This is a genomic window from Corynebacterium sp. USCH3 (assembly GCF_037619475.1).
Lineage (GTDB): Bacteria > Actinomycetota > Actinomycetes > Mycobacteriales > Mycobacteriaceae > Corynebacterium.
Map to the genome: position 1 here is coordinate 1 of NZ_JAQPZT010000005.1, position 230,686 is coordinate 230,686.

Genomic DNA, 230,686 nt, shown 5'->3' on the forward strand with positions numbered 1-230,686 from the left:
CCGCGCCACACAACCGGTGCGACAAAAAAATACTTGGTTTGTTACGCTATTGAGTTCTCAAACAACACACGCACACACAACCAACACACCAACCGAACCGGTCAGCACATCTCGTGAGTGGCAGGCCCTGAATCCTACGACCCTCCAACCAGATTCGCAAATCCGATCCCGAGCCCCTCGCGCCTCCAGGAAGCAAACGAAGCTTACGTAGTCCGCCAGCGCCGTTATCCTTCCGCACTCTGTGCGGTGTCGGTCGCTCTGACTCGCATTAATCTACACACCCCACACCCACCACACAAAACACCAGGTCACAACGTCACTGGCGCACCCGTCACCACAACCACAACCGCCTGCCAGAGAGCGCCACTCCTCCACAGGCCCCCGCCTCCGTTGCCTCCCTACCCGACCCGTCGCCGTGGGTCGCTCGACCCCGGGGGTCCCGTCATCCTTTTAGTCACTGTGACGAAACGTCGGCGTTCATGTCTTCGTTTCCGACATCCGGGCGCTCCGGTCAGAAAGCCCCTTCGCGGCGGTAGTAGTCCCGATCCTTGCCCTGGGTGAACCCTACCGGCCGCAGTCGCTGACCTGAGGTGACCGTCCGGACGGTGAGCCCGATGATCGCGGTCGTAACCGCCAGGACCACGCCGGTGGTGACCGCGAGGACCGTCACCGAGGGATCTGTCGCGGTGACCGTGATGACGAATCCTCCCGCCGGTATGAGGGATGCCACGAAGGTGAAGTATGCGCTGCTGGAGACGATCAGGACGTGGAAGGCGACGAACATCGCAGCGAACGCGAGGCCTAGCGCCGTCCTGTCGACGCTCAGGTCCGCTCCCGTGGCCGGCTCCTCAACCACGGTGACCCGTACAGCCGCCCAGATAGCGAGCACCACGATCCCCAGCACCATGCAGGAGGCGGCATAGGCGTGCCACAGCCACCGGGAGAGAGGCACGCCGAGCACGGCCCACACGCGGTATCCACCAGCCATGGCACCGCCGACGGCAGCGCATCCCACAGCAGTGAGAGGTAGCAGCATCACAAGGTCGACGCTCCCGTCGCCGAAGATCAGCAGCTCCGTCATGGCGTAGAACACGGCGCCGAAGATGAGGAGTGTCGACACCGCCGACATCAGTGCCGGTCGGTACACCAGGCGCCAGGGAAGCGTGCCCTCCGTTCCGGGGACGCTACCGTCCCATGTCGAGCTCAGCTGGCCTGACCAGGACACTGCCGGTACCACCCCGGTGTCACCACGCAGCGCGGACCACATTCCAACCACCAGCCTCGTGCCGACCGCACCCGCCGCGACCAGGGTCCCGACATGCGTCCAGGCACTCCCACCCAGCATGACTGCTGTAGCGGTATACAGGGCATACACCAGTGCCATGACAATCGCGGTATCCACGGACCAGTACCGCAGTGGAACGCCGAACGCCCGGTATCGGCCGATGTCGGGCACGGCGATCCACATGGAGTAGCCGGCGAAAAGCGCGGTGAAGACCGCCGCCCCCGGTCCGTCGCCGCCTCTCATCAGAACGACACCGCTAACGATGAGGAAGAGGAGAACCCAGAGCTGGTCCACCCGCGGGTACATCTGCAGCCGGGTCCGGAACGCCACGCCGGTCATGATTCCGGCCCCCCGGTCAACGCGATCACCGTGTCTTCCGTCCCGAGCCGTTCAACGGTGACTCCGGACGGCATGGCCAGCGCGCTCAGCCTGCTCCCCTGTAGGTCGACGTCCACAGACATACTGCCGGCGACGTCCCGCATGGCGGTCAGCCGTATGTCGGGCATACCCCTCACCTTGTCCAGCACCTCGGTCATTCGCTCGGTACTCCCGGTGAGACGGACGACTCGGTCGCCGAGATCGGCGCCGTCGATGTCATGGGTGAGGTAGCCGCCGGCACCGAGGATGAGCAGCCGGTCGACGATCCGTCCGGCGTCCGCGAGCTGATGGGTCGACAGGACGATACAGCGGGGGTCATTCTCCTGGGCCTCGGCGAGCACCTCGTAGAACAGGCGTCGGTTCTGGACGTCCAACCCCGAGTACGGTTCATCCAGCAGGGTCAACGGGGCGCAGGACGCCAGCCCGACGATGATGCTCACCAGCGACCGCTGACCGGTCGACAATGACGACATCCTTCCGAAGCGAGCGACGCCGAACCGTCCGGCCAGGTCGTCGGCCAGGTCGGTGTCCCACCGCGGATAGCGCGCCGCGGCGACGGAGAGGACCGTGTTCACCTGCCACTGTGGTGGGTACACCACGTCCACGCCGGTGAAGCAGACGTGGTCCATGGCGGCGGCGTTGTCGAAGGGATCCTCTCCGGCGACAGTGGCCTCCCCGCCGCTGCGACGAAGTTGCCCGGCGAGGATACCCATCAGGGTCGTCTTGCCGACACCGTTGCGCCCGACGAGTCCGACGATGCCGGTGCGCCGCAGATCGAAGGTCACCCCGCGCAGGACGCGGCGGGTGCCGAAGGCCCGGTCGAGACCCCGCACCTCGACGAGCGGGTCCGGGAGGCTGGTGGTGGTCGGTGGTGTCATGGTGTCTCTCGCTTTCCTTGTCTCATCCCTCAGGTCTCATCGCTTTGCCGGCGCACCACGGATGATGCTGGTCATCGCCCAGTCCGGCTGCCCGAGCACGGCCTTGCCCCGCACATAGGAGAGCAGACACCAGGCGAGGAGGGCGTTGCCCGCCACGGCGATCAGGTTCGGCCACAGGACGTCCGACGTGTTGAACCCGAATCCTCCGACGAGTGCCTGGAGAAAGCCGAAGCCGATGAGCCACATGACCGTGGTGCCCCAGTCCTCGTACGACACGCTGGCACAGAGTCCCGCGGCGACGAGGGCACTGGTCACCACGATGCCGAGGTAGAGGACGAACCGGACCGCGTCCACGGGGACGTCGGGGTTCGCCTCAGCCATCCGGTACGTGACGGGGGCACCAACCCCCGCCAGCGGGACAGCAACCGCTGCGATGACGTGGGCCACCCAGACCCGTCGGGGCAGTCCGACGGCGACAGCGGTCTGACGGCTCGCTGCGACGACCGGGGCCGTGATCACCGCCGCGAACAGCAGGGAGCCGGTGACCGCCTGTGGGTCCACGGTGTTCTCCCCGTAGAGCTGCCAGATCTCGACGAGCACCACGGCGACCAGCGCCGTCAGGCCCACCGGCTGGTACACCGCCCGCCACGCGACGGGGCCGCGACGGGCGAGGAACGCCCGGTAGTGCAGGGGCGTGCCGGCGACGCGGTCCCCGGTGCCGGTGGCCCGTCCGGCCAGGGCGTGGCGGTGGTGGTGGAGCACCAGCGCCACGGTCACCGCCATCGCGACCGCCGGCAACAGCGGTGTCCACCCCGGGACCCGGTCCGCGACCTCCACCGGGCGGACTGTCGCCCACACCGGCCAGGCGAGGTGCACAACGGCCACGACGCCGACGAGGAGTCCGTGGTCGAGCATCCACTGCCTCATCGACAGTCCGACGACACGGTAGCGGGCCGGGTTGGGCACCACGAGGAGCACCGACAGCGCCGGGAAGAACACTCCGCCGGTGACCGACGGCCACGGTTGCCACCCCTGGTGGAAGCCCACCAGCGTGGACGAGGTGAGGAAGGCCAGTACCAGCGCCAGCAGCAGGAGTACCACGGTCGTGCTCGGCGGACGGTCCGCCCGCAGCCGCTGCCAGGGAAAACGCATGGTGGACGGCGTGGCGGTCGGCGACCCCGCCCTCATGACGTCTCACCGCCTGTCAGGTGGATGACGGCCTCCTCGAGGTCGACGGGCTCGGCGGCGACGCCGGACAGGACGTCCGGCCCTGTGTCCCCGAGGTCGACGACGGCACGCGATGCTCCGGCGACGTCCCGACGTTCGAGGACCGCCAGACCCGGGGCGCCGGAGATGACGGCGTCGACCCGGGCCTCCGAACCGGTGATGCGGTAGAAACGCCCGGACAGCTCGGCGGCGTCGATGTCGTGGACGAGGCGCCCCTTCTCCAGGATGAGCACCCGGTCGACGATGCGTTCCAGGTCCGGCAGGTGGTGGGTGGAGATCACGACGAGGCGGGGATCGTCCTGCACCGACTCCACCAGCACCCGGTAGAACAGTCGGCGGGACTGGGCGTCCAGCCCCACGTAGGGTTCGTCGAACAGGGTGACCGGTGCGTGGGAGGCCAGGCCGACGATGATGCCGACCGCGGTGCGCTGCCCGCGCGACAGGACCCCGTAGCGCGAGGTGTCCGCCAGGCCGAAGGCGTCCTGCAGGCGGGCGGCTTCTGCGGGGTCCCAGCGCGGGTAGCGCCGGGCGGCCATGTCGAGCACCCCCTGGACGTTCCACGACGGGGCGTAGTCGACGTCAACGCCGGTGAGGCTCGTGTTCTCCAGGACCACGGCGTCGTCGAAGGCGGCGCGTCCGCCGCTGGTGACTGTCCCGGAGGACGGTTTGAGCTGGCCGGCCAGCAGTCCGAGCAGCGTCGTCTTCCCGGCTCCGTTGCGCCCGACGAGCCCGACGATTCCGCCGGTACCGCCGGCACCGCCGGCACCGTCGGCACCGTCGGCACCATCGGCGAGGTCCAGAGTCAGGGGGCCGACGACCGGTGGGACGGGACGCCCCGGTTTCCCGACCCACGGGTACGCCACCTCCACGTCGCGGAGGACGACGTGTGGGGCGGAACCGGGGGTCCCGTCGGCGGGGCTGTCGTATGTGCTGGTCATGAGTACAGTCCTCTGCTTTCTGCGACCTGGTCGATCAGGCGGTGCACGTCGTCGCGGGGCAGGTCGAGTTTGATCGCCTCGTCCACCAGCGGGGCGAGGAAGTCGGCGGCGAAGGCCTCCCGACGTCGCGCCGTGATCCGTGCCCGTGCCCCCTCCTCGACGAACATGCCCAGACCCCTTCTCTTGACCAGGACACCGCGCTCGACGAGCAGGGTCAGGCCCTTGCGGGCGGTGGCGGGGTTGATGCCGTGGAAGGCGGCGAGTTCATTGGTTGACGGAGCCTGGTCGCCCTCCCGGAGCGACCCGTCGACGACGGAATCCTCGACCAGTTCGGCGATCTGCCGGAACAGCGGTGACGTCGTCTCGTCCACGGGCCGCCCTTTCTCGTGCACCCAGGTTTATTGGTTAGTTACTCCTGTAACTAACCATCGCACACCCGCGCTTTTCTGACAAGGTCCTGCCTGACAACTCCCTCCGGACCACCGAATGACCAGCACACCTCCCCACAGGCCGCACACCTGATGCACACTAGGAGGACCAACCGACAGAACTTTTTAGCGAGGACCCTCCGATGCTCGAACGCACCCTGATCTACGTCGACACCTCTTACCTGCTCGCCAGCTTCTACAACGCCTGGGAAACCGGCGCGCGGGCGCAACTCGAGATCGACCTGCCCGAGGTCGTCAACGTGCTGGAGAGCCGCGTCGTCGACCAACTGCGACAACCCGTCTACCGGCAGAACTGGTACGACGGCCTCCCCGACTCCGGTCCGCACCGCTACCAACGCGCCCTGCGCTCCTGCAACGGCGTGCAGCTGCGGTCCGGGCAACTCATCGAGTGGGGCGACCGTCGCACCCAGAAGGCCGTCGACACCCGCCTCGTCGCTGACATGGTCATCAGCGCCATGTCCCGCGAGGTCACCGACATCGTCCTGGTGTCCGGCGACGCCGACATGCTCCCCGGCGTCGAGGAAGCGGTCTCCCGCGGCGTGCGGGTCCACCTCTACGGCTTCGGCTGGGACTCGATGTCGGCGAACCTCCGTTACTCCTGCGACTCCACCACCATCCTCGACCCGCGCGAGGACTTCGCCGACTGCATGCGTCTGCAGATTCTCGAGGGTCCGTTGAAGACCGGCACCTCAGGGACAACAGGGTCAGCGGGGACGGCCGGGGCACAGCACAAGCCGATCGGGGACGCCGAACCTGTCGAAGACCTCTCCGGGACGTGCGCGGTCCCGGACGTCCGCCGGAAAGCCGCCGCACCGTCCACCGTCGACGGCAGCGGGGACAGCAGTGGGGACAGCAGTGGACACGGTGGTGGGGCATCCGGGGAGGGGACCCCGGCCGCCGTGCGGGACCCGGGCCACAAGGACGCCACCGGCGCCACGGGAGGCACCGGCAACGCAGACGAGACGCCGTCCGGCACCGACCCGGCGGAACGCTCCGCGGCACCGAGCCCCGCGTCCATGCCGACGCGGGACCCGTCCCCCGCCCCGGCCGCGGTCTCCCACGAAAATCCCGTCGCCCCGGGTGATGATCCCGACGACGACGGGCGAGCCCCAGAAAACGACCCAGAAACCGCCCCCGAAACGGCGCCGGCGCAGACCCCCGGTCCCGCACCCTCGCCGGCCGATCTCGCGGCGTCCCGGCCCACGCCCGCGATGATGGCACCACGCCGCCGACTGCGCAGCCGGTACGTCCCTCTCCCCACCGAAGTGTGGCAGTCCGGCGGCCAGCAGAACCCCTTCGACATCGGCGAACAGTACGCCGTCTGGTGGTTCCAGCACGCGGCCACCGCAGAACAGCAGGACGGCGCCCACGTCCTGTGCGGCGGCGGCCTGCCGCCGGAAGTCGACCGCCCGCTTCTCCAGTTCGCCTGCGAGACCCTCCACGAGTACACGCTCACCGAGTACCAGCGCGTCAACCTGCGCGACGGGTTCCACTCCGGCATCCGCGGCATCCTGCTCAACGGCTAGACCCGACCGGTGGCCGACGGGCGGTGCACCGGAGGCGCACCGGACCGTCCACCCCACACCCGGTATCGGCCCCGACTGTGAGAAAATGCCGTCATGACCGCCCCCTCCACCGGCCTCACCGGTACCGACGCCGCGTCCCGCCCTGACCGTACCGGTCGTGGGCTGCTGTCCTTCTGCGGGCAGATCCTGGGGGCCGGCTCCCTCGCCTCTGTCGTCACACTGGCCGCCTGGTTCGTCCTGTCCCGGACGAATCTGCCGGCCTACTCGTCGTCGAACGTCACCAAGGCCCTGGCCAGTGCAGGCGGGGTTCTCGTCCTCGTCGTCCTGGCGTTCGTACTCTACGCGGTACTGCACTCCCGCACCGCCGTCGCAAACTGGGCACGGTGGCGGCGCATCGGCGTCGTCGCGCTGTGCTGGCTCGCTCCCGCCGGTCTGGTCATCGCAGCGCTCGGGATTCCGCTCGCCGCCACGCGCCTCTACCTCGACGGCATCAGCGTCGACCAGGCGTTCCGTACCCAGTTCTTCACCCGGATGACCGACCAGCCCGGTTTCGAGGACATGGCCTACCTCGGCGAACCGAGCTTCTACCCGCGGCTGTGGTTCCTCACCGGCGGTGTCTTCGCCAACGTCCTCGGACTCGCCGGCTGGGCGGCGTTCCAGCCCTGGTCGCTGATCACCCTCGCCGCCACCGGATCGATCCTGGTCCCGGTGTGGCGGCGGCTCACCGGCTCACTGCCCCTGGGCACCGTCATCGCCGTGGTGACCACCTCGGTCGTGCTCTACACCGCCCCGGAGGAGCCCTATGCCGCGGTCGTGGCGTTCGGCATGCCCGCCGCCCTCGTCCTCGCCGGACGTGCCGTGCGCGGATCCTGGCCGGCGGTGGTGGGGCTGGCGGTCTTCCTCGGCCTGTCGGCGAACCTGTACACGCTCTACACCGGTGTCACCGCTCTGACGGTCGTGCTCATCGCCGCCGTCGTGGCGTGGCACACCCGGTCGATCCTGCCGCTGGTCCGGCTGACGGTCACCGGCGTCGCCTCGATCGTGATCGCGCTCGTCGGATGGGCGCCCTACGGCGTGGCCCTGCTGACCTCGGAGAGCGGGGCGAGCGGACGCGCACAGCACTACCTCCCCACGGTCGGCACCGAGATTCCTGTCCCGTTCTTCCAGGTCAGCCTGGTCGGTGTTCTCGGTCTGCTGTGCATCGTGTGGATGGTGCTGCGGTGGAAGCGCAGCCAGGTCCGCGCACTCGTCGCCGGCCTGGTGGTCTGCTACGGATGGGTCGTCGCCTCGATGCTCATGACGCTGGCGGGCACCACCCTGCTGGGATTCCGGCTGGAGTTGCCGATCTCGCTGATCCTGGTCACCGGCGGCATGATGGCGATCAACGACCTGCGGCTCAACGGCATCCGCCGCGCCTACCCGCAGTTCGTCGGCCCGGACGCCGCACCGAAGGTCACCGCCGTCCTGGCGGTCGTGCTCACCTTCGCCGCCGCCGCCCACGTCGTCAGCATTCCGTTGCAGCTGCGCCAGCACATCGACCTCGCGTACACCGACACCGACGGCGAGGCGCAGCGCGGTGACCTCTTCCCCGCCGACTCCACCGTCTACTACGCCGACGTCGACGCCTACATCGACGAGACGCTGGGGCTCGGCGGCGACCGCGCCGGCACCGTCGTCCTCACCGACGAGCAGAGCTTCATGGCCTACTACCCGTACCACTCCTACCAGGCCATGACCGCCCACTACGCCAACCCGTTGGGCCGCTTCGAGGAGCGCAACACCGAGATCCGTAGCTGGGGCGACATCACCGAGCCGGCTGAGCTCACCGAGGCCATGGACGCCGTCACCGAGGCCCGGGGCTGGACGGGGCCGGACGTGCTGGTGCTGCGGGGGCAGGCGGCCGACGCGACGGGGGACAGCGGAGACAGGGGCGACAGCGGCGACGACGCAGATCCCGACGGCCGGTTCACCTACCGCCTGTCCGAGGACATCTACCCCAACGACCCGAACGTGCGCTTCACCACGATCCCGTTCCACGCCTCGGCGTTCGCCGAGGGGTGGGACCTCGAGCAGATCGGCCCGTTCGTCGTCGCGGTACGGCAGCGGTAGCGGCCACTTCGTCCTCACCAGACTCCTGCCGTAACATGTGCTGCTATGTCACGAGTCGAACACGATGCCCCCGACGAGGTGTCCGAACAGGCCCCTGAGACGAACCCCGATCGCACGAAGGCGGCCGGCGTCGACCGGCTCAAGGCGATCGCCGTCCTGTCGGGCATCGCGGCACTCATCCTGTTCTGCCTGACCCCGCTTCTCCCGGTCAAGCAGGAACAGTCCAGCTTCTCCTGGCCACAGGGCGGCGACCTGCGCAGCGTGGACGCCCCGCTGATGTCCTACCACCCGGAGAACCTGGACATCACCCTGCCGTTGTCCGAGGTCCGCGACCTCAACGGCAACCAGACCACCGTCCTGTCCACCGTGCCCGAGGGCGCGGAGGAGGCGACGCTGCGCGGCATGTTCGTCCGATCGACCCCGGACGGCCTGGACGTCGTCGTCCGAAACTCCGTGGCGTTGTCGGTGGACACGTCGACCCTCGAGAGCCTCCCGGACGACGCCCAGCTGCGCATCACCTCCGACTACGAGGGGACGCGCGCCTGGATCCCGGACGCCACCGACGAGGACGGCAACCCGCTGGAAGGCGGGTTCGGCGACGACATCCGTCCCATGCTCACCGGCATCTTCACCGAGATGACCGACACCCCGGAGAACACCCAGGCCGCCGTGGACGCCGGCCTACGGGTGGACGTCACCGTCGACTCGCGGTACACCTCCACCCCCAGCGGCATCAAGATCGCCGCGATGGTCCTCGGCGTGCTGTTCATGGTCGTGTCCCTGTGGGCACTGCACCGCATGGACATCCTCGACGGACGCACCCGCACCCGGCGCCGGTTCCTGCCCGCGAACTGGTGGCGACCACGCTGGCTCGACGGCGTCGTCGGCGGCATCCTCGTGGTCTGGTACTTCATCGGCGCAAACACCGCCGACGACGGCTACCTGCTGACCATGGCCCGCGCCAGCCAGGAATCCGGCTACATGGCGAACTACTACCGCTGGTTCGGTGTTCCGGAGTCCCCGTTCGGCGCCCCCTACTACGACCTGCTGGCATTGATGACGCACGTCTCCACCGCCTCGGTGTGGATGCGCCTGCCCGTCCTGATCGCCAGCCTGCTGACGTGGATGCTGCTCTCCCGTGAGGTGCTGCCGCGCCTCGGCGCGAAGATCGCGCAGCGCCAGGTCGCCCACTGGACCGCGGCCGCGGTGTTCCTCGTCTTCGCCATGACCTTCAACAACGGTCTGCGCCCCGAGCCCGTCATCGCCCTCGGCGCCCTGCTGACCTGGGTCTGCATGGAACGTGCGATCGCCACCGGCCGGTTGCTGCCGGCCGCGATCGGCGTCATCGTCGCCTCCCTGTCGCTCGCCGCCGGCCCCACCGGCCTCATGGCCGTCGCCTCGATCCTCGTCGCGCTGTCCGGTCTGGTCCGGATCGTCATCCGACGCCTGCCCCTGCTCAACGCCGGACGGGGCAGCTCGAAGAAGAAGGTCACCGGCGCCGTCGTCGCCCAGATCATGCCGTTCTTCGCCGCGGGCACCGCCGTGCTCATCTGCGTCTTCGGCGACCAGACGCTGAGCACCGTCATGGAGTCCATCGGCGTGCGCGGCCCCGTCGGCCCGTCCCTGTCGTGGTACGAGGAGCCGCAGCGCTACACCGAGCTGCTGAAGCAGACCGTCGACGGGTCCTTCCCCCGCCGGTTCTCCGTGCTGATGATGCTGCTGTGCCTGGCCGTGGTCGTCGCCTCGATGCTGCGCAACCGCCGCGTCCCCGGCACCGCCCACGGTCCGGCGCTGCGCATGACGCTGGTGGTCGTCGGCACCATGTTCTTCATGACCTTCACCCCCACCAAGTGGACCCACCACTTCGGTGTCTACGCCGGTATCGCCGCCGGACTCGCCGCACTGGCCGCGGTCGCCGCCTCGACCATGGCCATGCGCTCGGCGCGTAACCGCATCGTCTTCCTCGGTGCGTGCCTGCTGCTGTTCGCCTTCACCCTGGCCGGCACCAACGGCTGGTGGTACATCTCCAGCTTCGGCGTGCCCTGGTACGACAAGCCCATCCAGCTCGCCGGCTTCGAGATATCCACCGGAATGATGGTGCTCGCCGTCATCGTGATGTTCATCGGCGTGGTCATCGGCTTCCTCAACGACATCCGTGAGGCCAACGCCACCACCGACGCCGAGCTCAAGGAGATCGACCGTCGGGAGGCCGCCCAGGCGCAGCGGTTCACCGGCGTCGCCGCCGCTCCGATCGCCGTGCTCACCGCCATCGTCGTCGTGTTCAACCTGGCGTCGCTCGGCAAGGGCTTCATCTCCCAGTGGCCGGCCTACTCCGTCGGCAAGGGAAACCTGACGTCCCTCGTCGGCAACACCAGCGGCATGGCCGGTGACGCCCTCGTGGAATCCGACACCAACGAGTCCTTCCTCGAGACCGCCGACGGCACCGACTTCGCCGATTCGCTGGTCAGTGACGGCTCCCGCGGCTTCGGGGAGAACAACATCCCCAACCGTATCCAGGAGAGTTCCGACAGCTCGGACTCCGGGTCCTCCCCGCAGACCTCCGCCGTGGACACCAACGCCTTCGGCTCCGGCGAGGACGAGGACATCACCGACACCGGCCCCGGCGGCGGACTCAGTGCCCGGGAGGGGGCCAACGGCTCCTACGCCCAGCTGCCGTTCAACATCGACCGCACCCAGGTCCCGGTCATCGGTTCCTACACCGACGGCCTGCAGCTGCAGGCCGAGACCACGACGTCGTGGTACACCCTGCCCGAGCGCAGCGACGACTCCCCGCTGCTGGTCATCTCCGCCGCCGGCGAGGTCTCCCACCTCGACATGAACGGCGTGCGCCAGTACGGCCAGGAGCTGAAGCTGCAGTACGGACGCAGCACCGGCTCGGGTTCCGGCTCGGGTTCCAGCTCCGACGACTTCGAGGTCATGGGAGAGCTGGAGCCGCTGGACATCGGCACCGCACCGCAGTGGCGCAACCTGCGTTTCCCGATGGACGAGATCCCGGAGGACGCCGACGTCGTGCGCATCCACGCCGCCGACATGAACGTCACCCCGGACCAGTGGCTGGCCTTCACCCCGCCCCGCGTGCCCACTCTGACGCCGCTGGACGACGTCATCGGCGACGCACCGACGCTGCTCGACTGGTCCGTCCCGCTGCAGTTCCCGTCGCAGCGTCCGTTCAGCCACTACGCCGGCGTCGCCGAGGTTCCGGAGTACCAGATCTCCCCCGAACACGACGCGAAGAAGGCGCACGCACCGGTGATGGACTACTACGGGGGCGGTGCCGGCGGGCTGACCCAGATGGTCACCCACGGTACGGAGATGTCCACCTACCTCGACAACGACTGGCAGCGTGACTGGGGAGTGGTCACCAAGCTGACCCCGTTCGCCTCCAGTACCGGTGAGGAGCCGAAGACGGTCGAGCTCGACATCGAGACCGAGAACCGGTCCGGCCTGTGGTCACCGGGGCCGATGCGCCTGAGCTGAGGGCCGTACACCCGGTAACGCCAACGCGGCGATGGAAATAGTTCTAGCCCCGTGCACATATTCTCCCCGGATGCGTGCACGGGGCTAGAACTATTTTCTGAGGGTGCGGGCTGCGGCATGGGACTTCCACCCGCACCTCCGCTGACGGATGCCTACAGTGGTGGCCATGGCTGACACGACTGACACGACAATCCCCGACAACATCACCGAGCACTCCCCCGGTGCCGTCCCCGCCGCGGCGGACGACCTCTACCGCTACGTGAGCGGCACGTGGCTGGGGTCCCACGAAATCCCCGCCGACCGCGCGGTCGACGGCAAGTTCCATGAACTGCGAGACCGTGCTGAACTGGATGTCAAGGCCATCGTGGAGGCGGCCGACCCGTCGACACGTATCGGCGCGTTGTTCCGCTCCTACATGGACGACGACGGGGACCACGGCATCGAGCAGGCGGGGCTCTCCGTCCTCTCCCCGGACCTCGACCCGGTGCGCGACGCCGGAGACCTGGACGCCCTGGTCGCTGCGCTGGCGCAGCTGGACCGGCACGGTGTCGGCGGCGCGGTCGGCTTCTGGACGGAGAAGGACGCCGGCGGCAGCGGCGACGAGGTCGCCTACCTGGTCCAGACGGGTCTCGGCCTACCGGACGAGGCCTACTACCGCGAGGACCAGCACGCGGAGATCCGCACGGAGTACCGGGCCTTCATCGAACGCTTCCTGACTCTCGTCGAGGACAGCGGGGAGCAGCCCCGGCCGGGTCGTTTCGCGGAGGTGGACGCCGCGACCGCCGCCGATGCGCTCATGGAGTTCGAGACCGCCCTGGCCAAGGGACACTGGGACACCGTCGCCTCCCGCGACGCCGAGAAGACCCACAACCCCACCGCGCAGGACGACCTGCCGTCCGACTTCCCCTTCGCCGCCTGGTTGGACGGCGTGGGGATCACCCCTGCGGTGGCACCGCAGGTCATCGTGAGCCAGCCGTCCTACCTGGACCACGTCGCGTCGATGGTGCCCGGCGCGGAGAACGGACGCGGCGGGTACGACCTTGACGAGTGGAAGCTCTGGGCGTACTGGCGGGTGCTCACCGGCCGTGCCGGCAAACTGCCGCGGGCGTTCTCCGAGGCCAACTTCGACTTCTACGGTCGCACGCTGTCCGGATCCACCGAGCAGCGCGACCGGTGGAAGCGCGCGGTGATGATGGTCGAGGGTGCCGTCGGCGAGGAGGTCGGTCAGGAGTTCGTGGCCGAGCACTTCCCGCCCGAGTACAAGAAGCTGATGCTGGAACTCGTGGACTACCTGCTCGCCGCCTACCGGGACCGGATCAGCGAGCTGTCGTGGATGACGCCGGCGACGCGGGAACGCGCCCTGGAGAAACTGGGGACCTTCCGGGCACGGATCGGCTATCCCGATGTCTGGCGAGACTTCTCCGGCCTGGAGTTCGGCGACGACGCCCACCACGGTGAGAACCTGCTGGCCAACTACCGGGCCGCGTCCGACTTCAACCACGAGTTCGAGGTCGCCAAGCTCGGTAAGCCCAGCGACGGCGACCTGTGGTTCACCACGCCGCAGACCGTGAACGCCTTCTACAATCCGGTGCGCAACGACATCACCTTCCCCGCGGCGATCCTGCGTCCCCCCTTCTTCGACCCGGAGGCCGACATGGCCGGCAATTTCGGTGCGATCGGCGCGGTCATCGGGCACGAGATCGGCCACGGTTTCGACGACCAGGGCTCCAAGTTCGACGGCGACGGCAACCTCAACTCCTGGTGGACCGAGGATGACCGTGCCGCATTCACCGCGCTCACCGACAAGCTGGTCACCCAGTACGACGGCCTGGTGCCGACCGGCCTGGCCCAGCGCGGCCAGACCGACCACAAGGTCAACGGGTCCTTCACCCTCGGCGAGAACATCGGTGACCTCGGTGGTCTCGGTATCGCCGTCGTCGCGCTGAAGAAGTGGCTCGCCGACCGTGGCGAGACCGTGGACACTGCACCGACCGCACCGGTGGAGGGGATCGACGGGGTCGACGGCACAGGGGACGACGCCGAGTTCACCGTCCTGCAGCGGTTCTTCCTGCGGTGGGCGACGGTGTGGCGCACCGCGATCCGCCCGCAGATGGCGGCCCAGTACGTCGCGATCGACCCGCACTCCCCCGGCGAGTTCCGCTGCAACGTCGTCGCGTCGAACGTCGCCGAGTTCTACGAGGCCTTCGACGTCTCGTCCGACGACGGCATGTGGCTTCCCGAGGACCGGCGGGTGACCATCTGGTGATCTGGTAACGTCCCGGGAATGCCGGTAGCACCGATCACCCCGGATCCGGGGGCGGACGGGTGGGGACGTCCGACCCGCACACCCCGACTGGCAGGGCTGCCGTCCCAGCCACCGTCCCAGCCACCGTCCCAGCCGCCGAACGCCGACCCGGACGGTCTCTACCGTCCGGCCGCGGTCGGCGGGCACCGCACCGCGCGGTGGTTCCTCCTGATGGGGGTCGCCCTGGTGATCCTTGTCGCGCCGCTCGCCATCCCCATGAACGACGCCGAGGACGAGGAACCGTACCTGCTCAACGAGGCTGGCGCCGACAGTCTCACCGCCTGGGCCTCCAGCCCGCTCAACCTTGCGGGCCTGGACCGGCAGTGCACGGCTCTCGGCGAAACGTTCCTCCCGGGGACGTTGGAGGCCGAGTGCTACGGAGCGTTCGGACTCGCCGCCGGATCGGGGTCCGGATCAGGGTACGGGTCGGGGTACGGGTCGGGGTCGCTGAATGAGTTCGTCGACCTGGAGATCGCGTCGATGGCGGGGGTGTCCGCCGGTGAGGGTGCGGCCACGGCCGCGCGCCGCTCCCTGCGGGCGATCATGATGTCCGACATGTCCGACGTCCCCCTCGACCGCACCGACCCGGCTGACCCGGCCGACACCCGCGGCGTCCTCCACCCGACGCTCGCCAGGCAGACCACGGAGCTGTGGACCACGCCGGTGCTCGAACTGGCGGCGCCGTCCTCCACCGGGTCCGACGGACTGCTGGACGATCTGCCTGACCTTCCTGAGATGCGCGAACCCGGGACACCGGCGGACACGCGCCCTGTCCAGTACGGCGGCAGCTCCGGCGACCGCTACGCCGTCGCCGCGTCGTTCCTGATGGACGGTCCGGACGGTGTGTTGTACACCGTCGCCGTCACCGGCGCGAACCCCGACACCGTGGAGTTCGCCGCCAACCGACTCGTGGGAGCCGTCCGTGCAGAATAGTCACCGTGGTCCGCAGCCGGAGCCCCGGCCCGGTCTAGAGTCTGGTCGGCAGGCAGGGTGGCGGGTGCTCGACGTGCCACGCGCCTTCCATGACGCCCATCCGCGGGCACAGCGTCCCGCGCTACGTCCGACCTGGGACGTCTTCGGGTGGTCCCTCCTCATCCTCACGTTGGTCGGACTCGCCGCCTCCGCCATCTTCCCGGCCGTGCTGGTGTTCTTCCCCGGTCCCGGACCTGTCGCCCTCGCCATGGGCTACGCCCTGGTCTTCATCGCGGTGACGTGGTTCCTGCTGTCGCGGCTGCTGATCTACCGGGGGACACCGTGGTTGCTCGCCGGGGCCGCCGTGCTGTGGGGCATGACCGGGGCGTTCCTTCTCGGTGCCTTCACCGTCAGCGAGAGACTCATCGACCTGTCCTACAGCTGGAACCTCGACGAGTTCGCGCTCTCCCTCGGCGGTGCGTACCCCGAGGAGCTCGCCAAGGGTCTCGGCGTCTGGCTGCTGCTCCACGTGGGGCGCGCCTGGTGGAACCGGCCCTGGCACGGGCTCGTCGCCGGCATGCTCGTCGGTATCGGGTTCGAGGCCTTCGAGAACATCGGCTACGCCGTGATGTTCAGCATCTACGACCCGCACTCCGACCTGGCCGGGGTGTCCGGTATGTGGCTGTTCCGCCTGGTCGCCGGACCGTTGCTGCACGGCATATGCACCGGGCTGGTGGGCTTCGGCATCGGCATGGCCGTCTACTCCGCCGGTCTGACGTGGCAGAGACGTCTGGCCTGGGTGCTCGGCGCCGGCACGGCAGGGTTCCTCGTCCACGCCGGATGGAATCTGCAGCTCGACTCCGTCGTGGCCTCGGTGGTCAACCTGGTCTTCTTCTGGACCGTCGGCGCAGTGCTGCTGGTGACCTCGATCGTGATCTCGACGAAAGAGGCCCGGACCCTCGCGGCCGCCGGCCTCTACCCTGCGGTCTCCATCTACCAGCGGATTCCTGTGGCCCCTCCGCAGGCGCCGCAGTTTCCGCGCTGAGCAGGAAGGTCACCGGCACCGGTTGTGCCGGACGCCACACCGGCTATCATCGGCAGCATGACCATTCTCTCCAGTAAGAACCTGTCCCGTCGTCGGCGTCGTCTCGGCGCCGCAGCAGCCACGATCGCCCTGTCCGCAGGAGTCCTCACCGCGGTCGCCGCCCCCTCCGCCGGTGCCGTCACAACCTCGTCGTCGGTGCCGTCCGGCAGCCTCACACTGCCCGCCACCCCGTCCGCTCCCTCCACCGGCCAGGCCGGGGAGAAGGGAGCCATCAGCAACCCGGGACGCACCGCCGCGGTCGCCACGGCCGCCGGAGTGAACCCGGCCGTCGTCGCCCGCCTCCTGGCCAACCCGGAAGCCACCATCGCCGCAGGTGAGCGGCTCGGTGTGCCGCGTGCGACCGCAGTCTGGGCCGCCAACAACCCGGAGCAGGCCCTGGCCATGGCACGCGCCGCCGGAGTCAACCCGGCCTGGGCCGCCAACGTCCTCGCCGCCAACCTGTAGGTCGTCCCCGCTCGTCCCGTCATCCAGGCGGAAATGTCTGTCCCCGTGTCGTCCTGAGAGCGCTCAGACGGCACGGGGACAGACTTTTCCACCGTCATCACCGGAGTCGCCGGAACCGTCCGCGCAGGAAAACAGCGACACGCGGTGCGCGTGTTACTCGTGTGATTGTTGTGAATAGTGTGTATCGTGTGGCGCATGCTGTCTCTCCCCTGGCGTCGCTCCGCGCGCACCACCGTCCCCGCCCGACTCACCGCAGTGACCCTCTTCGGTTCAGCCGCAACGGTCGCCGCACTGGTCGCCACCGACGTCCTGCCCGTGCCCACCTGGGCACTCGACGGCGTCGACGTGGCGAGCCACCAGCACCCCGGTGGCTCCGCCATCGACTGGCAGAGCGTCGCCGCCTCCGGCCAGAGCTTCGCCTTCATCAAGGCCAGCGAAGGTACCGGCTACGTCAACCCCTACTTCACCTCCGACTCGGCCAAGGCCTCGGCCGCCGGGGTGACACCGGGAAGCTACCACTACGCCAAGCCGGGACTCACCGACCCGCGCTCCGAGGCCCAGCACTACGCGGCGACCCTCGCCACCGGCGTCCAGCCCTCCCTGCCCCCGACCCTCGACCTCGAGGAGTCCGGCGGACTCGGCCCCGAGGAACTGCAGAACTGGGTACGTGACTGGATCGACGAGATCAAGATCCAGACCGGCCGCGACCCGATCATCTACACGTACCAGAACTTCTGGCTCAACGACATGGGCAACACCACGGAGTTCTCCGAGTACCCGCTGTGGCTGGCCTACTACAACCCCACCCTGCCGAACGAGATCCCCGGCGGCTGGAACGAGGTCACCTTCTGGCAGTACTCTGCGGAGGGCCAGGTCGACGGCATCTACACCAACGTCGACCTCAACACCTACTACGGCACCGACGAGCAGCTCCAGGCGCTGACCGGCGCCCCGTCGGACGGCAGTGCGGCCGGCAACATCGTCGACGCCCTCAAGCCGATCACCGACGCCGCCCTCGGCCAGGCAGAACAGGCCAACGACACCGAGCACCAGCAGGCAGCCGGTGGAGAACCCGGCCTCGACCAGCCCCTGAGCACCGACCTGCTGGTCGCCCTGCTCGGCCTGGTCGGCGGGGCCGTCGGCCCGGACGCCGTGCTGGCCGCCGCGCAGGAATCCGGGCTCGGCGAGGCACTGGGCTCCGTCCTCGCCTCCTCCGGCATCGAGGCCCGGGACGCCGGGCAGACCATGCCGATCGCCGCCGTCGCCGCGCTGGTACTGGGCGCACTCGGCCTCGGTGCGGACGGGGGCGACATCGCCAACCAGGTCGGTGACCTCGTCGGCTCACTCGTCGACGAACAGGGCACCCCGGCCGGTGGCGTCGACATCTCACAGCTCGCCGGACTCATCGGCGGCGGTGACGTCTCCCTCGACAGCATCCTGCGACTGCTGACCGCCTTCGGCGCCACCGACTACGCCGCCCAGGTGGCCAACGGTACCGTCGACACCGACGCCCTGCTCGCGCAGGTGAAGTCGCAGCCCGCTGCCGACGCACCGGAGGGTGCCCCCGCCGATGCACCGGAGGGTGCCCCCGCCGATGCTCCGGCACAGGACGCTCCGGCCGTGGACGCCGACCCCGAAGCCCTGCGCGTCGCACTGGAGGGCGCCGGAGTCGATCCCGAGACCGCGAACGCCCTCGCCGCGGATCCGGCGGCCACGGTCGCCGCGGCCGAGCGCATGGGAGTGGACCGGGAGACCGCGGCCCGCCTCGCGTCCGATCCACAGGCTGCCCTGCAGGCCCTCGACGACGCCGGGATCGACCCCGTCGGAGCAGCCCCGCTGCTCGCCGCGCAGTTGTAGGGGCTCTGCGCCTACAGTCGCTCGTGTCACCGCGCGGACGTCGCGGATTACGCCGCTTCACGGAGGAACAGCAGAAGAAAACGCCCTGAACTGGACTCTTTCAAGTCCAGATCAGGGCTTCTTCGCATCGCGACGTAATCGGCGACATCCCGTCCGCAGCAACGTCAGATCAGGGCTGCGGCGCACCCGGGGCCATGATGTCGGGTTCGTGGATGTCCTCGAGGCTCTCCGGCGTCGGCTCGGCAATCTCGCAGAGGTTCACCAGTGCTCCCGTCGGGTCGACCAGCGTGCACAGCCGACCCAGCTCCGAGTTCCACGGCGCACGGACCAGCTTGCCGCCGAGCTTCTTGACCTTCTTCGCGGCAGCGTCCACGTCGACACAACCGAGGTAGAGCGTCCACATCGACGGATTCTCGTCCAGCTCGCTGGTGTCCCACATCCCGCACAGCGGCGCACCGTTGTACTCGCCGGTGGCGTAGCGGAACTTGTCGGTGTCGCTGTGCTGACGGATGTCCCACCCGGCGAGGTCGTGGTAGAACTTCAGCGTCGCGTCGAACTCCTCACCGACCAGAAGTTCGTGCCACACCGGGGTGCCGGGCTCGCCGGCGGCGAAGAACGGCTCGTCACCGGACGGCTGCTTCAGCCCCACCGTCGCGCCGGACGGGTCGACGATGACGGACATACGACCGCGGCGTCCCACGTCCCGCGGGGACAGGATGCTCGTCGCCCCGGCCTTCACGGCCTCCTCATGGACATGGTCGATGTCGGGCGCGTAGAGCAGCATGCCCCACAGCGACGACTTGTCGTCGGGCACCTCACCGAGTCCAGCGACCGGCATCCCGTTCTTCTTGGCGACGAGATAACCGTCGCACTGCGTGTCGAACTCCCAGTGGAGGAGCTCGGTGTAGAAGGTCTTCGCCTTCTCCAGGTCGGTGGTAGCCAGGTCGATCCAGATCGGCATTCCTGGCTCCGCTACGAGAGCGGGCATCAGAGGTTCCTCCACTTGTCGGGGTCGAAATCGTCGTCGGCAGTTGCTTCGTCGAAGTAGTCGTCATCGTCACCGTCACCGGTGTCGTCACTTGCGGTGACGACCCGTGCAGCGGCGGCCGGGAACGCGTCGGGGCCGGTCCCGTCAAGAACGACCACCTCGTCCCCGGAACGCAGGTGTCGGCCGCGACGGGTGTCGATCTCGCCGTTGACCGTCACCCGACCGTCGGCGACGGCCTCTTTGGCCGCACCGCCGGAGTCGACCAGGTTCGCCAGTTTGATGAACTGGCCCAGTCGGATGTCGTCCCCGCGCACGGGGACATCCTGCGCCGGTACCTTGTGCTCTTCTCGCTCAGGCATGCCGACCATCCTACGACTCTGCGGGTTGACAGGGAAGTCCCAGGCCCGGGCATCCCGATATTAGTCGCCGAGGAGGAGTGGCCAGACTGGCTTATGGTCCTCCCCGTTGTCGGATTGTCGCCCTCCCAGGCAGGGTTGCAGCCCTGTGCCCTGCCCAGAAGGGCGACAATCCGACACGGAGACTTCCCCGGTATCCGACGCCTGTGGCAGAGGCATCGACGGTAGCGGAGCCACAGAGTTACCGTGGATCGATGACGGTACGAAGGAACCTTGCGCTCAGATGCACCGTATCGATTGCCCTCATCACCGTTGTCCTGACCATCTACTCGACGATGAAGGACACTGACCTGGTGCCGACACTGCTGAAGGTCGGTATACCGCTGTTCCTCGCAGGAGCGCTGTCAGACGTCGTCTTCTCCTTGTCAGATGCCGGAGCCGGGAAACGACTGAGCCGCGATCCGGAAGCGGAGTCGACGGACACCTGACGGCGTCACAACTCCAGCAGTCCCTCCCCCACCAGGATCACACCGAGGACCAGGAACACCACCCCGGCGACGATGTCGATCCACGGGCCCGCAGCCTGCAGTCGGCGGGACAGGGCGGGCACGGAGACCATCACTGCCACAGCCACGAACCAGGCGATCCCGGTGACCAGCATGACCGCGAGGATGAGCAGACGCGCGCCCCATCCGGTGTCCGGTGGGACGAAGCCGGCGAACACCGCGCCGAAGAACACCAGCGCCTTCGGGTTCGCCAGGTTCGTCATCAGGCCGAGGCGCCAGGCACCGAGGGTGGAGACCCGCTCGGCGGTGGTGGTCGGCGTCGTCGGCACAGTCGTCCCGGCGGAGCGTCGTTCCGCGAGACCGCCGCGCAGGGCCGACTGGCCCATCCACGCCAGGAAGCCGCCACCGACCAGGAACAGCGCGGTGAGGACCCAGGGGACGGCGTCGATGAGCGCGGAGAGACCGACCATGCTGGCGACGATCCACAGGGTGTTGCCGCCCATGATGCCGAGGGCGCAGGCGACACCGTTACGTCGGACGGCACCGAGCCGCAGGATCTGCACCAGGTCCGGGCCAGGCGAGGCGATGGCGAGCAGCCACGCGACAAGGATACTGAGGAGAGCGCCGCCGGTCATGGGGCTTCAATGTACTCTCCCCGTACAGTCACCCGGCCACTCACACGCTCAACGGCATGTCCGACGGCGCGACGGGCCTCGGCAGGGCGCTCTCACCCATCAGGGCACGGTCGACGGCGGCCGCGCAGGCGCGCCCCTCGGAGATCGCCCACACGATCAGTGAGGCGCCACGGCCGGCGTCGCCGGTGGCGAACACCGGGGCGTCGAACCCGGTGTCCCGTACGGTCGAGGACTCGGCCCACCAGGTGCGGTAGTCGTCGTCGCGCTTGAGGCGTCCACGCCCGTCGACCGGGAGACCGAGTTCGGAGACGATGCCCTCGGTGTCGACGGAGGAGAAGCCGACGGCGAGCAGGACGAGGTCGGCGTCCATGTCGACCTCGGTTCCGGGCAGGTTGACGGTACCTTCCGGGGTGCGCTCGCAGGTCGCCGCACGCAGGCCGGTGACCCGGCCGTCAGCCCCGGTGAGCTCCACGGTGTTGATGCGGTGGTCACGGTGGCCCAGCGTGGTGCCGACCTCACGCTCGGCGAGGCCGAGGGCGACGATCTCGTCGGCGGACTCGTTGCCGCTGATGCGGTACTCACCCTCCTCGTGGGCCGACGCCACACGCCAGATCTTGGGCCACACCGGCCAGGGGTTGTCCTCGGTGCGGTAGGGGTCCGGCGCGGGGTTGTAGTCGAACTGGCGGACGGACGCCGCACCCTGGCGCAGGGCGGTGCCGAAGCAGTCGGTGCCGGTGTCACCGCCGCCGATGATGACGACGTTCTTGCCTTTCGCGTCGATCTGAGGGGTGTCGATGTCACCGGCGACGACGCGGTTGGCCATCGGGAGATAGTCCATGGCCTGGTGGACACCGTCCAGGTCACGGCCCGGGAGGGAGACGTCCCGGGGGACGGTCGCGCCGACGGCCAGCACGACGGCGTCGAACCCGGCGAGGTCCGACGCGGACGGGGAGATGTTGGTGCGGAACGTGGTGCCTTCGGCCTCCATCTGGGCCAGACGGCGGTCGATCCAGCGGTTCTCGAGCTTGTAGTCCGGCACGCCGTAGCGGAGCAGGCCGCCGATCCGGTCGTCACGTTCGAAGACGGTGACGTCGTGGCCGGCGCGGGTGAGCTGCTGGGCGGCGGCCAGGCCGGCGGGCCCGGAGCCGACGACGGCGACGGACTGGCCGGTGGAGAAGCTGGCCTTCACCGGGCGGACCCAGCCTTCCTGGAAGGCGTGCTCGACGATCTGCAGTTCGACGGTCTTGATCGCCACCGGGTCACCGACGCCGGCACCACCGCCGATCCCCTCGATGCCGAGCACGCAGGCGCCCTCACAGGGGGCGGGGCAGATGCGCCCGGTGAACTCGGGGAAGTTGTTGGTGGCGTGCAGACGGTCGTACGCCTCCTTCCACTGCCCCTGGCGGACGAGGTCGTTCCACTCGGGGATGATGTTGCCCAACGGACAACCGTCGTGGCAGAACGGGATGCCGCAGTCCATGCAGCGGGAGGCCTGGGTCTGCACCTTCGAGTCGGAGAAGGGTTCGTAGACCTCCTTCCAGTCGAGCAGACGCAGCGGGACGGGGCGGTGGGCCGCTTCCTCGCGGGGGTACTTCATGAATCCGTGCGGATCAGCCATTACTTGACTCCCTCCATGATGGCGGCGGCGATGCCGTCCGCGTCGAGTCCCGCCTCGCGGGCCTGTTCGATGGTCTGCAGGACGCGCCGGTAGTCACGCGGCATGACCTTGACCAGTGACCGGGGGTCCACGTCCACGGTGGATCCGGTGAGGCGCCGGTGGCGCCCGATGGTGTCGACGAGCCAGTCCAGCTCGTCCTCGGTGACCTCCTCGACGTCGACGAGGCCGGGGTTGATGCGCTTGGCCATGCCCTCGACGCCGGAGCCGTCGTCCATGAGGTAGGCGATGCCGCCGGACATGCCGGCGCCGAAGTTCTCGCCGACGGGGCCGAGGTTGATCACGCGTCCGCCGGTCATGTACTCGCAGCCGTGGTTGCCCATGCCCTCGACCACGGCGGTGACGCCGGAGTTGCGCACGCAGAAGCGTTCGCCGACGGCACCGCGGATGAACATCTCGCCGGAGACACCGCCGAAGCCCAGGACGTTGCCGGCGATGGTCTGGTGCTCACCGACCGCGCCGTCACGGTCGTGCGGGCGGATGGCGATCGTACCGCCGGAGAGCCCCTTGGCGACGTAGTCGTTGGCGTCGCCGACGAGGGTCAGGGTCATGCCCTTGGGGACGAAGGCGCCGAAGGAGTTGCCGGCGGAACCGGTGAACGTGAGGTTCACGGTGCCCTCGGGCAGACCGTCGCGCCCGGCGACACGGCTGATCAGCGAGCCCGTCATCGTGCCGACCGACCGGTTGACGTTGGTGATCGGGTAGTTCAGCTCGATGGTGGTGCCTTCGCCGGCGGCCGCGCGACGGATGGTCTCCTCGGCGTCCTCGCGGATGCGGTTGTCCAGTGCGGCGTCCAGGCTGTGGTCCTGGTCCTTGGTCTTGTACAGGTCCTGGTGCATGAACGGGCTGTCGGGACGGGCGAAGATCGGCGAGAGGTCGAGCGACCCGGCGGTCTTGTGCCCGGGGTCGACCGCGCCGGCCCGCAGGCACTCGGAGTGGCCGACGGCCTCCTCGAGGGTGCGGAAACCGAGTTCGGCGAGGTACTCGCGGACCTCCTGCGCGATGAAGGTGAAGAAGTTGACGACGTGCTCGGCCTGGCCGGTGAACTTCTTGCGCAGGTCCGGGTTCTGGGTCGCCACGCCCACCGGGCAGGTGTCCAGGTGGCAGACACGCATCATGATGCAGCCCTCGACGACCAGCGGAGCGGTCGCGAAACCGAACTCCTCGGCGCCGAGCAGGGCGGCGACCATGACGTCGCGTCCGGTCTTCATCTGGCCGTCGCACTGCACGGTGATGCGGTCGCGCAGACCGTTCATCAGCAGGGTCTGCTGGGTCTCTGCCAGTCCGAGCTCCCAGGGGCCGCCGGCGTGCTTCAGCGAGTTCAGCGGGGACGCGCCGGTGCCTCCGTCGTGCCCGGAGATCAGGACGACGTCGGCGTGGGCCTTCGAGACGCCGGCGGCGACGGTGCCCACGCCCTGCTCGGCGACGAGCTTGACGTGGATGCGCGCGTCCGGGTTCGCGTTCTTCAGGTCGTGGATCAGCTGGGCGAGATCCTCGATGGAGTAGATGTCGTGGTGAGGGGGCGGGGAGATCAGACCGACACCGGGCGTGGTCACACGGACCTCGGCGATCCAGGGGTAGACCTTGTGCGGGGGCAGCTGGCCGCCCTCACCGGGCTTGGCGCCCTGCGCCATCTTGATCTGGATGTCGGTGCAGTTGTTGAGGTAGTGGCTGGTCACGCCGAAACGTCCGGACGCGACCTGTTTGATCGCCGAGCGGCGCCAGGTGCCGTCCGCCTCCGGTTCGAAGCGGTCGGGGTCCTCCCCGCCCTCGCCGGAGTTCGACATGCCCTTGAGCCGGTTCATGGCGATGGCCAGGGTCTCGTGGGCCTCGGCGGAGATCGAGCCGTAGCTCATCGCACCGGTGGAGAAGCGCTTGACGATCGCGGAGACGGGCTCGACCTCGTCGACGGGGATCGACGGACGGTCACTGTGCATCTCGAACAGTCCGCGCAGGGTGGCCAGCCGCTTCGACTGGTTGTCGACCTTGTCGGAGTACTCCTTGAAGATGCGGTACTGGCCGGTGCGGGTGGCGTGCTGCAGCTTGAACACGGTCTCCGGGTTGAACAGGTGGTACTCGCCCTCGCGGCGCCACTTGTACTCGCCGCCGATCTCGAGCTCGCGGTGGGCGGCCTCCTCGGGCCGGGGGAGGAAGGCGAAGCGATGCCGCACGGCGACGTCGGCGGCGAGCTCGTCGAGCCCGATCCCGGAGATCGGGCTGAGGCAGCCGGTGAAGTAGTCGTCGAGCAGGTTCTGGTGCAGGCCGGTGACGTCGGCCAGCTGTGCGCCGCGGTAGGACGCGACGGTCGCGATGCCCATCTTCGACATGATCTTCTGCACGCTGGCGGAGGCGCCGTCGATGAAGTTCTGGCAGCCCTCGTCGGTGGTGAGGTTCTCCAGCTGGCCCCGCTTGTACAGCTCGTCGATGGTCTCGAAGGCCATGTAGGGGTTGACCGCGTCCGCACCGAAGGTCAGCAGCATGGCGAGGTGGTGGACCTCGCGGGCGTCACCGGACTCGATGATCAGCGAGGCACGGGTCCGGGTGCGTTCGTCGACGAGGTGCTGGTGCACCGCGCTGGTGAGCAGCAGGGACGGGATCGGCGCCATACGCTCGTCGGACTCGCGGTCGGACAGGATGATCAGCGTCGCGCCGTCCTCGATGGCCCGCGACGTCTCGCGCCGGATGCGCTCGATCGCCTGGCGCATCCCGCGGCCGCCGTGGGCGACCGGGTAGAGCCCGGAGACCACCGCGGAGCGGAAGTCCTCGAAGCCTTCATGTTCCCCGGCCTGGCGCAGGGTGGCCAGCGTGGAGTTCAGCAGGACCGGCGTCTCCAGGTGGATGCGGTGCGCGGCTTCGGGTACCTCGGTGGTGACGTCGACCTGGCGTCCCAGCTGGGTGAACATGCTGGTCACCATCTTCTCGCGGATGGAGTCCAGCGGCGGGTTGGTGACCTGGGCGAAACGCTGGGCGAAGAAGTCGAAGAGCATGCGGGGACGGTTCGACAGTGCCGCGATGGGAGTGTCGGTGCCCATGGAGCCCAGCTGCTCACCGCCGGTGACCGCGAGCGGCTGGATGAGGACGTCGACGTCCTCCTCGGTCATGCCGAAGACGCGCTGGCGCAGGACGACGCGCTCATGGCTCATCGCCTCGTACTCGACCGGGGGCAGGTCGTCGAAGCGCACGATGTTGTTGTCGACCCACTCGCGGTAGGGCTTGTCCGCCAGGCGGGACTTGATCTCGTCGTCGGGGATGATGCGCCCCTGGGCGGTGTCGACGAGGAACATGCGGCCGGGTTCGATGCGGCGCCGCTGGACGATGTCCTCCGGGGGAACCGGGAGCAGCCCCGCCTCGGAACCCCCGATGACCAGGCCGTCCTTGGTGACCCAGATGCGCCCGGGACGCAGACCGTTGCGGTCCAGGACGGAGCCGACGACGGTGCCGTCGGTGAACACCAGGGCGGCCGGGCCGTCCCACGCCTCCATGAGGGAGGAGTGGTACTCGTAGAAGGCACGCACGTCCGGGTCGACCGAGGGGTTACGCTCCCAGGCCTGGGGAACCATCATCATCACCGCGTGCGGGAGCGAGCGGCCGGCGAGGTGGAGCAGCTCCAGAGCCTCGTCGAACCGCCCCGTGTCCGATCCCGAGGGGTCGCAGACCGGCAGGACGCGCTCGATGTCACCGAGGGTCTCGGAACGGATCTGGGACTCGCGGGCACGCATCCAGTTCTCGTTGCCGCGCACCGTGTTGATCTCGCCGTTGTGCGCGAGCAGGCGGAAGGGGTGTGCCAGGGGCCAGGAGGGGAAGGTGTTCGTGGAGAAACGCGAGTGGACGATCGCCAGGGCCGACTCCACCCGGTCGTCCTGCAGGTCGAGGTAGAAGTCACGCAGCTGAGGGGTGGTGAGCATGCCCTTGAACACGATGGTCCGCGAGGACAACGACGGGAAGTAGACCGTGTCCGACCCCGCACCTTCACCGGGGCCCTTCGACCCGAGTTCACGCTCGGCGCGCTTGCGCACGAACCAGACCCGGCGGTCCAGCTCGATCCCGGAGAGTTCGTTGCCGTCCGCGTCCCGGCCGGAGATGAACAGCTGGTAGAAGATCGGTTCGGCGTCGCGGGCCATGGCACCCAACGCGGAGTCGTCGACGGGGACCTCGCGCCAGGCGATCAGGTCGAGCTTCTCCTCGCTGATGATCGACTCGACGGCGCGCATCGCGTCCAGCGCGGCCATCCGGGCGGCCGGGAGGAAGGCGATACCGGTCGCGTAGGCACCGGGGGCGGGCAGGTCGATACCCTGCTGCGCGAGCACCTCGCGGTAGAAACGGTCCGGGACCTGCATGAGGATGCCCGCACCGTCGCCGGTGTTCTTCTCTGCCCCGGCGGCACCGCGGTGGTCGAGGTTGACGAGGGCCTGGATGCCCTTCTCGACGATGTCGTGGGTGGCCCGGCCGTGCATGTCGGCGACGAAGGCGACACCGCAGGCGTCGTGTTCGTGGGCCGGGTGGTAGAGCCCCTGGGGCGCCGGGTAGTTCTTCAGCTGGTTGTTCACGGGGTGGTCATCCTCCGGTCGTCGGGTCGTGCAGTGCGGTTCTCCGTGGCCAGGGGTGGTGGCCTTTCATCGGTAGGGTGCTTTTGCCCTACTGATACGGTCCTGCGGAAGTGGCACAAAATTAGGCTAGGCTTAGAGCCGCTGGTGCCGGTGGCGTCATGTGACACAGGACACGTTTTGTCGCCGTTTCGGGATCCGTCTCGTTCTGTGGTTGTCTTTGTATCTTAGCCGTCACTGGGGCTTATATCGATACAGCTGCACATTCCCATTGTCTGCTCGCACGATTCCCAATATGTGGGAGGCTTGTTACGAGAGGATTACATAGCGATTTCTCCGCTGTGTACACCTCCCCCGCGCCGCAACCCAGTTGTAATGCGCGCACCGCCACCCGGACACGGGTAACTACCATGAGAGGGGTGAAAGACCCTCTGAGAATCCCCCACGTCCTCGACGCGCTCACCCGGGCCTGGGAGAGCCAGCCCGACCTGACGCTCCCCCAGCTCTACGGCGTGCTGGAGTCACGGGGCATCGGCTGGAACTCCACCGACGGGGAGGTCATGGACGTCCTGTCGGCCCTGACGGCCGAACGCCCCTCCCTACTCACCGCCGACGCACCGGGGCGCTACCTCGTCGAGACCGAACAGCCGTCCTACCGGGTCACCGTGGACCCCTGGTGGGCGGCGGTGCGCCCCGCCCGCCGGGGGCCGGCGTCAGGATCGGGGTCGGCATCAGGGTCGGACACACCCCAGCCGACGGTGTGGCGGCACGGCGGGATCCGACGCTGCGCGGTCGGCCAACCCCTCACCGTCCTCTCCGCCGAGGGCATCGTCCACCGGTTCGGACTGGTCAGCCGCATCACCGTACTGGCGGCAACGGTGGATTCCATCGCGGACGCCCCGGACCTGAGCGGCCTCCACCGCGCGGAATTGGACGGGCATGCGTACCTGCTCCGACTGGCAGGCGACGACCATGCGGGGACGACGGTACTGGTGGACCATGCGCTGTGGGTCTTCGACGTGACCCGGCGCGAGGTCCGTCGCGACAAGGTCTCCTGGTCTCGGCTGGTGTCCGCCTCGGTGGGATCGGAGCTGGTCATCGACCGGTCGGACGGCGGAACGATGCGGCTCCCGGTCGTCGAGCAGGTCACGGTGCTGGAGTAGGCGTACTTTCCCCGCTACGGCATCGACCTCCTGTCACCGATTACGCCCGACCGGTATCGCGACCTGGGATTTCCGACCGTCACCGCCGCGCCGAGGCGTAATCGGCGCAACGTCCGCGCCTCATCGGAGTAACCTGGGTCACACTGACTACTTCTGGAGGTGCGTCCCGATGAAGAACATCGGCCGAACCCTGACACTGTTCGCCGGTTCCGCGGCTCTGTCCCTCGTCGTCGCCTCGCCGGCGAACGCCGCCCCCGCGCTGACTCTGCCCGACATTCCAAACTCGATTCCTGGGTCGATTCCGGGCGCCGACGTGAGTCTGCCCGACTGGGCGAATGACCTGCTCCCCGACGGTACCGCGCCGGCTCCGGATCAGGCGCCGGGCCAGCCGCCCTCCGCCCCTCAGCCCCGGACCGCACCCTGCGCGGTGGAGGCGAAGGCCTGCATCAGCCTGGGTGACCAGACCGCCTGGCTGCAGGACGGCGCCGGCACCGTCACCCGCGGCCCCGTGCCTGCCAGTACCGGACGCGCCGGCTACGAGACCCCCGCCGGTACGACCCGCGTCACCAGGAAGGACGCCGACTGGTGGTCCAGCGCCTATGACGCACCGATGCCGTTCTCGGTGTTCTTCTCGGCGGGAACGTCCTACCCCTCCGACATCGGCATCGCCTTCCACGAAGGCGACCCGGGCGTGCTCTCCCACGGCTGTATCCACCTGCTGCACGACGACGCCGTCGCCTTCTTCACCACCCTGCAGGTCGGCGACGTCGTGGATGTCGTGGCGTAGGAACCGCCACCTTCCGTATGGCGGAGACGAGGGGATTTGAACCCCTGGACGATCGCTCGTCGCTGGTTTTCAAGACCAGTGCATTCGGCCGCTCTGCCACGTCTCCAGTGCCGCACGCATCGGTGTGCGTTCAGCGCGTCTGTGATTCTAACCCACCGTCCGCTTATTGCCGGCGTCCACCCCGTTCTGTGCGCCGTTCTGTGCGCCGTTGTGTGCGCCGTTCTGTACGCCTCCGTCTCCCCTGCCCCCGTTTCTTCCCGCATGGCTAGGCTGGGGCCATGAACGGGAACATGAAGGCCATCATCCAGACTGACCCCGACGACCCCCACTCCCTGTCCTGGCAGGAGACGCACGTCCCGACCCCGCAGGACGGTGAGGTGCTGATCCAGGTCGCCGCTGCGGGGCTCAACCGTGCCGACACGCTGCAGGCCCAGGGGCACTATCCGCCGCCGAAGGGGGTGTCGGAGGTCCTCGGCCTCGAAGCCGCCGGCGTCATCGTCGACCCGAACGGCTGTGCCCGGCCGGACGGCACCCCGTACCGGGAGGGTGACGAGGTCGGCGCCCTGCTTTCCGGTGGTGCGTACGCGGAGTACACGATCGTGCCCGCTGGCCAGCTCACACCGGTGCCGGACGGGTTCGGGCTCTCCGAGACCGCCAGCGTCATCGAGGCCGCCTGCACGGTCTGGTCGAACCTGATGATGACCGCTCACCTCCGCGAGGGCGACACGCTCCTGATCCACGGCGGCGGCGGGGGTATAGGAATCTTCGCCACCCAGCTGGCCCACGCGTTGGGGGTGCGGGTCGCGGTGACGGCAGGCAGTTCGGAGAAGTTGGACGTGTGCCGCCGCTTCGGCGCAGACGTGCTGATCAACTACCGCGAGGAGGACTTCGTCAAGGTCGTCAAGGAACTCGGCGGCGCGGACGTGATCCTCGACATCATCGGCGCCAAGTACCTCGACGGCAACGTGTCTGCACTCGCCCCGGACGGCCACCTGGTGGTCATCGGCATGCAGGGCGGGGTCAAGGGAGAGCTGAACATCGGCAAGCTGCTGGCCAAGCGCGGCAACATCTCCGCCACGGGGCTGCGCTACCGGGACCGGGAGGACAAGGCCCGGATCGTCACCGAGACCGTGAAGAACGTGTGGCCGATGCTGGAGGACGGGCGGATCGCCCATCATGTCGACCGGGTCTTCGCGATCCAGGACGCCGCCGGTGCCCACCGGTCCCTCCTCAACGGTGAGATCACCGGTAAGGCGATCTTCGAGGTGACCGGCTAGACGATGCCGCCGACGACCCGGACCAGGTGGTCGATGTCCGAGTAGGTGTTGTGCGGGGCGAGTGCGACACAGATCGCCCCGCCCATCTCGGCGACACCCATCTGGTCGAACAGGGCGCTCTCCTCCAGCCCCACGGTCTGCGCGACGACACCGTTGCTCAGCAGTCGTTCACCGACGACGGTGGACTCGATGCCCTCCACGAGGAAGCTGACCCGGGGCAGCCGGTCGACCGGGCCGAAGTGGCGCCCGTGGGTCTCCGGCGCACTCCCCCAGCTGTTGTGGTCGTGTTCGGGCTCCGTGTCGATCTCCCCGTCCACGCCGACGACGTGGACGTTCTCCAGATCGCGGAGCCCGTCCACGAGGTACCCGGCCAGCCGGCCCAGATAGTCCTCACTGGACTTCAGGGAGACCTGGAGCCGTTCCCGCCGGGTGCCGGTGGCCTGCTCGTCCAGGCCGGCGAGGTGGTTCACCGCCGCCGGGACACCACCGAGCATGCCGGGGGCGTTGCCGTCCCGTTCAAGCTCGGCGACACGCCGTGCGGTCAGTTCCTGGGAGTCCGGGACGGCATGGCGTCCACGCCGCAGCTCGACGAGATGCAGTTCCGCGAGCAGCGCAGGGTCCCGGAAGACCAGGGCACCGACCTCCGGCCCGCCCAGCGGGCCCATGTCCAGGGCGACGACGTCGGCGTCCCACGCGTCCATGTCGATCGTCCGGTACGGAGCGTAGGCCCCCGCATCCACCACGAGCCAGGCACGGGACTTCGCCCGCATGATGTCCGCGATCGCCCGGACGTCGGTGACCGTGCCCAGGTGGGCGTTCGCCGCGGGGACGGCGACGATGGAGGTGTCGAGACTGATGAGGCTGGTGAACTGCCAGGCCGGCAGCGCTCCGGTGGTCAGATCGGCCTCCGCCCAGCGCACCGACGCGCCGTAGAGGTCCGCGGCGAGTTTCCACGGGGTGATGTTGGACGGCTCGTCCACCCGGCTGAGGACGACCTCGCGCCCCATGCGCAGCTTCGCGGGAACGGCCGTGGCGAGAATCCCCAGCAGGGTCGCCCGGCTGGGCCCGAGGACGACGCAGTCCGGTGACGCGCCGACGAGATCGGCGACCGCCTCGCGTGCAGCGGAGACGTAGTGGTCGCCGCGGGCGCCACCGTCCGACCCCTGCAGCGGGGATGCGCGGAACGCCCTCGACACCGCCGAACTGACTTTCTCCGGCACCTGCGCCCGACGACCTGCGTTGAGGTAGGTCCACCCCTCGGACAGCGATTCATAGAGGCCTCGCACTCTCGCGATGTCGAACACTTCCGACTGCCCCTTTCCGAGTCTCACCACAGTGGCGACCTGAGAATATTTTCGCAGGTCACGATACTAAAATTCAGGAAACGACCGCGCCGTCCCGTCAACGTCACCGATACTACATCGGCCGACGGACATGAGCCGCACCGGCGCTGATTACCGCACTCCACGCAGTTCCGGAGTACCGTATCCCCGTGTCCGATACAGAAAACTCCCGGCCGGTGGCCACCACACCGCAGTACGAGCGCTTCGTCGCCCCACCTGCCGACGGTGGTGCACCAGCCTCGACGTCCCAGACCCTCGGCGCCGCGTGGGATGACCTGAAGCGCGGCTTCGGCCAGCGCGAACTCTGGCTCGTCCTGGGCTGGCAGGACATCAAGCAGCGCTACCGACGGAGCGTCCTGGGGCCACTGTGGATCACCCTCGCCACCGGCGTCATGGCCGTGGCACTGGGCCTGCTGTACTCCATGCTCTTCCAGATGGACCTCAAGGAGTTCCTGCCCCACGTCGCCGTGGGCCTGATCATGTGGAGTTTCATCTCCGGGTGCATCATCGAGGGCTCCCAGGTGTTCATCGCCAACGAAGGCCTGATCAAGCAGCTCCCCAGCGCCCTGAGCGTGCACGTCTACCGGCTGGTGTGGAAGCAGTTCCTCATCCTGTGCCACAACCTGGTCATCTGGGTGATCCTGCTGGCCGTCTTCCAGATCCCCGTCGGCTGGGAGGTCCTCCTCGCCGTCCCGGGCCTGGCACTGCTGGTGGCCAACGGCGTGTGGGTGTCGATGTTCTTCGGCATCATCGCCACCCGCTTCCGCGACGTCGCACCGCTGCTGGAGTCCCTGGTGCAGCTGCTGTTCTACATGACCCCGATCGTGTGGACGACGAAGACCCTGCTGGAGCAGGGCGGCGCAGTCGCCGACCGTGCCCGGATCGCCGAGATCAACCCCCTGTTCCACTACCTCAGCGTGGTGCGTGGCCCGATGATCAACGAGCCCGTCGAGATGCACTCGTGGATCATCGTCGGCGCCCTCACCGTGCTCGGCACCCTGTTCGCCATGATGTTCATGCGCCAGTGGCGCTCCCGCGTGAGCTACTGGGTCTAAAGGAGAACAACCATGGTTTCCATCGACACCTACAACGCCTGCGTCGACTTCCCCATCTTCGACGCCAAGTCCCGCTCGCTGAAGAAGGCCTTCCTCGGTGCCGCCGGCGGCGCCATCGGACGTAACTCCGACAACACCGTCGTCGTCGAGGCACTGCGCGACGTCAACCTGCACCTCAAGGAAGGCGACCGCATCGGCCTGGTCGGCCACAACGGGGCCGGCAAGTCCACCCTGCTGCGCCTGCTGTCCGGCATCTACGAGCCCACCCGTGGCTCCGCACTGGTCCAGGGCCGCGTCGCCCCCGTCTTCGATCTCGGCGTAGGCATGGACCCGGAGATCAGCGGCTACGAGAACATCATCATCCGCGGACTCTTCCTCGGCGAGAGCCGCAGGTCCATGGAGAAGAAGATGGACGAGATCGCCGAGTTCACCGAACTCGGCGACTACCTCTCCATGCCGCTGCGCACCTACTCCACCGGCATGCGTGTGCGCGTGGCGCTGGGCGTGGTGACCTCGATCGAACCCGAGATCCTGCTGCTGGACGAGGGCATCGGCGCGGTGGACGCCGCCTTCATGGAGAAGGCCCGTATCCGGCTGCAGGCCCTGGTCGAGAAGTCCGGCATCCTGGTGTTCGCCTCACACTCCAACGAGTTCCTGGCGCAGCTGTGTGACTCGGCACTGTGGGTCGACCACGGGCAGATCCGCTCCTGCGGCCCGGTGGACGAGATCGTGGGCGCCTACGAGGGACCCAATGCCGCGGAACACGTGCGCGGGGTGTTGCGGGACCTGGGGCGGTTGGAGTAGCGGAGCGGGCCGACGTCCCAGGGGCTGGGACGCGGTGGGGAGACGACCATGACGAATGATCCTTTCCGACCTGATACGTTTACGTGTACTCACAGGCAGCCGACGCCAGGCACCGCGCACGCACGAATCAAGGAGACCCGATGAGCAACCCCTTCAACAGCCCGGACTTCGGAAGCTCGGGAGAGCGCCGCCCGGAGGATTCTTCTCAAACACACCGGCAGCCGCAGCAGCCGTCCTACCAGCAGCAGGGGTACCAGCAGGGCTTCCAGCAGCCGTCCTACCAGCAGTACCCCCAGTATCAGCAGAATGCGCCCATGCAGCCGGTGGGGGCCTACGGTGCGCCCGTCCCGGCCGGCACCCAGAAGTCCAAGGTCGTCGCCGCCGTCCTGGCCTTCTTCCTCGGTACGCTCGGTATCCACAACTTCTACCTGGGCTACACCAGCAGGGCCGTGTGTCAGCTGGTGCTCACGATCATCGGATACGTCACCGCGATCCTCCTCATCGGTTTCCTCTTCCTCTTCTGTGTCGGGGTCTGGGCATTCGTCGAGTTCATCATGATCCTCGTCGGCGGGGGACGGTACTCCCACGACGCACGGGGACTCCCCCTGAACTGACGGGGGCTTCCCCGCCGTCGGAGTCTCCCCCTCAGCCCAGCGCCTTCTGCCGACATTCCCACGCGCGCGTGGTGTTCCCGATGGATGTGAAGAGCTCCGCGGCCTCACCGTGATACCGGCGTGCCCCCTCCTCCGAACCGGCGTAGGCGAAGAGGCTTCCCAGTGCGACCTTCGCTTCGGCGAAGGCCTCCCTCTCGTTCACACCACTGACCTCGTCGTTGGTCAGCTGGCCATCCAGATCGAGCAGCAGTTGGGTCGCCGTGCGGGGGTCCTTGGCAAGGAAGTGCGCGTACGACAGCCTGATTGTCGACCAGATCACTCCACTGACCAGTCCGTATCTGCGCGAGAGCCGGAGGGACTGTTCGTAGACCTCGTACATTTCCGCGTACCGGCCCATCTTCTCCAGACACGCCCCTTTGTCCAGGAAGGCCATGATCTCTCCGTTGTGGTCACCGTTACGCTGGTACAGCTCCGCCAGACGCGTGGCGTATCTGCTTCGTTCCGCGTCGCCGTGACCGGTCACGTCCGGTGAGAGATCCAGGTGGTACCGCGCGACGAGGATCCTGTCGCTCAGCGGTACCGCGGCCGGCATGTCCGCCGACAGCTGGGACAGGACACCCTGGAAGAATCTGTTCCTGTCGTGCCGCGCCCCGATCGAGTCGCCGAGTTCGTCCATGACCCGCTGCTGCAGCCTGTGCAGCTCGACAGCGCGGGCGATGACCTCCGGGCGGAGGTGCGGGGACGCGACGGCGGGATCGTCGGTGATGACCCCCATGAGGTCGCGGAGACAGTGCTGCAGTGCCGAGAGCTCGCCGGACCCGGTCGCTGCGGCGAGGTTGCCGCGGCACGCCGCGATCAGCTCGTCCCACAGCCGGTCGTTCCCTTCCGTGAACGGGCCCCGCGCCAGGGACGCGATCCGGACCTCCCACGACAGCGCTTCCGGCTCCTCCGCGTCACCGGAGCCAGCGGACCCACCGTGCTCGGCCACCGCCGAGAAGTCCACGTCAGAACCGGGACGGACGTCCCGCTCACGGTCACCGTGGTCCAGGAAACGACGGGCGGCCTCCGCCGTGTCCGTGCCCGCCGCCGCAAGCGACAGGACGGCGACCAGAGACAGTGCGGTCTCCACGTCGGTGGCGCGTCCCAACGTCTTCGCGGCCACCGCACGGGCGAAGGCAAGGTCCCGCAGATCGCAGAGCCGGGCGTCCTCGGCAGACAACTCACCGACCCTGGTGGAAATGTCGTTCAGTTCCCCGGTGCGGGCCAGGAAGTCGGCGGCACTGCCCGGGTCGGTGAGCGACTCCCAGTCCACCTCGGCCTGGTTCCGTAACTGCCGCAGCTCCCGCATCACCGCGAACGTGTCCAGCGGATCTGCGGTCACGGGGACTCCTTGGAGTGTGGGAAAGGTCGGGTGTGCGCTCGTCTGTGCGCTCGTCGAGTTGGAATTCTACCAGGTGCACTCCCTGCCAAAAGCTGTTGTGCGTGCCCGTCCCACCCCACGTGCACCCGCAACCGTTGGATCAACCACACAGTATTTTCAGCCTCGACCAATCCGGTACCCCGGCCGCTCCGAATACACAGTGACACCATCCCCCACTCTTGAGGAGTTCCCACCATGTACGCCAAGTACAGCACGTACACGAAGAAGACTGTCGCGGTCGGTTCCGTGGCCGCACTGATGCTGTCCCTCGCCGCCTGCTCCGGTGACGACCAGACTGACGGACCGACCGGTCAGACAACGACCGGCGGAGCGATGTCGACCGAGAATGCCGACGGGATGGGTGACAGTCACTCCGGTGACCACCAGCCGACCGGTGACATCACCCCGGTGAGCACCGGTGACCCTTTCGCCGACGCGATGACCGCCGCTGCCCACATGCCGATGACCGGGCAGACCCTTGCCGACGGCATCGTCGCCGCTGCCGACATCGACGGCGACCCGGATTCAGACGCCGCCACCCTGCATGCCGACCTGGCGTCCAACCTGCAGGAACACGTCTACCTCGCAGGCATGGCCGTCGCGACGGCCTACACGGAGGGAGCGGATTCCGACGCCTTCTCCGCCGCGTCCGACGCCCTGGACGCCAACGCTGTGGCCCTGGCCGACATGGTCGCCACGATTGACCCGTCCCAGCGCGACGCTGTGCTGGAACTCTGGCGTGACCACATCGGCTACTTCGTGGACTACGCGACGGCCGCCAAGGAAGGCGACGACGCGGCGAAAGCCGCCGCCCAGGAGAAGCTGACGCAGTACACGATGGACGCAGGACAGGCCTTCTCCGGCCTGTCGCAGGGCGTCATTGACGCCACTGCCGCGACAGAAGGGCTGCAACACCATGTCGACAGTCTGTCGCAGGCCATCGACGCACTCGCCGCGGGTGACACCTCCGCCTACGGCGACCTGCACGCCGCGGCGTCCCACGGCGGAGATTTCATCGCCACCCTGGCGTCGGGACTCGCTGAAGGCAACGACATCGACGGAGATGCCACCGACGACGCCGCCACGTTACGTGTCACCCTGGCCACCGGGCTGCAGGAACATGTCTACCTCGCCGGTCTCGCGGTCTTCACCGCCTACACCTCCGAGGGGGGCACCGAGTCCGAGGCGTTCCAGGCGGCCGCGGACACCCTCGACCACAACTCCGTCGCCCTGTCAGAAGCTGTCGGCTCCGTCGCCGGCGAGGAGAAGGGCGCAGAATTCCTGGAGCTCTGGCGCGAACACATCGGCTACTTCGTGGACTACGCCAACGCTCTGGCAAGTGATGACAGTGACGCAGCGGAAGAGGCTCTGCAGAACCTCGACGGCTACCGTCCGAGGGCCGGGGAATTCTTCGCGGACATCACCGGAGGCGAGCTCGACGCCGATGAACTCGCCGACGGCCTCGCCCAGCACATCTCCACCCTGGCCGGGACCATCGAGTCGCTGAAGGACGCCCTCATCAACTGATTCACCCCTATGATCGACCTCATGACGCAGGAGACCCCCGGGCCAGGGCGACGGGACGACGCACGGTTGACCAGTCTGGTCGAGCATGCCGCCGCCGGCGACCGGGAGGCTTTCGGCGCGCTCTACGACGCCGTCTCCCCCGTCGCCTACGGGATCTGCCGCCGTATCCTCCGCCACGAGGGCATGGCCGCGGAGGTCACCCAGGAGGTGATGCTGGAGATGTGGACGAAGTCGTCAACCTACGACCCGGTGCGCGGGACCGTCCACGCCTGGGCGGCGACGATCGCCCACCGCCGCGCAGTCGACAGTGTCCGTTCCGAGTCGTCCCGCCAGGACCGGGAGCAGCGCACCCACCGGGAGCCTCGCGACGTCGACGCCGTCGACGACGGTATCCTCCGGAGTGAGGAGAGCGCCCGGGTACGTCACTGTCTGGGAGAACTCACCGATCTCGAGAATGAGTCGCTGGTCGCTGCCTACTACGGTGGCCGTACCTATTCCGAGGTGGCCCGGCACCTCACCGCTCCGCTGGCCACGGTGAAGAGCCGTATCCGGTCCGCCCTGGCGCGCATGCGAACCTGTATGGAGATGAGTTGAGATGACCGAGCCCGGACCGGACAGCAACCGGATCGATGAACTGCTCGCCGGCCTTTCCCTCGACGCCCTCGATTCCGAGGAGGACGTCCGGGAGGCCGAACGTCTGGTGGAGACGGACCCGAACGCCGCGGCTGTCCTACGCCGGTACCGGGAGGTTGCCGCCGAACTCGCCAGCCTGCACGAGACTCCCCCACCTGCGGAGCTGAAACAGGCGGTCATGCGCCGGATCGGCGAGGACGACACCCCGTCACCGGTCTCCTCACTCCGCCGGTATCGACGCACAGCCTGGTTGATGACCGCCGTCGCAGCGGTCTCCCTCGCCGTCGCCGTCCCGTCGTTGACGGTGGCGATCTCCCAACACAACCAGTCCGTGCAGGCCGCGGACACCACCCGGGAAATTACACGCATGCTCACCGCACCGGACGCTGCTGTCACATCGACCGAGGTCACGGCAGCTGAGGGGACCGAGTCGGGCTCCTTGGCCGTCATCACCGCAGGAGGGGAGATGGCCGTAGTTGCGCGGGACCTGCCGGAGTTGGCCGATGAGCGCACCTACCAGCTGTGGTCGCTCGACGCCGACGGTGTCCCTGCGTCCGCAGGCCTGTTCGCCGGTCTCGACGGTGTCATCACCGTCACCACCACCGGTGTCTCATCCGACATGCGACGTGCCACGTCGGCGGTGGCTCTGACCGAGGAACCTGCGGGCGGCTCGCCAGCGCCTACGACGGATCCGGTGGCCGTGCTCGCCATCACCGGAACCTCCGGGTAGGCACCCCTCACCCCACGTGCACCCGCGGCCGCCGGGCCTCGACGGGTTCAGCGCGCCGGAGCACCTCACGGGTCACCGCAGCGTTGTGGCCCCGGCCGACCGCGAGGTACCGCACCATCTCACGGACCGGGGTGCCCGTCCCCCATTCGAAGTAGATGTCCGGGACAGCGCCGACGTGGTCGCGGATGTCCAGGGCCACCGCGGCGACCGCATTGGGGACGGTGGTCGCGGCGACGTGCAGTACCGGGATCCCGTCCACGGCGTGGCCGGTCACCTGCAGCACCGAGGAGAAGTCACTCGGGTCACCCACCGTCACCTCGAGAAACACCAGGGGACGGTTCCTGTTGAGGTGGTTGGACGCCCGGAGACCGCGGGCGCGTGCCGCGACGTCCGGCGCCTCCCTCGCACAGGACGCCACCAGGTGCAGTTCCCCGGAGCCTGCCACCGCCGCCTGCACGATATGCTCGGCCGCCGGGTCGTACCGGATCTCGGAGTCGCGCAGCTCGAACGACCGTCCTGCCCGCGACACGGCCGAGACCACGATGATGCCCAGGATGAACCACACCGCCACCCGCAGCCCTTCGGGGCGTTCGATCACATTCGCCACCAGCGTGTACGCCAGCACTGCCGTCACCAGGGCGAACAGGACGCCGGCGCGCGTACGCCCCTGTCGCAGCGTGTGCAACGTCACCGCCAGTGCACCGGACCCGAGCAGCACCAGGACGCCGGTGGCGTAGGCGCCGGACTGGGCGTCCACGTCCGCGCGGAAGACCAGCACCAGGACCACCGCGACGGCCGCGAGGACGAGCACCGTCGGGCGCGACCGGCGCGCCCACGCCGGCGCCATGCCGTAGGCCGGCAGGTACCGTGGGATCAGCGCCAGCAGTCCTGCCATCGCCGAGGCGCCGGCGAACCAGAGCACGGCGATGGTGGAGGCGTCGTAGATGTTCCCCACCACGGGGCCGAACTCGTCGTGGGCGAGCCACGCCAGTGCCCGTCCGTTCGCCTCACCACCGGCGGCGAGCTGCTCTCCGGGCACCAGCATCGTCACGCACAGCGACGAGGCGATGAGGAAGAGGCTCATCACCAGCGCGCTGACCAGGACGAGACGGCGTCCCGAACGGATACGGGAGGCGCGGGCCTCCGCACCCGCGGTGCCGGGGGCCGGGCGGATCAGCGGCATCACCGACACCCCGGTCTCGAAGCCGGACATCCCGAGTGCGAGCTTGGGGAACACGATGACCGCGACCGCCAGCATCATCCACATGCTGGAGTGCTGGGTGGTCACCGCCGCGGTCCAGTCGGCGACGTGACCGGGTTCGGTGAGGATGCGCCACAGCCCCCTCACCACCACCGTCGTCGTCAGACCCAGGTACACCACGACCAGCAGCACGGACACGCGCACCGCCTCGGTGAACCCCTTGAGGAACACCGCGGCGAGCAGTGCGACCAGGCTCAGCGTCACCGGCATCAGCCACGGGCTGCTGGAGGAGCTGAGCAGATGGGTCGCCGCATCGGACGCCGACAGCGTCACCGTGATCATGAAGTCGCAGGCGGCGAAGCCGAGGAGCACGAGGACCAGTAGTTTGCCGCGCCAGCCGCGGACCATGCCGGCCAGCATCCCGATCGAGCCGAGCCCGTCGGGCGACTCGGCGGCGATCCGCCGGTAGACCGGGACGGCGCCGAGGAGGGTGACCAGTACCAGGATGAGTGTCGCGACGGGGGCCAGCGCCCCTGCCGCCGCGACGGCGATGCCGGGCTGGTAGCCGAGCGTGGAGAAGTAGTCGACACCGGACAGGCACATGACCTGCCACCAGGGGCGTCGGGAGTCGGAGTCGGGGGTTCGGAGAGGACGCGGCGGCTGTGCCGTGAACGCGTCCCGGCGGACCGGAGGAAGGCCCTGCGCTTTACGCATAGCCAGAAGGTACGCCTCCCCCGCCCGTCCGACAAGAGGGTCCGCCACGGGACGCCGGCGGGATGATGCAGGCCCGTCCCCGGGCGCTACCGGCGCTACCGGCGCTACCGGTCCTGCGGGTGCGCCGCCTCGTAGTCGCTGATCACGTCAGCGGCGATACGTCCCCGTGCGGAGACCTCACGTCCGGTCTCGACGGCCCACTCACGGATCCGCCGGTTGCGTGCCGCATCGGAGGACGGCGCGGAGGAGGACGACGCCGAGGCTGTGCGGCCCACTCCGGCGCCCCGCGGGACCTTCTTCGCGACGCGCAGGTACGGTTCGAGCTCTTCCGCCAGAATCTCCGCGTTCAGCTCGGACAGGTCGAGGACGTAGTCCGCGCCGCGGTAGCCGAACTTCACCGTCCGCACGTCCTCAGGAGACAGTTCCTCCTGGTCAATGTCGTCAACGTAGGTCATCACTGTTCGTCGTCCCATTCGTGCCACCCTACCACCGGTTATGCGCCGGACCGCCTCTCGCCCGGGCCCGCACTCTGCGGGTGTAGCGGGTCTCACACCGGGCCGCTCAGCTGCCGCAGCACCCCGGGACGCACGGCGCGCCGTCGACGCCCCTACCGAAGTTGGGCACGCACCCGAGCCCCTGCGCATCGGCTGCTTCACCGCGACCCCCGCCGCGACCCCCGCCGAGATTCCCGCCGAGATTCCCGATGAGATCCACCGCCATCGCGGCGAAGTCGGACGTGCCCCCCGGTGTCGCGGCCCGGACCAGGTCGACACCCAGCTCCTCCGCGGTCTCCCTGGCTTCGGTGTCGAGGTCCCACAGCACCTCGACGTGGTCGGAGAGGAAACCGACGGGGCACAGCACCACCGGCCGGGTGTTCCCCTGTTCGACGCGGGCCCGGAGGTGGTCGCAGATGTCCGGCTCCAGCCAGGGGACCGACGGTGGTCCGGACCGGGACTGCCAGACGACCTCCGCCGTGACCGGGGAGTCCCCGACGTCCGCCCCGAAGGAACTCCGGTCCAGGATCAGCTGCGCACTCTCCCTGACCTGCCGTGAGTAGAGGTGTCCGCCGAACCCCGGCGGTCCCGCCTCCTCGTCGGCACGCAGGGGCACGGAATGTGCGGTGAAGACAAGATCGGCACCGTCGGCGCACGTGGCTGGGCCGAGACGGGCCCGTGCCTCATCCACGGCGCGGGCAAAGGCACCGATGAACAGGGGATGGTCGTGGAACTGGGGAAGACGGCGTAGCCGCGGCGGGGTCAGTCCCGCGTCCACGACAGCGCGCCGCGCGCGGGAGATGTCCTCGTGGTACTGCCGGCAGCCCGAGTAGCCGCCCCAGGCGGAGGTGGCGAACACGACGGCGGAGCGGATTCCGTCGCGGGCCATGGTCCCGACCGTGTCCTCGACGAACGGGTGCCAGTTCCGGTTGCCGAAGTACACCGGCATCCCGGATCCCCGTGACTCCAGCTCCGAACGGATACCGGCGATCATCTCGCGGTTGAGGTCGTTGAGGGGACTCCGCCCGCCGAGCGCGTAATAGTGCTCGCCGACATCCCGGAGCCGCTCACGCGGTATTCCGCGACCGCGGGTGACATTCTCCAGGAACGGAATGACGTCGTCCTCTTTCTCAGGGCCGCCGAACGACAGGAGCAGCAGGGCATCGGGCTCGTCAGGTCCGTCGGCGGCAGGGTGTCCGGAAATATGCACCGCTCCACTATACGACGCCCGAACCAGTCATTGCTCGCCAGGCTAGGAATAATAACGAAATTCACGAACCGGTCGTCGATACCGAGAATTTCCCGACATTGCTCGCTAGGCTAGCCACATGGCAGGACTCCCCCCCTCTCCTCACCACCCCGGCCGCGGACGCCCGAAGAGCCTTCTCGTCCTCTCCGACGAGGAACACACGACACTCTCCTCCTGGGCGGCCGACGGCACGTCCCCCGGCCCGCTCGCCCTGCGGGCCCGGATCATCCTCGCCTGCGCCGCGGGGGCGGCGAACACGCACGTCGCGACCGAACTGGGCATCTCGCGTCCCACCGTCGGCAAGTGGCGCAGCAGGTTCATCGACCGCCGGCTCGACGGCCTGGCCGACGACCCCCGCCCCGGGCGCCCACCGTCGATGACCGTCGACGAGGTGCGGGCGATCATGGCCTCGCAACCGTCCACGGGCCGCCGCGGACCCACCACCTGGACACGGCGTGAACTGGCGCGACGCACGGGCCTGTCGGTCACGACGGCAGGCCGTCTCTGGAAGGCACTGGACCTGCCGGACGCACCATGACCGCGGCCACCAGCACCACGACGGCCGCGAGGAAGGCCGCCGTCGCGGTGATGGCCGACGCCCAGTCGCCGTCGAGCCGCCCGACGCCGATCCAGGCCAGCCCCCAGCCCAGCCCCACCGCCGGGGCGAGGCGCCCTCCGCTGCGCCAGGCCGTCGCCACGCCGACACCGGCGGCCGCCGCCAGCACCACGGCGGCGGCGACGTCGTCCCACCGCCCGGCGGGCGGACCCAGCCCCTCCAGACCGTTCGCCGCCAGCACCGCGGCGACGTTGGCGACCGTGGCCACCGTGACCCAGCCGAGGTAGAGACCGAAGGTCCCGTCGGCGACGACCGCCCCGAGGCGACTTTCCGCCGGAGCCTCGAGGGTGAGCAGCAGGATACGCACCAGCACTCCGAGCAGGACCACGATCACCACGAGACTGAGCGTCAACTGGTCGAGCTGCACCGACCAGATCCACGCCGCGTTCAGCACCATCGACGCCGCCGCCCACGGGCGCAGCGTGCGCTGCCGTGACGAGCGACGCTGGGCGGGCAGCAGCTGCCAGACCGAGTACGCCAGCAGGCCGAGGTAGATCACCGACCAGATCCGGAATGCCGGGGTCGCCGGGGCCACGGGGGTGGCGTCCTGCCCGAGCCACCCGCCGGCGGCCTCGGCGACCGGTGTGCCGCCGACCACGCCGGCACCGAGGAAGGCGACGACGGTGGCCAGGATTCCACCGGCGAGCACCAGGAGCGGCACCGTGAGGGACCCAGGGGCCGCCGTGTCCGTGCTCTCGTCCACGCCCGTACCGGCCTGCCCCATGGTCCACTCCTCGTCACTCGCCGGTCAGAATCCTCTCCAGGTTAGCTACCTTGGTTAGTTGTCGCCACCGGTTATGATGACCCCATGTCAACGGACTACTGGTACGACGGTTCCGACCCCGCCGTGGCGCTTCTGCACGCCGTACGGCGGTTCCGGGCCGCCGACCAGGAGATGCGCCGCCACGTCGGCTCAGACATGGGTCTCAACGCCACCGACACCGAGGCCGTCCGCCACATCATCGCGGGTGAACGCGCCGGCGACCCCCTCACCGCGAAAGGGCTCTCGGAGGTGCTGCACATCTCCACCGCGGCCACCGCGAAGCTGCTCAACCGGTTGACCGAGTCGGGCCATGTCCGGCGCGCCCCGCACCCCGACGACCGGCGCTCGGTGATCATCGTGGCCACCGACCTCTCCCACGAGGAGGTCGACGAGTGGCTCTCCCCGATGCACGGGAAGATGCTGCAGGCCGCCCGCAACGTCCCCGCCGGCGACCGCCGCGCCATCATCGAGTTCCTCGACGCCCTGGTCGAGGCCGTCGCCCCGGACGACGCCGCACGGGACGACTGAGGTGCCTACGCTGGTGCCATGGACATCCTCGTCACCGGCGCCTCGGGTTACATCGGCGGGCGCCTCATCCCTGAGCTCCTCGCTGCGGGGCACCGTGTCCGCGCCGCCTCCCGTCACCCCGACGGGCTGACCCGCTTCGACTGGTACGACGATGTCGACGCCGTGCGCGCCGACCTGTCCGACCCCTCGTCCCTGGCCGAGGCGGTCGACGGGGTCGAGGTCATCTACTACCTCGTGCACTCCATGGGCGACAGCGCCGGCACCAGTTTCGAGGACGCCGAGAGCGCTGCCGCAACGAACCTCGCCGAGGCCGCGGCGACCGCCGGCGCCTCACGGATCATCTACCTCTCGGGCATGCACCCTCCGGACCGTGACCTGGAGGACCTGTCCCAGCACATGCGCTCACGCGAACGTGTGGCCAGGATCCTGCTCGAGGGCGACGTCCCCGCCGTGGTGCTGCGTGCTGCCACGGTGATCGGGTCGGGCTCGGCATCCTTCGAGATCATCCGTCACCTCACCGAACGGCTGCCGGTGATGGTCGCGCCGCGGTGGATCAACAACCGCATCGAACCGGTCAGCGTGCGGGACGTCCTGCACTATCTCGTCCATGCCGCCGACGCCGGCAGTCTCGACGGGGTCAACGACCAGTTCGACGTCGGGTGCGGGCAGACCTACCGGTTCTCGGACCTGCTGCGGATCTACGGCCGGATCCGCGGCCTACGCCGCCTGATCGCCGCCGTGCCTGTCCCGTTGCCGATGGACCAGCTGTCCGGTGGATGGATCGGTCTGGTCACCCCGGTCCCCCGCTCGCTCGCGGTGCCGCTGGCACAGTCCATGGCGGAGGACGCCGTGACCACCGACGGTCACCGGATCCGGGACGTCCTCCCCGACCCGCCCGGCGGCCTGGCCGACTACCCCACGGCGGTACGTCGGGCCCTGCAGCGTGAAGCCACCGGTGAGGTCCCGACGTCCTGGGACCGGTCCTGGCAGTCCACCGACGTCGGTGGGGAGTTGCCCACCGACCCGGACTGGTCGGGGGAGACGGTGTACACCGACAGCCGTGAGGCACGGACGACGGCGACGGTGGAGCAGGTGTGGCAGGTCGTGGAGTCCATCGGCGGCCGCAACGGCTGGTACTCCACCCCGCTGCTGTGGAACGTGCGCGGCATCATGGACCGGCTGGTCGGCGGCCCGGGCCTGGGAGGGCGCCGCGACCCCCGTCACCTCGCCTCCGGTGACCGCGTGGACTGGTGGCGGGTGGAACGCATCGACCGGCCGCACCTGCTGGTCCTGCGCGCGGAGATGAAGGTCAGCGGGCAGGCGTGGCTGATCCTCAGGGTCGACGGGGCCGACAGGGCCGATGGTGCCGACGGGGCCCCAGCAACCACCGTGTACCGGCAGGACGCGGTCTTCCTGCCCCGGGGGCTGCGCGGACGGGCCTACTGGTGGGTCGTCGCCCCGTTCCATGCGGCGGTCTTCCCGCTGATGAAGCGCAACATCATCGCCGCGGCGGCCAGGGAATGAACATGGAGGTCCGGCGCCTGTAGTCCTCCCAGCCCTCCCGGCCGGCCATGCGCTTCTCCAGCAGCCGGGCACCGGTCCCCCACACCAGGGTCACGGTCATCGCCACCGGTGACACCAGTGAGAGCACCGCGGCCAGGACACCCACGCCGGACGCCGCGGCGGCGATCCAGATTCCCCACCACACCAGCGACTCCCCGAAGTAGTTCGGGTGCCGGCTCCAGGACCACAGCCCACGGTCCATCACCCGGCCGGGGACGCCCTCCGCACGGAAGTCGTCCAACTGGCGGTCGGCGACCGACTCGGTCACCAGGCCCGCCACGGCCACGGCGATGCCGAGGACGACGACCAGCGGTGCCGCACCGCCGGTGCCGCCCACCGCCGCGACCTGGACGGGAACGGACACCAGCCACGCCACCGACCCCTGCGGCAGCAGCACCGAGGTCACCAGGCCCGCGGCCGGTTTCCGCATCAGGTCGTCGTAGCGCGGATCTTCCTCATCGCTTCCGAACCGGGTCACCAGATGACGGGACAGCCGCCCCGCCCAGACCACGACGACCGCCAGCATCACCCACACCACGGGACCTGTGGAGCCGACGACGAACCCGGTGACCGCGGCAGTCGCCGAGTTCAGCAGGATCAGCGGCCCCCACAGCACGTCCATCACCGCCACCTTGCCGAGGCGGCGGATCACGACGGCGACGGCCGTCATCACCAGGACGGTCATCACCGCGCAGGCGGCGGCGACGATCAGCCAGTCGACGACCATGTCACACCCCCGTGTCCGGGAGCGCCGGTGGGCGGACGGACAGGATCTGGTCGACGCCCATCCGTCCCTGCCGGAACGCCATGCCACCGCCGACGAGATACAGGTGCCAGACGCGGAAGACCTCCTCGCCGACCAGGTCGACGATCCTCTCACGGTGGGCGTGGAACCGGTCGATCCAGTGGTCCACCGTGCGCGCGTAGTCGTCCCGCATGCCACGGACCGCACGGACCTCGAGGCCGCCGTCCTCCAGCATCGACACCGTCTCGCCGAGCGGACGCATGTGCATGTCCGGGGCGATGAACGCCTCGATGAACGGCCCTCCCCCGGGGTGGCGTCCGCGGCGCGACATCTGCTGGATCATCACCCGCCCGCCGGGGCGGACGCGGTCGTGGAGCATCCGGATGAACGACGGGTAGTTGCGCTGCCCCACGTGCTCGCCCATCTCGATCGAGGAGACGGCGTCGAACTCGCCGGTGATGTCCCGGTAGTCCTGGAGCAGGACGGTGACCCGGTCCTGCAGGCCACGGTCGCGGACCAGACGTTCCACCCAGTCACGTTGTTCGCGCGAGATCGTCACCGCCGTGACCTGCACACGGTAGTTCTCGGCGGCGTGGACGGCGGTGGACCCCCACCCGCAGCCGACGTCCAGCAGGTGCTGGCCCTCGGTGAGGTCGAGCGCCCGGCACACCAGGTCCAGTTTGGCCCGCTGGGCGTCCTCCAGGGTGATGTCTGGGGTGATGTCGGGACCGTCGGGACCGGAGCCGAAATAGGCGCAGGAGTACGACATCGTCTCGTCGAGGATCTGGGCGTAGAACTCGTTGGAGAGGTCGTAGTGGTGGGCGATCACCGACCGGTCACGGTCCCGGGTGTGCACCCGCCCCCGCAGGTGCGCCTGCGACGCCGGTGGAGCGGGACGCCGCCCCACCACCCCCAGGTCCTTCACGCCACGCAGGACGTTGACCAGTGCGGACGGCGTCAGCCGGACGCGGACCTCCGGGCGTCGGGCCAGCGCGGTGAGCCGGGTGAAGCCCTCGGCGAGGGCGTCGCCGGGCTCGGCGTCGATTTCGCCGGTGACGTACGCCTGGGCCAGGCCCAGTTCACCCGGTGACCACAGCAGTCTCGTCAGTGCCTGCGGATCCTTCACCACCAGTGTCGGGCCGTCGGCCCCCTCCGGCCCGACGGTGCTGCCGTCCCAGGCCCGGATCTGGACCGGCAGGTCGCCGGCGGTGACCCCGGTGGCCTGGGCGATCAGGGTGACGAGGCGTTCGGCGGCCGTGGCCTGTCCGGTGGATGTGGCTGTACTGGTCATGACTGGTTCTCCTGGTGGTGATGCGGCCGGTGGAACTCCACCTGACCGACCGTGATGTAACCGGCGGCGAAACCGGCCTGGCAGTAGGCCAGGTAGAAATGCCACAGACGACGGAAGGTGGTGTCGAAGCCGAGTCGTCCGATCCTGCCGCTCTCCCGGCGGAACGCCTCGTCCCACCGACGCAGGGTCTCGGCGTAGTCGGCACCGAAGAACCGACGCGCGCCCGGACGCAACCCGGCGCGTACCGCGGCGGCGTCCAGCGCCTCCACCGAGGGGATGCACCCGCCGGGGAAGATGTAGCTGGTGATCCACGTCGCGTTGTCCTTCGAGGCCATCATGCGGTGGTGGTCCATGGTGATCGCCTGGACCACCGCGGTGCCGCCGGGCAGCAGCCTGTCCCGGAGTGTGGACATGTAGGCGTCCCAGTACTCGTGACCGACCGCCTCGATCATCTCCACCGAGACCACCGCGTCATACCGGCCCTCCACCTCGCGGTAGTCGCGGATCCCGATGTCCACGCGGTCGGCCACCCCGGCCTGCGCGGCACGTTCCCGGGCCAGGGCCGCCTGCTCGGACGACAGGGTCACCGAATGGACGTGGGCGCCACGTCCGGCGGCACGGATCGCCAGTTCACCCCAGCCGGTGCCGATCTCCAGCAGGCGGGTGCCGGGGCCGACCCCGGCGCGGTCGAGGACCCGGTCCATCTTGGCGTCCTGCGCCTCCCGCAGGCTCACCCCGGACGAGGCGAACAGGGCCGAGGAGTAGCTCATCCCGGGGTCGAGGAAGGTCGCGAAGAAGTCGTTGGACAGGTCGTAGTGGTGGCTGATGTTCGCCCGCGCACCGTCCACGGTGTTGCGGTGCGAGCGCGGACGGCGGCGCAGGTACACCGCACGAAAACGCTGCATCCAGCCAGGGACCAGCGCGGTGAACTTCCGGCAGAGGGCCGTGAGCGTGCCGGCGAGGTCGTCGGCGTCCCAGTCACCGGCGGTGTACGACTCCCCGAAGCCGATGAGACCCCGGGCACCGAGTCTGGCGTAGAACGCGTCGGGACGCAGGATCCTCAGGTCGGCGTGACCGGCGTCCGGGTCGCCGACGTGGGCGACGGTGATACCCGCCGTCCTGGCCGCCCGGGCCAGGAGTTTCCTGGTGACGTAGGCGGCCACCGGCGCCTGCGGGGCCTCGGGGACGAGCCCCGGTGCGGTGACGTTCACTGACGGTCTCACGAGGGGACCTCCGTTCGGGTGGTGTGTCGTGTGGTGTGCGGCGTGGAGTGCGGCCGGGGCTGTACCTGCAGTCCCCGCGCCCACAGCCAGATGCCGTGGACCCGGATGAGCACGGCGGTGACCAGGGCCGCCGGTGCGGCGCGGACCGTGTCGAGCCACCGGGGAGCACCGTCGTGCGGCGGGGCACCGCGGACCGATGCCGCGAACGAGTAGTCGCCGACGCGCAGGGTGATGCCCACCTGCACCCGTCCGCCGTCCGGGCGCGGCACCCGGATCGCGTAGTCGCCGTCGGTGCCGTGGAAAGGCGAGACATAGAGTTCCTTGTCCGCCCGTGCCCTGCCCGCCCCGTCCGGGTGGACGACGTAGGCGTGGCTGCCCCCGTAGGTGTTGTGCACCTCCAGCACGGTGGCCAGCGGATCGCCCTCCGGCGTATCGCACCAGAAGACCGACAGCGGATTGAAGCCGGTGCCCCACGCCCGTGGCATCGCCGCCATCCGGACGCGCCCCACCGGCGTGGCGATGCCACGCTCCCGGAGCAGTCCGACCACGCCGTCGCGGATATCCGGGCCACCGAGGTGGTCCCGGCCCAGGAACGCCCCACGCCACCACGACGCCGTGCCGTGGTCGGGCAGGTGGTCGAGGTCCACCAACCACATCCAGGACCGGTGGGTGAACCGGTGCTCGACGGGTGTCGTCCGGGTGTGTTTCACCGTGGTGCGCAGGACACGGTTCACCGGTTCCACCACCTGCGCCGTCTCGCCCCGGGGCGCGGAGGGCATGAGTCGGCGCGCCGCGGACAGACCCGAGCGGGCGCCGTCCTCGTGGAAACCCCAGCCCTGCCAGGCGCCGGCGAAGACGATCCGGTCCGAGTCCAGCTCCGCCGACCGTCGCGACGCCGCCACCGATGTCGGCGTGTAGATCGGGTGGGCGTAGTCCCGGGTGGTGATCACCGTCTCCGGGTCCACCAGGTCGGCGGCGTTCAGCGTGACGAGGTAGCGGGTCCCGTCGACCTCCGGCAGGTGCATCAGCCGGGTCATGTCATAGGTGACGACCACCGCACCGGGGCCACGTTCCAGGTGGTTCCACGACCCGCGGGCGCCGGGTGTCCGCGGCAGCAGGCTGGTGTCGGTGTGCAGCTGCACCTGATTCCGTGAGTACGGCATCGCCGAGAGGATCTCCCGCTGCGCAGGGGTCGGCGCCGACAGCATCGCCAGTGCCTGGTCGGGATGGGTGGCGACGACCACGGCGTCGAATATCCGCGACGTACCGTCCGCGGTGGTGACGCTGACCCCGCCGGCATGCTCGCTGACCCGGGTGACCGGGGCAGCCGTGCGAACCTCACCGCCACGCCCGGTGACCACGTCGGTGACGCGCCGCACGTACTCCTGCGACCCACCGACGACGGTGCGCCACTGCGGGGAGCCGAAGACACGCAGCATCCCGTGATGCTCCAGGAACGTGAACAGGTAACGCGCCGGGTAGCTGCCGGCCGTCTCCGGGTCACAGGACCACACGGTGGCCACCAGCGGTGTCATGAAGTGCCGCACGAAGTACTCCGAGAACCGTCCCCGGCGCAGGAACTCCTGCAGGGTCTCGTCCTGCGCCGCGCCCGCGTCCTCCGCCACCGCCAGGAGGCGACGGGCCCGGCGGTGGAAACGCAGGACCTCCCCCAGCATCCGCAGATACGCCGGACGTCGCAGGTTCCGCCGGTCCCCGAACAGTCCGACGACGCCGCGGGCGCCGGCGTACTCTAGCCCCGTGCCGCCGTGCGCGTCGTCGGCACGGACCGACAGGGACATCTCCGCCGGTCGGGTGCGGATACCCAGATCGGCGAACAAGCGCAGCAGCACCGGGTAGGTGCGGTCGTTGTGCACGATGAACCCGGTGTCGACGTTCACCTCACCACCGGCGGTGGGGACGGTCGTGGTGTCAGCGTGTCCCCCGGGGCGCTCGTCGGCGTCGTACAGGGTGACCTGCGCCCGTCCCGAGAGTTCGTGGGCGGCGGTCAGCCCGCTGACGCCCGCGCCGATCACGGCGATACAGGTGGTGCCCGGGGTTCTGGCCATGCGATCACTTCCCGTCAGTGCACCGGGGTCACCGGTGTGTGGAGCCTTCGATCGATACATACATCAACCAGGTTAGCTATTTTTCGTGACAGGTGGTGCCCCGCGATCACTGCACCCCTTCGTCCACTGCTCCAGCACCGTCGCCCGTCGGCTGCTCCCTGCCCGCTCTCAGGGCAAGTGTCGCGAGTAGTCCGGCCGCAAGGAATGCAGCTCCAGCCAGTGCCGCGTTCCGCGTCGCGTCGGAAAGCGCGTCATCTGCCGCAGTCCGGACCTCACCCTCAAGTCCCGGTATCGCCGTACCGGCAGAATCAACGACGACGGCGACCGTCGCTTCCCGCTCGGCGGACCCCAGTGACGTGCGCTCCAGCGCACTACCGAGCTGCCAGGAAAGACTGGTGAACAAGACGGTTCCGATGATCGCGATACCCATCGCCGACCCCAGTTCCTGGGCCGTACTCTGCACCCCGGAACCTTGTCCGCTCCGTTCGACCGGTATATCGCGCAGCACAAGACTCGGCAGTTGAGCATCTGCCGTCCCCACACCGAACCCGTACAACGCAAGGGCCGGAACCAGTGTCCAGCCTCCCACCTCCGGGGACGCCACGAGTGCGAGCCAGACCAGTCCGACAATCTCGGAGAGAAGCCCGAAACGGATGACCCAGGTGGTGCCCCATATCTCGGCGAGCAACGGCGTCGTCGCCGCAGCAATGAAGGCCCCGACAGCGATCGGAAGCAGCAGGAGCCCGGTCTGTGTCGCGGTGTACCCGAGAGTGTTCTGCAACCAGAGAGGCAACACGAACAACAGGCCGAGCTGCCCCAGGGCGACAAGAAAGACGATGCCACTCCCACGGACGAAGGTGGAGACCCCGAACAAGGTGAGGTCGAGGAGAGGGTCCCGACCACGACGCTGACGACGCCGTTCCCACACGATGAAGCACACGAGTCCAAGCACCCCACCGGCAAAAGCGAACGGCACCGGGGAAAGCTCCCCCACGAACTGATACTCGGACGAGCGCGCAGTCACCCACCCCATCGTGCGCCCCTCAATGAGTCCGAACGCGAGACTGAGGAACGTTCCGACGGACAACAGGACGCCGGGCAGGTCCACGCCTCGTCCCGCCCTGAGCTGCTTGGACTCAGCCACGAACAGCAGGACCCCGATCGCGGCGAGTGGCCCGAGGACGAGGTTGATGCCGAATGCCCACCTCCAGGAGAAGTCCGTGGTGAGCCACCCTCCCACCAGGGGGCCGACTGCAGCCATCGCTCCGACAGTTGAACCCCAGACAGCGAATGCGGTGGCCCGCTCCTTCCCCCGGAACGTCGCGTTCAGCAGGGACAGGGTGCAGGGCAGAATTGCCGCTCCACCGAACCCCTGCAGTACGCGGGCCAGCACGAGGACTGCTTCGGACGGAGCTGTCGCCGCGACGACACTCGCTGCGGTGAAGACCGCCAAACCAATGACGAGTGCGCGCCGTCTGCCGATGGCGTCCGCGATACGACCCGCGACGATCAGCAATGCCGCGAGCGTGAGCGTGTACGCCTCCTGAATCCACTGCGTGGTGGCCGCGGAAGCCTCCAGCTCCACGACGATGGCAGGTACCGCCACATTGATGATGGTCACGTCGATGATGACCAGGGAGACCGCGGCACTGAGGAACACCAGCCCGATCCACCGTGTTGTCACGTTGCCCATAATAGCTCCGAATCAAAGTCGCTTAGTTTCCGAGCTATAGTACCATGGGGCGGTGAGCAATGAGTCAGGCAACAACAGCGACGCCCGCAGACCGACGCAGTCAGAGGTCTCCTGGGCCCTGCACCAGTTGGTCGTCGCTGCCGCAGCGATGGACGTCAGCCTCGGGCACCGGTTGAGCCTCAGTCCTGTGGAGTACCAGGCCATGAAACACCTCATGACCGCCGATAACGCGTACGGGACCGTCGAACTGGGCAACCTCGTCGGTCTCTCGTCCGGGGCCGCGACCGGCCTGGTGGACCGTCTGGAGAACGCCGGCCATCTACAGCGGGTCAAGGATCCACGTGACCGTCGGAGGCTCATCCTGGAGCCGACAGATGACGCAGTACGCCGGACCGCTGAGCAGCTCCGACCTCTGGAACAGCGGCTGAACGACATTCTCGCCGACTACCGTGCTGACGAGCGAGACGTCATCGCCCGGTTCCTCACCGAGACAACCGGTGCCTACCGCTCGTTCAGCGGACAGGAGCCCGCTGACGTTGACGCCGACGACGCAAACCCCTGACCTGAAGCGCCGCCGACCCCTGACCTCGCGGCACGGCGTGGCAGAATGACACGCATGCAGACACCCGCGCAGACAGCAGCTCAGCTCCGCCGTGACGGCTCCACCGCGGCGGTCATCGTCACCCACCGGCGCGTTGCACTCCTGCGCAACTCCCTGGCCGTCGTCTGCGCCCAGACCCACCCGGTGGACAAGGTCATCGTCGTCGACAACGGCTGCCAGGACGAGGTCCGCGTCCTGCTGGAGGAACTCGCCGGCGACCGGGCCGTCTACGTCCCCTCCCGGACCAACCTCGGTGGCGCCGGTGGCTTCGCCCTCGGCTTCCTCACCGCCCTGTCACTGGGTGTCGATGCCGTCTGGTGCGCCGACGACGACGGCCGCCCCGCCGACGAGAACGTCCTGGGGAACCTCTACGACGTCGCCGAAGCCCACGGGCTGGCCGAGGTGTCCCCCGCCGTCTGCAACATCGACGAGCCCGGACGCCTGGCCTTCCCCCTGCGCCAGGGCGTGGTGTGGCACCGCTACCTGCATGAGCTGCAGGGCGACTTCCTGCCCGGCATCGCCAGCCTCTTCAACGGTGCCCTGCTCAGCGCCGAGACGATGAAGGTCATCGGAGTGCCCGACTACCGCCTGTTCATCCGCGGCGACGAGGTGGAGTACCACCGCCGTCTCGTCCGCTCCGGGCTGCCCTTCGGCACCTGCCTGACCACCTCCTACCTGCATCCCGACGGCGCCGACGAGTTCAAGCCGATCCTCGGCGGGCGGATGCACACCCAGTACCCCGACAACGACACCAAGCGCTACTTCACCTACCGCAATCGCGGCTTCCTGATGAACCAACCGGGGATGCGTCGACTGCTGCCGCAGGAGTACGCGCGCTTCGGCTGGTTCTTCCTGGTGCAGAAACGCGACATCAAGGGGTTCCGCGAGTGGCTGTCCCTGCAGGCGAAGGGCCGTGCGGAGAAGTTCTACCGGCCGTAGACGCCGCGGGGAGACACCGAAGGGCAGGGAGCGAGTCCGGCGACGACTCAGGTCCGGAAGATCACCCAGCGCTGGATGATGAAGTTCAGCACCGTCGCCGTGCCCTGCGCGATCACGAAGCTGATCGCACGCACCCAGAACTTGTCCAGATCCATGTCCTCCAGCCACGGGATGCTCACCGTGTAGAGGGTGACCTGCACCGCGTACGTCGCCAGGTAACTCAGCATCGTGACGACGAAGCGCTTGACCGAGGGTTCGGCCTGGAACGTCCACCGCCGGTTGATCAGGTAGGCGGTGAGGGTGCCGAGGATGAACCCGACCGTCTTCGACGCCCCGTCCCCCAGACCCGCGAGATAGAGCAGATAGGTGCTGCCGAAGTCCACGACCGCCCCGACCACGCCGGTCATGATGAAGCGGAACAGCTGGGTCTTCAACGGCAACCGCTCGACGGTTCCCTGATCGGTCACTTCTTGCCCTCCTCGGGGAGCGGTGTCAGGGGCACGGGGATGTGGTGGTCACGGGCGGCGCGGAAGGTCCACAGCTTGTTGACCAGGAAATTCACCGGGATCGCGAAACACACGCCGAACAGGTTTCCCCAGTAGATCGGGTCGCGCAGGCCGGTGGACCCGTCCCAGATCTCGCGGGACAGCGCCACGGGCGACTCCGGGTTGATCAGTGCGGTCTGCACGAGCAGCGTGACCAGCAGTCCCCCCACGCCGACCAGCATGAACGGGACCATCTCCCGGAACCAGTTCGATTTCCCGGCGGTCCGGAACGTCCACCGGCGGTTGAGGTTGAAGTTCCACAGGTTCGCCACCACGAACGCCAGGACCGAGAAGACGTGGTACCAGCGGATGTGGAACTGGGTGCCGAACAGGTTCGCGAACGCGTGGTGCCCGTCGAAGTCCCACAGCCACTGGGTCGTCTTGTTCGCCACGACCATGACCGCGGAGTTCACCGCCACGCCCGAGGCGCCGACGATGCCGAACTTCACGAACTGCCGGATCAGCCGCCACGAGCGTTCCGACGTCGACAGTCGCCGGGCACCGGCAGCACCGTTCCCCCCGTCATCTGCGGCGGAGCCCGGCTGTTCGGCGATGGCGTCGGTCACGACGGGCGTCCTCTCTGCACTGATGTCAATCGGATGAACCGGGAGAACTCCCGGAGACCTATCGGACATACGCTACTGGCACAGCCGCCGATTGCGAAACATTGACGACACTACGATGTGTCGGACGATATGTCGTCCGGTGCGTCGTCCAGCGCCTCGTGACGCTGCAGGAGGTAGCGGTACATCTCGAGGCGTTCGAGCAGACTGCTGCGCGGCACCAGGGGCGTCACCACCGAGTCCGCTCCGCCGTGCGCCTCCCAGGCACCTGCCCCGCAGGACGCCAGGATCCGCCCGGTCACCGACGAGAGCCCGCGGATCTCCGCTGCGCTCAGCGGGTCGGTGGACAACCGGCCACCACCCGGCGCGATGTCGGCGTCGGCGCGGGTGAATCCGAGCGCGGACATGAGCATCTCGGAGATCTCGTCGGCGGTGGCACGGTCCGACAGCGTCGACAGTGCGACGATCCGGGACCAGGCCGCGGCACGTCCGAGTGGCGACGTCTCGGCGGGGATGCCGTCCAACGCTTCCCGGACACTGTCCGGCACCTGTGCGGGCCGTCCCAGGTCCAGCGCCTGCAGCAGGGGGGTGAACTCGTACAGGTCACCGTCGAGCAGCAGGGTCCGGAGTTCCGGGGCCAGGCCGTCCAGAATCTGCCCGACGGTCTCCTCACCGGCCAGCGCAACGTTGACGGCGGCGAGGTCGACGTCCCGGGGGACCACCACCGCTCCGAGGCTGCTTCCGGCCGTACCCGTGGACACGAGCGTTCCCGGGGTGCGTGCAGGAGACTCACCGGGGATGAACTCACCGGCGAGGCAGACGGCGTCCGGCGTGTTGTCGTCCCTGGTCATCGCGCCTGCGGTGGTCAAGGTGAGCAGGATGTCGTCCACGAGGAGGGACGCCGTGCCGTCGCGGCCGAGGGCCTCGTCCAGCGTGGTCCCGATCGGGCCGGCGGTGCGGCTGTAGACACGCAGCCGGTCCCGCCGACGCGCCTGCAACGACCAGGTGGGGCCCGCGAGTGTCGCCTCGCCACCGTCGAGCATCTGCGCGGCGCCCGGCCAGTCGAAGGCGACGAGGACGGCGCGCACGGTCTCAGCGACCGACAGCCGGTCGTTCAGGCCCAGCGCACGCGTGTAGAAACCCGTGGCAGGGTGATGGAACTCGGCGAGAACCAGCAGTGTGGCCGGCGGGGCGGTACCCACGCCCGCCGTGGTGCCCGGCCCGTCGCCCAGCAGTGGCAGCCGGAGTACCGCGGCAAGGCCGTCGCCGGTCGCCGGGCCGCCGCTGCGGTCCGTCCGGGAAGCATGCCGTGCGATCATGCCATCAAGGGTAGCGACGTTGCCCCGATGCTGCCGGTGGGAACTCAGGCGAGAATCAGCGGCAGGGCCCGGAGCTCCCCGCCCAGCCGCTGCACCCGGAGTTTCTCGACGGCGTTCCAGCTCCGGACCAGGCTCCGCACCCCACGGGCGGTCGCCATGCACCGGGTCACGGCGTCGGCGGCGTCACCGTCGAGGCCCTGCGGAGGAAGCCCGTCCTGCTCCTCGAACTCGATGTCGCCCCAGGCGGGTTGCCGTTTTCCCGGGTTGGCCGCGGCGAAGTCCTCCCGGTTGCGCTCCACGGCGGCGCGGGCGTTGCCGATGGTCGCCTCCAGGTCCACGACCTGCACCGTCTCAGGCAGACCGGCGGCATCCCCCGACACGACCGCCGGCCGTCCGAGGATCAGGGACAGCACCGCGTCGCGGTCGTCGCGCCCGTCGATCCAGTCGGCGTCGGCGGCGAAACCGTGGACACCGTCGGCGTCGACGAGCCAGGCCCCGCTGAAGTCGCCGAGCAGGACCCTGGCATCCACCTCGACCTGCCAGACCGCGGTGACGTCCCCGACGGTGGACACGACCATCACCGGCGGGTCCTGGGCACGGGTCGCCCCCGCCTGCTGGGACTGGGTCCCCGTGTCCGGGGCCGTGGCGTCCTTGCCCGGTGCGCCGGTCATCGGCGCGCCCGCTCATTCACGACGTAGAGGACGCCGACCTGTGCCGCACCGAAGACCGTCGACGGCAGGGCGCGGAACACCCCGCCCACCAGGGGGATGCGGCCCCCGATCCGACGCACCGCACCCGCACCGGCGGCGTCCACACGACCGATGAACCAGGCGGCGGCACCGAGAACCGCGCCGGCACCGGCCGCAGGCGCTGCCGCCGAGACCACGAGCCCGGGAACAGAGTTGGTGCCCAGGTTCTCCTTCATCTGTGCCAGGGACTCACGGACCTCGACCCGCTCATCCTCCGACATCTCCTTCCACTGGTCGGCGGCGAGCACCCCCACCCCGCCGGCGACCACCGCCGTCTGTCCGGCACGGCGCAGCCACGTCCGCGTCACCACGTCCCGCACCAGGTAGTACCCCAGTGTGGTTACGGCAATGACCCGGAACTCCCTCGGCGTCAGGGGTTCCTTCAGGGCCTGTCTGAATGGTGTCGTCATCGTGCTCCTCCTCGTCCCTCGGCGGGGTTCACCTACGACCCCGAGTGTAGAGCAGCACCCGGACGTCACCGGGACACCACCGTTGTACGCTGGAGCCCATGTTCGGAAAAGACCGCGCCAAGAACCAGATGCGACGCAACATCGCCAAGGCCACGGCAGGCCAGCCCGCCGGGACGAAGGGGTCGCGCGCGGAAACCAGCGTGGTCGGCGGCACCGAGACCGACAAGACCTACGAAGCCGCCGCACGCGCGGAAGCACCGCTCAGCGAGTTCATGGTGCGCCTGCTCGCCCAGGAGCTCCCGGTGCTGGACTCCACGAGCCGACGGATCGTCAACCGCGAGCTGCGCGAGTACGACGGCCCGACGATCACCTGCGTCGCCGAGCTCCCGGAGACCATCCGCGAGGTCATGGAGCTCTAGGCACGTCAGGACGCCGGGACGTCGCCCCGCACATCGCCCCTGACATCGCCCCTGACGTCGCCGAGCAGGGCGGCGTACCGTCCGCGGAGCACCGGGTCCCCGCCGTACCGTGCGGCGGCCTCGAGACGGCGGGTCACCGCGGCGATGAGCCAGTCGGCCCCGACGCGTCGTGCCTGTTGGGCGACGGACTCGAAGATCAGCAGGGCGTCGTCGTCCCGCCCGGCGACGTGCAGCAGCAACGCCTCCTCGGTCAGCGCCTCGAGCCGCGTCGACTCCACGGCCGGGCCCGACCCCAGGGTGACGCCGGCCCGGGTGGCCGCGCCCTCGGCGTCCTTCGCCACCCCGGCGGCCCACGCGGTCAAGGCGAGCGCCTCCTCCACCCGCTCGGTGTGCACCAGCCCGCGGTTGACGGCGAGGACGTGGTCGACCAGGTCCCCGGCGGCCCGGAGCCCCAGCTCCTCGGACGACAGCTCCGCCTCCATGGCGACCGCCGCCGAATGGAACGTCCGGTAGGCCTCCTTGAGCCGGTCGACCTGCCCCGGCCAGTCGCGGGCGAAGTTCTCCCCGATCAGGGCCGTCGCCAACCGGGTGGCCTCCGCCTCACGACGGAACGCCGCGTGCGGGAAACGCCCCCAGTCCAGCCCCTCGATACTGTCGAACCCCTCCAGGACGAAGGCGGCCCGCGGGAAGTCCCGGTCGTCCAGCAGGGCGGACACACACGTCACCTGGTACTCGGCGGCGGCCTCCCACTGTTCCCGGAACTGGGCGCTGTCCGCGGCCTCCGCGAACGCCCCGGCGGCAGCCCGGTGGTTCCCCAGCTTGCCCAGCGTCTCGCCGCGGGCCGCCATGAGGTGGATCCGCATCAGGGCACCGTCGTCCCCCGGAAGCGGCTCACCCGGCACCATCTCCGGCACCATGTCCGGCACCATGTCGAGACACCGCCCGTACACGGCGAGCGCCTCATGGAACGCGCCGTGCCCGGACAGCGCCACCCCCAGCGACAGCAGTTCATCGAGCAGGTCCGGGGCCACCTCGTCACCGAGCATCGCGACCGGGCCGGGTGGTGGTTCCGGCAGGCTCAGGGCGACACCGGCGACGACCTGGGCCACCTGCGCCACCAGCGCATCCACTGCGGGATCGTCGGCGGCGAGTTCGGTGATGCCGGCGAGCAGGGCCGCCCCGACCTCCGGGATCGACCGCGGTGCCAGCCGGGAGACCTGGCGCAACGCACGCAACGCCAGGCGCAGCGACTCCCGGTCGGGGTACACCCCTCCCATCAGCACGTCCTGCTCGATGACCCGCCGGACCAACGGGCCGGAGTCCGACCAGAACCCGGCGACGGTCTCCACCCGGTTGGCGAGGATGGTGACCGGGTCGGCGCCGGTGTCCTCCGTCTCGTCCTGTGTGCGCTGACGCTGGCGGAGCATCTCGTCGAGCTCGTCGAGTTCCGGGATCCCGGGCTCGTCAGAGTCGTCCACGTTGTCGCCGCCGTCGAGGTCGTCGTCGAGGTCCTCATTGCCGTCGTCGTCCAGGTCCTCGTCGCCGTCCTGCAGGTCGTACCTGCGCAGCAACTCCTCCACGAGCGCCTCGTGCGGCCCCAGTCCGACACGGCCCTCGCGGATCTCCGTCAGTCGGTCGACGGTGACCTCGACCGCCTCCGACAACCCGAGCATCGAGTACAGCATCAGCGCGGCGACGGTGTCCGCGGTGTCGAGGGTGGAGAGGTCGACCGGCCCCGCCACCGGGACCTCCGGCGACACCGTCCCGGAGACCTCGCCGCGCCAGTCGGCGACCTCGCGCGGCAGGTGCAGCCAGACGTCCTCCACCCAGGACGGCAGACGTGACGGCACCGGCGGCGTCACCGACAACGCGTGCGACTCCGGCAGCGGGGCCTCCGGGGATGTCGGGGCGTCGGCAGGGGCACGGTGCAGCGCCAGCCCGATACGGGACTCGACGTCATTGCCGTTGCGACGGTCCAGGGCGGCCGCGGCGGTACGGGCACGCTCGCCGGCCCACCGGGCGAGACCGGCCACCGTCCCGCCACCGGTCTGCTCACCGGCGAAGGCCAGCCAGTCCGCCACCGCCGGCAACCCGGCGAACACCGGCCGCAGCGCACCGTGTCCGGCCTCCGTCGCCGCCGTGAAGACGGTGTGCAGCCCCTCCAGCAGGTGGACGTCCGACGTCGGCTCACGCCGGTGCAGCGCCATGACCGGCAGCATCCGGTCGAGCAGCCCCAGCGCCAGCGACGCCCGTCCGGACACCGCGAGGAACTCCGCGACCTGCAGCAACGCGTCCGACAGCTCGGGGGACCCCACCGCACGGTCCGCGACGAACGCCGCCCGCGCCGCCGTGACCTCAGCGGCGACGACCCCGGACAGCGGGATCAACGACTCCGCGAGCATCACCGTCGGCTGCACGTGGGCTTCCGGGGCGTTCTCCATTGCCGCGACGATCTCCGCCACGGCTTCCAGGTCGCCGCGCTGCAGCGCCACCATGCCACGGACATCCAGGTCCCGCTGGAACCGGTGCGCCTCCGCCCAGGTCATCTCCTCCGGCAACGACGGTTCAGGCAGGTCGTCGAGCAACTCCTGGGCCTCGTCCAGCCGGCCGAGCGCCAGCAGGATGCGCACCTGGGTCTCGGCGAGATCGGTCTCGGAGCGTCCCAGCTCCCGCAGCGCCGTCACCGACTGCCCGGCCAGATCCTCCAGGTCGGCCAGAGGCAGCTCCGGGCGCTGTGCGGCGCTCAGCACGATCTCCTGCCACAGCAGGTCGAAGATATCCGGCAGGTCGGCGTCATCCGTGCCCTCAGTGCCGCCGGCGTCGGGGTTCGCGGGGAACCGTCCCGGGTCCTGCCGGTGCAGCTCCCACAGCAGCGGCACCAGGTCGACGGAATCCGGACGCCCCGGCCAGTCCAGCCCCTCACCCTCCAGGCAACGCAGCAGGTCAATCCGGTACGCCAACTCCTCATCTTCACGGGAAGTTCCCAGACAATCCGAGAGTTCCCCACACCTGCGCAGGTAGGCCTCCTCACCGATCTCCCCACGGGAGCGCATCCCCCGCAGAGAGTCCCACTCCTGTGCGACCCACGCCACATCCTGCGTACCTCTGACCCGTCCCATGCCCCAACTATGACATGAATCCGACGGCCCCGGCGGTAGGGTGGTCCCCATGGAACTGAAGACGCACACCCGGACGCTCACCGGGTGGGGACGAACCGCGCCCACCTCGGCCGAGGTCCTCGCCACCCCTGATGTCGACATCATCTCCGCCGCCGTCGCCCAGGTCGCCGACGACAACGCCGACAAGCCCGACCACCTCAAGCGCGGCGTCATCGCCCGCGGCATGGGCCGGTCCTACGGCGACCCCGCCATGAACGGCGGCGGGCTGGTCATCGACATGCAGCAGCTCAACCGCATCCACTCCATCGACCCGGACACCGCCCTGGTCGACGTGGACGCCGGCGTCACCCTCGACCAGCTGATGAAGGCCGCACTGCCGTCCGGTCTGTGGGTCCCCGTCCTGCCCGGCACCCGCCAGGTGACCATCGGCGGTGCCATCGGACCGGACATCCACGGCAAGAACCACCACTCCGCCGGCTCCTTCGGCGACCACGTGGTCTCCATGGAACTGCTCGTCGCCGACGGCCGCGTCCTGCACCTGGAGCCCGAAGGTTCCGCGGACGACCCCGACGGCACCCTGTTCTGGGCGACCGTGGGCGGCATGGGCCTGACCGGCATCATCCTGCGCGCGACCATCCGGATGACGAAGACAGAGACCGCCTACTTCCTGGCGGACACCGACCGCACGGACACGCTCGACGAGACGATCGCCGCCCACTCCGACGGCTCCGAGGTCAACTACACCTACTCCTCGGCGTGGTTCGACTGCATCTCCCCCGCCCCGAAGCTGGGACGCGCAACGATCTCCCGTGGCTCCCTGGCCACCCTCGACCAGCTCAAGGAGTACGCACCGAAGCTGGCGGCCGACCCCCTGAAGTTCAACGCGCCGCAGCTGATGACCGTGCCGGACGTCTTCCCGTCCTTCACCCTGAACAAGCTGACCCTCTCGGCGGTGGGGCTGGCGTACTACACGATGGGTGCCCCGGCGAAGAACCAGATCAAGAACCTCACGCAGTTCTACCAGCCGCTCGACCTGATCGGTGAGTGGAACCGCGGCTACGGCCCCAAGGGTTTCCTGCAGTACCAGTTCGTGGTGCCGGTGGAGGCCGTCGAGGCCTTCAAGGACATCATCCGCGACATCCAGAAGTCCGGGCACTACTCCGCGCTCAACGTGTTCAAGCTCTTCGGCGAAGGCAACCGTGCGCCGCTGAGCTACCCGATGCCCGGCTGGAACGTGTGCGTCGACTTCCCGATCCGCCCGGGCCTGGGCGAGTTCCTGGACAAGCTGGACAAGCAGGTCATGGAGTTCGGGGGACGCCTCTACCTGGCCAAGGAGTCCCGCACCTCCGCCGAGAACTTCCACAAGATGTACCCCGGCCTGTCCGGCTGGCTGGAGACCCGACGGTCCATCGACCCGACCGGTGTCTTCGCCTCCGACATGTCCCGCCGCCTCGAGCTCAACTAGAGCCTGTTTTTAGGAGACACTTCCAATGATCAACGCTGTGGGTAAGCCCCAGTCCATCCTGCTGCTCGGCGGCGCCTCAGACATGGGACTCGCCGTGGTCGAGGAGTTCCTGACCCGTGGCCCGGCCCGCGTGGTGCTGGCCGCCCGTCCGGGCGAGGACCTCTCCTCCGCCGTCGGCCGGATGGAGTCCGCCGGTGCCTCCTCCGTGGAGACCGTCGGCTTCGACGCCACCGACTTCGACTCCCACCCGGGCGTCTTCGACGAGATCTGGGCCGGTGGCGACATCGACCTGGCCGTCGTCGCCTTCGGGGTGCTCGGCGACAACGAGGTGCAGTGGACCGACCAGAAGCAGGCCGTGCTGGCCGCGCAGGTCAACTACACCGGTGCCGTCTCCGTCGGCGTGCTGCTGTCCAACCGGATGAAGGCGCAGGGCCACGGCCAGATCGTGGTGTTCTCCTCCGTCGCCGGTGAGATGGTGCGCCGCTCGAACTTCGTCTACGGCTCCACCAAGGCCGGCGTCGACGGCTTCTACCGCATGCTCGGGGAGGCCCTGCGTGGCACCGGGGTGAAGGTGCTGACCGTGCGCCCCGGCCAGGTCCGCACGAACATGACCTCCGCACTGGACGATGCCCCGCTCACGGTAGACAAGACCGACGCCGCCAAGGCCGTCGCCGCCGGTGTGGACGGTGGAAAGCCGGTCATCTGGATCCACCCGCTGTTCCGCCCGATCATGCTGATCCTGAAGAACCTGCCGCAGTTCGTGGTGCGGCGGCTGCCACTGTAGGGCTGGTGCGGGACAAGGCGAGCAACCACCTGCTCTGTGGCCGGTGACGTAATGCTCAGCGCTATGACACGCTTCAACAGAATCACCGTCGACCCCGCCAGAATGGGGGCAAGGCGGGTATCCGCGACCTGCGGATATCGGTCTCCATGATCGGAGACATGGTCGCTGGCGGGAAGAGTGTGCCGATGATCCTCGACGAATACCCTTATCTCGAGGATGAAGATGTACGTCAGGCGCTGGCCTACACGGCAGCACTGGCGGACAGCGAGTACCACCTCGACCTGCAACGTCCAGCGTGAAGTATCTTCTCGACGAGAACCTCTCACCGCAGCTGGCAGCCGCGATCCCCGGAGCGGCTCATCTCCGCGATGTTCTGGAAACCGGAACAAGTGACGTCGACATCATCGCCTATGCTGCCAGCGAGGCCGCTGTAGTAGTCACAGTCGATACGGACTTTGGGACACTCCTGGCTGCAACCGGGCGCTCCCGGCCATCCGTAGTACTGGTCCGGGAACTTCTCCAGTACCCCGTCGCAGATCAGGCTCGACTCATCATGGCGAATCTTCCCGGAGTTGCCGATGCCCTGGAGAACGGAGCAGTCGTCGTCTTCGGCAAGGATAAGATCCGGGTCCGCGCTCTCCCCATTGAGTGACCGTAACGGTGCCGTGGCAGAGTTCCTGACTCCGTGGCAGAGGCCCCGGTCGCTTTTGAGGGCCAGAACGACCGATAGATCTGCCACCAAGCCGACTACTCTGCCATATCGCTCACGTCGGACACCGGACTGAAATGAAAAATGGGCAAACCGTCCACGGTCGCCGAGAGGGAAAACGGATCGTGCTATAAACGTATTCCATGTCGTGCTGGCCGAACGTATCCTACGAGATTCTGCCCTGGGTTTCCCGGGCACCCCTGTCAACTCGGGCCCGCAATCGGCAGCCCGGGCACTACGACTCCGCGATTCCGCCGATGATTGCAGACCGACCAAACGTGACGGCACACCTTACCGACGACAGCCTCGCACTTGCCGATGAGGCGACCGTGGCCGCCACCAGGTTCGACGCGACGGAAGCGTCCGGGATCCTGCCCTTTGCGCCCTTACTGCTGCGTGGCGAGTCTGTGGCATCTTCACGCATTGAACAACTCACGTCGTCCTCCCGGAAAGTGATGGAGGCTGAGCTCCTCAGCACACCCTCCGGAAATGCAGGAAATGCCGCACTGATCGCTGCAGCTACCGCTCAGATGACCGAAGCCATCAGCACGCAGGAGCTTCCGTCCCTCCGTTCCATTCTCACGATGCATGAGCTGCTGCTCGGCCCCAGCGCACCGTCGATCGCCGGAACCTACCGCGACGCCCCGGTCTGGATCGGAGGCAGTGACAACCACCCGGTCGATTCGCAGTTCGTGCCCCCTGCCCCCGGCCGGGTCCCGGCACTCATGGATGACCTCGTGGGGTTCATGTCCCGGAGGGACGTCCCCGCCCTCGTCCTCGCGGCGGTCAGTCATGCCCAGTTCGAGACGATCCACCCATTCGTCGACGGCAACGGCAGGACGGGGCGCGCACTGATGCACAGGATCCTCCGGGCCCGTGGAGTATCCAGGAACGGGACTCTGCCCCTCGCCGCCGGCATTCTCGAGGACCCGGGAGCATATTTCTCGGCCTTGGACGCCTACCGCGACGGTGACATCAATGCCATCGTCCAGCTGATCTCCCGCTCAGCGCTCCGTGGCGCCGAACTCGGGGAATGGCTGGGAGAAGAGCTGTCGTCGATCCGGCGTTCATGGGACGGAAGTGTCCGTGCCCGGAAGGATGCCGCTGACTGGAAAATTCTCGACATCCTGATCCGCCAGCCCGTGGTCGACGCCGAAAGAATCTCCGGCGAGCTCGACATCAGCCTGGTGAACTCCCGTCGGGCGCTGGACCGTTTGGAGGAGGATGGGGTCCTGCTCAGCGCCCAGATCGCCAAACGGCGCCGAGCCTGGCGCAGCCCCGAGGTCCTCGATCTCCTCGATGAATTCTCGGAACGCGCCGGACGCCGCGGCACTCCCTGAACCGGGCCCCGGACCTACTCCGCGAAGGGGTAGTCCGTGTACCCGTGGGCCCCGCCGACGTAGAACGTCGACGAGTCCGGCGTATTCAGTTCCAGACCGTCCTGCCAGCGACGGACCAGGTCGGGGTTGGCGATGAGCTGGCGGCCGACGACGACGGCGTCCGCCAGGTCGTCCTCCACGATGTGGCGTGCCTCGTCCAGCTCGGTGACATGGCCGAAACCGCTGTTGAGCAGGAACGCCCCGGTGAAGCGCTCCCGCAGGGCCGCGACCAGGTCGCCGTCGATGTCGGCGTGCAACACCGACAGGTACGCCAGGTCGAGATCGTTGATGCCGTCGATCAGGGCACCGTAGGTGGCCAGGACGTCCTCCCGGTCATCCTCGGGGACACCCTGCACACCGTGTTCCGGCGAGATGCGCAACGCGGTCCGTCCCGCGCCGATCTCCTCGGCGACCGCCCGCACAACCTCGACGGTCAGTCGCGCCCGGTTCTCCGGGGAACCGCCGTAGGCGTCCTCACGATGGTTCGAGGACGCCGCGGTGAACTCGTGCAGCAGGTAACCGTTCGCACCGTGGATCTCCACGGCGTCGACTCCGGCGTCAACCGCCCGGCGCGCACCGTCGACGAACTCCCGGATGATCCGTGGGATCTCGTCGGTCTCCAGGGCACGCGGCACCACACCCTCGAGCTTCCCGGAGAAACCGCGGACCGGGCCACCGGTGCCGACCGCGCTCGGCGCCTCCGGCTCGCCGCCGCGCAGCAGGTCGGGGTGGGACGTCCTGCCACCGTGCATGATCTGCATGACCAGCGTGCCGCCCTCGGCGTGAACCGCATCGGCGACCTGCGCCCAGCCGGCCTGCTGCGCATCGTCGGCGATGCCGGCCTGCCCCGGGAAGGAGCGGTTGCTGAAGGCGGGGAACGTGCCCTCGGTCAACACCAGTCCGGCCGAGGCGCGCTGCCGGTAGTACTCCACGTGCATGTCGTTGGGGACACCGTCCTCGTCGGCACGCTGACGGGTCAGCGCGGCCATGGTCACCCGGTTGTTCAGGTGGAGCGTGCCGGCGTCCAACGGATCGAAGAGGGAGGTGGTCGTTGTCGTGGTTGTCGTGGTTGTCGTAGTCACGTACGGGACAACCGGCAGTGCGGGGCGCGTATTCCCCCTCCGCGCAGCGGCCGTGGCAGAGCTCCCGGTCAGCCGGGTGGGGGCGCCGGTCGGAAATCAGGTCGAAACCGCCCGTCGCCTCTGCCGGAATGCCGTCAGCTCTGCCACCCCGCCCGACCGAACCTGCACCGAGCCCTTGCGGCATACCCCATAGGGGTATACAGTCGGCAGCGTCAGAGACACTCACCGACGCAAGGAGAACACCATGTCCACCATCACCAAGAACTACACCGTCGACGGCATGACCTGCGGACACTGCAAGGCCTCCGTCGAAGAGGAGATCGGTGAGATCGCCGGCGTCACCTCCGTCGAGGCCGAGCTCGCCACCGGCCGGGTCACGGTCACCGGGGACGACGTGCAGGATGACGCCGTCGCTGCCGCCGTCACCGAGGCCGGATACAGCGTGAGGGCGTAGCACCCATGACCACGCCCGTCGAACCAGCAGACGCCACCGACCTGATCGCCCTCGACCTCGGCGTGACGGGCATGACCTGCACGTCCTGCTCGAACCGTGTCGAACGCAAGCTCAACAAGCTCGACGGCGTCGAGGCCACGGTCAACTTCGCCACGGAATCCGCCTCCGTCCGGTACGACCCGGCGAAAGCGGACGCGGACGCCCTCATCGACACGGTCCGCGGCGCCGGATACGACGCCTTCACCATGGCCGGTGACCTGGAGGAAACGACCGACGATGCACAGGTGGCCGACGGAGGCACCGGGGACTCCGGCCAGTCCCGCGTTGACGCCGCCCGCGACAGCGAGGCCGCCGACCTGAAGAAGCGCACGATCATCTCGGCGCTGATCACCGTCCCCGTCGTCCTGCTGAGCATGATCCCCGCACTGCAGTTCGACAACTGGCAGTGGGCCGTCCTCACCGCCGTCACCCCGGTGTACTTCTGGGGCGGCGCCCCCTTCCACCGTGCCACGCTGGCGAACCTGCGCCACGGTGCGTTCACCATGGACACACTGGTCAGCATGGGCACCACCGCCGCCTACCTGTGGTCCCTGTGGGCACTGTTCCTCGGCAACGCCGGCATGACGGGCATGACCATGGAGATGCACCTGCTGCCGTCGCACTCCACCATGGACGAGATCTACCTCGAGACCGCGGCGGTGGTGATCACCTTCCTGCTGCTGGGCCGCTGGTTCGAGACCCGCGCGAAGGGACGCTCCTCGGAGGCCCTGCGCGCCCTGCTGACCATGGGCGCGAAAGACGCCACGGTGCTCCGCAACGGGACCGAGACCCGCGTTCCGGTCAAGGAGCTGCAGGTCGACGACGTGATCGTGGTGCGTCCCGGTGAGAAGATCGCCGCCGACGGCGTCGTCACCGACGGCAGTTCCGCCGTGGACGAGTCGATGCTCACCGGCGAATCGGTGCCCGTCGAGGTCACCGAGGGGTCCACCGTCACCGGGGCGACGATCAACACCTCGGGACGCCTGCTCGTCCGCGTGACCCGCACCGGCGAGGACAGCACCCTGTCCCAGATGGCGAAGCTGGTCACCGACGCACAGTCGAAGAAGGCCCCGGTACAGCGCCTCGTGGACCGGATCTCGCAGGTCTTCGTCCCCGTCGTCATCCTCGTCGCCGTGGCGACCCTGGTCATCCACATCGCCACCGGCGGCGGCGTGGCACCGGCGTTCACCGCCGCCGTCGCCGTCCTGATCATCGCCTGCCCATGTGCCCTCGGACTGGCCACCCCGACGGCCCTGCTGGTCGGCACCGGGCGGGGTGCCCAGCTCGGCCTGCTGATCAAGGGGCCGGAGGTGCTGGAGTCCACCCGGCGCGTCGACACCGTCGTCATGGACAAGACGGGCACGGTCACCTCCGGCGTGATGTCGGTCAGCGACGTGACCGGTGACGTCCTCCTCCGGGCGGCCGCCGTCGAGGCCGGCTCCGAGCACCCGATCGCCCGGGCCATCGTGCACGCCGCCGAGGACGAGGGCGAGGTTCCCCCGGTCACCGACTTCACCACCACCGCAGGGCACGGCGTCACCGGGACGGTCGACGGATCGACCGTCACAGTAGGACGGCCTGCCGCGAACCTGCCGGGTGACCTGCAGCGGGCCTTCGACGACTCGCAGGCTGCCGGTGGCACGCCGGTCGTCGTCGAGATCGACGGGACGCCGGCCGGGGTGATCACCGTGCGTGACACGGTGAAACCGACCTCGGCCGACGCCGTCGCCGGGCTCAAGGACCTCGGGCTGACGCCGATGCTGCTCACCGGCGACAACGAGGGAGCCGCCCGGGCCGTCGCCGCCGAGGTGGGGATCGCCCCGGAGAACGTCATCGCCGGGGTCATGCCGGACGAGAAGGTCGACCACGTTGAGAAGCTCCAGGCCGAGGGCCGGAACGTGGCGATGGTCGGTGACGGGGTCAACGACGCCGCCGCCCTCGCCGCCGCCGAGCTCGGCCTGGCGATGGGGGCCGGTACCGACGTCGCGATCGAGGCGTCCGACATCACCCTGATGAACGACGACCTGCGTTCCGCCGTCGACGCGATCCGACTGTCGCGCCGCACGCTGGGCACCATCCGCGGCAACCTGTTCTGGGCGTTCGCCTACAACGTCGCGCTGATCCCGGTGGCCGCGATCGGCCTGCTCAACCCGATGCTCGCCGGCGTGGCGATGGCGTTCTCCTCGGTGTTCGTGGTCTCGAACTCGCTGCGGTTGCGCGGCTTCCGCTCGAGCCACGGGCAGTGACACGTCTGCGTCGGACCGGCCGGCGGGATACCCGGTAGCCGCGGTTGTCGATTACGCCTCGTCGCCTGGGCGGCCTCCCCGTGACCTGGCGTTTTTCCGGGGAACCACTGTGGCGAGACGTAATCCACGTCCACCACCACTCACCGCGTGGCGTCCCGGACCTCAGCTCAGCGGGTTCCCCTCCGGGATCTGCCCGCAGGACGTCGTCGGCTCGTCTCCGGCGAAGCGGTCGTTGACCCACGGGACCATCTGCGCCGCCCATGCCGCCCCACCCACGGTGTGTCCACCCGTCGGAATCTCCCGGTAGTCCACGTCCGTCCCGTCCCCGCAGTACTGCCGGGCGAGGGCACGGGTGTCACCGAGCAGCATCACCCCGTCACCGTCGCCGAGCTCCGGGTGCGGCGGGGTGTTCTCCGCCTCACCGCCACCGGCCTGCACCAGGAGCTGCGGGAACGGCGGTGTCGGACGCAGGCCCATGTTCGTGTCGTCCAGCAGGTGACGCACCTCCAGGATGGAGTCCGGGTCGGGGTACTCCGGCAGGATCATCTCGTCCCACCGCAGATGGTCGTAGGAGTCGGAGGCGTCGCCGATGGCGACCCGGTCCATGTCGGCGAAGACCTGCCGACCGTTCGCGGTGAGGTAGGGGTCCAGGTCCACCCCGTAGGCGCGTGCCAGGCCGACCATCGCCATACCCACCACTCCTGACCAGCCACTGCCCTCACCGGCGTAGACGAGGTTGTGCTCGGGCCGCACCATGGTGCCGCCCTGGGCGACACCGACGATGCTCTCCGCCACGTCCGGAGCGTAACTCTCGGCGAGAATCGCCGCCCACCCTGCGCCGATCGACCCGCCGGAGTAGCCGACGAGAGCGGTGGGCGCGTCGGAGGGGACGTCCGCCTCCGGGGTGCGGTGGGACGCCCGGAGACCGTCGAGGATGATCTTCCCGTATTCGGGACCGGCGGCGAAGATCCCCCGTTCGCCCTGGATGTCCGGCATCACCACGGTGTGGCCGGCGGCGAGCAGGGGCGCAATGAACGCCAGCTCCGCCAGCACGACGGCCCCGCCCTCGGTGACGCTGCCGGACAGGACGCGGGAGGGCCCGTCCTCGGGCCGCATGGAGTCGTAGAAGCTGGCGTACATCACCGTGTTCCCGGACGGTTCGACGCCCGACGGCGGGTGGATCACGCTGGTCGCCGCGACGGACGGTTCGCCGAGGGTGTCGGTGGTGCGGTACTGCACCTGCGTGACCTCCACCGGGCTGCTGAATCCCTCGATGTTCTCGGGGATGTAGGGTTGCTGCCGGACCTTCAGCGGCGCCCCCGGCGCATACCGCTCGAGGTCGTCGGCGGGGGCGAAGAAGGACGCGTCGTCCTGCACGGTGGGGATCTCGGCCGGGGCGGTGACGGGTGCGGACGGTACGGCGGTGCCGGACGCCGGTGGGTCCTCGGCGGTTCCCGCGCAGGCGGGCACCGCACCGCCACCGAGTGCCAGGACGAGAAGTGCCGCCCCTATTTGTCGCTTCGTGTCCCGCATTCCGCCTCCGGGTCGTCAGTCAGGTGGTCTCACCGGTTCGCCTCACCGGTTCGCCTCACCGGTTCTCGATGCCGCCGATCACCTGTGACACGATGCCCCGGGCGAGCGCCCGGATCTCCGCCTCGTCCTGCCCGTCCCGGGGCCGGAACCACATCGCCGTGCTGTTCAGGCTGCTCAGCAGTACACGGGTCATCATCCGACGGTCACCGTCACGGATACTGGCGTCGGCGATGCCGTCCTCCAGCACCTGCCGGTACATCGTCTCGTACTCCTCACGGAGCCCGTTGATCGTCTCGAGCACCTCGCGTTGGCGTTCCTTGAGCGCGGCGAAACGCTGTCCGGGAACGCCCTGGTGGATGGCGTTGTGGTAGCCGAGGTTCTGCATGAGGTTGACCAGGTGCGCCTCGCTCATCGCCGCGAGACGTTCTGCCCCGGTGCCCGCCCCCACGGAGAACGGCTCGACCACCTGCCGGACGATCTTCATCCCCTCCTCGTACACGGCGAGGTAGATGTCGAACTTCGAACGGTAGTAGTAGTAGACACGCCCCTTGGTCGCACCGATCTCGTCGGCGATGTCGTCGATGGTGGCGCGGTCGAAGCCCCGCAACTGGAAGACCTCGGCCGCGGCGTCGAGTATCTCACCGCGGGCCCGGTCATGTGCCGTCGCATCGACGCCGAAGGTGTCCACTGTCATACTTTTCCAGTGTATACAGTCACAGTTCGAACAGTCCGGCCGCGCCCATGCCGCCGCCGATGCACATCGTGACGACCACGTGGCGGGCGCCGCGCCGACGCCCTTCCCGCAGGACGTGGCCGACCATGCGCGCACCGCTCATGCCGTAGGGGTGGCCGATGGCGATGGCGCCGCCGTTGACGTTGTACTTCTCCGGGTCGATGCCCAGCTGGTCGCGGCAGTACACGGCCTGGGAGGCGAAGGCCTCGTTGAGTTCCCACAGGTCGATGTCGTCGACGGTGAGTCCGTGCTGCTCCAGCAGCTTCGGCACCGCGTAGATCGGCCCGATGCCCATCTCGTCCGGCTCACACCCGGCCACGGCGATGCCGCGGTACGTGCCCAGCGGCTCCAGGCCACGGCGGGTGGCCTCGTCCTTCTCCATGAGGACGACGGCGGCCGCGCCGTCGGACAGCTGGGAGGCGTTGCCGGCGGAGATGGTGGCGTCGTGTCCCTCACGGTCCGGCAGGACCGCCTTCAGCTTCGCCAGGCCCTCGGCGGTGGTGGACGGGCGGTTTCCTTCGTCGAGCGTGAGACCGCCGAGCGGGACGATCTCGTCGTCGAAGAGGCCGGCGTCCTGGGCGGCGGCGGTGCGCCGCTGGGACTCCAGCGCATACTCGTCCTGCACCTGCCGGGAGACGCCGAAGCGCTCCGCGACGTTCTCGGCGGTCTCCAGCATCGGGATGTAGACGTCGTGCCCGTTCTCCCGGAGCCACGGGTCGACGGCGCGGTAGCTGTTGCGGTGCTCGTTCTGGACGAGGCTGATGGACTCGACCCCGCCGCCGACGGCGACCTGCAGTCCGTCGACGATGATCTCCTTCGCCGCGGTCGCCACGGCCATCAGACCGGACGCGCACTGACGGTCGACGGTCATCCCCGGCACCGACACGGGCAGGCCGGCGCGCAGCGCGGCCTGACGTGCGACGTTGTACCCGGTGGAGCCTTCCTGCATCGCGCAGCCGAGGATGACCTCCTCCACGTCCGACGGGTCGAGGCCGGCGCGCTCCACGGCCGCGGCGATCGCGTGGCCGGCGAGTTCCTGGCCCTGGGTGTCACTGAACGCACCCTTGTAGGCGCGGCCGATGGGGGTTCTGGCGGTGGAGACCACCACTGCTTCTCTCATGCTCTGATTCTCCTTGTTGATTTAGCTGGGCTGGTCGGACTGGTCGTACATGCCGACGGACATCGTGGTCGTCAGTCCGCCGTCGAGCGGGATCGTCGTCCCGGTGATGAAGGAGCTCGCCGGGGACAGCAGGAACGTCACCAGCCCGGTGATGTCCTCGGGACTGCCCAGACGGCCCAACGGGTTCGCCCGACGCATCTCGTCACCGTGCTCCTCGATGGCCCACGTCATCATCTTCGTCGGGAAGGGGCCCGGCGCGATGGAGTTCACCAGAATCGACGGTGCCAGTGTCGAGGCCATGTGCCGGGTCAGGTGGTGCACGGCGGCCTTGGACGCCGAGTAGGAGTAGTTCTCGTAGTTCGGGACGGCCAGGCCGTCGATGGACCCGATGTTGATGATCCGCGCGGGATCGGCCGTGTCCCCGGCCTCGAGCAGCGGGCGCAGCAGCTGGGCCAGCCTGAACGGTGTCTTCACGTTCACCCCGAGCACCTTGTCCCAGGCCGACGGCGGGAAGTCGTCGAAGGTGGCGCCCCACGTTGCCCCGGCGTTGTTCACCAGCCCGTCGAGATGGTCGGTGTGACCCCTGACCTGCTCGGCGAGCTCCCGGCATCCGTCCTCGGTGGAGATGTCGGCGGCGATGGCGCGGACGTCCCCGTATTGTGCGAGCTCCTGCTGCGCCTCCTGCGCGGCGTCAGCCTTGCGCGTGGACAGCAGGACGGTGACCCCGGCGCGGAGCAGTCCCTCGGCGATCATGCGGCCGATGCCGCGGGCGCCTCCGGTGACAAGGACGGTACGCCCCGAGATGTCGAAGATGTCTGTACTGGTCATGATGCCTTTCTGGAGTCGTGGGTGGTGCCGGATGCGGTGAGTCGGGCCGCGCGGAGTGCGGACCGCCTGACCTTGCCGGCGTCGTCGCGCAGCGGGTCGTTGACCGTCTCGTAGGTCTTCGGCAGTTTGTTGCGGGACAGCCGGTCGGTGAGGAAAGTACGCAGCTCCTCATCGCCGACCTGGTCTCCGGTGGTGTTGAGGATGGCGTGCAGCCGGTTCCCGGTGTCCGGGTCGGGCAGCCCGATGATCACCGCGGTGAGTACGCGGGGGTGCTCCATCAGTGCGGCCTCGACTTCGGCGGGGTAGATGTTCACTCCGCCGACGGTGACCATGTCGGAGCTGCGGTCGTGGAGGTAGAGGTAGCCGTCGGTGTCGAAGTGGCCCATGTCGCCCAGTGACGACCAGCCACCGTGGGTCCTCGGCTCCGCACCGATGTAGCGGTACGTCGGCGGCATGTCCTCCGGTGGGCGCATGAACACCTCCCCGGCGACACCTGCGTCGGTGACCTGCTGTCCGTCCTCATCCAGCAGAATGATCTCTCCCCAGGTCACCCTGCCGATGGACCCCTGGTGTCCGAGCCATTCGTCACCGCGGATGGTGCAGCCGGCCTCCGCCTCCGTGCCGGCGTAGAGCTCCCAGAGGCGCTCCGCCCCCACCCAGTCGATCCAGGCTCGCTTCAACCAGGCGGGGCAGGGTTCGGCACAGTGCCAGAACGAGTGCACCGACGCCAGGGAGTAGGACGCACGGACATCGTCGGGCAGTGCCGTGATGCGCCGCATCATCGTCGGGACAAGGTAGATCCACGTGGCACCGAATCGGTCGGTCTCCGCCAGGGTGCCCTCGGCGTCGAACCTGCTCAGCAGCGACACCGAGCCTCCCCGGAAGATGGTGCACAGTGCGGTGTTCAGCGGGGCGTTGTGGAACAGCGGGGCGGTGATCAGCGACCTTTCCCGTGGCCCGATACCCCAGAAGACCGGGTCGAACTCCGAGGTGACGGCCTCCCGTCCGGACAGGATGATCTTCGGGCGTCCGGTGGATCCACCGGAGACCGGGGCCTTCCAGGCGATGGCGGTCTGCGGCTCGAGGTCGCCGTCCCCCTGCCCGTCCGCCAGCTCCGGCAATGTCACGGTGCCGGGGATGTCGGGGGCGCTGCCGTCGTCGGCGACGATGACGGCGGCGGGGTCACCGAGCTCGAGGATCGCCGTGAGTTCGTGCAACGTCATCCGCGGCGAGAGCACCTGCGGGCTTGCTCCGGCCTTGTAGCAGGCGAAGATCGCCAGGATGAGGTCGGTGGAGTTGGGGATCAGCAGGGAGACGATCCGGCCCCGCTCCGAGCCTCTGTCCACGAGTCCACGGGCGATCCTGTTGCTCTGCTCGTCCAACTCACGCCAGGTCAGGGTCTTGCCGCCGGCCTCCGCCACCACGGTGTCGGGCATCTCGGCGGCGTAGAAGCCGGGAATCCCCGACAACGGGGAACCGAGTGCTGGTTCGGCGGGTTCGGTGCGGACATGCTGGTGCGTCACTGCTTCTCCTTGAGCTCGGTGGTGTTCTTGACGTAGGTGTCGTTGACGTCCGACCGTCGGAAGGTGCTTCCGGTGGCGGACGCCTGCGCCGCCTCCTTCGCCATCGCCCGGTCCTCGCTCTTCAGGGCCCTGCCCAGGGCGATCGCCAGGAGTCCACCGATGATGGAGACGGCGATGATGATCCAGAAACCGGTGGTGGGGGTGCCGGACGCGGTCTCCGCCAGGCCGAAGACGTAGGGCCCGACGAAGCCGCCGGTCAGTCCCACCGTGTTGATGAACGCCAGGCCGGCGGCGGCCATGAGTCCGGTCATCCGGGGCATCGCCACCGACCAGAACAGCGGCAGGGTGCCGGTGAACAGAAAGCCCAGGACTCCGATGAGGATGATGCGGATCACCGGGGAGGACGTCATGAGGAACAGCGCAGCAGCGACGGCACAGCCGATAGCGAGGTAGCCGATAATCGCAGATTCGTTGGTGTAGCGTTTCGCGATCCTGGGGATGAGAAGGACACCGATGGTTCCCCCGATGCCGGTGACACCGCTAAGCAGACCGACCATGAACGTGCTGTTGACGTTCATCTCCTCGACAATGGAGGGGACGTTGAAGGTGACGCCGTTGTTCGTGACCTGGTTAAGGAAGTAGATCAGGCCGACGAGGAGGATGAAGGGACGTCCGAAGGCGACCTTGATGTTGCCTTTGAGAGAATGGCGTTCATGGGCCTCATCTCCGCCGGTGGCGGCGTCGGTGAGGGCGTCGGCCTCCTCCTGGCTCAACCACGAGGCGGTCTGCGGCTTGTCCGGCAGCATGACCAGGATGACGAACCCGACGAGGATGGTCAGGGCTCCCTCAACCAGGAACATCCACTGCCAACCGTGAAGACCCAGAGTGTCTTGCATCCCCATCAATGCCCCACCCATGGGGCCGCCGAAGAAGATGCCGAGCGTCGCAGCGAGATAGGTGTACCCGATAGCGGTCGCCCGGTCTTTCTGGGCGAACCACTGCGTGATCATGAACATCATGGCCGGAAACAGTCCCGCCTCAGCGGCGCCGAGCAGAATCCGGAGCAGGTAGAAGGTGATGTCGTTGTTCACGAACATCATCAGGGCGGTGACAGTGCCCCAGCTCACCGCGATGCGGAAGATCCAGCGCCGGGGACCGACCCGGTACATGATGAGGTTGCTGGGGACCTCCAGGAAGGCGTAGGTGATGAAGAACAGACCGGCGCCGAGGCCGAAGGCCGCCACACTGATGCCGACATCGGCCTGCAACTGGGTTTTCGCCATGGCGATGTTGGTGCGGTCCACGTAGGACATGAAGTAGGCCAGGCACAGGATCGGCAGGAGCCGGAGCATCGCCTTGCGGGTGGCGACGGCATGCACGGAGCCGGTGGCTGCGGGGGCGTTCGTGATCGACATCGTCCTCACCTTCCCGAGCCGACGGTCGTGGACGGCTCGGTCACCATCCGCACGTACAGTGCGGTCTGGTCGAAGGCGGAGCCGAGGGTGTGGGGGTTGCTGAGGTCGGAGATCTCGTCCCAGCGTGCGGCGATGCCCTCGGCCGTGCACTCCTCCGGTGGCAGAGCGACCGGCTCCGCCTCGAGCATGCGGGAGACGGCGAAGACGCCGGCACCGGCGCCGAGGATGACGCCGGTCGGCGCGTCCGGCGAGACGAGGAAGACGGCGCCGGGGGCGACAGTCTCCGGGCCGAGCTTGGCTGCGGCGTCCTCGTCGATGAGGCCGTCGGTCATGCGGGTGGCGGCGGTCGGTGCCAGCGCATTGACCTTGATTCCCTTGCGTGCGCCCTCGATGGCGAGCACGTTGGACAGACCGACCAGGGCGGACTTCGCCGCACCGTAGTTGGCCTGGCCGAAGTTGCCGTAGATGCCGGAGGCGGAGGTGGTCATGAGGATGCGGCCGTACCCCTGCCCGACCATGTGGTGCCAGGCTGCCTTGGTGCAGTTCACCGAGCCCATGAGGTGGACGTCCACGACGGTGCGGAAGTCGGCGAGGTCCATCTTCGCGAAGCTCTTGTCGCGGAGGATGCCGGCGTTGTTGATGAGGATGTCGATGCGGCCCCACTTCTGCACGGCGCCGTCGATCATGGCGGTGGCGGCCTCCTGGTCGGCGACGTCGGCGTCACTGGCGACGGCGGTTCCGCCGGCGGAGGTGATCTCGTCGACCACGGCGTCGGCGTTGCCGAGGTCGTTGACGACCACGTTCACGCCACGCTCGGCGAGGGCGAGGGCATGGGCGCGGCCCAGTCCCCCGCCCGCCCCGGTGATGACGGCAACCTGTCCTGCGAACTCTTCCATGTCACGCCTCTCTGATATCGACCTGCAATACTGACGAGTATTATGTGACGCGAGTCTCACTGGTGTCAAGGTTTTGTTTTGTGACACGTCTTCACCGAGCCCTCTTCCCGCATCGGCCCGGCCGGTTCCGACGGCCGGCGAATCAACGCCGCACGCCCGTACTTCCCCCCACATCCCGTAGAGCCCCGGCCGGAGCCGAAAACCCCCGGACTACACGGACAGTGTCCTGACCTGTGCAGCAGCCAACGTATCCAGCTCTTCCTGCATCCCTGGTACAGACGAGGACACAAGGAACGTCGTGTTTCCCACGGTACCCACGACGATATCCGCCGTCGCATCGTCGGCGGGACCTCCAGCGACCATCTCGCCGTCCTCCACCGAGGTCGACAGCTGCGCTGCCACGAGACTGTCTGCTCCTTCGATCTCGAGGTCACGCGACTCGGCGGTGTACCGCATCGTGGTGGCATAGTCGCCCTCGCCGCCGGTGCGGGTGAACTCGGACCAGATGTCCATGTCCACCGGTGCCCCAAGGGCACCAGAGGTATCCACGAACACCATGATCTCGCGCCCCGGATCACTGTCGGCAGACACATCGTCGGCGAAGCTGGCTATCGCCGCTGAGGGTGCATCGCCACCCAGCAGGGGGAAGACGTCACCGACGCTGGTCGACAGTGCGGCACACTCTTCCGGGGTGACCGACCCCTGGAGCGAGGGGAACTCCGGAACGGAGAACAGGTCGGCGGTCTCGGCGAATTCCGCTGTCAGGTCGGTCCTGACAAAACCTTCAGGCGTGTCCTGATCACCGACAAGTAACGAAGAGTGGTCTGCGTGCTGTTCTGCAGACGCGACAGCGGATGATACTGCCCCGCTCACCGAGGCGGGGGTGCTGGATGCGGTCGTGGCCGAATCGTCTCCGCTGCAGGCGGTCATGCCCAGCACCGCGGTCATCGTTACGGCAGCGCACGCACCGGCGCGGGAAAGAAGTTGGTCATCGTTGTCCTTTGATCCAGTAGAAAAGCACAGTTAGGAAGCGGCGCGCATAGTGTTGAACAAGGAGTTCATGTATTCCTCCCTGAACCGGTACCCGTGCCCGGTATCGAGCAGGAATCCTTTATCTACACGATCATCCCACCACGTTGTAAGGAAAAATTTTGAGTAGCTGAAGCCGATGTAACCGGGGCCAGTGCCGAAAGATTCAGTAATCATCGTCCGGAAACTAGGAATGTCGGAGTCTCCGGCACTGTTCCTAAAGTCCCGCACATCTCGAACTTCCCTCTGTTCGCTAAGAAGCCACATGAACATGTCGAGTAGGGTGCGCGAATACTCGTCATTTTCTATCAGATACGGTGCCGGTTGTGAGACTTTTCGAGATGCAGCGGTCCGCACCAACGCCTCGGCGTCACTGACCGGGGAGAGGTGAATCATTCGAGTGAGTTCGTCGGAAAGCGGCCCGGTCTCTGCCCCGTCAACAGGGGTGAGTGCGGAGCTGTCACGAACATCATCCTGACGAGAATCATTGCGGTTCCGCACGATGATGTCGACGAGGTCGTCGAAGGAATCGGCAAGCGTGGTAATCTCACCGCCTTGCTCGGTATCTAACAGCAGGATTGACCCACGTGGGTGGTCGGTCAGTTCGTAGTTGATGACGATGCATTCGTGCATTCCCGCCTCTGATGTTGCAAAGAGGAGAACTTCTTCAGGCAGTCCCCATTCTCCGGAGAGGAAAGGAACTACCTGATCGATATTGTTTTCCGCGCCGTTGGAGGCGGTGCCGTTTCCCCAGATTTGATCAATACTTATGCCGTCCTCAACACCGTCCTCGCTGTCGCGTCGAGAATCGGGGAAGGGGATGAAACTGTTGGAGCTGTCCACGATGCCGCAGCCAGTCTCTGTGAGGATGGTTCGGTAGGATTGTGGTAGGTGGCGGCCTAGGGCGGACTCGATCTCGAGGACTCGGTTATCGTCGCAGGCTTGCCCTCGATGAGAGAATCGTACTCCTGTGGAACCGGTACTGTTCTTCATTGGTTTATGTCCTTTACTGCTCCGCTCCAGAGGGCGTACCCGCAAGTGTGGGGGCGGTATTGCGCAAGTCCTCCTGTAGTAACTGGATTCTTCCAGCGTCTCATAGTGAGACCACCCCAGCCCAACGTCTTTCCGACACTGCCCGTTCAGCAGCCGGGCCATCGGATGTGTTCTCGCGATTGCCCTATGCGACGACGTGTGAGCCGACAGCGCCTTTGGAGGCTCTTCACCGCCTTACCTAGGAATTCACTTTGTCCAGCAGCTCCTGCAGCTGTTCGCGGGTCACCGCTCCCCCGCTGAAGGTGACGATCCGGTCGAGCGGGATGCTCGCCATCATCTTCACCATGTCGACGCCCAGACCGTCGCCGTCACCGCCGTCCCCCGTCATCCCGCCGAGAACGTCCCCGAGCGCGTCCGCCACGGCCGGCACCTCCAGCGCCTCACCGAGGGTGGACTCCAGGGTCAGCGGGACGTGCACCTCCTCACCCTCCAGATCGGCCTCCACCGAGTCACGCAGATCCCTGCTGGACGACCCCACGTGGACCACATAGCGCCCCGGCTCCAGGACGAACTGGCCCACCCGCACATCCCAGTACTCCAGGTCGCGTCGGTCCAGGTGGATCTCGATCTCCTCACGCTCACCCGGCTCCAGGGTGACCGAGCCGAATCCGGCCAACACCCGCGGCGCCCTGACCTGCCCGGACTCCGGCACGGAGACATAGGCCTGCACCACCTCACGCCCGACGCGACGTCCGGTGTTGGTCACCCCAACGGTGACGGTGATGCCGTCGCCGTCGTCATCCGGCTGCCCGAAGACGTCGTCGTACTCGAAGGTGGTGTACGACAGGCCGTGGCCGAACGGGTAGGCGACACGCAGGGCGCGCGCGTCGTACCAGCGGTACCCCACGAACAACCCCTCGCTGTAACGCACATGCCCGTGCTCCCCCGGAAATTCCAGGTAGGCCGGGGTGTCCGCCAGTCTGGCGGGCAGTGTCTCGGTGAGCTTGCCGGACGGGTTGACCTCACCGGTGAGGACGTCGGCGATACCCGCGCCGCCGCCCTGGCCGAGCAGGTTGGCGTCCAGGATCGCCGGGGCCAGGTCGCTGACCTCCCCCAGATCCAGTGCCCCGCCGTGGGACAGCACCACGACCACCCGCTCCTGCACGGCGCGGACGGCACGCAACAGGGCGAGCTGCTCTGCCGGCAGTGACAGGTCGGTCCGGTCGAACCCCTCGGACTCCTGGTCCGGGGACAGCCCCAGGAACACCACGGCGATGTCCGCGTTCGCGGCGTCCTCGACCGCCTCGGCGAGGAGCCCGGCGTTGCGCCCCGACCCGTCGGTGGTGAACCCCGCCGCGTACGTCACCGGGGCGGCGAGCCTGTCCTTGAGCAGCTCCAGCGGTGAATCGAGGCGGGTCGGGTTCACGTGCGAGCTGCCGCCCCCCTGGTAACGCGGGGTCTCGGCGAAGGGACCGATCACCGCCACCGAGCCGGTCACCCCGGAGGCCGCGATCGGCAGGATGTGCCGGCCGTCAGCCTCGTCGTTCTTGAGCAGCACGATGGACCGCGCCGCAGCCTCCCGGGCGAGGGCGTGGTGCCTCTCCACCGCGTCGTCGTCGAAGGACGTCGGCCGCTTCGCCGCGGTCGCCCGGCGGGCCAGTGCCGCCACCCGCTCCGCGGCGGTCGTCACCACGTCCTCGTCGAGCTGACCGTTGCTGACCGCGGTCACGACCTCGCCGTCGGCGACTCCACCGTCCGACGGCATCTGCAGGTCGAGACCGGCGGCGACGGACCGTACCCGTCCGCCGACCGCACCCCAGTCGCTGACGACGACGCCGTCGAAGCCCCATTCCCCGCGCAGGATGTCGGTGAGCAGCGTCCGGCTGTGCCGGACCGGGACCCCGTTGACGGCGTTGTACGAACACATCACGGTCCAGGGGTCGGCGTCCTCGACGATCCTGCGGAAGGCCCGCAGGTAGATCTCGTGCATCGGACGGGGGTCGACGTCGGAACTCGCCCGCATCCTGTCGTGCTCCTGGTTGTTCAGCGCGAAGTGTTTCAGGCTGGCCCCGACTCCCCCGTCCTGCAGGCCGGTGACCCAGGCGGTGCCGAGGACGCCGGCCAGGTGCGGGTCCTCGGAGTAGTACTCGAAGTTGCGGCCACCCAGCGGGGAGCGCTTGATGTTCACCCCCGGGCCGAGGAGGACCTGGACGTCCTCCGCCTGCGCCTCCTCGGCGAGTGCGGCGCCGATGCGTTCGACCAGGTCGGGGTCCCAGCTCTGGCCGAGGCCGGCGGCCGGCGGGAAGCAGGTCGCCGGGACGCTGCCGGCCAGTCCGAGGTGGTCGACGCCACCTGTCTGCTTACGCAGGCCGTGGGGCCCGTCGGTCAATGTGACGGAGGGGACGGCGCCGACATCCTTGGTCTGCCAGAAGTTCCTGCCGGAGCCGAGGCCCGCGCGGTCGGACAACGACAGGGCGGCGATGTCGGTGGTGTCGGGTGGTGTGTGGTGGGTCATGGTGTCCTTTGTACTGCCGAACGGGGATTCACGCCGGGAAGTCGCAGGTGCCGCCGACAGGACGTCCGTGGAACCGGTCCAGCAGGAACGGGATACCGAAGGCGCTGCCGGAAACCGCCTGGAGGAAGTGGTTCTGGTCGCTGATCTCGGGGAGGATGTCGTCGCGGTAGACCACGGGCGCCCCGTCCGCGCACCATTCGGCGGCGAGCTCACGCGCCTGCCCGTAGGCGACGGTCTTGTCGTGACGGCCCGAGACGATCATCGTCGGGGCGGCGGGCGTGCCGTTACCGATGCGTTGCTCGTTCATGGCGTGCACGCCCTCCGGGATCTCCCCGAGGAGATCGTCGAGCCGGCGTCCGTCAGCAGTCCACTCGTCAGTCGTCTGGTACCCGTAGGTGTCGCCGATCTCGTCGGTGCACATGCCGGCCAGGTCGTCGAGGACGTCGCGGCCGTGGTCGGACAGGTGTGTGTCGAGTTCCGCCGCCAACGTGGGGTAGCGGGCGTTGAGCCCGTTGATGGTGAACCCGATCGCGCCGACCAGGTTCGACCCGTCGATGGTGCGCTGCACCGCCTCCAGGTCGGCGGGCGGGGCCGAGGCGTAGGCACCGACCACGTCCAACTCCGGGGCGTAGCCGGCGACCGCCTCCACCGCGGCTGTCGACGCGCCACCTCCCTGGGAGTGCCCGTAGAACGCGACGTCACCGAAGCCGCCTCCCCGCTGGTCGGTGAGGGTGCGGGCGGCGCGGGCGGCGTCGATCATCGCGTGGGCCTGCTCCGCCCGGTTCATGTAGGTGTGCATGCCCGGCGTCCCCATTCCCACATAGTCGGTCACCACGACCCGGACACCCTGGCTGGCGAAGACCCAGTCGTACGCCCCCTCGAGCGCGACCGTACGCCCGGACTCCAGCGGATCAGGCTGGTTGTCCAGCGGCCAGTTCCGCGACGGGGCGCACTGGTCACCCTGGCCGACGGTGCCCCTCCCGACGACCACGGTGGGACGCTCCCCCGGCCCGGTCCACGGCACGGTCGGCTCGACGACGTACCCGCTCACGGCGATCGTGTCGCCGGCCATGCCGGTGGTGGAGTACATCATCTTCTGCACCCGGTCAGGCACGGCGAACTGGTGCCCGTCCGGACCCGACGGTGCCGGCGCATAGGGCCCCGGCATCGTGCGCAGCACCGTCCCGGGAGCCCCCGGCGCCAGTCCGGAGGTGTCGTAGAAGGGGTCGGTGTCCGCCGCCTCCACCCGGGGTGCAGTTCCTCCCCACGGCAGCGTCTGCGCCGCCACCGGGGCGACCGCCGTCAGCGCCGCCGCCGTCAGCGCAGCAGTCAGCGCTGCCCCTACCGCCGGAAACACAGTCCTGTTGAACCGCTGCGCCATGACCTGCACTCCTCCGCATGAATGTTTCTGTGGCTACGTTTCTCCTCGAACCTACTCCCCGGCCCCTTGACTGGCACCGATAAACAGAAAAGACCACATGAAACCACTCACCCGGAACCTTTCCCAATGAGGTGGCCAGGAGTACAGTCTCCGCAAGACCACCCGTCCAACCAGAAACGAGTGCCATGTCCGACACAACCCGGTCCCGCCCCGTCCACCTCGTCATCATGGGGGTCAGCGGCAGCGGAAAAACCACGATCGCCGAGCAGCTGGAACAGCACACCGGCGTGCCCTATGCCGAGGCCGACGTCTTCCACCCCGAGGCGAACAAGAAGAAGATGGGCTCCGAGCAGCCCCTCAACGACGACGACCGGTGGCCCTGGCTGCGGGAACTGCGGGACTGGATGACCGCCCAGGCCGAGAAGGGCCACTCCACCATCGTGACCTGCTCGGCACTGAAGAAGTCCTACCGCGACGTCCTCCGCGAGGCCGTCGGTGACGAGTTCTTCGTCCTGCTCGACGCCCCGGAGGACGTCCTCGCCGCCCGCATGGAGGTCCGCAAGGGCCACTTCATGCCGGCGTCGCTGCTGCGCTCCCAACTCGACACCCTCGAGGGCCTCGACGCCGACGAGAAGGGCATCACGGTCGACGCCACCGACACACCGGAGGCCCTCACCGCCGAGATCCTGTCCATCGACGCACTGTCCGTGCTCGTCCGCGAAGGACGGCCGCAGTGAATGAGCTGAGCAGCACCGCCGGAGACAGCCAGCTGGTCGTCGCCGCCGTCATCGGTATCGCCCTGATCATCGGGCTGATCGTCTGGGCGAAACTCAATCCGTTCCTGTCCCTGATGATCGGCTCCGCCGTGCTGGCACTGGTCGCCGGCACCCCCCTGGTCGACGCGTTCGGCAGCTTCACCCAGGGCTTCGGCGGCACCGTCGGCGACGTCGGTGTGCTCATCGCCCTCGGCGCGGTGATCGGCCAGTTCCTCGTGAAATCCGGTGCCGCGGACAGTATCGTCGACGCCTTCCTCGACCGCACCGCCCCGGGACTACGGCCCTGGGTCATCGCCGGTCTGGCCATGCTGCTGGGCATCCCCCTGTTCTTCGAGGTCGGCATCGTCCTGCTCATCCCCGTGGTCATGCTGGCCGCACGACGGTCGCAGCTGCCGGTCATGCTGCTGGGCATCCCCGCCCTGGCCGGCCTGTCCGCGCTGCACGCCCTGGTGCCCCCGCACCCCGGCCCGCTGATCGCGGTGGATGCCCTGGGCGCGAACCTAGGCCTCACGCTGGCCCTGGGCCTGCTGGTGGCAGTGCCCGTCGTCGCGATCGCCGGCCCGTTGTCCGCCAGGTTCATGGCCCGGTGGGTGCCGGTCGAGGCACCGACCTCGATCTCCGGGCAGGACATCACCGACACCACCGTCCCCACCGGCACCGACCGCCCGTCGGTCGGCCGGGGGCTCACCGTGGTGCTGCTGCCGGTGGTGATGATGCTCTCGCGCACCGTGGTGGAGTCCCTGCAGGTGTCCGAGAACTCGGTGGTGTACAAGACCTTCGAGTTCCTGGGTGAACCGATCGTGGCCCTGCTCGCCACCGTGCTGCTGGCGATGTTCTTCCTCGGCTTCGGGGTGGGACGCAGCCGCCAGGAGGTCTCCGACCAGGTCGGAGGTGCGTTCGGTCCGATCGCCGGTGTCATCCTCATCGTCGGCGCCGGCGGCGGATTCAAGCAGACCCTGGTCAACACCGGTGTCGCCGACGTCGTCGGCGAATGGGTGCAGAGCGCGCCGGTCTCCCCGCTGATCGCCGGCTGGCTGGTCGCCGTGTTCATCCGCCTGGCCACCGGCTCGGCGACCGTGGCGACCGTCACCGCCGCCGGCATCATGGCGCCGGTCGCCGCCGGCATGGGGTCGACGGAAGTCGCCCTGATGGTGCTGGCGATCGGAGCGGGTTCGGTGTTCTTCTCCCACGTCAACGACGCCGGCTTCTGGTTGGTCAAGGAGTACTTCGGCATGACCGTGCCGCAGACGCTGAAGACGTGGTCGTTGATGGAGACGGTGCTCTCCGTCGTCGCCCTGGGTGTGGTCCTGCTGGTCCACCTGGTCATCTGACCCGGGCACCCACACATAGGGCCACCCCTCCGGGTGGCCTCATACCTGCTGGTCAGGGCACTGGTAGGGTCGTGGCACTTTCCCGATACGCAGCACGCAGATGGGAGCACGAACCATGACCGACCAACTGACCTTCGACAACCCCGTCACCCGCTTCGCCAGGATCGAACCGCCCGAGCAGCACCAGCCCGAACCGGGACTGGACGCCGAACTGGTCCCCGAAGCTGACATCGGGGCCACCAGCTACCGTGGCACCGGCCGTCTGGAGGGACGCCGGGCCCTGGTCACAGGGGCCGACTCCGGCATCGGCGCGGCCACCGCACTCGCCTTCGCCCGCGAGGGAGCCGACGTCGCCCTGGCCTACCTGCCCGACGAGGAGCAGGACGCCCGCCGCGTCGCCGATCTCATCGAGGCGGAGGGACGCCGCGCCGTCCTGCTGCCCGGGGACCTGGCCGATGAACGGTACTGCACGGACCTCGTGGAACAGGCCGTCACGGAACTCGGCGGACTCGACGCCCTGGTCAACAACGCAGGTCGTCAGATCTCGGTACCACGTTTCGCCGACATCACCGACGAGCAGTGGAGGCAGACCTACGAGGTGAACCTGCACGCCATGGTGCGGGTGACCAGGGCCGCCCTCCCCCACCTCGGCGCGGGTGCGACGATCGTGAACTCAACCTCCATCCAGGCCTACGACCCCTCGGACCACCTGCTGGATTACGCGTCCACCAAGGCCGCGATCAACAACTTCACCAAGGGACTGGCCACCCAGCTGGCTCCGGAGGGGATCCGCGTCAACGCCGTGGCACCCGGTCCGGTATGGACACCCCTGCAGGTCTCCGACGGCCAGCCCAAGGAAGCACTGCCCGAGTTCGGTCACAACACCCCGTTGGGCCGGGCAGGCCAGCCTGTCGAACTCGCCCCGGCCTACGTCTTCCTGACCTCCCCGGAGTCCAGCTTCGTCGTCGGATCGACGATCCACGTCAACGGCGGACAGATGACCCCGTGAACCCCGTAGACCCAGCAACGTACCCAGCAGAGTAAAAGGACACACCATGAAACTCGACATCATCCGTACCCTCAGCGACGCCGACGGCCCCTTCGTCACCGTCTACCTGGAGGGACGCAGCCCCTCTGAAGACGCCGAGGACCAGCTCCGGCTGCGCTGGAACGCGCAACGCGAGAAACTCGCCGAGGCCGGCGCAGGTGAGGACACTCTCTCCGCGATCGACGAGGCACTGTCGACCAGGACCGTCACCGAGATCCAGACCGACGGTCGTGTTCTCGTCGCCCACGCCGACGGCGTCCTGCTCAACGAGCCCTGGGACGCCCAGCCGGGCGCCGGGGACGACTCATCCTTCGGTGACATCCCCGAATTGTCGGCGTACGTCCGTGAACGCGCCGGTGCCGTGCGTATCCTCCTCGCCGTCGTCGACCAGACCGGTGCCGTCGTGCGCCGACTCGTCGCCACCGAGGACAGGAACCTCGACGACTCCGGTGAGGAGACCGTGGAGAGCCGCAGTGACGAGCCCGTCCGCAAGCCTCGCGAAGGAGCACTGTCCCACAACCAGATCCAGCGACGTGCCGACGAGGCGGTCAAGCAGAATGCCCGCGGCATCGCCGAGCACCTGGACAGGACCGCCCGCAACTGGGCCCCGGACGTCGTGGTCCTCGCCGGGGAGACCCAGGGCCGCACCGCGGTGAAGGACGAGCTGAGCACCGCGCTCGCTGAGATCACCCAGGACACTGACGAGGGTGGACTCGCCGACACCAGCGGCGACAACGCCCAGGAGGCCCTCGACCGTGCACTCGGCTCCATCGCCAGCGACATCGCCGCCGGTGCCGCACTCGCCCAGGTCGACCGCTTCGAGGAGGCCCGGGCCCGTGGCAGGACCGCCGAAGGTGTGCATGCGGTGACCCAGGCCGCCGGTATGGGCGCCGTGGAGACACTGCTGCTGACCTACGACTCCCCCACGCGAGGGGAGAGCGAGGCAGTGGTCAGTTGCGCGCAGGTGGATGCCGACGTCGCACTGATCGACGCCCCGCTGTCCGGCGACATCGCCGCCATCCTGCGCTTCGAGGCTCCCGAGGAGCTCGGTTCCGCGGAGTTGAACGGATGATCCGACTTTGCACGGGGGCAGGGGGTAGGTCCTGAGCACCCAAGACGGGCCGGGGTTCTTCGGCCGACTCCGGCATATGGTCTCCAGCCCGGAAGGCTCGACCGCGGGCCTGCAGATCGCCAAATGCGTGATCGCCGCAACCGGTGCCTGGTGGGTCTCGGTCACCTTCCTTGACACCAGTTTCCCGTTCCTCGCCCCGTGGGTCGCCCTGCTGACCATTGACGCGACGGCCTACCGGACGCTGTCGCGTGGAGTGCAGTCCACCATCGCCTCCCTGCTGGGCATCGGTGTCGCCTTCCTCGTGGGGCATGTCCTCGGCGTCTCGCTGTGGACCTACGCCCTGGCGCTACTCGTCGGGCTGGTCCTGGCTCGGGTGCGGTGGATCCGCGACGAGGGCGTCACCGTCGCCACCATGTCCATCTTCATCCTCAGCGACGGTTTCTCCGAGCAACAGCAGCAGTTCGGCGACCGCATGATCGAGATCGGCGTGGGTGTACTGGTCGGCGTCGTGGTGAACCTGCTGGTCCTGCCCCCGCTGCGGGACAGGCAGGCCTCCCGCTACGTCGACAACGTCAACGAACGCATGGGGTCGGTCCTGGAGAACATGGGCGAGGAGTTCGCCTCGTCCTGGGACACCGACCGGGCGGACGCCTGGATCGAGGAAACCGACTCGATCACCCGGGAGATCAACTCGGCATGGTCGGTGGTCCAGTTCGCCCGGGAGAGTCGGCGGGTCAACCCACGCTCCTACCTGGACCGTCTGCGTCGTGCCCGGGCACGGGGCCAGCAGACCCCGGATCCCGGAGAAGCCAGCTGGGAGGACATCCTGCGCCGGGCCGACGAGGGCGCGTCCCATCTGCGCAACCTCGCCCGGACGCTGCGCGAGGCGTCCTACGCGCAGGGTGAGTGGGACACCCGCTTCCGCGAGGAGTGGGCGTCGGTCGCCCGCGACGCCGGCCGTGCGGTGGCCGACCCGGATGCCGAGGTCGAGTCACTGTCGTCACGACTGGACCAGCTCACCGAGGACCTCTCCGACCACGACAATCTTCCCACCAGCCACTGGCCGGTGTACGGGACGATGATCACCGGACTCCAGCACATCGTCGAGATCGTCGACGACGTCGCCTCGTCGCGGGAGGCTCGCGACCCGTCGGAGAACTGAGCCGTCGGTCAGTCGGCGGCGTGCCGGGGCCCTGACGTCGCACTCTCCCCACGGGTACGCCGCAGACTGCGACCCCGCGCGGCGTCCTCCTCCAGCTTCTCGTCCTGCTTCTCGCTGGCCGCGGTGTCGCGTGCAGGAAGCCGCAGGTCCTCCTCCGCGCGGATCCCCGCCTGGAGCTGCCGGGCCCGCTCGATCTCACTGTCGATCTCCGCGCCGAAGAGCAGCGAGACGTTCATGAGGTAGATCCACAGCAGAAGGATGATGACGCCGGCGAGGGCCCCGTAGGTGGCGTTGTAACTGCTGAAGTTCGTCACGTAGAAGAAGAACACCAGGCTTCCCACGATCACCGCGACGATGGCGATCAGGGCGCCGATGCTCACCCAGCGGAACTTCGGCTGCCGGACATTCGGTGTCGCGTAGTAGAGCAGGGCGACGAGGAACACCACCGCCGCGACGAGGATGATCCATTTCGCCACACCCCAGACGGTGAGTGCGGTGGCTCCGAACCCGATGGCGTCGCCGACCTGCTCGGCGACCGGTCCCGACAGGACAAACACCATGACCGCGACGGTGGCGAGCGCCAGGATCACGAGCGTGAGCAGGTACATCTGCACGTTGACCTTCACCACGCCTCGGCCCTCCGGAACCTCATGGATCCTGTTCATCGCCCGGCCGAAGGCCTTCACGTACCCCGATGCGGACCACAGTGCAGTCACCAGACCCACGACCAGTCCGAAGCCGGCCGCCGGGGCCGTCAACACCGACTCCAGCGCAGGGCGGACGGTCTCCCAGGTATCCGCGGGGATGATCCCCTCGGCCTGATCCATCAACGAGGTGACCGATTCCTCGTCCTGTCCGAACAGGCTGAGGATCGACACGACCGCGATCAGCGCCGGGAAGATCGACAGCACCGTGCGGTAGGTCAGCCCCGCCGCGAGGTCCAGGCACTCGTCCACGGTGAACTGCCTGACCGTGGTGCGTACGACATGTTTCCACGACTGGGACGTGAGCTCGACAGGTGTGTCGGCCTTCCGGGGGTCCTCCGGTGCGGGGGCGTCCGCCGGATCACCGGAACGTTCCTGATCCTGCGGCGTGTTCGCGTTCATTTTGTCAGGCTATCAGCTTTCCGGGGGACCACGGCCGCGACCGGACAGGGCGTTCGTCCCGGGTGTTCGACCGGTCCCGTTCGAACACCGTCAACCATGTCCGGCGCCGGTGCGATGCTGGGTGACGTCCTTCGAGGAGAGGACGCCTCCCCGGACCGACATCACCCGGTCCCCCACCCAGACAGAGAGACGTTTCACCATGACCACCAGTGTTCAGCCCCAGGGCATGCAGTTCCCTCCGACGCAGGAGACCCCGACCAAGAAGCCCTTCTACAAGAGGGTCTGGTTCATCGTCCTGACCGTCGTGGTGTTCATCGCCATCGCCGTCGCGGCCACCGGTAGCGAGGATGACGCCGCGGAAGCCACCGGCGAGACCCCGGCCGCAGCAGCCCCGACCAGTGACGACGTGGCCGACGGTGCGGCTGCGGATGCGGCTGAGGAGGTCCCGGCCGCAGTCCCGGCCGACGACGCCCCTGCTCCGGACGCACCGCAGCCCCCGGCATCGCCGGAGGTCCCGCGCGAGTACCAGTCCGCGCTGCGGAAGGCCGAGACCTACTCCGACATGATGCACATGTCGAAGGCCGGGATCTTCGAGCAGCTGACCTCCGACTACGGCGAAGGTTTCTCCGCTGAGGCGGCTCAGTACGCCGTCGACAACGTCGAGGCTGACTGGAACAACAATGCGCTGGAGAAGGCGCGGACCTACCAGGACACGATGAGCATGTCCCCGTCGGCGATCCACGACCAGCTGGTCTCCGAGTACGGCGAGAAGTTCACCGTCGAGGAAGCCGACTACGCCCTGGCGCACCTCGAACAGTAGGTGGGGACCACGTGGTGTCGGCTCCCCACCGCAGTTCAGTCGTCAGTCGACCATCTCCACGACGACCCGCTCTGCGGACACCAGGCAGCGGAACTGCTCCCCGTCCGTACGGGCCCCGTGGGTGACCTCGACGCCGTCGCGGTGTTCCGCGAACACCTGCCCGTCGATGACCCACCGGTCGCCGTCCCGGTCAACGGAAGCCCCCCACAGATCCAGTTCCGCCTCCTTGCCGTAGCCGGTCTCCCAGCGGACCTCGTCGCCGCAGTGGGTGCGGGCCTCCGACTCGCGCAGGCCACCGGGCCGATCCAGGTAGGACTGCCCGTACCACCACACCACCACTGCCCCGGTGACGACCAGGGCCACGAGCAGTACGACGACGGCGGTCAGGACCTTAGGGTCAGGCCTGCTGCTCATGACGGTCCCCGGCGGCCTGAGCCTCGGCGTCACGCGCGTCGATGCGCAGGACCAGGGCCAGGACGAAGACGAGTACCGCGATCCCGGCACCGAGGAAGAACGCCACGTGGACACCGTCGACCAGTGCCCCGGTGGGGTCCGACGCCGAGGAGTTCGCCGAACCGATTCCCATCACCGCGATGAACAGCGCGGTACCGGCAGCACCGGCGAGCTGCTGCAGGGTGTTGAGGATCGCTGAACCATGCGAGGAGATCTGCTTCGGGACAGCCGCCAAGGCATTCGACATCAGCGGTGTCATCAGCAGCGACAGGCCGATGTTGAGCACCACCGCGATCGACGCGAGGTACCAGAAGGTCTTGTTCTCGTCGAGCATCAGCAGCAGGCCCATGGCGACCACCAGGAGCGCACCACCGGGGATGATCAGGGGGCGGGTGCCGTGCGCGTCATAGAGTCGCCCGACGATCGGGCCCATCGCACCCATGATGATGCCGCCGGGCAGGGTCACCAGACCGGTCTGCAGCTCGGAGAGCCCCAGCACCGTCTGACCGAAGATCGGCATGATGATGATGAACCCGAACAGCGAACCGAAGGACAGCAGCATCAGACCAAGGGACCAGGAGAACTCCCGGACCTTCAGCGGGGTGGTGTTCATCAGCGGGGCACGGTGCTCACCGGCGGCCTGGGCACGCATCAGCATGCCCTGGCGACGGAAGAAGGCCACCAGGACGAGTGCGCCGACGACGAGGCACACGACGGCCACCGTCGGGAAGCCCTCCGCGGCCTTCGACAGCCCGGAGAGGCCGTAGATCGCCGCGGCGAAACCGACGGCGGACAGCAGCACGGACACCGGGTCGAAGGGCGGCTTGCCGGGCTCCTCGAAGTTACGGATCTGCCAGATGCCCATCAGCAGTGCCACCAGGGCCAGCGGGATCATGACCAGGAAGATCCAGCGCCAGCTGGCCAGCTCGAGCACCAGGCCGGCGAATGTCGGCCCGAGTGCCGGCCCCACGGCGATGACGATGGTGACCAGGCCGAAGACCGAGCCCCGCCGCTCCACCGGGATGAGGTTCATGATGGTGGTCATCAACAGCGGCATGATCAGTGCGGTACCCGCGGCCTGCAGGACACGGCCGGCCAGCAGCGCGGCGAAGATCGGCGCAGCGGCGGCCAGCACGGTTCCGGCGAGGAACAGTGAGAGGGCGACGATGTAGATCGTGCGCAGGGTCAGGCGCTGCATCAGGTACCCGGTGGTCGGGATGACCACCGCCATCGTCAGCATGAAGACGGTGGTCAGCCACTGCGCCACGTCCTCCCCGACGTTGAATTCGCGCATGAGGCTGGGCAGCGCGTTCGACAACGCGGTCTCGTTGAGGATCGCGACGAACGCGGCGGCCACGAGGATGCCGATCAGAAGCCCGACGTTCACGCCCGAGGTGTCCGGGCGCGAGTCAGACCTGGGTGTGGTTTCTGCCATGGAGGTCCTCCCAAGAAGATGCATGACGACAGCCGCACACGGAACTAGCGTGCGGACGCTGTCGTCGGTGGGCTGCGGTGGCGAATGCCACGCCGCAGCGATTGGCTCGGGATGAAGGCAACCAAAAGACCCCTGTCAGGGGTCGTGTCACATGTGCCCGGGGCCGCCTTGGGCGAACACCACACTCCCGTGCTCAAGCCTTGCCATCTTAGAGGGCGGCACCCGCCGCCGCAACAGTGCAGTACAGCCGGTCAGTTGCGCTGAGGTGTCCCGGCGGCTCCCCCGGCCCCGGACCCGTCCCCGTGGTCGGCTCCACCATCGACCTCACCATCGACCTCGTGCTCGGTAGCCTGGTCCGTCGGCTCAGGCTGTCCGGATGCCTCGACCCCCGCGTCCCCTCCCGCGGTGATCTCGCCGGCCGTGGTGTCCGTCGATCCTCCGGCGAGTTCGGCACGGATCTGGTCCAGCCGGGACGATGCCGCCATGTCCCGCCCGCTGGTCTCGATCTCGGCCATCCGTCCCCGCACGCTGTTCTCGGTGAGTTCCTGCGCGCCGAGCGCGGTGGCGTAGCGTGCCTCGATCTTGTCGCGGACGCTGTCGAGGGTGGGCACGCTGTCGTCCGCCTGGATCCCCTGCATCGACTCCAGCGCCTGGTTGGAGCTCTCCTGCATCTTCGCCTGGTCGACCTGCGCACGCAGCTGGTCGATCTGGCCCATCTGCTCCTTGAGCCGGACCTCCGACTGCTTCTGCTGCTGCTGGGCCTGCTCGGCGGCCTGGGTCGCCTGGGCATGCATCTTCTTGGTGTCTTCGATCTCCTGCTCCACGGTGACGAGCTGGGTGGCGAAGACCTCGGCGGTGTTGGTGTACTCGGTCGCTGCGGCGGAATCGCCCGCGGCGCTGGCCTTGTCTGCCTGCTGCAGGGCGGTACGGGCGTTGTTCTGCAGCTTTTCCTGGTCCTTGACCAGGCGGTTCAGCGTCATCTCGAGCTGGTTGCGGTTACCGATGATCCGGGCGGCCGACTCCGTGACGTCGCGGTGCTGCTTCTTCGCCGCCTCGATGGCCTGCTGGATCTGGACTTTCGGATCCGCATTCTCCTCGATGGTGGTGTCGAGGGACTGCATGAGGTACTTCCAGCCCTTCGAGAAGGGGTTCGCCATGGCGGTACTCCTAACGGTGTCGTGTCCGGGTCTCGTCCGGTCGGGTCCGTTCCCCAGCATAAAGGGTTTTCGGCCGGTACGCCCCGCAGCCGGAGGTCGGGTTACCATCGGACAGCATGACTACCACCGCTGCCTGTATCGAAGCCACCTCCGCCGGAGCTGACCTGACGAAAGGGACTCTCACCCGGCGCGACCTGCGGGCCGACGACTGCCTGATCGAGATCCGCTGGTCCGGTATCTGCCACTCCGACATCCACACCGTCAACGGCGACTGGCCGCACGACAACTTCCCGATGGCCCCCGGACACGAGATCATCGGCACCGTCCTCGAGACCGGCGCAGACGTAACGCGCGTCGCCGTCGGTGACATCGCGGGCATCGGGTGCATGGTCGACTCCTGCGGCGAATGCGCGTCCTGCACCGCCGGTGAAGAGAACTACTGCCTCAACGGCATGACCGGCACCTACAACAGCGTCGACCGGCGCGACGGTTCCATCACCCAGGGCGGTTACTCGACCCACATCGTGTGCCGCGAGGACTTCCTGATCCGCATCCCCGACATCGCCGGCGGTCTGGACAGCGAGACCATGGCGGCGATGACGCCGTTGCTGTGCGCCGGCATCACCACCTACTCCCCCCTCAAGCACTGGGGAGTCGGCCCCGGCTCCCGTGTCGCGGTGGTCGGCATGGGTGGCCTGGGCCACGTCGCCGTGAAAATCGCCTCCGCCCTCGGAGCCGAGGTCACGGTGTTCTCCCACGGCACGTCGAAGAAGGAGGACGGCCTACGCTTCGGTGCCTCGTCCTACGTCGCCACGGGCGGCGAGGCGGCCGACACCTTCCACAAGGCCCACGCCGACGAATTCGACCTGATCCTCAACACCGTCTCGGCGGCCCTCCCGATCCACCGTTACATCAGCATGCTGGCACCCGACGGCACCCTGGTGATGCTCGGCCTTCCCCCGGAGGGCATGAACATCCGCGCCAACCAGCTCACCGGGCGTCGGAGGAGCGTCGCCGGATCGAACATCGGCGGTATCGCGGAGACCCAGGAGATGATCGACTTCTGTGCCGGGCACGGGATCACCGCGGAGATCGAACTCGTCACCGCCGACCAGGTGAACGACGCCTACCGGCGCGTGCTGGGTTCTGAGGTGCGTTACCGCGCCGTCATCGACGCCCGCACGATCTGAGACGTCCCCCGCGCCCCCCCTTGCGCGCCCCCAGCGCGTCAGCTGTTCTGCTCGGCGACCTTCTTGCGGACGTCGTCCATGTCCAGCCCCTCCACCTCAGTGATCAGGTCGGTGAGGGCCTTGGGCGGCAACGCGCCGGCCTCGCGGTAGACCAGGATGCCGTCCCGGAACGCCATCAGGGTGGGGATGGACTGGATCTGCAGTGCCGCGGCGATGTCCTGGTTGGCTTCGGTGTCGATCTTGCCGAACGTGTAGTCCGGGTACTTCTCGGACACGTTCTCGTAGACCGGCCCGAAGCGCTTGCAGGGTCCGCACCACTCCGCCCAGAAGTCGAGCAGCACGATGCCGTCGCCCTGGATGGTGTCCTGGAAGTTCTCGCTGGTGATCGTTGTGGTGGCCATGGCCGTACCTTCCTGACTGCTGGTGTCGCTTGGGGTTGCTCTTGTTCCGCATCCGGTACAACGTCCCCGGGGGCGGGGCGTATTCCACCGTTACCGTCCCCCACGGTACCGGTGATCGGCATTCGCCGCCGCGCGTCGCCCGGTTCGCCTGTGGCCGACGATCTGCTCGGATAGGGTCTGGATACATGACTACTCAGACGTCCGGCCGTGGTCCGGCCACCGGTACCTACAAGTTGTGGAAGAAGCTCAACGGCAGCGCCCCGGGGCGCGGACTGTTCTCCCTCGGGTTCAGCCTCAAGGCCCCCTACTTCCGGACGGTGTTCCCGCGCATCCGTGTCGCCGAGCCGGGGCGCGCGGTCGTCCGCATCGGTGACTGGTGGGGCGTACGCAACCACATCGGCACCTTCCACGTCATCGCGGCACTCAATGGAGCCGAAGCCGCCATGGGCATGCTCTGCGAGTCCACCGTGCCCACCACCCACCGGTGGCTGCCCCGCGGCATGCGGGCCGACTACCCCACCAAGTCGACCGGCGGGCTGACGGTGACCGCTACCGCGGACTTCCCCGACTTCTCCACCATCACCCGTGAGACCGGGGGCCAACTGATCACCCTGGATATCGCGTTGATCGACGACGCCGGCAACGAACCCGTCCACGCCGAGATCGACGTATGGGTCTCCGCGAAGAAGAGCTGACCGCGCCTACCAGTCAGCCACCCAGTGGCCGAGAGCGAAGGCGGCGACCGCCAGGATCGCCATCCCCGTAACGGACACGACGGCGGACATCGTCCGCCCCCGGCGGAACACCAGGACCGCGTCTGCCGAGGCGCTGGAGAAGGTGGTGAACCCTCCACAGAGGCCCGTGCCGACCAGTGCAATGATCCACCAACTGTCGGTCAGCCCGTACAGGACGCCCAGCACCAGGGATCCGAGGGTGTTGATCACCAGCAGACTGACGAGCACGTCGCTGCTGGCACGCTCCTTGATCGCGGCGTCGATCCGCCACCGCAGCCACGACCCTGCACCGCCGCCGAGAGCGACGAGCAGCGCCGCGACCAGGGACACCGTGCCCGTCATGCCGCTCCCCCGTCCCCGCGCCCGTCCGTGCGCCCGTCCGCAGGGACGAGCCGCTCCCCGCACCACATGCCGGCCCGTGCGAGGAGCAGGCCCAGCACCACCGTCCCCACGAGGTAGACGACCGGACCGAGCAGCCCGCCGGCGTCCTGCACCGTCGCCGCCGCAATCGCGGAGTAGGAGGTGAACCCGCCCAACAGGCCGGTGCCGAGCGTGACCCGGATCCTGTTCCTGCGGCCCGGTGCCCCGTCGCGCCCGGTGTCCCTGACGAACGGCAGGGCGCCGACAAGCAACCCCATGGCGAAGGCCCCTACCTGGTTGACGACCAGGAGGGGCCAGAGGGATCCCGCCACGCCGGTGTCCACGGTGAACGCCCACCGCAGAAACGCACCGGCGGCTCCCCCGATGAAAACGAGTACGCCGAAGCGGCGCTGCTCTCCCACGGACGCTGTAGTCATGTCCGTGATGCTAGAGCACCGTCAGCCGGTTATCACGCGTTCCGGGTTGCCGAGATGTCGAAGTTGAGCGTGATCTTCTCGGAGACCAGCACCCCGTCGCTCTTCAGCGGGGTGTTCCAGGTCAGGCCGAAGTCGGTGCGGTTGATCACGGTGGAGCCCTCGAAACCGATACGGCTGTTGCCCCACGGGTCGGTCACCTCACCGTCGAACTCGAAGTTGATGGTGACCGACTTGGTGACGTCCTTGACCGTCAGGTCACCGGTGACCACGAGCGTGTCGTCGCCGTCGGCGTGGATCTCGGTGGAGGTGAAGGTGATGGTGGGGTAGTTCTCGACGTCGAAGAAGTCGGCGGACTTCACGTGCCCGTCGCGGTCGGCGTTGCGGGTGTCGAGGGAGCCAGCCTGGATCTCGACGGTGATGCTGGCGTTCTCCAGACCGGCGTCCGTGGATGCCGAACCGGTGAACTCGGTGAAGGATCCACGGACCTTGGTGACCATGGCGTGGCGCGCGGTGAAACCGATCTCCGAGTGGGCCGGGTCGATGGTGTAGGTGCCGTTGTAGTCGTTGATGCTGCTCATGATGTTATTCTCCTGGATCTGAGACTGATGCACGGGGAGTTCAGTGCGTTACAGGAGCCAGCGTAGGCCCGGGTAGTTGATGTGTCAACTACTTGTTTACTGTGGTTGAATGGGGGCATGACGAACAGGAAGACGACCCCCTGGCTCTCCGAGCCCGAGCAGTGCCTGTGGCGCTCCTGGCTGTCCGTGGCGCGGAACATGGACTCCGCCCTGGCACGTGACCTCCAACGCGACACCGGGCTGTCCATGGCGGACTACGAGGTCCTCGTGAACCTCTCCGAGGCGACGGGGCACCGCATGCGCATGGCCGTCCTCGCCGACCGGCTCACCTGGGACCGGTCGCGACTGTCGCACCAGATCACCCGCATGATGAACCGCGGCCTCCTGGCGAAGGAGACCTGCAACTCCGACGGTCGCGGTACCTTCGTCGCCCTCACCGACCACGGGTTGACGACCATCCGGGACGCCGCACCCTCCCACGTCGCGTCGGTCCGGCGCATGATGTTCGACGTACTCAGCGACAAGCAGGCCACGGAACTGCGCGCCATCCTGACGACGCTGGCCGAACAGTTCGAGGAGTAGTGTAGTCACACTCCCCGGCTGAGGTCCGAGAACTTCGAGTAGTGCAGCTGGTGGGCGACCTGGATCGTGCCGATGGGGCCACCGCGGTGCTTGGCGAGGATCAGGTCCGCCTCGCCAGCGCGCTCATGGTCGCGGTTCTGCGCGTCCGGCCGGTTGATCAGCAGGACGATGTCCGCGTCCTGCTCCAGCGAACCGGACTCACGCAGATCGGACACACGCGGCAGCGCATCGTCACCACGGGACTCCACACCACGGTTGAGCTGCGAGATGGCGATCAACGGGACGTCGACCTCCTTGGCCAGCAGCTTGAGCTGGCGGGAGAACTCGGACACCTCCTGCTGACGCGACTCGACCTTCTTGCCGGAGCTCATCAGCTGCAGGTAGTCGACCACGATCAGCCCGAGGTCGTGCTTTTGCTTCAGTCGGCGTGCCTTCGCCCGGATCTCCGTCATCGTCAGGTTCGGCGAGTCGTCGATGTAGATGGGTGCGTTCTCGATGGCGGTCACCCGCTGGGTCAGTTTGTCCCACTGCGAGTCCACCATCTTGCCGCCGCGCATCACCGACAGCGGCACCTCCGCTTCGGCGGAGAAGACACGCATCATCACCTCGGACTTGCTCATCTCCAGGGAGAACAGCACCGAGGCGCGGTTCTGCTGCACCGAGACCGACCGCATGAAGTCCATGGCGAGCGTGGACTTACCGACACCGGGGCGGGCGGCGACGATGATCATCTGGCCGCCGCGCAGCCCGTTGGTCATCTCGTCGAGCTCACTGAAGCCGGTGAGCACGCCTTCACCCTGACCGTCACCGTTCTCCAGCGCGTCCAGTTCGTCCATCGTGGACTCCAGCAGGTCCTGCAGCACCATGTAGTCCTCTGAGGCGGACTCGTTGGTGATGTTGAACATCTCCTGCTGCGCGCGGTCCACCACGCTCTCCAGTTCGTTGCCCTCCAGACCGGAGTACCCGTACTGGACGATCCTGGTACCCGCCGAGACCAGACGCCGGAGGACGGCCTTCTCGGCGACCAGGTCGGCGTAGTAGCCCGCGTTCGCCGCCGTCGGCACCTTGGACGACAGCTCATGCAGGTACGGGGCACCCCCCACACTCTCGAGGATGGCGTTGTTGTCCAGCCGTCCGGCGAGGATGACAGGGTCGACCTCCATACCTTCGCCGTAGAGCTCGAGCATCGTCTCGTAGATGGTCCGGTGCGCCGGGCGGTAGAAGTCGTCCGGGCGCAGCCGTTCCACAACGTCGGCGATGGCGTCCTTGCTCAGCATCATGCCGCCGAGTACACCCATCTCCGCCTCGGTGTTCTGCGGCATCTGTCGCGGTTCAGCGAAGGCACCTCCGGCGTTGGCGGGGTTGGCACCGGTGTCGCGCCGGCGGTAGCCCCCACGACTCCCCGAGGACCCCTGCGAGCCTTGCTGTGCGGACGGGAACCCTGCCGGGGCACCCTCCCCGGCCCAGTCGTCGGGCTCCGGCGGCAGCGGTGCGTCCCCCATGTCGTCAGCGAAACTGTCGCGTGCCCGTTCCGGTGTACTCATGGCGCTTACCTTAGACCGCGCCGGTCCCTCACGTCACCTCCCGGAGACCCGCCTGTGGAGAAGTTGTCCACAGGAGGTGTGCACGTGTTGTGGACAACGTGTGCATTCATCGGCCGAGCGCCCGGTGGACTGTGGACAACGTGTGGACACAGAAGGCCGTGACCTGCCGTTATCCATAACAATGCAGGTCAAGAGCGGTGACATGTGAAATATAAACAGAATCACCCCGTGGATAACCCGGGTTACCGCTGGCCAGCTAGGGCACGACTGACATCCACCGAGGTCACCGGCGGGCTGTTTTATGCGCATATATGCCGCATATCCGGAATATACCCAGAATGTTGTCCACTGTTGTCCACAGTTATCCACAGGGCAGTGGAAAGGTGTGCACACCACTCCTGCCCGACGGTGGCCCAGGTGGCCTCGGACATGCCGAAGGCCCGCCGATCGGTCGGGATGACCGGGGCGGGCCTGTCTGGCGGTGCTGTTGTCTTACAGATGGTGGCGTTCTTCGCCGCCGATGCGCGGGGAACCCGGACTACGGACACGGGCCGGGTGTCTAGGCCGGCAGCCCCGGGTGTCTGGGCCGGGGAGCGTCCGGAGAACCGTGGAGGGTTCCTGCGGCAGGGGAGGCGAGGAGAGAACTACTTCTCTGCGACGACCTTGAAGTTCAGCGACGCGACGACCTGCGGGTGCAGCTTCACGTCGACGTTGTAGGAACCGGTCGCCTTGACGTCACCCTGGTTGAGGACGATGGTGCGCTTGTCGAGCTCGCGACCGCCGGCAGCCTTCACGGCGGCGGCGACGTCCTCGGCAGTGACGGAGCCGAACAGCTTGCCCTTCTCCGACGTGCGCACGGTGACCGTGACATTGTTCAGACGGTCGACCTCGTCCTTGACCTCGCGGGCGTGGTCGAAGTCGCGGATGACCTTGTCCTGCTGGGCACGGCGGATGTTCTCCACCTGACGCTCAGCGCCACGGGTGGCGGTGATGGCGTAGCCGCGCGGCAGCAGGAAGTTGCGTCCGTAGCCGGCCTTGACCTCGACGATGTCACCGGGGACACCGAGGTTGTCGACGGCGGCGGTGAGGATCAGCTTCATGATCCGTAGCCTTTCATGGTTTCGGTAGATCCCGAAGGATCCGGGGATGAACTCACACGGCAGATCAGAACGGCGGTTCGTCGCCGCCGTCGAAACCGGACTGCGGAGCGGAGTTCCACGGATCGTCGTCCGGCGCGGCGTTACGCCCGCCGAACCCACCCTGGTTACCGGCGTTGCCGCCGTAACCCTGGCTGGGCTGACCACCCTGGTTTCCCTGCTGACCGCCGAAACCACCCTGGCCCCGGTTTCCACCGAAGCCTCCCTGGTTACCGGCCTGGCCGCCGCCCTGCGGGGCCTGCTGGCCACCGAAGTTCCCACCCTGACGGGGGGTCTTGGTGACCTGGGTCGTGGCGTACTTCAGGGACGGGCCGACCTCGTCGGCCTCGACCTCGAACACGGTGCGCTTCTCGCCCTCACGGGTCTCGAAGGAGCGCTGCCGCAGACGGCCGGTGACAATCACCCGGTCACCCTTGGTGAGCGAGTTCGCCACGTTCTCGGCCGCCTGGCGCCACACGTTGCATTGGAGGAACAGTGCTTCGCCGTCCACCCACTGATTCGACTGGGAATCAAACCGGCGCGGCGTGGAGGCCACACGGAAGTTCGCGACGGCGGAACCGCTGGGGGTGTACCTCAGCTCGGGGTCCGCGACGAGATTTCCGACGACGGTGATCGGGGTATCTCCCTGTGCCATGTCAGTTTCTCCTGTCAGTCGGTGTCAGTGTCGGTTCGACGTTGATGCAGATGCCGCGAGGACGCTTACTTGGCGTCCTTGCGCAGCACCTTCGTGCGCATGATGATGTCGTTCAGGTTCAGAACGCGGTCGAGCTCCTGGACGGTGGCCGACTCACAGTTCAGGTCGACGACAGCGTAGATGCCCTCGTCCTGCTTGTTGATCGGGTACTCCAGGCGACGCTTGCCCCAGATGTCAACCTTCTCGACCGTACCGTTGTCCTTGCGGACCGTCTCCAGGAACTTGTCCAGGGACGGGGAAACGGTGCGCTCATCCTGTGACGGGTCGATGATAATCATCATCTCGTATTGACGCACGGACCTCATCACCTCCTGTGGTCTAGTGTTTTTCGGCCGTATCCGGGAGTGGACACGGCAGGAGGGTTCGTTGCGTCAGCAACCTGGCCAGGATACACGCCGAACGCGGTGGACCCAAGTTATCCCGACGCAGGTCCCGCCGTCCCCCAGAAGAGCGCGACAACCACGGGGACCACCGTGATGAACACGATGGCGGCGCCGAACAGCCCCCAGATCACCGCGGGACGGCGCTTCGCCATGAAACTGGCGAAGGATCCGCCGAACAACAGGAAACCGATGAAGACGCTGCCCATCGTGACCAGCAGCTCAGTGCTCGACATACCGGCCGCGGATCAGAGGTTGTTGAGGAAGTCGTCGATCATCCGTCCGATGTCGGTGTCCTGGCCGGTTCCGCCGCCGGTTCCGCCGCCGGTGTCCGGGACGTCGTTCGACGCGCCGTCACCGCCGTCTCCGTCGGCGCCACTGTCCGCGGAACCGCCGGTGTCCCCGCCGCCCTGCTGCTCGGAGTAGCCACCGCTGGAGGCCGACCCGGCCTGCGGGTCCTGGACCACCGGCACCGAGCTGTCGAACTGCTCGACGTCGCTGTTGGCCAGTGCCTCGTTCATGAAGCCCTGCCAGATGTCCGACGGGGACTGTGAACCGTACATCGATCCGCCGTACCGGGCGTCCATCAGCGGCTGACCGTCGGTGTCACCGATCCACACCGCCGTCGCCAACTGGGGCGTCGACCCGATCATCCAGGCGTCCTTGTTCTGCCCCGTGTCACCCAGCTGAGCGGTACCGGTCTTCGCCGCACTCGGCCGGCCGTTCGCCAGCGAGTGACCGTTGGAGTAGGCGGCGATCGGACCCATCGCGGCGATGACTGCGTCGGCGACCTCGGGCTGGACGACCTGGGTGGACTCCATGCCGGTGTTGTCCATCAGCATCTCGCCGTCGGAGGTCTCGACCTTCCACACGAAGTGGGCGGGAATGTAGCGGCCCTGGTTCGTCAGGGTGGCCAGGGCGGAGGCCATGTCGATCGGACGGGACTGGTACTGGCCCAGGGTGATGCCCTCGTAGGGGGTGCCACCGTTCTCGCGCAGGGTCTCACCGATGCCGGGGAGTTCCTCCGCGACGCCGAGACGGTGCGCCATGTCGGCGACGTCCTGCGGGCCACCGTTGAGATCGCGGGCGACCCGGATGAAGGAGGTGTTCAACGACCGCTTCAGGGCCTCCGCCATGGAACACGTCCCGCAGGACTCGCCCTCGACGTTGTTCACCTCGGTCGCGCCGGTGGTGACGGGGGAGGAGTCGTAGGGGGTCGAGGTCGGGATGCCCTGCTCGACGGCGGCGGCCATCGTGAAGATCTTGAAGGTCGAGCCCGTCTGCAGGCCGGCGTTCGCCCAGTCCAGTCCGGTGGGGTCGTCCCCACCGTAGTAGGCGCGCACCCCACCGGTGTTCGGGTCGATCGCCACACCGGCCGACCGCACGGTGTCGGCCTGGGCGTCCATCGCCGAGTGCACGTTCTCCACCATGGCGCGCTGGTGGTTGGCGTCGATGGTCGTGGTGATCTTCAGACCGCCGGTGTTCACCGCCTCCTCGGTGATCCCGTTGGCGTTGAGCTCGGCGAGCACCTGGCTCTTGATGAGCCCGTTGGTGCCCTCCGCCACGGAACCGGAGTCCACCTGCGCCGGGTCGATGACCTCCGGGTAGACCATCTCGTCGCGTTCCTGCCGGGTGATCGAGTTCATCCCGACCAGGCCGTCGGCCACGTAGTTCCAGCGCTGCTCGGCCTCGGGACGGTTGGTCCACGGGTCGAGCTGGCTGGGACGCTGGATCGACGCCGCGAGCACGGCGCCCTCGGCCGGCGTGAGCTCCTGGATCGGCTTGTTGAAGTAGGCCTGCGACGCCGCGGAGATGCCGTAGGCGTTCCGTCCGAAGTAGATCGTGTTGAGGTAGGCCTCCAGGATCTCGTCCTTCGACCACTCCCGTGACATCTTCGACGAGATCACCAGTTCCTTGCCCTTGCGGACGAGGCTGCGCTCATCGCCGACCACGGCGTTCTTCACGTACTGCTGGGTGATCGTCGAGCCACCGCCGGCGTCCTCGCCGGTGAGCTGGCCGAGCGCGGCACGTCCGAAACCGGTGATCGAGAATCCGGGGTTGTCGTAGAAGTCGCGGTCCTCGGCGGCGATGACGGCGTCCCGCACATGCTCCGGGATCTCGTCGATGTCGACGTTCTGGCGGTTGCCTTCCGGCGGCACGATGCGTGCCAGCTCGGTGGTGCCGTCATTGGCGAAGATCTGGGAGATCTGGTTGTTGACCAGTTCCTCCGGCTGGGGGACCTTGGTGACCGAGTAGGCGGCGAAGAACGTCACCAGCGGTACCACGATCAGCACGGCCAGAACGGCTCCGACAGAGGCGAAGAGGCGTCCCCACACCGGCTTGCGCGTGCGGGTGCGCTGCCGCTTCGTGGAGTCGTCGGGGGTGGTCGATTCGTTAGTCACGTGGCTGTTCTCTCCGTACTGGAATTACCGAGACCGTACATGTCTTCCCTGATGAGATGGTTCCATCCACAGCGGAGGCAGACCTCCACCGTGTGGACGGCCACCCCGCTCCCGGATCCACCGGCAGGGCCCGCGTCGGACTGTTCCGTAGCAGACTGTCCGACACCGTCAGGGAACAGGGTAGCGAGGATAGCGTCAATCTCCGAAAGACTACGCGCCGTTCCCGATTTTTCCCCTATCGCCGCACCGTGGACCCAGAGGCTCTCCCGCAGCGCCGCCGCGTCGCACACCGGGCAGACACGCTCGACCCGCGTGCCCAGCACCTCCGCCGAGGAGATCAGCCCCCGGTCGGCGTCACACACGTCCGCGCGTCGACGCTCGCCCCGCCGCAGGGCACGCAGGGTCCGCTGGCGGTCCAGGTCGTGGGAAACGGTGTGGACGGGATGCACGGTCGACATGATGCGGGACATTCTATCCGGTCCCGCGGCACGGGTGAATCGGTCAAGACCCGACGTTGACCGGTCAAGTGCCCCTCCACCCCACGTCAGACAGTGTTTTTCCCGGTACAGAGGGCTAACGTCCGGAGCCATGAGTTCACAGGACACCACCTCCCGTACCCCCATCAGGCTGGCCATCGCCGGCATCGGCAACTGCGCCACCTCACTGCTCCAGGGCCTCGAGTTCTACAGGGACACCCCGGACGACGACACTGTCCCCGGTCTCATGCACGTCCGCTTCGGCGACTACCACGTCCGCGACATCGAACTGGTGGCCGCCTACGACGTGGACGCCGACAAGGTCGGCAAGGACGTCGCCGCGGCCACCGAATCCGGTCAGAACTGCACCATCAAGATCTGCGACCTCCCGGACCTCGGCGTCACCGTCCGCCGCGGCCACACCGCCGACGGCCTGGGCAAGTACTACCGCGAGACCATCGAGGAATCCACCGAACCTGACGCCACCCACGACGAGATCGTCACCCACCTGCGCGAGACCGGTGCCGACGTCCTCGTGTCCTACCTGCCGGTGGGGTCGGAGGAGGCCGACAAGTTCTACGCACAGTGCGCCATCGACGCCGGCGTCGCCTTCGTCAACGCCCTGCCCGTCTTCATCGCCTCCGACCCCGAATGGGCGAAGAAGTTCGAGGACGCCGGCGTCCCGGTCGTCGGCGACGACATCAAGAGCCAGGTCGGCGCCACCATCACCCACCGCGTCCTCGCCCGGCTCTTCGAGGAACGCGGTGTGACCGTCGACCGCACCTACCAGCTCAACGTCGGCGGCAACATGGACTTCAAGAACATGCTGGAGCGTGACCGCCTCGAATCGAAGAAGGTCTCCAAGACCCAGGCGGTGACCTCCAACCTCACTGGCGCTCTGTCCGGGAAGATCGACGACCGCAACGTCCACATCGGCCCGTCGGACTACGTACAGTGGCTCGACGACCGCAAGTGGGCGTTCATCCGCCTGGAGGGCCGCGCCTTCGGTGACGCCCCCATCAGCCTGGAGTACAAGCTTGAGGTCTGGGACTCACCCAACTCCGCCGGAATCATCATCGACGCGGTCCGTGCGGCGAAGATCGCCAAGGACCGCGGCCTCGGCGGACCCGTCGACCCGGCGTCGACCTACCTGATGAAGTCACCGCGCATCCAGCACCCGGACGACCAGGGCCGCGCGGACCTCGAAGCCTTTATCGCGGGGGAGTGACGGCACCCAATCTGGGGCGGAGTTTTTACCCGTGAACTGCGGGTTTAAGGAACTTCACCGCCCTAAAAGTGGTACCAGTATACCTTTCAGGAGCAAAGCACGGTAGATTGGTGGATATGACCGCTACCCCGTCTGAAGTCGCGAAGCGCCTGCGGCCCGTCGTCACGCGGATGTACCTGTTGTACTTCCGCCAGACCACGCAGTCCAGCATCAGCACCGCGCAGCTCTCCATCATGATGAACCTCCAGACTCACGGCGCACTGCGCATCAGTCAGATCGCCGATCTGGAGTCGATCCGTATGCCCACCGCATCCAACGCGATCAACCACCTCGAGTCCCTGGGTCTGGTCTCCCGCGTCCGTGACGTCAGTGACCGACGCGGCGTCCGCGTGAAGCTCACCGACGTCGGCCGGACCGAGCTGACCCGCATCGGGGAGGAGCGCGACAAGCAGATGGCGAACATCCTCGCCGTCCTGGAGCCGGACCAGCTGGAGAAGGTGGAGGAGTTCATCCCCACCCTGGAGGCCGGCATGGAGGTCTTCGACTCCCGTCGCATGGGGGAGAAGTAGCCGGTGACCCCGCTGCGAGTGCTGCTGGCGTGGCGGCCCGACGGAGAACCCGGCGGTGCCGACACCAACACCGGCACCGACACCGCGGCATTCGTCTCGTGGCTCTCCCGGACCGCGGAGATCAACGTCAAACCGGTCACCGTGATCCCCAGGATCTGGCCGGAAGGCGTCGACCGGGTGGACCCCGCCGACGCGGCCGCCGTCGAACGGTTCGAGGACTGGGCGGCGACGGAGTCCACCGCCTGCCACGCCGCGGCACGTGCCGCCCTCACCGAAGCCGGCGTGCCGGAGTCGATGATCGACGACAGTGACGAGTTGCTCCACAGCCACTCGGAGACCACGGCGCTGATCCGCTCCGCCGAGGATTTCGGCGCCGACCTCATGGTGGTCGGCTCACGCTTCGGGACCTCCGGCGGGCCCGTCGGACGCTTCCGGGCGGGGTCGACCGCCGACGCGCTGCTGCACTGTGCGCCCCTGCCCGTGGTCACCGTCCCGCGCACCCCGACCCTGTCGAAACACGGCGTCACCCGGGTCAGCTGCGCCTACGTCGACAACGAACAGTCCCACCAGGCGCTGCGCAAAGCGGCGGACCTGGCGTCCCGGTGGGACGTCCCCCTGCGCCTCGTCGCATTCAGTCCCACCGGCGCGTCGATGTACCCCACCCTGACCCCATTCCCCGACGCCGCCGACGCAGACGAACGGTGGCGCGGGCAGGCCCTCGACATCCTTGCCCGAGGCCGGGAGCGCGCCGAGGAACGCCACCCCGACCTGCGCGTCGAGGCCGAAGTCGGCTCCGGCCCGGGATGGAGCGGCGCCATGGACGACGTCCACTGGAAGAAGGGTGAGATCCTCGTGGTCGGATCCTCCGTGCTCGGCGCCTTCAACAGGGTGTTCATCGGGCCGTCGACCAACCAGCTCCTCGCGCACTCACCGGCGCCGGTGCTCGTCAGCCCGGTCTGAGCCGGGTGGTGGCCGACCTGGGCGGCCCACGGACTACACTCGGAGGCATCATGTCCGCGCAGCCCAACAGTTCAGAGAACCCCGACCCGCTCGACCGTCTCGAGGACCTCGACCGGCGTACCTCCGTGCGTCAGGCCTGGCAGTTGGCGATCGCTTTCCCGGTGGCCACGATCGTCGCCTGGGTCGTACTCGACCTGGCGACCGGGGACACCGCGGCCACCCGGATCATCCCGACCCTGATCGCCATGTGCGGCCCGATCGTCGCCGGCCTTGTCGTTCTCCGGAAGTGGAGGCGCTACCAGTGGTGGCAGCCGTTCATGGGGACCCTGTGGTGGCTGATCCCCTTCTTCCTCATCATCTTCACCACACTGCCCATCCCGCTGATCGTGGGGCACTGAGCGCAACGGTTCCCGCTGCCGCATGCGGCGTGCCGATGTCGGATTATCGCCCGCCCAGGTAGCAGATCGGCTGATTTTTCTACCTGGGACGGCGATAATCCGACATTGAGCGGGGAGAGGGGGAGGAGGAGGAGAGCGGCGCGCCCGGAGGCCGGGACCGCACCTACTTCGCGACGATGTTCACCATCTTGCCGGGGACCACGATGATCTTCGCGACGGTCTTGCCCTCGACGTGTGCCGCCACGTTCGGCTCCGCCAGCGCTGCCGCCTCGACGTCCTCACGTGCGGCGTCCACGGCCACGGTCACCCGGCCGCGCACCTTGCCCATCACCTGGACCGGCAGCTCGACGGTGTCGTCGACCAGCCACTTCTCTTCCCAGGCGGGGAAGGGCGCGTGCGCCAGCGAACCCGTGTGCCCCAGACGCGTCCACATCTCCTCCGCGATGTGCGGAGCCACCGGTGCCATCATCAGCACCAGCGGTTCCACGGCACCGCGAGGCACCGCCGCGCCCGCGTAGGCCTTCGTCAGGTGGTTGACGTACTCGATGAGCTTGGCCACCGCGGTGTTGTCCCGCAGGTGGGCGTAGTCGTCGTGCACGCCGGCGACGGTGCGGTGCAGTGCACGCTGGTCGTCGTCGGTCAGCTCGGCGTCCGACACCGCCGGCGCACCGGTGGCCTCGTCCACGACCAGACGCCAGGCACGCTGCAGGAAGCGCTGTGCACCCACGACATCCTTCGTCGCCCAGGGACGGGACGTGTCCAGCGGTCCCATCGACATCTCGTAGACGCGCAGGGTGTCGGCGCCGTAGTTGTCGCAGATCTCGTCGGGGGAGACGGCGTTCTTCAGGGACTTGCCCATCTTGCCGTACTCCTGGGTGACCTCCTCGCCGTTGTAGAAGAACTTCCCGTCCTTCTCCTCGACCTCGGCCGCGGGCACGTACACGCCCCGGGAGTCCGTGTAGGCGTAGGCCTGGATGTAGCCCTGGTTGTAGAGCCTGTGGTACGGCTCGTAGGAGCTCACGTGGCCGAGGTCGAAGAGCACCTTGTGCCAGAACCGGCTGTAGAGCAGGTGCAGCACGGCATGCTCCACGCCTCCGACGTAGAGGTCCACGCCACCGGAGGGCGCGCCCTCGCGCGGGCCGGTCCAGTAGCGCTCGTTCTCGATGTCGACGAGGCGGTCGGAGTTCGTCGGGTCGATGTAGCGCAGCTGGTACCAGGAGGAACCGGCCCACTGCGGCATGACGTTGGTGTCGCGCCAGTAGGTCTTCTCGCCGTCGCCGAGGTCGAGGGTGACCTCGACCCACTCCTTCGCCTTGGCCAGCGGGGGCTGGGGCTCGGACGAGGCGTCGTCCGGGTCGAAGCTGACGGGCTTGTAGTCCTCGACCTCGGGGAGCTCGACGGGCAGCATGGACTCGGGCAGGGCGTGGGCGACCCCGTCTGCGTCGTAGACGACGGGGAAGGGCTCGCCCCAGTAGCGCTGGCGGGCGAAGAGCCAGTCGCGCAGCTTGTACTGGATCTTCTCCTCGCCGTAGCCGTTCTCCGCGAGCCAGGTGATGGTGGTCTCGATGGCGTCGGCCTTGTTCCTGCCGTCGAGGTCGAGTCCCTGCCCGTTGGCGGAGTTCACCAGTACACCGTCGCCGGTGTAGGCGGCCTCCGCCACCGGCACGTCGCCACCGGAGACCACCTCGAGGACCGGCAGGCCGAAGGCGGTGGCGAACTCGTGGTCACGGTCGTCGTGGCCGGGAACGGCCATGATCGCACCGGTGCCGTAGCCGGTCAGCACGTAGTCCGCGATGAACACCGGTACCTGCGCGCCGTTGACCGGGTTGGTGGCGTAGGCGCCGGTGAAGACACCGGTCTTCTCCTTGTTCTCCTGGCGCTCGAGGTCGGTCTTCGCCGCAACGGCGGCACGGTAGGACGCCACGGCGTCCTTCGGGGACGCCGCACCGTAGGTCCAGCGCGCGTCGACGCCGTCACCGTAGGGCGCGTCGCCGACGAGCTGGTCGACGAGTTCGTGCTCGGGGGCGAGCACCATGTAGGACGCCCCGAACAGCGTGTCGGGACGGGTGGTGAACACGCGGACCGCTCCGGCGGGGGAGGAGAAGTCGACCTCGGCGCCACGGGAGCGTCCGATCCAGTTGCGCTGCATGGACTTGACCTTGTCCGGCCAGTCGAGGTCCTCGAGGTCGTCCAGCAGCCGGTCGGAGTAGGCGGTGATGCGCATCATCCACTGGGACAGCCGCTTCCGGAAGACCGGGAAGTTACCGCGCTCGGAGCGTCCGTCGGCGGTGACCTCCTCATTGGCCAGCACGGTGCCGAGCCCGGGGCACCAGTTGACCGTGCTGTTGGAACGGTAGACCAGTCGGTGGCCGTCGAGTTCGGCCTGCTGCTGTGCGGGGGTCAGGTCCGCCCACGGGGTGCCGTCGACCCCCTCGGCGGCGAACTTCGCCTCGAGCTCACTGATCGGGCGCGCCTTCCTGGCCTCGGTGTCGAACCAGGAGTTGTAGATCTGCAGGAAGATCCACTGCGTCCAGCGGTAGAAGTCGGTGTCGGTGGTGGCAACGACACGACGACGGTCATGGCCCAGGCCCAGCCGGCCCAGCTGACGTTCCATGTTCTCGATGTTCGCACTGGTGGTGGTGCGCGGGTGCGTGCCGGTCTGCACGGCGTACTGCTCCGCGGGCAGGCCGAAGGCGTCGTAACCGAGGGTGTGCAGGACGTTGCGTCCCAGCATCCGGTTGAAGCGGGCGTAGACGTCGGTCGCGATGTAGCCGAGCGGGTGCCCGACGTGCAGGCCCACCCCGGAGGGGTAGGGGAACATGTCCTGGACGAAGAGCTTGTCCTTCGGCAGGTCCCCGCCCCCGGCCGCGTCTGCGCCCGTCGATGTGGCGAGGTCGCCGACCGGGTTCGGCGCATTGAAGGTGCCGTTGTCGCGCCAGTAGCCCTGCCAGCGACTTTCGATGTCGCCGGCGAGTTCCGGGGTGTAGCGGTGGGACGTGGACTCGCCAGATTCGCTCCGAGGGGTAGTCATGTCGAGTCATTGTAATAGACTGGGTGACCATGATCGTTCTCTCTATCCTGCTGTTCATCCTGGGCGCTGCCGTGCTGGTCACCGGTGTGCTCGCCGTCACCGCGAAACTGCCGGGGAACAGGTGGGTGGGGCTGCGTATCCCGGAGGTGCGCAAGAACCGGGAGATGTGGGACACCGGACACCGGATCGCCGGACCGACGTGGACGGGAGCCGGTGTCGCGCTCCTCGCCGCCGGGCTTGTCAGCCTGCAGGGCGGGTGGCTGTGGGCCATCTCCGGCCTGCTGGTGGTCGGCGCCCTCTTCCTCATCGGCATGGGCGCCGCACTGGCCGCGCAGACACTGGCGAAGATCGACCACGCGAAGGCCCAGCAGGCTGAGCAACAGCGCGCGGCCGCGGGGTGCTGCTCCTCGGGATCGGCCGCGGCCTCCGGCACGTCCAGCAACTCCTGCGGCGGCGACTGTGGCGGCTCCTGCGGCGGCCACGACAACGGCTCCACCGTGGAACTGGACCTCGACGCCGCCCGCCGGGCCGTCGCATCACGCGACGAGGCGTAGGTCCACGGCCGCGGTCAGCAGCCGACAACCGTACCCCCGAGGGTACCACGGAACTGCGGTGATACCCCCGGTGAAACCTATGCGGAAATGAAATAGATCCCTCCGCTGACCCGTCGTTCACAGATCCTCGTGGTTGCCGCAACAGCCGCAACGTTCGCCCTCACAGCGTGCGGCAGCAGTTCCGACGACGCCTCAGCCCCGGAGACGGTTACTCAGATCGTCACACAGACCCCGGATGCCGCCCCAGCCGTCGAACAGGCCGACGCCGCTCCGCCGTCCACCTCGGAGGCCCCGCCGGTCGTTGATCTGACGATCCCCGACGGGCTCGAGGGAATGAACGGCCAACTCGCTTACGAGCGCCTCACCGGGGAAGGGTTCACCGGGGTCAACCCCACTTCCGTCGACCCGTCGCGTGCAATGCCTGTCCTGTACAACAACTGGACCGTCACCTCTGTGGAACCTGCCCCCGGTACGACGGTGCCCTCGGATTCCACGATCATCCTCAACATGACAAAGGAATAGGTTGCCATGGCCCCGCCCGTCTCCCGTGGGGAGTCTGGCGGATAGGATCGTTGTCCATGCGTAAAGGGACCGAGATCGACATTCCGGCCCGAATAGGGCAGCTTCTCCGTGAGTTTCCGGTGGTGGTCCTCCAGGGGGCGAGGGGTTCAGGGGTGTCGACGGTCGCGCAGCAACTCGCCGACACTCACCACGGGCGGGTGGTTTCCGTGACGTCGGGGCACCCCGAGGTAGGAGACGGTACCCGTCTCACCGTATTCGACGGGTTCGATGACGCCGAGAACCGTAAGGATCTGCTGACCAGGGTGCACGCGGCGGCGGAACGGACCCACCGGCCCGGCGCGTTTCTCCTCACCTCCCACACCGACCTGCGCCGGGAGGACGACACCGCCGGATGGACGGTGTCGGTCACCCTGGGCGTCCCCCGGCGCGGAGAGGGCACCGCCGCCGTCGGCGACGCCGTCGCCGAGGTCGTCGACGCCGCCGCCGGCGGTCCGGCCCCAGACACCGCACCCTTGACCGCACCCTTGACCGCACCGTTGACCACGGCATCCCTGGCCGTCGGCGCGCACGACCTCGACGCCGGTGGGCGGCGGGCCTTCTACCGCGACCACCTCACCTCACTGGTCACCCACGACATCGCCGGTGTAGCGCATGTGGAGGACCCGTCGCGGATCACCGCGGTGCTCACGGCGTTGGCGCACCGTGGCGCGGGGGAGCTGACGGTGGCTGAGCTCGCCGGCGAGACCGGCATCCCGTCCTCGACACTGTCGGGCTACCTCGGCCTGCTGGAGAGGCTGTTCACCGTCGCCACTGTTCCGGGATGGACGCCGGGGCTGGCCGCGGAGGAGATACAGCGTCCGCTGGCCTTCCTGCCGGACGCAGGTCTCGTCGCGTATCTCGACGGGCCGGACGACCCGTTGGCGCACGTGCTGGCGACACTGCACCGCCAGTCAGTGTGGTCGAGGGAGCACTACCGGGTGTACCACTACCGCAACGGCAACGGGCGGTGCGTGGACTGCGTGGTCGAGCTCGCCGACGGCAGGGTCATCGGCGTACAGGTGACCTCGGACCCGTCACACCTTGATTTTCTCCGCGGGGAGCTCGGCGACCGCTTCCTCGCGGGACTCGTCTGTGAGGCGCGGTAGCTGCCTGCGGGGCATGCCCGTCCCGTCACTGTGGGGCCTACTACCTCCGCCGACTACGCTGGAGCACCATGAGCGCCGCGCCTGTCCCCGCACCGTCCGCACCCTCCGCTCCGTCCGTCGTGGTCTGCGGGTCGGTGAACGTCGACACCTTCGTCCGGGTCGACCGGTTCCCGACGGCGGGGGAGACGACGATCGCCTCACCGAACGGCAGGGCCCTGGGCGGCAAGGGGGCCAACCAGGCGGTGGCTGCGGCCCGCTACCTCGACGGCACCGTCGTCTTCCAGGCCACGGTCGGGGCGGACGCCGACGGCGACGCCGCCCTCGCCACACTGACCGACTACGGCGTCGACGTGTCCGCCGTCGCCCGCGCACCGCAGGACGTCCCCACCGGCCAGGCGTTCATCATGAACGACGCGGACGGCGAGAACATCATCGTGGTCACCTCCGGGGCCAACGAATACACCGTCCCGGCGGCACAGGACGCCGGCGGCACCGCCGCCGTGCTGCTGGCCCAGGGCGAACTCACCCCGGAGCACTCCGCGGCCCTGCCGCAGCTGGCGCAGCGTCTCGGAGCCCGGTTCGTCCTGAACCTCGCGCCGGTGACCACCCGGGACCCCGGTCTGCTCGCCGCGGCGGACCCGCTGATCCTCAACGAGTCCGAGGCGGCCGAGGTCTTCGGCACGACGTCGGACGCCACGGACGCCACTTCCGTCGCCGACGCCGCTGTCGCCGCAGTGGACGCGGGCCTGGCGACGTCCGTGCTCGTCACCCTCGGTGCCCGGGGGGCGGTCCTGGTCACCGCGGAGGGACGCACGGACATCGACCCGGTGCCCGCGGACAGCGTCGTCGACACCACCGGCGCGGGCGACGCGTTCTGCGGGACGCTCGCCGCCGCCCTGGCGGAAGGTGAGGACCTCGTCACGGCGGCACACCTGGCGTCCGCGGCGGGGAGTCTGGCGGTACGCGGCCGCGGCGCCGCACCGTCCTACGCCGGGCGGGATGAGGTGCGCGCTCTGCTCTAGACTGTCCCACCATGAGGAACTTCATCAACCGCATCCTGGGATACCGCCCCGATCTGCTGATCGTGCTGATCGTCCTCGGTGTCATTCTCGCCCTCATCGTGCCCGCCCGTGGCAACACCGCCGACGTCATGGACTGGGTCGTCAAGATCGCCATCGGCCTGCTCTTCTTCCTCTACGGTGCACGGCTGTCCACCCGCGAGGCACTCAACGGGCTGAAGCACTGGCGCCTGCACCTGCTCATCCTGGCGTTCACCTTCGTGGTCTTCCCCCTGGTGGGCCTGGCACTCATGCCGCTCAAGGGCGTCATCGGCGACGAGCTCTACCAGGGGATCCTCTTCCTCACCCTGGTCCCGTCCACGGTGCAGTCCTCGGTGGCGTTCACCTCCATCGCCCGGGGCAACATCCCCGGCGCGATCGTCAGCGCCTCGGCGTCGAACCTCATCGGCGTCTTCGCGACCCCGTTGCTCGTCCTCCTGCTGATGAGCGGTACGGACGGCGGACTGCACATCGACACCTCGGTCTTCGTCGACATCGCCCTGCAGCTGCTCGCACCGTTCATCCTGGGCCAGGTCCTGCGCAACGTCCCCGGCGTGAAGACGGTCGCCGGGGCGAAGCCCACCAGTTACGTGGACAAGATCTCCATCGGCCTGGTGGTGTACGTGGCGTTCTCCGAGGGCATCGTGATGGGTGTGTGGAGTTCGGTGTCCTGGGTCGCCATCGTCGGGATCTGCATCGGCTCCGTGATCGGCGTCTACGCCATGCTGTGGCTGACCTCGTGGACGGGGCGTCGCCTCGGCTTCGACTACAAGGACCAGGTCGCGATCCAGTTCTGCGGCACCAAGAAGTCCCTGGCCTCCGGCCTGCCGATCGCCGCGGTGCTCTTCAGCGGTGGCGCGGGACTGATCATCGTGCCGTTGATGATCTTCCACCAGATCCAGCTGATGATCTGCTCGGGACGCGCGGCGAAGTACGCCGCCGAACAGCCGGAGAACACCTGGTAGCCCGCCCCGGGGTGCTCACCCGGCCCCCGGCACCAGCGACGCCACCCGGTCGGACAGCCGCCACTCGTCGCGCCGCCGGGCGGTGCGCTGCAGCACCCCGCGTTGCGCCAGCCACGTCATCAACGACCGTGCGTCCGGTTCCGCGGCCTGCTGCAGCAACGCCGCCATCTCCAGGTCGACGGTCCCCGCGGCCATCAGACGACGCAGGACGACCAGCGTCGCGGCGTCGCGGGCCACCCCACGTCCGTACTCGGCGCGGACCGCCGTCAGCAGCGAGACGAACTCCATGTCCGGTTCCCCGTTGAACAGGGTCACGTCCACCGCATCGTCCTTCGCGTCGACGACGGGGGCCTCGAACCCGGCGGACAGCATCGCCAACCACATCCGGTCGAAACCCCGTGACGACCACCGTTCCAGCCCCAGCAGCTGCATCGCGTTGAGCAGGGCCGGGTTCCGCGGCTGCGACGGACCCGAGAGCAGCCGGTCGGCGGTGTTCCCGCCCGGCAGACCGCCGGGGGAGTGGACCCGGATCATCTCCGGGGACTGGAAGACCACCACCGGCTCCGGACGCGACCAGTCCCGGTGGACCAGGGCATTGGCGATCGCCTCCTCTGCCGCGGCGACGGGGATCGCGGAGTCGTCGTGGGCGCGGACCAGGTCGCGCAACGACGTCGCCGACACCACCAGCGGCAGGTCCAGCAGCGTCTCGGTCGGCGGGTGCGCGGGGTCGGTGTCTCCCGCCCGGTAGAGGTGGCGTGCGCCCGGGGCGCGGTGGAACAGCAGCTCCGCGGCGACCGTCGGTTCACCCCCGTCGGTCAGCAGGTCCAGTTTCGCCAGCAGCCCCGTCCCGGAACTGTCCCCGTTGGGCAGGGTGCCCGCCCGCTGTGCCGCCGCCAGCAGCTCCCGTCCGGCGGCCAGCGCCTCGACGTCGTAGTCCCGCACCGGCACCGCCGAGCGCGACGCCGTGTAGTCGGGATTTCCCCGGGCCCGGGCGAGCAGTTCCTTCGGTTCACCGTCCAGCGGCAGGCAGGCGTCCCCCACCCGGTGCCGGACGATCTCGTCCGGCCCCGTGTGCACCGCCAGCCCCGCCGGAACCCGGATCACGATGATCCGCGCCCCGTGGGCGTAGGCGTCCCAGGCGTCCACCGTCAGGTGGGGGCGCGTGCCGGTGAAGATCAGGTGCACGATCTCCGCCGGATCGCGGTCAGTGCCGTTGAAGGCGTCCGGGCCCGGGGTCCGGTCGGCGATGCCGAAGACGATGAAACTGCGTCCCGCCGACCCGTTGGCGAAACAGCACGCGGTCTTGACCAGCATGTCCGCCGCCTTCTCGTCCGGGTGACGGGTCGGGGTGTGGACCGGGTCCTCCTTGAAGTCCAGCACGCTGGACTCCAGGTCGTCCGCCACCGCACCGTCGAGGATGCGGTCCAACGCCTCGGCGACGTCACGGGGAAGTGCGCGTTGCCGGCCCGGCGCGTCCCCTGCAGAGTCCATGGCCGAAAAACTATATCCCGCGGATGTCGCCGGCGACCGGACGGGACCGCTTGACGTACCCCAGCCGCGGACGGAAGCCGGACGGGTGCTTCAACTGCGCCACACAGTCGGCGACGACCAGCCGGAACCTCACGTCCATCTGCGGGAGCTGGGCGACCGGGAACCAGCCGACCTCCACCGACTCCTCGTCGTTGACCTGCGGCTCAGCTGCACTGTCCGGGGTGAGGACGCACCGCACGGTGGTGTCCATGAACCGGCACACATCCCCGTTCGGATAGGTCACCGGGCCGACGGCACCCGTGCCGATCAGCGCATCGACCTCGACCGTCAGACCCGTCTCCTCGGCGACCTCCCGCACCGCGGCGTCCGCGACCTCCTCACCCGGGTCGATGATGCCGCACACCGGCGTCCAGCGGCCGTCGTCCGCCCGCTTGACCAGCAGCACATCCGGCGTGGCGAACACCGGTGCGTCCTCCGGGACGTCCCGGACCACGACCGCGGTGACTCCCGGCAGCCACAACGGTGCATGGCCGACCTTGTCGCGGAGCTCGGTGATAAAAGACGGGGTACCCATGGGAGACGAGTCTAATACCCGCATCGTCCGGGCGCTGTTCCCCGGACCGAGGTTACGGTACCTTTACCTCCATGAGACGCTCACTGCTGCGCATCGGCGCCGCCACCACCGCCCTGGCCACCGGCATCGCCCTGGCCGCCTGCTCCTCCGACGACAACGGCAACAGCAACGGCGGCGATGCCGGCGACGGCAGCAGCGCCACCGCGACAGACGCCTTCCCCGTGTCCGTCGCCACCACCTTCGGCGACATCGAGATCCCCGAACAGCCGACCCGCGTCGTCGCCCTGGGCTGGGGGGACGCCGACATCGCCCTCAACCTGGGCGTCCAGCCCGTCGGCGCCAGCGACTTCCTCGAGTTCGGCGGCGACGGTGTGAGCCCCTGGAACGAGGAGACCTACGACGAGTCCCCCGAGATCCTCTCCGGCGGCGGCAACCAGGACGTCGACGTCGAGAAAATCGCCGCCCTCGACCCGGACCTCATCCTCAACGTGAAGTCCGCCAGTGACCAGGAGACCTACGACCAGCTCTCCGCGATCGCCCCGACGATCTCCGCCCCCGAGGGTGCCGAGGGCTACACCGTGACCAGGGACACCCAGGTCGACATGATCGCCACCGCGCTCGGCGAATCCGCCAAGGGCGACGAGATCAACCAGGAGGTCGACGACGCCATCGCCCGCGTCCGCGACGACCACCCGGAATGGTCGGAGAAGACCGCGTCCGTCGTCGCGAAGTACGGCGAGGGCTGGGCCGCCTACTTCGAGGGCGACGCCCGGGTGGACCTGCTGACCTCCCTCGGCTTCACGGAGACCGGCAACGTGGAGAAGACCCCGGACACCTTCTTCACGCAGCTCTCCGACGAGAACCTCGACACCGCCGACGCCGATGTCGTCGTCGGCTTCCCGATCGGCATCACCCAGGAGGAGTTCGAGGACCTGGGCCCGTGGAAGAGCCTCGGCGCGGTGAAGGACGGCCACGCCATCGTCGCCGACGACGACCTGTCCCAGGCGTTCTCCCTCGGGTCCCCCGACTCCGTGCTGTGGGCCCTGGGGCAGATCACCCCGAAGCTCGAGGACGCCACCAGCTAGACCCTCCCACATGTCGGAAAATCGCCCTCCCAGGTAGCGATCGAGCCTGATCCGCTACCTGGGAGGGTGATAACTCTGCATCGGCTCCCGTGCGGAACCCGGACCGTGTTAGATCGGGCTATGGGGGAATTCGGGGGATACCACTGGGACCGGGCTGCGCGCGACGGACGGATACGACCGGGACGCGGCCCCACGTTCGCGCGACGGGTCTTCCCGATGCGCGTCCCCGTCCTGCGCACCGCGGCACTGGCCCGCGGGACCCCACGTTCGGTGGTGGACTCCTGGGAGAAGCCGGTACGACGCGTCGTCCTGCCCCCGCTGCCCGAGAACACCGACACCTCCTCACGCCTGGGCCCCTGTGGCTACGGGGACGCCCCGTCGCCGTACCTGTGGGACATCATCACCCGCACCCGCGCCCTGTGGTTGCTCACCCGGGACGCCGTCGTCGGTGGGTGGAGCGCCGCAGGACTCCACGGGCTGCCACACTGGGCCGACAACGAGAAAGTCGTCCTCCTGTCCACACGGACCCGCCGCAACAACACCGGGACCAACGGCGCCGTGTTCCGTGCCTTCGCGGTCGGTACGGAGACCGTGACCCCGGACCCCGAGTTCCCGGAGATGCAGGTCGTCACTGCCGCGACCGCGGCCGCCCAGTGCCTCGCGACGATCCTGACCGGAAAGAAGACGTGGTACGTGCCCCATGTCCCCGGCATGGAGGACCGGCACGTCCGGGCGGTCCAGTTCATCGACGCCATGTTCCAGTGCACCCACCTCACCACCGTGAGGATCCTCGACGGTGCCCGGGGGATCGTCTGCCGGCGGACCCTGAAGCGACTGCTCGCCCTCACCGACTACGGGGCCCAGTCGCCGATGGAGACCGTACTGCGCCTGGTGATCCGCGATGAACTGCCGGACGACCACCGGTGGACGTCCCAGGTCAGGATCGACCTGGGGAAGGGACGCTCGACCGTGCCGGACCTGGCCTGCCCCGAGCTGGGTGTCGCCGTGTACTACGACGGCAGGCACCATGACGGGACCGGGCAGACGGACACCGACTTCATGCTGTTCCAGAAGCTGAAGAACGCAGGCTGGGAGGCGGTCCGCGTCAACCGGACACTGCTCGCGGACCTGGAGGAGCTGATGGAGCAGCTTCAGGGGGCGATCCTCCGGGCGACGGAGGCGCGGACGCATGCGGCCCGTGCTCCCCGGACCGGAGATGTCGGATGATCGCCCTTCCAGGCAGGGTTTCGGGCCCGACAGCTACCTGGGAGGGCGACAATCCGACATCGCGCGGGCGGAGGCGCGGGGTCCTGATCAGAACACCAGGTTCACCAGCACCATGTAGACCACCGTGCCGAACAGGATCGACATCGTGGCCGAACGTCGCCACAGGTGCAGTGCAGCGGTCGCCACCACAGCGATCACGGCCGCGCCGATACCGCCGGGATTCTCCGTGGAGTTGACCAGGGTGTACATCACCAGCACCGTCATCACACCGGCGGGCATGGCGATCCCCAGCCACGCGACCAGGGCCGACTCGCGGAAGTAGCGCATCGCCGCGAACGGCAGGGCGCGCAGCAGCAGGGTCACCAGGCCGACCCCGCCGAGGATCAGCAGGGTGTTGGTCAGGTCGACCCCTGCGGGCAGGCCGCTACTCATCGCCGGCCCCCTTCCCCTGCGGGTGCTGCGGGTGCTGCGCGTGCCGCGAATGCCGCGACTGTCGTGACCGCCGCGTCCACAGGAACCGCGCCACCAGGTACACGAAGTACAGCGACAGTCCGATGAGCAGCATCTGCTCGCGACTCACCAGGTAGCCCACGAATCCCCCCGCGACAGCCACCACGGGCAGCCACACGTCCCGGCTGACGTCCAACGCCTCGATCGCCAACACCACGAACAGGGCGGTCAGGGCGAAGTCCAGGCCCACCAGATCCAGCGGCAGTGCCGAGCCGACCAGCGCCCCGACGACGCCGAAGACCACCCAGGCGGACTGGCAGAACATCTGCACCGCCATCACCCGCGGCTGGGTCCACACCGACCGACGCTTCGTGGACAGGATCGCGTAGGTCTCGTCCGTCAACGAGTAGATGCCGTAGGCCTTCGCCGCCGGAGAGCGCACCGCCTCCACCGGGTAGCTCAACCCGTAGAACACGTGACGGAAGTTCACCAGGAACCCGTACAGCACAGCGGACAGAGGTGCGACACCACCGGTGACCAGTGTGATCGCCAGGAACTCCATGGATCCGGCGTAGAGCACGATGCTGAACACCGGCGTCCACCACCACGCGAAACCGGTCTGGGTGACCAGGAGTCCGAAAGCCAGGCCCAGGGGGATCAGCCCCAATGCCACGGTCCAGCTGTCCTGGATGCCTTTCCTGAACTCCGCGGATGCGGCAGGACTCACTGGTTGTCCCACCAGCGCTTCAGTTCCGCGATCGCCTCGTCGCGGTCCATGGGGCCACGGTCGAGGCGCAGTTCCTTGAGGAACGCCCACGCCTTGCCGACGGCGGGTCCGGGCGGCAGGTCGAGGATGGTCATGATCTCGTTGCCGTCGAGGTCGGGGCGGACGGCGTCGAGGTCCTCCTGCTCCTTGAGTTCGACGATGCGGGTGTCGAGGTCCTCGACCGCCCGCGCCAGCCGACCGGCCTTGCGCTTGTTGCGGGTCGTGCAGTCCGCACGCACGATGACCTGCAGCTGGGGGAGGAGCTCCCCGGCGTCGGCGACGTACCGCCGCACCGCCGAGTCCGTCCACGCGCCCTCGCCGTACCCGTGGAAGCGCATGTGCAGGAACACCAACTGGCCGATGTCCTGGATCTGGCGTTTCGGGTACTTCAGCGCCTTGAGCCGTCGGCGTGCCATGCGCGCACCGACGACCTCGTGGTGGTGGAAGGTCACGGCCCCGGACTCGGTGAAGTCGCGGGTGTCCGGTTTGCCGATGTCGTGCAGCAGCGCGGCCCAGCGCAGGACGAGCCGGTCGGCATCCGAGACCTCCGAGGCGTCTCCCATCCGCCCCTCCAGCTCCGTGGCATTACGCAGGACCTGCAGGGAGTGGGCGTAGACGTCCTTGTGCTGACGGTGCTCGTCCTGGGTCAGCTTCAGTGCGGGCAGCTCGGGCAGGACGTGGTCGGCCAGCCCGGTCTCCACCATCATGTCCAGCCCGGTCCAGGGCTCGGCACCGAGCATGAGCTTGTTCAGCTCCGCGGCGACGCGCTCGGCGGTGATGCGGGTGATCTGGCCGGACATCTCCGTCATCGCGGTGCGCACCCGGTCGGCCACGGTGAATCCCAGCTGGGAGGCGAACCGGCACGCGCGGAGCATACGCAGGGGATCGTCGTGGAAGGACTGCTCCGGGGCTGCCGGGGTGTCGAGCACACCGGCGACGAGGTCGTCCAACCCGTTCAGCGGGTCGCGCAGTTCGTGCGCCCCGTCACCGGAGAGTTCCAGGGCGATGGCGTTGCAGCGGAAGTCGCGGCGCACCAGGTCGCCGTCCAGCGTGTCGCCGAAGGTGACCTCGGGGTTGCGCGACGCCCCGTCGTAGGAGTCGGCGCGGAAGGTGGTGATCTCCACGATGAGTCCGTGGAACATGGCGGAGACCGTGCCGAACTCGATGCCGGTGTCCCAGACGGTCTCGGCGACGTCGTCGAGGACCTCGCTGACGACGTCGGGACGGGCGTCGGTGGTGAAGTCGAGGTCGAAGTCGGCACCGGGCCGGCCGAGCCTGCCGAGCAGGGCGTCGCGGACTGATCCGCCGACGAGGTAGAGCCGGTGGCCACGGGCGGCGAACGCCTCCGCCAGCGCGGTGAGCGTCCGGCCGGTCCTGTCGTCGTCCTGCACCGCCGACCATGCGGTGGCGAGCATCGTCGCCGCGTCCATCTTCTCCTGCGTCTGCCGTCCCGTCACCCCCCGGATTTTACAGTTCCCACAAACCGTGCCGCAGGCACTACCCTTGTTCCCCATGAACCAACGGCGTCGCCGCTCCAACGGGAGCTCCTCACGGCCGGACCAGCGCCGGTCTCCGGCACGCTCCGTTCAGCAGCGTGACCACAGTGAACTGCCGACCTCGGTGGAGACCAGCGCCGGCGGCCTCGTGCTGTCCGGACTCGCCGAGGCCGTCCGGGGGGACGGTTCGGTGGACCTGTCGCGGATGTACGTCGCCCTCATCGGCCGGCTGGACCGTCGGGGCCGCCTGCTGTGGTCAATTCCGAAGGGGCACATCGAGCCGGACGAGTCCCACCACACCACCGCTGAGCGTGAGGTGTGGGAGGAGACCGGTGTCAGCGGGGAGGTCGTCAGCGATCTCGGGACGATCGACTACTGGTTCGTCTCGGAGGGCCGCCGTATCCACAAGACGGTGCACCACCATCTGCTGCGCTACGTCGACGGCGACCTCAATGACGAGGATCCTGAGGTCACCGAGGTGGCGTGGCTGCCGGTGAGCAACCTCGTCGAGCGCCTCGCCTACGCTGACGAGCGCAAACTCGCCCGGCAGGCCCACGACCGGTTGCCCGACCTCGCCCGCGCGGAGGCGAAGGCCGGGCGACGTACCCCGCGGTAGAGGTGCGGAGGTTGTCGCGGTCGTCGCGATTGTCACGGTTGACGCTGCCGGTCCGGCCGCTGGCCTGCGTCGCCGTGGCGGCGGTGGGGGTGGCGCTGACGCCGGTCGTACCGGTCGCCACGGCGCAGGACGGTGGCCCGGGCGAGGCGCTCTGGGCGAATCCGGAGGCGAGGTCGGCGGACCCGGACAGCGGTGTGGCGCTGGAGATCCTGGGGCAGCAGCCCGCCACGGTCACCGAAAGCGGTGCCCTGGACCTGCGGATCCGGGTGACGAATTCCTCGGACCAGGAGTTGAGTGGTCTGCAGCTGCGCACCCAGCACCAGAATTCGGTGGAGGAGCCGGACGGTGTGGCGACGTCGTTGATGTCGAACCAGGGGGAGTACCCGTGGGTCGGCCCGTTCCAGCAGCTCGACGGCACACTGGGGCCCGGTGAGGAGCGTCAGTTCCGGCTGACCGTACCGGTGGACGGGCGCGCCGGCAGTCTCAGCGGGCTGGGACTGGACGGCCCCGGCGTGTACCCGTTGCTGCTGAACCTCAATGCCGACCTGGGGGGGACGGGTACGTCCTTCGTGGCCGCGACGCGGTCGACGGTCACGGTCACAGGGTCAGGCGACACCGACGACACAGACGAGATCGCCGACACCGACCGCCCGACGGGGATGACGATGCTGTGGCCCCTGTCGTCGAGCGCCACCGCCGGCGCCGGCCAGGTCGGCGACGCCCCTGAGCCCAATGAGCTGTACCTTCCGGACGAGTCACTGGCGGAGGAGCTGCAGCCGGAGGGACGCCTGAGTACACTGCTGTCGGCCTACCGGTCGGCGGCTGCGGAATCGGACGACCTGCGGGAGGCGACGTGCATCGCCGTCGACCCCGACCTCCTGGAGACCGTGTCGCGGATGAGTGCGGGCTACCGGGTCGGTGAGGCCCCCAGCCCGGTGGAGGATCCGGTGCGGTTGCGGGACCGCTGGACCAGCAACCGTTCCGGTGACGACTCCGTCGAGGGGACGGGTGCGGCCGACGCCGCCTCCTGGCTCGACGACCTGCGCGCGACCGTCGACGGACAGTGCACCGTCCCGTTGCCCTTCGCCGGGGCTGACGTCGACGCGGTCACCGGGGTCGGTGACTCCCGCGTCGCCGACCTCTCGGAGCGCGGTGCGGAGACGATCCGCGACATCCTCGACACCGACCCGGCCGACGGCGTGGTCGTCCCGGGGTCCGGGTACGTCTCCGAGGCCTCGGTACAGCGGTTCGCCGCCGCAGAGCGGGAGACACCGACGACCGTACTCGTGGCGGATGACACGGTGACCACGACTGACAGTGCGACTGACGGCACGAATGACGGCCCGGACGCAACCTCAGACGCAGGCGTCGTCACCCTGCCGGGCGGGACGCGTGCGCTGCGGTTCCCCGCCGCGTTGGGCTCAGCGCTCGCCGCGACCGGCGAGGCCCCCACGACGGCGGCCTACAGCGCGCCGACGTCGCGACGCGACCTCGACGACGACAGCACCGCCGAGCGTATGGCGGCGGCGGTCGGCGTCCTGGACCTGGAGCTCCGCGACACCGGCAACGTCATCGCCGTTCCCCCGGCCGAATGGACCGTGGACGGGGACGACGCCGCGACCTGGCTTGAGGCGGTCACCGGTCGACTGGAGGACGGCTCGGCCCGGGCCGTCGCCTTCGGTGCCGCGCTGCGCGGGGTGGCGTCCGACGGCACCGTGCAGGAGCCGGCGTCCGACCCCGCACCGGTGGGGGAGGACGAGGTCGCACAGGGCCGGGCACTGGCCGAGGACGTGCACAACGTCACCAGGATCATGGTCGACAACGACAATGTCGCCCTCACCCCGGAGATCTTCACCCGGCCCATGGTCGACGACCTGCTGCGGTCGCTGACGGACAACCGTCGCCGCATCGCCGAGGACACCACCGCCGGGGACCGTGCCACCCAGCGCCGGGGGAGTGTGCGGGCGCTGATCCACGAACTGCGTGAGTCGGTGTCCCTGCTGCCGCCCGGAAGTGTGTTCACCCGGACGAGTGACTCCTCGCCACTGATCGTCGTGGCACGGAACGGTCTGCCCCTGCCGGTGCGCGTCAACGTCGAGTACGAATCCGACGACGGGGTCACCCTCAACACGCCCGGGATGCAACAGATTCCCGCACAAGGCAGCGTGACCCTGCAGATGACGACGACCTTCCCGGCCGACATCCGCGAGACCGACCTGACGATGTACCTGGAAACACCGGATGACATGCGGATCTCTGATCCGGTGACGATCCGTATGGCGTCCGGTCCCGGCAACGGCGCGGTCTGGGTGGGCGTCGGTGCGGCCGTCGTCTTCGGCCTGCTCGCCCTGATCCGGGTGGCGAAAAGACGACGACAGTTAGCGAACCGCCGGGGGAGTGCACGAAGATAGAACGGTGACTGATTCTCGAGAAGACTCCGGCGACGCCGCACATCCCGGCGAACGGGGGCGGTTCCGCGCCGCCACCCCGCCGGCGAAAGCTGCACCCTCCCGACCGGCCCGGTCGTCCCGACCCACCGGATCGAGCGGGTCCGACACCGGTGAATCCACCGGCGGCACCGATTCCGGGGCCGACCACTCGAAGCTGAACATGTCGCCCGCCGAGCGGGCGGCGACGGACCCCCGGCTGACGAAGGCGACCGCGGCAGCGTCGAAGTCGTCGAAGTCCGGTGGTTCCTCCGGCGCGACCGTCACCGACACCGGAGACGGCGACGGGGCCGCCTCGGGCTCCTCAGCGACGACGGCGTCGGACACCGACGTCGTCAGTGCGACCGGCTCGATGGCGATCGCCACCCTGCTGAGCCGCATCACCGGCTTCCTGCGCACCGTGGCGATCGGTTCTGCGCTCGGCGTGGGGGTCGCCAGTGCCTTCAACACGGCGAACACGCTGCCGAACCTCATCACCGAACTGGTGCTCGGCGCGGTGCTCACCAGCCTCGTGGTGCCGTTGCTGGTCCGCGCGGAGAAGGAGGATCCGGACCGCGGCGCCGCGTTCATCAGACGCCTGATGACGTTGACCTTCACCCTGATGATCACGGTCACGGTGGTCGCGGTCGCCGCCGCACCGTTCCTGACCACGGTCTCGTTGGATTCCAACGGCCAGGTCAACATCGGCATGTCCACCGCCTTCGCCTACCTGGTGCTGCCGCAGATCGTGTTCTACGCGATGTTCGCCGTGATGATGGCGGTGCTGAACACCAAGGGCGTCTTCAAGCCGGGTGCGTGGGCTCCGGTGGTCAACAACGTGGTGACCCTCGGTGTCCTGGGGATCTACTTCCTGCTGCCGAATGACACGAAGCTCGGCAAGGACGACGTCGTGTCGATCACGGACCCGCACATCATGCTGCTGGGTCTGGGCACCACCCTCGGCGTCGTCGTGCAGGCCCTGATCATGGTGCCGTACCTGCGGAAGGCCGGCGTCGACATCCGGCCGTTGTGGGGGCTGGACGACCGCCTCAAGCAGTTCGGCGGCATGGCGCTGGCCATCGTCGTCTACGTGGCGATCTCCCAGCTCGGCTGGATCCTCAACAACCGCATCGCCTCCGCCGCCGACTCCGGCGCCCCGACGTTCTACACCCAGGCCTGGCAACTGCTGCAGGTGCCCTACGGCGTGATCGGTGTGACCCTGCTGACCGCGGTGATGCCGCGGCTGTCCCGTAACGCCGCCGACGGCGACGACAAGGCCGTGGTCAAGGATCTGACGATGGCGACCAAGCTGACGATGCTGGCCCTGGTGCCTGTCATCGCCTTCTTCACCGCCTTCGGCACCCTCATCGCCCCGGCGCTGTTCGCCTACGGGAGCTACTCCCTCGACAACGCGAATATCCTGGGCTGGACGATCAGCTTCTCCGCCTTCACGCTGATCCCCTACGCGATCGTGCTGCTGCACCTGCGCGTGTTCTACGCCCGCGAGGAAGTGTGGACGCCGACGTTCATCATCGCCGGCATCACGGTCACCAAGGTCGCACTGGCGTACGTCGCACCGCACGTCGCCAGCGAGCCCCGCCTGGTGGTCGTCCTGCTGGGCGCGGCCAACGGCATAGGGTTCGTGGCCGGTGCCATCATCGGCCACCGTCTGCTGAAACGCTCGCTGGGGCATCTGGGCATGCGCAGCGTGCTCACGACCTCACTGTGGGCCGCCGGCGCCTCCGCCGTCGCCGCCCTGATCGTCTGGCGGCTGGACGCACTCGTGGACCGCTTCCTCATTCCGGACGGCTTCATGTTCGGTTACCTTCTCCGCATGATGATCGCCGGCGTGATCTTCCTGGCGATCGTCATGCTGATCATGTCGCGCTCGAAGCTGCCGGAGGTCATGACCGTCGGCGCGACGCTGGCCCGGCTGCCCGTCGTCGGACGGTTCTTCGCCGGCGCCGTCCCCGAGGACGAGCAGGGGCGTCCCGCGGCACGCATCACCGAGATGCCGATCGCCGGCATGGCGGGCATCACCGGCCAGGACGTCGCGGGCCCGGCGATGCCGCCGTTGTCCGCCGGGCGTGTGCGCGGCCCGCGTCTGGTGCCCGGCGCCCCGATCCTGCAGGGTCGGTTCCGGCTGTTGTCCGACCACGGCGGCTCACCGGCGGCCCGGCTGTGGCAGGCCCGCGACAACGAGTCCGGGGACCTGGTGGCCCTCACGATCCTCGACCCACAGGTCGCCGGGGCCAGTTCGAACGAACTGCTGGAGCGCAGCGCCACCCTGGCGAAGGTGCCGTCGCCGGGTGTCGCCCGGGTGCGGGAAATCTGCAACGCCCGCACGCTGGTGGTCGTCGTCGCCGACTGGACCGACGGGGCCCCGCTGACCCGCGTGGCGGAGTCCGGGCCGGACCCGCTGGCCGCCGGCTACGCCATGGCCGATCTGGCGGACGCGGCGGCGGACGTCGCCGACCTCGGCGGTTCGCTGGGCATCGACCACCGCAACCGGCTGCGGATCAGCTCCGAGGGACGCGCCGTGCTCGCCTTCCCCGGGGTCCTGCCGGGCGGGTCGTACCGCCAGGACGTCCACGCGGTCGCGGTGTCCCTGGACATGCTGCTGAGTTCCGTGCCGTCGGAGCGGATCCCGGCACAGCTGCGGGAGATCCTCGCCGACGCCAAGCAGGTCGACGGTGTCGACGCACGGCAGTTGGCGTCCCGGCTGCGGGCGGCCACGACATCCGAGTCGCCGGACGCCGACCTGGTGACCAGTGCCGACGTGGCACCGAACCCGGAGCAGCGTGCCGGTTTCGGCGCCGCACCGGAGAAGCCGGGACGCACCGCACTGTCGGCGACGGTGACGATCGGTGGCCTGTTCCTCATCGTCGCGTTGATCGTGGTCGTCGTGGCGTACTTCGGCGGTGACCGCCGCGACTCACCGGTGACCACGGACTCGATCCGGGGCGGACAGTCCACCACCGCCGAGGCGGCCGCTGAACCGGAGGTCGTCGGTGTCGCGGACGCTACGGAGTGGGCGCCGGCGGAGAGTGGCACCGGAACCCTGGACAACCCGGAGGACGCGCCGCTGGTCATTGACGGCGACGCCGCGACCACATGGAGCTCGGCGCAGTACGTCGACCAGCTGGGTGACGGGCCGTCGTCCCTGAAACCGGGGGTAGGCCTGCTGCTGTCCCTGGACGGGTCGGCCTCGGTGACCTCGGTGGACCTGGAGGGTGTGCCGGAGGGGACCCGGATCGAGCTGCGCACCGGGTCGGGGGACGTGACTGCGGTGGACCAGACGGAACTGCTGGACGCGGAGACCGCGTCCGAAGGGACGCTGACCCTCACCGGCCCCGACGGTGGCTCCGCACCTGCCGGTGACCGGGTACTGCTGTGGATCACGGAGCTGCCGATGCCGGAGGCCGCCTCGGTGGGGGAGGTCACGGTGCACGGCGTGCGGGAGTGATCCCCGGGGTCGCCTGAATCGACCGAAGTACTGTGCCGTATCCAGTTTTCTGGATACGGCACAGTACTTCGCGATACGTCGGGCGGTGGAGAAAGTTGTCCACAGGCCCACCGCGGGCCGCCGCGACAGGCTAAGGTTGTGCACAGCGCTTTCCTCCACGGGGACGGAGGGGAGCAGGGGACACATTCCATTGGGGGAATTCATGACCATGTCAGCCATCTCGACCACGCCCGCGGCACCCGCACCGGGGGCAACAGGGGCACCGGGAGTAACGAGGACACCGACCGACGCCGAACTGCTGCGCCGGCACCTCACCGGATGCACCACCTCATTCACCACACTGATGGGCCGCCATTCCGGACTACTGGGCTGGGCGCTGCACCAGGCCGGTGTTCCCGTCGAGGACCGGCCGGACGTCCTGCAGGACGGGCTGCTGAAGATCCACCGCACGGCGGGGACCTTCCGCGGTACCGGCTCCGCGGCCTCCTGGCTGCACACCATCATGCGGAACACCGCGCTGACACACCTGCGCGACAGCCGACGTCGTAACGACGAGCTCACCCGTGCCGTGGAGCTGGGGGAGCGGCTGCGCAGCATTCCCGACGACCGGTCGGTCGACGCCGGCAGGACCGTCCACCGCATCATGCTCCACGAGGCGGTCAGCCAACTTCACCCCGGCCTGCGCGACGTGATCGTGCTCACCGACATGCAGGACTGGTCGCTGCGGGACACCGCAACCCACCTGGGTATTCCCACCGGGACGGTGAAGTCCCGCCGGGCACGGGCCCACCGCCACCTGCGGGACCGGCTCGCCGAGGCCGGGGTGGCACCTGCGGTGTCCGCCACGTCGCTAGAATCGTCGTCATGAGTGATTCCACCCCGTCTGTGCACGACGTCGTCATCATCGGTTCCGGCCCCGCCGGCTACACCGCCGCCATCTACGCCGCCCGCGCGGAACTCAAGCCCCTGGTGTTCGAGGGCATGGACTTCGGTGGTCTGTTGATGCAGACCACCGAGGTCGAGAACTTCCCCGGGTTCCCGCAGTCCATCATGGGACCGGCTCTGATGGACGACATGCGCAACCAGGCCGAGCGCTTCGGGGCGGACCTGCGCATGGAGGACGTCGTACGCGTCGAACTGGACGGAGAGGTGAAGAAGGTCTTCACCGACGACGAGGAGTTCCACGCCCGCACCGTCATCCTCGCCACCGGCGCGGAGCCCCGCTACCTGGGAGTCCCCGGGGAAGAGGCCCTGCTGGGGCACGGTGTCTCCGCCTGCGCGACCTGCGACGGCTTCTTCTTCAAGGAGAAGCAGATCGCCGTGATCGGTGGCGGTGACTCGGCCATGGAGGAGGCTGACTTCCTGACGAAGTTCGGTGACCGCGTGACCATCATCCACCGTCGTGACGAGTTCCGCGCCTCGGCCATCATGGAGGAGCGGGCACGCAACAACCCGAAGATCGACATGGTCATGAACTCCCGGGTCACCGAGGTCGTCGGCGACGGCACCGTCCAGGCGCTGAAGCTCGAGGACACGGTCACCGGTGAGACCCGTGAGATCCCGATGGACGCGATGTTCGTGGCCATCGGTCACGACCCCCGCACCGCGGTGTTCGACGGCCAGGTCGCACTCCAGGACAACGGGTACGTGAAGGTCGACGAGCCGTCCACGAGGACCTCCGTCCCGGGTGTCTTCGCCGCCGGTGACCTGGTGGACTCCCATTACCAGCAGGCCATCACCGCGGCCGGGTCCGGCTGCCGCGCAGCGTTGGACGCTGAAGGTTATCTGGCCGCTCTCTGAGCGTCCCCGGTGTCGGGCTTGTCCGGAACGTGACCCAACCGTGACCGCTCCGTGACTGTTCAACGCATGTTTCCGTGCTTCTACTCCCGCGGGTATTGTGGTGTGCACGCTCTAGCTCCCATCACCCTCAGGAGATCTCACCTATGTCCGAACCCGTGACCGTCACCCAGGACACGTTCCGCAGCACCGTGATCGAGTCGGACACGCCCGTCCTGGTGGATTTCTGGGCCGGGTGGTGTCAGCCCTGCCTCCAGATGGAGCCGGCGCTGGACAACATCGCCGCCTCCTACGACGGGTCCGTGACCGTCGCCAAGGTCAACGTGGAGGAGGAACGCGGTCTCGCCGCGATGTTCCAGATCATGTCCATCCCCGCACTGGTCGTGTTCCAGGGCGGCAAGAAGATGGTGGAGCTCCACGGGCGGCAGTCCGAGGCCGATCTCTCCGCCGCACTCGATTCCCTCACGTCCGCGTGATCTCTTCCCCTGACCATCAACGACCTGTGACGGAAACGAGAGGACAACGTGCACCGTAACTCACTCAAGTTGGGCGACAGGAGCCCGCGTGTCGCCGAGGTTCGCGGCACCCTCGCCCGGCTCGGTTTCATCGACGGCTTCACCGGCGACACCGCCGGGGACGCGGGTCAGCGCTGGTCCCCTGAAGACGAACTCTTCGACGCCGACCTCGACATCGCCCTGCGGGCCTTCCAGCAGGGGCGCGGCATCATCGCCGACGGGCACATCACCGACGGCACGCTGCGTGCTCTCCGGGAGGCCTCCTACACCCTCGGGGCCCGGGTTCTGTCCCTCCAACCTCCGGGACACTTCTTCGTCGGCGACGACGTCGCCGAACTCCAGGCGCAACTCCACGACCTCGGCTTCTACACCGACCGAGTGGACGGGCAGTTCGGCCCCCAGACCCATGACGCCGTACGGAAGTACCAGCTCAACTACGGTCTGACCAACGACGGCACCTGCGGCCCTGTGACGCTGCGGGCCCTGAGCTACCTCGGACGCCGGATCACCGGTGGTTCACCCCAGGCCATCCGCGAGAAAGAGCAGATCAGGGCCGCTGGGCCTCAGCTCACCGGCAAGCGTGTCGTCATCGACCCAGGACTGGGGGGCGACGTCCTGGGTCGGACCGTGACCGGACCGTACGGCACCATCACCGAGGAAGAGATCCTCTGGGACCTCGCCACCCGTACCGAAGGGCGCATGATCGCCGCAGGGATGGAGACCATCCTGTCGCGGCCCAGGAGCGACAACCCGTCCAGTCTCGACCGGGCGGCGCTGGCGAACGCCTTCGGTGCCGACCTGATGATCTCCCTGCGTGCTGACGTCTACCCGAACAACCTCGCAAACGGCGCGGCATCGTTCTACTTCGGATCGGAGATCGGCTCGTCGTCGCTGACAGGGGAGAAGCTCTCCGGGTTCATCCAGCGCGAAGTGACCACCAGGACGCCGCTGACGAACTGCCGCAGCCACCGACGCACGTGGGACCTGCTGCGGATGACAAAGATGCCGGCCGTCCAGTTCGTGGCGGGTTACCTGACGAATGACGACGACGTCGCCGTTCTCACCGACCCGGACAACCGGGACACCATCGCAGAGTCCCTAGTCGTCGCGGTGAAGAGGCTCTACCTGCTGGACGCTGACACCGCCCCGACGGGGACCTACCGCTTCTCTGACGTTCTCGAAGCGGAGAAGCTCGCCTGAGTCCCCTGACGTGCGCCGGACCCGGATGCGGCATCGGGGCAGGGGAGGGGAAGTGTCGTGGGGACGGAGGTCGTTCAGGCCCACTGGCCGCCGAGCACCGTGCTGAGCGGGACCCGGTTGTTCAGTAGTTCGTGGGCGTCTGCCGCATAGTTGCTGAACAGCGACGAACCCTCCGCCAGCTTCTTCCGGTAGCGGGGGAAGCGGGGATGCTTTCCTACGATGCTGAAGCCCTGTTGTTCAAGAATGTCCGCTGACAGGACCGGAGCCGCCTCGAGGTCCGCACCCGGCTGACCAGGTCGTTCCTCCCACCCGTGGTAGCCCTCGGGGATGTACCCGGCCGGTGAGCCGTCGGCGTCATTGCGACCGTAGGCTTCCACCGCGGCCACGCCGCGGCGTTCCGCCTCGGTCAGGATAGTGTCGATCAGACTGTGCTCCAGGTAGAGGCCCATGTACGGCTGCTCCACGAAGACGGTGGAGATCTGGATGGCGTCTCCGGACACCGGGCCGGACGGCATTGCCTGTGACCCGGGGAAATAGGCCGGGGGAGCGAAGAACGCCGTCGCTGCGGGCCGCTCACCGCTGCCCTGGTCGCCGGTCCCCACGAACGCGGTGTAGCCGCAGGTCCCCCATCGGTAGAGAACCGAATGGATCCACATCTGCTTGTCGAAGGACGGATCCGCGCTGGTCACCGACGGGTTCAGCTCCCAGAACATGTCCGCGCCCGCGGTAGGCGCCACCACATCACCACTGTCGTGATGCAGCGCGCTGTACCTGATCTCCACCGATCGCCTCCTTTGTCGGAGGTCGAGTTTACCCGTCCGCCAGGGGAGACGTCGCTTGTCCGGAGAATTCGGCGTGCAGGTCACAGTTTCACGTGAAACCGTGACCGCTCACTAGTCCCGCGGCAACTTCAGCAGATCAGTGATGCGTTCGAAATCGTCCTCGTCACCGAACTCGACGACGATCTTCCCCTTCTTCGCACCCATCTGCACTGTCACCCGGGTATCGAGGGCATCTGCCGCCGAGGTCGCCCACTGGGAGACCGCCTCAGGCTGCTCACGAGAAGTCCGGGCCGCACGTGCCGGCTGCTCGTCGCCACGGTTCAACAGGACGACGGCTTCTTCGGTGGCCCGGACGCTGAGGCCTTCAGCGATAATCCGGTCGGCGAGCCGGTCCTGCGCTTCCGCGCCGGCCTTGACACCGAGCAACGCCCGGGCATGCCCGGCACTGAGGACGCCGGCGGCGACCTTGCGTTGTGCGCCCACCGGGAGCTGCAGCAACCGGATCATGTTCGTGATCAGCGGTCGGGACCGTCCCAGCCGTCGTGCCAGCTCAGCCTGGGTGACATCGAACTCCTCCAGCAACTGCTGGTAGGCGTTCGCTTCTTCCAATGGATTGAGCTGCACCCGGTGGATGTTCTCCAGCAGAGCATCCCGGAGCATGTCCTGGTCGTCAGTCTCTCTGACGATCGCTGGGATCACGTCAAGGCCGGCCACCTTCGAGGCACGGAGCCGGCGCTCACCCATGATCAGTTCATAGGTGGAGGCACCGAGGGGGCGTACGACCACGGGTTGCAGGAGCCCGAACTCCTTGATCGAGTGAACGAGCTCGTTGAGCGGTTCCTCGTCGAACGTCTCCCGCGGGTTCTTCCGGTTGCGTTGGATGGCACCGAGAGGGAGTTCACGGTACGTGGCACCAATGTCGGTATCGGCCTGACTGTCCGGTGTCGCACCCTCACGTACCCCTGCGGGAGTAACGTCACTGTGACGTTGTCCGGCGGGCCCGAGAATCACGTCGGCGGCCCCCGCACCAAGTCTCGGTTTCGACGGACTCGTCGGAATCAGTGCGGCGAGTCCGCGTCCGAGTCCTCCGCGCTGAGTCTCGGTCTGCGGAAGTTGGGGGAGGGCCGGCTTACTCTTGTCTGACATCAGTTGCTTCCTGTCCTGAGTTCAGGCGCCACACCGATCGGGGCGGTCTCGGGGAGGGGGAGGTAGTCGCCGCGTTTCGCGAACTCGACCGCGGCGTCGAAATAAGCCAGAGCACCACGGGATCCGGCATCGTACTGCAGTACCGTCTTTCCGTATCCCGGGGCTTCCGACACCTTGACACTCCGGGGGATCTGGTTCTCCAGAACCGCGCTTCCGAAGTGACTGCGGACCTCGCCGGCAACCTGTTCGGAGAGTTTGGTGCGGGCATCGTACATGGTCAACAGGACCGAAGAGACGTGCAGTTCCGGGTTGAGATGTTCCCGAATCATCGAGATGTTGTTGAGCAACTGGCCGACACCCTCCAGCGCGTAGTACTCGCACTGGATAGGGATGAGCACCTCGGTGGCGGTGTTCATCGCATTGATGGTCAACAGTCCCAACGAGGGCGGACAGTCAATGAAGACATAGTCGAATCCTTCGCGTTCCAGGTAGGAGGGACTCAGTGCATCACACAGTCTGTACTCACGCCGCACCATCGACACCAGTTCGATCTCTGCACCAGCCAGATCGATCGTGGCCGGAATACAGAAGAGGTTCTCGTTCTCGGGATTCGACTGAATGACCTCTGCGGGAGCCTTTTCCCCGATGAGCAGTTCATAGCTCGACGGTGTCCCGATCCTGTGCTCGGCGCCGCATGCCGTGGAAGAGTTTCCCTGCGGATCGAGATCGACCACGAGCACTTTCAAGCCGTGCAGCGCGAGAGCCCATGCGAGATTGACCGCCGACGTCGTCTTACCGACCCCGCCCTTCTGATTCGCGATGGTGATCCGCCGGGTCCTCGGCGGCCGCGGTAGCGACAGGCGTTCGGGATTCTGTATACGAGCAGCTCGCCGGGCGGCATCGGCGATGGGTGTGTCATCCCACTCGGGAGGAATCATGAACGTCCTTTACGTGACAGGGTGTGTGGTGCAGTGCAAGATCGTTTCACGTGAAACAGTCTCCGTGCCGCGTGCTCTTCCATGAATAGCCTAGTCCCCACGAGAGCACCGAACAACGAGAGTTTCACGTGAAACCGTCGTGCGAAATGACAGCGTTGTCATTCAGCGTAGGCGTTCGACATCGACCACGAAAGTGGGCTGCTCCAGCACTGCACCACCGACCTCCAGCACCGTGCCGGCCGAGCCTCCGGCCCGCTGGAGGTCCCGTGCATCCCGCACCAGTTCTTCACCTGCGGACGACCCTTTCAGGGCCTTCACGTGGCCTCCCACGCGGGCCAGAGGCAGGGACCAGCCCATCAGTCGGCCGACGGGCGCGACCGCCCGCGAGGTGACGACGTCTGCACCTCCGACAGCCTTGCGGATCTCCTTCTCTTCGGCGCGGCCACGGAGGACATCGACATTGCGCAGACCCAGGTCCGCCACGACCTCGTTGAGGAACGTCACCCGGCGCAGCAGTGGTTCAACCAGCTGGACATGAAGGTCGGGACGGGCGATCGCCAGGGGAATGCCCGGAAGCCCCGCACCGGAGCCGATGTCGACCACGCGGGCGCCTTCGTCGATGACTTCGCCGAGCACGGCACTGTTGAGGATATGCCGCTCCCAGAGCCGACCGACCTCTCTGGGGCCGATGAGCCCCCGGACGACGCCTGCGTCCCTGAGCCACTCCGCGTACGCCACAGCGACGCTTTCACGGTCCCCGAAGACCGTGGCGGCCTCCGGGGGAGGGGACGGGTTTTCCTGGGACGAGAGGTGCTCTTCTGACTGGCTCACGCTCCCAGTGTAGCGATGATCCGGACGCGGAAATACAGAAGACCCCGCTCCCTCAGGGGAGCGGGGTCACGGCAGGGAAGGACTACTTACCGTCCTGCTTCTTGTCGTTCTTGTCGTTCTTCTGGCTTTTCTGGTTCTTCGGCTTCGCCCCGGGCTTCGGTGCCGTGGAGCGCTTGGCCTCGATCTTGGCCGCCTTCTCCGCCTCTTCCTCGCGGTCCATCTTCCGGAACACCAGGACCTGCTGCACGAACATCCAGGAAGTGTTGGCGCACATGTAGACGGCCAGGCCGACCTGCCAGAGGAAACCACCGGCGAACATGAAGACGGGCATGACCCAGACCATGAGCTTCTGCATCATCATCATCTGGTTCTGCATCATGTCTTCCTGCGCCGTCGCATTCTTCTTCTTCGGCTGCGCGGCCTGACGCTTCTTCTGGCGGTCCATCGACATGCGTGCGTTGAAGTGCATGAGCACCGACGCGATGAGCATCAGCGGCAGGACGATGATGACGATATTCCACTGCTGGAAATCCACCGAACCGTCAGCGGCGAACGCACGGTAGGAGTCCTTGTCCATCGTGATGAACGCCGACAGCGGGGTGCCGAACAATCGGGCGTCGAGGAAGGACTGCACCTCGTCGACGCCGAAGAAGTAGTTCGGAGTATTCCTGGTTTCCTCGATCGACATCCCGAGCTGTCCGGTTCCCGTACCGGTGCGGTTGAACGAGCGGAGAACGTGGAACAGACCAAGGAAGATCGGGATCTGCACCAGCATCGGCAGGCAACTGGCCAGCGGGTTGACGCCCATCTCCTTCTGGAGTTTGCGCATCTCCATTGCCTGGGTCTGCTGATCCTTGGCGTACTTCTTCCGGATCTCCTGCATCCGGGGCTGCATCTCCTGCATCTTCCGACTGGAGCGCAGTTGCTTGATGGTGGGGCGGACGAGGAGGCCACGGATCGTGACGACCAGGAAGATGATCGCCAGGGCCCAGGAAAGGCCGGAGTCTGGCCCCAGGACAAAGCCGAAGACTTTGTGCCAGAACCACAACACCGCCGAGATGGGGTAGTAGATGAAGTCAAACACTGCTGGAGGAATCTCCTTGTTGTTAACGGACGGTCATCTGCGCCTCCGGCGCCGGACCGGGGGGACCGGGTCCCAGCCGCCGGGATGCCAGGGACCGCACTTGGCGAGGCGGGCAACACTGAGGAGAAAGCCTCTCACCACGCCATGACGGGAAAAGGCTATCAGGGAGTACGCGCTGCACGACGGCTCAAAACGGCAGGACGGTCCTAGTTTAAGGGGTGAAAGATGGTTCTGGTAACCACGAACCATCCGACGCAGTACACGCGCCCGACCCCGGGACACGTCCCACGGGTCAGTCGGTGAGTCGGCGGAGCGCACGTCGCACATCGGATTCCAACTCCGAAGAGGTTGCCTGCCCTGAGGCGGGGAGAGCCCGGATCACGATGTTGTGCCACGGCTCCAGGGGGAACTCGTCGAGAAGTCCGGCGGTGACATGCCGCAACTTCCGGGAGACGGCATGCCGGGTCACGGCATTGCCCACCGCCTTGGACACCACCAGCCCCATCCGAGGCCCCCCGGAAACGACGGTGTCCGTCTGACCGTGCACATAGACAACCACCGTGCGAGCCCCCTTCTTCCGACCCCTCCGGACAGTCTCACTGAAGAGTGAGGATGACCGGAGCCGGTGTTCGGGGGCAAGCACGGTGGTGTGGGTGCGTCGCGCGTTAGGCGCTGACGCTGTCACGGCCCTTGCGACGACGTGCCGACACGATGGCGCGTCCGGCGCGGGTGCTCATCCGTGCGCGGAAGCCGTGCTTACGCGAACGACGACGGTTGTTGGGCTGGAAAGTACGCTTGCCCTTGGCCACGGTACTCACTCCTTATGTTGTTCAGTGCCGCGGCCGACCGGCACCGGCCGCCTCTCGGCGGACCAGCACCGGCCCATCCACCGCGACTGCGGTCAGGTGGGTCGGAGAACCGGTCAGGATCATCATGATCCCGGGCCCTCCATCCGTTCGATGACGGGGGTGAGAGTCAGAGACACCGGAAACCAGGTGCAGTGACACTCGAAGACGCTTACGAGCCTACGTGCTCACACCCGCAGATCAAAATCTCCCCCAATAACAGGCGTGTCATTCTCAACCCGATCCGGTGCAGGTCACGCTCGGAAACGGACAGGAACGCACACTTCACCGCCGGACGCAAGACACACATGGTTATCCACAGAAGAACTCGCAGGTCGCCGGAAAAATTCCCAGTTCACACCGCAGCCCTGTGGACAACTCTATCCACCCCCGAACCCTCAACTTCAGATTTACCTGTAGTATGCGCAGGTCAGACGGATATTCAGTCCGATGTTGAGGTTGTCCACAACACTGCAGTACCCTGTTGACAACTACCGCACCGAAGTTATCCACAGCTGTGGACAGCGTTGTGGATACGCAGGCCAACGACCATCCGGTGTTGTGCACATGAACGTCAGATTCCTGCGAATGAACATCCGGTGCCGCACTGTCCCCGACCCACCCGCCGAAAGGTGCCCGATATGCCCGATGCTGTGGACTTCAAGGAAGTCTGGGCCTCACTTCTCGACAGGTGGATCAACGCCGACGAGGACTCCGCGGAGTTCCCCCGTCTCAGCTCCCGGTCGCGCAGTCTGCTGCGCCAACTCACACCGGTGATCGCCGTCGACAACATTGCCGTCCTCAAGGCTCCATCGAAATGGGCGAGGACCGAAACCGAGAACAACCTCTCCGGACTGATCTGCGACCTGCTGGGGGAGGAACTGGGATCTCCCGTCAACAGCCTGTCGATCAGTGTCGATGAGACAGCCCCCGAGGTTGAGGCCCAGGCCCCGCCGGTGGCGGAACCTGTCGCCGAAGGAACCCCGGAGCGGCAGCGCCAGCACTGGGAGGACCTCACCGGAGCGTCCTACCAGCACCGCGCATCGACGACGACCCGTGCCGAGCCGCCGCGGATCGACCAGACTCGGATCGACCAGCCCAGGTCAGACTCCGTGGCCGAGCAACCCCGGAAAGTCACGGCGGAAGACACCGAGAACCGGCTGAACCCGCAGTACACCTTCGACACCTTCGTCACCGGGTCGTCGAACCAGTTCGCCAACGCCGCCTGCCGGGCGGTCGCCGAGAAGCCGGCCTACGCGTACAACCCCCTGTTCATCTGGGGCGAGTCCGGTCTCGGCAAGACACACCTGCTCCACGCGATCGGCCACTACGCCCGCGAGCTACGGCAGGGAATGAAGGTCAGGTACATCTCGAGCGAGGAGATGACCAACGAGTTCGTCAACGCTCTCCGGGACGGGCGCGGTGAGCAGTTCAAGCGTCACTACCGCAACCTCGACATGCTCATCGTCGACGACATCCAGTTCCTGCAGGGGAAAGAGAGCACGCAGGAGGAGTTCTTCCACACCTTCAACGCCCTGCAGCAGAACCACCGGCAGATCGTGCTGTCCTCCGACCGTCCCCCGAAGCAACTGACCACGCTGGAGGACCGCCTGCGTACGCGGTTCGAGGGCGGGTTGATCACCGACGTGCAGACGCCCGACCTGGAGACCCGCATGGCGATTCTCTCGAAGAAGGCGCAGATGGAGGGGACCTACCTGCCCGATGACGTCCTGGAACTCATCGCGAGCCGGTACGAGACCTCGATCCGTGAGCTCGAGGGCGCGATGATCCGCGTCACCGCCTACTGCTCACTCAGCAAGGAACCTGTGACGCGCCAGGCCGCCGAGATCGCGCTGCGGGACATCATGCCCGACCCGAAGGACGTCGAGATCACACCGCAGATCATCATCGAGGTGATCACCGGTTACTTCGACGTCACGGTGGAGGAGATGGTGGGCAAGGGGAAGGTCCGCCGGTTGGTCACCGCACGCCAGTTCGCGATGTACCTCTGCCGGGAGCTCACCGAGCTGTCGCTTCCCCAGATCGGCAAGGTCTTCGGCGGACGCGACCACACCACGGCGATGTACGCGGAGCGGAAGATCCGTAAGTCGATCCAGGAGGACCGCAAGACCTTCCAGCAGATCCAGGAGCTGACGCAGCGGATCAAGTCCCGCGCGCGACAGTAGTGCACAACTCTGCGCGCTCAGGACCTCCGACGTCATCGAGTTATCCACAGTTTCCACAGGCCTGTCCACAGCGGTGTAATTACAGACTTGTCATTTAGTGACCTTCATCACTTTTCTGGCATCTCGGCATGACCCCCCAAGCTGCGCGACCTGCTGGTTCTCCGTCCGCTCACCTGCCTGTGGATGAATTACACTCTTGTCATTTCGCAGGTCAGAACTCGACGAGAGCGACGGGGTACGAGCAAAAGACCAGGTCACGTCTGTGGATAACTCGCCAGGGTACGGGGAGTTCCGGTGCAGCAACTGTGAACAACTCACAACCCGGGAAAGTTATCCACAATCGCCCACAGTTATCCACAGATTCATCCACCGACTGTGAACAACTTACAAGAACGTCATCCAGCCGCCCGACCTGCGCCGCAAGGCCGCGTCCCGGCGCCATCCACAGACTGCACACCCCCTACTGCTTCTACCGGAGTCATCCATGGAAAATCCAAAGAAGAAATAACCGGTGTGTACAACCCTCACGGCCCGCACCGGAGGACGGTGTCCGTCAACGACGGACCCGGTACCGTCCCGAACCCGTGTCAGCTAGGGTTACGAGCAGAATCACGAACTTCACCGAAAGGACCTCAGGCGTGGACAATCAGTCCGTCAGTTTCACCGTGTCCAAGGACGATTTTTCCTCGGCACTGGCCTGGGTCGCCCGTACGCTGCCGAGCAAGGCATCCCAACCGATCCTCCGGGGTGTCCTCATCGAAGCCACGGATGACGGACTCCAGCTCTCCGGCTTCGACCGGGAAGTCTCCACGAAGGTCCGTGTCTCCGCCGACGTCTCCGACCCCGGCAAAGTCCTCGTCGCAGGACGGCTGGCCTCCAACATCATCGGAGCCCTTCCCGACAAACCGGTCCGGATCGACTACGACGGGACCAAGGTCCTGGTCAACTGCGGAAGCTCCCACTTCGAACTTCCCGCCATGACCATCGACGACTACCCGGTGCTCCCGGACTTCCCGCAGATCGCCGGATCCCTGGACCCCCACCTCTTCACCGAGGTCATCGGACAGGTCGCCATCGCCTCGAGCCGGGACGACACACTGCCGATGCTGACCGGTATCCGCATGGAGATCGACGGAGAACATCTCGTCCTCGCGGCCACCGACCGTTTCCGTTTCGCTGTGCGGACCCTCGACTGGGTCCCTGCCCGGGCCGACATCTCCGCGGAACTTCTCATCCCGGCAAGGACCCTCGCGGAAACCGCACGGTCCCTCGACTCCACCGGTGAGCCGGTGGAGATCGCCCTCGACCAGGATGGCGGTCGTCTCCTCGGTATCTCCACCGCGGACCGTCGGACCACGACGCGTCTGATCGACTCCGACTTCCCGAAGTTCCGGTCCCTGTTCCCGAAGACCCACACCTCCCTCGCCAGTGTCGAGATCGCTCCACTGCTGGACGCGATCCGACGTGTCTCCCTGGTCACGGACGGCAACTCCCCGGTGAAGATGGACTTCGAGGAGGGGACTCTCACCCTGTCCGCCGGTGGCAGTGACCTCGGTGTCGCCAAGGAGCAGCTTCCCTGCGCTTTCGCCGGTGAACCGCTGGTCATCGCCTTCCACCCCGGTTACCTCAAGGACGGTCTCGGATCGGTGCACACCGACCGGGTCGTGTTCGGATTCAACCAGGCCTCCCGTTCCGCCGTCCTCGTCCCGGAACCCGACGAGCTTCCCGAGGTTTCCGCGGACGGCACCTTCCCCACCCCGGAGAGCTCCTTCACCTACCTGTTGATGCCTGTCCGCCTGCCGGGCTGACCGGATGTACATTCGCTCGCTCCATCTCGGTGACTTCCGGTCCTGGCGGCAGCTCGACCTCGAGCTCGGCCCCGGCGTCACCGTCTTCACCGGACCGAACGGACACGGCAAGACCAATATCGTCGAGGCCGTCGGCTACCTCGCCCACCAGAGTTCGCACCGCGTCAGTTCCGACGCGGCGCTCGTCCGGGAGGGGTGCGATTCGGCGCGTCTGTCGGCGACCGCGGTGAACCAGGGGAGGGAGTTGACCGCCCATCTCGTCCTCAACGCGCGCGGAGCCAACCAGGCGGCGGTCAACCGGACACAGGTGAAGAACCAGAGGGGAATCGCCGGCATCGTCCGCACCACCCTGTTCGCCCCGGAAGACCTCGCCCTGGTCCGCGGCGAGCCCGAACAGCGCCGGGCCTTCCTGGACCAGACGATGATCGCACGGTACCCACGGCTGGCCGGGGTCCGGTCGGACTACGACAAGGCGCTGAAGCAGCGCAATGCCCTGCTGCGCCAGGGCGTGGACGAGGACGCGCTGGCCACCCTCGATGTCTGGGATGCCCGGCTGGCTCATCTTGGCGGGCAGATCATGTCGGCGCGTGCCCAACTCGTCCATGATCTGGAACCCCATGTGCGCGAGACCTACGCCCGACTCGCACCCGGCTCCCGTCCCGCACTGATCGGCTACTCGACCAGTGTCGACCTCGGTACGCCGGGTGATCCCCGGCTCCTGGCCCCCGACGTCGCCGAGGCCGTCCTCCTCGAGAGTTTCGCCCGGCGTCGGGACACCGAGATCGACCGGGGGACCACCCTGACCGGGCCGCACCGGGACGACCTCTCCCTGGTGCTCGGGACCCAGCCGGCGAAAGGATTCGCCAGTCACGGTGAATCCTGGTCGTTCGCGCTGACACTGCGTCTGGCGGCCCATCGCATGCACCGCGCGGACGGGACGGAGCCGGTGGTCATTCTCGACGACGTCTTCGCCGAGCTCGACCGTGCCCGTCGCCGCGCCCTGGTCGATCTCGCCTCCGATGCGGAACAGGTGCTGATCACCGCCGCCGTCGGCGACGACATCCCCGACGACCTGCGGACGGTGGCGGCCGTGCACACCGTCTCCGCCCGCGACACCGGTGACGGCAGAATCTCGGAGCTCGACAGTGACCCCGGGGAGTGACGCAGGGAGCGGGGCCGGCCCCGACCCCGGTGCCGAAACCGCCCCCGACCCCGCAACCGATCCGGGACGCGATCCGGTCGCCGAGCGCATGGAGATGCTTCGCGCAGCCGCGGGAAAGCCCGGCCGGCCCGTGCGGAAGAAGGGGCGCCGTCCCCGGACGATGAAGACCCGCTATGACGGGCGGCTCGACCGCAGCTACCGTGATCCCGGCCAGTTCAGTGAGCTGGTGCAACGGGAGATCAAGCGCAACGGCTGGGGCCGTAACTTCGCCGCCGGGTCACTGCGGAGCGCGTGGCCGGAGATCGTCGGCGAGAACATCGGCCGGCATACCCGGGTGGTGATGTACAACGAGAAGAAGCGTCAGTTGCATGTCGAGAGCGATTCCACGGCGTGGGCGACGAACCTGCGGCTGATGCAGAGCACGATCCTGAAGACGATCGCGAAGCGTATCGGGCCGGACGTGGTCGCCGAACTGAAGATCTACGGACCCAAGGCCCCCAGCTGGCGGCACGGGCCCCTGCACGTGAAGGGACGCGGCCCCCGCGACACCTACGGCTGAGGCCTTTCACCTGGTACAATCTGGGGGTTAACCCATTTGCCGAAAAGGAGCTGAAGCGACTGTGGCCGAGGCCGAGAACATCCCCGCCGAGAACACCCCCGCCAACGGAGACTACGGCGCGGACTCCATCACCATCCTCGAGGGACTGGAGGCCGTCCGCAAGCGGCCGGGCATGTACATCGGGTCCACCGGTGAGCGTGGTCTGCACCACCTGATCTGGGAGGTCGTGGACAACTCCGTCGACGAGGCCATGGCCGGCTTCGCGACCCACGTCGAGGTCACCCTCCACGACGACGGGTCGGTCGAGGTCTCCGACAACGGCCGTGGCATCCCGGTGGAGATGCACCCGACGGGCCGTCCGACGGTCCAGGTCGTGATGACCGAGCTCCATGCCGGCGGCAAGTTCGACTCCCAGGCGTACGCGGTCTCCGGTGGTCTGCACGGTGTGGGTATCTCCGTGGTCAACGCCCTGTCCACCCGCGTCGAAACGGAGATCACGCGGGACGGATTCCTGTGGCGCCAGCTCTTCGAGCGGTCCATCCCGGCCGAACTCGAGCAGGTCAAGAAGGCCCGTGGTACGGGGACCCGGCAGCGGTTCTGGGCGGACCCGGAGATCTTCGAGACCACGGACTACAACTTCGAGACGGTCTCACGTCGCCTGCAGGAGATGGCGTTCCTCAACAAGGGACTGACCATCACCCTCACCGATGAGCGTCTCAGCGTCATCGAGCAGGAGAACGAGGCGGAGGTCGCCGCCGAGTCCGTGGAGGATGCCGCGGCGCCGAAGCCGGACGAGGACAAACGTCCGGCGCCGAAGGAGCGGAAGAAGGTCTTCCACTACCCGGACGGCCTCAAGGACTACGTCAACCACCTCAACCGGACCAAGACGGCGATCCACCCGTCGATCATCGGGTTCGACGCCGACGGTGACGACCACGAGGTCGAGATCGCCATGCAGTGGAACTCGGGCTACTCCCAGTCCGTCCACACCTTCGCCAACACGATCAACACCATCGAGGGCGGCACCCACGAAGAGGGCTTCCGCGCCGCGCTGACGTACCTGATGAACAAGTACGCCCGCGACCACAAGCTGCTCAAGGAGAAGGACACCAAGCTCACCGGCGACGACTGCCGCGAGGGCCTCGCCGCGGTGATCTCCGTGCGTGTCGGCGATCCGCAGTTCGAGGGTCAGACGAAGACGAAGCTCGGAAACACCGAGATCAAGAGCTTCGTGCAGAAGATGGTCAACGAGCACGTCTCCGGCTGGTTCGACGCGAACCCCGCCGAGGCCAAGGCGATCATCAACAAGGCCGTGTCCTCGGCCCAGGCGCGCGACGCCGCACGCAAGGCCCGTGACCTCGTCCGGCGCAAGTCCGCCACCGACGTCGGCGGCCTCCCCGGCAAGCTCGCCGACTGCCGGTCCAAGGACCCGGTGAAGTCCGAGCTCTACATCGTGGAGGGTGACTCCGCCGGCGGCTCGGCCAAGTCCGGCCGTGACTCGATGTACCAGGCGATTCTCCCGCTGCGCGGCAAGATCCTCAACGTGGAGAAGGCACGCCTGGACAAGGTGCTGAAGAACAACGAGGTCCAGGCGATCATCACCGCCCTGGGAACCGGCATCCACGACGAGTTCGACATCTCCAAGCTGCGCTACCACAAGATCGTGCTGATGGCCGACGCCGACGTCGACGGCCAGCACATCGCCACACTGCTGCTGACGCTGCTGTTCCGTTTCATGCGCCCGCTCGTCGAGGAAGGCCACGTGTACCTCGCCCAGCCGCCGCTGTACAAGCTCAAGTGGGGCAAGGGTGAGCCCGGTTTCGCCTTCTCCGACGCCGAGCGCGACGCGCAGCTCAAGGAGGGCCTGGAGAACGGCCGGAAGATCAACAAGGACGACGGCATCCAGCGCTACAAGGGCCTCGGCGAGATGAACGCCAAGGAGCTGTGGGAGACCACGATGGACCCGACCGACCGGATCCTGAAGAAGGTCACGCTCGAGGACGCCGCCAGCGCCGACGAGACCTTCAGCATCCTCATGGGCGACGACGTCGTCGCCCGCCGCAGCTTCATCACCCGTAACGCGAAGGACGTCCGGTTCCTCGATGTCTAGCGTCGCCAGCGTCGCCGTCTCCATGCCCGGCGGCAGCACCTCACCGGTGCTGCTGTTCCCGGGAGGTGACCGACCGCTGGTCATGGTCTGGCCGGGACTGGGCATGGGGGCACGCTACTACCGTCCGATCGCCGAGGCACTGGCTGAGCGTGGCTTCCCCGTCGCCGTCGGTGAACTCCGTGGGCAGGGTGCGAGTTCCGCCGTGGCCACCCGCACACAGTGGTGGGGCTACCACGACCTGGCCTCCCAGGACTACCCACGGTCGATCCGTGAGGCCAAGACGGCCCTCGGCCTCACACCCGACCACCCGACCGTCCTGCTCACCCACTCGATGGGTGGGCAGATCGGGTCGTTGTTCCTCGCACGGGACGAGGCCCGCGAACTCAACGTGGTCGGGATGATGGGGGTCGGCAGTGGCTCACCCTACTTCCGGACGTTCCCGAACCCGGAACGCAACCGGCTGCACCTCGGCGGATACCTCATGCAGGGGGTCAGCAAGGTCCTGGGATACTGGCCCGACGGAAAGCTCGACGTCACGAACTACGGTCGGCAGTCCGGCGTGCACCTCGGGGAGTGGGCGAGATTCGGGCGCCACAACCGGCTGACCCGGCTGCACGGTGCGGACGTCGACTACATGGAGTCCATGCGCAGCGTCGACGTCCCGGTCCTGTTGACCAGGTACAGCAACGACACCTACTGCACCGTCGAATCGTGTGAGGCACTGGCTGAACTGGTGCCGGCGCAGGTCGAGGAGTTCCCCGGGACACTCGGGCACAACGCCTGGGCGCGCCAGCCGGAGGACGTCTCTGCGCGGCTCGACGCCTTCGTCGCCGCGCTCTAGGCGTCTAGGCGGCCGCGCCCCCGATTCCGAGCGGGTCCTGCCACAGGCGGTGGAGAGCGGTCACCGCGGCAGCACGGGACAGGATGCCGTCTCCGGCACGCTGGATGCTGAGCTGCCGACCCGTTCCCCGGAGTCCTTCCGCGATGATCCGCACCGTCCCGGGGTCGGCGGTGAAGGTCTCGCCGGCGAAGACCACCGTCGACGGGTCGACCACGTCGACGGCCAGGGAGACGATGCGGGACAGGAGCCGGGCACGTTCGTCGAGGATCTCCCGCGCCACCGGATTGTGTTCGGCGAGGCTGACGAGATCGGGGACGGAGGAGACGGTGAGTCCCCGGTGGCGTGCGACCGCGAGCACCGCCGTGGATCCCAGGGGATGGCCGTGGCGTGGCGAGAAACTCCCGGAACCGGCGATGTCGTTGAAGGCGGTGGGGGCGGATCCCGTGTGGGGTTGATGGACGGCACTGCCGACGATCCAGGCGTGACCGACAAGTTCGCGCGCGTAGACGTACAGCGTCGACGCCAACGGGTCACGGTCGAGAGACAGGGGGGAACTGGTGAGTTCGGATCCCGCCATGGCACCGACGCCGGTGGAGACGGCGACGGGGACGTCGGTGTCCAGGAAGGAGACGGGGTCCACGTCCTTCCAGCCGTAGGACGGTGAGGTGATGCGACCGCTGTAGTCGACGTGGGCGGAGAAGGCGACACCGAGACTCACGGGGGAGGGGAGGTCGCGGCCCAGTGCGGTGAGGGCGTGGTGGACGGCTTCCATGGCGTCCTCGGGGCTGAGCTCGGTCACCGGCAGCCGCAGCGTCCTGGTACGCAGGGGGCGACCCACGCCGTCGACGGCGACCAGCTGGGTGCTGCGGAGTCCCACGTGGGCTCCGAGGGCGGTGACGTTGCGTCCGTCGGGACGCAGCGTGGACCCCGGACGCCCCACGCCGCCGCCGACCGTGGGGGAGACCTGTTCGACGAGCCCGGAGTCGATGAGGGCGCTGACGTGACGGGTCACGGTGGGTTGTGACATCCCCAGGTCCTCGTGCAGCCGACCCCGGGTGATGCCGGGCGATGTGCGGATCTGGTGCAGGCATCTGGCGGGACCGGTGACGGGGGCGGTGAAGTGCGCGGTCGCGGAGAGGCGGGCTGTGGTCATGGGGTTCAGGGTAATTCAGTTCACGACGAAAAGACAGACAGATCGGTCTATAGATTCACGGCGAACCGAATACTGGTCGCCTCCGCAGACCGGATGGTCTACTCATCCGTCATGACAGACTCACAGAGCATCACACTGCATTGGTTCCTCCCGACCTCCGGCGACTCCAGGGGGATCGTCGGCGGTGGTCACGGAGCGGGGCCGGAACGTGGGGAACGCCCCGCCGACCTCGGTTACCTCACGCAGGTCGCGCAGGCCGCCGAGCGCAACGGCTTTGAGTCCGTCCTGACGCCCACAGGCCGGTGGTGCCAGGACGCGTGGGTCACGACCGCGGCACTCATCGGGGCCACGCGTCGGCTGAAGTTCCTGGTGGCGTTGCGACCGGGTCTCATCGGTCCCACCCTGACCGCCCATCAGGCGCAGACGTTCCAGGACCTCTCGGGGAACCGGCTGCTGCTCAACGTCGTCGTCGGGGGAGAGGACGCCGAACAACGTGCCTTCGGGGACTACACCACCAAGCAGGAGCGCTACGCCATCGCCGACGAGACACTCGCGGTCGCCGACCATCTCTGGCATTCCGGCGAGCCCCTCACGTTTCACGGGAAACACGTCTCCGTCGACGGTGCAGCGCTCAAGACCCTCCCGAAGACGAGTCCGCCGGTGTTCCTCGGCGGGTCCTCCCCGGAAGGGATCGAGGTTGCCGCTAAGAGGGCGGACGTGTACCTCACGTGGGGTGAGCCACCGGCACAGGCGGGGGAGAAGTTCGACCGGGTCCGGGAGCGTGCGGCCGCGTACGGCCGGTCGCTCGGGTACGGGGTGAGGCTCCACGTGATCGCCCGGCCGACCTCCGAGGAGGCGTGGGGTGTTGCGCAGAACATCACCGACGCACTGGATCCGGACAGGGTCGCCGCAGCACAGGCGGGGCTGGCGACCTCACAGTCGGAGGGGCAACGGCGGATGACGGAGCTCCACGGCGCCGGGGCCGCTTTCTCCCCGGGCCAGGACGCTCGGGCACTCGAGGTCGCACCGAACCTGTGGGCGGGTATCGGTCTCGTCCGCGGTGGGGCAGGCACCGCACTCGTCGGCTCCTACGACGAGGTCGCGGCGCGGATCGAGGACTACCGTGCGGTCGGGGCGACCCACTTCGTCCTCTCAGGCATCCCCCACCTCGAGGAGACCTACCAGGTAGGTGAAGGTGTGGTCCCCGCACTGCAGCGACGTGGCGTCACAGTGACGAATGTCGACGCATGACGGGGGTGGGAAAATTACAGAAGGTACCGACGCTGCACAGGCTCCCGCTTCATTTTCTCGTCTTCGCCGGCCTCATCCTGCTGTGGTGGTTGCTCGCACGTTTCACGGGAATCGATCCGGTCCTGCTCCCCGGACCGGGGGAGGTGGGGCGACGCCTCATCGACACCAACCTGTGTACGACGCAGTGCGGAGTCCAGGACTACTTCCTGTGGCAGCACCTGCTCGCGACCCTTGAACGGATCGGCGTGGGCCTGTCGGCAGGAATCGTCGTCGGCGTCCTGCTGGGGTGGTGGCTCGGCACCACCCCGATGGTCCGGAGCCTTGTCGAACCGTACCTGTCCTTCCTCCGCGCGCTTCCCCCGCTGGGGTACATCGGTCTGCTGATCGTGTGGTTCGGCATCGGTGACCAGTCGAAGGTCATCCTGCTCTTCCTCGCCGCCTTCCCGACTGTGGCCGTGGCGACGCTCCTGGGGGTCACGGGTGTGCGCCAGGACTGGATCCGTGCCGCGAGCTCGCTGGGCGCCACGCGGGTCCAGGTCTTCAGGACGGTTCTGCTGCCCGCCGCGCTCCCGGAGATCATCAGCGGTTCACGTGTCGCCGCCGGCCTGTGTTGGTCGGCCATCGTCGCGGCAGAGATGAACGACGGCATTCCGGGGATCGGTGGGCTCGCCTACATCTCCGGGACACAACTGGACACATCCCTCACCATCGCCTGCATCATCGTCATCGGTGTGGCGGCACTCATCGTCGACAAGATTCTTCTGGGTGTCGAAGCCCGGTATTCACCCTGGAGGACCAAACAGTGACACGGTCGAAAATGAGGCCCTGGAAAATGAGGGCCTGGAGAGCGACACCCCGGAAGACAGTGGCCGTGCTCTCGGCCACGGCCGTCGTCTCGGTCGCGGGGTGTGTGGGCCCGCCGGCCAGTGACTGGGGCGACAGGGGAGAGGACGCGGTGTGCCCCGTGAAACCGTCGGAGGCGTCCGGAACGGTGCGCATCGGCTATCTCGGTGGTCCGGCCGCTGACCTCTACACCCAGGCGACGGGGCTGGCGGAGGCCTGTCTGCCGCACGCTGACGTCAGATGGACGCGCTATCCGACCGGCCAGGACATCGTCCAGGGTTTCGCCGCGGGGTCGGTGGACCTGGCCGCCCTGGGCTCCACTCCGACGACGAAGGCCCTCAGTGCCCCTCTGAACCTGGATGTCTCGGTCGTCCAGGCGAACTCGGTGATCGGGACCACCGAGGCGTTGGTGGCGAAGAACGCCCGGTCGATCCAGGACCTCAAGGGTGACCGGATCGCCGTCCCGTTCTCCTCGACGGCGCACTACTCACTTCTCAACGCCCTCATCGATGCAGGGCTCGATCCGGCACGTGACGTCGACATCATCAACATCTCTCCGGACAAGCTGCCTGCCGCGTGGAAGTCGGATCGTGTGGACGCGGCCTACGTGTGGGACCCGACCCTCCAGGAACTGAAGGACGGTACGGGTGGGACGACTCCGGGGACGGTGCTCACCGACTCGGAGGAACAGGCGGAGAACGGCCATGCCACGTACAACGTCACGCTGGCGTCGAACCGGTGGGCGGATGACAACGCCGGAATGCTGCAGACCTGGCTGGACCTCGAGGCCTGGATCGTGGATGAATCAGGGGACGGCGGCTCGGTGGATGACTTCGTCTCCGTGAACGCGACTGCCTCCGGCATGGATGAGGCGGCGGCGGAGCTCCAGGTGAATGGCCAGCAGTTCATCCCGGGGCCACAGCAGGTGGAGTATCTGGGAGACGTCGCGGAGGCGCTGCGGTCGACGGCGGAGTTTCTCGTGGCCCAGGGGGATATTCCCGCAGCAAAGCCGGACTACGCGGACGTCGTCCGTACGGATCTCTGGGAGGATGCGCGATGATTGCACTGAGGAACGTCGGAGAGGTCTACCGTACGCAGTCGGGTGGGGAGGTGGAGGCGCTCCGTGACATCACCCTCGATGTCGGTGACGGCGAGATCGTGTGCCTCGTCGGTCCGTCGGGGTGCGGGAAGTCGACGCTGCTTCGTCTCCTCGCCGGGTTCCTGACGCCGACGTCGGGCACGGTCGAGGTCAACGGCCGGGCTGTGACAGCTCCGGGGACGGACCGCGGCATCGTGTTCCAGCAGCCGACGCTGTTCCCGTGGTACTCGGTGCGGGAGAACATCAGCCTGGCCTACCGGTACTCGGGCCAGGATGTTCACCGGGAGCGTGCCGATGAGTTGATGGGACTGGTCGGTCTCTCGGATGCGTCGGACCGGCTCCCTCACGAGCTGTCCGGCGGCATGCAGCAACGTGTCCAGATCGCACGCGTGCTGGCGGCGGCTCCGGACCACGTGCTCATGGATGAGCCGTTCGGGGCGCTGGACCCGTTCACCCGTGAGCAGCTCCAGGCGGAACTCCTGCGGGTGTGGGCGACGGCCGTTCCGTCTGTCGTCTTCGTGACCCACAGTGTTGAGGAGGCTCTTCTGCTGGGGCACCGGGTGGTGGTCATGGCGGCGGGCCCCGGGCGTGTGCTGGAGGTGGTGGACGTGCCGGCGTCGTTGCGGGCCGATGTGGGGCGGGATGTTCCACGTGAAACCATCCAGGCCCGGCTGCGCGACCTGGCGACGACCGCGGATTTCGTGAATCTCCGTCGGAGTGTGACGGAACTGATCGCTTCGGTCAGTCGCGGGAGTCACGGGCACGGGGAGGTCGAGTAGTCGTCACAGTGACGATATTCGGGATAGCCTTGCCGGCCCTTGCCGGCGGTCGGGGGGTCTATCCGGTGGCGAATATGGGTGAGATACCATAGTAGACAGCTTGGTCTGTATTATATTCACGGTTTCACCTGCGGAGATGCGAATGAGCGAGGGTGCGGCACTTGCGCAATCCCAGACAGAGTGGTCTACTGGTCGTCATGATCACAGCACACACGGACACGACGTCCGCACCCCGCCTTCCCCTGGCCGTCCTGGCAGCAGAGGTCAACGGCCGGATGATGTGTGTGGTCATCGACTCCTTCTTCGACGAGAGTCTCGCGCCCGGTCTGGTGTCGGTACGGATCCCGGCCGGGGAGTCGGCCTGGCAGGAACTCCGGACCGCGCCCCGGCTCGGCATCTCCGTACTCAACGCGCTACAGACCATCGGTGTCGCCGGTATAGGGCAGTCGCTGGTCTCCGACGGGGGAGTGGGTGTCGTCACCGGTGCGGCGGTGCACCTCACCGCACGTCTCTACCAGGAGTTCGACGCGGGCGAACACACCGTGGCCCTCCTGAGCGTCTCGGGTCGCCGGACCGGGGACATCGCCCCGGAACAGCGCGACTACCTGTTTGCCGCGGCCTGAGCCTCGCTGGCCTCGACTTCCTCGGTGAACTCCCGCTTGCTGGCCTGCCACTCGTCCTCGACCATCCCGAGGCGCCAGTAACCGGAGATCGACACGTCCGGCTTCGCGACACCGTTGTCCACGAACAGGAATCGCCGCAGGTGACGAATCATCTCCGCCACACCGTGGATGAACCACCGTGTGTCGCCGGAGGGGACTCCCGCCGCCGTCACCGCGCGGACCAGTTCCGTCCCGTGGGTCGCACCGTTGCGGTCGACCCAGTGGATCGTGGTGCCGGGGTGTGACGGTGCGGGCAGGTGCGCCTCGGCGTCGGCGACCTCGACCCACGCCTCGGCCGTCGCATCCTGCGGCAGTGCCTCGATCCCCGCGAAGATCGCCGGAGCCGCGGCCTCGTCCCCGGCGAAGACGATGTGTGACCCCTCGGGGTGCCATGCGCCACCCGGTCCCATGAAGCCGATCTGGTCTCCCGGACGGGCGGCGTCCGCCCACGGCCCAGCCAGGCCAGTGTCACCGTGGGAGACGAAGTCGATGACGATCGTCTGTGCCTCGGCGTCCCAGGACCGGAGTGTGTATGTGCGGGTCACCGGCCACTGGTCCCGGGGGAGCTCCTCCCGGATCTGTGCCGGGTCGAAGGGCCAGGCGTAGGAGGCACCGTCGGGAGGGAAGAGAAGTTTCACGTAGTGGTCTGTGTGGTTCAGCTGCGTGTAGTCGAGTGACTCGCAGGAGAGGGTGACGCGCACCATGTCACGGGAGATCCGGGACGAGGCGGTGACGGTGGCGGAGTGGGCGGGACGGGCCGGACGGGGCATGGGCAGGCTTTCCTTCTTCATGGGCGTGGTGGTCGCCGCCCATGGTACGCACCTGACCCGGATAGGGGCCATGAAGTGGTAAGATTGCCGGGTCTATACCTAGTCTTCTGGAAGGGACCGCGAGCGAAGTGAGCGACGACAACTACGGCGGCGGCGAGACGCTGTTCGACCGCATCACCCCCATTGACCTCAATGAGGAGATGCGGAACAGCTACATCGACTACGCCATGAGCGTCATCGTGGGCCGTGCGCTGCCTGAGGTCCGTGACGGGCTGAAGCCTGTCCACCGCCGCGTCCTGTACGCGATGTACGACTCGGGCTTCCGTCCGGACCGCAGCTACGTGAAGTCGGCCAAGCCGGTCGCTGAGACGATGGGCAACTACCACCCCCACGGCGACACCGCCATCTACGACACCCTCGTGCGTATGGCGCAGCCGTGGTCGATGCGCTACCCGCTGGTCGACGGGCAGGGGAACTTCGGCTCCCGCGGTAACGACGGGCCTGCCGCGATGCGTTACACGGAGTGCCGTCTGACGCCGCTGGCGCTGGAGATGGTGCGGGACATCCGTGAGAACACCGTCGACTTCTCCCCGAACTACGACGGCAAGACCACCGAACCGGACGTCCTGCCGTCCCGCGTCCCCAACCTGCTGATGAACGGGTCCGGCGGCATCGCCGTCGGTATGGCGACGAACATCCCGCCGCACAACCTCAACGAACTCGCCGACGCCGTGTTCTGGCTGCTGGCGAACCCGGAGGCGGACGAACAGACCGCGTTGGACGAGTGCATGGCGCGCGTGAAGGGACCGGATTTCCCGACCGCCGGCATGATCGTCGGTGACACCGGCATCAAGGACGCCTACACGACCGGTCGTGGCTCGATCCGTATGCGCGGCAAGACGACCATCGAGGAGGAGGGCAACCGGCAGATCATCGTCATCACCGAGCTGCCCTACCAGGTCAACCCGGACAACCTCGTCGCGTCGATCGCCGAGCAGGTCCGTGACGGCAAGATCGCCGGCATCGCCAAGATCGACGACGAGTCGTCCGACCGTGTCGGGATGCGCATCGTGGTCACGCTCAAGCGGGACGCCGTGCCGCGCGTGGTGCTGAACAACCTGTACAAGCACTCCCAGTTGCAGACCAGCTTCGGTGCCAACATGCTCTCCATCGTCGAGGGCGTGCCACGTACCCTGCGTCTCGACCAGATGCTGCGCTTCTACGTGAAGCACCAGATCGAGGTCATCATCCGACGGACGCAGTACCGTCTGGACGAGGCCGAGAAGCGCGCCCACATCTTGCGTGGCCTGGTCAAGGCGCTCGACGCACTGGACGAGGTCATCGCGCTGATCCGTCGTTCGCAGACGGTCGACATCGCCCGGGAGGGACTGCGCGACCTGCTCGACATCGACGATGTGCAGGCGGACGCGATCCTCGCGATGCAGCTGCGCCGTCTGGCAGCCCTGGAACGCCAGAAGATCGTCGACGAACTGGCCGAGATCGAGGAGACCATCGCCGACCTCAAGGACATCCTGGCCTCCCCGGAGCGCCAGCGCACCATCGTGCACGACGAACTGGCCGAGATCGTCGAGAAGTTCGGCGACGAGCGTCGCACCGAGATCGTCGGGGCCACCGGTGACGTCTCCGAGGAAGACCTCATCGCCCGGGAGAACGTGGTCGTCACGATCACCTCCACCGGCTACGCCAAGCGCACCAAGGTCGACTCCTACCGCTCGCAGCGACGTGGTGGCAAGGGTGTGCGTGGAGCCGAGCTGAAGCAGGACGACATCGTCCGTCACTTCTTCGTGTGCTCCACCCATGACATCATCATGTTCTTCACCAACTACGGGCGTGTCTACCGGCTCAAGGCCTACGAGCTGCCCGAGGCCAGCCGTACCGCGCGCGGTCAGCACGTCGCCAACCTGCTGGAGTTCCAGCCCGGGGAGCAGATCGCCCAGGTCATCCAGATCCAGTCCTTCGAGGACGCCCCCTACCTGGTGCTGGCCACCCAACAGGGCCGGGTGAAGAAGTCGCACCTCACCGACTACGAGACCGCGCGTTCCGGTGGCCTGATCGCAATCAACCTCAACGAGGGCGACAAGCTCATCGGCGCCCGTCTGTGCACCGGTGAGGATGACCTCCTCCTCGTCTCCGAGGAGGGCCAGGCACTGCGTTTCACCGCCGACGACGACACGCTGCGTCCCATGGGACGCGCGACGGCCGGTGTGAAGGGCATGCGGTTCAAGGGCGATGACCAGCTGCTGGCGCTCACCGTCGCCGACGACAACTCCTACCTCCTCGTCGCCACCTCCGGTGGCTACGGCAAGCGCACCGCCGTGGAGGAGTACCCGGTGAAGGGTCGCGGGACGCTCGGTGTCATGACCTTCAAGTACGACCCGAAGCGTGGCAAGCTCATCGGCGCCGTGACCGTCGGCCTGGATGACGAGGTCTTCGCCATCACCTCCGCCGGTGGCGTGATCCGCACCCCCGTCAAGCAGATCCGCAGCTCCTCCCGCGCGACCATGGGTGTGCGTCTGGTGGACCTGGCCAAGGGAGTCGAACTTCTCGCCATCGACCGCAACGTCGAGGACGAGGGCGAGGAAGCGGTCAACCAGACGGCGGAGAATTCATGAGGGCTTCGCTCCGGGAGATCGCCCCGCTGAGTGCGTTGAAGATCGGTGCGATCCTCAGCGCCTGCATCTTCATCGCGTGGATGGTCGCTGCAGCGTTGATCTACATCTTCCTGGGGCTCGGCGGAGTCTGGGACCGGATGAACAACCTCCTGGCCGATCTCATCGGTGCCGACCGGATCTCCGCCGGTCTGTACTTCGGTGTCGCCGCCGGAGTCGGACTGCTGGAGTTCGTTGTCGTGACGTTGTTCGCCCCGGTGACGGCGATGCTCTACAACGCGGCGACAGGGCTTGTCGGAGGTCTCCAGATCACCGTCACCCCGGAGACCGTGGACGCGGTGGAGCCTACCGAAAACGCATCCTGAACTGGTGGTTTGTAAGTTCAGGGTGGGATAGGTAAAGTTCTGTCTCGTTCGAGGGCCTATAGCTCAGGCGGTTAGAGCGCTTCGCTGATAACGAAGAGGTCGGAGGTTCAAGTCCTCCTAGGCCCACCAGTAAGACCCCTCGGGGCTGTAGCTCAATTGGTAGAGCATCTGCTTTGCAAGCAGAAGGTCAGGGGTTCGATTCCCCTCAGCTCCACAAGCTCATGGCAGTGGGCCCCCTCCCGACTGGAGGGGGCCCACTGTTGTCATTGGACCGGAGGGGTTCTGTCGTGCGGCGGTTGGTCGGGGTACTACTGGCGGTGACTCTCATCGTCTCCTGCAGCGCGACGGGCGGACCTGGCTCTCACGGTGCCGACGTCGGCACCCACGCTGATGCAGAGTGTGGACGGGGCGACACACGGACGCAGTCCTCCCTGGACAGCGGTGTGGTTGTCACTCCCGACCCCTACGCCTCCGAGATCGCCTGCCGGATCCTCGCAGCAGGCGGTTCGGCCGCGGACGCCGTCGTCGCCGCGCAGTTCACTCTCGGGCTGACTGAGCCCCAGTCGTCCGGGCCGGGAGGCGGGGCAGTCGTGGTCTACTACGACGCGGTCGCGGACGTGGTGGAGACCTGGGATGCGTCGGTGCCCGCAGGCGAGGACGGGACGGACGGGACGGACGGTACGGACGGGGCCTCGCTCACCGGCGTGCCGCAGACCCCGCGGGTGATGACCTCGCTGCACAGTCGGCACGGGAGGCTCGCGCTCGATGACCTGCTCGCCCCGGCGGCGGAACTGGCGGAGGACGGCTTCGACGTGAGCCGGAGACTGGGGCAGGCGATCTCGCGGCGCTCCGATGTCATCGAGGCGCCGTGGCCGGAGCCGCTCGACAGCCCCAGGTTCACCAACCCGCGGTATGCGCAGTACCTGAGGGGTGTCGAGGCCGACGACACCCTGGCACCCGAGGAGCCGTTGTGTGTGGGCTACCGGGGACACGAGGTCTGCGGGTCGGGATCCACCGGCACCGGCATGATGATCGTCGCCGAGACGCTCGGCATCCTCGACAGGATCCCGTTGGACGACGACGGGGACGGTGAGACCGGCGACCCGACGCATGTGGTCACCGAGGCTGAGCGGCTGGCCCTGGCCAATGCACACACCTGGATGCAGGATCCGGCCGTCGACCCGGAGCTGTCCCGGGAGTACGTGACGTCCCTGGTCACCGACACCGGTCACCATGCCCGGCAGGCGGCACGCATCGACCCGTCTGCGACGCTCGGCGACATCGAGCCTGACCCGTTGACCGCCGGCCCCGGACGTTACGGGTCGACCCGGCAGAAGGGGACGAGTCAGATCACCGTGCGGGACCGCGACGGTAGCGCGGCCAGTGTGACGAGCACACTGCACCAGCATTTCGGCACGGGGGAGACCGTCGACGGCTACTTCCTCAACAACTCGCTGGAGAACTTCAGCCCGGCGTCGAAGATGGTCAACGTACGGCGTCCGGGGGCGCGCCCGAAGACGGCGATGAGCCCGGTGATCGTCCTGCGGGACGGGGCTCCGGTCATCGCGGTGGGCAGTCCGGGCGGCGGGCACATTCCGTCCTTCGTCATCAAGACCCTCGTGGGGATCATCGATCTCGGTCTGAGTGCGGCGGATGCGGTGGAGGCGGACAACTACGGGGCGACGGGCCGGCGCAGCACCTATGTCGAGGGGGACGGTTCGGGGACGAACAGCGCACTGAGTGTGATCCGGGTCGACGGTGGGGTGCAGGGTGCCGCCGACCGGCGTGCGGACGGCGCAGCACGCACGACCGGGCCATAGCCGGCGGTTATGGCGTCCCGAGTGGGACGTGACATCCGGAGCGCTCAGGTGGCACGGTAACTGAGCCTAGGCTAACGTGACGCTCGAAATCGCGACGACCTGCGGTTTCATCGACTCCGTCACCAAAGGAAACCGTGATGCTCTCTTCCCTGGCCCTGTCAACGGCCACCGCTGCTGTCGGGATGGCTGCCTTCCGACGTAAAGAAGTCCGCCACCGCCGACGGATGGGCGACCTGAGCGTGAACGTGCACGTCAACGGTATCAGGGGGAAGTCCACCGTGACCCGCATGCTCGGCGGGGTGCTCCGTGAGTCAGGAGTGTCCACGATCGCGAAGACGACCGGCACCTACGCCTGCGTCATCGACCCGGACGCCGGCGAACACCCCATCCTGCGTACCGGACCGGCGGACATCGCCGAACAGTACCGTTTCCTCGCGGAATGGTTGGACGGCGGTGTGGAGGCGCTCGTGGTGGAGTGCATGGCCGTGAAGCCGAGGTACCAGGCCCTGTGCCAGGACGTGATCCTGCGGTCCCCGGTGTCGGTGATCACGAACGTCCGCCTGGACCACCAGGACGAGATGGGGCACACCCTCGGCGACATCACCAGGTCACTGTGCAACACCGTCCCGACGGGTGGGGTCCTGGTGACCGGGGAGCGGGACCCGGAGCTGCTCGCGATCATGCGGGAACACTGCGGGCGGCGGGGGAGCCGACTCGTCGTGGCTGAGGAGAACGCCAGGTCCCGCAACCTGGTGAGCCTGTTCCCCTACCGGCAGTTCGAGGAGAACGTCGCCGTCGTCCTGGCGGTGGCCGGGGAACTGGGCATCGACGAGGCTACGGCTGTACGTGGCATGCTCACCGCCGCCCCGGACCCGGGGACGACCCGGGTGACCAGGGTCGGTGACGGCCGGACGGCCCCGTTCTACTGGGTCCCCATGTTCGCGGTGAACGACTGGGAGTCCACGGTCCGGATCTTCCACGACGTGACCGCGGAGTTGCCGACCTGCCGTCGGGTGGTGGCGCTGAACAACCGTTCCGACCGTACCGACCGTGCGGCTATGTTCGTCGACCTGGTTGCCCGGGAGCTGATCGACGAGGTCGACCGTATCGTCCTCTTCGGTGACATTCAGGAGGTCGTGCGGCAGAAGCTGCTCGGCGCCGGCGTCCCGGCCGGGATGATCGCACTCACGCAGGACATCGAGGACGGGCAGGCTCTCGTGGACCGTGCCCGTGCCGGTTTCGACGGTGAGGTCGCCATCTTCGGCATGGTCAACATCCACACCGACCACGTCACCGCCATGGAGGGCTACGTCAGCTCCCTGGTCGAGCAGGACCGCGAGGTGGCGGCAGCATGACCCACCAGCACATCGGATCACCGGAGTTCGTCACCGACCTGGTCCACGTGACCTTCCTGACGGGTCTCGTCGTCAGTTACCTCTTCTTCCGACGGCGGCAGATCTCCGTCGGTGGTTCACTCGCCGTCGGTTACCTGGCGTCGTCGTTGTACATGCCGGTCAACGTGGTGGCGACGCTGCTCGTGGCGGCGGCCGGGTACGCCCTCATCCGGTTCGTCGTGCTCAAACTCTTCCTGCCGACTCCGCGCCAGATCTTCGCGATCGGCCTGGCGGTCGGTGTCCTGGGCGGCGGCGCGTGGTTCGCGGTGTCGTCCCACCTGTCCGAGACACCGGGCCGGAGCCTGGCGCTCGTCGGCGTGATCGTGCCCGGGATGCTGTGCAACTCACTGATCAAGCAGGGTGTGGCGCGCACTCTCGTGCCCCTGGCGTGGATGCTGCCGGTGGTCGGGGTCGTCGGTTTGGCGGTGACGATGCTGACCACGGTGATCCTGCCGCTGTCCCTGGCCCACTGGTTCACCGAGACGGACCTGCTGCCGCAGATCGTCCTGCTCAGTGCGCTGTCGGTACTGTTCGCCGTGGTGGTGCAGGAGGGGACCGCGCGGTCATGGAAACTGCGGACGGGCGGCTACGTCACCGCCGGTGTGATCGTCTCGGCGCTGACTGATTTGCACTACATCGTGGTGCTCGCCGTGGTGACCCTGGTGCTGGTCGTCTTCCACACGGTCTACTCCCGGCGGGTGCCGTTGTTCGGGAAGGACAGGTTCTTCCTGTTGTGTGCGCAGTCCTTCGTGGTGGTCATGGCGGTCGAGTTCCTCGCGGCGGGGGTGTGGGGAGTGAGTTTCGGCGGCCCGCAGAATGTGGTGTTCTGTGTTCTGCCGGCCATCATCAGCAATGACGTGGTTCAGTACGGGTGGCGACGGACGTCGGCCGGCATGGGGATCTCACTCACCGGTTGCGTGGCGGTGGCGCTCCCGGTGATGGCCTGGGCCTGAGCGGCTACCGCCGCTGCATGGACCACACGGTGGGGCCCCGGCCGCGGGTCTCCGCGTGGGTGGTGAAGCCGTGACGGAGGTAGAGGTCCACATTGCGCGGTTCGGACGTCTCGAGGTGGACAGGCGTCCTGTGCCCGGTGGTTGTGTCGAGGGTCTGGAGCGCGTGGGTGATCAGCGCGGTGCCGAGCCCCGCGCCCTGGGTATCGGGGTGGACGCCGAGGGTGGCGAGTTCCCAGCTCCCCGGGACGGGCGATGCAGGGAGGGAGTACTCGCTGTCGTTCGCCGGGGCGTCGCCGGCGGTCGTCTGGATTAACTCCCAGACCTCGGTGGGCACGTGGACGGGGGCGCTGGGGGAGGTGAGCGCGATGACCCCGGTGAGGTCGTCGTTGACGACGACGAGGCCGTGGGGCATCGCGATGTGCTCGAGGCACAGCAGTTGGATGTCGCGGATCCGGTCGAGGTGTCTGTCCGGGGCGACGGTCCAGGTTGTCCAGGCGTAGTCGGCGAATGCGCGAGCGAGTGTGTCGGCTGCTGCGGGAAGGTCGCCAACGGTGGCCGTTCGCAGGTGGGGCATGTGGTTCAGACTACAGGGGAGTGTCGCACCCACGGCTAGGCGAATCTGATGCACCGGGTGTACGATCTTCTGTGTTGTCTCCACGGAGACTTCGGGGCTATAGCTCAGTTGGTAGAGCGTCGCGTTCGCAATGCGAAGGTCTGGGGTTCGATTCCCCATAGCTCCACTATCATGAATCCCGCTGGTCGCAATGACCAGCGGGATCTTCACGTCTACCGCGGCTTCACAGCTCCGTGCCCTTGGTGTCCTGGCAGTTCCAGGTTGTTCCGCAGAAAACGGGGAAGCTCTCGGCCGGTGCTACTGCCCGCTCTGGATATCAGCGTCCCAGTTACCTCCGTCATCCTGCATCCAGGCGATCGTGCCGTTCTCGAACTGCTGGGTCCAGCCCTGCATCGCGTCCCCTGACTCCGGACCGGTGGGCAGGCCGATTTCATTGTCCAGGCCGCCGTCGTCGGTCCACGTCTCACCGATCTTCCCGATGAGGGGGATGACGTCCCCATCGGCGTTCTCTACGGCCCAGCCGTTCTCGAACGTCGCAAGGGTTGCGCCGTCCGAACTTTCAACGTCCGTCACGGCACCCCAGTCGCCGTGTTCCCCGCCAGCCTCGTCATATGCGCTCTGCAGGCCTTCGGGGAGTTCGGTGTTGCTGTCTCCTTCTGCTTCGGATTCTGATGCGTCTGACGTGGTGGCGGCCCCGTCAGCGGCCTCCGTTGAGGTGCTGCCGCTCTCTACGGTCGCGCTTGTCTCGGAAGCTGTGTCCGATGAGTCGTCGTCACTGCAGGCTGCTGTACCGAGAACGAGAGTGCCTGCGGCAATGACCGTGGCTGTGCGCTTGAGATTGATCCTCATAGGGGAACTGCCTTTCGTGTCAAATCGCGGAAGGATGATCCTCCACCGTTCTACATCACATGCCGGCTCGTTGCAGGACTCTTCGACTTCAACATGGCGGGCTGGGGCACCCCGAAGGGTGGCAGACGGGGCAGATGGGTACCCCCGGCCGTATGGATAATTCACCGTATGAATTACTGGACCGTTAGATTCTTCTTAGACGTGCCACCACCACACACGTAACCACCACAAGGAGATCCAGTGACTGACCGGAAGCTTGCCACAGTGGCCGTGGTCGCTGCGCTCGCCCTCGCCACGGCATCCTGTGGTGGGGAATCCGAGGCGGAGGACGCCCCGAAAGTACCGGCCGTGACGAGCTGCATCACTCCGGTAGCTCCCCACTCGACGATGTCGACGCCAGCGTCATCGTCGGTGCCTCCATCGGTGACGGAGACTGAACCTCGTCCGTAACCGGCTCATAGGAAGATTTTCAGGATTCCCCCGTACCTGAAGAAACTTTCACCTAGTGTAATTCCCGTCACCGCGTCACCGGGCGCTCACACTACGGAAAGGTCACCCATGGAATCTCTCATCACGCTCATCGAGTCGCTCGTCGACTTCGGCTCCTCCGCCCTTGATCTCGGATCGTCCGTGCTCTCCGGGGACGGCTCGCTCGCTGTCGGCTCCGGCGTCCTCGACCTCGGTTCCTCCGCTGCCGAGCTCAGTGGTGCCGGCTCCGCTGTCGTCCAGGGGAGCTGACCGGGGGTAGCCGCAACGTTCCTGTTGCACGAGGGGAAGGGTTGCCTAAGATAGTGGCCGTACAGCGCCCGCTGGCACCCCTCTCACGACGAAAGGTCCACCATGGATGCTCTCATCGAACCCCTCATCAACTTCCTGACCTCGGCCGTCGGCCTCGGGTCGTCCGTCGCCACCGGAAACCCGGTCGGCATCGGGTCGTCCACCCTGGAGCTCGGCTCCTCGGCCATCGACCTCAGTAGTGCCGGGTCGTCCGTCCTGAACGGGGCCGACGGGGCTGGCGCGGTCGAGGGCGCGGCGAACTAGGCCGCGCTGGCCTGGATCATGCCTCGACGGGGTGCGTCTGCCCCGCCTGCCCCGCCAGTCGCGACGTGAACCGGCGGTACCGCACGGAGGCCACACCGACCATGGCGAGGCCGATCACGACCCAGGCGAGAAGGACCCACACGGAGTGGGCGATTCCGGCGCCGTCGAAGAACGCCACCGAGCGGGTGGCGTTACCGGCGGCGCCGATCGGCAGGTACTGACCGATCGCTCCCCACGGAGACGGGAGCCACTGCCAGCCGGTGGCGATGCCGGACAGGGGGTTGGACACGAAGAGCGTCAGTACCGCGCCGATCCCGAGGCCGGGGAAGCCGATGAGTGACTCGAGGCCGAGGACGAACAGCGACGTCCCGGCGATGCCGAGTGCGAGTACCCCGGCAGTCTCCCAGTAGTTGCCGTCGAACGTGCCGAACCCGAACTGCAGGATCGCACCGACAGCCAGGCCGGCGAGTACGGAGAACACCAGGGATCCGATGATCCGCAGGCCGTAGCGTTTCTTCATCGTCATCGACAGCACCGCCGCCGAGACCATGCCACCGAACGCCAGCGGCAGTGCCAGGGCACTGAGGCCACCGGCGTTCGGGTCGTCCGGCGTGGTCGGGGCCACGTCCTCGACGGTCGCGTCCATCCTCTCGGCGACACCGGCGAGGACCTGGGTGTACGGCTGACCCGCGCCGGAGGCGGTGTAGACGGTGGCGCCCTCCGGGGTCACGGTGACCGCACCGACGGCGTCACGGTCCAGGACGGCGTCGCGTGCGTCGGACGGGTTGTCGTAGGTGGTGACGTCGAAGTTCTCGCTGAGTTGGGCGACCACCGGGTCTGGGGCGGTGACGGCGACGGGGATGTCCTCGGGCCCGGAGTTCATCTGGGGTGAGAGGAAGGCCAGCAGCATCAGGGAGACGGCCGCGGTGAGGCCGAGGATGATGCCGCCGAGCTTGACGGGGGTCTTCATGTGCTTCTCCTGCGTGATAGCGTAAGTGGAACAACTCGCTCCGTTTTTGTGGAGCGTAATCCTCCGGTTACCGAGATGCAAGAGGAGAGCCCATGCGTGCCGATGCACGGGAGAAGAAGGCCGCACTGATCACCGCCGCCTGGAACCTGTTCGCCCTGGACGGCCCGGACGTGCCGCTGCGGACCGTCGCCGCGGAGGCCGGTGTCGGCATCGGCACGCTCTACCGTCATTTCCCGACCCGCGACGACCTGGTCATCGGGCTGATCGAGGATCTGGCTGACCGCCTCTTCGACATTATCCACAGGCATGTGGACAGTTGGGACGGATCAAGGGAGGGGTGGCGGGCTTTCGTCCACGAGATCGCCGCCATCAAGATCGCCGCCCTCGCCGAACGCACCATCGCCGTGACACCGTTCGACGGCCGGGTCTGGACGGAGACGGAACCACTGCGGGAGCAGTTCCTCGCCGCCTACCGGACGATCCTGGATCTCGCGGCGGAGTCGGGGTTCGTGGAGCCGGGACTGTCGCAGTGGCGCTTCCACCTCGGCCTGGCCGCCGTGTCCCGCCCCATGCCGGAGAAGGCCGAACATTTCGCCCCGGGACAGGCGGGGTGGCTGATCGACACCTACATCACGGGACTCGCGGGTAGTTGCGCACCGCGCGACTGATGTCCCGCTCTGCGGTGGCGCTGACCGGCCGGAACGGCTTGACCCCGGCCGAGGACCAGGTCGCGATGAATTTCCCGCCGCGCACCACCGTCCGGCGGAACACCCCACGGTTCCCCGGGGCGACCTGCTCGTGGTGGATGGAGGACATGAACGACAGCCGGTCGCGGTAGCCCAGCACGATCTCGTCGAAGGCCGGCAGCGCGAAGGTCCCGTGCGCACGACGTTCCACGGCAGCCACCTCCTCGTACAGGCCGGGACGGTGGTGCCGCCCGTCGGTGGTCTCCACCTCGTCGGCGATCTCGGCGAAGGCCTCCGTCACCGTCCGCTGCGGCAGTTTCGTCCACCACGCGAAATCACGCAGGTCGGCCGGGCCGTGACCGGTGAGGTACCGCAGCAGCAGTTCTGCGGCAGGTGAGCGGTCCCCGGTGAAGGGCACCGGTGTGGCGGGGACGATGAGCTGGTCGTTACCGGCGAAGGGGCCGTAGACCGCCGTGCCGTGCAGCATCATGTCGCGGATCATCAGGTAGCGGAAACCGGTGTCCGCCGGGAACCCGTGGCGGGCCCACAGCTCACCGAGAGCCTTGCGGGTCAGGCCCGGGGAGTTGAGGAAGACATCGTGGGCGCGGGTCACCTCGGACCGGGTGAGTCCGTCCTTCTCCCAGCGGCGGGCGGACTCCCGACGTTGCTGCCCGGCGCACAGCTCGGTGATCCACCCGACGTCGCGGGCGGACATCGCGAAGACGGTCGAGCGCATCGGGTAGCCACGGACGAGGTCCCCGGCGGTGAAGGCGTTGCGCACGTCTGCGACGCCTGTCCCCGACGGCAGCCGCAGGGCGAGGGACGCCGTCACCCCGGTGAGGTCCTGGCCCTGCATCGGACCCATGGCCTCGAGGAGGTCGACGGGCGTGTCGGCGGGCGTGAGCAGCCGTTGCGCGACCAGCCGTGCCTCGACGAGCGAGCGCATCTAGACGGCGCGTGCCATCCGGTCGGCGATGAAGGTCGACCCCTTCAGCGACGGGTGGATCATCATGTTGTAGTTCGGGGTGGTGGTGTCCAGGATGCCGGCGACGTACCGGTTCTGGTCGGGCGAGCAGGTCGCGTTGCCGGCCGTCTCGGTCTTCAGGTCCACGAAGGACGCGCCGATCTGACGGGCCGCCTCCTGCTGGTTGCCGCGCAGCCAGATCTCCACGTCGCTGAGCACCGGGATCGGCAGGCCGGCGGGGAAGTTGGGGACGACGTTGGCGAAGCAGAACATGCCGTTCGAGGTGATGGCCATCTGTCCGGCCATGACGATCTTCGCGCCCGGAGCGGCCGAACGGACCTTCGCGGCCGCGGCGCGGACGTCGGCGAGGTAACGGTTGCGCACGTCACCGGGGTTCAGGAAGTCTGCGCCGTTGTCGGTGCCGCCGGGGCCGAAGTTGTTCATGCCGTAGTTCAGCACGACGGTCCGGGTGCCGCGGTGGATGTCGCCGGCGTTGACGGCGCGGTCGATGCGTCCCAGCGCACTGTGGGAGGTCATTCCCGAGCACGACCAGTCGTTGACGGCGACGTTGTGGCGCTGCTGCATCAGCCGCGGCCAGTTGTTCGGTGCCTGCAGGCAGTTGCCGGTGACCGGGTAGTTGTCCGGGACGAAGCCGTCGATGCCGCGCAGGGTGTTGTAGTACTGGTCCGGGTTGGCCGCGTAGGAGTCGCCCATGATGACGACGTTGCCCGCCGGGGCCGCCGAGGCCGCGGGGGCGGCGACGAGTGAGCCGAGGCCCACGGACAATGCGCTGGCCAGGACCAGGGCGCCGGCCCGGACACGGTGCGCGAATCGGTTGCGGTGGGTTGTGCTCACGTCGTTGGTCCTCTCGAAACCCGGGGCCGGGGATCAGCCGCGCCGGTATGTAACAGTCTGAAACAGTCTAAGGGGTCCCAACGCTCCGGCGGGCCTTCTTGTTACTTTTGCCTCTGAGATCACCGGCCGGCGTGGAAGAATCACAGTCATGACTGTCACGACGGAGATCGCGGACGACTCCACCACAGCAGACCAGGCGTTGCGCCACCTGCGCACCGGTGGCTCACTGCTGTGGCGCGGGGACTTCCACAACGGTCGGCAATTGCTGAAGGCCGTGGACCGTCGGCTGAGCCGCAGGGCGGGGAAGAGGACGGTGCCCCGGGACGCGGCGTCGCAGTTCCTCCGGCAGCGCGCCGACCGTGCCGAACGCGCCGACATCCTCGGGCGCATCCTGGTGGAGCTGGGGGAGGGCTACACCCTGGACCTGCGTCGTGCCCCCGACGTCCGCGACGCGTGCCGCCACGCCTACGGTGCAGATCGTCCCGACGGCCCCACGACGCTGCCGTTCACCGAGCTGCAGGGCGTGCTCGGGGCGTGGCAGTGGCATCAACGGGGGGTCTGGATCGACGAACTCGGTGACCACGTCTACCCGGACTACGGTGTCTTCTCGCCGACCAGGAGCGAGTACATCGGCCTCGTCGCCCGTCTCGCCGCCCGCCGTGCCGACGGGCTCGCAGGGCGGGACGTCCTGGAGATCGGGACGGGGACCGGTGTCCTCGCCGCCGTCCTGGCACGTCACGGTGCCACGGTGACAGCCACGGACGTCAGCGGGCGGGCCGTGGTGTGCGCACGTCGCAACCTGGAGCGGTGGGGATGCGCGGCACAGGTGCTGGAGGCCGACCTGTGGCCCGGGGAGCACCGTGCGGACGTCGTCGTGTTCAACCCGCCGTGGTTGCCGGGGACGCCGACGTCGGATCTGGAACTGGGGATCTACGACGCGGACTCCGGCGCCCTGCGGCGTTTCCTCGCCGGACTGGCCGACCACCTGACCGACGGCGGTGAGGGCTGGCTCGTCCTGTCCGACCTGGCGGAGCACCTGGGACTGCGGAGCCGGGAACAGCTGGAGGAGTGGATCGCCGACGGGGGCCTGCGGGTCGTCGGCCGCGAGGACACCGCCCCGCGCCACCCCAAGGTCAGGGACGCCGACGACCCGCTGCACGTCGCACGCTCCCGCGAGGTCACGTCGCTGTGGCGGTTGGCCGTCTAGCGGCGTTTCCTGCGGTAGTAGACCTGGCGTCGCACCCGAGCGACGGTGTCACCCTGCTCGTCGGTGACGTCCACGTCGAACCAGTGCAGGTACTTCGCGCCGTCGGCGGTGCGGTCCCTGATGAGGTCGTAGGTGGCGTCGTCGATGCGCATGTCGGCGGTGATGGTGCCGCGCCCGGGTTTCACGAAGTCGATTTCCGCCCTGATGTCCCACACGTTGTAGTCACGGCCGAGGCGGGCCATGGAGGCGAGCATGTAGAACGGGTCGGTCATCGACAGGATCGTGCCGCCGAACGCCGTGCCGACGGCGTTCTTCGTCAGGCGTCCGGGACGGTGGGTCACGACGACGCGGGAGCCGTCGTCGGCGAATTCCCGGATCTTCACGCCGGCACCGAGGAACGGCGGCCAGTACTGCATGAACGTCTTGAGCTGCTTGGGGGAGAAAGCCATGTCCTGTGTGTACCACGATGGACAACTTGTTTCCTATGTTTTGGTGATCCGGAACGGAACATCCGGTGAACAGTCGTCGACGACAGGCCCGTACGCACGGCGGACCTGGCCTGGCGAGGTTACGGTCATCGGCGTCAGTGCACCGACCGTCACCAGGAGACCCATGCCCCGCCTCGCCGCCACCCTTCTCAGCCTCGCCACCCTCGCCGTCGCCACGGCGCCGACCGCCGTGCCCGCCGCCGTGGCGGACGGACCGACCGGCAGTACGGGCGCCCAGGGGTTTTCACAGGAGTTCGCCCAGGAGATCCCCCACGAGATCTCACCCGCGGACAACCTCCCGTCCACCTTCGACCTGCAGGCACACCGCGGCGGACGTGGCGAGTACACCGAAGAGTCGCGGGCGGCGTTCGAGCACGCCCTCGATCTGGGGGTGACCACCCTGGAACTGGACATCCACCTGTCGAAGGACGGCGTCCCCGTCGTCTGGCACGACGCCTCCGTCCAGGCCGACAAATGTACCGGCGACCACGTCGGCCAGGACGTCCACGATCTCACCTGGGCGCAGCTGCAGACCCTGAACTGCAACCTGCCGTTGGCGGACTACCCCGATGCCGTCCACGCCGAGGACAACCGGATGCTGCAGCTCGCCGACGTCTTCGACCTCGCCGCGCGCGACCCGCAGGTCCACTTCAACATCGAGACCAAGATCGAGGCGGAGGCCCCGGAACGCTCCGCCCCGGCACAGGAGTACGTCGACGCCATCCTGGACACCGCCGACGCCGCCGGGGTCACCGACCGTGTCGCCGTGCAGTCCTTCGACTGGTCGACGCTGCCCCTGGTGCGCGAACGTGCACCGCAGGTCCCGCTGGTCGCGCTGTGGGACGAGACGACGTGGACCGCGGAGTCGCCCTATCTCGGGCCGGTCGACTACGCACGGGTCGGTGGGGACGTTCTGCTGGCAGCCCGCCAGCTGGGCGTCGAGGTGCTCAGCCCGGACCACACGTTCGCGGAGCCCGCGGAGTTCATCGCCCGCGCCCACGCCGCCGGTTTCCGTGTGGTGCCGTGGACGATCAACGAGACCGGTGACATGGAGGAGTACCTCGACGCCGGGGTCGACGGGATCATCACCGACTACCCCACGCGGTTGGCGGGGATCCTCGAGGAGCGGGGCGTCACGGCCCGTGCCTGAGCCGTCGCGAGTGCCGGTCCCCGTGCCGAAGCTCCTGCCGAACCTCCTGCCGAACCTCCTGCACGGGCAAGATCGTCGAAGCATGCCTGCGCCCCTGCGCCGCGGGGTACTCTCCTGGGCATGTTGAGTGTCAAAACCAAAACTGTCGCCCTGCTCGCCGCCGCCGCGGTGGTGGTCACAGCCCCGACTGCGGCGGCCGAACCGGCGGCGTCGTCCACCTCCGCCACACCCGCCAATTTCGTCGACGCCTTCGTCCAGAGCGTCCACGACCCTCAGCGGTCGCCGGCCGGGGCCAATGACTGGGGCTGCACTCCGGACGAGGACCACCCGAACCCGGTCGTGCTGATCCACGGCACCTGGGAGAACGCTTACGACAACTGGTCGGGACTGGCCCCGCAGCTCGCCGAGGACGGGTACTGCGTCTTCGCCCCGAACTACGGGCGCGCCGAGATCCTCGACAAGGGAGGGGTCGGAACCGTGCTGCCGAACACCTTCGGCACCGGCGACATCGCCGCCTCCGCCGGGGAGGTCGCGACCTTCGTGGACCGGGTCCTGGAGACGACGGGGGCCGACGAGGTCGACCTCGTCGGGCACTCCCAGGGTGGACTGCTCGCCCGCCAGTACCTGGCGTTCAACGGCGGGGCCGCCAAGGTCGGCAAGGCGGTGACCCTGGGCGCGACGAACCACGGCACCACGTTGTCCGGTATCGCCAACCTCAACCGGTTCATCGGGGGTCTCGGCCTGGACCTCGACCCGGCGCTCGACTACGTGATCGGCGAGGCGGGGACCCAGCAGCAGTACGGGTCACCGCTGCTCACCCGTCTCAACAAGGACGGCGACACCGTCCCCGGAGTGGACTACACCGTGGTGGGGACGAAGTACGACGAGGTCACCACCCCGTACGACTCGACGTTCCTCACCGCCGGTGAGGGGGCGACGGTCACCAACGTCACCGTCCAGGACGGGTGCGCACAGGACCACTCGGACCACATCTCGATGTCGTACTCCCCGCGGGTCGTCGACATCGTCCGGGACGCCCTGGACCCCGGCAGTGTGCCGGACAAGCGCTGCACACCGAACTCGCCGATCATGGGTGGTGGCACGGTGGAGTTCACCGAGGGGTTGACCGGTCCGTTCGGGTGGTTGTCGGAGAACACCCGTCCTCTGTAGCGAGGACGACCTTATTTTTCCGAATGTGATGTATTTATGTTCGATCCCTGATAGATTGCGGCCTATGAACAAATCGAAGAGCATTTTCATCTCCGGCGGGGCCGCCGGGATCGGCCGTGAAGTGGCACTGAAGTTCCGCGACGCCGGCTGGACCGTCGGAGCCTACGACATCGACGAACAGGGGCTGGAGCTGCTCAAGGAGCAGTACCCCGACATCATCACCGGACGTCTCGACGTCACCGACTACGAGTCCTGGGAGCAGGCGCTGGCCGACTTCACCTCCCACACCGGCGGCAAGCTCGACGTCCTCGACAACAACGCCGGCATCATCGGCGACCACGACGTCGCCGAGCAGGCCCCCGGCCTGATTGCCAAGCAGATCGAGATCAACTGCACCGGCATCACCTTCGGTGCCCGTGCCGCCCACCCGTACCTGAAGAACACCAAGGGCTCGCACATGGTGTCGATGGGGTCGGCGTCCGGCATCTACGGCCAGCCGCACATCACCCCGTACTCCGCGTCGAAGTTCTACGTGCACGGCTTCACCCAGGCGATGAGCCTGGAGTGGCGCAAGGACAAGATCCGCGTGGTCAACATCATGCCGCTGTGGGTCAAGACCCAGCTCGCGGACGTGGAGGCAGCATCCACCAAGCGTCTCGGCGTGCGGATCAAGACCGAGGACGTCGCCAACGCCGTGTGGAAGTCCGTGCACCCGAAGAACTGGCTGGAGCGTCAGCGCCAGGACTACTCCGTGTCCTTCCCGGACCTCGCTCTGCGTCTGGCAGCGCGTTTCTCCCCGGCGCCGGTGTCCCGCCAGTTCAACAAGATCATCGCCGGCTGACCGACGCCGGAGTTGTGGGGGGGACCAGGACAACGACCATGACAACTGTCACGGGGAAACCGTGACAGCGGAGCGGGGTACAGGCTGCGGTGCCACGGTTGAGTGGGGGTATGAACACACCACGTACCGCAGCAGTACACACCGAGCGGTTGGGCAAGACCTTCCGAGGGACCGGTAACCGTCGGGTCACCGCTCTGGACGGCGTTGACCTCACCGTCGACCGGGGCGAGATCGTGGCCCTGCTCGGCCCCAACGGGGCAGGCAAGACCACCCTGATCGACCTCGTCCTCGGACTGACGAAGCCGACGACCGGTACGGTCACCGTGACAGGGGGAACCCCACGACAGGCCGTCACGTCCCAGCGGGTCGGGGCGGTGATGCAGACCGGGGGACTGCTGCCCGACATGACCGTCGAGGGGACGGTGGCGATGATCGCCGCGACACTGACGCACCCCCGTCCCGTGGCAGAGGTCCTGGAGCACGCCAAGCTCACGGACATGCGCCGACAACGGGTGGGACGGTGTTCCGGTGGTGAGCAGCAGCGGCTGCGCTTCGCCCTCGCCCTGCTCGGCGACCCCGAGCTGCTCATCCTCGACGAACCCACCGCGGGGATGGACCCCGCCAACCGGCAGGAATTCTGGGAGTCGATGCGTGTCCAGGCCGACCGCGGGGTCACCGTCCTGTTCGCCACCCACTACCTGCAGGAGGCGCAGGACTTCGCCCGACGCATCGTCCTGCTCGACGCGGGCGCGGTCATCGCCGACGGTACCCCCGCCGAGCTCCAGGACGGTGACGTCGTCGTCGAGTACGACCTGGACGGACACCACCGGGTGACCACCACCGCGTCCGACGATCTCGCCCGCGACCTGCTCGCCCGCGGAGCGACGAACCTGCGGATCTCCGCACAGACACTGGAAGACACCTTCATCCGGCTCACCGGGAACGGGAGTGAACAGTCATGACCACCACCCTGCACTTCGCCCTCCACGACCTGCGCCGCCTGTACCGCGACGGTGCGATGCTGTTCTTCTCCATGGGACTGCCGGTCCTGTTCTACCTGGTCTTCGGCCAGGCCATGGGTTTCGGAGACGAGCCCGTCGGGACGGGGAACGTCTCCGCCTACATCATGGTCGGCATGGCCCTCTACGCCGGTGTGACCGGTGCGGTCGCCGCCGCCGGGCAGATCGTCGTGGAGAGCACCACCGGCTGGGGACGCCAGCTCGCGCTCACCCCGTTGACTCACGGACAGCTGCTGGCGTCGCGCCTGCTCGGCATCACCATCCGCTCGGTACTGCCCGTGGCGGCCGTGTTCACCGTCGGCGCGGTGACCGGGGCGTCGATGCCCGGTACGGCGTGGGCGACGTCCTTCCTGCTGTGTGTCGTCGGCGCGATCCCCTTCGGCTTCTACGGGATGACGTGGTCGCAGATGTGGCCGACGGAGACCTCGGTGAGTATCGCGGGGACCAGCATCGTGGTCCTGGCGTTCCTCGGCAATCTCTTCATGCCCCTGCCGGAGACGATGATGACCGTCGGACGCTTCAGCCCGCTCTACGGTCCGGCATCCCTGGCACGCTCACCGCTGACCGAGGGCTACCAGTCGGTCTCGTACGATCCGGGCCTGGTCCATGACCCGCTATGGTGGGCGGTAGTGAACTTCCTGGCCTGGTCGGCGGTGTTCATCCTCATTGTCCTGGCACTGCACAACCGGGAGAAGGGTCGGCGATGAAGAACTTCGACGGTTCCTCCAGCCTGATGGCGTCCATCTGGCTGGTCGTCCTCGTCGTGCCGGCGGTCGTCCTGGTCGCGGTCGAGGGTGTCACGGTGCGTACCGTCGCCGGGATCGTCCTGCTCGTCGTGTTCAGTGGGGTCTACGCCGTCGCGTTCGGGATGATCGACCAGTGGCCGCGAACGTTGACCATGCCGCGGCGGTACCTGTTCTGGTTCGGAGTGCTCGCCCTGGTCGCGGCGGCCACCGCGGTGGTGATCGGCTCCCTCGCGGCGTTCCTCGTCCCCTTCTTCGTCGCCATGCTCGCATTCCCTCTGCCGCCGGCACTCAGCCTCCCGGCGGTGGCGGTGCTGGTGCTCGGATCGACGGGGCTGGTCTACCTCACCGAACCCGACGCGATGCCCGGTGCCCTGGGTGGCACACTCGTGTCGCCGTTGATGGTGTACGCCGTGGCACTGGTGACCCGCCGCTACGAGGAGAAAGCGCACCTGGAGCATGAGCTCGCGATCTCCCGGGAACGCGAGTCCATCGCCGTGGACGTCCACGACCTGCTGGGCCACTCGCTGACCGTGGTGACCCTGAAGTCCGAACTGGCCGGCCGGTTGATCGACACCGACCCTGCTGCGGCGAAGGACGAACTCGAGCAGATCACCCGACTGTCCCGGACGGCGCTGGCGGAGGTGCGCTCCACGGTGACCCGGATGCGCTCACCGGACCTGGCCGGGGAGGTCGAGGCCGCGCGCCGGGCGTTGACCACCGCCGGTATCGAGGCCGTCCTGTCGCCGGACGTGTCGGTGGCCGGTGTGAACGCCCACCTCTACTCGTGGGTGGTGCGTGAGGGCGTGACGAACGTGGTCCGGCACTCCCGGGCGCGGCGCTGCGAGGTGGTGATGACCACCGACCGCGTCGAGGTCACCGACGACGGGGTCGGGTGCGCCGGAGACGGGCACAACGGAGACTGGGGCAACGGGGACTGGGGCAACGGGTTGTCCGGACTGCGTCGCAGGGTGGAGGACGCCGGCGGCACGCTGACGGTCGGCGCGGGGCCCGGGGGAACGGGGACACGGCTGGTCGTGTCCATGACGGGAGAATCATGATCCGCGTACTGATCGCCGACGACCAGGACCTGGTCCGCGGTGCCCTGGCTGCCCTGCTCGGCACCGAGGACGACCTGGAGGTCGTGGCCCAGGTGGGACGTGGCGACGACGTGCTCGCGGCGGTACGGGAGCACCGGGTGGACGTGGCCCTGCTCGACATCGAGATGCCGGGCATGACCGGGATCGAGGCGGCGGAGGAGCTGCAGGCGGCGCAGGACGTGGCGTTCTGTCGCCCGGTGATCGTCACGACGTTCGGCCGTCCGGGTTACCTGCGCAAGGCGCTGGCCGCCGGCGTCAGTGGTTTCGTGGTGAAGGACACCCCGCCGTCGCAGTTGGCGGAGACCGTGCGCCGGGTCCACCAGGGACTGCGGGTGGTGGACCCGGCGCTGGCGGAGGAGTCCCTGTTCACCCCGGACTCGCCACTGACCGACAGGGAGGTCGAGGTCTGCCGTGCCGCCCGCGGCGGTACCGGCATCCGGCAGATCGCGGCGGAGCTGCACCTGTCCCAGGGCACGGTGCGTAACCACCTGTCCTCGGTCATCGGGAAGACCGGGGCGTCGAACCGTTTCGAGGCGGTGACCGTCGCCGATCAGAACGGGTGGCTGTGACGGGAGGCGACCGCCACGACCACCGTCGTCGCCACACAGACCACTGCGCCGACGACGAACACGGTGACGTAGCCGACGAGCGGGGCGACCAGTGCGATGACGAACGGCATGAAGAACCCCAGGTAGGTCAGCGCGTAGAACACGGCGGTGAGTGACCCGAGTTCCTCCGGTGCGGCGATGCGCTGCACCTCCCGCAGGCCCGAGACCATCATGATGCCGTAGGCGGTACCCAGGACCACCGCGGTCGGGATGAGGAACCACACCGCCTCCGTCGTGACGACGATGAGCGCCGCGCCCATGCCGAGCACGGTGGTGCCCAGGGCGTACAGCGGCGGGGTGACAGGTGCCGTCGCGGGGAGCCGTCCGGCCCAGGGCTGGACGAAGGTACCGGTCAGCATCGCCACGCCGGCGATCAGACCGGTGTACGCCACCGGCGCGGACACACCCGAGGCCACCAGCGGCGGGAGGACCGCGAAGGACGTCGTGGCCAGACCGAACGCCCACGGTGCCCACAGTGCGACGGTGAGCAGGAAGCGGGGGCTACGCGCCGTCGGCGGGAACCGCAGGCGCGCGTCGGAGCGTCGGTCGGCCTCCGGGGTGACCCAGACCAGGGGGGTCAGAACCACGATCATCGCCAGGTGGAGGATCAGTGGTGTCGTGTCCGGACCCGGCAACCACTCAGCGACCGGGCCGCTGACCAGGGGACCGATGCCGAAACCGGCGGAGGTGGCCGCGGTCGCGCGCCGGGCGGCGGCACCGGAGGGACCGCCGGTCTCCACGGTGACCTCCTTGAGCCACGAGGCGCCCGCGGCGAGCACCAGGCCGACGGCGACGCCGGTGAGCATACGCCCCGCGGTGAGTAGGACGGGACCCCCGGCCGAGGTGGCGGCGAGATGGGCGGAGAGCGTGACGGCCGTCCCGACCGCGGAGAACACCAGCGCAGGACGGACGACGGCACGTCGGCCCCGACGGTCGGACAGCGGCCCGCCGACCATGAGGGCGGGGATCAGCCCCAGCACGTAGACGGCGAGGATGAGGTTCACGGGTGCCTGGCCGAGGCCGTGCACCTCGCGCATCACCGGCAGCAGCGGGGCGAAGAGGTTCGCGCCGTAGGAGACCGCGAACATGCCCAGGGCGATCCGCACCCAGGGTGGAAGTGTCATGCCTCACATTCTGGCATAAGCTTCGGATACTTTCGGATACTTATGGGTGCCGGGGGAGTGGTCAGCCGACGACGAGGGCGTCCTCGGCGTCGCCGCGGGTGCACTGCTCCGGCACGCCTTCGAGATCGGTGATCGGCACGGTCACGGCCTCGACGTCGATGGTCTCGCCGACGTGCACGGCATCCTGGCCGGGAAGGGTGACGGCGGGGCGACCACCCTGGGTGACGATGTCGGAGTCCGCGGGAATGACGAGGGGGCGGGGAGCACCGTCGTCGTTGAACCCGACCACGGCGAAGCAGGACCCCTGCCCGGTGACGAGTCGACCGGAGATGTTCTCGGTCTCACCGTCGGGAGCGTCGTCGGTGGTCAGTGCGATGGGGCCACTGCCGGACGCGGAGACGGCGAGGTGGCCCTCCGGGACCTCGGGTTCGGAGGTCGCTGAGGGTTCTGCGGCTTCCGTGGTCACCGTCTCCGTCACGGTGTCGGCGGCGGCGCTGGTGCTTTCGGTGAAACTGGGTTCGGTGGTGCCGTCGTCGTCACTGCAGGCGCTCAGGGCGCCGAGGCTGAGGACGGCAGCCAGGGCGGCTGTGACGGCGGCGCGGTGTCGGTTCATCGTTGTTCTTTCTCCACGTCGGGGTACATTCAGGTGCCTCCAGGTCTACCAGGTTTATTAGGTCGTCCGGTCGACCAGGTCGAATGCGGCCCCGTCCTCAGGGAACCAGGGTCCTGACCCACGCACGTGTGTCCGCCGGGTCGATGACCTCATCGAGTTCGAAGGTCATCGCCGCGTTGACGGCCCGTCCCTTCGCGTAGGCGTCGTCGAGCAGTGAGGTGAAGAGTGCGTCCCGGTCGGCCCCGTCCACCGCGGCGAGTTCCTTGCGGTAGCCCAGGCGGACGGCACCCTCCAGCCCCATGGCCCCGATCTCGCCGGTCGGCCAGGCCACGGTGAACTGCGAGGCGCGGAAGGACCCGGCCGCCATGGCCATCGCACCCAGCCCGTACGCCTTGCGCAGGATGACCGTCCCGGTCGGCACCGTCAACCTCGCACCGGCCACGAACATCCGGCCGAAGCGCCGGACGGTCGCCTCCTTCTCCGACTCCGGTCCGACCATGAACCCGGGGGTGTCACAGAAGGACACGACCGGCAGGCGGTGGGCCTCACAGAGGGTGAGGAAGTCGGTGAACTTGTCGGAGGCGGCGGCGTCGATGGCACCGCCGAGCGAACCCGCCGCGTTCGCCACGACACCGTAGGGCTGTCCCTCGACTCGGATCAGGGCGGTCACCGCCCCGGTTGCGTAGTCGGGGCGCAGCTCGAGCACCGAGCCCACGTCGGCGACGGCGTCGATGGCCGCGCGCATGTCATAGGCACGCAGCCGGTCCTCGGGAACGACGTGCCGGGCCAGTCGCGGATCCGGCGCCTCCCAGTCACCCGTCCCCGAGGCACCGAAGTAGGAGAGGTACTGCTGGGCCAGGGCGACGGCATGGGACTCATCGTCGGCGGACAGGTGGATGACACCGTTGCGCCGCTGGACGTCCACCGGGCCGATGTCCTCGGGTCGGTGTGCGCCGAGGCCGCCGCCCGCGATCATCGCGGGGCCACCCATGCCGATGTTCGCGTCCGGGGTGGCGATGACCGTGTCGCACACCCCGGCCAGGGCCGCGTTGCCGGCGAAGCACCGGCCGGAGACGACGGCGACCAGCGGTACCTTCCCGTTCAGCGACGCCAGGGAGCGGAAGGTCCCGACGTCGAGTCCGACCCCGACGACGTCCGTGTCGCCGGGACGCCCGCCGCCGCCCTCGGCGAACAGCACGACAGGTAGGCCGCGCCGGGTAGCCACGTCGATGAGGCGGTCGGTCTTGGCGTGGTTACGCGCACCCTGCGTCCCGGCGAGCACGGTGTAGTCGTAGGAGAGCACCGCGGTCTCCCGGCCGTCGACGGTGGCGACCCCGGTGACCATGCCGTCGGCGGGGGTGTTGGCGATGAGGTCCTCCTCGCTGCGGCGGGAGGCCTGGGCAGCCACGGCCAGGGCACCGTACTCGACGAAACTGCCCTCGTCGACGAGGTCACCGATGTTCTCTCGCGCGCTGCGGCGACCGCGTCCGTGGAGCTTCGCCATCGCCTCGGCCCGCGCCTCGTCGAGGACACCGGCATGACGGTCCCGGATCAGGGTGAGGTCGTCACGGGTGGCGTCGAGATCGACGGCCTCGGCGGCGGTGGCGTCGGCCCCCGATGTCCCGGGACGCAGGACGGCGACGGGGTCACCGGCCACGACGGTGTCTCCGGCGGAGACGAGGATGCGGGATACTGTCACGTCCTGACCTGTGGTGACGCCGTGGTGCATCTTCATCGCCTCGAGCAGGATCACCTCCGCGCCGGCGGCCACCGAGGTTCCGTCGTCCACGGCCTGGACGACGACACCGGTCATCGGTGCGTCGAGGGTGGTCTCCCCGGGCTCCAGGTCCGGTACCGCGGCGGAAGGGACGGTGGTGTCCTCCGGGGCCGGTGCGGTGGCGGACGGGTATGCCGCGTATGTCGCGGCGGTCTCGACCAGGTCGGGGAGACGTCGGGCGAGGTAGGACGTCGGCACCGCTCCGGCACGGAACTCCCCGTCGTCGAGGACGGCGCGCAGGAACGCCGTGTTCGTTGCGACACCCGCGACGGTGAATTCGGCCAGGGCGGCGGAGGTCTTGCGGGCCGCGGTGTCCAGGCCGCCGGTGCGGGTGTGGGCGATGACCTTGGCCAGTAGGGAGTCGTAGCGGGGGCTCGGGGTCAGGCCGGTGCGGCCGAAGGTGTCGACCCGGATGCCCGGCCCGGTCGGTGGGGAGAACACGCGTAGGGTGCCGGAGGACGGTGTGGTGGAGCCGTCCGTGGACATGGTCTCCATGTTCACCCGCGCCTGGATCGCTGTACCGAGGGCGGTCGCGGGGGACCCGCTCACTGTGGTGTCGGCGGCGCCGGTGGCGGTGACACCGTCCGGCAGGTCCAGGTCATCCGTCGCGGTGCCCAGGGCGATGAGGAGCTGGAGCGCCACGAGGTCGGTCCCGGTGGTTTCCTCGGTGACGGTGTGCTCGACCTGCAGGCGCGGGTTCATCTCCAGGAACACCGCGCGGTCGCCGGAGACGAGAAACTCCACGGTGCCTGCACTCCGGTAGTCCACGGCAGCCCCGAGGCGGACCGCCGCCTCATGCACCGTCCTGCGCACGGCGTCGTCCAGCAACGGGGCGGGGGCGATCTCGAGGAGTTTCTGGTGGCGGCGCTGTACCGAGCAGTCACGGTCCCCGAGCGCGCGGACGACCGTGGCACCGGAGTGGTCGACCCCGCCGATGATCTGGATCTCGATGTGACGGGCATCGGGCAGGAGCTCCTCGGCGAACACGGAGTTGTCGCCGAAACCGGCCTCGGCCTCCGCGGCGCAGGCGGAGTACGCCGCAGCGACGGCGTCCGGGTCGATGGCTCCGCCGTCGGCGCGGAGTTCGCGCATACCGCGTCCGCCACCGCCGGCGAGAGCCTTGATCATGACACCGTCGCGCCCCTCGGTGAAGGCGAGCACCTCGTCCAGGCTGCTCGGGCCGCTCGTCGCGGGCAGGACGGGGACGGATGCTGATGCGGCGAGTTCCCGGGCGGCGGACTTGTTACCGCAGGTGTCGAGGACCTCCGCGGACGGGCCGACCAGGACAAGACCTGCCCGGTCGCAGGCGCGGGCGAATTCGGCGTCCTCGCTGAGGAACCCGTACCCGGGGTGCACAAGCACCCGGTCTGCCCCGTCTGTGGCTCCGCCTGTGTTACCGGCCGCGACCCCGACGGCCACCAGTGCCTCGCGGTCGAGGTAGGCACCTGGGCCGGCCCCGTCCAGGGCGACGGCGTCATCGGCGGCGGAGACGTGCGGCGCCGCCGCGTCGTCCTGTGCGTAGACGGTGAGCGTACGCAGGCCCATCTCACGGGCGGTGCGGATGATGCGCAGGGCGATCTCGCCCCTGTTGGCGACCAGGACGGTGGTGGTCATCAGCGGTTCTCCCCGGTCTCGAACAGGTCGCCCTTGCGGATCTTCCCGGTGGCGGTCATCGGCATCTCGTCGATGATTGTCACGACGGGCACCTTGTACCCGGCCATGTTCAGCGCCGCCCAGGAGTGCAGGGCCTCCTCGCCGGCGGTGTCGTGCCCGATGTCGGCGTCGTCGGTGAGCGTGACGAAGGCCGCGGCGACCTGGCCCTTCTCCGGATGGGACCGGGGTACCACCGCGGCGGTCGCGATGTCGGGGTGCAGGCGCAGGATCGCCTCCACCTCGGCCGGGAACACCGACATGCCGTTGGTCTTGATCATCTCCTTGTTCCGCGCGAGGTAGTGCAGTGCACCGCCCGCGTCGATGCTGCCGACGTCACCGGTGCGCAGCCATTCGTCCAGGAAGGCCTCCGCCGTGGCTTCCGGATTGTTGTGGTAGCAGGTCAGGACCGACGGGCTGCGGAGGATGATCTCTCCGGACTCACCGGGAGCGACGGGTTGGCCAGCCTCGTCGACGATGAGGATGTCGGTGCCGGGCAGTGGCATCCCGCAGAACACCGGATCACTGTGCAGGTCGGCGTCGTCCTCCTGGAAGCCGAGGGTGAAGGTGTCGAGGGTGTGGGTCTCGGTCATACCGTAGGACGCCTCGCGCAGTGTCTGACCTGCGGCCTCCCGCCAGCGTGCGCGGATCGCCGGATTGAGTTTCGTGGCGAAGGAGATGCCGAGGACGCTGACCAGGCTGCTGACCTTCTTCCGGTCGAACTGCGGATGGTCGAGGATCTCCAGGTCGTTGTCGACCATGCCGGTGAGGTCCGTCGCCCGGTGACGTTCCACCGCATCCAGTACGGCGGTGGCGTCCCACCGCGTGAACAGGATCGAAGTTCCGCCGTTGACCAGGGGAAGGAGGATCCCGAGGTCCTCACCGGCGATCCAGAAGACCGGGAGGAAGGCGATGGCACGTACGGGGTGCTCACCGACCTGGCGTCCGGTTCCCACGGTGCCCGAGGCCGCGGTGTAGAGCATGTGTCCCTGGGTGTGCTCGCAGCCCTTCGGCAGCCCCGTGGTGCCACCGGTGTAGTTGAGTGCCGCCAGTGCGTCCGGGTCACTCGGACGACGTGGCGCGCGGTCCGAGGAGATGATCTCTCCCCAGTCGGCGCTGGTGCCGGGGGCGACCGGGAACGGCGGAGCCACCGGCGGGGTGTCGGTCAACATGTCGCTGAGCCCGGTGGTCGCCACGTGGCGGACGGCGGTGTCCGGTCGGACGGCGTCGACCAGATCGGCCGACTCGACGTCGGTGAGCAGGACGGTCACCCCGGCGTCATTGAGTTCGTGGCGGAGCTCGTGCTCACGGAACAACGGGTTGATGGGCACGTGCACGGCACCGGCCTTGAGGATGCCGAGCATGGCGATGTTGAACTGGGGACAGTTCGGCAGATGTACACCCACCCGGTCGCCGGGCTGCACCCCGTGGGCCAGCAGCCAGCCGGCGAAGCGGTCGGACAACTCGTCGTACTCGGAGTAGCTGACCGTCCTGCCGTAGAAGATGATCGCCTCGTCGTCGGGGCGGGTGTCGGCCCAGTGCCACAGGTACTCGACGATCCCGTCGGTCCCGGCGGGATAGCTCACGGTGCGGGGCACCTCGGCGGGCCAGTTACTGTCCTGCACGGCGCGGACCTCGGCGAGCGCCGCTTCGAGTGTGGTGGTGTCGGTGGGTCCGGTCATGGGGTGGACTCCTCGGAGTGGTCGTGGTGGTGGTGGGGGATTCCCAGCAGGCGGAGGTACATCGCTGTGACGGCGGTGACGACATCGTCGCGTTGGCCCGGGTCGGCGAGAACGACATCGGCGTAGGCCGCCACCATCCCGCCGGTCGCACGTGCGATGGCTTCGGGGGATGCTGCTGGATCGGCGCGGCCGGCGGTCACGAGCCGTTCGATGTACCGGGCGGTGCGGCGCAGCGACCGGTCCTGGGTCTCGGCGTACAGCGCCCTCATGTCGGCGTCGGCGAGTGCCTGGTGCTCGAGGACCGTGAGAAAAGCCAGGTTGTCGACGTAGGCGTCGAGGTAGGCACCGACGGTGGCAGCGGCGACAGCCCCGGTGTCGCTGTCGTCGAGGTCGGTGAGGTCCTGGGCGGCGAGGAACCGGTCGCGGACGTCGTGGGCGAGCACGGAGAAGACGTCCTTCTTCGAGGAGAAGTAGACGTAGAACGTGGCGCGGCTGACGCCGGCGGCGGTGGTGATGTCGCTGACGGTCATCCTGGCGTAACCGCAGTCGGAGACCACGGCGCGGGCGGCAGTGAGCAGTGCCCTACGGGTGGTGCTGTCGTGCCGACTCTTCTCGGTGCGGACCGACCATTCCCTAGCCTGTGGTGTGTCCATCGTCACATCATCGTTGACGTTGACATCAGTGTCAATAGATTGGGGGTACTACATTCCAGAGGAGGGTCGGGTTCGGGCCCCGAAGCGGGGGCGGCGTTGGTTTGTCGCCGACTGGCCACCCTGGGGTGTTCGTCCCGGGAAGGGAGTCGGGGAGAGCTGCATCATCTGTTCCGTGCTGGTCGCTCGGATCGCCATCGTTATCGATAATGAAAAACTACGCGGGCTCACTCAGGCGGCAGGGGACAGGGAACTCCTGATCACGCCCCCAGCAACCGACGCAGCACCTGGACCACGCCGTCCTCGGTGTTGGCCGGGGCGGTGTAGTTTGCCGCGGCGGTGATGCCGGGGTGGGCGTTGGCCATGGCGAAGGACAGGTCGCCTTCCCCGATCATCTCCAGGTCGTTGAGGTAGTCGCCGAAGACGGCGGTGTCAGCCCGGGAGACACCCAGTTCCTGCTGCAGGTCATGCAGGGCGGTGCCCTTGTTGGCGTCGGCACGCATGATGTCGATCCAGTTCGCCCCGGAGATCACGACCGCATTGGTGTCGTCGACCTCGGGTGCTGCGGCGTCCTCACCGGTGAACAGGCCCGGGGCGGCGTCCTCGGAGGATCCGAAGCAGAACACGGCGACCTTCACCACCGGGGCGTCCACCGTGGTGAGGTCGTCGACCTGCTGGAGGGAGTGGTAGTATTTCGCGGCCTCGTCGAGGAACTCGCGGTCGGTGCTCTCCACGTAGGCGACCTCAGGGGTGCAGATGACCAGCCCGAGACGACGGTCCGTCCCGCGTACCGCGGAGATGCACTGCTGTACGGTCTCGTCGGACAGGGGAGAGGTGGCGACGACCTCGTCATCGTGGACGACGACGGTCCCGTTCTCCGCGAGGTAGGTCCGGATCCCGTGGTCACCGAACATGTCGTGCAGGGTGGCGTGCTGACGCCCGGACGCGGGCACCACGACGATGCCGCGGTCCTGCATCACCGGCAGGAGCTCCCAGAACCCGTCGGGGACGCTGCCGTCCGCGCGGAGCAGGGTGCCGTCCATGTCGAGCACCACCAGTCCGAGGTCAGGGGTAGGGGAGAGGTCGTGCCAGGACGCGGATGTGGCCGTGGTGGAGGATTCCGTCATGGGTCCATGGTTCCATATCAGGCCTGCACTGACGGCACCGCAGGAGCATTCGCCGACGGGCGGACGGCTACGGCCGTCATGCGCTCCACGGCCCGTCCGGGTTGTTGAGTCCGACGACAACAGGGGCCCGAATCATGACCAGCGTATATACCCCCTGGCGCATACCCCCGGGAATCGTGGTATGTCAGAGGGGAAGGTAAGGTCAGCATGTGCGGAGAGTGATGTCTTACGCACGAAGATGCACCAGCATGCATTATGCCTTTCGGGCGGCGACGCGCACCCCGGGATATACGGTCCCTGGAGTGCGCGTCGCCTTTTTGTTTCAGTAGGCCTATTACCTGTGCAAATAGGGTGTCAAGCCCCCATTATGGGGGTACGTAGTATCCCGTACGTAACGCTCTCAGGAACCCCGTCGGTAGTGTACGTGGAGCAACGCGGGGCAACCCTGCGCTGCAGTACACCAAGACTTCTATCGAAAGGCATTACCATGCTGGACATCGTCTCCAACATCGTCACCGCTATCTCCGGCTTCTTCGCTGACGCCCTCGAGCTGGTCACCGGCTCCATCGTCTCCGGCGAGTAGTTCGCACTAGCGAATTGAGCCCCCGCACTGTGGTGCGGGGGCTTTTGCATGCCCAGGCGACCGGCGGCGCATGCACGATGTACGTCGGCATCGTCGTGCTGACCCATGGGCTCCGTGGGGAAGCGTCTTTCCGTTGGCCTGTGCGGCGTGCGGCACGACGGGGTCCGAGGTGGTAGTGGGTAGAGCCGCGGGGGTGTCCGAGTTCTTAAGTTGATTCGGGTGGGATAGTGTTGCGGTGTTCGGAGGTGAGAGATGACCTCCGAATGTGGGTCCGAGCATGGCCCACCTTTCGGTAACATGCACGACCGCACCTTGGAGGAAACGTCCTCTGAGGTGCGTTTTCTCTTTCCAGGAAGAGAGCTGAACTACCCCCGGGGGTAGGTTTCGTTCCGGGATGTAACGATCGTTCGGATTCGCTCGGTAATGTCACTGGAACGCCGAGGGGACACCTTCGGAACAGAAGATTTTTACACCTAACCGAAAGGGATCTATCATGATCGCCATCGTTTCTGAGATCGTCACCGCTATCGCCGGCTTCTTCCAGGGTGCCCTCGCTCTGGTCACCGGTTCCATCACCGGCTAGTAACGGTTGGTCACAGTAGTGACCCGAGTCCCCCGCACCTCGGTGCGGGGGATTTTTGCGTGTCGAGTGCTGCCGCCCCCTCAAACGAGGGGGATTTCTGGCCGGCCCAGGGGACCAGGTCGCCGCCGCTCGGATTAGTCTGCGACCTCCCGTGGGTGGCCCACAGTGGGATGCCAGTATCGCGATGCCAGACCGGCTGTGGGGGACAGCCGGGGTGCTGGATCAGTGTCGTGGTTTCACGGGAAACATTCCGACAGCCGATCCACGAATCAGCCCTCCACCTCAGAGTTGCTCCGGTGTGTCCGGTGACTCGCGCCGTGCCGCCGCCGCCAGTGCGGTGCGGAATGCACGCACGCCCGGGTGACCGGTGTACCCGTCACGCACTGCGGTGAACAGCTGACGGTGCGGCGAGCCAGGCATCGACAACGCCTGGGTGTGGTCCAGGTGCGGCCCGGCCAGCATCGCCGGGATCACCGTGACACCGTGTCCGGTGCGGGCCATGTGCGCCCGCAGGATCGGATCGGTGGTCTCGCACTTCACCCGCGGTTCCACGCCCGCCTCGCGCAGGACGGTTCGCTCCCACCGTCCCTGCGGCATCGAGGCCGGCTCCAGGATCCACGGTGTGTCGACGAGGTCGGCCAGCCCGTCCAGCTCCTCGGCGGGTACCGCCCAGCGTCCGGTGGTGGGCAGCACCAGCAGCATCGGGTCGGCGAAGAGCTCCTCGCGGTGCAGGCCCGGGCGCACCGGCTCCGGCTGGCCGGGGAACTCGTCACCGATGACCACGTCGTAGGAGTGCGCGGCCAGGCCCTCGAAGGCCTCGCCGACCTCACGGTGGTACACCTCCACGTTCAGCGCCGGGTGCCGCTTCTCCAGCATCGTCAGTGCCGTCGGCAGAATCGTCGCCAACGCCGACTGGAAGCTCGTGACCCGCAGGGTGCCCTCGGCACCGGGGCGGGACGAGGCCAGCTCGGCCTCGGCGGTGTCGAGGATCGTCAGCACCTCGTCGGTGCGCGCCACGAGTCGCAGTGCGGCCTCGGTGAGCCGGACACCGCGGCCCACCGTCTCCAGCAACGGCACCCCGGTGTCCTTCTCCAGCTGGCTGAGCTGGTGCGATACCGCAGACGGCGAGTAGTGCAGCTCACGGGCGACGGCTGCCAGGGTGCCGCGCTGATGGACCTCGCGCAGCAGGGTCAGACGATGAATGTTCAGCACGGTTCACCATTATCGTTCATATTCCTGAGATAGACGAACCAATACCCTGGGCCCCACAATGGGAACCATGAGCACCACCCGTTCCTCCGCCCTCGTCCTGGCGTCCTGCGCCTCCCTGCAGTTCGGCGCGGCGACCGCCGTCGGCCTCTTCGACACCCTCGGCACCTGGGGCGTCACCTTCCTGCGGCTGAGCATCGCCGGAGCTCTCCTGCTGGTGATCGCCCGTCCGGCACTGCGCACCTGGGTACGCGGGGACTGGCGCGCCGTGGTCTTCTTCGCCGTGATGATGGCCGCGATGAACGGGTTCTTCTACGCCTCCCTGGACCGCATCCCGATGAGCGCCGCGGTGGCCATCGAGTTCATCGGCCCGCTCGTCTACGCCGGGCTGACGTCCCGACGACGCGGTGACCTCGTCTGGGTCGGACTCGCCGCCGTCGGGATGGCCGTCCTCGGCCTCGAGGCACTGTCGGACGCCGCCCTCGACCCGCTCGGTATGCTGCTCGCGCTGATCGCCGGGGTGTTCTGGGTCGGCTACATCGTCGGCTCCGCCGCCGTCGGGCGCCGTATCCCCGGCACCGGCGGGCTCGCCGTGGCGATGCTCCTCGGCGGGCTCATGCTTGCGCCCGTCGGACGCGTCGCGGTCGAGGGGATCTCCGCCGACCCGTGGATCCTGGTTCCCGCGGTGGTCACCGCACTGATGGCGTCGGTGATCCCCTACTCGCTGGAACTCGCGGCCCTGCGCCGGCTGCCGTCCGCCGTCTTCAGCGTCCTGATCAGCCTGGAACCCGCTTTCGCCGCGTTGGCCGGGTTCGCGCTGCTCGACCAGGAGCTGACCGCGATGCGCGGGGTGACCATCGTGCTGGTCATCGCCGCGTCCGTGGGCATCACCTGGTCGGCGCACCTACGGGCTGACCGGCCTGCTCCGCCTGACCGGTCAGCGCAGGAAGGGCCCGCGCGACGTCCACTGCTGCGTCGTCGAACACCATCTCCGCAGTGAGGTCGCCGCGGGCGAGCTCCGGCCACTCGCGCAGGTAGTCCTGGCGGTACAACCAGGGCGACCGGTCGCCCTGCCGGGGCGTGATGTGCTCCGAGCGCTTGATGTACCCCGCCTCGAACTCCAGCAGCGGCCGACGTCCCACGTCCTCACCCGGGAACACGGGGGCGGCGACCCGCTCGCCGCGGTTGACCATGTGGTGCCACAACCGCACCATGTACCGGGCCGTGAGGTCCGCCCGCGTCGTCCACGACTGGTTCAGGTACCCCACGGTGAAGCTCATGTTCGGCAGACCCGACACCAGCACCCCGCGGTAGGCCACCGTCTGCGAGGAATCGACCGGTTGCCCGTCGACGGCGACCTCCGCACCGCCGAACAACTGCAGCTGCAGGCCCGTCGCCGCGATCACCGTGTCCGCCTCCAACACCGTCCCGTCGTCCAGCCGGACGCCCCCGGGGACCAGACGGTTGATGGTGGCCGTGACGACTTTCGCGCCCTTGTCCCGGATCGCCGCGAAGATGTCTCCGCCCGGTGCCTTGCACACGCGCTGGTCCCACGGCTTGTACGGCGGGGTGAAGTCCCGTCTGATCTGGGCGGGTGACAGCCACCGCAGCTGCAGGGCGTGCAGGAACCCGCTGAACAGGAACGGGGTGCCTTTGGCCAGGTACCACTGCACCATGTCACGGGTGATGTGGTTGACCCGGGCGACCTTGTGGGCGATCCGCCTGTTCGGGATCACCGTCTTCCAGATCGTGGAGATCGTGTCGAACCGCGGCAGGGCGGCGACCCACGTCGGTGTGCGCTGCAGCATCGTGACATCGGCACCGTCGTCCGCCAGCGCCGGCAGCAGCGTGACCGCGGTAGCGCCGGACCCGATGATCACGATCTTCTTCCCGGCGACGTCCCCCTGCTCCTCGGGGCGCCACTGCTGCGCGTGGATCAGCTGGCCCTGATAGTCCTCCTGGCCGTCGAAGTAGGGCTGGAAACCGGCACGGTGGTCGTAGTAGCCGCAGGCCATGTGCAGACGCCTGGTCCGGGTGACGGTCTCGACGCCGGCATCATCGGCGGCGTCCGGACGGTCGTCCGGGCCGTGGCGCCAGGCCCGGACGGTGGTGACCTCCCAGTGCGGCCCGTGCGTGTCGGCGGCAGCGCCGGTGGTGACGAAGTTGACCTGCCTGACCCAGGTGTTCAGGCGGATACGCTGCAGGATCCCGTCCTCCCGGGCCGCGTCCCGCAGGTACTCCCGGATGTGTGCCCCGTCGCCGAGTGTGCCCTTGTGCGGCCAGGGCTTGTACGGCAGAGCGAAACTGGCCATGTCGGAGTCCGAGCGGATACCGGGGTAGGTGAAGGTGTTCCAGGTGCCGCCGAGATCGTCGTTGGAGTCGACGATCTCCCAGCTCCAGCCGGGGAACTCCGAGACGATGTGGTGGGCCAGGTTGATGCCGGCGATCCCCGCGCCGACGATCATGAGGTCAAGGACTCGGTCGGTGGTGTCGTTCGTGGTGGTCATGACAGTCACCTTACTGGCCCATGATTCGGCGGGGAACGAAACAAGGAGGTCGGTCTCGTCGGTCTCGTCGGTCTGCCTGGGGGCGGCCGGCTGAGACGTCCACGTGGGGGCGGTTCCGGACCACAGAAACGACCTCACGTGGACGTCTCAGCCGGCGAGGTCTCCGACAGGCATCGGGCGCGCACCGGCAGGACACGGGAAAACCCCCGGACCAGAGTCGGTCCGGGGGTTCAACCAGGGAGAATCAGAGGCGGTGCTTGCCGCCGTCATCCTCGGGATCATCGGCGTTGCCGGTGGTCTTCTCACCCTTGTCGGCGGCCTTCGGGGCACCGGGGGCACCGGGAGCGGAAGGAGCGGCGGGGGCGTTATTCTTGGCCTCCTTCGGAGCCTCCTTCTTCGCCTCGGCAGCCTTGTCCTGTGCCTTGTCCTTCACCTCGGCGGCCTTCGCCTTGGCGTCCTCGGCCTTGTCTGTGGCCTTGTCGGCAGCCTTGTCAGCGACCTCCTCAGCCTTCTCTTCAGCCTTGGCGGCCGCGGCCTTCGGCTTCGCGGCGGCACCGGTGGCCGGCGAGCCGTTGGTACGGGGGGTCTTCGCCGGTGCGGCGGATCCGCTGCCCTTGGCCTTCTGTGCGACGAACGCGACCGCTGCGGCGATGATGGCGAGCAGCAGGACGTTGCGTCCGGTGTGCTTCTTCTTGTTCGCCTTCGCCGCCTTCTTCAGCTCCTTCGCGCGGACCTTCTCGGCCTTCTTGGTCGCGGTCTTCTTGATCCGGCGCTGCGAGCGCGACAGCTGCTTGTTGGCCGTCTTCGCGTTCTTCTCCGCGAACTTCCGGGCCTTCTTCGCCTGCTTGCCGGCCTTCTTCTTGCCCTTGACGCCTTCCTTCCTGGCGGCGTCGCCGACCTCGGACGCCACCTCGGACGCCTGCGACCAGGCACTCTCGAGGGACTTGCGTGCGGAGGAGCCGGCCTTGTCGGCCTTCTTCTTCGCGGCCTGGATGTCCTTGCCGTACTTCTTCTTCAGCTTCTTCTTGTTCTTCTTGGCGGACTTCTCCGCGTCCTTGCCTGCCTTACGGCCGGCCTCGACGCCACTGGCGGCCAGTGCAGCGCCGGCCTTGCCGACCTGCGAGGCGCGGTCGCGGGCGTCGTCGATGGCATCGCTGACAGCGTCGGACTCGAGGAAGGCGGAGCCGCGCTCCTGCGCCTGGGACAACAGTTCCCCGCCGCGCTCGGCAGCGGTGCGACCCCAGCGGGTGACGGTGTCGGTGAGATCGGCGTCCGGCGCCTGACGCACCTGGTCGGCCAGCACGTTGGCACGGTCGCCAGCCGCGGCGGTGACGGCGGACAGGCGCTTCTCGACCATCGCGGCCGGGGACTCCTTGCGCCCGGCAGCCTTCTTGGCGACCTTGTGCTGACGCTTCAGGGCCTTCGCCTGGACCTTGTCCGCCTTGGCGCGACGCTTGTCGGCCTTCGTGGAGATCTTGTCGGCCTTCTTGGTCGCCTTGGAAGCCTTCTTGCTGAGCTTCTCGGCCTTGCTGTCCTTCAGGGTCTCCAGAGTATTCTCAGCCTGCTGTACAGCCTGGTCGAGACCCTGGGTGCTGTCATTCTTGATGGCGTTGCTCACCGTTTTTCCTTTCGAGGCGGTACGTTTGTCAGACTTCACCGGTGCCGTGGAGGGCTGCTGCCGGGCTGCGCGGTCTTCGGCGAGAAGCTGCTCCACGATCAACCGGTGATGTCCCGGTGCCGAGGACAGATCCCGTGCGGCTCCCGTGCCGCCGGCCGTGGGCCGGTGGGCGATGAGGCCGGAGATGTCGCGGACATCCCCCTTCGCGCGCTTTCTGCCGCCGAGACCGGACGAGACCTGCCGTGCGGCACGTATCGCGGTGAATGCGGTGTTCGGGTCCATGGACCGTGCATCTCCTTCTCGTTCTCGGCGGCCGACCTGCGGGGAGCCGCGGGAACCCGCGCTGTCGGCGGATCGGTCGGTGGTCTGTCGTTTTCTCTGACGGTTCTTCTGTCGACACAAAAATGGGTCGTCATCCAACGATAACCAAATCTCGGCCCGAGGGTAGTCGGAATCCGGCGATCAGGGGTGTCCGAGCGCTGTCCGGTACCCTTGCCCCCATGACTGTTCAGAAAACCGCGACAGCGACCCTGCACACCAACCACGGCGACATCGCCATCGATCTCTTCGGTGACCACTCGCCGGCGACCGTGAACAACTTCGTCGGACTGGCCACCGGCGACAAGGAGAAGGCCCCCTACACCACCGAGAACGCCTCGGGCAGCACGGAAGGCCCGTTCTTCGACGGCGCGGTCTTCCACCGCATCATCGACGGCTTCATGGTCCAGGGCGGCGACCCGACCGGCACCGGCCGTGGCGGCCCCGGCTACGAGTTCGCCAACGAGAACCACCCGGAACTGCAGTTCGACCGTCCGTTCCTCGTCGCCATGGCCAACGCCGGTCGCGACACCAACGGTTCCCAGTTCTTCATCACCGTCGGCGCCCACCCGCACCTCAACGGCGGCTACACCATCTTCGGTGAGGTCACCGACAAGGAGTCCCAGAAGGTCGTCGCCAAGATCTCGCGCGTCTCGACCAACCGCATGGACCGTCCGGACGAGGACGTCGTCATCGAGTCCGTGGACGTGGCCTGATCATCAGGCGTTTCTTCGCCGGGGCCCCGGCCACGGCGAGTCTGATCGGCGCCTGCGTGGTGGCCTACGTGGTCACCGGGGTTGACAGCGGGAGTCTGGCGCAACCGGCCCCGGCGCCGGGGATCGCGCGGGACCTGATGCTCGACCCGGCCGCCGTCACCGACGACGGCCAGTGGTGGCGGCTCGTCACCGCGGCACTGGTGCACCTCGACCCCGGTCACCTACTGATGAACATGCTGCTCATCGGCTTGATCGGTCGTGAGCTCGAGCGCGCCTACGGCACACTGACCATGGTGTTGTCCATGGTGCTCTGCGCCGTCGGCGGTGGGCTGGCGGTCATCTGGCTGCAGCCGGACAGTGTCGTCGGCGGGGCCTCGACCATCGGGTACGGCATGTTCGCCATGCTCGTCGGACTGTCCCTGCAACGCAGGACGGACGTCCGGGCACCGCTGGTGCTCATCGTCGTCAACCTGCTGTATTCGGTGACTGCGGGCGGGGTCTCCCTGCCCGGTCACCTCGGCGGGCTGGCCGCCGGCGCGGTGATCGCGGTCATGCTGACCGTGACCCGTCGTGGACGGGCTACTTCCATCCCATGGTCATCAACAGACCCACGATGAACAGACCGAAGCCGATCAGGTAGTTCCAGGCGTTCAGGTCCGCCATGACGGGGATGTTCGGGCCGGCGATGTAGTTCACGACCAGCCAGGCCAGCCCCAGCAGCATGAGGCCGAGCATGAGCACGATGTACCAGCGCGGCGTCCCGGTCGCGTTGAGCTTGACCGGCGTGCGGCGGTCGGCGGCGGATGCGCCGACGGAGGCGGCGGCGTTGTCCTCCGGCGAATCGGAGATCCGAGACTTCGGCATGTGTATCCCTCACTGACATGGTGACGTGTTCGAACTGAACCAACCCTACCAGCACGAACCGCGGTCTCCCGTACGGGATAGGATGTGCTTCATGCGCATCCTCGTCATCGACAACTACGACAGTTTCGTCTACAACCTCGTGCAGTACCTCGGGGAACTCGGCGAGGACTGCACCGTGTGGCGCAATGACGCGGCCGACCTCGGATCCACGGCGGATGACCTGGTCGGTGCCCTGGAACCGTTCGACGCCGTGCTCATCTCCCCGGGGCCGGGTGACCCGTCGTCGGCGGGCAGGACGTTGGACGTCATCGCCCACTGCGTCGGCCACCGCGTCCCGCTGCTGGGGGTGTGCCTGGGGCACCAGGCGTTGGCCCAGCACTTCGGTGCCGACGTCGTCCGCGCCGACGAGATCTTCCACGGCAAGACCAGTCCGGTCACCCACGACGGCACCGGCGTCCTCGCCGGGATCCCCAGCCCCTTCACCGTCGCGCGCTACCACTCCCTGACCGTGGACCCGGCGACCGTGCCGGCCGAGCTCACCGTCACCGGCCGGGTGGCCTCGGGCATGATCATGGCGATGCGCCATGAGACCCTCCCGCTGCATTCGGTGCAGTTCCACCCCGAGTCCGTGATGACGGGCAACGGCCACCGCATCCTGGCGAACTGGCTCGCCGACGCCGGACGGCCCGTCGACGAGGCGGAGCTCGGCCGCCTGGCGGACCGGCACGCCGCGACGTTGGCGGGAGCCACCGCCGTCGCCGGATGAATAATCGATTATCGCGAATCCATGTGCTTTTAATGGAAAAATAGTATGATGGATCCTGTTGTGCCGAGGTCACCGTGAGCCGGCGCGGAGAACAGGAGGATCTATCGTGAAAGAGCACAGGAAGGTGGTCGGATCGACGACCGAGGCAGTGGCGGACATCGCCACAGGTTCACGCCTCGCTGTCGGCGGTTTCGGACTGGTCGGGGTTCCCGACGGCCTGATAGCCGCGCTGGTCGAGACCGGGGTCGATGAACTGGAGGTCTTCTCCAACAACTGCGGTGTGGACGGGTGGGGGCTCGGTCTGCTTCTCGAGCAGCACCGGATCCGCCGCGTCGTCGCCTCCTACGTCGGGGAGAACAAGGAGTTCGCCCGTCAGTATCTCGCCGGTGAGCTGGAGGTCGAACTCACTCCCCAAGGAACTCTGGCGGAGAAACTGCGGGCCGCGGGGACCGGGGTTCCGGCGTTCTACACCCCCGCGGGCGTGGGTACGCCCATCGCCGAGGGGGGCCTGCCGTGGCGGTACAACGACGACGGCACCGTCGCGGTAGCGTCGCCGCCGAAGGAGATCCGCGAGTTCGGTGGACGGCGGTACGTCCTCGAGGAGGCGCTGCCGGCAGACGTCGCACTGGTCCACGCCGTGCGTGGGGACACCGAGGGCAATCTGGTCTTCGCCAAGACCGCGATGAACTTCAACCCCCTGTGTGCCATGGCCGGCACGGTGACCGTCGCGGAAGTCGAGGAACTGGTGGAACCCGGGGAGATCGATCCGGCGGAGGTTCACCTGCCGGGCATCTTCGTGCAGAGGATCGTGGAGACCGGCCCGCAGGAGAAGCGGATCGAGAAGAGGACGGTGGCATCATGAGCTGGACACGCGACGAGATGGCTGCACGCGCGGCACAGGAGATGGAGCCGGGGCAGTACGTGAACCTCGGTATCGGGCTCCCCACCCTGATTCCGGACCATCTGCCCGCGGGTGTGGAGGTCACACTCCACAGTGAAAACGGCATTCTGGGCACCGGGCCGTACCCCGCCGAGGACAAGGTGGACCCTGACCTCATCAACGCCGGCAAGGAGACCGTGACGGTCAACCCCGGAGCGTCCTTCTTCGACTCGGCACTGTCGTTCGGGATGATCCGGGGTGGCCATGTCGACGTGGCGGTCCTGGGCGGGATGCAGGTATCTCGGCGCGGTGACCTGGCGAACTGGATGGTCCCCGGGAAGATGGTCAAGGGCATGGGGGGAGCGATGGACCTGGTGCACGGCGCCGGCCGTGTCATCGTGGTGATGGCCCACACCGCGCGGGACGGCTCAGCCAAGATCCTGGCGGAGTGCGACCTGCCGCTGACCGGGCAGGGTGTCGTGGACCGGATCATCACGGACCTCGCTGTCATTGACGTGGACCGCGTGTCCGATCCCGCGGGTCGGTTGATCCTGCGGGAGACGGCCCCCGGCGTCACGGTCGAGGAGGTCGTTGCCGCGACGGGGGCGGAGCTGGAGATCGACACAGGTGGCCAGGCGGGGGCCTAGCCTCCGGCGGGTGCCTGCCCGGTGGCGTCGAGATACCGTTTCCACTGCAGCAGCATGACGGTCTCGGAGATGTCGCCGTACGACCGCAGGTCGAGGTCGCTGAGGCCGGTGATGCGGCGAAGGCGTTGGTGCACGGTGTTCCGGTGGACGACCAGTCGGGACGCGGCCTCGTCGGCCGAGCCACCGGCGTCCACGTACGCCTCCAGCGTCCGGATGAGGTCGGTGTTGTGCTCGTGGTCGTAGGCGGTCACCGCCCCCAGGCGGTCGTCGAGGATCGCCTCCAGCTCTGACCGGGGGACATGGACACAGAGACTGGCGGCTGTTCCCAGGTCACCGAAGGCCACGGCCTCTCCGTCCCGTGAGGTGGTGGCGGCGTACCGGGCCTGGGTCAGATAGGTCTGCAGGTCCGCAATGCCCGTGAACGTCCTGCTGAGCCCCACCCCGAGGAGGCCCGGGTGCTGGGCGGCGTCGAGTCCGGGGCGTCGTCGGGAGGACGGGTGGTCGAGGAGGAGCACGGCCTCGGCCCCGATGGCGGTACTGGTGACCACGTCCCCCCAGCGGTGGGCACGGTGCCGGGACCGGGACGAGAAATCCAGGGCTGCGGACGCTGTCGCGAAGCGCACCACCGCGAGACCCAGCTGGGGGTGCGACCCGATGCCGAGGACGTCCGCCGCCACGGCCCGCTGGGGGTCGTCGAGCATGTCGGAGCAGAGTGCCAGCAGCGCGTAGGGACGGGCGACACGCGATGAGGTCCGGTCCTCGACCCTGCGCGCCAGCACCGGTACGAGGATACGACGTGCGAAGTTGAGGAAGGGCGCCATGTCAGAGGTCGAGGAGGGGGACGAGGGCGTCGGGCCGAGGAGGAGCGTGCCCAGCGGACCGTGTGCGTCGTCGATGGTGACGGACGGTACGTCACGGTCATCCGGGGTGTCGAGGAGCATCCTCGTTCGGTCCACCGGACCGTCCGACGCGAGGATCTCCCCTTGCTCGTCGAGGATCGCCACAGCGCAGTGCAGGTGGTCCGCCAACAGCCGGGTGATACCGCTGAGCGCGGCCGCCGGGGCCTGTGCACAGCATTCCGCCACCGCGGCCTGGAAGACCGAGACCGAGATGGCGACGGCCCGTTCCCGGTCCGAATGAGACCAGGCGGCGGTCGCTTCGGCATTCCTCGCGGACATCAGTTCGGCGCGCCGGGCTGATTCGACGGCCAGTGCGCTGAGCCTGCCCACGACCTCCAGGGTCAGGAGCTGTGCCTCGTGCGGAGTGAACTCCTGGATCCAGTAGCAGTTGAGGACACCGAGTACAGCCGACCGTCTGACCAGCGGAAGGCTGAGCATGGACACGATCCCCTGGCGCCGGAAGTGCTGTTGCCAGGGGGCGTCGCCGGTCGCGTCCGCCCGGGAAACCACCTGGAGACGGCCGACGAGGAAAGCGTCCACGCTGGGCGGGCGGTGCCCGGGGACAGGACCCGTCATCGACACCGAGGTGAGGTCGAGGACTTCATCACCGAGAAAGGCCCCGGGGTCACTGCTGCTGACGATGCGCAGGGTCTGCCCGCGGTCATCCGGGAGGCGCACGCAGGCGTAGTCGCAGTGCATCACGGAGAGGACGGTTCGGCACAGGCCGGCGATCGTGTCTTCGAGCGACGCGAACCCGTCGACGCTGTCCGCGACCTCAGTCAGGAGAAGGAGGCGATCCAGCTCGTTGACCTGGTCGGATGCCGGGATGCTGAGGTGGGGTGGTGTCGGCGTCGAATGGTTCATCGCACCTTCCGGTGTGTTCTTGCGCACATAGTTTTGGTTTATTTAGTGGTACACCAGACATTTTGCCGACGCAACCGACATTCTAGGTTTGGTTGCACGCCACAGTGAATGTGAGCGTCGTCATAGTAGATCACTCCCCTTACGGAGGCAGCATGGCTGCACACACAGAAGCTTCACGGTCGAAGCTCACCGAACTGCGTCACGGGTGGCGGGTACTCGTCGCCTCGACCCTGGGTATCGCCGGCGGTATCATCGCGATCCCGTACTACACCAACGCCCTGTTCTTCCCCGAGCTGAGCGCTGAATTCGGCTGGTCATCAGCGAACCTGTCGCTCGTCGTCCTGGTGTACAACCTGACGTGGGCGGTCCTGATGCCGTTCGTCGGGCGCCTCACCGACAGATTCGGGGTGAGGGTGCCGGCACTGGTGTCCGGCCTGTTCCTGGCCGCCGGCTACTTCGTCATGTCGACCGTGGGCGACAATTTCGCGCTGTACTTCGTCGTCGTCGTGGTCACGATGGGTCTGTCGGTCTGCACCGGCGCGATCGGTTTTGCCAGGGCGATCGGTGTCACGTTCGACCGCATGCGCGGACTCGCCCTCGGGATCATCCTCGCCGGCAGTGGCGTGACTGCCGTCGTGGCACCGCAGGTTCTCGGCCCCATCATCGAGGGATCGGGGTGGCGGATGGGATTCAGGTCTCTGGCGATCGCCGTGATCGTCCTCGCGGCCGTCGTTTTCCTGCTGATGCCGTCCGGGGTGAACCGTGACCGCGGTCAGGACGATCAGGCGGCGAAGGAGGAGGCGCGCACGGTGCCGGTCGCCCGGGTTCTCGCCGAGCCGGTCTTCCGCAGGCTCGCGTTGGCCTTCATCTGCATGGCCCTCGCCGTCGGCGGGATGGTCATCCACCTCTACCCGATGATGCTGGAGGCGGGAGTCGCCGAGAGTGCGGCGCTGTGGGTGCAGAGTGCGATGGGCTTCACCGTGGTCATCGGACGGCTCGTGTCGGGGTATCTCTTCGACAAGTTCCACGCCCCCTACGTGGTCGCCTGCATCCTGGGCCTCGCCGCCGTCGGACTGGCCATGCTTGTCTTCGGTGGCCCGCATCTCGCGCTCGTCGCGGCCTTCGCCGTCGGTTTCTGTGTCGGTGCGGAGGTGGATGTCGTCGCACTGCTGACATCCCGGTTCTTCGCCATGGATGTCTTCGGGCAGCTGTACGGACTGTTGTACGCAGCCTTCACGCTGGGCCTGGCCGGCAGTCCGTACATCATCGGTCTTCTCGTGGACAACACCGAAGGGTTTGTCCCCACTGTGTCGTATTCGGCGATCCTCCTCCTGATCGGAAGCGCGTTGTTCGCGACCCTTCCGAAGTACGGGGAACCGCGTTTCGCGGCGGAGGAGGTGCCCGACGGGCCGGATTCCCCGGACACCCCTGATTCGCCGGGGCCGACCGCGCCTGCGGACGACCTCGTCTCCAGGTAGGCCACCGTAGGCCGCCGTAGGTCGGCGCAAGCCACCGCACGTATCTCATCTGAACAAGAAAGGACCAGTCGCCATGAGCGATTCCGCACTGAAAGAGAAGAACCGCAAGGTCGTCGAGGCGTTCCTCGAACTGGCCGGCCCCGACCGGGGGCCGAAGCGTGCCGAAATGTTCGCGGACAACTCGAAGGTCGAGATGTTCATCCGTATGGGGGAGGGCGGACAGCTCGATCTCGACGGCAAAGAGTGGTGCCTGGACACACCGGACACCTTCCCCGTGTGGGGTTTCTACGAGACCTCCATCTACGAGAGCGACGACCCCAACTCATTCCTCGTCCCCGCCGTCGGCCGGGGCAAGGTGTTCGCCCCCGGGGGCGAGGGGCCCGGCTACGACGTCGAGCTCTGGTACATCCTCTGTTTCGAGCTGGACGACGGCAAGATCACCCTGTTCCGGGAGACCGTGGACTACGCCCGTGGTGGCATGGTCATCGATGAGCGCTACGCCCCGGACCGTCCCGACCTCTTCGTCCGCCAGGACAACCCCTTCGGTTACAAGTGACCGGCCCCATCCCACACGCTTTCCACTGAAAGGACAACAGCATGAGCACCGAGAACACCGAGAACACCGAGAACTCCGACATTCTCCCCGGCAATGATGCCGAGATCCGGGAGAAGAACATCGCCACCATCCGTGAATACGTGGATGCCCGCACAGACGAGGAGCGCAGTCGACGCTGGGAGCTCTACACCGAGGACTGCACCAGCGGCGCCGTCGCCGGTGAACCGGTGAAGGGCAAGGAGCTGGCACGGAAGTCCACCGAGTGGAACATGACGTACTTCCCGGGTTTCGTCTTCGACGACAACATCATCTTCCAGTCGACCGACCCCAACTACTTTGTGGTCGCCTCCAAAGGCAGGGGAGAGGTGAACTTCCCCGAGCACGGGGGAGCCCGACCCTACGAGAACGACTTCTTCCACGTGTTCCGGATGCAGGACGGCAAGATCAAGGACTACTTCGAGTACTCCAACGCCGTGAAGCTCTACGAGGCGCTCGGGTTGGAGATGCCTGAACTCCAGAGCCCCGGCGGATGGCCCGACCACACTCCTGAGGAACTCGCCTACGATCCGTTCCCCGAGATCGAGTACAGCGACCCGGAGAATCCGGACGTCATCGACGACAGTGACCGTGAGCTGCGGGAGAAGAACATCGCGGGACTCCGCAAGTACGTGGATGCCCGCACTCTGGAGGAGCGCAGCACCCGCTGGGACCTGTACGTCGACAGCGACGAGACCACCAGCGGTGCCGCAGGCCTGCCGGTGTCGTTCGGCAAGGCGAAGGCCCGTCAGTCCACCGAGTGGAACCTGGTGCATTTCCCGGAGTACATCTTCAACGACAACGTCGTTTTCCAGACACAGGACCCCAACCTGTTCATGGTGATGTCCAACGGCACCGGTGGTCTGTACTACCCCGCCTACGGGGAACGGAAGACCTACGACAACGTCTACTTCCACATCTTCCGGATGCAGGACGGGAAGATCCTGCACTACTACGAGTTCGTGAACTCGAAGTTCCTGTACGACACCCTCGGCGTGGAACTTCCTGAGATCCGGATCCCGGACGGCTGGCCGGGCGAGGGGGTGTGACCCTCGCCGGGACGACGGTGCGGCAGTGGTGCCGGGGGTTCCTAGGACTGCGACGCCAGCCGCGTGACATGCAGTGCGAGGTAGCTTCGCTCATCACCCGAGAGTTCCGTCCCTAAGCGGAGTTCCAGGACGGAGGCCAGTCTGTCGCCACAGGTGACGGCCTCCGGGTGAGTCCCGGACAGGGAGTCCCGGAGCGCGGAGAAACCCTCGTCGAGTTGCGTTCCTTCGTTCACGCGCACGAAGAGGTAGCGCATGTGCGTGATGAACCGCGCGGCGTTGACGGAGTGCCGGTCGACCCTGATGCCGTACGCAGAGTCGACGACATCGAACAACTGCGCGAACATACCCGTCATCTCGTAGGTCGCACGTAGGTCACCCGCATGGAAGCCCGCGTTGACCAGGTGAAGGGCCACCGCCACGGCCTCAGAGTCCGGGAGTGGGGGGATGGTCTTCCCCGCCAGATGCAGGTTCACCCGCGCCAGCATCGTCCGTGCCGTGGCGAATTCCTCGGGGTAGAGATGGCTCACCTCGGCCTGGAGTGGATGGTGGGTATGTACGGGGTCACCGTCCGCCAGCTCCTGGCGTCGCACAGCCATGTGAAGATGGTCCGCCAGCGCGAGTACCGTCGGTGACGGGACCTCCAGTCCATCGGTCAGGGAGCCAGCCAGCTCAACGAACCACAGGGGTATTTCGGCGGCGAGTGCGGCGACGTGATCCGGGTCCCGGTTATCCTCCGGACGGAACACACGGGAAACCTTCGCTTCATCCACGGTATCGCCCGCGGACGTCCCGAAACCGAGACCACGTCCGGTCAGGACGACCTCGGTCTGCGGCTCATCCTCGCTCGACGCCAGGACGACGTTGTTGTTGAACACCCGGAGGATCTTCATGACTGCCACATCCATCAGCGTAGGCGACGCGCCCTACGCGCCCTCACCGTGAGTCGCGTGCAGCGATGCACCGTTGGACGCGATGACGTCGCGGTACCAGTCGAAGGACCGCTTACGGTAGCGCTCGAGGCTCCCGGAGCCGTCATCGTTGCGGTCGACGTAGATGAAACCGTAGCGCTTGGACATCTCCGCCTTCGACGCCGAGACCAGGTCGATGCAGCCCCAGGCGGTGTAACCCAGTACGTCCACCCCGTCCGCGATCGCCTCGCCGACCTGGTAGAGGTGGTCGTTGAGGTAGGCGACGCGGTAGTCGTCCGCCACGGTCGTGCCACCCTCCCCGTCCGAATCCACCAGGACATCCTTCGCCCCGAGCCCGTTCTCCACGATGAACAGCGGCAGTTGCCAGCGGTCCCAAAAATCGTTGAGGACGATACGCAGGCCCACCGGGTCGATCTGCCACCCCCACTCCGATGCCTCGAGTGTGGGGTTCGGGATGCCGCCGACAACGTTGCCCTCGCCCTTGGTCTGGCGCGCGGGGTCCGCCGACTCACAGACGGACATGTAGTACGAGAAGGACACGAAGTCCACGGTGTTCGTCAGTGCCGCACGGTCGGCGTCGGTGATGTCGAGCTCGATGTCCTTCTCCCGGAGCAGCCGCCGGTAGCTCCCCGGGTACTCGCCGCGCACGTGGACGTCGCCGAAGACGTAGTCGAGCTGTGCCTCGGTCTGCGCCTTGCGTTGGTCGGCCGGGTCAGGGGTGAGACCGTAACGTGGCACCGCGATGACCATGCAGCCGATCTTGTTCTCCGGATCGATCTCGCGTGCGGCCTTCGTCGCGAGGGCGGAAGCCACCAGTTCGTAGTGTGCGGCCTGGTAGAGGTCCGCGTCGTCGACCTCGTCACGGTTGAGTTCGATGCCGCCGGCCATGAATGGGAAGTGGAACAGTGCGTTGATCTCGTTGAAGGTCAACCAGTAGCGCACCCGCCCCCTGTACCGTTCGAACAGGGTGGTCGCGTACCGCACGCACAGGTCGACGAGCGCCCGGTTCCGCCATCCGCCGTACTCACGTGCCAGGTGCAGCGGGGTCTCGTAGTGCGAGATGGTGACGACAGGTTCGATCCCGTGCTTCTCCAGCTCATCCAGGACCCGGTCGTAGAAGGCAAGGCCCTCCTCGTTCGGTTCGGCGTCGTCACCGTTCGGGAAGATACGTGTCCAGGCGATGGAGAAGCGGTACGTCCTGAACCCCATCTCGGCGAACAGCGCGATGTCCTCGGCGTAGCGGTGGTAGAAGTCGATCGCCTCGTGCTTGAGGTTGTCGTCGGTGGGTTCCCGGGTGGACAGGGTCTGCAGCCCGTGCGGCATGACGTCCTGGATCGACAGGCCTTTGCCGCCGACGTTGTAGGCGCCCTCGATCTGGTTGGCTGCGGTGGCGCCGCCCCAGAGGAAACCCTCGGGGAATGCGGGTGTACGTGTCGTCATGGTGACCTTCCTGTGTCTGTTAGTTCTCGATGTCGAGAATGGTTGCTCCACCGGCCACGTCGCCACTGGCGACGGCAGTGACCGCCGTCAGCTTCTTCGTGTTGGTGACGATCACTAGTGTGGTTGCCGGGTACCCGGCGTCCGTGACAGCGGCGAGGTCGACAGTGCCGAGGGCCTCGCCAGCCGACACATGCTGACCACGTTCGACGAGCGTGCTGAATCCCGTGCCGCCCATCTTCACGGTGTCGATACCGACGTGAACGAGCACCTCCGCACCGTTGTCGCCACGGATGCCGTAGGCGTGACCGGTTCTCTGCACGGCAATGAGTTTTCCGCTGACCGGGGATGTCACCGTTACGGTGGACTGGCCGGCCGGCTCGATGCCCACACCTGACCCCATCGCACCGGACGCGAATACCTTGTCGTCGACGTCCTCCAACGGCACGACGTTGCCCGCGAGGGGGGCGAGGACGGTGACCTGGCCGGTGACGTCACCGGAGTTCACGACGTCGGCGTCCTCGTCTGTGAGGACAGTTTTCGGTTCCGCTGGAGCATCCGCGATCACTGCGGCACCCGACAGCTTGCGTTCCGCCATCGGCACGACGAACCACGTCCCCACGAAACCGAGGACCACTGCCACAACGGTGCCGAGGACGGTCACCCCGAATGTCCCGACATTCACCGAGGCCGGAAGGGCCAGGACAGACGGGAAGACGAAGGTGTCCACACCGCCGTGGGCCATACCGATGATCGCACCACCGACGGCACCGCTGCCGAGTCCGACGTAGAACGGGTACTTCAACGGGAGGTTGACACCGTAGATGATCGGTTCGGTGACACCGGCGAGGAAACCCGAGATCACGCCCGGCCCGGCGACCTTCTTGCGCTCCGGGTCTTTCGCCCGGATCCACACAGCCGCAGCTGCCGAGGCCTGCGCCAGTACGGCGGCGAGCAGCGGGCCCATCAGCAGGGTGTAGCCCTGGACGGCGATATCGTTGAGGAACACCGGAATGAGACTCCAGTGCAGGCCGAACAGCACGAACACCTGCCAGAAGGCACCCAGTACCGCTCCACCGAGCCACGGTGCGGCGCTGAACAACCAGTTGAGGCCGTCCGAGAGCCAGTTACCCAGTTGCAGGGTCACCGGACCGATGGTCAACAGCACCAGCGGAACCATCACCGCGACGACGATGAGTGGGGTGAAGAAGTTGCGGACCGCACCGGGAAGCACCTTCTCCAGCCATCGTTGGAGGTACCCTGCGACCCAGACCGCGATGATCGCGGGTATCACCGATGAGGTGTAGTTCATCGAGTTCAACGGGATACCGAACAGGTGGACGTTCTCCGCCTCGGACAGTGCCACGATCTGTGGCAGCACCAGTGGCGCCATCATCGACAGCGCGATGAACTGGTTGACCTTGAACCGCCGGGCCGCGGTCAACGCCAGGAACAGCGGCAGGAAGTAGAAGATGCCGTCGAAGGTGGCGTTGATGATGAGATAGGTATCCGAGGTCTCCTCGAGCAGGCCGGTGGTCTTAGCCAGTGTGAGGAACGCCTTGCCCAGCCCGAGGCCGGCGAGGCACCACAGAATCGGACTGAACAGGGCCGACACCAGGTCGATGAACTTGTTCAGGAGATTCCTGTCGGTGTCGCCGCCGTCGCCGTCGGCGTCGGAGTTCGCGGCGGCCCCGTCCTCGTCGACGGAATCCTTCACCCCTTTCGTGGCCATTCCGTCGAGAGCCGTGACCGCCTCATAGGCGAAGGGGACATCATTGCCGATGACCACCTGGTACTGGCCGCCGGAGTGGATCGCGGTGAGCACTCCGTCCACCGCGTCCGCTGCCTGGAGGTCGGCCTTGTCGTTCTCCCTGATCTTGAACCGTAACCGGGTGGCACAGTGGGTGACCGACCGTATGTTGCCCGGTCCGCCGAGGGCGGTGACCACCTGTCCGGCCAGCGGGGCGAAATCCTGCCGTGTCGCCATGGCGCAACGTTCCTTCCATGTCCTTCCCGGCAGCCTGGCGACTGCGGGGTGTCCTGCAAGAACACAGGACATGCAAAAAGACCTGGGGCGCCTTCCCGGGATGTGGTGCGTGGCGCACAACATCGGGAAGAGCGTCCCAGGTCTTGCCCCCGTAGCTTCGACTGGCGGTGACGGGGTCACAATCCTGCGGCCTCCGGTCTGTACGGAGGCGGACTACATGTCATTGTTCCGTGGTTGAAACAGAAATGCAAGCACCGGCAACCGTCCTCCGACGCCGGCACCTCACTGTCCCGTCACACGGGGCGCGTCCATTCGACCGAGCGTGCACGCGGAACCGGATGGACCTCCACTCCGTCAACGACCTTGTTGGTGATCGTGCCGATACCTTGGACCGTCATGGTGACAGTGTCGCCGACGGCGATCGGGGCGGGGTCGATCTCGCCCGTCCACCCCCAGAACTCCGCCAGACAACCACCACCGCAGGTACCGCTGCCGAGGACATCGCCCCGACGCACCCACGTCCCCCGGCTGGCGTAGGAGACCAGCTCGGCGAACGACCAGGCCATGTGGGAGAGGACGTCCTCGGCGATCTGGCGGTCGTTGATGCGCAGCTCCATCCGGAGGTTGAAGTGGTCTCCGTCGCGGTAGTCGTCGAGTTCGTCCAGGGTGACCACCATCGGTCCCAGGGTGGAGGCCGAGTCCTTGCCTTTGGCGGGGCCCAGACCGACCTTCATCTCGGCGGTCTGCAGGTCCCGGGCGGACCAGTCGTTGAGGATCGTGAATCCTCCGATGTGGTCCCAGGCCTCCTCGACGCTGAGGTTGAATCCGTCCCTGGAAATCACCGCGGCGACCTCCAACTCCACATCGAAACGTTCTGAGCCCGGGGGGACACGGACGTCCTGCCCTGAACCGATGGCGGCATGAGGGTTGGTGAAGTAGAAGGCGGGGGCGTCGTACCAGGCGTCCGGTGCGCCTGCGCCGTCGGTCACGGTCCGCATGGACCCGGCGGTGTGCTGTTCGAACGTGATGAAGTCACGGAGGGTCGTCACAGGGAGCGGCGGCTCCAGGGGACCGAGTTCCTCCAGGGCGACTGTCCCGGTGGTCGGGATCTCCGGGGCCTGCGGATCGAGTGCGTCCAGGGGGTCACGGTCCTCGGTGAAGAGGTGCACCCTGCTGTCGTCGTCCACCCTCCCGAACCGTCGGACCCCGTCAATTGTCGCGGAAACGATACGCATGTCCTACTCTCCGTCCTTGTCGTCGATGATTGCTACTGCGCGCGTCCAGCCCGCGGACGCTGCGTGGATCTTGACCGGGAAGCACGACACCGTGAAGCCCGTCGGGGGAAGCGCCTCGAGATTGTGGAGCTTCTCGATGTGGCAGTACTCCCTCTCGCGGCCGGCCTTGTGCCCCTCCCAGATGATGCTGGGGTCGTGGTTCTTCTCGTACCGTTGCGCGGTGTAGGAGAAGGGGGCGTCCCAGCTCCATGCGTCGGTGCCGGTGATCCGCACGCCCTGGCTGAGCAGGTGGAGCGTGGCCGCCCTGCCCATCCCGCAACCGGTGTCGACGTAGTCGTCCTCGCCGTAGCGTACGCCGGCGGCCGTGTTGACCAGGACGATGTCGTAGGGCTGGAGTGTGTGGCCGATCCGCTCCAGTTCGGCGTCGATGTCGGCGGGCTGCACGACGTACCCGTCGGCGAGGTGGCGGAAGTCGAGTTTGACGCCCGGTCGCAGACACCAGTCGAGCGGTACTTCGTCGATGGTGATCGCACGTTCACCGCCGTTCATGGTGGAGGCGTAGTGGTAGGGGGCGTCGAGGTGCGTGCCGCCGTGGGTGGTCATCGCCACCCGTTCAATGGCCCAGCCCTCGCCGGCCGGGAGGTCGGAAGTCTCGGCACCGGGGAAGAAGGCCACGACGTCCTCGGCGGACTGCTTGTGGTCGATGTAGGTGATCTCGGGGCGGTGCCCGGGGGGATCGGACGCGATACCGGCCCGGAGGTCGACGGAGATGTCGATGAATGTCTGCATGGTGGTTCTCCTGGGTAGTCGTGCTCAGAGGGTTGTGGTGGTGGGAGGGGTCTGGGGTGCCGGACTCCCGGACCGGGCGACGTCGTCGCCGGTCGAGGGGTCGGGCAGCTCCCGGGTGTCCCGGGGCAGGAAGAGTGTGACGGCGGCACCGGCGAGGAACAGGATGCCGGCGATCACGAGTCCGGCGGCGAGTGAGGCGACACCGGCGAGCGCACCGAACAACAGGGGCGCGAACGCCGAGACTCCGCGTCCGACGTTGAAGCAGAACCCGGACCCGGTCGCCCGGACCCGTGTCGGGTAGATCCCGCTGAGGTACGGGCCGAAGAGCCCGGCGAAGGTCATGAAGAACGCGTAGGCGGGACCGAGAAGCAGGAGACCGGTCTCGTTCGTGATGACCCCGTACAACGGCATGAGAAGACCGGCGCCGACCATGGCGATGATCAGCGCCAGACGCTTACCGAACTTGTCGGCGATGACCCCGAAGACGTTGTAGCCGATGAACATGCCCAGGTTCAACCAGGTCATGAACGTGCCCACGGTCTGGGCGTCGAGCCCGCGTTCGTTCTCCAGGTAGCTCGGCAACCAGGTGCTCGAGCCGTAGAACGCGATGAACGCCAGGGAGGCGACGATGCTGGCCAGGACAGTCGTCCGCAGGTACGGCTGGGCCATGATCTCGCGGATCGAGGAGTTCGCCTTCTCCGGTGCCCCCGCGTCACCGGGGAGGGGTAGGTTGCGTTCCTCCAGCCACATCTGCGACTCGCGGAAGCAGAAGATCACGATGACCAGGGGGAGGATCGCGCCGAGTCCGGCGACCAGGAACATCTCACGCCAGTGGGGCAGCATGAAGCTGGAGAGCTGGGCGGCGACGAGCCCGCCGATCGGGTAGGACGAGAGGACGAAGGTGAGTGCCACGGCACGCCGTTCCTTCGGCCAGTTCTCGGTGACGAACGCCGAGATCACGCTCCACACGCCGCCGAGGCCGAGCCCGGAGATGAAGCGCACGATGATGAACACCGTGAGGTTGGGGACGATGAAGATGGCGGAGGTGAAGATGATGAAGATCGCGACACACACCAGCAGCGCGAACCTGCGTCCTCTGGAGTCGGCGAGCGACCCCATCACAGGACCGCCGAAACCCATGCCGAGCAGGGTGGCGGTGGCGAGAAGTCCGGCCTGTGTGGCGGTGATGTCAAGATCTGACGAGATGGCGGGAAGAGCGAGGGACAGCAACAGGATCTCGAGGGCGTCGAACATGTAGATGATGAACGAGCCGGCGAGGATGATCCATTTGTACATGCGGATCCTTTCAGGGATGGGCCTGACGAGGTAGCGGGCACCGCCATGGTCTGCCTCACATAGACTGACAGAAGTGACGTACATTGCCGCCAAAATCACTTTTGCACGGCAACGCACCGACTGTCAACAGATAATCTGCGACGATTGAAATAATCGATTCTGGAGGACGACGATGACCGAGAGCACCGATCTGCTTGCTCCGACGAAAGACGCCTACCGCGCCGTACGGACGGCGATCCTCCGCGGAGGCCTCAGGCCGGGCGAAAAACTCAGTCCCTCGGCGCTCGGCAAGGAGCTCGGGGTCAGCGCCGGGGTGGTGCGGGAGGCGTTGACCCGACTCACCGCGGAGTACCTGGTCAGCGCGGAGAAGAACAAGGGTTTCCGGGTCTACGAGATCACCCTGGACGGCCTGAAACACCTGTCCGAGCTCCGCCAGCTGGTGGAGACCGCGGCCCTCGGCCAGTCCATTGAGGCCGGTGACGTGGCATGGGAGTCGGAGATCATCGCTGCGCACCACCAGCTCCGCCGGGCCCCGGGCCAGGGGACCGAGGTGGATGACCACGGCGCCGACGTCCACATGGTCGCCCACCGGCGGTTCCACATGGCATTGCTCTCGGCATGCCGTAACCCGATGATGCTGGAGACCTGCCGGTCGTTGTGGGACGCCGGTGAGCTCTACCGGCGCTGGGGTGCGGCGCGACGGGACAGCGCGGACTGGATGCAGGAGCACGAGGATCTCGTGACCCACTGCCTCGACCGGGACGTCCCGGCGGCCACGGAACTCCTGCGGAGGCACATCGGGGGGACCGTGGAGGCGGTCACGGACCTGCTGGCGACGGGTGGTGCCTACCCCGTCACCGAACCCCCGGGGGAGTGAGCGGCAGGCGGGCGCTCAGGCCTCCGCCGGGCCGAGGGTGGTCACGGAATCCCGAGGACGTTGACCCGCACGGTGATCGGGGCGTTCCGGTCGATCGTCTCGCCGTCCCGGGCGGACTGCCCGACGACCCGGTCGACGGCCAGCGGATCGAGCTGGTTGACGTTGGTCCGGTTCACCCGGTCCGGGGCTCCACGCCAGCCGGCCTGCTGCAGGGTGCTGTAGACCTCGTCGTAGTCCTTGCCGACGAGCTGGGGCATCGTGAACTGGTTGCCGCGGGACACTTCGATGGTGATGGTCGTACCGCGGGGCTGCGTCGTGCCTTCGTTGGCGGCGGAGAGCACGCGGTTCTCGTCCTCGGAGGAGTCGACCATGGTGACGTCGACCTCGAAACCGGCGTCCTCGAGGTTCTGCACCGCGTCGTCGCGGGACTGGCCGGTGACACGGGGGACGCGGATGTCCTCCGGGCCGGTGGAGACGGTGATGCCGACCTCGGTGCCCTTGGAGACCTGCGACCCCGAGGGGTGGGTCTGCTCGATGACGTGCCCTTCGTCGACACTGTCGCTGGACTGCTCGGAGACGTTGGACCGCAGGCGTAGACCGGCCTCCTGCAGCGCCTCCTGGGCCTGCTGGGTGGTCATGTCGGTGAGGTCCGGGACATCGGTGACCTCCTGCCCGGAGGACACCAGCAGCGTCACCTGGGAACCGGACGGGGCGAAGGATTCTGCTGCGGGAGTGGTTCCGATGACCTGGTCGCGGGGCACCTCGGCGTCGGGGCGGTCCTCGGTGTCCACCTCGAAGCCGGCGTCCTCGAGGGTGTTGACCGCGTCGTCGCGGGACTGCCCGGTGACGTCGGGGACCAGCACCTGTTCGCTGGTCTGCTCACTGTCACCGCCCAACCAGTTCCAGGCCACGGCGGTGCCGCCGCCGATCAGCGCCAGAATGGCGATGATCCACAGGGCCACGACCCAGCCGCGGCGCCGCTTCTTCTCCGTGCGGGGGGTGGCGGTCTCCGGGCCGGGACCACCGGCTGTCCCGGCAGCCGCCCCGGAGGGGACGGGGACAGGTGCGGCGACCGGCATATGTGTCGTCGACGGGTCCTGCACCGGCTCGTCGGTGTAGGCCTGTGCCGCCAACGGCATGCGGCCCTCCGCCATGCGCTGCAGGTCCGCGGCCATGTCCGCGCTGGTGTCGTACCGGTCGGCGGGGTCCTTGGCCATCGCCGTCAACGTCACGGCGTCCAGGGCGAGCGCCGGGTCCGGGTCGAGGTCCATCCCCTGGACCTGGGACGGGGGCAGCGGGCTCTCCTGGACGTGCTGGAACGCCACGGAGAACGGCGACTCCCCGGAGAACGGCGGCTGCCCGGTGGTGATCTCGTAGAACACGCAGCCGGCGGCGTAGATGTCGGAGCGGGCCTCGGCGGACTTGCCGCGGGCCTGCTCCGGGGAGAGGTACTGGGCCGTGCCGATGACCGCGGCGGTCTGCGTCATCGCCGAGCTGGTGTCCGACAGGGCCCGGGCGATGCCGAAGTCCATCACCTTCACCGCACCGGTGTTGGTGATCATGATGTTCGCGGGCTTGATGTCACGGTGGATGATGCCGGCCTCGTGGGAGAAGCCCAGTGCGCGGCACACCTCCGCCATCACCCGGGAGGCTTCGTCGAGCGGGAAGGGGCCGGAGTCGCGGACGATGTCGCGCAGGGTGCGGCCGTGGACCCGCTCCATGACGATGTAGGGCACCGACCCGTGGGCCTCGTCGGTCTGCCCGGTGTCGTACACGGCGACGATGGCGTGGTGGTTCAGCTTGGCGGCGTTCTTCGCCTCGCGGCGGAACCGCTCGAGGAAGGTGTCGTCACGGGCGAGGTCGGCCCGCATCATCTTCACCGCGATGTCGCGGCCGAGGAGTTCATCGGTCGCCGCATAGACGTCGGACATGCCTCCGGTCCCGATGACGGGCCCCAGGAGGTACCGACCGCCGAGCCGGGTGTTGCTCAGGTCCATGCTGCTCCCTTCCTCATGTGCTGGTGCCACTGACGTTCCAGGCACCTCTGGCGCTGTTGACGCCGTGAACACTCCTTCTTCAGGAGACTACCGATGTGGCGGCGGTTGGTGCGAATAACACCCGTCACAGCCGTCCCAGTCCGGCCAAGCCGGACTGCTCGTCCCCGGAGTCACCGTCGCCGGTGGTCCCGGCGTTACCACTGGGGTCCGGTCGTTCCTGGGACGCCTGGTCAGAGGTGTCGGGGTCCGTCGGCTCCTCCGTCGGAACCTCGGGCTCCGGGACGGTCGGCTGGGTCGGCTGGCCGGGGTCGGTGGTGTCCGTCGGGCCGTCCGTCGGCCCCTCGGTCGGTGTCGTCCCTGTGGGCGTCGTCGGTGTCGCGGTGTCGACGGGGTCGTCCGTCTCGACCGGCTCGGGCACGACGGTCTGCTCCTCGGTGACCTCGTTGGTGACCGTGGTCGTCTGGGTCGGGGCGACCGGTGTCTCACTGTCGTTCTGGGTGAGGAACCACACCAGGACGCCGAGGACGACGACCAGGCCGATCCCCAGCGCCCAGATCCAGCCCCGGTTACCGCGGGTCCGGGGCGCCGGCCCCATGTTCGACTCGTCGGTGACCTCGCTGAGCCGGCTCTGGCCCGTCGGGGGCGGGACGGGCGCCGCGGCGCCCGGCGGGACCCCGGTCGCCGGGTCCGGCGGCATCTGGCCGTCGCGCACCGGGACGGTGGCGGCGGCCAACGCCGCGCCGTCCGCATACCGGCGCGCGGGGTCCTTGCGCAGGCAGATCGCGATGAGCTGGCGCATGGGTGCACTGATGTTGCCGGGGAGCTCGGGGGCGGGCTCGTTGATGTGCTTCAGCGCCACCGACACGGTGGAGTCCCCGGCGAACGGCCGTTCCCCGACGAGCACCTCGTAGCCGACGACGCCGAGGGAGTAGATGTCGCTGGACGGCCGGATCGACAGGCCCTGGGCCTGCTCCGGGGACACGTACTGTGCGGTGCCCACCACCATGCCGGTGCGGGTCAGCGGCACGGCGGAGGCGGCCTTGGCGATGCCGAAGTCGGTGATCTTCACCACGCCGTCGGCGGTGACCATGAGGTTGCCGGGTTTGATGTCGCGGTGGATCAGCCGACGTTCGTGGATCGCCTGCAGACCGACGGCCGCCTGGGCGATGAGGTCGAGGACCATCACCTCCGGGAGGGTGCGCTGCCGGCCGAGGATGTCGGCCAGCGACTCGCCCTGCACGTACTCCATGACGATGAAGCAGTAGGCGATGCCGCTGCCGTCGACGTCGGACTGTTCGCCGTAGTCGAAGGTGCGGACGACATTGTCGGACTGGATGGTCTCGGCGGCCTCGGCCTCCTGCCGGAAGCGGTCGCGGAACTCCGCGTCGTCGGTGAGCTCGGGTTTGAGCACCTTCACGGCGACGTCACGTTCGCCGACGGTGTCGTAGGCCAGCCAGACCGTCGACATGCCGCCGCGTCCGATGATGCGGGAGACCTCGAAGCGTCTCCCGGCGGCGGAGTCGTAGTGGCCGTCGAGGACGCGTTGGAGCCGGTCCGCGGCCGCGCGGTCCCGTGGGGTCATGTGTGCCGGGTCCACGGGGCCGGAGTGTTCTTCGGGGGTGCTGAAGACCCGGGTGCCGTCAGGATCCCCAGGGTTACCGGGATTACCGGGGTTGCCGGGACCTCCGGGGCGGTCGGGTTCATCGGGTCCGGTCACGTCTGTCACCTCGCTTACCTCGCTTACTGTGCTTCCTGGAGTGCCGCGTTGATCACCGCGCGGCCGATCGGTGCGGCGACGGAACCGCCGGTGGCGGCCTGCCCGGCGTCGCCGCCGTTCTCCACGAGCACGGCGACGGCGACGTCGGCGTCCTGGGAGGGGCCGAAGGCGACGTACCAGGCGTGCGGGTTGGAGTTACGGGAGTCCTCGCCGTGTTCGGCGGTGCCGGTCTTCGAGGCGATGTCCGAGGATCCGCCGGCGTACTCCTCGGCACCCTGCATCAGTTCGGTGAGCTGGGAGGCGACCTCGGAGTCGATGGCGCGGCCGGCCTCCTGCGGGCGCGTCTCCTTGATGACGTTGAGGTCGGCGCCGGTGACCTGCTTGATGATGTGCGGCTTCATGCGCACGCCGTCGTTGGCGATCGTGGCGGCGATGACCGCGTTCTGCAGCGGGGTCAGGGCCACGTCGCGCTGGCCGATGGCGGACTGGCTCAGCGCCGCGGAGTCCGGGATGTCGCCGATGGTGGAGTTCTGGATCGGCAGGCCGAAGTCCTCGTCGTCCTCCGCACCGATGCCGAAGCCCTCGGCGGTGGCGCGGAAGGACTCCTCGCCGTGGCGGTTCACCAGGTCCACGAAGGAGGTGTTGCACGACTTCGAGAACGCGGTCCGCAGCGGGACCTGGGCGGCGCCGCAGGACGTCCCGTCGTAGTTCTCCAGGGTGGTCGTGGTGTCCGGCAGGGTGATCTGCGACTCACCGGTGACCATCGTGTCGGCGTTGTCCCCGGCGGCCAGGGCGGCAGCCGTGGTGATCAGCTTGAACGTGGAGCCGGGCGGCTGGGTCTGCTGGGTGGAGCGGTTCAGCAGCGGGGCGTCCGGGCTGGCCTGGAGTTCCTCGAAGGCGGCGTCCGCGGTGGCGGCGTCGGTGCTGCTGACCACGGACGGGTCGAAGCTGGGGGTCGACGCCATCGCCAGGACCTCACCGGTGGACGGGCGGATCGCGACGACGGAGCCGGAGTACCCGCGGGACGACAGTTCGTCGTACGCGACCTGCTGCACGTTGGGCTGCAGCGTGAGTTCCACGTTGGCCCCGCGACGCTCCTTGCCGGTGAGGGTGTCCCAGGCACGGGTGGCGAAGAGCGAGTCGTCCGTCCCGTCGAGGATGGAGTTCTGCGAGGCCTCGATGCCGGAGGCGCCGTAGCGGTCGGAGAGGTAGCCCAGCACCGAGCCGTAGGACGCGGGTGTCGTCGGGTAGTCACGGGTGTAGAAGCCGTCCTCGTCCGCCTGGGACTCGGCGAGGACCTGGCCGCCGGCGGAGATCTGGCCGCGCGGGATCGACTTCATCTCGTAGTACTGGCGGGAGTTCAGCGAGTTCTCCGCGTAGCGGGAGGTCTGGAACCCCTGGATCCAGGTCAGGTTCACCAGCAGGATGATGACCAGCACGAAGGTGAAGACCGAGACATTGCGGATGGACCTGTTCATGGGCGGGCCTCCTTCACGACCGGGTGGACGGACGTCTGCGGGTCAGCGTCCGGGGCCGCCTGCGGTGGTGCCGCCTTGCGGGTGTTCACGTCGTGGGAGATCTTCAGCAGGATCGCCAGCAGGATGTAGTTCGCCAGCAGACTGGAACCGCCGTGGGACATGAACGGGGTGGTCAGACCGGTCATCGGCAGCAGCTTGGAGATGCCGCCGGTGACCACGAACACCTGGATGGCCAGGGTCAGGGACAACCCGGCCGCCACGAGCTTGCCGAAGGCGTCCGGGGTCTTCAACGCGATGATGAAGCCGCGGGTGACGAACACGGCGAACAGCAGGAGCACGGCCGCCAGTCCGACGAACCCGAGCTCCTCGCCGATGGAGGACATGATGAAGTCGGCGTAGGACACCGGCACGTTCTGCGGGTAGCCCTCGCCGAGACCCGTTCCGGTCAGCCCACCGAAGGACATGCCGAACAGGGCCTGCGAGAGCTGGTAGCCGGTGCCTTCCTCGTAGGTGGCCAGCGGGTCGAGGAAGTTGGTGAAGCGGTCCTGGATCTTGTCGGAGATCTGGAAGACCCCCCAGGCGCCGACGACGGCGAGTCCCAGACCCACGACCAGCCAGGACGAGCGACCCGTGGCCATGTAGAGCATGCCCAGCACCGTGCCGAAGAGCAGCAGGGCGGGGCCGAAGTCGTTCTGGAGGATCGAGATGAGGATCGCCAGGCCCCAGACCAGCAGGATGGGTCCCAGGTCACGCAGGCGGGGGAACTGCAGCCCCAGGACGCGGTAGCCGGCCACAGAGAACAGCGCCCGCTTGTTGACCAGCAGGGCGGCGAAGAAGATCAGCAGCATGATCTTGGCGAACTCGCCGGGCTGGATGGAGACCGGCCCGAGGGTGATCCACACCTGGGCGTCCGCCGACAGCTCGGAGGGGAACACCCGCGCCCACACGATCGGCAGGGCGGACAGGATCAGGCCGCCGAGACCGAGCAGGAAGGCGTAGTTCTGCAGGCTGTTGTGGGACTTCAGGAACCAGATGACCCCGGCGAAGATGACCAGGGCGATGACGGTCCACATCACCTGCGAGTTCGACCGGGTGGTCTCGGCGGCGAGGTCGATGCGGTAGATCATCACCAGGCCGATGGCGTTGAGCATCGCGGCGACCGGCAGCAGGATCTGGTCGGCGTTGGGGGCCTTGAGGCACAGCACCACATGGGCGAGGCCGAAGACGGCGATGTAGCCGCCGACCAGGACGGCGACCTCGGAGTTGAGCTCGTTGCCCTGCGAGAACTGCAGGGCGATCAGGGCGATGCCGAGGATGACGGCGGAGAAGACCAGCAAGGCCAGCTCGGTGCCGCGGGCGTGGGCGTCACGGAACATGTCAGTTCACCTCCCTGCAGGAGACACCGGGGGTCGTCAGGTCGGAGGGTGCGTCACCCCGGGAGTCCGCCCTGGTGTCGCGGGTGACGCAGACCGGGAGGGTCTGTTCGGCGAGGCGCCGGATCTGCCCCTGGATCTCCTCGTAGGAGTCCCGGGGGAGGTTGTCGAGCGTGCCGCGGGCGGCCGGGGTCAGGTCGGAGGTGGAGAACCGGTGGCAGTCGTCGTCGCTGCCGGCGGGGAGCAGGCGGACGTCGGCGTCGTCGGAGAGGCAGACCTCCTGGTAGACCGACTGCGTGGAGATGCCCAGGATCGTGCCGGGGGCGCCCTGGTAGATCTGGATGGGTGAGCCGGTGTCGGCCGCGGCCGGGGCCGTGGTGGTGGCCGGTGCCGAGGGGGCGGCGGACGCCGACGGGTCGGCGGGCTGCGACGGGGCAGTGGAGTTCGGGGAGTTGGGGGAGTCCGGTGCCAGCGACCCCGGCGAGGTCAGCACCGTGGTGGCGGTGGTCGTCGGCGTGGAGCCGGTGTCGGCGACGGCGATGAAGTAGGACTGGGAGAGGTTGTCGCGCACGTACCAGACGGTGGCCCCGGCGGCGACGATGAGGACGAGTGCGGCGGCGAGGCCGATGATCAGTCCCTTGCGGCGCCGCGTGCGTGGTTCAGGCTCCTCGGCGTCCGGTTCCGGGGCAGGGGCCGGCTCCCCGGCGGCGGGCTGTGCGGCGCGGGGCCGCTGCACGATGTTGACCGCGGAGGCGCGTCCGGCCGAGGTGTTCGGGCGGGGCAGTTCGGGGGCGTTGGTGTTCACCGCCCCGGCGAGGGCGGGGGCGGTGGGCAGGACGGTGCCCTCGGGCAGCGTCGCGGGGTCGACGACATCGGCGACGACGACGGTGACGTTGTCCGGCCCGCCGCCGCGCAGGGCGAGGTTGATCAGCTGGGCGCCGGCCTCCTCCGGGGTGCCGGTGGCCAGCACGTCGCGGATGGTGTCGAAGCTGACGGGGTCGGACAGTCCGTCCGAGCACAGTAGGTAGCGGTCGCCGGGCCGTGCCTCGCGCAGGGTGAGCGTGGGCTCGACGGGGCGGCCGGTGAGGGCCTTGAGGATCAGGGAACGCTGCGGGTGGCTGCTGACGTCCTCGGGGGCGAGCTTGCCCTCGTCCACGAGGGACTGCACGAAGGTGTCGTCCTTGGTGATCTGGGTGAGGGTGCCGTCGCGGAAGAGGTAACCGCGGGAGTCGCCGACGTGGCAGACGCCCAGGGAGGAGCCGTCGAAGAGCATGGTGGTCAACGTGCAGCCCATGCCCTCCTGGGTGGGGTTGTCGTCGACGTGGGCGGCGATGGCACGGTTGCCGTCGTCCATGGCCTCGGCGAGCATCGTCAGCAGGCGGTCGCCGGAGGGCTCCACGCCCTGGGAGAGCGTGTTCTCCAGGACGTAGAGCGAGGTGATCATCAGCTCGGAGGCGACTTCGCCGGCGGCGTGACCGCCCATCCCGTCGGCGAGGGCGAGCAGGTGCGGGGAGGCGGCGGCGGAGTCCTCGTTGTTGGAACGCACCAGGCCGCGGTCCGACAGGGCCGCGTAGTTCAGGGCGAGGGGTGTGGCGGTGGTCTCTGTCATGCTTCCAACCTCACCGTGGTCTGGCCGACGCGGATCTCCTGGCCTGCGGAGAGCTGTTCGGGCTGGTCGATGCGCTGACCGTTGAGGAAGGAGCCGTTACGGGAGTCGAGGTCCTCGAGCAGCCAGGTGCCGGACTGCCGGAACAGCCGGGCGTGGGTCCCGGAGGCGAAGTCGTCCTCCAGGACGATGGTGCAGGACCCGGAGCGGCCCAGGGTCACGTCCTGGTAGCCCTGCAGATTCAGTGTTGTCCCGGTCAGTGGGCCGGATGTCACCGTCAACGAGCCCGGAGGAGTGGCACGACGGAAGCCGCGGCCACCGGACGTCCTGGCTCCGGTGCCGGCACCGGCGGCGGGGCCGCTGGACGGGCCGGCGGCAGGCGCGGCACCTGCCGTGGCTGCCATGGCGTTCACGTCCTTACGCATGGCGCGGACGGCCACCCAGACGAACAGCCACAGCACGACGAGCAGGGCGATCTTGGCGAGCAGCACCAGAGTCGTCTGCATTCGGGGTCATCTCCTTCGTGCCGGTGGGTTGACCGGTCGGTCAACGTTTGATCCTACCGGCTGAATCTACCTTCCGGAGGCCCCCTCAGCTGAAACGAACGTCGATCTCGCTGTGCCCGATGGTGATGACGTCGCCGTCGGCGAGCAGCCAGCTGTCCACCGGAATCTCGTTGACGGTGGTGCCGTTGGTGGACTTCAGGTCGGTCAGCACGGCGTCGTAGCCGTCCCAGGTGATCTCGGCGTGCTGGCGGGAGACGCCGGTGTCCGGCAGGCGGAAGTCGACGGCGTTGCCACGGCCGATGACGTTCGTGCCGTTCTGCAGCAGGAAGCTCCGGGCGGAGCCGTCCTGCAGGTACAGGGTGACGGTGGTCTGGGGGGCCTGTTCCCCGGCGGCGGCGTTCGCGGCACCGGTGGCCTCGTCGGCGTTGTTTGCCGGGGCCTGGGCGTTGTGCGAGATGACCTCGGTGCCGGGGTAGCTCTGCAACGGGTCGCCGAGGTCGGGGTCGTGGGTGGAGTTCGGTTCGGGCTGCTGGTCCTGCTGGGCGGCGTGCGCGGCCTGGGCCGCCTGCGGCGACTGGGACGGGCGTGCCAGGCCGACCAGCGGGTTCGGGTCGGCGGCGGGTTCGTCGGCGTCGTAGGGGTGGGCGACGGAGCTGCGTCCGGAGTCCGGCTCGCTGCGTGGCCAGTGCGGTTCGGGCTGCTCGGCCTTCTCGAAGGAGGACCGGGCCTTCAGCTGACCGGTGTGCAGCCCGTCCTCCTTCACGATCTCCACGGCGACGGGGTGGTGACTGTCCCAGCCTTCGTTGCGGATGAAGCGCTGGAGGCGGCCGCGGAGCTCGTTGGCGAGGTCGGGGCGCTTCTCGAGCAGGGCGGTGTGGTCGTGTTCGGAGACGTAGACGCTGTAGGAGGAGGGGGCGTAGACGGTGCCGGTGTGGTCCTCCATGAGCGTGTCCTCGACCTCCTGCTTCAGCAGTTCGTCGATCTCGGCGGGGACGACCTCGCCGCCGAAGACGCGCGCGAAGCCGTTGTCCAGCCCGCGCTGCAGGGAGCTGTCGAGCTTACGGAAGCGACCGAAGAGGTCCATGGTGGTTACGCCTCACCTTTCGTTCTTTCGTCCCGTAGGGCCGGTTGCCTTGATCGGGGTGCTCGCCTGTCCGGGTCCTGGATCGGATCCTGGGCCGGGGACGGCACACGTTGTCGGCCCACTATACGGACTGCGGCTGTGAAGTGGGTGCAGGATACGGGGCGTGTGGCAGATTCAGTAGATAAGTCGCAGGTGGGAGGCATGTTTTGAGGTCGCCGGGAGGTGGTGATAGTGTTACTCTCCGTTGCAGACGCAACCCACGTCGATTCATATCGATGCCACGGGCGAGTGGCGGAATGGCAGACGCGCTGGCTTCAGGTGCCAGTGTCCTTCGGGACGTGGGGGTTCAAGTCCCCCTTCGCCCACAATGAGCGGTTCACGAACTGAACCGGCCGGAGGTCACAAACTCGAAAGGGTTTGTGACCTCCGGTTTTTCGTTGTCTGAGTGTCACCCCCTTCGAGATTAGCAGTTGCGGGAGTTGCGCGGCGAAGTCCCGAACAGCGGTGGACGGGGCGGATTTCCCGAGCGTTTTCGGTGGGGGTCGGTCACGAACTTCGGGGAATGGATGAGCGCCTGGTGTTGCGGTCAGCATTAAGAAAATTGGGTTCATTGGTGCCGGACATATCGGCAGTACATTAGCGAGACTCGCTATAGACGCGGGCTACGAGGTGTTACTGCGCTTGGCCCGGCGGCCTCCGCGGTGACACCACCCGAAGCGGCGACGGCTGATCTGGTTGTGGTGACGGTGCCGCTGCATGCGATTGACCAACTCCCGGTGGCAGAACTTGCCGGCAAGACGGTGATTGACACCAACAACTACTACCCCGACCGGGACGGTCGGATCCCGGAGCTGGACTCCGGGGAGTCCACGACCTCGGAGATGTTGCAACGTCGGCTCCCGGGGTCGAAGGTCATCAGAGCTTTCAGCAACGTGGTCTACGTCCACCTCGGCAAGCTTCCGCGCCCGGCCAACGATCCGCAGCGCTCGACGTTGCCGATGGCCGGTGACGACGCCGAGGCGAGGAAGCTGGTGGCAGGATTCGCCGACGCGGTCGGATTCGATGTGCTTGATGTCGGTGGTCTGCATGAGGGGTGGCGGTTCGAGAATGGTCGTCCTGCGTACTGCCTGCCGTATGCCGCTAACCCGGAGGCGATGCGCAACAGCGGGCCTGGTTCGCGACCTACGGAGGCGAAACCGGCTGCGCGCGGGGTAATCGCAGCGTTGATCGAACGAGGCTGAAAGGCGACGGCTAGAAGGCTGGTCACGACAAATGGAAAGCCGCGGCCACTGCTCTTGCCGCAGGAATTCCAGTGGTCCGCGACGTTACGTAAATCGGGAGTGGGGTCTGCTTCGTGGTCACACCGGCGGGACCTCACCGGACATGGAAACGCTGCCGGAGGCCGCGTCCCAGGTGAACTGCGCGGTGGATTCGCCGGAGGCCCCGGCGTTCGACTCGCCGTCGCGTGGCCAGTGCCAGGTCACGGAGAGTGTCGCGTCATCAACCCGCGAGACCGTGGGGTAGAAGCCGTAGGCCTCCGAGGTAGCGGTACCGAGGTAGCGTCCGTCGTGGAAGAGCATGATCTGGTACGGCGAGGACGCCGTTCCACCCTCGATGGGCAGGATGATCCAGGAGAGGTCAGCACAGGAGTCGTAGCCGTCGGTCACGGCCCAGTCCGGGGCCCACGGGTAGTTCTCGGCGTTTATCGGAACGTCGCTGGCCCAGCGGGCGACAGCCTCGTCCCCTGTTAGCTCGGAGCAGGTGTCTGCGGGGGCGTCCTCGGACTCGCCACCGTCCCCGTTAGGTGCCTCGGCGGTTGTCGGCGCGGGAGCGTCACTGGTGGGCCGTGTGGTGACAGTGGCCTGGGCGGAGGTGGTGGGTGCGGTGGTGGAGTCGGTGTTGTCCGCGGGGCTGCAGGCGGTGACCGCGATGCCCAGTAACAGCACTCCGGTGGCGGCGATAGCTGGCACTGTGCGGGAGACAGGTCTGGCAGATGTGGTGGACAAGTGGATCAACCTCCTGTGTCGTCAATCGATGTTAACGGCACCTCCTGAGAAGTTCAGGAGGCGACCAGCCTCCCATACGAATGCCCGCGAACCAGGAACCATGTACGGCATGGGAAGTAGGCCATCGATGCAGGCACGCGCGGAGATCACCAACCGACTGGCCAAGGCTGCATCCTCAACGAGGTCGTCGAGGTCACCAGATGGAGTAGGGACAACGCCCGCCGTCGGCTGACCGCCGCGGCGAAAGGCTCACCGGGGCGCGACCGCACCGTCACCGCCAGGCTCCGGAAGCTCCGTGCCCGGAAGTACTCCTACGATGCACTGAAGATCCTGCAGAGAGTCTGGGCCGCCTCAGGTGGCCAGTGCGGTAAGTACCTCGCCGCGACGATGCCCCTCCACTGCGTCTGAGTGACACCGTCGCGTACTGCGGGCCGATACTGAAAGGTGAGTTCGCCCGGATCCAGGAACGGTTGCTGGACATGTCGAAAGACAAGAACGATCAGCGCTACCGCAGGTCCCTGCCCGGCCAGGGCGGTGTCGAGGGTGCCGGTCATCGACAGCGTGTCGGTGGTATCGGCCAGCAGGAAACTACCGGCAGTGGAACACCGCGGGTGGCCGGCGGTGCCACCGATGATCGGCTTGGTGGCCTTCACCGGGAGGGTGACCGAAGTTCTGTGACTGATTCTGGCTCCGACACCATAAACCTTAGCAGCTCAGGGGCACTTTGTACATGTTTTCAGAGGTCTACTTCGGATGTCGGATGAAGGATCCGGGCTAACGCGCCGTGGCGAGCACGACAACGGGCTCCGTCGTCGGTGAGTCTGAGCCACCGGTGGGTTCGTCCGTCACCGCGACGGCGGACGCGACGTTCACCCCCACTGCGAACCTCGTACGGTCTTCCCCCTCGTCCATGATCCCGGCGGAGGTGGGGGACCCTTCGGCGTCGAGGGACCACAGCTGGTAGACGCGGTCATTGGCGAGTTCCGGCAAACCGCGGGCGATCACGACGTTGTCGTCGGCGGCCGCATCAGAGACGATGAGCGCAAGCGAACCCCTTCCGTCGGAAGTCCGCTCGGAACGGACGGTCGTGCCAGGGGTCGTGAGCAGACGGGTGACGTCGTCGTACGCCGCAGTTATGTCGGGTGCTCCGGGGCCTCCGGGGCTCTCCCCCATCCGGTTGTGTTGGGAGATCGCCACCGTCACCGCGGGAATGGCGACGGCAAGCGACACCGCCGCGACCGCGGTCATCAACCAGGCCGACCGCCGGTAGCTGCGTTGACGTGGATGCAGCGGGGTCGGGGGGGCCGCGGTATTCCCGATCCGTCGCATGACGGACTTCTTCAGCTCCGGTGGAGGGGTGGTCTCGTAAGCGGACGCGAGTTCGGCGGCGGCCGCGCGGTAGCGACGAAGCGCCGTGGCGGCCTCCGGATCTGAACTGACCAACTCCTCAGCCTCACGGATGTCGGTGTCGGAATCCAGTGCATCCAGCGCTAAGCCGATGAGCAGCTCGTCCTTGCGTTCCTCGCTCATCTCAGTTCCTCTCCAGACGGTTATGTAGGCGTTACTGTACCGGTCGGTCGCGGTTTTTACGCTGGGAGGCCGGAGTGAAGCGAATGATGACTATCCGAAAGTGAATGAGAATACATTCACACCTTCGGGAACTTCCACATAAGAATCATGTGTCTCTCCATTCCCCTCTTTATCGATCAAATATGATCTGGGATTACCGTCAACGACAATGCTTTCTTTTTCGCCATCCCTCTCGACAGTCACTGTTCCCTCTCCCGAAAGAACAATTCGGGACTCTTCGTACTGCGAGTTAATTCTTATCCTGGCGCGGTCCACGGGCGAAATGCTCTGGGAGGACAGATCCCATTTCCCTTCGAGTCCGAAGGTATCGCTCTTCTGCTGTTCGGATAGTTCGAAGTTTTTATTCGATGGGGAGTACTCTCCGCGCCCACTGTAGTTGGTGGCCTTCGAGTAGCCCAGGAAAGTTTCTTGAGTTATCTCATCTCCATCCGGTGTCTGATCCTCAACGGTGGTTTTACCCGGAAGCTCAACATCGCTGTTCGCATCAGAAAGAAGCTGACGGATTAACTCTTCAGTCTCATCGTAGCCTCCCTCGCCTTGACTTATCTGACGAACGACGCCATCGGCGTCAATGAGGTAGTGCGCGGGCCAGTAGCTGTTACGGTATGCGGTCCATGTCGAAAGGCTATTATCCATCGCAACAGGATAGGAAATGTTAAAATCCTTGACGCCGCTCTCGACGTTACGCAACTCTTTCTCGAAGGCATACTCCGGAGAGTGAACACCGATGATCGAAAGTCCCAGATCGCGGTATTTTTTATCCCAGGCCGTGACATGGGGTACTGATCGTTGACAGTTAATGCACGAGTATGCCCAGAAATCAACGAGAACAACCCGCCCCCGGAGTTCATCAAGACTCACGGGGCTGCCATCAGGAGTATTAATCCAATGGTCTATATTTGACAAGGCGGGTGCTTTACCACATGATGCAAGAGTATTGGAACCGTTTTTACATTTTTTGAGATCTCTATTCTCGTCTGTCTCAATTCCCCGAAGCGACAGTGCCGACTGTCCCGCATCACTCTCAGATATGCTTCTTTGTGCACCGGAAGTATAGTCAGGAATCAGTGTCTGCAACTTCTGAGGGATGTTAAATGTGATAGCGACCGCCAAGACCACCATCGATACGCCGGCCGCGATGCGAATCTTCTTCTCTGCCGATCGATATCGCGAGATGAACTCGGAGATCCTTCGTCCGGCGATGGCAAGCACAAGAAGGGGAATCGCTACACCGATTGCGAAGGAGATCGTTAGTATGACGATGCTTACATCTATCGACCCAGTAGACCCGGCAATGATTATCGCGGATAGAACGGGCCCGGCACAAGGAACAAAAACGGCACCAAGGGTAAGGCCTAGAACTAACGGATTGCCGCCGTTCTTGTTATTTCTAGTCCTGAGTTTACGGAACGGCGCTTCGAGGATCTGCTCGAAAGAAGGGAACATAAAAGCTGCTCCGAGCGCAAGTAGTGCTGCCACACCGAACCACTTAATAGCGTCCTGAGGCAAGCCCAGTAGCGCGAGAGCCGCAGATCCTAGAATAGTGAAAGCTGAAAAACTTACCACCATTCCGAGGATGATGAAGTAGGGTCGGCTTTTTTTCGCTGGGATGACCTCCGGGAGGACTTTCCCTTTCACTGGACGGGTTCCGGCGGTCAGAAATATGACGGGAAGGACGGGAAGGATGCAGGGAGAAACACCTGTCAAAAGTCCCCCGAGAAAACCAATGAGTATCGTTTGCATTATTTTCCTATCGAGGGATTAGTTTAGTGCTTCCCCTGCGTAACCCGGTTGTCGTGAACGATGCATTGAAATGATCGTGTCGTTCACGACAGGTCCGAGCTGTTCTATCAGGCCTCGGGCGGCATGAGAACGCTGTCAATCAGGTAGACCGTGGCGTTGCTCGTTTCTACCCCGCCACAGACGACACTGGCATCGTTGACCTTGAGCGCATCCTCCGGTCCGCTCACCTCGACGTCTTTACCCTCGACAGTCTTGTGCATGCCTTCAATATCAGACGGCAGGACACGTCCGGGAACGACGTGGTAGGTGAGGATGTCGCTCAACATGTCACTGTCGGTCTTGAGGGACTCCAGCGTCGCATCGTCGATCTTCGCGAACGCATCATCTGTCGGAGCGAAAACCGTGAACTCATCACTGTTGAGCGTGTCCACCAGATCGACATCCGGGTTCAGCTTCCCGCTGACTGCATCGGTGAGGGTCTTCAGCATCGGGTTGTTGGACGCAGCTACAGCGACAGGGTCCCCCGACATTCCCTCGATCGAGCCGGGGCCGTCCGGAACCATGTCAGCGTACTGCTGGCAACCGGGACCGACGAGGTTAGCTGCAGGATCCATCATCCCCATCGAAGATTCCGTGGTCTCCGGAGCCATGTCATCGGAGCTTTCTTCGGACATCGCGGTCGAGTTGTCGGACCCGGAGGGCATGGAATCGTTGTCGTCATCCATCGAACAACCGGTCAGTACAAGCGTGCCAGTGAGGAACAGGACAGCTGCTCCAGTTTTTGCGGCAGTGTGGCGCATGATCAGAACCTCCATGTCAGTGATCACCTTTTGTGACCATCTGCCACTACTTCGGAACAGACGCCGCCCCGGATTGGACCCGGTCGCAACTTCTTTCTCAGTACCCCTGTACGGGGGTAATAGCCGAGATCGTTCCGGCCGTGTGCGACATCGCGAACGTCGCCGGGTAGTGCCTCCGAAACCGTGCCGATGAACAGTTCCGGCGGCTCAACTCATCTCAGCTCGTCTCAAGGCAGTCGCGCAGCCGCGACAGCGCCGACCGGATTCGGCTCTTCACCGTAGCGAGCGGAGTGGAGAGGTGGCGAGCAACCTCGGAGTAGGTCCGGCCACCGAAATAGGCGGCCATCAGTGACTCGTTCTCCATTGCGGTCAGGTCCTCCAGACAGGAGCGGACCTGTGAGGCCTCCTCGTGCCGGAGCATCCCCTCGTCCACGTCGCTGGTCTCCCGCGGCTGGTGGTAGCTACGGTGCTCGCGGTTGCGACGGGACGATTCAGAGCGGACCGCGTCGACTGCACGACGATGCGCGATAGTCGCGGCCCAGGTGTACGGGGTACCCCGTACCGGAGAGTACGAGGACGATTTCGTCCATAGTTCGAGCATTACTTCCTGGGTGGTCTCCGCGGCTATTCCCTCGTCTCGGAGCACGCGGCGACAGATTCCGTACACGACCGGAGACACCGCGTCGTAGAGCACACCGAACGAACGTCGATCGCCGCCGGCGGCACGCTCGACCAACCTGGTCAACTCGCTGTCGTCCCGTGGCGCGGAACCGGCCGTCTTGTCGATCATGACGTCGATAGTAAACAAAGGTCAGTGGCTGCTGTGGCGAACCGGTATTTCGTGGTTGGGGGTTCGGGTTTGATGTATATCGTGAGACAGCGTCGTGCTACCGCCTCAGTGGTCGGCAGCATAGACGGCTTGCTCTGAGCTGAGCGCAGAGAACGAAGACGACACGACTACGCAGGGTTCGTCAGGTGTGTTTCCGTATTCAGTTCTCGCCGCAGGCCGGAGGGCGCCGGCACGTCCAGCCTCCGATCACTCCGGGTGCGGTCGTTCGTCTCCCCATTGCTGCAATGCGGAGAAAACGCCCTCCAAGCTTCTGCCTCGGTCCGTGATCCGGTAGGTGACTTGTGGTGGGACCGTTGCTTCCACTTCGCGTTCCACAAGTTCGGCAGCGACGAGTGACTTGAGCTCGCTGGAGAGTACCTTCTGCGAGATACTCCCTACGCGGCGCTGGAGCTCGGCGTAGCGGCACTCCTCCTGCAGCAGTTCCCACAAGATGAGCATCGACCATTTACCGCCGATGACGTCCAATGTCCTGCGTACTGCCTCTCCGCAGTATCTGTCCGGTCCGGAACTGGCCATCCTCGCATCCTACCTACAGGTGCGTTCCTGACCTGAAAGTTCCTTCTTCCGCTGGTGAGCGCACGGTGCAAGGGTGGAAGAGGAAATTCTCATTGAATGACACATCCCATCAGGAGGAAACATGCCCATCGTCAATCTCAGTATCGTCCCGGAGCTCATGGAAGGGGACCGGGACACCCAGTACCGGCAGATTTCCGCGGGCATCACCGACGCCATTGTCTCAAGTACCGGCGCACCGGCAGAGTCGGTCCACGTGTTGATCCACGAGGTGCCGGACAATCGTTATGCGGTCGGAGGCACGATGCTGCGCAGCGCGCGGCCGCGCGACTGAACGCCAGTGTGATCCTCAGGCTAACATCATGTAATGGCGAAGTTCACGACAGTCGAGATGTACTCCACCGATGCTGCGGCGTCGGTGTCCTTCATGGCCGAGGTGTTCGGACACCCCAACACCCTCTACGGCGACTCCTACTACGACCTGCATGTCGGCGACGGCTTCACCGTCGCCTTCCAGACGAACCCGGAGCCCCCGTCGCCGCTGACGATCTTCCAGGTCGACGACCTCGAGCAGATGCGGGAGACCGTCATTGCCGCCGGCGGGGTGATCACCGTCGAGCCCTTCGACTTCCCCGGGGGCCGGCGTTTCCAGTTCCGCGAGCCCGGTGGCAACGAGTTGTCCGTGTGGACCCCGACAGGCGACCACTGACGGAAAACCATCCCCCAGTCGCTCCTGCGGCACTGGTGCCTCAGCCAGCGGCATTCGTCACCGACGACAGCACCCGCAGACAGCGTTCCGTCATCTGCCGTGCGGACTGGTCCGGGTGGTCGGCCCACCAGGACACCGTTGACGAGACGATGGCGAACCACCACGTCAGCAACAGCGAATGGTCGATCCCCGACTCATCGTCACCGGCACCGAGCACGTCGGCGACTCCCTCGGAACCCATGTCGTTGAGTGCCTTCTGATGCACGCGTGCACGGTCGTAGGCCTCACCGGGCTTGGGCAGCGTGGGGTCGTAGATGACCCGCCAGTCCTCGGTGTGCCCGTCGAGCGCCTCGAAGATCGCGGTGAGCGTGGTCACCGCGCGAAGCGACCCGGGGGCTGACTGCGCTTCGGCGACGGCGGGCACCAGCCGTCTTGCGGCACGGTCCAGGCAGGCGGCGTGCAGCCCGTCACGGGAGCCGAAATAGGTGTAGATCAGCGGCTTGGACACGCCCGCGGCTGCGGCGATGTCTGCCACCGACGCCCCGGCGTACCCGCGGCTGCCGAACTCCGCGGTGGCGACATCGAGGATCTGCTGTTTCCGCTGCTCACGGGGCACGCCCTTCGTGCCCGCCCGGCCGCTCCCGTTCACGGCACTCACGTCGGTGCTCACGGCCGGGCCGGATCGATGAGGACGCCGGGGTTGAGCACACCGGCGGGATCCAGGGCGTCCTTGCTGGCCCGCAGCGCCAGCGCGAAAGGCTCCGAACGCTGTTGGTCGTACCAGGGGCGGTGGTCGCGCCCGACGGAATGATGGTGGGTGATCGTCGCCCGGTGCTCGACCAGGACCGCGGAGACTGCCTTCTTGATCTCGTCCCACTGCTCCACCGTCTTCCCCCACGTCCCACCGGCGTAGATGCCGAAGTAGGGGGCGGGGCCGTCCGGGTAGACGTGGGTGAACCGGCAGCTCACCACGCCGGTGATGCCGAGGGACGCGAAGGCGGTCATCGCCGCGGCGTTGACCGCGTCCCGCAGCTGCTCGACCTTGTCCCAGGTGCAGGACGTCTCGAAGGTCTCCACGATCATCGACGACTGTGCCAGCGCGTCGCGCTGGTAGGGCATGCGGATGAAGGACGAGCGCCATGTCCCCGCCGCGCCGGCCCGGGTGGTCTGCTGCTCGGAGTCGGTGCTGCGCACCCCGTCCGGCACGGTGCCACCGTGGTCCTGGCAGATCTCCAGGGCCACCGACATCGCGTCGTCTATGGGCCGGGACGCGGACTCGAAACCGAGGACCAGCACGCCGCCGGACGTCGGCGTCCCGGCGTTGAGGATCGCCTCGACCGGGTCGAGGAGCCGGCAGTTCGCCGGGTACAGGCCGGCCTGGGCGATCTCGCGGGTGGCCTGCACCGCGTCGGAGTAGTCGGTGAAGATGACCGAGGCCCCGGTGCGCCACCGTGGGCGGTCCTGCAGGCGCATCCACGCCTCGGTGATCACGCCGAGGGTGCCCTCCGAACCCAGGAACATCCGGTCCTGCGACGGTCCGGCACCGGAGCCGGGCAGGCGCCAGGACTCCGCGGCGCCGACCGGTGTGACCACGCGCATGGACTCGACGAGGTCGTCGATGTGGGTGTACACGGTGGCGAAGTGGCCGCCGGCGCGGGTCGCCAGCCACCCGCCAAGGGTGGAGAACTCGAAGGACTGCGGGAAGTGCCGCAACGTCAGGCCGTGGGGTTTCAGGCCGTCCTCGATCGCGGGCCCGTAGGCACCGGCCTGGATACGGGCGGCGCGGCTGGTGCGGTCGATCTCGAGGATCTGGTCCATGTCGGTCATGTCGAGGCAGACCACGCCCGGGTGGGTATCCGCGAGGCCCCGGGGTTCCACGCCGCCGGTGACCGACGATCCGCCGCCGAAGGGGACCACCGCGACACCGGCGTCGGTGCTCCACTGCAGGACGTCCACGACGTCCTGCTCGGTGCGGGGGCGTACGACGAGGTCGGGGACGTCCTCGACCTGCCCCATGAGGTTGCGGACGACATCGCGGTACGCCTTGCCGTGGGCGTGGGCGACGCGGTCGGTGAGGTCGTCGGACGTGAGGTGACCCAGGGACGTCGGTGCCTGGATGCGCGGGGTCGGCACGGTGAGGTCGGTGACCTCGGGGGGTTCATGGGTGCTGAGGTCGGCGTCCGGCAGCAACAGGCGGACGCGGTTGAGCAGTTCGTCCTTCTCGGAGCCGGTGACCGCGTCCTCGACGTTGCCCCAGCCCCACCAGGACCGTGTCTTCGTTGTGGTGGTCGTCATTGTCGTACTCCTCGCGGGTGTGGTGATCGTGGTGCGGGACGGTGATGTGACTGAACCGTAATTTACTCATGAGTCAATTTCAAGGGGGAATCTACCGCGGGATGCGTTGACGCACTCCACAGGCTGTGCCGGGTTCCACCACGTACTATGAGCACACCGGGCAGACCCGGCAACCGAACATTGCGGAGGGCTGGACAGTGGGAAATCGGCGCAGGTCAAAGGCAGTCAAACAGGTGCAGGTCGGCCTGGAACGCATGGACCACGATGTCTTCGAGGCGATCGCCGGCGCGGACAATCCCCAGCTGGACGCCGTGATCCCGCGGCTCACCACGGCGGCGAACTACTCCCGGCTGTGGATCGGTCTCGCCGGGGCCATGGCGCTCACGCGCAAATCCACCATGCAGCGTGCGGCAACCCGCGGGCTGGTCACGCTGGCGTGCACCAGTCTGGTGGCCAACCAGCTGGCGAAGAGGTCCTGGAGCCGCGACCGGCCCGGACACGAGTCCGTCCCCCTCGCACGCCGGATCCGGCGGTACCCGCGGTCGAGCTCGTTCCCCTCCGGCCACTCCGCCAGTGCCGCCGCCTTCGCCGTCGGCGCCGGACTGGAGGACGCCCCGGCCGGTGCCGGCCTCGGCGCCCTCGCGGGCCTCGTCGGTTTCTCGCGGGTGTACACCGGCGCGCACTATCCCAGTGATGTCCTCGCCGGTTGGGGTCTCGGCGCGCTCATCGCGGTCATCGGCGGCAAGCTCGTTCCCCCGCCCACCACACGCAGCCGCATCTCCACCGAGCCCTACGAGATCGATGAGCCGGGCCGCCCGGACGGCGAGGGACTCGTCCTCGTCGTCAACCCGTCCTCGGGCGACGGGACGGGGGAGCGGATCCTCAAGCAGGTCGAGAAGTCGCTCCCGGCGGCCGAGATCATCGCACTCACGCCGGAGGACGACATCGTCCAGGTCCTTGAGGACGCCGCGTCCAGGGCGGCCGTCCTGGGTGTCGGTGGCGGCGACGGCACCGTGGCCACCGCCGCGGGAGTCGCGATCACGGCGGGGACACCGCTGGCGGTCTTCCCCGCCGGCACCTTCAACCACTTCGCGAAACAGATCGGCTGCGCCACGGCCAAACAGACCATCGCAGCGGTCCGTGCGGGGACGCTGGAGATGGTGGACGTCGCCACCCTGAACGGCGAGACCACACTGCTGAACACCGCCAGCATCGGTGCCTACCCCCGGTTCGTCGAGATCCGGGAACGCTACGAAGGCAAGATCGGCAAGACGCTGGCCGCCGTCGTCGCCGCGTGGCGGGTGCTGAAGGACGAGAACTCCGTGCAGATCCGGTACGACAACAAGACGCTGACGACGTCCCTGTTCTTCCTCGGCAACTCGCTGTACCGCCCCTCCGGTTTTGCGCCGGTCGACCGCGCCAGTGTCGGCGACGGTCTGCTCGACGTGCGCATGCTGGAGATCGGCCGGCCGTTCTCCAGGATACGCACCGTGGTGTCGCTGCTGACCGGACGGTTGAACCGCAGCCCGCTCTACCACGAGCTGCACCGGCCGTCGTTCCGGTTCGAGGTGATCGGCGACCCCTCCGCTGTGGCGCACGACGGTGAGGTCGGCGAGAAGATGTCGCAGGTCGAGTTCGTCTCGCGTTACCGGGTGCTGCCGGTGTACCGCCCCCGGTAGAGCGTCCCGGAAAGACACACGCACAGCAGCAGCCATGCGTACCCCAGCGCCCACCCGGCCAGCACGTCCGAGGGGTGGTGCACGTTGAGTGCCACCCGTGCGACGCCGACCGCGACCACCAGCAGGACGCCGAGAGCCACGACGACCGCACGCCAGGACCTGCGGAGCAGGTGTGAGTACACCACCAGCAGCGCGCCGACGGCGACCAGGACACCCAACGCATGACCGGAGGGGAAGGACGTTCCGGACGCGGAGACGAGCTGCGTGACCGGCCGGTCCCGGTCGGCCAGGTGCTTGGTCGCCGTGGAGACAACCCCGCTGCCCCAGATACTGACACCGAGGAAGCACGCGGTACGCACATGGTGACGGCGTAACTCCAGCACGACCGGCACCACGACCAGGACCCGCCACACTCCCGGGCCGACGACGGTGCTCAGGCCGTCCCACAGCGGAACCCACCACCCGTGGGTGTCCGCCATACGGTAGGCGGCGTCCAGGGCTCCGGTGTCGGGCCCGTCGACCCAGGCCCAGTGGTGTACCCATCCGATCCACAGGACGGCGACGAGCACCAGCGCCGCCACGATCGCCGTCCGTGTGTTAGTCACCGAACACCATGTCGCGTCGCTGGTCGCCGTAGGAGAACTCCACCAGCTCCCTCAGGTAGTTCTGGGAGTACACCCACGGTGAGGCGTGCCCCTGCATGGGGAACCTGTCGGCGCTGCGCCGCAGGTAGGCGGCGGGGAAGTCGAACAACGGCCGGTCCGTCGGACCAGAGGGTGGGGCAGGGAAGTAGACCTCGTCGCCGCCCTTCCACAGCTTCACCATGTACCGGGACACGAGGTCCGAGCGCAACGTCCAGGAGCCGTTGATGTAGCCGACGGTGAAACTGAAGTTCGGCAGGCCGGCGATCATCGTGCCGCGGTAGAAGGCCTGCTCGTTGACCTGCAGAGGGGTACCGTCGACACTCAGGGTGCCACCGCCG

At 67.6% G+C, this 230,686-nt stretch carries 209 protein-coding genes, 5 tRNA genes and 3 pseudogenes (1 of these 217 cut by a window edge); 104 read left to right on the forward strand and 113 right to left on the reverse strand.

Translation table 11 applies throughout. The annotated features are described in order from the left end of the window. Positions 1–511 precede the first annotated feature (511 nt). The 5 genes from PQI66_RS11060 to PQI66_RS11080 are packed head-to-tail and all read right to left on the reverse strand — an operon-like array spanning position 512 to position 5,077. Positions 512–1,615 (reverse strand): hypothetical protein, encoded by a 1,104-nt coding sequence (locus PQI66_RS11060; RefSeq protein ID WP_339998310.1) that lies wholly within the window; start codon positions 1,613–1,615, stop codon positions 512–514. 5 nt (positions 1,616–1,620) lie between these two features. Then, positions 1,621–2,541: an ABC transporter ATP-binding protein gene (locus PQI66_RS11065; protein ID WP_339998311.1), complete on the reverse strand. Its 921-nt coding sequence runs from the start codon at positions 2,539–2,541 to the stop codon at positions 1,621–1,623. Positions 2,542–2,577: 36 nt separating this feature from the next. Next, positions 2,578–3,729, reverse strand: a complete 1,152-nt coding sequence (locus tag PQI66_RS11070) for a hypothetical protein (RefSeq protein WP_339998313.1) — start codon at positions 3,727–3,729, stop codon at positions 2,578–2,580. After that, positions 3,726–4,706 (reverse strand): ABC transporter ATP-binding protein, encoded by a 981-nt coding sequence (locus tag PQI66_RS11075; RefSeq protein WP_339998314.1) that lies wholly within the window; start codon positions 4,704–4,706, stop codon positions 3,726–3,728. Before PQI66_RS11075 ends, PQI66_RS11070 begins: the two co-directional genes overlap by 4 nt. Further along, positions 4,703–5,077, reverse strand: a complete 375-nt coding sequence (locus PQI66_RS11080) for a GntR family transcriptional regulator (protein ID WP_339998316.1) — start codon at positions 5,075–5,077, stop codon at positions 4,703–4,705. The genes PQI66_RS11075 and PQI66_RS11080 overlap by 4 nt, the downstream gene beginning before the upstream one ends. A 200-nt stretch (positions 5,078–5,277) precedes the next feature. Between PQI66_RS11080 and PQI66_RS11085 the strand changes: the two genes are divergently transcribed. The 8 genes from PQI66_RS11085 to PQI66_RS11120 all read left to right on the forward strand — a co-directional run bounded on the left by PQI66_RS11085 (position 5,278) and on the right by PQI66_RS11120 (position 18,911). Continuing rightward, entirely contained in the window at positions 5,278–6,681 is a 1,404-nt protein-coding gene (locus PQI66_RS11085) for an NYN domain-containing protein (protein ID WP_339998317.1), read from the forward strand. Between the two features lie 93 nt (positions 6,682–6,774). Further along, positions 6,775–8,790, forward strand: coding sequence for a galactan 5-O-arabinofuranosyltransferase (locus tag PQI66_RS11090; RefSeq protein WP_339998319.1), 2,016 nt, complete (start codon positions 6,775–6,777; stop codon positions 8,788–8,790). Positions 8,791–8,835: 45 nt separating this feature from the next. Next, complete coding sequence (locus PQI66_RS11095) at positions 8,836–12,288, forward strand: arabinosyltransferase domain-containing protein (protein WP_339998320.1); 3,453 nt, start codon at positions 8,836–8,838, stop codon at positions 12,286–12,288. A gap of 166 nt (positions 12,289–12,454) precedes the next feature. Continuing rightward, positions 12,455–14,554 (forward strand): M13 family metallopeptidase, encoded by a 2,100-nt coding sequence (locus PQI66_RS11100; protein WP_339998322.1) that lies wholly within the window; start codon positions 12,455–12,457, stop codon positions 14,552–14,554. Between the two features lie 18 nt (positions 14,555–14,572). Then, positions 14,573–15,526 carry a hypothetical protein gene (locus tag PQI66_RS11105; protein ID WP_339998323.1) on the forward strand — a complete coding sequence of 318 codons (954 nt, stop codon included), beginning with the start codon at positions 14,573–14,575 and terminating at the stop codon, positions 15,524–15,526. 64 nt (positions 15,527–15,590) lie between these two features. Next, a complete protein-coding gene (locus PQI66_RS11110; RefSeq protein WP_339998325.1) occupies positions 15,591–16,550 on the forward strand; it encodes a PrsW family intramembrane metalloprotease in 960 nt (319 codons plus the stop codon). A gap of 57 nt (positions 16,551–16,607) precedes the next feature. Next, positions 16,608–17,054, forward strand: a complete 447-nt coding sequence (locus tag PQI66_RS11115; RefSeq protein WP_339998326.1) for a hypothetical protein — start codon at positions 16,608–16,610, stop codon at positions 17,052–17,054. Between the two features lie 195 nt (positions 17,055–17,249). Further along, positions 17,250–18,911: a glycoside hydrolase family 25 protein gene (locus PQI66_RS11120; protein ID WP_339998328.1), complete on the forward strand. Its 1,662-nt coding sequence runs from the start codon at positions 17,250–17,252 to the stop codon at positions 18,909–18,911. Positions 18,912–19,080: 169 nt separating this feature from the next. Here PQI66_RS11120 and PQI66_RS11125 read toward each other — a convergent pair whose 3' ends face one another. Both PQI66_RS11125 and PQI66_RS11130 read right to left on the reverse strand, forming a co-directional pair. Continuing rightward, positions 19,081–19,899, reverse strand: a complete 819-nt coding sequence (locus PQI66_RS11125) for a VOC family protein (RefSeq protein ID WP_339998330.1) — start codon at positions 19,897–19,899, stop codon at positions 19,081–19,083. Next, positions 19,899–20,258, reverse strand: a complete 360-nt coding sequence (locus tag PQI66_RS11130) for an RNA-binding S4 domain-containing protein (protein WP_339998332.1) — start codon at positions 20,256–20,258, stop codon at positions 19,899–19,901. Before PQI66_RS11130 ends, PQI66_RS11125 begins: the two co-directional genes overlap by 1 nt. A gap of 332 nt (positions 20,259–20,590) precedes the next feature. On the opposite strand from PQI66_RS11130, the gene PQI66_RS11135 reads away from it, so the two are divergent. Then, on the forward strand, positions 20,591–20,743 hold the full coding sequence (locus tag PQI66_RS11135; RefSeq protein ID WP_339998334.1) for a hypothetical protein: 153 nt from the start codon (positions 20,591–20,593) through the stop codon (positions 20,741–20,743). Positions 20,744–20,748: 5 nt separating this feature from the next. On the opposite strand, the gene PQI66_RS11140 is transcribed toward PQI66_RS11135, so the two are convergent. Genes PQI66_RS11140 through gltB form a run of 3 tightly spaced genes read right to left on the reverse strand, consistent with a single transcriptional unit; the run spans position 20,749 to position 27,606 of the window. After that, entirely contained in the window at positions 20,749–21,396 is a 648-nt protein-coding gene (locus PQI66_RS11140; protein ID WP_339998335.1) for a LysE family translocator, read from the reverse strand. Between the two features lie 40 nt (positions 21,397–21,436). Next, a complete protein-coding gene (locus PQI66_RS11145; RefSeq protein ID WP_339998337.1) occupies positions 21,437–23,014 on the reverse strand; it encodes a glutamate synthase subunit beta in 1,578 nt (525 codons plus the stop codon). Next, positions 23,014–27,606 carry a glutamate synthase large subunit gene (gene gltB / locus PQI66_RS11150; protein ID WP_339998827.1) on the reverse strand — a complete coding sequence of 1,531 codons (4,593 nt, stop codon included), beginning with the start codon at positions 27,604–27,606 and terminating at the stop codon, positions 23,014–23,016. Before gltB ends, PQI66_RS11145 begins: the two co-directional genes overlap by 1 nt. Positions 27,607–28,034: 428 nt before the next feature. On the opposite strand from gltB, the gene PQI66_RS11155 reads away from it, so the two are divergent. Both PQI66_RS11155 and PQI66_RS11160 read left to right on the forward strand, forming a co-directional pair. Next, on the forward strand, positions 28,035–28,778 hold the full coding sequence (locus tag PQI66_RS11155) for a hypothetical protein (RefSeq protein ID WP_339998339.1): 744 nt from the start codon (positions 28,035–28,037) through the stop codon (positions 28,776–28,778). A gap of 169 nt (positions 28,779–28,947) precedes the next feature. Next, entirely contained in the window at positions 28,948–29,565 is a 618-nt protein-coding gene (locus tag PQI66_RS11160) for a L,D-transpeptidase (RefSeq protein ID WP_339998340.1), read from the forward strand. 18 nt (positions 29,566–29,583) lie between these two features. Here the strand turns inward: PQI66_RS11160 and PQI66_RS11165 are convergent. After that, positions 29,584–29,671, reverse strand: a tRNA-Ser gene (locus PQI66_RS11165). A 184-nt stretch (positions 29,672–29,855) separates the two neighbouring features. Here PQI66_RS11165 and PQI66_RS11170 point away from each other — a divergent pair. Further along, positions 29,856–30,842: an NAD(P)H-quinone oxidoreductase gene (locus tag PQI66_RS11170; protein ID WP_339998829.1), complete on the forward strand. Its 987-nt coding sequence runs from the start codon at positions 29,856–29,858 to the stop codon at positions 30,840–30,842. Here the strand turns inward: PQI66_RS11170 and PQI66_RS11175 are convergent. Then, a complete protein-coding gene (locus PQI66_RS11175) occupies positions 30,839–32,146 on the reverse strand; it encodes an aminotransferase class V-fold PLP-dependent enzyme (RefSeq protein ID WP_445228034.1) in 1,308 nt (435 codons plus the stop codon). The two genes, PQI66_RS11170 and PQI66_RS11175, sit on opposite strands and share 4 nt — an antisense overlap. A gap of 215 nt (positions 32,147–32,361) precedes the next feature. On the opposite strand from PQI66_RS11175, the gene wzm reads away from it, so the two are divergent. The 3 genes from wzm to PQI66_RS11190 all read left to right on the forward strand — a co-directional run bounded on the left by wzm (position 32,362) and on the right by PQI66_RS11190 (position 34,658). After that, positions 32,362–33,240 (forward strand): galactan export ABC transporter permease subunit Wzm/RfbD, encoded by an 879-nt coding sequence (gene wzm / locus PQI66_RS11180; RefSeq protein WP_339998831.1) that lies wholly within the window; start codon positions 32,362–32,364, stop codon positions 33,238–33,240. A 12-nt stretch (positions 33,241–33,252) separates the two neighbouring features. Then, positions 33,253–34,044: a galactan export ABC transporter ATP-binding subunit Wzt/RfbE gene (gene wzt, locus PQI66_RS11185; protein WP_339998343.1), complete on the forward strand. Its 792-nt coding sequence runs from the start codon at positions 33,253–33,255 to the stop codon at positions 34,042–34,044. Between the two features lie 140 nt (positions 34,045–34,184). After that, positions 34,185–34,658, forward strand: coding sequence for a TM2 domain-containing protein (locus tag PQI66_RS11190; RefSeq protein WP_339998344.1), 474 nt, complete (start codon positions 34,185–34,187; stop codon positions 34,656–34,658). A 31-nt stretch (positions 34,659–34,689) separates the two neighbouring features. Here the strand turns inward: PQI66_RS11190 and PQI66_RS11195 are convergent, their stop codons facing one another. Next, entirely contained in the window at positions 34,690–36,039 is a 1,350-nt protein-coding gene (locus PQI66_RS11195) for a hypothetical protein (protein ID WP_339998345.1), read from the reverse strand. A gap of 234 nt (positions 36,040–36,273) precedes the next feature. On the opposite strand from PQI66_RS11195, the gene PQI66_RS11200 reads away from it, so the two are divergent. The 3 genes from PQI66_RS11200 to PQI66_RS11210 are packed head-to-tail and all read left to right on the forward strand — an operon-like array spanning position 36,274 to position 38,968. After that, positions 36,274–37,605 (forward strand): hypothetical protein, encoded by a 1,332-nt coding sequence (locus tag PQI66_RS11200; protein WP_339998347.1) that lies wholly within the window; start codon positions 36,274–36,276, stop codon positions 37,603–37,605. A 21-nt stretch (positions 37,606–37,626) separates the two neighbouring features. After that, complete coding sequence (locus tag PQI66_RS11205; protein WP_339998349.1) at positions 37,627–38,199, forward strand: sigma-70 family RNA polymerase sigma factor; 573 nt, start codon at positions 37,627–37,629, stop codon at positions 38,197–38,199. A 1-nt stretch (position 38,200) separates the two neighbouring features. After that, positions 38,201–38,968, forward strand: a complete 768-nt coding sequence (locus PQI66_RS11210) for an anti-sigma factor (RefSeq protein WP_339998351.1) — start codon at positions 38,201–38,203, stop codon at positions 38,966–38,968. A 7-nt stretch (positions 38,969–38,975) separates the two neighbouring features. Here the strand turns inward: PQI66_RS11210 and PQI66_RS11215 are convergent, their stop codons facing one another. The 3 genes from PQI66_RS11215 to PQI66_RS11225 all read right to left on the reverse strand — a co-directional run bounded on the left by PQI66_RS11215 (position 38,976) and on the right by PQI66_RS11225 (position 42,587). Then, positions 38,976–40,772 carry an amino acid transporter gene (locus PQI66_RS11215; RefSeq protein ID WP_339998833.1) on the reverse strand — a complete coding sequence of 599 codons (1,797 nt, stop codon included), beginning with the start codon at positions 40,770–40,772 and terminating at the stop codon, positions 38,976–38,978. A 215-nt stretch (positions 40,773–40,987) separates the two neighbouring features. Further along, positions 40,988–41,356: a histone-like nucleoid-structuring protein Lsr2 gene (locus PQI66_RS11220; protein ID WP_339998353.1), complete on the reverse strand. Its 369-nt coding sequence runs from the start codon at positions 41,354–41,356 to the stop codon at positions 40,988–40,990. Positions 41,357–41,444: 88 nt separating this feature from the next. Beyond that, positions 41,445–42,587, reverse strand: a complete 1,143-nt coding sequence (locus PQI66_RS11225; RefSeq protein ID WP_339998355.1) for a ferrochelatase — start codon at positions 42,585–42,587, stop codon at positions 41,445–41,447. Between the two features lie 118 nt (positions 42,588–42,705). Here PQI66_RS11225 and PQI66_RS11230 point away from each other — a divergent pair, with 118 nt between their 5' ends. Then, positions 42,706–43,164: a helix-turn-helix domain-containing protein gene (locus PQI66_RS11230; protein ID WP_339998357.1), complete on the forward strand. Its 459-nt coding sequence runs from the start codon at positions 42,706–42,708 to the stop codon at positions 43,162–43,164. Here PQI66_RS11230 and PQI66_RS11235 read toward each other — a convergent pair. After that, positions 43,112–43,966 carry a tryptophan-rich sensory protein gene (locus PQI66_RS11235; protein WP_339998359.1) on the reverse strand — a complete coding sequence of 285 codons (855 nt, stop codon included), beginning with the start codon at positions 43,964–43,966 and terminating at the stop codon, positions 43,112–43,114. The two genes, PQI66_RS11230 and PQI66_RS11235, sit on opposite strands and share 53 nt — an antisense overlap. A gap of 84 nt (positions 43,967–44,050) precedes the next feature. Here PQI66_RS11235 and PQI66_RS11240 point away from each other — a divergent pair, with 84 nt between their 5' ends. Further along, complete coding sequence (locus tag PQI66_RS11240; RefSeq protein WP_339998360.1) at positions 44,051–44,533, forward strand: MarR family winged helix-turn-helix transcriptional regulator; 483 nt, start codon at positions 44,051–44,053, stop codon at positions 44,531–44,533. Positions 44,534–44,551: 18 nt separating this feature from the next. After that, positions 44,552–46,057, forward strand: coding sequence for an SDR family oxidoreductase (locus PQI66_RS11245; protein ID WP_339998362.1), 1,506 nt, complete (start codon positions 44,552–44,554; stop codon positions 46,055–46,057). Here PQI66_RS11245 and PQI66_RS11250 read toward each other — a convergent pair. From PQI66_RS11250 to PQI66_RS11275, 6 genes and pseudogenes are all read right to left on the reverse strand, one after another. Next, complete coding sequence (locus PQI66_RS11250; RefSeq protein WP_339998364.1) at positions 46,032–46,823, reverse strand: DUF1295 domain-containing protein; 792 nt, start codon at positions 46,821–46,823, stop codon at positions 46,032–46,034. The genes PQI66_RS11245 and PQI66_RS11250 overlap by 26 nt on opposite strands. Position 46,824: 1 nt before the next feature. Next, the gene (locus tag PQI66_RS11255; RefSeq protein WP_339998366.1) at positions 46,825–48,132 is read right to left on the reverse strand and encodes a cyclopropane-fatty-acyl-phospholipid synthase family protein; all 1,308 of its coding nucleotides are present in this window, start codon (positions 48,130–48,132) and stop codon (positions 46,825–46,827) included. Next, on the reverse strand, positions 48,129–49,355 hold the full coding sequence (locus PQI66_RS11260; protein WP_339998367.1) for a cyclopropane-fatty-acyl-phospholipid synthase family protein: 1,227 nt from the start codon (positions 49,353–49,355) through the stop codon (positions 48,129–48,131). Before PQI66_RS11260 ends, PQI66_RS11255 begins: the two co-directional genes overlap by 4 nt. Then, entirely contained in the window at positions 49,352–50,134 is a 783-nt protein-coding gene (locus PQI66_RS11265) for a DUF1365 domain-containing protein (protein ID WP_339998836.1), read from the reverse strand. The genes PQI66_RS11260 and PQI66_RS11265 overlap by 4 nt, the downstream gene beginning before the upstream one ends. Continuing rightward, positions 50,135–51,421: pseudogene (locus PQI66_RS11270) on the reverse strand (NAD(P)/FAD-dependent oxidoreductase); the annotation flags it as partial. It lies immediately after the preceding gene. Between the two features lie 106 nt (positions 51,422–51,527). Next, positions 51,528–53,105, reverse strand: a complete 1,578-nt coding sequence (locus PQI66_RS11275; RefSeq protein WP_339998369.1) for an MFS transporter — start codon at positions 53,103–53,105, stop codon at positions 51,528–51,530. Between the two features lie 61 nt (positions 53,106–53,166). On the opposite strand from PQI66_RS11275, the gene PQI66_RS11280 reads away from it, so the two are divergent. Further along, on the forward strand, positions 53,167–53,676 hold the full coding sequence (locus PQI66_RS11280) for a MarR family winged helix-turn-helix transcriptional regulator (protein ID WP_339998370.1): 510 nt from the start codon (positions 53,167–53,169) through the stop codon (positions 53,674–53,676). A 54-nt stretch (positions 53,677–53,730) separates the two neighbouring features. Beyond that, positions 53,731–54,654, forward strand: coding sequence for a galactofuranosyltransferase GlfT1 (gene glfT1 / locus PQI66_RS11285; protein ID WP_339998371.1), 924 nt, complete (start codon positions 53,731–53,733; stop codon positions 54,652–54,654). 47 nt (positions 54,655–54,701) lie between these two features. Here glfT1 and PQI66_RS11290 read toward each other — a convergent pair whose 3' ends face one another. The 5 genes from PQI66_RS11290 to PQI66_RS11310 all read right to left on the reverse strand — a co-directional run bounded on the left by PQI66_RS11290 (position 54,702) and on the right by PQI66_RS11310 (position 58,240). Continuing rightward, positions 54,702–55,121 carry a GtrA family protein gene (locus tag PQI66_RS11290; RefSeq protein ID WP_339998373.1) on the reverse strand — a complete coding sequence of 140 codons (420 nt, stop codon included), beginning with the start codon at positions 55,119–55,121 and terminating at the stop codon, positions 54,702–54,704. Beyond that, the gene (locus PQI66_RS11295) at positions 55,118–55,690 is read right to left on the reverse strand and encodes a GtrA family protein (RefSeq protein ID WP_339998838.1); all 573 of its coding nucleotides are present in this window, start codon (positions 55,688–55,690) and stop codon (positions 55,118–55,120) included. Before PQI66_RS11295 ends, PQI66_RS11290 begins: the two co-directional genes overlap by 4 nt. Before the next feature lie 185 nt (positions 55,691–55,875). Next, positions 55,876–57,081 (reverse strand): hypothetical protein, encoded by a 1,206-nt coding sequence (locus tag PQI66_RS11300; RefSeq protein ID WP_339998375.1) that lies wholly within the window; start codon positions 57,079–57,081, stop codon positions 55,876–55,878. 44 nt (positions 57,082–57,125) lie between these two features. After that, positions 57,126–57,752, reverse strand: coding sequence for an N-acetylglucosamine-6-phosphate deacetylase (locus tag PQI66_RS11305; protein ID WP_339998377.1), 627 nt, complete (start codon positions 57,750–57,752; stop codon positions 57,126–57,128). Further along, positions 57,749–58,240, reverse strand: coding sequence for a hypothetical protein (locus PQI66_RS11310; protein ID WP_339998379.1), 492 nt, complete (start codon positions 58,238–58,240; stop codon positions 57,749–57,751). Before PQI66_RS11310 ends, PQI66_RS11305 begins: the two co-directional genes overlap by 4 nt. Positions 58,241–58,338: 98 nt before the next feature. Here PQI66_RS11310 and PQI66_RS11315 point away from each other — a divergent pair, with 98 nt between their 5' ends. After that, the gene (locus PQI66_RS11315; RefSeq protein WP_339998381.1) at positions 58,339–58,659 is read left to right on the forward strand and encodes a hypothetical protein; all 321 of its coding nucleotides are present in this window, start codon (positions 58,339–58,341) and stop codon (positions 58,657–58,659) included. Between the two features lie 5 nt (positions 58,660–58,664). Here PQI66_RS11315 and PQI66_RS11320 read toward each other — a convergent pair whose 3' ends face one another. Beyond that, complete coding sequence (locus tag PQI66_RS11320; protein ID WP_339998382.1) at positions 58,665–61,778, reverse strand: hypothetical protein; 3,114 nt, start codon at positions 61,776–61,778, stop codon at positions 58,665–58,667. Between the two features lie 49 nt (positions 61,779–61,827). Between PQI66_RS11320 and PQI66_RS11325 the strand changes: the two genes are divergently transcribed. The 5 genes and pseudogenes from PQI66_RS11325 to PQI66_RS11345 all read left to right on the forward strand — a co-directional run bounded on the left by PQI66_RS11325 (position 61,828) and on the right by PQI66_RS11345 (position 66,076). After that, positions 61,828–63,243: an FAD-binding oxidoreductase gene (locus tag PQI66_RS11325; RefSeq protein ID WP_339998383.1), complete on the forward strand. Its 1,416-nt coding sequence runs from the start codon at positions 61,828–61,830 to the stop codon at positions 63,241–63,243. Positions 63,244–63,268: 25 nt separating this feature from the next. Then, positions 63,269–64,027, forward strand: coding sequence for a decaprenylphospho-beta-D-erythro-pentofuranosid-2-ulose 2-reductase (locus PQI66_RS11330; protein WP_339998386.1), 759 nt, complete (start codon positions 63,269–63,271; stop codon positions 64,025–64,027). Between the two features lie 101 nt (positions 64,028–64,128). Beyond that, positions 64,129–64,326 (forward strand): annotated as a pseudogene (locus PQI66_RS11335) (DUF433 domain-containing protein); the annotation flags it as partial. Further along, the gene (locus PQI66_RS11340; RefSeq protein WP_339998387.1) at positions 64,323–64,679 is read left to right on the forward strand and encodes a DUF5615 family PIN-like protein; all 357 of its coding nucleotides are present in this window, start codon (positions 64,323–64,325) and stop codon (positions 64,677–64,679) included. The pseudogene PQI66_RS11335 and the gene PQI66_RS11340, both read left to right, overlap by 4 nt. Positions 64,680–65,014: 335 nt before the next feature. Next, positions 65,015–66,076 (forward strand): Fic family protein, encoded by a 1,062-nt coding sequence (locus PQI66_RS11345; RefSeq protein WP_339998389.1) that lies wholly within the window; start codon positions 65,015–65,017, stop codon positions 66,074–66,076. Between the two features lie 14 nt (positions 66,077–66,090). On the opposite strand, the gene PQI66_RS11350 is transcribed toward PQI66_RS11345, so the two are convergent. Then, on the reverse strand, positions 66,091–67,197 hold the full coding sequence (locus tag PQI66_RS11350) for an alkene reductase (RefSeq protein ID WP_339998391.1): 1,107 nt from the start codon (positions 67,195–67,197) through the stop codon (positions 66,091–66,093). Positions 67,198–67,441: 244 nt separating this feature from the next. On the opposite strand from PQI66_RS11350, the gene PQI66_RS11355 reads away from it, so the two are divergent. Then, positions 67,442–67,651: a heavy-metal-associated domain-containing protein gene (locus PQI66_RS11355; RefSeq protein WP_339998393.1), complete on the forward strand. Its 210-nt coding sequence runs from the start codon at positions 67,442–67,444 to the stop codon at positions 67,649–67,651. Between the two features lie 5 nt (positions 67,652–67,656). Further along, on the forward strand, positions 67,657–69,936 hold the full coding sequence (locus PQI66_RS11360; RefSeq protein WP_339998395.1) for a heavy metal translocating P-type ATPase: 2,280 nt from the start codon (positions 67,657–67,659) through the stop codon (positions 69,934–69,936). A 162-nt stretch (positions 69,937–70,098) separates the two neighbouring features. Here PQI66_RS11360 and PQI66_RS11365 read toward each other — a convergent pair whose 3' ends face one another. The 11 genes from PQI66_RS11365 to PQI66_RS11415 form a co-directional block, all read right to left on the reverse strand. Further along, the gene (locus tag PQI66_RS11365) at positions 70,099–71,469 is read right to left on the reverse strand and encodes a lipase family protein (RefSeq protein ID WP_339998397.1); all 1,371 of its coding nucleotides are present in this window, start codon (positions 71,467–71,469) and stop codon (positions 70,099–70,101) included. A gap of 55 nt (positions 71,470–71,524) precedes the next feature. Then, a complete protein-coding gene (locus PQI66_RS11370; RefSeq protein ID WP_339998399.1) occupies positions 71,525–72,163 on the reverse strand; it encodes a TetR/AcrR family transcriptional regulator in 639 nt (212 codons plus the stop codon). A gap of 19 nt (positions 72,164–72,182) precedes the next feature. Then, entirely contained in the window at positions 72,183–73,322 is a 1,140-nt protein-coding gene (locus PQI66_RS11375) for an acetyl-CoA C-acyltransferase (RefSeq protein WP_339998400.1), read from the reverse strand. A 21-nt stretch (positions 73,323–73,343) separates the two neighbouring features. After that, positions 73,344–74,150, reverse strand: a complete 807-nt coding sequence (locus PQI66_RS11380; protein ID WP_339998402.1) for an SDR family oxidoreductase — start codon at positions 74,148–74,150, stop codon at positions 73,344–73,346. Next, the gene (locus PQI66_RS11385; RefSeq protein ID WP_339998404.1) at positions 74,147–75,673 is read right to left on the reverse strand and encodes an AMP-binding protein; all 1,527 of its coding nucleotides are present in this window, start codon (positions 75,671–75,673) and stop codon (positions 74,147–74,149) included. Before PQI66_RS11385 ends, PQI66_RS11380 begins: the two co-directional genes overlap by 4 nt. Continuing rightward, positions 75,670–77,088 (reverse strand): MFS transporter, encoded by a 1,419-nt coding sequence (locus tag PQI66_RS11390; protein ID WP_339998405.1) that lies wholly within the window; start codon positions 77,086–77,088, stop codon positions 75,670–75,672. Before PQI66_RS11390 ends, PQI66_RS11385 begins: the two co-directional genes overlap by 4 nt. A gap of 5 nt (positions 77,089–77,093) precedes the next feature. Continuing rightward, entirely contained in the window at positions 77,094–77,984 is an 891-nt protein-coding gene (locus tag PQI66_RS11395; protein ID WP_339998406.1) for an SDR family NAD(P)-dependent oxidoreductase, read from the reverse strand. 210 nt (positions 77,985–78,194) lie between these two features. After that, the gene (locus PQI66_RS11400; protein ID WP_339998409.1) at positions 78,195–78,914 is read right to left on the reverse strand and encodes a hypothetical protein; all 720 of its coding nucleotides are present in this window, start codon (positions 78,912–78,914) and stop codon (positions 78,195–78,197) included. Between the two features lie 93 nt (positions 78,915–79,007). Next, complete coding sequence (locus tag PQI66_RS11405) at positions 79,008–80,168, reverse strand: SMI1/KNR4 family protein (RefSeq protein ID WP_339998411.1); 1,161 nt, start codon at positions 80,166–80,168, stop codon at positions 79,008–79,010. 76 nt (positions 80,169–80,244) lie between these two features. Beyond that, positions 80,245–82,521 (reverse strand): glycoside hydrolase family 3 C-terminal domain-containing protein, encoded by a 2,277-nt coding sequence (locus PQI66_RS11410; RefSeq protein WP_339998412.1) that lies wholly within the window; start codon positions 82,519–82,521, stop codon positions 80,245–80,247. 28 nt (positions 82,522–82,549) lie between these two features. Then, the gene (locus PQI66_RS11415; protein WP_339998414.1) at positions 82,550–83,902 is read right to left on the reverse strand and encodes a lipase family protein; all 1,353 of its coding nucleotides are present in this window, start codon (positions 83,900–83,902) and stop codon (positions 82,550–82,552) included. 185 nt (positions 83,903–84,087) lie between these two features. Here PQI66_RS11415 and PQI66_RS11420 point away from each other — a divergent pair, with 185 nt between their 5' ends. The 5 genes from PQI66_RS11420 to PQI66_RS11440 all read left to right on the forward strand — a co-directional run bounded on the left by PQI66_RS11420 (position 84,088) and on the right by PQI66_RS11440 (position 89,291). Beyond that, positions 84,088–84,639 carry a gluconokinase gene (locus PQI66_RS11420; protein WP_339998415.1) on the forward strand — a complete coding sequence of 184 codons (552 nt, stop codon included), beginning with the start codon at positions 84,088–84,090 and terminating at the stop codon, positions 84,637–84,639. After that, on the forward strand, positions 84,636–86,009 hold the full coding sequence (locus PQI66_RS11425; protein WP_339998417.1) for a GntP family permease: 1,374 nt from the start codon (positions 84,636–84,638) through the stop codon (positions 86,007–86,009). The genes PQI66_RS11420 and PQI66_RS11425 overlap by 4 nt, the downstream gene beginning before the upstream one ends. Before the next feature lie 115 nt (positions 86,010–86,124). After that, entirely contained in the window at positions 86,125–87,018 is an 894-nt protein-coding gene (locus PQI66_RS11430; RefSeq protein WP_339998418.1) for an SDR family oxidoreductase, read from the forward strand. A 46-nt stretch (positions 87,019–87,064) separates the two neighbouring features. Further along, positions 87,065–88,129, forward strand: coding sequence for a baeRF2 domain-containing protein (locus PQI66_RS11435; protein ID WP_339998420.1), 1,065 nt, complete (start codon positions 87,065–87,067; stop codon positions 88,127–88,129). Between the two features lie 76 nt (positions 88,130–88,205). Further along, positions 88,206–89,291, forward strand: a complete 1,086-nt coding sequence (locus PQI66_RS11440; RefSeq protein WP_339998421.1) for an FUSC family protein — start codon at positions 88,206–88,208, stop codon at positions 89,289–89,291. 8 nt (positions 89,292–89,299) lie between these two features. Here the strand turns inward: PQI66_RS11440 and PQI66_RS11445 are convergent, their stop codons facing one another. Beyond that, entirely contained in the window at positions 89,300–90,397 is a 1,098-nt protein-coding gene (locus PQI66_RS11445; protein ID WP_339998422.1) for a YihY/virulence factor BrkB family protein, read from the reverse strand. A 199-nt stretch (positions 90,398–90,596) separates the two neighbouring features. Here PQI66_RS11445 and PQI66_RS11450 point away from each other — a divergent pair, with 199 nt between their 5' ends. After that, positions 90,597–91,217, forward strand: a complete 621-nt coding sequence (locus PQI66_RS11450) for an Ltp family lipoprotein (protein ID WP_339998423.1) — start codon at positions 90,597–90,599, stop codon at positions 91,215–91,217. Positions 91,218–91,259: 42 nt separating this feature from the next. Here the strand turns inward: PQI66_RS11450 and PQI66_RS11455 are convergent, their stop codons facing one another. The 3 genes from PQI66_RS11455 to PQI66_RS11465 all read right to left on the reverse strand — a co-directional run bounded on the left by PQI66_RS11455 (position 91,260) and on the right by PQI66_RS11465 (position 94,262). Continuing rightward, positions 91,260–91,631, reverse strand: coding sequence for a hypothetical protein (locus PQI66_RS11455; RefSeq protein ID WP_339998425.1), 372 nt, complete (start codon positions 91,629–91,631; stop codon positions 91,260–91,262). After that, positions 91,615–93,105 (reverse strand): DHA2 family efflux MFS transporter permease subunit, encoded by a 1,491-nt coding sequence (locus PQI66_RS11460; RefSeq protein WP_339998427.1) that lies wholly within the window; start codon positions 93,103–93,105, stop codon positions 91,615–91,617. Before PQI66_RS11460 ends, PQI66_RS11455 begins: the two co-directional genes overlap by 17 nt. A 251-nt stretch (positions 93,106–93,356) precedes the next feature. Next, positions 93,357–94,262, reverse strand: coding sequence for a PspA/IM30 family protein (locus PQI66_RS11465; RefSeq protein WP_339998428.1), 906 nt, complete (start codon positions 94,260–94,262; stop codon positions 93,357–93,359). A 116-nt stretch (positions 94,263–94,378) separates the two neighbouring features. Here PQI66_RS11465 and PQI66_RS11470 point away from each other — a divergent pair, with 116 nt between their 5' ends. Next, positions 94,379–95,452, forward strand: coding sequence for an NAD(P)-dependent alcohol dehydrogenase (locus tag PQI66_RS11470; protein ID WP_339998430.1), 1,074 nt, complete (start codon positions 94,379–94,381; stop codon positions 95,450–95,452). A 38-nt stretch (positions 95,453–95,490) separates the two neighbouring features. Here the strand turns inward: PQI66_RS11470 and trxA (PQI66_RS11475) are convergent, their stop codons facing one another. Beyond that, complete coding sequence (trxA, locus tag PQI66_RS11475) at positions 95,491–95,853, reverse strand: thioredoxin (RefSeq protein ID WP_339998432.1); 363 nt, start codon at positions 95,851–95,853, stop codon at positions 95,491–95,493. Positions 95,854–96,038: 185 nt separating this feature from the next. On the opposite strand from trxA (PQI66_RS11475), the gene PQI66_RS11480 reads away from it, so the two are divergent. After that, a complete protein-coding gene (locus PQI66_RS11480) occupies positions 96,039–96,548 on the forward strand; it encodes a hotdog fold domain-containing protein (protein WP_339998434.1) in 510 nt (169 codons plus the stop codon). 6 nt (positions 96,549–96,554) lie between these two features. On the opposite strand, the gene PQI66_RS11485 is transcribed toward PQI66_RS11480, so the two are convergent. From PQI66_RS11485 to PQI66_RS11495, 3 genes are read right to left on the reverse strand one after another with little or no spacing between them, the layout of a single operon-like run. After that, positions 96,555–96,929, reverse strand: coding sequence for a fluoride efflux transporter FluC (locus PQI66_RS11485; RefSeq protein WP_339998436.1), 375 nt, complete (start codon positions 96,927–96,929; stop codon positions 96,555–96,557). Beyond that, positions 96,926–97,384 (reverse strand): fluoride efflux transporter FluC, encoded by a 459-nt coding sequence (locus PQI66_RS11490; protein WP_339998438.1) that lies wholly within the window; start codon positions 97,382–97,384, stop codon positions 96,926–96,928. Before PQI66_RS11490 ends, PQI66_RS11485 begins: the two co-directional genes overlap by 4 nt. A gap of 32 nt (positions 97,385–97,416) precedes the next feature. Beyond that, positions 97,417–97,962: a YceI family protein gene (locus tag PQI66_RS11495; protein WP_339998440.1), complete on the reverse strand. Its 546-nt coding sequence runs from the start codon at positions 97,960–97,962 to the stop codon at positions 97,417–97,419. A 117-nt stretch (positions 97,963–98,079) separates the two neighbouring features. On the opposite strand from PQI66_RS11495, the gene PQI66_RS11500 reads away from it, so the two are divergent. Then, positions 98,080–98,544, forward strand: coding sequence for a MarR family winged helix-turn-helix transcriptional regulator (locus tag PQI66_RS11500; protein WP_339998441.1), 465 nt, complete (start codon positions 98,080–98,082; stop codon positions 98,542–98,544). Between the two features lie 5 nt (positions 98,545–98,549). Here PQI66_RS11500 and dnaB read toward each other — a convergent pair whose 3' ends face one another. The 7 genes from dnaB to PQI66_RS11535 form a co-directional block, all read right to left on the reverse strand. After that, complete coding sequence (gene dnaB, locus PQI66_RS11505; protein WP_339998443.1) at positions 98,550–100,088, reverse strand: replicative DNA helicase; 1,539 nt, start codon at positions 100,086–100,088, stop codon at positions 98,550–98,552. A gap of 644 nt (positions 100,089–100,732) precedes the next feature. Then, on the reverse strand, positions 100,733–101,188 hold the full coding sequence (rplI, locus tag PQI66_RS11510) for a 50S ribosomal protein L9 (RefSeq protein WP_339998444.1): 456 nt from the start codon (positions 101,186–101,188) through the stop codon (positions 100,733–100,735). Between the two features lie 64 nt (positions 101,189–101,252). Beyond that, a complete protein-coding gene (locus PQI66_RS11515; RefSeq protein WP_339998446.1) occupies positions 101,253–101,879 on the reverse strand; it encodes a single-stranded DNA-binding protein in 627 nt (208 codons plus the stop codon). Positions 101,880–101,944: 65 nt separating this feature from the next. Beyond that, positions 101,945–102,244 (reverse strand): 30S ribosomal protein S6, encoded by a 300-nt coding sequence (rpsF, locus tag PQI66_RS11520; protein WP_339998447.1) that lies wholly within the window; start codon positions 102,242–102,244, stop codon positions 101,945–101,947. Positions 102,245–102,354: 110 nt separating this feature from the next. Then, positions 102,355–102,555, reverse strand: a complete 201-nt coding sequence (locus tag PQI66_RS11525; protein ID WP_339998449.1) for a hypothetical protein — start codon at positions 102,553–102,555, stop codon at positions 102,355–102,357. 12 nt (positions 102,556–102,567) lie between these two features. Next, the gene (locus PQI66_RS11530; RefSeq protein ID WP_445228029.1) at positions 102,568–104,721 is read right to left on the reverse strand and encodes a transglycosylase domain-containing protein; all 2,154 of its coding nucleotides are present in this window, start codon (positions 104,719–104,721) and stop codon (positions 102,568–102,570) included. After that, positions 104,718–105,179 (reverse strand): DUF5318 family protein, encoded by a 462-nt coding sequence (locus PQI66_RS11535; RefSeq protein ID WP_339998451.1) that lies wholly within the window; start codon positions 105,177–105,179, stop codon positions 104,718–104,720. The genes PQI66_RS11530 and PQI66_RS11535 overlap by 4 nt, the downstream gene beginning before the upstream one ends. 130 nt (positions 105,180–105,309) lie before the next feature. On the opposite strand from PQI66_RS11535, the gene PQI66_RS11540 reads away from it, so the two are divergent. The 4 genes from PQI66_RS11540 (at position 105,310) to PQI66_RS11555 (ending at position 108,352) form a co-directional block, all read left to right on the forward strand. Continuing rightward, positions 105,310–106,425 (forward strand): inositol-3-phosphate synthase, encoded by a 1,116-nt coding sequence (locus PQI66_RS11540; RefSeq protein WP_339998453.1) that lies wholly within the window; start codon positions 105,310–105,312, stop codon positions 106,423–106,425. 116 nt (positions 106,426–106,541) lie between these two features. After that, positions 106,542–106,994 carry a MarR family winged helix-turn-helix transcriptional regulator gene (locus tag PQI66_RS11545; protein ID WP_339998454.1) on the forward strand — a complete coding sequence of 151 codons (453 nt, stop codon included), beginning with the start codon at positions 106,542–106,544 and terminating at the stop codon, positions 106,992–106,994. Between the two features lie 3 nt (positions 106,995–106,997). Further along, entirely contained in the window at positions 106,998–107,954 is a 957-nt protein-coding gene (locus PQI66_RS11550; RefSeq protein ID WP_339998456.1) for a universal stress protein, read from the forward strand. Positions 107,955–108,004: 50 nt separating this feature from the next. After that, entirely contained in the window at positions 108,005–108,352 is a 348-nt protein-coding gene (locus tag PQI66_RS11555) for a hypothetical protein (RefSeq protein WP_339998457.1), read from the forward strand. Between the two features lie 163 nt (positions 108,353–108,515). Here PQI66_RS11555 and leuS read toward each other — a convergent pair whose 3' ends face one another. Further along, positions 108,516–111,383 carry a leucine--tRNA ligase gene (leuS, locus tag PQI66_RS11560; RefSeq protein ID WP_339998459.1) on the reverse strand — a complete coding sequence of 956 codons (2,868 nt, stop codon included), beginning with the start codon at positions 111,381–111,383 and terminating at the stop codon, positions 108,516–108,518. A gap of 29 nt (positions 111,384–111,412) precedes the next feature. Between leuS and PQI66_RS11565 the strand changes: the two genes are divergently transcribed. From PQI66_RS11565 to PQI66_RS11585, 5 genes are all read left to right on the forward strand, one after another. Further along, positions 111,413–111,937, forward strand: a complete 525-nt coding sequence (locus PQI66_RS11565; RefSeq protein ID WP_339998460.1) for an SdpI family protein — start codon at positions 111,413–111,415, stop codon at positions 111,935–111,937. Between the two features lie 129 nt (positions 111,938–112,066). Beyond that, entirely contained in the window at positions 112,067–112,459 is a 393-nt protein-coding gene (locus PQI66_RS11570) for a PASTA domain-containing protein (RefSeq protein ID WP_339998462.1), read from the forward strand. Positions 112,460–112,515: 56 nt separating this feature from the next. Continuing rightward, on the forward strand, positions 112,516–113,604 hold the full coding sequence (locus PQI66_RS11575) for a DUF4143 domain-containing protein (RefSeq protein WP_339998464.1): 1,089 nt from the start codon (positions 112,516–112,518) through the stop codon (positions 113,602–113,604). 68 nt (positions 113,605–113,672) lie between these two features. Continuing rightward, positions 113,673–114,626, forward strand: a complete 954-nt coding sequence (locus tag PQI66_RS11580) for a ribokinase (RefSeq protein ID WP_339998465.1) — start codon at positions 113,673–113,675, stop codon at positions 114,624–114,626. Between the two features lie 11 nt (positions 114,627–114,637). Further along, on the forward strand, positions 114,638–115,627 hold the full coding sequence (locus PQI66_RS11585; protein WP_339998466.1) for a bile acid:sodium symporter family protein: 990 nt from the start codon (positions 114,638–114,640) through the stop codon (positions 115,625–115,627). A 15-nt stretch (positions 115,628–115,642) separates the two neighbouring features. On the opposite strand, the gene PQI66_RS11590 is transcribed toward PQI66_RS11585, so the two are convergent. Together PQI66_RS11590 and PQI66_RS11595 are read right to left on the reverse strand one after the other, a co-directional pair. After that, positions 115,643–117,118 (reverse strand): ATP-binding protein, encoded by a 1,476-nt coding sequence (locus PQI66_RS11590; protein ID WP_339998467.1) that lies wholly within the window; start codon positions 117,116–117,118, stop codon positions 115,643–115,645. Positions 117,119–117,128: 10 nt separating this feature from the next. Next, entirely contained in the window at positions 117,129–117,692 is a 564-nt protein-coding gene (locus PQI66_RS11595; protein ID WP_339998469.1) for an NUDIX hydrolase, read from the reverse strand. Between the two features lie 71 nt (positions 117,693–117,763). Here PQI66_RS11595 and PQI66_RS11600 point away from each other — a divergent pair, with 71 nt between their 5' ends. Together PQI66_RS11600 and PQI66_RS11605 are read left to right on the forward strand one after the other, a co-directional pair. After that, on the forward strand, positions 117,764–118,777 hold the full coding sequence (locus PQI66_RS11600) for an iron-siderophore ABC transporter substrate-binding protein (RefSeq protein WP_339998471.1): 1,014 nt from the start codon (positions 117,764–117,766) through the stop codon (positions 118,775–118,777). A gap of 216 nt (positions 118,778–118,993) precedes the next feature. Beyond that, on the forward strand, positions 118,994–120,004 hold the full coding sequence (locus PQI66_RS11605; protein ID WP_339998473.1) for a hypothetical protein: 1,011 nt from the start codon (positions 118,994–118,996) through the stop codon (positions 120,002–120,004). A gap of 87 nt (positions 120,005–120,091) precedes the next feature. Here the strand turns inward: PQI66_RS11605 and PQI66_RS11610 are convergent, their stop codons facing one another. The 3 genes from PQI66_RS11610 to PQI66_RS11620 are packed head-to-tail and all read right to left on the reverse strand — an operon-like array spanning position 120,092 to position 122,650. Beyond that, entirely contained in the window at positions 120,092–120,436 is a 345-nt protein-coding gene (locus PQI66_RS11610; protein WP_339998475.1) for a branched-chain amino acid transporter permease, read from the reverse strand. Beyond that, positions 120,429–121,181 (reverse strand): AzlC family ABC transporter permease, encoded by a 753-nt coding sequence (locus PQI66_RS11615; protein ID WP_339998476.1) that lies wholly within the window; start codon positions 121,179–121,181, stop codon positions 120,429–120,431. The genes PQI66_RS11610 and PQI66_RS11615 overlap by 8 nt, the downstream gene beginning before the upstream one ends. Next, positions 121,178–122,650 (reverse strand): CCA tRNA nucleotidyltransferase, encoded by a 1,473-nt coding sequence (locus tag PQI66_RS11620; protein WP_339998842.1) that lies wholly within the window; start codon positions 122,648–122,650, stop codon positions 121,178–121,180. Before PQI66_RS11620 ends, PQI66_RS11615 begins: the two co-directional genes overlap by 4 nt. Before the next feature lie 184 nt (positions 122,651–122,834). Here PQI66_RS11620 and PQI66_RS11625 point away from each other — a divergent pair. From PQI66_RS11625 to PQI66_RS11655, 7 genes and pseudogenes are all read left to right on the forward strand, one after another. Continuing rightward, positions 122,835–123,332: pseudogene (locus PQI66_RS11625) on the forward strand (NUDIX hydrolase); the annotation flags it as partial. Between the two features lie 29 nt (positions 123,333–123,361). Continuing rightward, positions 123,362–125,743 (forward strand): hypothetical protein, encoded by a 2,382-nt coding sequence (locus PQI66_RS11630; protein ID WP_339998477.1) that lies wholly within the window; start codon positions 123,362–123,364, stop codon positions 125,741–125,743. 4 nt (positions 125,744–125,747) lie between these two features. Then, complete coding sequence (gene murJ, locus PQI66_RS11635) at positions 125,748–129,224, forward strand: murein biosynthesis integral membrane protein MurJ (RefSeq protein WP_339998479.1); 3,477 nt, start codon at positions 125,748–125,750, stop codon at positions 129,222–129,224. Positions 129,225–129,426: 202 nt separating this feature from the next. Further along, on the forward strand, positions 129,427–130,092 hold the full coding sequence (locus PQI66_RS11640; RefSeq protein WP_339998480.1) for an RNA polymerase sigma factor: 666 nt from the start codon (positions 129,427–129,429) through the stop codon (positions 130,090–130,092). After that, positions 130,089–131,024 (forward strand): thioredoxin-disulfide reductase, encoded by a 936-nt coding sequence (trxB, locus tag PQI66_RS11645; RefSeq protein ID WP_339998481.1) that lies wholly within the window; start codon positions 130,089–130,091, stop codon positions 131,022–131,024. Before PQI66_RS11640 ends, trxB begins: the two co-directional genes overlap by 4 nt. A 143-nt stretch (positions 131,025–131,167) precedes the next feature. Continuing rightward, positions 131,168–131,497: a thioredoxin gene (gene trxA, locus PQI66_RS11650; RefSeq protein WP_339998483.1), complete on the forward strand. Its 330-nt coding sequence runs from the start codon at positions 131,168–131,170 to the stop codon at positions 131,495–131,497. Between the two features lie 48 nt (positions 131,498–131,545). Next, positions 131,546–132,736 carry an N-acetylmuramoyl-L-alanine amidase gene (locus PQI66_RS11655; protein WP_339998484.1) on the forward strand — a complete coding sequence of 397 codons (1,191 nt, stop codon included), beginning with the start codon at positions 131,546–131,548 and terminating at the stop codon, positions 132,734–132,736. A 74-nt stretch (positions 132,737–132,810) separates the two neighbouring features. Here the strand turns inward: PQI66_RS11655 and PQI66_RS11660 are convergent, their stop codons facing one another. From PQI66_RS11660 to rpmH, 8 genes are all read right to left on the reverse strand, one after another. Beyond that, complete coding sequence (locus tag PQI66_RS11660; RefSeq protein WP_339998485.1) at positions 132,811–133,518, reverse strand: hypothetical protein; 708 nt, start codon at positions 133,516–133,518, stop codon at positions 132,811–132,813. Between the two features lie 111 nt (positions 133,519–133,629). Continuing rightward, positions 133,630–134,664, reverse strand: a complete 1,035-nt coding sequence (locus PQI66_RS11665) for a ParB/RepB/Spo0J family partition protein (RefSeq protein WP_339998486.1) — start codon at positions 134,662–134,664, stop codon at positions 133,630–133,632. Further along, positions 134,664–135,602: a ParA family protein gene (locus tag PQI66_RS11670; protein ID WP_339998487.1), complete on the reverse strand. Its 939-nt coding sequence runs from the start codon at positions 135,600–135,602 to the stop codon at positions 134,664–134,666. Before PQI66_RS11670 ends, PQI66_RS11665 begins: the two co-directional genes overlap by 1 nt. Before the next feature lie 162 nt (positions 135,603–135,764). Next, a complete protein-coding gene (gene rsmG, locus PQI66_RS11675; RefSeq protein ID WP_339998488.1) occupies positions 135,765–136,433 on the reverse strand; it encodes a 16S rRNA (guanine(527)-N(7))-methyltransferase RsmG in 669 nt (222 codons plus the stop codon). A gap of 82 nt (positions 136,434–136,515) precedes the next feature. After that, positions 136,516–137,517, reverse strand: a complete 1,002-nt coding sequence (gene yidC / locus PQI66_RS11680; protein WP_339998490.1) for a membrane protein insertase YidC — start codon at positions 137,515–137,517, stop codon at positions 136,516–136,518. 33 nt (positions 137,518–137,550) lie between these two features. After that, positions 137,551–137,844: a membrane protein insertion efficiency factor YidD gene (yidD, locus tag PQI66_RS11685; RefSeq protein WP_339998492.1), complete on the reverse strand. Its 294-nt coding sequence runs from the start codon at positions 137,842–137,844 to the stop codon at positions 137,551–137,553. Then, entirely contained in the window at positions 137,810–138,160 is a 351-nt protein-coding gene (rnpA, locus tag PQI66_RS11690) for a ribonuclease P protein component (protein WP_339998494.1), read from the reverse strand. Before rnpA ends, yidD begins: the two co-directional genes overlap by 35 nt. Positions 138,161–138,182: 22 nt before the next feature. Then, complete coding sequence (rpmH, locus tag PQI66_RS11695) at positions 138,183–138,326, reverse strand: 50S ribosomal protein L34 (protein WP_339998495.1); 144 nt, start codon at positions 138,324–138,326, stop codon at positions 138,183–138,185. A gap of 677 nt (positions 138,327–139,003) precedes the next feature. Between rpmH and dnaA the strand changes: the two genes are divergently transcribed. The 6 genes from dnaA (at position 139,004) to PQI66_RS11725 (ending at position 147,028) form a co-directional block, all read left to right on the forward strand. Then, positions 139,004–140,548 (forward strand): chromosomal replication initiator protein DnaA, encoded by a 1,545-nt coding sequence (gene dnaA / locus PQI66_RS11700; protein WP_339998497.1) that lies wholly within the window; start codon positions 139,004–139,006, stop codon positions 140,546–140,548. Positions 140,549–141,186: 638 nt separating this feature from the next. Then, positions 141,187–142,356, forward strand: coding sequence for a DNA polymerase III subunit beta (dnaN, locus tag PQI66_RS11705; protein ID WP_339998499.1), 1,170 nt, complete (start codon positions 141,187–141,189; stop codon positions 142,354–142,356). 4 nt (positions 142,357–142,360) lie between these two features. After that, entirely contained in the window at positions 142,361–143,518 is a 1,158-nt protein-coding gene (recF, locus tag PQI66_RS11710) for a DNA replication/repair protein RecF (protein WP_339998500.1), read from the forward strand. Positions 143,519–143,606: 88 nt separating this feature from the next. Next, positions 143,607–144,077 carry a DciA family protein gene (locus PQI66_RS11715; protein ID WP_339998843.1) on the forward strand — a complete coding sequence of 157 codons (471 nt, stop codon included), beginning with the start codon at positions 143,607–143,609 and terminating at the stop codon, positions 144,075–144,077. Positions 144,078–144,138: 61 nt separating this feature from the next. Then, the gene (gene gyrB, locus PQI66_RS11720; RefSeq protein ID WP_445228030.1) at positions 144,139–146,187 is read left to right on the forward strand and encodes a DNA topoisomerase (ATP-hydrolyzing) subunit B; all 2,049 of its coding nucleotides are present in this window, start codon (positions 144,139–144,141) and stop codon (positions 146,185–146,187) included. Continuing rightward, a complete protein-coding gene (locus tag PQI66_RS11725; RefSeq protein ID WP_339998502.1) occupies positions 146,180–147,028 on the forward strand; it encodes an alpha/beta fold hydrolase in 849 nt (282 codons plus the stop codon). The genes gyrB and PQI66_RS11725 overlap by 8 nt, the downstream gene beginning before the upstream one ends. Positions 147,029–147,032: 4 nt before the next feature. Here the strand turns inward: PQI66_RS11725 and PQI66_RS11730 are convergent, their stop codons facing one another. Beyond that, complete coding sequence (locus PQI66_RS11730) at positions 147,033–148,181, reverse strand: ROK family transcriptional regulator (protein ID WP_339998504.1); 1,149 nt, start codon at positions 148,179–148,181, stop codon at positions 147,033–147,035. Positions 148,182–148,292: 111 nt separating this feature from the next. Between PQI66_RS11730 and PQI66_RS11735 the strand changes: the two genes are divergently transcribed. The 5 genes from PQI66_RS11735 to PQI66_RS11755 all read left to right on the forward strand — a co-directional run bounded on the left by PQI66_RS11735 (position 148,293) and on the right by PQI66_RS11755 (position 152,776). Beyond that, a complete protein-coding gene (locus tag PQI66_RS11735; RefSeq protein ID WP_339998505.1) occupies positions 148,293–149,432 on the forward strand; it encodes an LLM class flavin-dependent oxidoreductase in 1,140 nt (379 codons plus the stop codon). A 5-nt stretch (positions 149,433–149,437) separates the two neighbouring features. After that, positions 149,438–150,238, forward strand: a complete 801-nt coding sequence (locus PQI66_RS11740) for an ABC transporter permease (RefSeq protein ID WP_339998507.1) — start codon at positions 149,438–149,440, stop codon at positions 150,236–150,238. A 26-nt stretch (positions 150,239–150,264) separates the two neighbouring features. Next, positions 150,265–151,335 carry a taurine ABC transporter substrate-binding protein gene (locus PQI66_RS11745; protein ID WP_339998508.1) on the forward strand — a complete coding sequence of 357 codons (1,071 nt, stop codon included), beginning with the start codon at positions 150,265–150,267 and terminating at the stop codon, positions 151,333–151,335. Continuing rightward, positions 151,332–152,153: an ABC transporter ATP-binding protein gene (locus PQI66_RS11750; RefSeq protein ID WP_339998510.1), complete on the forward strand. Its 822-nt coding sequence runs from the start codon at positions 151,332–151,334 to the stop codon at positions 152,151–152,153. The genes PQI66_RS11745 and PQI66_RS11750 overlap by 4 nt, the downstream gene beginning before the upstream one ends. Before the next feature lie 197 nt (positions 152,154–152,350). Then, on the forward strand, positions 152,351–152,776 hold the full coding sequence (locus PQI66_RS11755; protein ID WP_339998511.1) for a flavin reductase family protein: 426 nt from the start codon (positions 152,351–152,353) through the stop codon (positions 152,774–152,776). Here PQI66_RS11755 and PQI66_RS11760 read toward each other — a convergent pair. Continuing rightward, complete coding sequence (locus PQI66_RS11760; RefSeq protein WP_339998512.1) at positions 152,755–153,606, reverse strand: siderophore-interacting protein; 852 nt, start codon at positions 153,604–153,606, stop codon at positions 152,755–152,757. The genes PQI66_RS11755 and PQI66_RS11760 overlap by 22 nt on opposite strands. 107 nt (positions 153,607–153,713) lie before the next feature. On the opposite strand from PQI66_RS11760, the gene gyrA reads away from it, so the two are divergent. From gyrA to PQI66_RS11795, 7 genes are all read left to right on the forward strand, one after another. Then, a complete protein-coding gene (gene gyrA, locus PQI66_RS11765; RefSeq protein WP_339998514.1) occupies positions 153,714–156,218 on the forward strand; it encodes a DNA gyrase subunit A in 2,505 nt (834 codons plus the stop codon). Beyond that, positions 156,215–156,580: a DUF3566 domain-containing protein gene (locus tag PQI66_RS11770; RefSeq protein WP_339998515.1), complete on the forward strand. Its 366-nt coding sequence runs from the start codon at positions 156,215–156,217 to the stop codon at positions 156,578–156,580. Before gyrA ends, PQI66_RS11770 begins: the two co-directional genes overlap by 4 nt. 52 nt (positions 156,581–156,632) lie before the next feature. After that, positions 156,633–156,709: transfer RNA gene (locus tag PQI66_RS11775), tRNA-Ile, on the forward strand. A gap of 12 nt (positions 156,710–156,721) precedes the next feature. Next, positions 156,722–156,794 (forward strand) — tRNA-Ala (locus tag PQI66_RS11780). A 229-nt stretch (positions 156,795–157,023) separates the two neighbouring features. Beyond that, complete coding sequence (locus PQI66_RS11785) at positions 157,024–158,400, forward strand: gamma-glutamyltransferase (RefSeq protein WP_339998516.1); 1,377 nt, start codon at positions 157,024–157,026, stop codon at positions 158,398–158,400. A 137-nt stretch (positions 158,401–158,537) separates the two neighbouring features. Further along, the gene (gene pgsB, locus PQI66_RS11790) at positions 158,538–159,755 is read left to right on the forward strand and encodes a poly-gamma-glutamate synthase PgsB (protein ID WP_339998517.1); all 1,218 of its coding nucleotides are present in this window, start codon (positions 158,538–158,540) and stop codon (positions 159,753–159,755) included. Continuing rightward, positions 159,752–160,747, forward strand: a complete 996-nt coding sequence (locus tag PQI66_RS11795) for a poly-gamma-glutamate biosynthesis protein PgsC/CapC (RefSeq protein WP_339998518.1) — start codon at positions 159,752–159,754, stop codon at positions 160,745–160,747. Before pgsB ends, PQI66_RS11795 begins: the two co-directional genes overlap by 4 nt. A gap of 4 nt (positions 160,748–160,751) precedes the next feature. On the opposite strand, the gene PQI66_RS11800 is transcribed toward PQI66_RS11795, so the two are convergent. Beyond that, positions 160,752–161,321 (reverse strand): GNAT family N-acetyltransferase, encoded by a 570-nt coding sequence (locus PQI66_RS11800; protein WP_339998519.1) that lies wholly within the window; start codon positions 161,319–161,321, stop codon positions 160,752–160,754. 93 nt (positions 161,322–161,414) lie between these two features. Between PQI66_RS11800 and PQI66_RS11805 the strand changes: the two genes are divergently transcribed. Then, positions 161,415–161,487 (forward strand) — tRNA-Ala (locus PQI66_RS11805). Between the two features lie 131 nt (positions 161,488–161,618). Here the strand turns inward: PQI66_RS11805 and PQI66_RS11810 are convergent. Beyond that, on the reverse strand, positions 161,619–162,170 hold the full coding sequence (locus PQI66_RS11810; protein WP_339998520.1) for an LGFP repeat-containing protein: 552 nt from the start codon (positions 162,168–162,170) through the stop codon (positions 161,619–161,621). 558 nt (positions 162,171–162,728) lie between these two features. Between PQI66_RS11810 and PQI66_RS11815 the strand changes: the two genes are divergently transcribed. Together PQI66_RS11815 and PQI66_RS11820 are read left to right on the forward strand one after the other, a co-directional pair. Further along, positions 162,729–162,908 (forward strand): hypothetical protein, encoded by a 180-nt coding sequence (locus PQI66_RS11815; protein ID WP_339998521.1) that lies wholly within the window; start codon positions 162,729–162,731, stop codon positions 162,906–162,908. 102 nt (positions 162,909–163,010) lie between these two features. After that, positions 163,011–163,211 (forward strand): hypothetical protein, encoded by a 201-nt coding sequence (locus PQI66_RS11820; RefSeq protein ID WP_339998523.1) that lies wholly within the window; start codon positions 163,011–163,013, stop codon positions 163,209–163,211. Between the two features lie 16 nt (positions 163,212–163,227). Here PQI66_RS11820 and PQI66_RS11825 read toward each other — a convergent pair whose 3' ends face one another. Further along, positions 163,228–164,181 carry an ABC transporter permease gene (locus PQI66_RS11825; protein ID WP_339998525.1) on the reverse strand — a complete coding sequence of 318 codons (954 nt, stop codon included), beginning with the start codon at positions 164,179–164,181 and terminating at the stop codon, positions 163,228–163,230. A gap of 92 nt (positions 164,182–164,273) precedes the next feature. On the opposite strand from PQI66_RS11825, the gene PQI66_RS11830 reads away from it, so the two are divergent. Next, positions 164,274–164,849: a TetR/AcrR family transcriptional regulator gene (locus tag PQI66_RS11830; RefSeq protein WP_339998527.1), complete on the forward strand. Its 576-nt coding sequence runs from the start codon at positions 164,274–164,276 to the stop codon at positions 164,847–164,849. Here the strand turns inward: PQI66_RS11830 and PQI66_RS11835 are convergent. Beyond that, positions 164,812–165,813, reverse strand: coding sequence for a DNA glycosylase AlkZ-like family protein (locus PQI66_RS11835; protein ID WP_339998528.1), 1,002 nt, complete (start codon positions 165,811–165,813; stop codon positions 164,812–164,814). The two genes, PQI66_RS11830 and PQI66_RS11835, sit on opposite strands and share 38 nt — an antisense overlap. After that, positions 165,814–166,686 (reverse strand): SGNH/GDSL hydrolase family protein, encoded by an 873-nt coding sequence (locus PQI66_RS11840; protein WP_339998529.1) that lies wholly within the window; start codon positions 166,684–166,686, stop codon positions 165,814–165,816. A gap of 148 nt (positions 166,687–166,834) precedes the next feature. Here PQI66_RS11840 and PQI66_RS11845 point away from each other — a divergent pair, with 148 nt between their 5' ends. After that, positions 166,835–167,893 (forward strand): methyltransferase, encoded by a 1,059-nt coding sequence (locus PQI66_RS11845; protein WP_339998531.1) that lies wholly within the window; start codon positions 166,835–166,837, stop codon positions 167,891–167,893. On the opposite strand, the gene PQI66_RS11850 is transcribed toward PQI66_RS11845, so the two are convergent. Next, positions 167,890–168,342 (reverse strand): DUF4442 domain-containing protein, encoded by a 453-nt coding sequence (locus PQI66_RS11850; protein ID WP_339998533.1) that lies wholly within the window; start codon positions 168,340–168,342, stop codon positions 167,890–167,892. The two genes, PQI66_RS11845 and PQI66_RS11850, sit on opposite strands and share 4 nt — an antisense overlap. Positions 168,343–168,505: 163 nt before the next feature. Here PQI66_RS11850 and PQI66_RS11855 point away from each other — a divergent pair, with 163 nt between their 5' ends. The 7 genes from PQI66_RS11855 to PQI66_RS11885 all read left to right on the forward strand — a co-directional run bounded on the left by PQI66_RS11855 (position 168,506) and on the right by PQI66_RS11885 (position 174,973). Further along, complete coding sequence (locus tag PQI66_RS11855) at positions 168,506–169,531, forward strand: glycerophosphodiester phosphodiesterase family protein (RefSeq protein ID WP_339998535.1); 1,026 nt, start codon at positions 168,506–168,508, stop codon at positions 169,529–169,531. Between the two features lie 120 nt (positions 169,532–169,651). Next, positions 169,652–170,701: an esterase/lipase family protein gene (locus PQI66_RS11860; RefSeq protein WP_339998536.1), complete on the forward strand. Its 1,050-nt coding sequence runs from the start codon at positions 169,652–169,654 to the stop codon at positions 170,699–170,701. 64 nt (positions 170,702–170,765) lie between these two features. Further along, positions 170,766–171,542, forward strand: coding sequence for an SDR family oxidoreductase (locus tag PQI66_RS11865; protein WP_339998537.1), 777 nt, complete (start codon positions 170,766–170,768; stop codon positions 171,540–171,542). A gap of 110 nt (positions 171,543–171,652) precedes the next feature. Continuing rightward, the gene (locus PQI66_RS11870) at positions 171,653–172,504 is read left to right on the forward strand and encodes an ABC transporter ATP-binding protein (RefSeq protein ID WP_339998539.1); all 852 of its coding nucleotides are present in this window, start codon (positions 171,653–171,655) and stop codon (positions 172,502–172,504) included. Continuing rightward, entirely contained in the window at positions 172,501–173,268 is a 768-nt protein-coding gene (locus PQI66_RS11875) for an ABC transporter permease (protein WP_339998541.1), read from the forward strand. Before PQI66_RS11870 ends, PQI66_RS11875 begins: the two co-directional genes overlap by 4 nt. After that, on the forward strand, positions 173,265–174,365 hold the full coding sequence (locus tag PQI66_RS11880; protein WP_339998544.1) for a sensor histidine kinase: 1,101 nt from the start codon (positions 173,265–173,267) through the stop codon (positions 174,363–174,365). The genes PQI66_RS11875 and PQI66_RS11880 overlap by 4 nt, the downstream gene beginning before the upstream one ends. Continuing rightward, positions 174,362–174,973: a response regulator transcription factor gene (locus PQI66_RS11885; RefSeq protein WP_339998546.1), complete on the forward strand. Its 612-nt coding sequence runs from the start codon at positions 174,362–174,364 to the stop codon at positions 174,971–174,973. Before PQI66_RS11880 ends, PQI66_RS11885 begins: the two co-directional genes overlap by 4 nt. On the opposite strand, the gene PQI66_RS11890 is transcribed toward PQI66_RS11885, so the two are convergent. The 7 genes from PQI66_RS11890 to PQI66_RS11920 form a co-directional block, all read right to left on the reverse strand. Next, positions 174,955–176,136 (reverse strand): MFS transporter, encoded by a 1,182-nt coding sequence (locus PQI66_RS11890; RefSeq protein WP_339998547.1) that lies wholly within the window; start codon positions 176,134–176,136, stop codon positions 174,955–174,957. The two genes, PQI66_RS11885 and PQI66_RS11890, sit on opposite strands and share 19 nt — an antisense overlap. Before the next feature lie 61 nt (positions 176,137–176,197). Beyond that, positions 176,198–176,749, reverse strand: coding sequence for a hypothetical protein (locus PQI66_RS11895; RefSeq protein WP_339998548.1), 552 nt, complete (start codon positions 176,747–176,749; stop codon positions 176,198–176,200). Between the two features lie 97 nt (positions 176,750–176,846). Beyond that, entirely contained in the window at positions 176,847–180,140 is a 3,294-nt protein-coding gene (locus tag PQI66_RS11900; protein ID WP_339998549.1) for an acetyl-CoA carboxylase family protein, read from the reverse strand. After that, positions 180,140–181,858, reverse strand: coding sequence for an AMP-binding protein (locus tag PQI66_RS11905; protein ID WP_339998550.1), 1,719 nt, complete (start codon positions 181,856–181,858; stop codon positions 180,140–180,142). The genes PQI66_RS11900 and PQI66_RS11905 overlap by 1 nt, the downstream gene beginning before the upstream one ends. Further along, positions 181,855–182,511 (reverse strand): TetR/AcrR family transcriptional regulator, encoded by a 657-nt coding sequence (locus PQI66_RS11910; RefSeq protein WP_339998551.1) that lies wholly within the window; start codon positions 182,509–182,511, stop codon positions 181,855–181,857. The genes PQI66_RS11905 and PQI66_RS11910 overlap by 4 nt, the downstream gene beginning before the upstream one ends. 257 nt (positions 182,512–182,768) lie before the next feature. Then, positions 182,769–183,635, reverse strand: a complete 867-nt coding sequence (locus PQI66_RS11915; protein ID WP_339998552.1) for an HAD family hydrolase — start codon at positions 183,633–183,635, stop codon at positions 182,769–182,771. Between the two features lie 1,448 nt (positions 183,636–185,083). Then, positions 185,084–186,013, reverse strand: coding sequence for a LysR family transcriptional regulator (locus tag PQI66_RS11920; RefSeq protein WP_339998554.1), 930 nt, complete (start codon positions 186,011–186,013; stop codon positions 185,084–185,086). A 67-nt stretch (positions 186,014–186,080) separates the two neighbouring features. Here PQI66_RS11920 and PQI66_RS11925 point away from each other — a divergent pair, with 67 nt between their 5' ends. Continuing rightward, the gene (locus PQI66_RS11925; protein WP_339998555.1) at positions 186,081–187,010 is read left to right on the forward strand and encodes an EamA family transporter; all 930 of its coding nucleotides are present in this window, start codon (positions 186,081–186,083) and stop codon (positions 187,008–187,010) included. Here the strand turns inward: PQI66_RS11925 and PQI66_RS11930 are convergent. After that, positions 186,898–188,517, reverse strand: coding sequence for a flavin-containing monooxygenase (locus tag PQI66_RS11930; protein ID WP_339998557.1), 1,620 nt, complete (start codon positions 188,515–188,517; stop codon positions 186,898–186,900). The two genes, PQI66_RS11925 and PQI66_RS11930, sit on opposite strands and share 113 nt — an antisense overlap. A 244-nt stretch (positions 188,518–188,761) precedes the next feature. Further along, the gene (locus tag PQI66_RS11935; protein ID WP_339998559.1) at positions 188,762–190,417 is read right to left on the reverse strand and encodes a hypothetical protein; all 1,656 of its coding nucleotides are present in this window, start codon (positions 190,415–190,417) and stop codon (positions 188,762–188,764) included. A 218-nt stretch (positions 190,418–190,635) separates the two neighbouring features. Between PQI66_RS11935 and PQI66_RS11940 the strand changes: the two genes are divergently transcribed. Then, positions 190,636–191,169, forward strand: coding sequence for a peptidylprolyl isomerase (locus tag PQI66_RS11940; protein WP_339998561.1), 534 nt, complete (start codon positions 190,636–190,638; stop codon positions 191,167–191,169). A 56-nt stretch (positions 191,170–191,225) separates the two neighbouring features. After that, on the forward strand, positions 191,226–191,786 hold the full coding sequence (locus PQI66_RS11945; protein WP_339998563.1) for a rhomboid family intramembrane serine protease: 561 nt from the start codon (positions 191,226–191,228) through the stop codon (positions 191,784–191,786). Here PQI66_RS11945 and crgA read toward each other — a convergent pair. After that, positions 191,749–192,033, reverse strand: a complete 285-nt coding sequence (gene crgA, locus PQI66_RS11950; protein WP_339998565.1) for a cell division protein CrgA — start codon at positions 192,031–192,033, stop codon at positions 191,749–191,751. The two genes, PQI66_RS11945 and crgA, sit on opposite strands and share 38 nt — an antisense overlap. Before the next feature lie 91 nt (positions 192,034–192,124). Between crgA and PQI66_RS11955 the strand changes: the two genes are divergently transcribed. The 3 genes from PQI66_RS11955 to PQI66_RS11965 all read left to right on the forward strand — a co-directional run bounded on the left by PQI66_RS11955 (position 192,125) and on the right by PQI66_RS11965 (position 194,326). Continuing rightward, positions 192,125–192,799 carry an aminodeoxychorismate/anthranilate synthase component II gene (locus PQI66_RS11955; protein WP_339998567.1) on the forward strand — a complete coding sequence of 225 codons (675 nt, stop codon included), beginning with the start codon at positions 192,125–192,127 and terminating at the stop codon, positions 192,797–192,799. A gap of 106 nt (positions 192,800–192,905) precedes the next feature. Then, positions 192,906–193,661 carry a CoA transferase subunit A gene (locus PQI66_RS11960; RefSeq protein WP_339998569.1) on the forward strand — a complete coding sequence of 252 codons (756 nt, stop codon included), beginning with the start codon at positions 192,906–192,908 and terminating at the stop codon, positions 193,659–193,661. Further along, positions 193,658–194,326, forward strand: coding sequence for a CoA transferase subunit B (locus PQI66_RS11965; RefSeq protein WP_339998571.1), 669 nt, complete (start codon positions 193,658–193,660; stop codon positions 194,324–194,326). The genes PQI66_RS11960 and PQI66_RS11965 overlap by 4 nt, the downstream gene beginning before the upstream one ends. Here PQI66_RS11965 and PQI66_RS11970 read toward each other — a convergent pair. Further along, entirely contained in the window at positions 194,323–196,089 is a 1,767-nt protein-coding gene (locus tag PQI66_RS11970) for a helix-turn-helix domain-containing protein (RefSeq protein WP_339998573.1), read from the reverse strand. The two genes, PQI66_RS11965 and PQI66_RS11970, sit on opposite strands and share 4 nt — an antisense overlap. A 152-nt stretch (positions 196,090–196,241) precedes the next feature. Here PQI66_RS11970 and PQI66_RS11975 point away from each other — a divergent pair, with 152 nt between their 5' ends. The 3 genes from PQI66_RS11975 (at position 196,242) to PQI66_RS11985 (ending at position 199,208) form a co-directional block, all read left to right on the forward strand. Continuing rightward, a complete protein-coding gene (locus PQI66_RS11975) occupies positions 196,242–197,567 on the forward strand; it encodes an MFS transporter (RefSeq protein ID WP_339998575.1) in 1,326 nt (441 codons plus the stop codon). A gap of 73 nt (positions 197,568–197,640) precedes the next feature. Further along, positions 197,641–198,123: a PhzA/PhzB family protein gene (locus PQI66_RS11980; RefSeq protein WP_339998577.1), complete on the forward strand. Its 483-nt coding sequence runs from the start codon at positions 197,641–197,643 to the stop codon at positions 198,121–198,123. A 41-nt stretch (positions 198,124–198,164) separates the two neighbouring features. Next, a complete protein-coding gene (locus PQI66_RS11985) occupies positions 198,165–199,208 on the forward strand; it encodes a PhzA/PhzB family protein (protein WP_339998579.1) in 1,044 nt (347 codons plus the stop codon). Positions 199,209–199,249: 41 nt separating this feature from the next. On the opposite strand, the gene PQI66_RS11990 is transcribed toward PQI66_RS11985, so the two are convergent. From PQI66_RS11990 to PQI66_RS12015, 6 genes are all read right to left on the reverse strand, one after another. Then, positions 199,250–200,098 (reverse strand): CAT RNA binding domain-containing protein, encoded by an 849-nt coding sequence (locus PQI66_RS11990; protein WP_339998846.1) that lies wholly within the window; start codon positions 200,096–200,098, stop codon positions 199,250–199,252. A 33-nt stretch (positions 200,099–200,131) separates the two neighbouring features. Then, complete coding sequence (locus PQI66_RS11995) at positions 200,132–201,577, reverse strand: glycoside hydrolase family 1 protein (protein ID WP_339998581.1); 1,446 nt, start codon at positions 201,575–201,577, stop codon at positions 200,132–200,134. Between the two features lie 19 nt (positions 201,578–201,596). Continuing rightward, on the reverse strand, positions 201,597–203,561 hold the full coding sequence (locus PQI66_RS12000) for a beta-glucoside-specific PTS transporter subunit IIABC (protein ID WP_339998584.1): 1,965 nt from the start codon (positions 203,559–203,561) through the stop codon (positions 201,597–201,599). Between the two features lie 293 nt (positions 203,562–203,854). Further along, positions 203,855–204,796 (reverse strand): fumarylacetoacetate hydrolase family protein, encoded by a 942-nt coding sequence (locus PQI66_RS12005; RefSeq protein ID WP_339998586.1) that lies wholly within the window; start codon positions 204,794–204,796, stop codon positions 203,855–203,857. Between the two features lie 3 nt (positions 204,797–204,799). Continuing rightward, positions 204,800–205,585 carry a cyclase family protein gene (locus tag PQI66_RS12010; protein WP_339998588.1) on the reverse strand — a complete coding sequence of 262 codons (786 nt, stop codon included), beginning with the start codon at positions 205,583–205,585 and terminating at the stop codon, positions 204,800–204,802. A 24-nt stretch (positions 205,586–205,609) separates the two neighbouring features. Further along, the gene (locus PQI66_RS12015; protein ID WP_339998590.1) at positions 205,610–206,881 is read right to left on the reverse strand and encodes an MFS transporter; all 1,272 of its coding nucleotides are present in this window, start codon (positions 206,879–206,881) and stop codon (positions 205,610–205,612) included. 172 nt (positions 206,882–207,053) lie between these two features. On the opposite strand from PQI66_RS12015, the gene PQI66_RS12020 reads away from it, so the two are divergent. Continuing rightward, positions 207,054–207,758: a GntR family transcriptional regulator gene (locus PQI66_RS12020; RefSeq protein ID WP_339998591.1), complete on the forward strand. Its 705-nt coding sequence runs from the start codon at positions 207,054–207,056 to the stop codon at positions 207,756–207,758. A gap of 41 nt (positions 207,759–207,799) precedes the next feature. Here PQI66_RS12020 and pknB read toward each other — a convergent pair whose 3' ends face one another. From pknB to PQI66_RS12055, 7 genes are all read right to left on the reverse strand, one after another. Further along, positions 207,800–209,755 (reverse strand): Stk1 family PASTA domain-containing Ser/Thr kinase, encoded by a 1,956-nt coding sequence (gene pknB, locus PQI66_RS12025; protein ID WP_339998593.1) that lies wholly within the window; start codon positions 209,753–209,755, stop codon positions 207,800–207,802. Between the two features lie 124 nt (positions 209,756–209,879). Then, the gene (locus PQI66_RS12030; protein ID WP_339998595.1) at positions 209,880–211,472 is read right to left on the reverse strand and encodes a serine/threonine-protein kinase; all 1,593 of its coding nucleotides are present in this window, start codon (positions 211,470–211,472) and stop codon (positions 209,880–209,882) included. Between the two features lie 23 nt (positions 211,473–211,495). Beyond that, the gene (locus PQI66_RS12035) at positions 211,496–212,950 is read right to left on the reverse strand and encodes a peptidoglycan D,D-transpeptidase FtsI family protein (RefSeq protein WP_339998597.1); all 1,455 of its coding nucleotides are present in this window, start codon (positions 212,948–212,950) and stop codon (positions 211,496–211,498) included. After that, complete coding sequence (locus PQI66_RS12040; protein ID WP_339998599.1) at positions 212,947–214,326, reverse strand: FtsW/RodA/SpoVE family cell cycle protein; 1,380 nt, start codon at positions 214,324–214,326, stop codon at positions 212,947–212,949. Before PQI66_RS12040 ends, PQI66_RS12035 begins: the two co-directional genes overlap by 4 nt. A 1-nt stretch (position 214,327) precedes the next feature. Then, the gene (locus PQI66_RS12045) at positions 214,328–215,932 is read right to left on the reverse strand and encodes a PP2C family protein-serine/threonine phosphatase (RefSeq protein WP_339998600.1); all 1,605 of its coding nucleotides are present in this window, start codon (positions 215,930–215,932) and stop codon (positions 214,328–214,330) included. Next, the gene (locus PQI66_RS12050; protein WP_339998601.1) at positions 215,929–216,435 is read right to left on the reverse strand and encodes an FHA domain-containing protein FhaB/FipA; all 507 of its coding nucleotides are present in this window, start codon (positions 216,433–216,435) and stop codon (positions 215,929–215,931) included. Before PQI66_RS12050 ends, PQI66_RS12045 begins: the two co-directional genes overlap by 4 nt. A gap of 85 nt (positions 216,436–216,520) precedes the next feature. After that, the gene (locus tag PQI66_RS12055; RefSeq protein ID WP_339998603.1) at positions 216,521–217,519 is read right to left on the reverse strand and encodes a DUF3662 and FHA domain-containing protein; all 999 of its coding nucleotides are present in this window, start codon (positions 217,517–217,519) and stop codon (positions 216,521–216,523) included. A gap of 282 nt (positions 217,520–217,801) precedes the next feature. On the opposite strand from PQI66_RS12055, the gene PQI66_RS12060 reads away from it, so the two are divergent. The 3 genes from PQI66_RS12060 (at position 217,802) to PQI66_RS12070 (ending at position 218,760) form a co-directional block, all read left to right on the forward strand. Further along, a tRNA-Leu gene (locus PQI66_RS12060) sits at positions 217,802–217,884 on the forward strand. 259 nt (positions 217,885–218,143) lie between these two features. Then, positions 218,144–218,224 (forward strand): hypothetical protein, encoded by an 81-nt coding sequence (locus PQI66_RS12065; RefSeq protein ID WP_339998847.1) that lies wholly within the window; start codon positions 218,144–218,146, stop codon positions 218,222–218,224. Continuing rightward, positions 218,221–218,760, forward strand: a complete 540-nt coding sequence (locus PQI66_RS12070) for an NADPH-dependent F420 reductase (RefSeq protein ID WP_339998605.1) — start codon at positions 218,221–218,223, stop codon at positions 218,758–218,760. Before PQI66_RS12065 ends, PQI66_RS12070 begins: the two co-directional genes overlap by 4 nt. Positions 218,761–218,877: 117 nt before the next feature. Here the strand turns inward: PQI66_RS12070 and PQI66_RS12075 are convergent, their stop codons facing one another. The 7 genes from PQI66_RS12075 to PQI66_RS12105 form a co-directional block, all read right to left on the reverse strand. Continuing rightward, positions 218,878–219,525, reverse strand: coding sequence for an LppP/LprE family lipoprotein (locus tag PQI66_RS12075; RefSeq protein ID WP_339998607.1), 648 nt, complete (start codon positions 219,523–219,525; stop codon positions 218,878–218,880). Between the two features lie 311 nt (positions 219,526–219,836). After that, entirely contained in the window at positions 219,837–220,178 is a 342-nt protein-coding gene (locus tag PQI66_RS12080; RefSeq protein ID WP_339998609.1) for a hypothetical protein, read from the reverse strand. Positions 220,179–220,299: 121 nt separating this feature from the next. Next, a complete protein-coding gene (locus tag PQI66_RS12085; RefSeq protein ID WP_339998611.1) occupies positions 220,300–221,055 on the reverse strand; it encodes an anti-sigma factor in 756 nt (251 codons plus the stop codon). Between the two features lie 90 nt (positions 221,056–221,145). Beyond that, positions 221,146–222,858, reverse strand: a complete 1,713-nt coding sequence (locus PQI66_RS12090; RefSeq protein ID WP_339998613.1) for a cytochrome c biogenesis protein CcdA — start codon at positions 222,856–222,858, stop codon at positions 221,146–221,148. Positions 222,859–222,965: 107 nt separating this feature from the next. Then, the gene (locus PQI66_RS12095) at positions 222,966–223,673 is read right to left on the reverse strand and encodes a fasciclin domain-containing protein (protein WP_445228031.1); all 708 of its coding nucleotides are present in this window, start codon (positions 223,671–223,673) and stop codon (positions 222,966–222,968) included. 202 nt (positions 223,674–223,875) lie between these two features. Continuing rightward, positions 223,876–224,448 carry a sigma-70 family RNA polymerase sigma factor gene (locus PQI66_RS12100; protein WP_339998615.1) on the reverse strand — a complete coding sequence of 191 codons (573 nt, stop codon included), beginning with the start codon at positions 224,446–224,448 and terminating at the stop codon, positions 223,876–223,878. 246 nt (positions 224,449–224,694) lie between these two features. Beyond that, positions 224,695–225,024 carry a winged helix-turn-helix transcriptional regulator gene (locus tag PQI66_RS12105; protein WP_339998616.1) on the reverse strand — a complete coding sequence of 110 codons (330 nt, stop codon included), beginning with the start codon at positions 225,022–225,024 and terminating at the stop codon, positions 224,695–224,697. 121 nt (positions 225,025–225,145) lie between these two features. On the opposite strand from PQI66_RS12105, the gene PQI66_RS12110 reads away from it, so the two are divergent. Next, positions 225,146–225,355 (forward strand): 2-hydroxymuconate tautomerase, encoded by a 210-nt coding sequence (locus PQI66_RS12110; protein ID WP_339998618.1) that lies wholly within the window; start codon positions 225,146–225,148, stop codon positions 225,353–225,355. A gap of 33 nt (positions 225,356–225,388) precedes the next feature. Beyond that, complete coding sequence (locus tag PQI66_RS12115) at positions 225,389–225,730, forward strand: VOC family protein (protein ID WP_339998620.1); 342 nt, start codon at positions 225,389–225,391, stop codon at positions 225,728–225,730. Positions 225,731–225,770: 40 nt separating this feature from the next. Here PQI66_RS12115 and PQI66_RS12120 read toward each other — a convergent pair whose 3' ends face one another. Then, the gene (locus tag PQI66_RS12120) at positions 225,771–226,388 is read right to left on the reverse strand and encodes a TetR/AcrR family transcriptional regulator (protein WP_339998622.1); all 618 of its coding nucleotides are present in this window, start codon (positions 226,386–226,388) and stop codon (positions 225,771–225,773) included. 8 nt (positions 226,389–226,396) lie between these two features. After that, complete coding sequence (locus PQI66_RS12125) at positions 226,397–228,025, reverse strand: FAD-binding oxidoreductase (RefSeq protein WP_339998624.1); 1,629 nt, start codon at positions 228,023–228,025, stop codon at positions 226,397–226,399. A gap of 254 nt (positions 228,026–228,279) precedes the next feature. Between PQI66_RS12125 and PQI66_RS12130 the strand changes: the two genes are divergently transcribed. Further along, entirely contained in the window at positions 228,280–229,704 is a 1,425-nt protein-coding gene (locus tag PQI66_RS12130) for a bifunctional phosphatase PAP2/diacylglycerol kinase family protein (RefSeq protein ID WP_339998626.1), read from the forward strand. Here PQI66_RS12130 and PQI66_RS12135 read toward each other — a convergent pair. Together PQI66_RS12135 and PQI66_RS12140 are read right to left on the reverse strand one after the other, a co-directional pair. Further along, a complete protein-coding gene (locus PQI66_RS12135) occupies positions 229,671–230,309 on the reverse strand; it encodes a phosphatase PAP2 family protein (RefSeq protein WP_339998628.1) in 639 nt (212 codons plus the stop codon). The genes PQI66_RS12130 and PQI66_RS12135 overlap by 34 nt on opposite strands. Beyond that, positions 230,302–230,686, reverse strand: the 3' portion of a protein-coding gene (locus PQI66_RS12140) for a flavin-containing monooxygenase (RefSeq protein WP_339998629.1). Its footprint extends 1,058 nt past the window's final position; only the last 385 of its 1,443 coding nucleotides appear in the window; the start codon falls outside the window, past its right edge; its stop codon occupies positions 230,302–230,304. The genes PQI66_RS12135 and PQI66_RS12140 overlap by 8 nt, the downstream gene beginning before the upstream one ends.

Coding starts and splice junctions, on each gene's coding strand:
- PQI66_RS11620 (WP_339998842.1), bottom strand. CDS start 122,650: ATGGACGCGGCGACGATGCTCGCCACCGCATGGTCGGCGGTGCAGGAC.
- PQI66_RS11860 (WP_339998536.1), top strand. CDS start 169,652: ATGTTGAGTGTCAAAACCAAAACTGTCGCCCTGCTCGCCGCCGCCGCG.
- PQI66_RS11170 (WP_339998829.1), top strand. CDS start 29,856: ATGAAGGCCATCATCCAGACTGACCCCGACGACCCCCACTCCCTGTCC.
- dnaA (WP_339998497.1), top strand. CDS start 139,004: ATGCCCGATGCTGTGGACTTCAAGGAAGTCTGGGCCTCACTTCTCGAC.
- rpsF (WP_339998447.1), bottom strand. CDS start 102,244: ATGAGGTCCGTGCGTCAATACGAGATGATGATTATCATCGACCCGTCA.
- pgsB (WP_339998517.1), top strand. CDS start 158,538: ATGCTCTCTTCCCTGGCCCTGTCAACGGCCACCGCTGCTGTCGGGATG.
- PQI66_RS11095 (WP_339998320.1), top strand. CDS start 8,836: ATGTCACGAGTCGAACACGATGCCCCCGACGAGGTGTCCGAACAGGCC.
- PQI66_RS11745 (WP_339998508.1), top strand. CDS start 150,265: ATGAGGGCCTGGAGAGCGACACCCCGGAAGACAGTGGCCGTGCTCTCG.
- glfT1 (WP_339998371.1), top strand. CDS start 53,731: ATGCAGACACCCGCGCAGACAGCAGCTCAGCTCCGCCGTGACGGCTCC.
- trxA (WP_339998483.1), top strand. CDS start 131,168: ATGTCCGAACCCGTGACCGTCACCCAGGACACGTTCCGCAGCACCGTG.
- PQI66_RS11980 (WP_339998577.1), top strand. CDS start 197,641: ATGAGCGATTCCGCACTGAAAGAGAAGAACCGCAAGGTCGTCGAGGCG.
- PQI66_RS11845 (WP_339998531.1), top strand. CDS start 166,835: ATGACTGTCACGACGGAGATCGCGGACGACTCCACCACAGCAGACCAG.
- PQI66_RS11365 (WP_339998397.1), bottom strand. CDS start 71,469: ATGCGGGACACGAAGCGACAAATAGGGGCGGCACTTCTCGTCCTGGCA.
- PQI66_RS11455 (WP_339998425.1), bottom strand. CDS start 91,631: ATGAGCAGCAGGCCTGACCCTAAGGTCCTGACCGCCGTCGTCGTACTG.
- PQI66_RS11250 (WP_339998364.1), bottom strand. CDS start 46,823: ATGGTCGTCGACTGGCTGATCGTCGCCGCCGCCTGCGCGGTGATGACC.
- PQI66_RS11755 (WP_339998511.1), top strand. CDS start 152,351: ATGATCACAGCACACACGGACACGACGTCCGCACCCCGCCTTCCCCTG.
- PQI66_RS11515 (WP_339998446.1), bottom strand. CDS start 101,879: ATGGCACAGGGAGATACCCCGATCACCGTCGTCGGAAATCTCGTCGCG.
- PQI66_RS11995 (WP_339998581.1), bottom strand. CDS start 201,577: ATGACGACACGTACACCCGCATTCCCCGAGGGTTTCCTCTGGGGCGGC.
- PQI66_RS11065 (WP_339998311.1), bottom strand. CDS start 2,541: ATGACACCACCGACCACCACCAGCCTCCCGGACCCGCTCGTCGAGGTG.
- PQI66_RS12085 (WP_339998611.1), bottom strand. CDS start 221,055: ATGAGCGAGGAACGCAAGGACGAGCTGCTCATCGGCTTAGCGCTGGAT.
- PQI66_RS11900 (WP_339998549.1), bottom strand. CDS start 180,140: ATGACCACCACCGTCCTGGTCGCCAACAGGGGCGAGATCGCCCTGCGC.
- PQI66_RS11875 (WP_339998541.1), top strand. CDS start 172,501: ATGACCACCACCCTGCACTTCGCCCTCCACGACCTGCGCCGCCTGTAC.
- PQI66_RS11525 (WP_339998449.1), bottom strand. CDS start 102,555: ATGTCGAGCACTGAGCTGCTGGTCACGATGGGCAGCGTCTTCATCGGT.
- PQI66_RS11485 (WP_339998436.1), bottom strand. CDS start 96,929: ATGACGGGCACGGTGTCCCTGGTCGCGGCGCTGCTCGTCGCTCTCGGC.
- PQI66_RS11500 (WP_339998441.1), top strand. CDS start 98,080: ATGACGAACAGGAAGACGACCCCCTGGCTCTCCGAGCCCGAGCAGTGC.
- PQI66_RS11575 (WP_339998464.1), top strand. CDS start 112,516: ATGCGTAAAGGGACCGAGATCGACATTCCGGCCCGAATAGGGCAGCTT.
- PQI66_RS11835 (WP_339998528.1), bottom strand. CDS start 165,813: ATGCGCTCGCTCGTCGAGGCACGGCTGGTCGCGCAACGGCTGCTCACG.
- PQI66_RS11915 (WP_339998552.1), bottom strand. CDS start 183,635: ATGACGGAATCCTCCACCACGGCCACATCCGCGTCCTGGCACGACCTC.
- PQI66_RS11760 (WP_339998512.1), bottom strand. CDS start 153,606: ATGAAGAAGGAAAGCCTGCCCATGCCCCGTCCGGCCCGTCCCGCCCAC.
- PQI66_RS12100 (WP_339998615.1), bottom strand. CDS start 224,448: ATGATCGACAAGACGGCCGGTTCCGCGCCACGGGACGACAGCGAGTTG.
- PQI66_RS11820 (WP_339998523.1), top strand. CDS start 163,011: ATGGATGCTCTCATCGAACCCCTCATCAACTTCCTGACCTCGGCCGTC.
- PQI66_RS11665 (WP_339998486.1), bottom strand. CDS start 134,664: ATGTCAGACAAGAGTAAGCCGGCCCTCCCCCAACTTCCGCAGACCGAG.
- PQI66_RS11970 (WP_339998573.1), bottom strand. CDS start 196,089: ATGAACCATTCGACGCCGACACCACCCCACCTCAGCATCCCGGCATCC.
- PQI66_RS11370 (WP_339998399.1), bottom strand. CDS start 72,163: ATGACAGTGGACACCTTCGGCGTCGATGCGACGGCACATGACCGGGCC.
- PQI66_RS11145 (WP_339998337.1), bottom strand. CDS start 23,014: ATGGCTGATCCGCACGGATTCATGAAGTACCCCCGCGAGGAAGCGGCC.
- PQI66_RS11325 (WP_339998383.1), top strand. CDS start 61,828: ATGGAACTGAAGACGCACACCCGGACGCTCACCGGGTGGGGACGAACC.
- PQI66_RS11320 (WP_339998382.1), bottom strand. CDS start 61,778: ATGGGACGGGTCAGAGGTACGCAGGATGTGGCGTGGGTCGCACAGGAG.
- PQI66_RS11770 (WP_339998515.1), top strand. CDS start 156,215: ATGAGGGCTTCGCTCCGGGAGATCGCCCCGCTGAGTGCGTTGAAGATC.
- PQI66_RS11595 (WP_339998469.1), bottom strand. CDS start 117,692: ATGGGTACCCCGTCTTTTATCACCGAGCTCCGCGACAAGGTCGGCCAT.
- PQI66_RS11590 (WP_339998467.1), bottom strand. CDS start 117,118: ATGGACTCTGCAGGGGACGCGCCGGGCCGGCAACGCGCACTTCCCCGT.
- PQI66_RS11135 (WP_339998334.1), top strand. CDS start 20,591: ATGAAGGACACTGACCTGGTGCCGACACTGCTGAAGGTCGGTATACCG.
- PQI66_RS11230 (WP_339998357.1), top strand. CDS start 42,706: ATGGCAGGACTCCCCCCCTCTCCTCACCACCCCGGCCGCGGACGCCCG.
- PQI66_RS11090 (WP_339998319.1), top strand. CDS start 6,775: ATGACCGCCCCCTCCACCGGCCTCACCGGTACCGACGCCGCGTCCCGC.
- PQI66_RS11305 (WP_339998377.1), bottom strand. CDS start 57,752: ATGACCGGCGCACCGGGCAAGGACGCCACGGCCCCGGACACGGGGACC.
- PQI66_RS11125 (WP_339998330.1), bottom strand. CDS start 19,899: ATGCCCGCTCTCGTAGCGGAGCCAGGAATGCCGATCTGGATCGACCTG.
- PQI66_RS11490 (WP_339998438.1), bottom strand. CDS start 97,384: ATGACTACAGCGTCCGTGGGAGAGCAGCGCCGCTTCGGCGTACTCGTT.
- PQI66_RS11465 (WP_339998428.1), bottom strand. CDS start 94,262: ATGGCGAACCCCTTCTCGAAGGGCTGGAAGTACCTCATGCAGTCCCTC.
- PQI66_RS11380 (WP_339998402.1), bottom strand. CDS start 74,150: ATGACCAGTACAGACATCTTCGACATCTCGGGGCGTACCGTCCTTGTC.
- PQI66_RS11420 (WP_339998415.1), top strand. CDS start 84,088: ATGTCCGACACAACCCGGTCCCGCCCCGTCCACCTCGTCATCATGGGG.
- PQI66_RS11830 (WP_339998527.1), top strand. CDS start 164,274: ATGCGTGCCGATGCACGGGAGAAGAAGGCCGCACTGATCACCGCCGCC.
- PQI66_RS11935 (WP_339998559.1), bottom strand. CDS start 190,417: ATGGACCCGAACACCGCATTCACCGCGATACGTGCCGCACGGCAGGTC.
- PQI66_RS11265 (WP_339998836.1), bottom strand. CDS start 50,134: ATGCCCTCCGCGCCCCGGGGCGAGACGGCGCAGGTGGTGGAACCGGTG.
- PQI66_RS11730 (WP_339998504.1), bottom strand. CDS start 148,181: ATGACCACAGCCCGCCTCTCCGCGACCGCGCACTTCACCGCCCCCGTC.
- PQI66_RS11215 (WP_339998833.1), bottom strand. CDS start 40,772: ATGTGCCTGTCCGGTGTCGACTACTTCTCCACGCTCGGCTACCAGCCC.
- PQI66_RS11750 (WP_339998510.1), top strand. CDS start 151,332: ATGATTGCACTGAGGAACGTCGGAGAGGTCTACCGTACGCAGTCGGGT.
- PQI66_RS11405 (WP_339998411.1), bottom strand. CDS start 80,168: ATGGCCCGGCTGCTGAACGGGCAGTGTCGGAAAGACGTTGGGCTGGGG.
- PQI66_RS11955 (WP_339998567.1), top strand. CDS start 192,125: ATGCGCATCCTCGTCATCGACAACTACGACAGTTTCGTCTACAACCTC.
- PQI66_RS11905 (WP_339998550.1), bottom strand. CDS start 181,858: ATGACCGGACCCACCGACACCACCACACTCGAAGCGGCGCTCGCCGAG.
- PQI66_RS11300 (WP_339998375.1), bottom strand. CDS start 57,081: ATGATCGCACGGCATGCTTCCCGGACGGACCGCAGCGGCGGCCCGGCG.
- PQI66_RS11495 (WP_339998440.1), bottom strand. CDS start 97,962: ATGAGCAGCATCAACGACTACAACGGCACCTACACCATCGACCCGGCC.
- PQI66_RS11310 (WP_339998379.1), bottom strand. CDS start 58,240: ATGACGACACCATTCAGACAGGCCCTGAAGGAACCCCTGACGCCGAGG.
- PQI66_RS11815 (WP_339998521.1), top strand. CDS start 162,729: ATGGAATCTCTCATCACGCTCATCGAGTCGCTCGTCGACTTCGGCTCC.
- PQI66_RS11975 (WP_339998575.1), top strand. CDS start 196,242: ATGGCTGCACACACAGAAGCTTCACGGTCGAAGCTCACCGAACTGCGT.
- PQI66_RS11715 (WP_339998843.1), top strand. CDS start 143,607: ATGGAGATGCTTCGCGCAGCCGCGGGAAAGCCCGGCCGGCCCGTGCGG.
- PQI66_RS12005 (WP_339998586.1), bottom strand. CDS start 204,796: ATGCGTATCGTTTCCGCGACAATTGACGGGGTCCGACGGTTCGGGAGG.
- PQI66_RS11965 (WP_339998571.1), top strand. CDS start 193,658: ATGAGCTGGACACGCGACGAGATGGCTGCACGCGCGGCACAGGAGATG.
- dnaB (WP_339998443.1), bottom strand. CDS start 100,088: ATGAGTACACCGGAACGGGCACGCGACAGTTTCGCTGACGACATGGGG.
- PQI66_RS12035 (WP_339998597.1), bottom strand. CDS start 212,950: ATGAACAGGTCCATCCGCAATGTCTCGGTCTTCACCTTCGTGCTGGTC.
- PQI66_RS11220 (WP_339998353.1), bottom strand. CDS start 41,356: ATGGGACGACGAACAGTGATGACCTACGTTGACGACATTGACCAGGAG.
- PQI66_RS11120 (WP_339998328.1), top strand. CDS start 17,250: ATGCTGTCTCTCCCCTGGCGTCGCTCCGCGCGCACCACCGTCCCCGCC.
- PQI66_RS11480 (WP_339998434.1), top strand. CDS start 96,039: ATGACTACTCAGACGTCCGGCCGTGGTCCGGCCACCGGTACCTACAAG.
- PQI66_RS11190 (WP_339998344.1), top strand. CDS start 34,185: ATGAGCAACCCCTTCAACAGCCCGGACTTCGGAAGCTCGGGAGAGCGC.
- PQI66_RS11415 (WP_339998414.1), bottom strand. CDS start 83,902: ATGGCGCAGCGGTTCAACAGGACTGTGTTTCCGGCGGTAGGGGCAGCG.
- PQI66_RS11600 (WP_339998471.1), top strand. CDS start 117,764: ATGAGACGCTCACTGCTGCGCATCGGCGCCGCCACCACCGCCCTGGCC.
- PQI66_RS11100 (WP_339998322.1), top strand. CDS start 12,455: ATGGCTGACACGACTGACACGACAATCCCCGACAACATCACCGAGCAC.
- PQI66_RS11865 (WP_339998537.1), top strand. CDS start 170,766: ATGAACAAATCGAAGAGCATTTTCATCTCCGGCGGGGCCGCCGGGATC.
- PQI66_RS11735 (WP_339998505.1), top strand. CDS start 148,293: ATGACAGACTCACAGAGCATCACACTGCATTGGTTCCTCCCGACCTCC.
- PQI66_RS12095 (WP_445228031.1), bottom strand. CDS start 223,673: ATGGAGGTTCTGATCATGCGCCACACTGCCGCAAAAACTGGAGCAGCT.
- PQI66_RS11565 (WP_339998460.1), top strand. CDS start 111,413: ATGATCGTTCTCTCTATCCTGCTGTTCATCCTGGGCGCTGCCGTGCTG.
- PQI66_RS11885 (WP_339998546.1), top strand. CDS start 174,362: ATGATCCGCGTACTGATCGCCGACGACCAGGACCTGGTCCGCGGTGCC.
- PQI66_RS11450 (WP_339998423.1), top strand. CDS start 90,597: ATGACCACCAGTGTTCAGCCCCAGGGCATGCAGTTCCCTCCGACGCAG.
- PQI66_RS11245 (WP_339998362.1), top strand. CDS start 44,552: ATGGACATCCTCGTCACCGGCGCCTCGGGTTACATCGGCGGGCGCCTC.
- PQI66_RS11395 (WP_339998406.1), bottom strand. CDS start 77,984: ATGGAAGAGTTCGCAGGACAGGTTGCCGTCATCACCGGGGCGGGCGGG.
- wzt (WP_339998343.1), top strand. CDS start 33,253: ATGGTTTCCATCGACACCTACAACGCCTGCGTCGACTTCCCCATCTTC.
- PQI66_RS11850 (WP_339998533.1), bottom strand. CDS start 168,342: ATGGCTTTCTCCCCCAAGCAGCTCAAGACGTTCATGCAGTACTGGCCG.
- PQI66_RS11580 (WP_339998465.1), top strand. CDS start 113,673: ATGAGCGCCGCGCCTGTCCCCGCACCGTCCGCACCCTCCGCTCCGTCC.
- PQI66_RS11235 (WP_339998359.1), bottom strand. CDS start 43,966: ATGGGGCAGGCCGGTACGGGCGTGGACGAGAGCACGGACACGGCGGCC.
- PQI66_RS11105 (WP_339998323.1), top strand. CDS start 14,573: ATGCCGGTAGCACCGATCACCCCGGATCCGGGGGCGGACGGGTGGGGA.
- PQI66_RS11070 (WP_339998313.1), bottom strand. CDS start 3,729: ATGAGGGCGGGGTCGCCGACCGCCACGCCGTCCACCATGCGTTTTCCC.
- PQI66_RS12130 (WP_339998626.1), top strand. CDS start 228,280: ATGGACCACGATGTCTTCGAGGCGATCGCCGGCGCGGACAATCCCCAG.
- PQI66_RS11375 (WP_339998400.1), bottom strand. CDS start 73,322: ATGAGAGAAGCAGTGGTGGTCTCCACCGCCAGAACCCCCATCGGCCGC.
- PQI66_RS11115 (WP_339998326.1), top strand. CDS start 16,608: ATGACCATTCTCTCCAGTAAGAACCTGTCCCGTCGTCGGCGTCGTCTC.
- PQI66_RS11535 (WP_339998451.1), bottom strand. CDS start 105,179: ATGTCGACCGTGCATCCCGTCCACACCGTTTCCCACGACCTGGACCGC.
- PQI66_RS11130 (WP_339998332.1), bottom strand. CDS start 20,258: ATGCCTGAGCGAGAAGAGCACAAGGTACCGGCGCAGGATGTCCCCGTG.
- PQI66_RS11360 (WP_339998395.1), top strand. CDS start 67,657: ATGACCACGCCCGTCGAACCAGCAGACGCCACCGACCTGATCGCCCTC.
- PQI66_RS12050 (WP_339998601.1), bottom strand. CDS start 216,435: ATGCAGACGACTCTGGTGCTGCTCGCCAAGATCGCCCTGCTCGTCGTG.
- PQI66_RS11075 (WP_339998314.1), bottom strand. CDS start 4,706: ATGACCAGCACATACGACAGCCCCGCCGACGGGACCCCCGGTTCCGCC.
- PQI66_RS11990 (WP_339998846.1), bottom strand. CDS start 200,098: ATGAAGATCCTCCGGGTGTTCAACAACAACGTCGTCCTGGCGTCGAGC.
- PQI66_RS11400 (WP_339998409.1), bottom strand. CDS start 78,914: ATGACCGCCTGCAGCGGAGACGATTCGGCCACGACCGCATCCAGCACC.
- PQI66_RS11210 (WP_339998351.1), top strand. CDS start 38,201: ATGACCGAGCCCGGACCGGACAGCAACCGGATCGATGAACTGCTCGCC.
- yidD (WP_339998492.1), bottom strand. CDS start 137,844: ATGTGCGACGTGCGCTCCGCCGACTCACCGACTGACCCGTGGGACGTG.
- trxB (WP_339998481.1), top strand. CDS start 130,089: ATGAGTGATTCCACCCCGTCTGTGCACGACGTCGTCATCATCGGTTCC.
- PQI66_RS11985 (WP_339998579.1), top strand. CDS start 198,165: ATGAGCACCGAGAACACCGAGAACACCGAGAACTCCGACATTCTCCCC.
- PQI66_RS11470 (WP_339998430.1), top strand. CDS start 94,379: ATGACTACCACCGCTGCCTGTATCGAAGCCACCTCCGCCGGAGCTGAC.
- PQI66_RS11810 (WP_339998520.1), bottom strand. CDS start 162,170: ATGAGGATCAATCTCAAGCGCACAGCCACGGTCATTGCCGCAGGCACT.
- PQI66_RS11430 (WP_339998418.1), top strand. CDS start 86,125: ATGACCGACCAACTGACCTTCGACAACCCCGTCACCCGCTTCGCCAGG.
- PQI66_RS11255 (WP_339998366.1), bottom strand. CDS start 48,132: ATGACCAGTACAGCCACATCCACCGGACAGGCCACGGCCGCCGAACGC.
- leuS (WP_339998459.1), bottom strand. CDS start 111,383: ATGACTACCCCTCGGAGCGAATCTGGCGAGTCCACGTCCCACCGCTAC.
- PQI66_RS11930 (WP_339998557.1), bottom strand. CDS start 188,517: ATGACCACCACGAACGACACCACCGACCGAGTCCTTGACCTCATGATC.
- PQI66_RS11540 (WP_339998453.1), top strand. CDS start 105,310: ATGAGTTCACAGGACACCACCTCCCGTACCCCCATCAGGCTGGCCATC.
- PQI66_RS11330 (WP_339998386.1), top strand. CDS start 63,269: ATGATCAACGCTGTGGGTAAGCCCCAGTCCATCCTGCTGCTCGGCGGC.
- PQI66_RS11390 (WP_339998405.1), bottom strand. CDS start 77,088: ATGTCGATCACGAACGCCCCCGCAGCCACCGGCTCCGTGCATGCCGTC.
- PQI66_RS11940 (WP_339998561.1), top strand. CDS start 190,636: ATGACTGTTCAGAAAACCGCGACAGCGACCCTGCACACCAACCACGGC.
- PQI66_RS11670 (WP_339998487.1), bottom strand. CDS start 135,602: ATGATTCCTCCCGAGTGGGATGACACACCCATCGCCGATGCCGCCCGG.
- PQI66_RS11605 (WP_339998473.1), top strand. CDS start 118,994: ATGCGCGTCCCCGTCCTGCGCACCGCGGCACTGGCCCGCGGGACCCCA.
- PQI66_RS11890 (WP_339998547.1), bottom strand. CDS start 176,136: ATGACACTTCCACCCTGGGTGCGGATCGCCCTGGGCATGTTCGCGGTC.
- PQI66_RS12105 (WP_339998616.1), bottom strand. CDS start 225,024: ATGGCCAGTTCCGGACCGGACAGATACTGCGGAGAGGCAGTACGCAGG.
- PQI66_RS11880 (WP_339998544.1), top strand. CDS start 173,265: ATGAAGAACTTCGACGGTTCCTCCAGCCTGATGGCGTCCATCTGGCTG.
- PQI66_RS11825 (WP_339998525.1), bottom strand. CDS start 164,181: ATGAAGACCCCCGTCAAGCTCGGCGGCATCATCCTCGGCCTCACCGCG.
- PQI66_RS12040 (WP_339998599.1), bottom strand. CDS start 214,326: ATGTTCCGTGACGCCCACGCCCGCGGCACCGAGCTGGCCTTGCTGGTC.
- PQI66_RS12020 (WP_339998591.1), top strand. CDS start 207,054: ATGACCGAGAGCACCGATCTGCTTGCTCCGACGAAAGACGCCTACCGC.
- PQI66_RS12045 (WP_339998600.1), bottom strand. CDS start 215,932: ATGACAGAGACCACCGCCACACCCCTCGCCCTGAACTACGCGGCCCTG.
- PQI66_RS11085 (WP_339998317.1), top strand. CDS start 5,278: ATGCTCGAACGCACCCTGATCTACGTCGACACCTCTTACCTGCTCGCC.
- PQI66_RS11140 (WP_339998335.1), bottom strand. CDS start 21,396: ATGACCGGCGGCGCTCTCCTCAGTATCCTTGTCGCGTGGCTGCTCGCC.
- PQI66_RS11640 (WP_339998480.1), top strand. CDS start 129,427: ATGACCATGTCAGCCATCTCGACCACGCCCGCGGCACCCGCACCGGGG.
- PQI66_RS12115 (WP_339998620.1), top strand. CDS start 225,389: ATGGCGAAGTTCACGACAGTCGAGATGTACTCCACCGATGCTGCGGCG.
- PQI66_RS11555 (WP_339998457.1), top strand. CDS start 108,005: ATGTCCGCGCAGCCCAACAGTTCAGAGAACCCCGACCCGCTCGACCGT.
- PQI66_RS11440 (WP_339998421.1), top strand. CDS start 88,206: ATGGTCTCCAGCCCGGAAGGCTCGACCGCGGGCCTGCAGATCGCCAAA.
- PQI66_RS11545 (WP_339998454.1), top strand. CDS start 106,542: ATGACCGCTACCCCGTCTGAAGTCGCGAAGCGCCTGCGGCCCGTCGTC.
- rplI (WP_339998444.1), bottom strand. CDS start 101,188: ATGAAGCTGATCCTCACCGCCGCCGTCGACAACCTCGGTGTCCCCGGT.
- PQI66_RS11855 (WP_339998535.1), top strand. CDS start 168,506: ATGCCCCGCCTCGCCGCCACCCTTCTCAGCCTCGCCACCCTCGCCGTC.
- PQI66_RS11895 (WP_339998548.1), bottom strand. CDS start 176,749: ATGAACCGACACCGCGCCGCCGTCACAGCCGCCCTGGCTGCCGTCCTC.
- PQI66_RS11725 (WP_339998502.1), top strand. CDS start 146,180: ATGTCTAGCGTCGCCAGCGTCGCCGTCTCCATGCCCGGCGGCAGCACC.
- PQI66_RS11800 (WP_339998519.1), bottom strand. CDS start 161,321: ATGCCCCACCTGCGAACGGCCACCGTTGGCGACCTTCCCGCAGCAGCC.
- PQI66_RS11200 (WP_339998347.1), top strand. CDS start 36,274: ATGTACGCCAAGTACAGCACGTACACGAAGAAGACTGTCGCGGTCGGT.
- PQI66_RS12110 (WP_339998618.1), top strand. CDS start 225,146: ATGCCCATCGTCAATCTCAGTATCGTCCCGGAGCTCATGGAAGGGGAC.
- trxA (WP_339998432.1), bottom strand. CDS start 95,853: ATGGCCACCACAACGATCACCAGCGAGAACTTCCAGGACACCATCCAG.
- PQI66_RS11240 (WP_339998360.1), top strand. CDS start 44,051: ATGTCAACGGACTACTGGTACGACGGTTCCGACCCCGCCGTGGCGCTT.
- PQI66_RS11445 (WP_339998422.1), bottom strand. CDS start 90,397: ATGAACGCGAACACGCCGCAGGATCAGGAACGTTCCGGTGATCCGGCG.
- PQI66_RS11160 (WP_339998340.1), top strand. CDS start 28,948: ATGAAGAACATCGGCCGAACCCTGACACTGTTCGCCGGTTCCGCGGCT.
- PQI66_RS11795 (WP_339998518.1), top strand. CDS start 159,752: ATGACCCACCAGCACATCGGATCACCGGAGTTCGTCACCGACCTGGTC.
- PQI66_RS11205 (WP_339998349.1), top strand. CDS start 37,627: ATGACGCAGGAGACCCCCGGGCCAGGGCGACGGGACGACGCACGGTTG.
- PQI66_RS12015 (WP_339998590.1), bottom strand. CDS start 206,881: ATGTACAAATGGATCATCCTCGCCGGCTCGTTCATCATCTACATGTTC.
- PQI66_RS11585 (WP_339998466.1), top strand. CDS start 114,638: ATGAGGAACTTCATCAACCGCATCCTGGGATACCGCCCCGATCTGCTG.
- PQI66_RS11610 (WP_339998475.1), bottom strand. CDS start 120,436: ATGAGTAGCGGCCTGCCCGCAGGGGTCGACCTGACCAACACCCTGCTG.
- PQI66_RS12055 (WP_339998603.1), bottom strand. CDS start 217,519: ATGGACCTCTTCGGTCGCTTCCGTAAGCTCGACAGCTCCCTGCAGCGC.
- PQI66_RS11410 (WP_339998412.1), bottom strand. CDS start 82,521: ATGACCCACCACACACCACCCGACACCACCGACATCGCCGCCCTGTCG.
- PQI66_RS11435 (WP_339998420.1), top strand. CDS start 87,065: ATGAAACTCGACATCATCCGTACCCTCAGCGACGCCGACGGCCCCTTC.
- PQI66_RS12010 (WP_339998588.1), bottom strand. CDS start 205,585: ATGCAGACATTCATCGACATCTCCGTCGACCTCCGGGCCGGTATCGCG.
- PQI66_RS11355 (WP_339998393.1), top strand. CDS start 67,442: ATGTCCACCATCACCAAGAACTACACCGTCGACGGCATGACCTGCGGA.
- PQI66_RS11315 (WP_339998381.1), top strand. CDS start 58,339: ATGTTCGGAAAAGACCGCGCCAAGAACCAGATGCGACGCAACATCGCC.
- PQI66_RS11910 (WP_339998551.1), bottom strand. CDS start 182,511: ATGGACACACCACAGGCTAGGGAATGGTCGGTCCGCACCGAGAAGAGT.
- PQI66_RS12000 (WP_339998584.1), bottom strand. CDS start 203,561: ATGGCGACACGGCAGGATTTCGCCCCGCTGGCCGGACAGGTGGTCACC.
- PQI66_RS11460 (WP_339998427.1), bottom strand. CDS start 93,105: ATGGCAGAAACCACACCCAGGTCTGACTCGCGCCCGGACACCTCGGGC.
- PQI66_RS12090 (WP_339998613.1), bottom strand. CDS start 222,858: ATGCAAACGATACTCATTGGTTTTCTCGGGGGACTTTTGACAGGTGTT.
- PQI66_RS11925 (WP_339998555.1), top strand. CDS start 186,081: ATGAGCACCACCCGTTCCTCCGCCCTCGTCCTGGCGTCCTGCGCCTCC.
- pknB (WP_339998593.1), bottom strand. CDS start 209,755: ATGGACCTGAGCAACACCCGGCTCGGCGGTCGGTACCTCCTGGGGCCC.
- PQI66_RS11870 (WP_339998539.1), top strand. CDS start 171,653: ATGAACACACCACGTACCGCAGCAGTACACACCGAGCGGTTGGGCAAG.
- crgA (WP_339998565.1), bottom strand. CDS start 192,033: ATGCCGAAGTCTCGGATCTCCGATTCGCCGGAGGACAACGCCGCCGCC.
- recF (WP_339998500.1), top strand. CDS start 142,361: ATGTACATTCGCTCGCTCCATCTCGGTGACTTCCGGTCCTGGCGGCAG.
- PQI66_RS12125 (WP_339998624.1), bottom strand. CDS start 228,025: ATGACGACCACCACAACGAAGACACGGTCCTGGTGGGGCTGGGGCAAC.